The 230,686-nt window shown below is 54.5% G+C and carries 187 protein-coding genes, 5 pseudogenes and 3 riboswitches (2 of these 195 cut by a window edge); of the genes and pseudogenes, 54 read left to right on the top strand and 138 right to left on the bottom strand.

The features are described from left to right. Positions 1-1,074, bottom strand: partial view of a methyl-accepting chemotaxis protein gene (locus tag RGB73_RS28945; RefSeq protein WP_310767064.1) — the 5' portion only. It extends 399 nt beyond the left edge of the window; the window shows 1,074 of its 1,473 coding nt (coding positions 1-1,074); its start codon is at positions 1,072-1,074; its stop codon lies off the left edge, out of view. Between the two features lie 168 nt (positions 1,075-1,242). Here RGB73_RS28945 and RGB73_RS28950 point away from each other — a divergent pair, with 168 nt between their 5' ends. Next, positions 1,243-1,860, top strand: coding sequence for a DUF3298 and DUF4163 domain-containing protein (locus tag RGB73_RS28950; RefSeq protein WP_310767067.1), 618 nt, complete (start codon positions 1,243-1,245; stop codon positions 1,858-1,860). A 200-nt stretch (positions 1,861-2,060) separates the two neighbouring features. Then, positions 2,061-2,498 (top strand): MarR family winged helix-turn-helix transcriptional regulator, encoded by a 438-nt coding sequence (locus RGB73_RS28955; RefSeq protein WP_310767069.1) that lies wholly within the window; start codon positions 2,061-2,063, stop codon positions 2,496-2,498. 79 nt (positions 2,499-2,577) lie between these two features. Here RGB73_RS28955 and RGB73_RS28960 read toward each other — a convergent pair whose 3' ends face one another. The 4 genes from RGB73_RS28960 to RGB73_RS28975 all read right to left on the bottom strand — a co-directional run bounded on the left by RGB73_RS28960 (position 2,578) and on the right by RGB73_RS28975 (position 7,656). Then, positions 2,578-4,011 (bottom strand): NAD(P)/FAD-dependent oxidoreductase, encoded by a 1,434-nt coding sequence (locus tag RGB73_RS28960; protein WP_310767073.1) that lies wholly within the window; start codon positions 4,009-4,011, stop codon positions 2,578-2,580. Between the two features lie 56 nt (positions 4,012-4,067). Beyond that, positions 4,068-4,167: riboswitch (purine riboswitch) on the bottom strand. 305 nt (positions 4,168-4,472) lie between these two features. After that, positions 4,473-5,882, bottom strand: coding sequence for an amino acid permease (locus tag RGB73_RS28965; protein ID WP_310767076.1), 1,410 nt, complete (start codon positions 5,880-5,882; stop codon positions 4,473-4,475). An 84-nt stretch (positions 5,883-5,966) separates the two neighbouring features. Further along, positions 5,967-6,731: a dimethylarginine dimethylaminohydrolase family protein gene (locus RGB73_RS28970; RefSeq protein ID WP_310767079.1), complete on the bottom strand. Its 765-nt coding sequence runs from the start codon at positions 6,729-6,731 to the stop codon at positions 5,967-5,969. A 70-nt stretch (positions 6,732-6,801) separates the two neighbouring features. After that, the gene (locus tag RGB73_RS28975; protein ID WP_310774597.1) at positions 6,802-7,656 is read right to left on the bottom strand and encodes a dimethylarginine dimethylaminohydrolase family protein; all 855 of its coding nucleotides are present in this window, start codon (positions 7,654-7,656) and stop codon (positions 6,802-6,804) included. Positions 7,657-7,911: 255 nt separating this feature from the next. Between RGB73_RS28975 and RGB73_RS28980 the strand changes: the two genes are divergently transcribed. The 3 genes from RGB73_RS28980 to RGB73_RS28990 are packed head-to-tail and all read left to right on the top strand — an operon-like array spanning position 7,912 to position 10,740. Next, positions 7,912-8,652, top strand: a complete 741-nt coding sequence (locus RGB73_RS28980; RefSeq protein WP_310767082.1) for an IclR family transcriptional regulator — start codon at positions 7,912-7,914, stop codon at positions 8,650-8,652. 58 nt (positions 8,653-8,710) lie between these two features. Further along, positions 8,711-10,333 (top strand): M20/M25/M40 family metallo-hydrolase, encoded by a 1,623-nt coding sequence (locus RGB73_RS28985; protein WP_310767086.1) that lies wholly within the window; start codon positions 8,711-8,713, stop codon positions 10,331-10,333. Between the two features lie 23 nt (positions 10,334-10,356). Continuing rightward, positions 10,357-10,740 carry an OsmC family protein gene (locus RGB73_RS28990; RefSeq protein ID WP_310767089.1) on the top strand — a complete coding sequence of 128 codons (384 nt, stop codon included), beginning with the start codon at positions 10,357-10,359 and terminating at the stop codon, positions 10,738-10,740. 96 nt (positions 10,741-10,836) lie between these two features. Here RGB73_RS28990 and RGB73_RS28995 read toward each other — a convergent pair whose 3' ends face one another. Then, positions 10,837-12,189, bottom strand: coding sequence for a uracil-xanthine permease family protein (locus RGB73_RS28995; RefSeq protein ID WP_310767093.1), 1,353 nt, complete (start codon positions 12,187-12,189; stop codon positions 10,837-10,839). Positions 12,190-12,417: 228 nt separating this feature from the next. Between RGB73_RS28995 and RGB73_RS29000 the strand changes: the two genes are divergently transcribed. Next, entirely contained in the window at positions 12,418-13,395 is a 978-nt protein-coding gene (locus RGB73_RS29000) for an aromatic ring-hydroxylating dioxygenase subunit alpha (protein ID WP_310767096.1), read from the top strand. 91 nt (positions 13,396-13,486) lie between these two features. On the opposite strand, the gene cls is transcribed toward RGB73_RS29000, so the two are convergent. Together cls and RGB73_RS29010 are read right to left on the bottom strand one after the other, a co-directional pair. After that, positions 13,487-14,932 (bottom strand): cardiolipin synthase, encoded by a 1,446-nt coding sequence (gene cls, locus RGB73_RS29005; protein ID WP_310767100.1) that lies wholly within the window; start codon positions 14,930-14,932, stop codon positions 13,487-13,489. A 106-nt stretch (positions 14,933-15,038) separates the two neighbouring features. Next, a complete protein-coding gene (locus tag RGB73_RS29010) occupies positions 15,039-15,941 on the bottom strand; it encodes a LysR family transcriptional regulator (RefSeq protein ID WP_310767103.1) in 903 nt (300 codons plus the stop codon). Between the two features lie 115 nt (positions 15,942-16,056). Here RGB73_RS29010 and RGB73_RS29015 point away from each other — a divergent pair, with 115 nt between their 5' ends. Continuing rightward, positions 16,057-16,806: an SDR family NAD(P)-dependent oxidoreductase gene (locus RGB73_RS29015; protein WP_310767105.1), complete on the top strand. Its 750-nt coding sequence runs from the start codon at positions 16,057-16,059 to the stop codon at positions 16,804-16,806. 326 nt (positions 16,807-17,132) lie between these two features. On the opposite strand, the gene RGB73_RS29020 is transcribed toward RGB73_RS29015, so the two are convergent. From RGB73_RS29020 to eutL, 19 genes are all read right to left on the bottom strand, one after another. Further along, on the bottom strand, positions 17,133-18,080 hold the full coding sequence (locus tag RGB73_RS29020) for an aminopeptidase (RefSeq protein ID WP_310767108.1): 948 nt from the start codon (positions 18,078-18,080) through the stop codon (positions 17,133-17,135). A gap of 92 nt (positions 18,081-18,172) precedes the next feature. After that, positions 18,173-18,520 (bottom strand): hypothetical protein, encoded by a 348-nt coding sequence (locus tag RGB73_RS29025; protein ID WP_310767111.1) that lies wholly within the window; start codon positions 18,518-18,520, stop codon positions 18,173-18,175. A 21-nt stretch (positions 18,521-18,541) separates the two neighbouring features. Continuing rightward, positions 18,542-18,733, bottom strand: a complete 192-nt coding sequence (locus RGB73_RS29030; protein ID WP_310767114.1) for a hypothetical protein — start codon at positions 18,731-18,733, stop codon at positions 18,542-18,544. A 103-nt stretch (positions 18,734-18,836) separates the two neighbouring features. Then, a complete protein-coding gene (locus RGB73_RS29035) occupies positions 18,837-18,980 on the bottom strand; it encodes a hypothetical protein (RefSeq protein WP_310767116.1) in 144 nt (47 codons plus the stop codon). A gap of 66 nt (positions 18,981-19,046) precedes the next feature. After that, positions 19,047-19,988 (bottom strand): malate dehydrogenase, encoded by a 942-nt coding sequence (gene mdh / locus RGB73_RS29040; protein ID WP_310767119.1) that lies wholly within the window; start codon positions 19,986-19,988, stop codon positions 19,047-19,049. A 37-nt stretch (positions 19,989-20,025) separates the two neighbouring features. Continuing rightward, positions 20,026-20,952, bottom strand: a complete 927-nt coding sequence (eutC, locus tag RGB73_RS29045) for an ethanolamine ammonia-lyase subunit EutC (RefSeq protein ID WP_310767122.1) — start codon at positions 20,950-20,952, stop codon at positions 20,026-20,028. 19 nt (positions 20,953-20,971) lie between these two features. After that, on the bottom strand, positions 20,972-22,333 hold the full coding sequence (locus RGB73_RS29050; protein ID WP_310767125.1) for an ethanolamine ammonia-lyase subunit EutB: 1,362 nt from the start codon (positions 22,331-22,333) through the stop codon (positions 20,972-20,974). A 6-nt stretch (positions 22,334-22,339) separates the two neighbouring features. Further along, the gene (locus tag RGB73_RS29055; protein WP_310767128.1) at positions 22,340-23,812 is read right to left on the bottom strand and encodes an ethanolamine ammonia-lyase reactivating factor EutA; all 1,473 of its coding nucleotides are present in this window, start codon (positions 23,810-23,812) and stop codon (positions 22,340-22,342) included. A 156-nt stretch (positions 23,813-23,968) separates the two neighbouring features. After that, positions 23,969-24,565, bottom strand: coding sequence for an ANTAR domain-containing response regulator (locus RGB73_RS29060; RefSeq protein ID WP_463675648.1), 597 nt, complete (start codon positions 24,563-24,565; stop codon positions 23,969-23,971). Next, a complete protein-coding gene (locus RGB73_RS29065; RefSeq protein WP_310767135.1) occupies positions 24,528-25,991 on the bottom strand; it encodes a sensor histidine kinase in 1,464 nt (487 codons plus the stop codon). The genes RGB73_RS29060 and RGB73_RS29065 overlap by 38 nt, the downstream gene beginning before the upstream one ends. Positions 25,992-26,066: 75 nt before the next feature. Beyond that, positions 26,067-26,510 carry a EutP/PduV family microcompartment system protein gene (locus RGB73_RS29070; protein WP_310767138.1) on the bottom strand — a complete coding sequence of 148 codons (444 nt, stop codon included), beginning with the start codon at positions 26,508-26,510 and terminating at the stop codon, positions 26,067-26,069. Further along, entirely contained in the window at positions 26,507-26,848 is a 342-nt protein-coding gene (locus RGB73_RS29075; RefSeq protein ID WP_310767141.1) for an ethanolamine utilization microcompartment protein EutS, read from the bottom strand. Before RGB73_RS29075 ends, RGB73_RS29070 begins: the two co-directional genes overlap by 4 nt. A 2-nt stretch (positions 26,849-26,850) precedes the next feature. Next, positions 26,851-27,138 carry a EutN/CcmL family microcompartment protein gene (locus RGB73_RS29080; RefSeq protein WP_310767144.1) on the bottom strand — a complete coding sequence of 96 codons (288 nt, stop codon included), beginning with the start codon at positions 27,136-27,138 and terminating at the stop codon, positions 26,851-26,853. A 4-nt stretch (positions 27,139-27,142) separates the two neighbouring features. After that, positions 27,143-27,961, bottom strand: a complete 819-nt coding sequence (locus RGB73_RS29085) for a hypothetical protein (protein WP_310774601.1) — start codon at positions 27,959-27,961, stop codon at positions 27,143-27,145. A gap of 7 nt (positions 27,962-27,968) precedes the next feature. After that, complete coding sequence (pduL, locus tag RGB73_RS29090) at positions 27,969-28,754, bottom strand: phosphate propanoyltransferase (RefSeq protein ID WP_310767147.1); 786 nt, start codon at positions 28,752-28,754, stop codon at positions 27,969-27,971. Positions 28,755-28,760: 6 nt separating this feature from the next. Continuing rightward, positions 28,761-29,048 carry an ethanolamine utilization microcompartment protein EutM gene (gene eutM / locus RGB73_RS29095; protein ID WP_005827515.1) on the bottom strand — a complete coding sequence of 96 codons (288 nt, stop codon included), beginning with the start codon at positions 29,046-29,048 and terminating at the stop codon, positions 28,761-28,763. A 41-nt stretch (positions 29,049-29,089) separates the two neighbouring features. After that, entirely contained in the window at positions 29,090-30,586 is a 1,497-nt protein-coding gene (locus tag RGB73_RS29100) for an acetaldehyde dehydrogenase (acetylating) (protein ID WP_310767154.1), read from the bottom strand. Further along, positions 30,583-31,074: a BMC domain-containing protein gene (locus tag RGB73_RS29105; protein WP_310767158.1), complete on the bottom strand. Its 492-nt coding sequence runs from the start codon at positions 31,072-31,074 to the stop codon at positions 30,583-30,585. Before RGB73_RS29105 ends, RGB73_RS29100 begins: the two co-directional genes overlap by 4 nt. 32 nt (positions 31,075-31,106) lie before the next feature. Then, positions 31,107-31,760 carry an ethanolamine utilization microcompartment protein EutL gene (gene eutL / locus RGB73_RS29110; protein ID WP_310767160.1) on the bottom strand — a complete coding sequence of 218 codons (654 nt, stop codon included), beginning with the start codon at positions 31,758-31,760 and terminating at the stop codon, positions 31,107-31,109. Positions 31,761-32,171: 411 nt separating this feature from the next. Here eutL and RGB73_RS29115 point away from each other — a divergent pair, with 411 nt between their 5' ends. From RGB73_RS29115 to RGB73_RS29125, 3 genes are all read left to right on the top strand, one after another. Further along, on the top strand, positions 32,172-32,663 hold the full coding sequence (locus RGB73_RS29115; protein WP_310767162.1) for a hypothetical protein: 492 nt from the start codon (positions 32,172-32,174) through the stop codon (positions 32,661-32,663). A gap of 246 nt (positions 32,664-32,909) precedes the next feature. Further along, on the top strand, positions 32,910-33,587 hold the full coding sequence (locus RGB73_RS29120; RefSeq protein ID WP_310767165.1) for a response regulator transcription factor: 678 nt from the start codon (positions 32,910-32,912) through the stop codon (positions 33,585-33,587). After that, positions 33,577-35,121, top strand: a complete 1,545-nt coding sequence (locus RGB73_RS29125) for a HAMP domain-containing sensor histidine kinase (protein ID WP_310767168.1) — start codon at positions 33,577-33,579, stop codon at positions 35,119-35,121. The genes RGB73_RS29120 and RGB73_RS29125 overlap by 11 nt, the downstream gene beginning before the upstream one ends. Before the next feature lie 64 nt (positions 35,122-35,185). Here RGB73_RS29125 and RGB73_RS29130 read toward each other — a convergent pair whose 3' ends face one another. After that, positions 35,186-36,082: a LysR family transcriptional regulator gene (locus tag RGB73_RS29130; protein WP_310767171.1), complete on the bottom strand. Its 897-nt coding sequence runs from the start codon at positions 36,080-36,082 to the stop codon at positions 35,186-35,188. Positions 36,083-36,235: 153 nt separating this feature from the next. On the opposite strand from RGB73_RS29130, the gene RGB73_RS29135 reads away from it, so the two are divergent. Together RGB73_RS29135 and RGB73_RS29140 are read left to right on the top strand one after the other, a co-directional pair. Beyond that, on the top strand, positions 36,236-37,267 hold the full coding sequence (locus RGB73_RS29135) for a YeiH family protein (RefSeq protein WP_310774604.1): 1,032 nt from the start codon (positions 36,236-36,238) through the stop codon (positions 37,265-37,267). Positions 37,268-37,393: 126 nt separating this feature from the next. After that, positions 37,394-39,088 carry a sulfatase family protein gene (locus RGB73_RS29140; protein WP_310767174.1) on the top strand — a complete coding sequence of 565 codons (1,695 nt, stop codon included), beginning with the start codon at positions 37,394-37,396 and terminating at the stop codon, positions 39,086-39,088. A gap of 48 nt (positions 39,089-39,136) precedes the next feature. Here the strand turns inward: RGB73_RS29140 and RGB73_RS29145 are convergent, their stop codons facing one another. The 20 genes and pseudogenes from RGB73_RS29145 to RGB73_RS29240 form a co-directional block, all read right to left on the bottom strand. Then, on the bottom strand, positions 39,137-39,394 hold the full coding sequence (locus RGB73_RS29145) for an HPr family phosphocarrier protein (protein ID WP_310767177.1): 258 nt from the start codon (positions 39,392-39,394) through the stop codon (positions 39,137-39,139). 26 nt (positions 39,395-39,420) lie between these two features. Next, on the bottom strand, positions 39,421-41,136 hold the full coding sequence (ptsP, locus tag RGB73_RS29150; RefSeq protein ID WP_310767179.1) for a phosphoenolpyruvate--protein phosphotransferase: 1,716 nt from the start codon (positions 41,134-41,136) through the stop codon (positions 39,421-39,423). Positions 41,137-41,144: 8 nt separating this feature from the next. Continuing rightward, positions 41,145-42,314, bottom strand: a complete 1,170-nt coding sequence (locus RGB73_RS29155; protein WP_310767181.1) for a mannitol-1-phosphate 5-dehydrogenase — start codon at positions 42,312-42,314, stop codon at positions 41,145-41,147. A gap of 6 nt (positions 42,315-42,320) precedes the next feature. After that, positions 42,321-42,755: a PTS mannitol transporter subunit IIA gene (locus tag RGB73_RS29160; protein WP_310767184.1), complete on the bottom strand. Its 435-nt coding sequence runs from the start codon at positions 42,753-42,755 to the stop codon at positions 42,321-42,323. Continuing rightward, complete coding sequence (locus RGB73_RS29165) at positions 42,752-44,872, bottom strand: BglG family transcription antiterminator (protein ID WP_310767187.1); 2,121 nt, start codon at positions 44,870-44,872, stop codon at positions 42,752-42,754. The genes RGB73_RS29160 and RGB73_RS29165 overlap by 4 nt, the downstream gene beginning before the upstream one ends. 60 nt (positions 44,873-44,932) lie before the next feature. Continuing rightward, positions 44,933-46,368 (bottom strand): annotated as a pseudogene (locus RGB73_RS29170) (PTS mannitol transporter subunit IICB). A gap of 227 nt (positions 46,369-46,595) precedes the next feature. Further along, positions 46,596-48,095, bottom strand: a complete 1,500-nt coding sequence (locus RGB73_RS29175) for a degradosome RNA helicase CshA (RefSeq protein ID WP_310767190.1) — start codon at positions 48,093-48,095, stop codon at positions 46,596-46,598. Between the two features lie 239 nt (positions 48,096-48,334). Further along, a complete protein-coding gene (locus tag RGB73_RS29180) occupies positions 48,335-49,192 on the bottom strand; it encodes a transporter substrate-binding domain-containing protein (protein WP_310767193.1) in 858 nt (285 codons plus the stop codon). A gap of 89 nt (positions 49,193-49,281) precedes the next feature. Next, positions 49,282-51,255 carry a methyl-accepting chemotaxis protein gene (locus RGB73_RS29185; protein WP_310767196.1) on the bottom strand — a complete coding sequence of 658 codons (1,974 nt, stop codon included), beginning with the start codon at positions 51,253-51,255 and terminating at the stop codon, positions 49,282-49,284. Positions 51,256-51,327: 72 nt separating this feature from the next. Then, positions 51,328-51,428, bottom strand: a riboswitch (cyclic di-GMP riboswitch). 164 nt (positions 51,429-51,592) lie between these two features. Then, positions 51,593-52,279, bottom strand: a complete 687-nt coding sequence (locus tag RGB73_RS29190) for a cupin domain-containing protein (RefSeq protein WP_310767199.1) — start codon at positions 52,277-52,279, stop codon at positions 51,593-51,595. A 181-nt stretch (positions 52,280-52,460) separates the two neighbouring features. Beyond that, positions 52,461-54,089, bottom strand: a complete 1,629-nt coding sequence (locus RGB73_RS29195) for a formate--tetrahydrofolate ligase (protein ID WP_310767202.1) — start codon at positions 54,087-54,089, stop codon at positions 52,461-52,463. A gap of 159 nt (positions 54,090-54,248) precedes the next feature. After that, entirely contained in the window at positions 54,249-55,613 is a 1,365-nt protein-coding gene (locus RGB73_RS29200; protein WP_310767205.1) for an FAD-binding oxidoreductase, read from the bottom strand. A 19-nt stretch (positions 55,614-55,632) separates the two neighbouring features. Beyond that, the gene (locus RGB73_RS29205; RefSeq protein ID WP_310767208.1) at positions 55,633-56,907 is read right to left on the bottom strand and encodes a TRAP transporter large permease; all 1,275 of its coding nucleotides are present in this window, start codon (positions 56,905-56,907) and stop codon (positions 55,633-55,635) included. 7 nt (positions 56,908-56,914) lie between these two features. Next, complete coding sequence (locus RGB73_RS29210; protein WP_310767211.1) at positions 56,915-57,382, bottom strand: TRAP transporter small permease; 468 nt, start codon at positions 57,380-57,382, stop codon at positions 56,915-56,917. 65 nt (positions 57,383-57,447) lie between these two features. Next, a complete protein-coding gene (locus RGB73_RS29215; protein WP_310767214.1) occupies positions 57,448-58,515 on the bottom strand; it encodes a TRAP transporter substrate-binding protein in 1,068 nt (355 codons plus the stop codon). Between the two features lie 83 nt (positions 58,516-58,598). Then, the gene (locus RGB73_RS29220; protein ID WP_310767216.1) at positions 58,599-59,369 is read right to left on the bottom strand and encodes an SDR family oxidoreductase; all 771 of its coding nucleotides are present in this window, start codon (positions 59,367-59,369) and stop codon (positions 58,599-58,601) included. Beyond that, positions 59,366-60,790 carry an aldehyde dehydrogenase family protein gene (locus RGB73_RS29225; RefSeq protein WP_310767219.1) on the bottom strand — a complete coding sequence of 475 codons (1,425 nt, stop codon included), beginning with the start codon at positions 60,788-60,790 and terminating at the stop codon, positions 59,366-59,368. The genes RGB73_RS29220 and RGB73_RS29225 overlap by 4 nt, the downstream gene beginning before the upstream one ends. A 24-nt stretch (positions 60,791-60,814) precedes the next feature. After that, positions 60,815-61,891, bottom strand: a complete 1,077-nt coding sequence (locus RGB73_RS29230; protein WP_310767222.1) for a tartrate dehydrogenase — start codon at positions 61,889-61,891, stop codon at positions 60,815-60,817. Positions 61,892-62,086: 195 nt separating this feature from the next. Continuing rightward, complete coding sequence (locus tag RGB73_RS29235; protein WP_310767225.1) at positions 62,087-63,946, bottom strand: sigma-54 interaction domain-containing protein; 1,860 nt, start codon at positions 63,944-63,946, stop codon at positions 62,087-62,089. Beyond that, a complete protein-coding gene (locus tag RGB73_RS29240; protein WP_310767230.1) occupies positions 63,943-65,685 on the bottom strand; it encodes a sigma-54-dependent Fis family transcriptional regulator in 1,743 nt (580 codons plus the stop codon). Before RGB73_RS29240 ends, RGB73_RS29235 begins: the two co-directional genes overlap by 4 nt. 215 nt (positions 65,686-65,900) lie before the next feature. Here RGB73_RS29240 and adh point away from each other — a divergent pair, with 215 nt between their 5' ends. Together adh and RGB73_RS29250 are read left to right on the top strand one after the other, a co-directional pair. After that, positions 65,901-67,421 carry an aldehyde dehydrogenase gene (gene adh / locus RGB73_RS29245; protein WP_310767233.1) on the top strand — a complete coding sequence of 507 codons (1,521 nt, stop codon included), beginning with the start codon at positions 65,901-65,903 and terminating at the stop codon, positions 67,419-67,421. A 3-nt stretch (positions 67,422-67,424) separates the two neighbouring features. Then, entirely contained in the window at positions 67,425-67,769 is a 345-nt protein-coding gene (locus RGB73_RS29250) for a DUF779 domain-containing protein (RefSeq protein ID WP_310767239.1), read from the top strand. A 129-nt stretch (positions 67,770-67,898) separates the two neighbouring features. Here RGB73_RS29250 and RGB73_RS29255 read toward each other — a convergent pair. Further along, positions 67,899-69,269 (bottom strand): annotated as a pseudogene (locus tag RGB73_RS29255) (DEAD/DEAH box helicase); the annotation flags it as partial. A gap of 21 nt (positions 69,270-69,290) precedes the next feature. After that, entirely contained in the window at positions 69,291-69,914 is a 624-nt protein-coding gene (locus RGB73_RS29260; protein WP_310767245.1) for a class I SAM-dependent methyltransferase, read from the bottom strand. 186 nt (positions 69,915-70,100) lie between these two features. Between RGB73_RS29260 and RGB73_RS29265 the strand changes: the two genes are divergently transcribed. Together RGB73_RS29265 and RGB73_RS29270 are read left to right on the top strand one after the other, a co-directional pair. Next, a complete protein-coding gene (locus RGB73_RS29265) occupies positions 70,101-70,793 on the top strand; it encodes a response regulator transcription factor (RefSeq protein ID WP_310767250.1) in 693 nt (230 codons plus the stop codon). After that, positions 70,771-72,951, top strand: coding sequence for a sensor histidine kinase (locus RGB73_RS29270; protein ID WP_310767253.1), 2,181 nt, complete (start codon positions 70,771-70,773; stop codon positions 72,949-72,951). The genes RGB73_RS29265 and RGB73_RS29270 overlap by 23 nt, the downstream gene beginning before the upstream one ends. Before the next feature lie 73 nt (positions 72,952-73,024). Here RGB73_RS29270 and RGB73_RS29275 read toward each other — a convergent pair whose 3' ends face one another. The 7 genes from RGB73_RS29275 to RGB73_RS29305 form a co-directional block, all read right to left on the bottom strand. After that, positions 73,025-73,285: an HPr family phosphocarrier protein gene (locus RGB73_RS29275; protein ID WP_310767256.1), complete on the bottom strand. Its 261-nt coding sequence runs from the start codon at positions 73,283-73,285 to the stop codon at positions 73,025-73,027. Between the two features lie 131 nt (positions 73,286-73,416). Further along, positions 73,417-74,739 carry a 6-phospho-beta-glucosidase gene (locus RGB73_RS29280; protein WP_310767259.1) on the bottom strand — a complete coding sequence of 441 codons (1,323 nt, stop codon included), beginning with the start codon at positions 74,737-74,739 and terminating at the stop codon, positions 73,417-73,419. Beyond that, entirely contained in the window at positions 74,736-75,062 is a 327-nt protein-coding gene (locus RGB73_RS29285; protein ID WP_310767262.1) for a PTS sugar transporter subunit IIA, read from the bottom strand. Before RGB73_RS29285 ends, RGB73_RS29280 begins: the two co-directional genes overlap by 4 nt. 12 nt (positions 75,063-75,074) lie before the next feature. Then, the gene (chbG, locus tag RGB73_RS29290) at positions 75,075-75,818 is read right to left on the bottom strand and encodes a chitin disaccharide deacetylase (protein WP_310767266.1); all 744 of its coding nucleotides are present in this window, start codon (positions 75,816-75,818) and stop codon (positions 75,075-75,077) included. A 24-nt stretch (positions 75,819-75,842) separates the two neighbouring features. Next, positions 75,843-77,186, bottom strand: a complete 1,344-nt coding sequence (gene celB / locus RGB73_RS29295; protein WP_310767269.1) for a PTS cellobiose transporter subunit IIC — start codon at positions 77,184-77,186, stop codon at positions 75,843-75,845. Positions 77,187-77,198: 12 nt separating this feature from the next. Next, entirely contained in the window at positions 77,199-77,501 is a 303-nt protein-coding gene (locus tag RGB73_RS29300) for a PTS sugar transporter subunit IIB (protein WP_310767273.1), read from the bottom strand. A gap of 198 nt (positions 77,502-77,699) precedes the next feature. Next, a complete protein-coding gene (locus RGB73_RS29305; protein WP_310767276.1) occupies positions 77,700-80,378 on the bottom strand; it encodes a sigma-54-dependent transcriptional regulator in 2,679 nt (892 codons plus the stop codon). Positions 80,379-80,597: 219 nt separating this feature from the next. Here RGB73_RS29305 and RGB73_RS29310 point away from each other — a divergent pair, with 219 nt between their 5' ends. The 4 genes from RGB73_RS29310 to lplT all read left to right on the top strand — a co-directional run bounded on the left by RGB73_RS29310 (position 80,598) and on the right by lplT (position 86,082). Further along, positions 80,598-81,971: a sensor histidine kinase gene (locus RGB73_RS29310; RefSeq protein ID WP_310767279.1), complete on the top strand. Its 1,374-nt coding sequence runs from the start codon at positions 80,598-80,600 to the stop codon at positions 81,969-81,971. Between the two features lie 5 nt (positions 81,972-81,976). Further along, complete coding sequence (locus RGB73_RS29315; RefSeq protein WP_310767282.1) at positions 81,977-82,615, top strand: response regulator; 639 nt, start codon at positions 81,977-81,979, stop codon at positions 82,613-82,615. 153 nt (positions 82,616-82,768) lie between these two features. Next, positions 82,769-84,877, top strand: coding sequence for an AMP-binding protein (locus RGB73_RS29320; protein WP_310767285.1), 2,109 nt, complete (start codon positions 82,769-82,771; stop codon positions 84,875-84,877). 14 nt (positions 84,878-84,891) lie between these two features. Then, the gene (gene lplT / locus RGB73_RS29325; RefSeq protein ID WP_396136241.1) at positions 84,892-86,082 is read left to right on the top strand and encodes a lysophospholipid transporter LplT; all 1,191 of its coding nucleotides are present in this window, start codon (positions 84,892-84,894) and stop codon (positions 86,080-86,082) included. 131 nt (positions 86,083-86,213) lie between these two features. Here the strand turns inward: lplT and RGB73_RS29330 are convergent, their stop codons facing one another. From RGB73_RS29330 to RGB73_RS29405, 16 genes and pseudogenes are all read right to left on the bottom strand, one after another. After that, complete coding sequence (locus RGB73_RS29330; protein ID WP_396136242.1) at positions 86,214-88,148, bottom strand: bifunctional metallophosphatase/5'-nucleotidase; 1,935 nt, start codon at positions 88,146-88,148, stop codon at positions 86,214-86,216. Positions 88,149-88,335: 187 nt separating this feature from the next. Next, positions 88,336-90,110 (bottom strand): annotated as a pseudogene (recQ, locus tag RGB73_RS29335) (DNA helicase RecQ). Next, positions 90,104-90,718 (bottom strand): VanZ family protein, encoded by a 615-nt coding sequence (locus RGB73_RS29340; protein ID WP_310767291.1) that lies wholly within the window; start codon positions 90,716-90,718, stop codon positions 90,104-90,106. The pseudogene recQ and the gene RGB73_RS29340 overlap by 7 nt, the downstream one beginning before the upstream one ends. A gap of 4 nt (positions 90,719-90,722) precedes the next feature. Next, positions 90,723-91,604 (bottom strand): D-alanyl-D-alanine carboxypeptidase family protein, encoded by an 882-nt coding sequence (locus RGB73_RS29345; RefSeq protein WP_310767294.1) that lies wholly within the window; start codon positions 91,602-91,604, stop codon positions 90,723-90,725. Positions 91,605-91,716: 112 nt separating this feature from the next. Beyond that, a complete protein-coding gene (locus RGB73_RS29350; protein ID WP_310767297.1) occupies positions 91,717-92,826 on the bottom strand; it encodes a sensor histidine kinase in 1,110 nt (369 codons plus the stop codon). Beyond that, positions 92,816-93,502: a response regulator transcription factor gene (locus RGB73_RS29355; RefSeq protein ID WP_310767299.1), complete on the bottom strand. Its 687-nt coding sequence runs from the start codon at positions 93,500-93,502 to the stop codon at positions 92,816-92,818. The genes RGB73_RS29350 and RGB73_RS29355 overlap by 11 nt, the downstream gene beginning before the upstream one ends. A gap of 358 nt (positions 93,503-93,860) precedes the next feature. Continuing rightward, positions 93,861-95,249, bottom strand: coding sequence for a class II fumarate hydratase (gene fumC, locus RGB73_RS29360; RefSeq protein ID WP_310767301.1), 1,389 nt, complete (start codon positions 95,247-95,249; stop codon positions 93,861-93,863). Between the two features lie 122 nt (positions 95,250-95,371). Then, a complete protein-coding gene (locus RGB73_RS29365) occupies positions 95,372-96,049 on the bottom strand; it encodes an MgtC/SapB family protein (protein ID WP_310767303.1) in 678 nt (225 codons plus the stop codon). 195 nt (positions 96,050-96,244) lie between these two features. Then, positions 96,245-97,606 carry an MATE family efflux transporter gene (locus RGB73_RS29370; RefSeq protein WP_310767306.1) on the bottom strand — a complete coding sequence of 454 codons (1,362 nt, stop codon included), beginning with the start codon at positions 97,604-97,606 and terminating at the stop codon, positions 96,245-96,247. 129 nt (positions 97,607-97,735) lie between these two features. Beyond that, the gene (locus RGB73_RS29375; protein ID WP_310767309.1) at positions 97,736-99,445 is read right to left on the bottom strand and encodes an adenine deaminase; all 1,710 of its coding nucleotides are present in this window, start codon (positions 99,443-99,445) and stop codon (positions 97,736-97,738) included. Positions 99,446-99,463: 18 nt separating this feature from the next. After that, positions 99,464-100,525: an ABC transporter ATP-binding protein gene (locus tag RGB73_RS29380; protein ID WP_310767312.1), complete on the bottom strand. Its 1,062-nt coding sequence runs from the start codon at positions 100,523-100,525 to the stop codon at positions 99,464-99,466. 15 nt (positions 100,526-100,540) lie between these two features. Further along, complete coding sequence (locus RGB73_RS29385) at positions 100,541-101,329, bottom strand: ABC transporter permease (protein ID WP_310767314.1); 789 nt, start codon at positions 101,327-101,329, stop codon at positions 100,541-100,543. Positions 101,330-101,334: 5 nt separating this feature from the next. After that, positions 101,335-102,156, bottom strand: coding sequence for an ABC transporter permease (locus RGB73_RS29390; RefSeq protein WP_310767317.1), 822 nt, complete (start codon positions 102,154-102,156; stop codon positions 101,335-101,337). A gap of 26 nt (positions 102,157-102,182) precedes the next feature. Next, the gene (locus RGB73_RS29395; RefSeq protein ID WP_310767320.1) at positions 102,183-103,112 is read right to left on the bottom strand and encodes a nucleoside hydrolase; all 930 of its coding nucleotides are present in this window, start codon (positions 103,110-103,112) and stop codon (positions 102,183-102,185) included. A gap of 84 nt (positions 103,113-103,196) precedes the next feature. Continuing rightward, entirely contained in the window at positions 103,197-104,270 is a 1,074-nt protein-coding gene (locus RGB73_RS29400) for an ABC transporter substrate-binding protein (protein WP_310767323.1), read from the bottom strand. 280 nt (positions 104,271-104,550) lie between these two features. Beyond that, complete coding sequence (locus RGB73_RS29405) at positions 104,551-104,907, bottom strand: DUF2294 domain-containing protein (protein ID WP_310767325.1); 357 nt, start codon at positions 104,905-104,907, stop codon at positions 104,551-104,553. 216 nt (positions 104,908-105,123) lie between these two features. Continuing rightward, positions 105,124-105,227, top strand: a riboswitch (SAM riboswitch). 159 nt (positions 105,228-105,386) lie between these two features. Here RGB73_RS29405 and RGB73_RS29410 point away from each other — a divergent pair. From RGB73_RS29410 to RGB73_RS29435, 6 genes are all read left to right on the top strand, one after another. Continuing rightward, positions 105,387-106,214 carry a MetQ/NlpA family ABC transporter substrate-binding protein gene (locus RGB73_RS29410; protein WP_310767328.1) on the top strand — a complete coding sequence of 276 codons (828 nt, stop codon included), beginning with the start codon at positions 105,387-105,389 and terminating at the stop codon, positions 106,212-106,214. 35 nt (positions 106,215-106,249) lie between these two features. Then, positions 106,250-107,287 (top strand): methionine ABC transporter ATP-binding protein, encoded by a 1,038-nt coding sequence (locus RGB73_RS29415; RefSeq protein ID WP_310767331.1) that lies wholly within the window; start codon positions 106,250-106,252, stop codon positions 107,285-107,287. After that, entirely contained in the window at positions 107,287-107,949 is a 663-nt protein-coding gene (locus tag RGB73_RS29420) for a methionine ABC transporter permease (RefSeq protein WP_310767334.1), read from the top strand. The genes RGB73_RS29415 and RGB73_RS29420 overlap by 1 nt, the downstream gene beginning before the upstream one ends. 86 nt (positions 107,950-108,035) lie before the next feature. Beyond that, entirely contained in the window at positions 108,036-109,412 is a 1,377-nt protein-coding gene (locus tag RGB73_RS29425) for an FAD-binding oxidoreductase (RefSeq protein ID WP_310767337.1), read from the top strand. Between the two features lie 123 nt (positions 109,413-109,535). Continuing rightward, positions 109,536-109,979 (top strand): hypothetical protein, encoded by a 444-nt coding sequence (locus RGB73_RS29430; protein ID WP_310767340.1) that lies wholly within the window; start codon positions 109,536-109,538, stop codon positions 109,977-109,979. Then, the gene (locus RGB73_RS29435) at positions 109,967-110,266 is read left to right on the top strand and encodes a YxcD family protein (protein WP_310767342.1); all 300 of its coding nucleotides are present in this window, start codon (positions 109,967-109,969) and stop codon (positions 110,264-110,266) included. Before RGB73_RS29430 ends, RGB73_RS29435 begins: the two co-directional genes overlap by 13 nt. Positions 110,267-110,453: 187 nt before the next feature. Here the strand turns inward: RGB73_RS29435 and RGB73_RS29440 are convergent, their stop codons facing one another. The 6 genes from RGB73_RS29440 to istA all read right to left on the bottom strand — a co-directional run bounded on the left by RGB73_RS29440 (position 110,454) and on the right by istA (position 116,716). Then, the gene (locus RGB73_RS29440) at positions 110,454-111,434 is read right to left on the bottom strand and encodes a siderophore ABC transporter substrate-binding protein (RefSeq protein WP_310767345.1); all 981 of its coding nucleotides are present in this window, start codon (positions 111,432-111,434) and stop codon (positions 110,454-110,456) included. A 114-nt stretch (positions 111,435-111,548) separates the two neighbouring features. Continuing rightward, positions 111,549-112,307 carry an iron ABC transporter ATP-binding protein gene (locus tag RGB73_RS29445; protein WP_310767348.1) on the bottom strand — a complete coding sequence of 253 codons (759 nt, stop codon included), beginning with the start codon at positions 112,305-112,307 and terminating at the stop codon, positions 111,549-111,551. Beyond that, on the bottom strand, positions 112,301-113,245 hold the full coding sequence (locus RGB73_RS29450; RefSeq protein ID WP_310767351.1) for an iron chelate uptake ABC transporter family permease subunit: 945 nt from the start codon (positions 113,243-113,245) through the stop codon (positions 112,301-112,303). Before RGB73_RS29450 ends, RGB73_RS29445 begins: the two co-directional genes overlap by 7 nt. After that, positions 113,242-114,195: an ABC transporter permease gene (locus tag RGB73_RS29455; RefSeq protein WP_310767354.1), complete on the bottom strand. Its 954-nt coding sequence runs from the start codon at positions 114,193-114,195 to the stop codon at positions 113,242-113,244. Before RGB73_RS29455 ends, RGB73_RS29450 begins: the two co-directional genes overlap by 4 nt. A gap of 290 nt (positions 114,196-114,485) precedes the next feature. Continuing rightward, positions 114,486-115,214, bottom strand: coding sequence for an IS21-like element helper ATPase IstB (istB, locus tag RGB73_RS29460; protein WP_023555238.1), 729 nt, complete (start codon positions 115,212-115,214; stop codon positions 114,486-114,488). Then, entirely contained in the window at positions 115,211-116,716 is a 1,506-nt protein-coding gene (gene istA, locus RGB73_RS29465; RefSeq protein ID WP_024985199.1) for an IS21 family transposase, read from the bottom strand. Before istA ends, istB begins: the two co-directional genes overlap by 4 nt. 146 nt (positions 116,717-116,862) lie before the next feature. On the opposite strand from istA, the pseudogene RGB73_RS29470 reads away from it, so the two are divergent. Continuing rightward, positions 116,863-117,030, top strand: a pseudogene (locus tag RGB73_RS29470) (ABC transporter ATP-binding protein); the annotation flags it as partial. A gap of 70 nt (positions 117,031-117,100) precedes the next feature. Here RGB73_RS29470 and RGB73_RS29475 read toward each other — a convergent pair. Further along, positions 117,101-118,516 carry an MATE family efflux transporter gene (locus RGB73_RS29475; protein ID WP_310767357.1) on the bottom strand — a complete coding sequence of 472 codons (1,416 nt, stop codon included), beginning with the start codon at positions 118,514-118,516 and terminating at the stop codon, positions 117,101-117,103. Between the two features lie 234 nt (positions 118,517-118,750). Here RGB73_RS29475 and RGB73_RS29480 point away from each other — a divergent pair, with 234 nt between their 5' ends. After that, positions 118,751-119,110, top strand: coding sequence for a response regulator (locus tag RGB73_RS29480; RefSeq protein ID WP_310767359.1), 360 nt, complete (start codon positions 118,751-118,753; stop codon positions 119,108-119,110). A 25-nt stretch (positions 119,111-119,135) separates the two neighbouring features. Here RGB73_RS29480 and RGB73_RS29485 read toward each other — a convergent pair whose 3' ends face one another. Next, positions 119,136-125,129, bottom strand: a complete 5,994-nt coding sequence (locus RGB73_RS29485; RefSeq protein ID WP_310767361.1) for an AAA family ATPase — start codon at positions 125,127-125,129, stop codon at positions 119,136-119,138. A 128-nt stretch (positions 125,130-125,257) separates the two neighbouring features. On the opposite strand from RGB73_RS29485, the gene RGB73_RS29490 reads away from it, so the two are divergent. Next, entirely contained in the window at positions 125,258-125,848 is a 591-nt protein-coding gene (locus tag RGB73_RS29490) for a cupin domain-containing protein (protein WP_310767364.1), read from the top strand. 62 nt (positions 125,849-125,910) lie between these two features. On the opposite strand, the gene RGB73_RS29495 is transcribed toward RGB73_RS29490, so the two are convergent. From RGB73_RS29495 to RGB73_RS29525, 7 genes are read right to left on the bottom strand one after another with little or no spacing between them, the layout of a single operon-like run. Beyond that, positions 125,911-128,397, bottom strand: coding sequence for a GAP1-N2 domain-containing protein (locus RGB73_RS29495; protein ID WP_310767368.1), 2,487 nt, complete (start codon positions 128,395-128,397; stop codon positions 125,911-125,913). Next, positions 128,397-129,662 (bottom strand): TRAFAC clade GTPase domain-containing protein, encoded by a 1,266-nt coding sequence (locus tag RGB73_RS29500; RefSeq protein WP_310767372.1) that lies wholly within the window; start codon positions 129,660-129,662, stop codon positions 128,397-128,399. The genes RGB73_RS29495 and RGB73_RS29500 overlap by 1 nt, the downstream gene beginning before the upstream one ends. A 12-nt stretch (positions 129,663-129,674) precedes the next feature. Beyond that, entirely contained in the window at positions 129,675-130,313 is a 639-nt protein-coding gene (locus RGB73_RS29505; RefSeq protein ID WP_310767375.1) for a beta-mannanase, read from the bottom strand. A 17-nt stretch (positions 130,314-130,330) separates the two neighbouring features. After that, entirely contained in the window at positions 130,331-131,611 is a 1,281-nt protein-coding gene (locus RGB73_RS29510; protein WP_310767378.1) for a vWA domain-containing protein, read from the bottom strand. Then, positions 131,608-133,956 carry a hypothetical protein gene (locus tag RGB73_RS29515; RefSeq protein WP_310767381.1) on the bottom strand — a complete coding sequence of 783 codons (2,349 nt, stop codon included), beginning with the start codon at positions 133,954-133,956 and terminating at the stop codon, positions 131,608-131,610. Before RGB73_RS29515 ends, RGB73_RS29510 begins: the two co-directional genes overlap by 4 nt. 34 nt (positions 133,957-133,990) lie before the next feature. Next, positions 133,991-137,380, bottom strand: coding sequence for a tubulin-like doman-containing protein (locus RGB73_RS29520; protein WP_310767384.1), 3,390 nt, complete (start codon positions 137,378-137,380; stop codon positions 133,991-133,993). 13 nt (positions 137,381-137,393) lie between these two features. Beyond that, entirely contained in the window at positions 137,394-139,181 is a 1,788-nt protein-coding gene (locus tag RGB73_RS29525; RefSeq protein WP_310767386.1) for a vWA domain-containing protein, read from the bottom strand. A 188-nt stretch (positions 139,182-139,369) separates the two neighbouring features. Between RGB73_RS29525 and RGB73_RS29530 the strand changes: the two genes are divergently transcribed. The 3 genes from RGB73_RS29530 to RGB73_RS29540 are packed head-to-tail and all read left to right on the top strand — an operon-like array spanning position 139,370 to position 142,199. Next, positions 139,370-139,519, top strand: a complete 150-nt coding sequence (locus tag RGB73_RS29530) for a hypothetical protein (RefSeq protein ID WP_310767388.1) — start codon at positions 139,370-139,372, stop codon at positions 139,517-139,519. Then, a complete protein-coding gene (locus RGB73_RS29535) occupies positions 139,516-140,451 on the top strand; it encodes a hypothetical protein (RefSeq protein ID WP_310767390.1) in 936 nt (311 codons plus the stop codon). The genes RGB73_RS29530 and RGB73_RS29535 overlap by 4 nt, the downstream gene beginning before the upstream one ends. A gap of 14 nt (positions 140,452-140,465) precedes the next feature. Next, positions 140,466-142,199 (top strand): SH3 domain-containing protein, encoded by a 1,734-nt coding sequence (locus RGB73_RS29540; protein ID WP_310767391.1) that lies wholly within the window; start codon positions 140,466-140,468, stop codon positions 142,197-142,199. 116 nt (positions 142,200-142,315) lie between these two features. On the opposite strand, the gene RGB73_RS29545 is transcribed toward RGB73_RS29540, so the two are convergent. Beyond that, a complete protein-coding gene (locus tag RGB73_RS29545) occupies positions 142,316-143,269 on the bottom strand; it encodes an esterase/lipase family protein (protein ID WP_310767393.1) in 954 nt (317 codons plus the stop codon). Positions 143,270-143,483: 214 nt separating this feature from the next. Between RGB73_RS29545 and RGB73_RS29550 the strand changes: the two genes are divergently transcribed. Continuing rightward, positions 143,484-145,124 (top strand): family 10 glycosylhydrolase, encoded by a 1,641-nt coding sequence (locus RGB73_RS29550; RefSeq protein WP_310767395.1) that lies wholly within the window; start codon positions 143,484-143,486, stop codon positions 145,122-145,124. A gap of 122 nt (positions 145,125-145,246) precedes the next feature. Here the strand turns inward: RGB73_RS29550 and RGB73_RS29555 are convergent, their stop codons facing one another. Next, positions 145,247-146,344 (bottom strand): nitric oxide synthase oxygenase, encoded by a 1,098-nt coding sequence (locus tag RGB73_RS29555; RefSeq protein ID WP_310767397.1) that lies wholly within the window; start codon positions 146,342-146,344, stop codon positions 145,247-145,249. 186 nt (positions 146,345-146,530) lie between these two features. Between RGB73_RS29555 and RGB73_RS29560 the strand changes: the two genes are divergently transcribed. Beyond that, positions 146,531-146,746, top strand: coding sequence for a hypothetical protein (locus RGB73_RS29560; protein ID WP_310767399.1), 216 nt, complete (start codon positions 146,531-146,533; stop codon positions 146,744-146,746). Positions 146,747-146,836: 90 nt separating this feature from the next. Here RGB73_RS29560 and RGB73_RS29565 read toward each other — a convergent pair whose 3' ends face one another. The 5 genes from RGB73_RS29565 to RGB73_RS29585 all read right to left on the bottom strand — a co-directional run bounded on the left by RGB73_RS29565 (position 146,837) and on the right by RGB73_RS29585 (position 150,750). Continuing rightward, positions 146,837-147,631, bottom strand: coding sequence for an ABC transporter permease (locus RGB73_RS29565; protein ID WP_310767401.1), 795 nt, complete (start codon positions 147,629-147,631; stop codon positions 146,837-146,839). A 4-nt stretch (positions 147,632-147,635) separates the two neighbouring features. Then, entirely contained in the window at positions 147,636-148,409 is a 774-nt protein-coding gene (locus RGB73_RS29570) for an ABC transporter ATP-binding protein (protein ID WP_310767403.1), read from the bottom strand. A gap of 5 nt (positions 148,410-148,414) precedes the next feature. After that, entirely contained in the window at positions 148,415-149,488 is a 1,074-nt protein-coding gene (locus RGB73_RS29575; RefSeq protein ID WP_310767405.1) for an ABC transporter substrate-binding protein, read from the bottom strand. A gap of 86 nt (positions 149,489-149,574) precedes the next feature. Further along, the gene (locus RGB73_RS29580) at positions 149,575-150,075 is read right to left on the bottom strand and encodes a DinB family protein (RefSeq protein ID WP_310767406.1); all 501 of its coding nucleotides are present in this window, start codon (positions 150,073-150,075) and stop codon (positions 149,575-149,577) included. 81 nt (positions 150,076-150,156) lie between these two features. After that, a complete protein-coding gene (locus RGB73_RS29585) occupies positions 150,157-150,750 on the bottom strand; it encodes a TetR/AcrR family transcriptional regulator (protein ID WP_310767407.1) in 594 nt (197 codons plus the stop codon). A gap of 372 nt (positions 150,751-151,122) precedes the next feature. Between RGB73_RS29585 and efeO the strand changes: the two genes are divergently transcribed. Genes efeO through RGB73_RS29600 form a run of 3 tightly spaced genes read left to right on the top strand, consistent with a single transcriptional unit; the run spans position 151,123 to position 155,125 of the window. Beyond that, on the top strand, positions 151,123-152,022 hold the full coding sequence (gene efeO, locus RGB73_RS29590; RefSeq protein WP_310767408.1) for an iron uptake system protein EfeO: 900 nt from the start codon (positions 151,123-151,125) through the stop codon (positions 152,020-152,022). 4 nt (positions 152,023-152,026) lie between these two features. Continuing rightward, positions 152,027-153,310 carry an iron uptake transporter deferrochelatase/peroxidase subunit gene (gene efeB, locus RGB73_RS29595; RefSeq protein WP_310767410.1) on the top strand — a complete coding sequence of 428 codons (1,284 nt, stop codon included), beginning with the start codon at positions 152,027-152,029 and terminating at the stop codon, positions 153,308-153,310. 27 nt (positions 153,311-153,337) lie between these two features. Further along, positions 153,338-155,125, top strand: coding sequence for an FTR1 family iron permease (locus tag RGB73_RS29600; RefSeq protein WP_310767412.1), 1,788 nt, complete (start codon positions 153,338-153,340; stop codon positions 155,123-155,125). Between the two features lie 130 nt (positions 155,126-155,255). Here the strand turns inward: RGB73_RS29600 and RGB73_RS29605 are convergent, their stop codons facing one another. The 5 genes from RGB73_RS29605 to RGB73_RS29625 form a co-directional block, all read right to left on the bottom strand. Then, a complete protein-coding gene (locus RGB73_RS29605) occupies positions 155,256-155,801 on the bottom strand; it encodes a phosphoribosyltransferase family protein (RefSeq protein ID WP_310767414.1) in 546 nt (181 codons plus the stop codon). A gap of 12 nt (positions 155,802-155,813) precedes the next feature. Further along, positions 155,814-156,875 carry a solute carrier family 23 protein gene (locus RGB73_RS29610; RefSeq protein WP_310767416.1) on the bottom strand — a complete coding sequence of 354 codons (1,062 nt, stop codon included), beginning with the start codon at positions 156,873-156,875 and terminating at the stop codon, positions 155,814-155,816. Positions 156,876-157,127: 252 nt separating this feature from the next. Further along, complete coding sequence (locus RGB73_RS29615; RefSeq protein ID WP_310767418.1) at positions 157,128-159,014, bottom strand: FtsX-like permease family protein; 1,887 nt, start codon at positions 159,012-159,014, stop codon at positions 157,128-157,130. A 12-nt stretch (positions 159,015-159,026) separates the two neighbouring features. Next, positions 159,027-159,794 (bottom strand): ABC transporter ATP-binding protein, encoded by a 768-nt coding sequence (locus tag RGB73_RS29620; protein ID WP_310767420.1) that lies wholly within the window; start codon positions 159,792-159,794, stop codon positions 159,027-159,029. A gap of 173 nt (positions 159,795-159,967) precedes the next feature. Next, entirely contained in the window at positions 159,968-160,630 is a 663-nt protein-coding gene (locus RGB73_RS29625) for a glycosyltransferase (RefSeq protein ID WP_310767422.1), read from the bottom strand. Positions 160,631-160,904: 274 nt separating this feature from the next. Between RGB73_RS29625 and gdhA the strand changes: the two genes are divergently transcribed. Further along, on the top strand, positions 160,905-162,287 hold the full coding sequence (gdhA, locus tag RGB73_RS29630; protein WP_310767424.1) for an NADP-specific glutamate dehydrogenase: 1,383 nt from the start codon (positions 160,905-160,907) through the stop codon (positions 162,285-162,287). 74 nt (positions 162,288-162,361) lie between these two features. Here gdhA and RGB73_RS29635 read toward each other — a convergent pair whose 3' ends face one another. The 3 genes from RGB73_RS29635 to RGB73_RS29645 form a co-directional block, all read right to left on the bottom strand. Then, on the bottom strand, positions 162,362-162,601 hold the full coding sequence (locus RGB73_RS29635; RefSeq protein WP_310767427.1) for a hypothetical protein: 240 nt from the start codon (positions 162,599-162,601) through the stop codon (positions 162,362-162,364). 22 nt (positions 162,602-162,623) lie between these two features. Beyond that, positions 162,624-165,299, bottom strand: coding sequence for a YhgE/Pip domain-containing protein (locus RGB73_RS29640; protein ID WP_310767430.1), 2,676 nt, complete (start codon positions 165,297-165,299; stop codon positions 162,624-162,626). A gap of 181 nt (positions 165,300-165,480) precedes the next feature. Beyond that, positions 165,481-167,307: an SgrR family transcriptional regulator gene (locus tag RGB73_RS29645; protein WP_310767433.1), complete on the bottom strand. Its 1,827-nt coding sequence runs from the start codon at positions 167,305-167,307 to the stop codon at positions 165,481-165,483. 105 nt (positions 167,308-167,412) lie between these two features. Between RGB73_RS29645 and RGB73_RS29650 the strand changes: the two genes are divergently transcribed. After that, entirely contained in the window at positions 167,413-168,672 is a 1,260-nt protein-coding gene (locus RGB73_RS29650) for an MDR family MFS transporter (RefSeq protein ID WP_310767436.1), read from the top strand. Between the two features lie 27 nt (positions 168,673-168,699). Continuing rightward, positions 168,700-169,479: an isocitrate lyase/PEP mutase family protein gene (locus tag RGB73_RS29655; protein WP_310767439.1), complete on the top strand. Its 780-nt coding sequence runs from the start codon at positions 168,700-168,702 to the stop codon at positions 169,477-169,479. A 69-nt stretch (positions 169,480-169,548) separates the two neighbouring features. Here the strand turns inward: RGB73_RS29655 and RGB73_RS29660 are convergent, their stop codons facing one another. After that, on the bottom strand, positions 169,549-170,136 hold the full coding sequence (locus RGB73_RS29660; RefSeq protein WP_310767441.1) for an NAD(P)H-dependent oxidoreductase: 588 nt from the start codon (positions 170,134-170,136) through the stop codon (positions 169,549-169,551). A gap of 120 nt (positions 170,137-170,256) precedes the next feature. On the opposite strand from RGB73_RS29660, the gene RGB73_RS29665 reads away from it, so the two are divergent. After that, a complete protein-coding gene (locus RGB73_RS29665; protein WP_310767443.1) occupies positions 170,257-170,709 on the top strand; it encodes a MarR family winged helix-turn-helix transcriptional regulator in 453 nt (150 codons plus the stop codon). 54 nt (positions 170,710-170,763) lie between these two features. Here the strand turns inward: RGB73_RS29665 and RGB73_RS29670 are convergent, their stop codons facing one another. Both RGB73_RS29670 and RGB73_RS29675 read right to left on the bottom strand, forming a co-directional pair. Further along, the gene (locus RGB73_RS29670; protein ID WP_310767446.1) at positions 170,764-171,507 is read right to left on the bottom strand and encodes an SDR family oxidoreductase; all 744 of its coding nucleotides are present in this window, start codon (positions 171,505-171,507) and stop codon (positions 170,764-170,766) included. A gap of 181 nt (positions 171,508-171,688) precedes the next feature. Continuing rightward, a complete protein-coding gene (locus tag RGB73_RS29675; protein ID WP_310767449.1) occupies positions 171,689-172,282 on the bottom strand; it encodes a TetR/AcrR family transcriptional regulator in 594 nt (197 codons plus the stop codon). A 167-nt stretch (positions 172,283-172,449) separates the two neighbouring features. Between RGB73_RS29675 and RGB73_RS29680 the strand changes: the two genes are divergently transcribed. Then, positions 172,450-174,147 carry a hypothetical protein gene (locus tag RGB73_RS29680; protein ID WP_310767452.1) on the top strand — a complete coding sequence of 566 codons (1,698 nt, stop codon included), beginning with the start codon at positions 172,450-172,452 and terminating at the stop codon, positions 174,145-174,147. A 67-nt stretch (positions 174,148-174,214) separates the two neighbouring features. Here the strand turns inward: RGB73_RS29680 and RGB73_RS29685 are convergent, their stop codons facing one another. Beyond that, a complete protein-coding gene (locus RGB73_RS29685; protein ID WP_310767455.1) occupies positions 174,215-176,413 on the bottom strand; it encodes a DNA topoisomerase III in 2,199 nt (732 codons plus the stop codon). 234 nt (positions 176,414-176,647) lie between these two features. On the opposite strand from RGB73_RS29685, the gene RGB73_RS29690 reads away from it, so the two are divergent. Next, complete coding sequence (locus tag RGB73_RS29690) at positions 176,648-177,097, top strand: SRPBCC family protein (protein ID WP_310767458.1); 450 nt, start codon at positions 176,648-176,650, stop codon at positions 177,095-177,097. 4 nt (positions 177,098-177,101) lie between these two features. Continuing rightward, positions 177,102-177,674, top strand: a complete 573-nt coding sequence (locus RGB73_RS29695; protein ID WP_310767461.1) for a DUF1697 domain-containing protein — start codon at positions 177,102-177,104, stop codon at positions 177,672-177,674. A gap of 93 nt (positions 177,675-177,767) precedes the next feature. On the opposite strand, the gene RGB73_RS29700 is transcribed toward RGB73_RS29695, so the two are convergent. The 4 genes from RGB73_RS29700 to RGB73_RS29715 form a co-directional block, all read right to left on the bottom strand. Beyond that, positions 177,768-178,157 carry a hypothetical protein gene (locus tag RGB73_RS29700; RefSeq protein ID WP_310774608.1) on the bottom strand — a complete coding sequence of 130 codons (390 nt, stop codon included), beginning with the start codon at positions 178,155-178,157 and terminating at the stop codon, positions 177,768-177,770. Positions 178,158-178,204: 47 nt separating this feature from the next. Beyond that, the gene (locus RGB73_RS29705) at positions 178,205-178,567 is read right to left on the bottom strand and encodes an ASCH domain-containing protein (protein WP_310767464.1); all 363 of its coding nucleotides are present in this window, start codon (positions 178,565-178,567) and stop codon (positions 178,205-178,207) included. A 98-nt stretch (positions 178,568-178,665) separates the two neighbouring features. Continuing rightward, complete coding sequence (locus RGB73_RS29710; RefSeq protein WP_310767467.1) at positions 178,666-179,061, bottom strand: hypothetical protein; 396 nt, start codon at positions 179,059-179,061, stop codon at positions 178,666-178,668. A gap of 45 nt (positions 179,062-179,106) precedes the next feature. After that, positions 179,107-180,159, bottom strand: a complete 1,053-nt coding sequence (locus tag RGB73_RS29715; RefSeq protein WP_310767470.1) for an LLM class flavin-dependent oxidoreductase — start codon at positions 180,157-180,159, stop codon at positions 179,107-179,109. Between the two features lie 216 nt (positions 180,160-180,375). On the opposite strand from RGB73_RS29715, the gene RGB73_RS29720 reads away from it, so the two are divergent. After that, positions 180,376-183,504 carry a hybrid sensor histidine kinase/response regulator gene (locus RGB73_RS29720; protein ID WP_396136155.1) on the top strand — a complete coding sequence of 1,043 codons (3,129 nt, stop codon included), beginning with the start codon at positions 180,376-180,378 and terminating at the stop codon, positions 183,502-183,504. A 325-nt stretch (positions 183,505-183,829) separates the two neighbouring features. On the opposite strand, the gene RGB73_RS29725 is transcribed toward RGB73_RS29720, so the two are convergent. The 3 genes from RGB73_RS29725 to xylA all read right to left on the bottom strand — a co-directional run bounded on the left by RGB73_RS29725 (position 183,830) and on the right by xylA (position 188,680). Further along, positions 183,830-185,212: an amino acid permease gene (locus RGB73_RS29725; protein ID WP_310767473.1), complete on the bottom strand. Its 1,383-nt coding sequence runs from the start codon at positions 185,210-185,212 to the stop codon at positions 183,830-183,832. A 618-nt stretch (positions 185,213-185,830) separates the two neighbouring features. Next, positions 185,831-187,327 carry a xylulokinase gene (gene xylB, locus RGB73_RS29730; protein ID WP_310767475.1) on the bottom strand — a complete coding sequence of 499 codons (1,497 nt, stop codon included), beginning with the start codon at positions 187,325-187,327 and terminating at the stop codon, positions 185,831-185,833. 36 nt (positions 187,328-187,363) lie between these two features. Then, positions 187,364-188,680: a xylose isomerase gene (gene xylA / locus RGB73_RS29735; protein WP_310767478.1), complete on the bottom strand. Its 1,317-nt coding sequence runs from the start codon at positions 188,678-188,680 to the stop codon at positions 187,364-187,366. 291 nt (positions 188,681-188,971) lie between these two features. Here xylA and RGB73_RS29740 point away from each other — a divergent pair, with 291 nt between their 5' ends. Next, a complete protein-coding gene (locus RGB73_RS29740; RefSeq protein WP_310767481.1) occupies positions 188,972-189,967 on the top strand; it encodes an aldose 1-epimerase in 996 nt (331 codons plus the stop codon). 80 nt (positions 189,968-190,047) lie between these two features. Here the strand turns inward: RGB73_RS29740 and RGB73_RS29745 are convergent, their stop codons facing one another. From RGB73_RS29745 to xylF, 4 genes are read right to left on the bottom strand one after another with little or no spacing between them, the layout of a single operon-like run. After that, the gene (locus tag RGB73_RS29745) at positions 190,048-191,040 is read right to left on the bottom strand and encodes a Gfo/Idh/MocA family protein (RefSeq protein WP_310767483.1); all 993 of its coding nucleotides are present in this window, start codon (positions 191,038-191,040) and stop codon (positions 190,048-190,050) included. 42 nt (positions 191,041-191,082) lie between these two features. Further along, positions 191,083-192,240, bottom strand: coding sequence for a sugar ABC transporter permease (locus RGB73_RS29750; protein ID WP_310767486.1), 1,158 nt, complete (start codon positions 192,238-192,240; stop codon positions 191,083-191,085). Further along, a complete protein-coding gene (locus tag RGB73_RS29755) occupies positions 192,194-193,729 on the bottom strand; it encodes a xylose ABC transporter ATP-binding protein (protein WP_310767489.1) in 1,536 nt (511 codons plus the stop codon). Before RGB73_RS29755 ends, RGB73_RS29750 begins: the two co-directional genes overlap by 47 nt. 53 nt (positions 193,730-193,782) lie before the next feature. Beyond that, positions 193,783-194,883 (bottom strand): D-xylose ABC transporter substrate-binding protein, encoded by a 1,101-nt coding sequence (gene xylF / locus RGB73_RS29760; RefSeq protein ID WP_310767492.1) that lies wholly within the window; start codon positions 194,881-194,883, stop codon positions 193,783-193,785. A 204-nt stretch (positions 194,884-195,087) separates the two neighbouring features. Between xylF and RGB73_RS29765 the strand changes: the two genes are divergently transcribed. Continuing rightward, a complete protein-coding gene (locus RGB73_RS29765; RefSeq protein WP_310767495.1) occupies positions 195,088-196,272 on the top strand; it encodes an ROK family transcriptional regulator in 1,185 nt (394 codons plus the stop codon). A gap of 16 nt (positions 196,273-196,288) precedes the next feature. Beyond that, positions 196,289-196,528 (top strand): annotated as a pseudogene (locus RGB73_RS29770) (zinc-binding dehydrogenase); the annotation flags it as partial. Positions 196,529-196,599: 71 nt separating this feature from the next. On the opposite strand, the gene RGB73_RS29775 reads toward RGB73_RS29770, so the two are convergent. Both RGB73_RS29775 and RGB73_RS29780 read right to left on the bottom strand, forming a co-directional pair. Beyond that, on the bottom strand, positions 196,600-200,583 hold the full coding sequence (locus RGB73_RS29775; RefSeq protein ID WP_310767497.1) for an S-layer homology domain-containing protein: 3,984 nt from the start codon (positions 200,581-200,583) through the stop codon (positions 196,600-196,602). A 67-nt stretch (positions 200,584-200,650) separates the two neighbouring features. Beyond that, a complete protein-coding gene (locus RGB73_RS29780; protein ID WP_310767500.1) occupies positions 200,651-201,913 on the bottom strand; it encodes an Ig-like domain-containing protein in 1,263 nt (420 codons plus the stop codon). A gap of 471 nt (positions 201,914-202,384) precedes the next feature. Here RGB73_RS29780 and RGB73_RS29785 point away from each other — a divergent pair, with 471 nt between their 5' ends. Then, entirely contained in the window at positions 202,385-205,459 is a 3,075-nt protein-coding gene (locus RGB73_RS29785) for a hybrid sensor histidine kinase/response regulator (RefSeq protein ID WP_310767502.1), read from the top strand. Positions 205,460-205,476: 17 nt separating this feature from the next. Here the strand turns inward: RGB73_RS29785 and RGB73_RS29790 are convergent, their stop codons facing one another. Both RGB73_RS29790 and RGB73_RS29795 read right to left on the bottom strand, forming a co-directional pair. Continuing rightward, a complete protein-coding gene (locus RGB73_RS29790; RefSeq protein WP_310767504.1) occupies positions 205,477-206,610 on the bottom strand; it encodes a response regulator in 1,134 nt (377 codons plus the stop codon). A 363-nt stretch (positions 206,611-206,973) separates the two neighbouring features. Continuing rightward, on the bottom strand, positions 206,974-207,351 hold the full coding sequence (locus RGB73_RS29795) for a winged helix-turn-helix transcriptional regulator (RefSeq protein ID WP_310767506.1): 378 nt from the start codon (positions 207,349-207,351) through the stop codon (positions 206,974-206,976). Between the two features lie 126 nt (positions 207,352-207,477). Here RGB73_RS29795 and RGB73_RS29800 point away from each other — a divergent pair, with 126 nt between their 5' ends. Continuing rightward, positions 207,478-208,521, top strand: a complete 1,044-nt coding sequence (locus RGB73_RS29800; RefSeq protein ID WP_310767508.1) for a zinc-binding alcohol dehydrogenase family protein — start codon at positions 207,478-207,480, stop codon at positions 208,519-208,521. A 199-nt stretch (positions 208,522-208,720) separates the two neighbouring features. Here the strand turns inward: RGB73_RS29800 and RGB73_RS29805 are convergent, their stop codons facing one another. After that, on the bottom strand, positions 208,721-210,109 hold the full coding sequence (locus RGB73_RS29805) for an ATP-binding protein (protein WP_310767511.1): 1,389 nt from the start codon (positions 210,107-210,109) through the stop codon (positions 208,721-208,723). Positions 210,110-210,682: 573 nt separating this feature from the next. Here RGB73_RS29805 and RGB73_RS29810 point away from each other — a divergent pair. Together RGB73_RS29810 and RGB73_RS29815 are read left to right on the top strand one after the other, a co-directional pair. Further along, positions 210,683-211,240 (top strand): dihydrofolate reductase family protein, encoded by a 558-nt coding sequence (locus RGB73_RS29810; protein ID WP_310767514.1) that lies wholly within the window; start codon positions 210,683-210,685, stop codon positions 211,238-211,240. Between the two features lie 184 nt (positions 211,241-211,424). Beyond that, complete coding sequence (locus RGB73_RS29815) at positions 211,425-213,701, top strand: ATP-binding cassette domain-containing protein (RefSeq protein ID WP_310767518.1); 2,277 nt, start codon at positions 211,425-211,427, stop codon at positions 213,699-213,701. 446 nt (positions 213,702-214,147) lie between these two features. Here RGB73_RS29815 and rlmH read toward each other — a convergent pair whose 3' ends face one another. The 3 genes from rlmH to RGB73_RS29830 all read right to left on the bottom strand — a co-directional run bounded on the left by rlmH (position 214,148) and on the right by RGB73_RS29830 (position 216,397). Continuing rightward, complete coding sequence (gene rlmH / locus RGB73_RS29820) at positions 214,148-214,627, bottom strand: 23S rRNA (pseudouridine(1915)-N(3))-methyltransferase RlmH (RefSeq protein WP_310767521.1); 480 nt, start codon at positions 214,625-214,627, stop codon at positions 214,148-214,150. A gap of 4 nt (positions 214,628-214,631) precedes the next feature. Beyond that, a complete protein-coding gene (locus RGB73_RS29825; RefSeq protein WP_310767524.1) occupies positions 214,632-214,871 on the bottom strand; it encodes a CxxH/CxxC protein in 240 nt (79 codons plus the stop codon). A 296-nt stretch (positions 214,872-215,167) separates the two neighbouring features. Then, a complete protein-coding gene (locus RGB73_RS29830; RefSeq protein ID WP_310767527.1) occupies positions 215,168-216,397 on the bottom strand; it encodes a S1C family serine protease in 1,230 nt (409 codons plus the stop codon). 254 nt (positions 216,398-216,651) lie between these two features. Between RGB73_RS29830 and RGB73_RS29835 the strand changes: the two genes are divergently transcribed. Next, the gene (locus RGB73_RS29835) at positions 216,652-216,888 is read left to right on the top strand and encodes a hypothetical protein (RefSeq protein WP_310767530.1); all 237 of its coding nucleotides are present in this window, start codon (positions 216,652-216,654) and stop codon (positions 216,886-216,888) included. Here RGB73_RS29835 and RGB73_RS29840 read toward each other — a convergent pair. From RGB73_RS29840 to RGB73_RS29865, 6 genes are all read right to left on the bottom strand, one after another. Continuing rightward, on the bottom strand, positions 216,883-217,671 hold the full coding sequence (locus RGB73_RS29840) for an MBL fold metallo-hydrolase (protein WP_310767533.1): 789 nt from the start codon (positions 217,669-217,671) through the stop codon (positions 216,883-216,885). The two genes, RGB73_RS29835 and RGB73_RS29840, sit on opposite strands and share 6 nt — an antisense overlap. 60 nt (positions 217,672-217,731) lie before the next feature. Continuing rightward, positions 217,732-218,505: a two-component system regulatory protein YycI gene (locus tag RGB73_RS29845; RefSeq protein WP_310767536.1), complete on the bottom strand. Its 774-nt coding sequence runs from the start codon at positions 218,503-218,505 to the stop codon at positions 217,732-217,734. Beyond that, positions 218,492-219,871: a YycH family regulatory protein gene (locus tag RGB73_RS29850; RefSeq protein ID WP_310767539.1), complete on the bottom strand. Its 1,380-nt coding sequence runs from the start codon at positions 219,869-219,871 to the stop codon at positions 218,492-218,494. The genes RGB73_RS29845 and RGB73_RS29850 overlap by 14 nt, the downstream gene beginning before the upstream one ends. After that, the gene (gene walK, locus RGB73_RS29855) at positions 219,868-221,691 is read right to left on the bottom strand and encodes a cell wall metabolism sensor histidine kinase WalK (protein WP_310767541.1); all 1,824 of its coding nucleotides are present in this window, start codon (positions 221,689-221,691) and stop codon (positions 219,868-219,870) included. The genes RGB73_RS29850 and walK overlap by 4 nt, the downstream gene beginning before the upstream one ends. After that, complete coding sequence (gene yycF / locus RGB73_RS29860) at positions 221,688-222,398, bottom strand: response regulator YycF (protein ID WP_310767543.1); 711 nt, start codon at positions 222,396-222,398, stop codon at positions 221,688-221,690. The genes walK and yycF overlap by 4 nt, the downstream gene beginning before the upstream one ends. Positions 222,399-222,584: 186 nt before the next feature. After that, entirely contained in the window at positions 222,585-224,084 is a 1,500-nt protein-coding gene (locus RGB73_RS29865) for a LysM peptidoglycan-binding domain-containing M23 family metallopeptidase (protein ID WP_310767545.1), read from the bottom strand. Between the two features lie 262 nt (positions 224,085-224,346). Between RGB73_RS29865 and RGB73_RS29870 the strand changes: the two genes are divergently transcribed. After that, complete coding sequence (locus RGB73_RS29870; RefSeq protein WP_310767547.1) at positions 224,347-224,718, top strand: hypothetical protein; 372 nt, start codon at positions 224,347-224,349, stop codon at positions 224,716-224,718. A gap of 79 nt (positions 224,719-224,797) precedes the next feature. Here RGB73_RS29870 and RGB73_RS29875 read toward each other — a convergent pair whose 3' ends face one another. The 6 genes from RGB73_RS29875 to RGB73_RS29900 all read right to left on the bottom strand — a co-directional run. After that, positions 224,798-225,001 (bottom strand): hypothetical protein, encoded by a 204-nt coding sequence (locus RGB73_RS29875; RefSeq protein ID WP_396136243.1) that lies wholly within the window; start codon positions 224,999-225,001, stop codon positions 224,798-224,800. A gap of 148 nt (positions 225,002-225,149) precedes the next feature. Then, positions 225,150-226,436, bottom strand: coding sequence for an adenylosuccinate synthase (locus RGB73_RS29880; RefSeq protein WP_310767551.1), 1,287 nt, complete (start codon positions 226,434-226,436; stop codon positions 225,150-225,152). A gap of 251 nt (positions 226,437-226,687) precedes the next feature. Next, positions 226,688-228,037 carry a replicative DNA helicase gene (gene dnaB, locus RGB73_RS29885; protein ID WP_310767553.1) on the bottom strand — a complete coding sequence of 450 codons (1,350 nt, stop codon included), beginning with the start codon at positions 228,035-228,037 and terminating at the stop codon, positions 226,688-226,690. A gap of 24 nt (positions 228,038-228,061) precedes the next feature. After that, the gene (rplI, locus tag RGB73_RS29890) at positions 228,062-228,505 is read right to left on the bottom strand and encodes a 50S ribosomal protein L9 (protein WP_310774611.1); all 444 of its coding nucleotides are present in this window, start codon (positions 228,503-228,505) and stop codon (positions 228,062-228,064) included. A gap of 26 nt (positions 228,506-228,531) precedes the next feature. Continuing rightward, the gene (locus tag RGB73_RS29895; protein WP_310767554.1) at positions 228,532-230,469 is read right to left on the bottom strand and encodes a DHH family phosphoesterase; all 1,938 of its coding nucleotides are present in this window, start codon (positions 230,467-230,469) and stop codon (positions 228,532-228,534) included. 4 nt (positions 230,470-230,473) lie between these two features. Further along, on the bottom strand, positions 230,474-230,686 hold the final stretch of the coding sequence (locus RGB73_RS29900) for a DUF2232 domain-containing protein (protein WP_310767556.1). Its footprint extends 696 nt past the window's final position; the window shows 213 of its 909 coding nt (coding positions 697-909); the start codon falls outside the window, past its right edge; it ends in the stop codon at positions 230,474-230,476.

Raw genomic sequence — 230,686 nt, forward strand, 5'->3', positions numbered from 1 at the left:
GCTTTGCTCGGCCAGCTTGCGAACTTCGTCAGCCACGACGGCGAATCCGCGCCCGTGCTCGCCTGCCCGCGCCGATTCGATCGCGGCGTTCAGCGCCAGCAAATTCGTCTGCGTAGCGATTTGATTGATCGCTTCCACGATTTCCTCCACACGGTTGGCCTGGCGATTGAGCTGATGGATCGTCGCTGCTGCGACATGGACAGCCTGGACGATCTGCTCCATCTGCGTGGAGAGTTCATTCATCATGCCGATGCTCTGAGCCAGCCGCTGATTGTTCTGGTCGGATTCCTTCTTCATCGCATTCGTCTGTGTGGTCACGACCTCAATTTCCCGGTCGATCGACTGGACTTCCTCCTCGATTTTGACCGTAGAATTGGCCTGCGATTCCATCCCTGTCGCCACTTCCTTGAAGGCGATCATCATTTCGTCGGTGTTGTGCTTGGTTCCTTCCGCGTGCTCGTGCACATGCTCGGTGGTCCGGTCCAGCTGCTCGGTAATCGACCGGATGTGTCCCAGCATCTCTTTCAGCCGCTGCTCTTTTTCCTCCGCTTCCAGACGGGCTGCATCTGCCTTTCGCAAGGATGCTTGTCCCGCCAGGCACAGATACGTCATGGCCGCCATCATCATCACGATGGCTGCGATCCGGACAATCAGATTGATTTCCGTGTAATCGCCCGTAAAGATCTCGTACGTATGCGTGTAAAACCCTACCAATGTTGCGATGATTTGCGCGAAGCCGGTGAACACGACCAGCTTCCAGTCGAGATAGGCTGCCAAAAAACCGATCACGATAAATGCGAGAAAGGCCACTTCCTGATAGGAACTGAAATGGTCGAATGAAATCGCATAATACATGAGTCCGATGGCTACGAGATAACGAATCAACTGGCTGTCCTTGCGAATGAAATAGTAAGGCGAAACGATCAGAGTGACCAGCAGTCCCACTGAGCAAACCATCCAAAAGTTCGCATTCGTTTGGTAAGCTACCAGTCCGGCCATCCATAAATGATTCCATAAGACAAAAATCATGAAGCCTTCCTTGTTGGTCAAGGTGCTCCTCACCAACTGAATCATCCTTGTCCCTCCTTATCTTTCTATTAATATCGGATTCTTTTTCCATTATAGATCGCAAAATCTTCCTGCACCTGTGAAAAATATGCGAACAGCAGAAACCACTTCGCCCACATCCGAATAGGCTGATCTGACAGATCTTTATTTTATGAAAGGAATGGACTAACTACAGTGGAATTGAACCGATTGCCCGTCACCGTGCTGACGCGTACCATCTCCCGCCCGAACACCACGATCCACTATCCGCAATTGTCCGGGCTCGCCAACCAACAGGCCCAGCTGCAAATCAACCGCGCGCTGCTGCGAACCGTTCAGGGCCTCGTCACCGAGCAGCGAAGAGTCCAGGTCCAGGGGAACACCCAAATGCAAGGCAGCTATGAGATCAAGAACAACCAGCGAGGCATCATCAGCGCGACTCTCAGCAACTACGCCTATACGCCGCAAATGGCTCACGGGATGTCGTTTCTCGGATCAGTCTCGGCGGACGTCGATACAGGACAGCTGTACAGCCTCCGCGACTTGTTCAAAACAGGGAGCGATTACATCCGGGTCCTGTCCGACAGCATCAAGCGGCAAATCAAGCAGCGGCACATCCCGACGTTGCAGGATTTTACGACGATCAAGCCGGACCAGGATTTTTATCTCGCAGACAAAACATTGGTGATCTATTTTCAGCTCTATGAAATCACTCCGTATTACGTCGGCTTTCCCATGTTTCCGATCTCAGTGTACGATCTGGAGCCCATCATCAATGAAAAAGGGCCGCTCTCCATCCTGGCAGCCGATTAAGGCTGGGTCGCCAAACGCAAGCAAGCTGATGAGCTTTCGACCATCAGCTTGCTTGCGTATGTGATCGCCGGGAAATTCCGATTTTGGCGCATACAAATAATCATTTACTTATATGGTTGAAGCTGATAGTATTTTATTTGTACATATTTACTTAAGCAAGTGAGGAAATATCGGACCCCTTTCATGGAGGACGGATGCTCATGCAATATTACGGACACCGCATCAGCCAGACGGCACGAGTCTTTAGCAAGAAACTGAACGGATTGCTCTCTCCCCTTGGACTTTACAGCTCCCAATGGGGCATCCTCATGTGCCTGTATTACCGCGATACACTGACGCAGGTGCAGATCAGCAACTATCTCAACGTGGAAGCGCCGACCATTACCCGTACCCTCACCCGCCTGGAGGAAATGGGCTGGATCGTCCGCGCAGAAGGGGAAGACAAGCGCGAGCGCTACGTGTCGCTATCGCCACTCGCCATCGAAAAATTCCCGGAATGGGCAAAGGCAGCCACCTTCCTGGAAAGCGCGGCCTTGCAGGATATTGCCGAAGAAGACTTGGCTACCTTTAACCGCGTCCTGAAGAAAATGAATGAAAATCTGAATAGTCTGCAGACAGCCGCTTCCCTCTCGGAATAAATACGCACAAAAAGGCTTCCACCCCCAGGCACATGCCTTTGGAATGGAAGCCTTTTTCTATTGTCCTGCCGTTTTGGTCCTATTCGAAACGCTTGATCATGCTGCGTGCCATCCAGACGCCCGCCGCGCCCGCTTGCGCCAGCCCGCGTGTGATTCCCGCTCCGTCTCCGCCGCAGAACAGACCTTTGATCTCCGTCTCGAACTCCTCCGTCAGCTTCGGACGGGCGGAGTAAAACTTGGCTTCTACGCCGTAAAATAGGGTGTGTTCCGAGGCAATCCCCGGCGTCACTTTGTCCAGCGCCTCCACCATTTCGATCAGGCTGCGCATCGTATTGTACGGCAGCACCAACCCGAGGTCGCCCGGTACGGCCTCCTTCAGCGTAGGCTCCAGGAAGCCTTCCCGGATCCGGGATTCCGTGGATCGTCTGCCGCGCATGATGTCGCCGTACTTTTGCACGATGACTCCCCCGTTGGACAGGTCGTTGGCCCGTTTGCATATTTCCCGGGCGTACTCGTTTGGCTTGTCAAACGGCTCTGTGAAGGTATGGGAGACGAGCAGCGCAAAGTTGGTATTGGCAGAACCGAGAGCCGGATCCTTGTACGAGTGCCCGTTTGCCGCCATGACCCCGCTGTGGTTTTCCACGACGACGTGGCCGGACGGGTTGCTGCAGAAGGTACGGACACGCGTCCCGACCGTTGTGTTGTAGATGAACTTCCCTTCGTACAGATGCTCGTTGATTTCGCGCATCACCACATCGGAAGTCTCGACGCGCACGCCGACGTCTACCTGGTTGTTGTACATTTTCAGGCGGCGCTTTTTCAGGATGCTCGTCAGCCAGGCCGATCCATCCCTTCCCGGTCCGATCACGACATACTCGCTCCCGTACTCCTCTCCGTTCTTCAGGACGACACCTTTGACCCGATGGCCGTCGGCTTCCTTGACCGTGATGATGTCCTCCACTTCCGTCTTGAACATCATGTCGATCCGCCCTTTGAGATGCTCGAAGATCGATTGCAGGATCTGCAGGTTTTGCTCCGTCCCCAGGTGACGCACCTGCGCGCGCAGCAGCTTCAGACCCGCCGCATAGCCGCGCTGCTCGATGCTTTTGATCGTCTCCGTCGTCGGGTCGGTGATCACTTCCGTCGCTCCGTGCTCCAGATTGATCGAATCCACGTATTTGATCAAGTTCAGCACGGTGGATGGGCTGAGGTAGTCCGTCATCCAGCCGCCGAACTCTGTCGTAATGTTAAATTTCCCGTCGCTGTAAGCACCCGCGCCGCCAAAACCGCTCGTGATCGAGCAGGCCGGCAAGCACCCGGCGAAATCCTTTTTGCCCGCAGGCGGTGGACAGAGCTTGATTTTTTCTTCCAGGATCGGACAGCGGCGGCCGTAGATGTCGTGCCCTTTGTCGATCAGGAGCACCTTGGCTTCCGGCCTTTTCCGCGTCAGCTCATAACACGTAAAAATCCCTGCTGGACCTGCTCCGACCACGATCACGTCATACTTTTTCATGTTCGTTTCCCCCTTGTGAGCATGCAAAAATTCCCGGCCGACGAATAGGGTATGCCAGAAATAGCACCCCCATTCGTAGCCGGGAATTTACGGTTCCCTCTAGAGACCCTCAAACCATATCTTTGAGGATATACGAATTGCAAGCTTCATCGAACCAGTTATGCGACTTTCAACAATTCGTATTCTAGCGGCTAAAATGAATCATGTCAACAATCTTTCACCTGTTTATTCGTATTTACATTTATTTTACACGCGATCAGGCGAAAACGACGTCACTTTCTGCCTAAAAGACGAACATTAAATCCGAACGTTCGTTTTCTCCGAAAATTCCGCCGCAGCTGCCGGCAGGAGAGTCGCATCGCGCCATTCCCGCCTCGCCGACTTCCGCGCCTTCCGATCCTGTAGAAAACTGAAAAACGGCCTTTCCCGTTTCGCCGGGCAGGGCCGTTTTCTTTTCCGCCTTATCCTTGCCTGGTTATATCCGGGCGCTTGTCCCGATGCCGTCCGTAGCGTACGTAGTAGTACAAGTAAAAGACGAGCAACGCGCCGATTCCGTAAAACAGTCCGAACCGCTGAGTCGGATCAAAGATGGGATAGACCATGATGAAGGTGCAGAGCGCCAGGCACAAAATCGGCATGACCGGATAAAACGGGGCCGCGAACTGCAAGTCTTCCACGTTCCCTCCCTCGCGCAAATACCGGCGGCGGAAGTTGAACTGGGACAAGGCGATGCCCATCCACGAGAAGGTGATCGCGATGCCGGACACCGACATCAGCAGCACGTAGACGGTATCGGCGGCCAGCACGCTCGTCAATAGCGACAACAGCGAAAAAGCCAAGGTCATGAGCAAGCTGTTGAGCGGCACCTTCCGTTTTGTGAGTTTTCCGAAAACGGGATGCGCCATGTTGCTGTGCGACAAAGCCCAAAGCAGACGTGTCGCCGCGTACAGGCACGAGTTTCCGACTGACAGGAGCGCCGTTAGTATGACGAAATTCATGAGATCGGCTGCAAAGGGAATCCCGACGGCATCAAAAACCGTAACAAACGGGCTTTCCAGAAGGCCCAGCTGGCTGGACGGAAACAGTGCGGACAAAATAGCTACGGAAGCGACGTAAAAGATAAGGATGCGGAAAATGACGTTGCGGATGGCCCGTGGAATGTTTTTTTGCGGGTTTTCGGTCTCGCCTGCAGCAATTCCGATCAACTCCGAGCCCTGGTAGGAAAAGATTACGTTCATCATGGTGACAAACACGATGCTGATGCCGAACGGGAACAGTCCCCCGTCCGCCGAAAAGTTGGAGAGGTACGGAGCCGGCTTGCCCTCCATGCTGACCAGTCCGAAAATGGCGCCCAGGCCCACGATGATGAAAAAGATGACCGCCACCACCTTGATCCCCGCAAACCAGTACTCGGTCTCGGCAAACCCTTTCGTGGTCAAGGCGTTGAAGCTGAACAGCAAAACGATAAAGACGGCACACCAGATCCAGACTGGCGTGTCCGGAAACCACCGTTGCATCACCATGCCTGCGGCGGTAAATTCCACGCCTGCTGTCGTCGCAGACCCCAGCCAGTACATCCAGCCCAGCGTAAAACCGCTCGCAGGACCGATATATTCAGTCGCGTACGCCTGAAACGAGCCGGTCACCGGCATTTTGACGGAAAGCTCGCCGAGACAGGTCATGACCAGGTACAGGAGCACGCCCCCGAGAATGTAGGCGAGGATCGCTCCCCCCGGCCCGGCTTGGTTGATGGTATAACCCGCATTCAGAAACAGACCCGTCCCGATGACGCCGCCCAGCGAGAGCATGAACAGGTGGCGGCTTTTCATGGAACGCTGCAATTGCTTGTCCTTCTCATTCTCGAGGTGCATACGGTCGCTCCCTTTTCCATCGAATGTGAATCCAGCCTTCAGAACATGTCGCCCGATTGGTACCGGGAGGGGACGCTGCCTGCCCTAAAAGCGCAGGGACAGGCAGCTCAAACCTCCGTCTTGCTTGCGGAACTCGGACATGTCGCACTCGATCACGCTGTAGCCGGCAGCCGCGATTTTTTGCTTGGTGGCCTCAAAGCCTTTGGGAATGATGACGAAATCGTTGATGCGGATGCAGTTGGCCGAATACTCGTCCTCTTTGCTCACCGTGATCTGTTCAAAGCCCTTGAAGTCTTCCGAGCCGATGAACTCGCCGGCCAGGACTACAGTGTTGTTGCCCAGATAAGCGATTCCCGTTTTCAGATGAAAAAACTCCTGGAGCGGAACAATCGTCGCGCCGTAGCCGTACTTGCCCAAAATATCCTTGAGCTGCTGGGCGCCTTCGCGGTTCGTTCGGGAGGATAGGCCGATGTAAAAATGGTCGTCCACCTGCATCACATCGCCGCCGTCGAGGTATCCGGGGCTCTTAATGGATTCGATGGTGTCGTAAAAACGGGGAATGACCTGCTTCATCGCCTCGATTTCCCCGTTGCGGCTGTCGGCACCCGGATTGGTGATCACGGCGCATTTTTCCGTCAGTACGGCGGTGTCTTCCACGAAGGTGGAATCCGGGAACTCTTCGTCCGCCTCCAGCACAGTCACTGTCAGTCCTGCCTTTTGCAGCGCTTCGATATAGGCCTCATGCTGCTTCAAGGCCAGTTCAAAATCAGGCGCACCGAGGTGGGAGGTCGTCAAGCCGTTCACGTAGCTCTTGCCTGGCTTCTTTACGATCGCGCGAGTAAAGTTCATGTTCAGTGGCTCCTTTCGATTTTCCGGGAATGGATTCGGCTCTACTTGACTGCCGGCTTATTCGGTACTGCTATCTTCTTGCCAACGGCGCTGTCAGGCAGGTCGGCCCGCCTGTCCCTTTGTAGGTAATCTCGGTCCCCTTGTACTCGTACACTTCTGCTCCGGCTTCCTCGAGCAGCCGCTTCGTGACCGGATTCCCGGCAGAAACGACGACTTTTCTCGGTGCGAGCGCCAGGACATTGCAGCCCAGATTGTCGTATTCGTCGTCCGGCACCTCGATCAGCTGGACGCCGCGCTGGATTAGCAGCTCCCGGAAAAAGACCGGCATGAGCTTGGAGTAGACGACCGCCAGATCCTTGTCCACAAAGCTGATGATGGACATCAGGTGCAGACATTCGTCAGGTCCGTTGCCGTGCGGCAGAGGCACGACGATACATTCATCCACGATGCCCGCCGTCAGCTCTTTGAACTGGCGAATCCCTTCGTCATTGGTCCGATACCCTCTGGCCACGGCAACCGTACGCTCGTCCATCCAGACGACGTCGCCCCCCTCGACGAGGCCCTCTCCCTGAATCTCGCCGAGAATGGGAATGCCGATGCTTTGAAAATAGTCACGGACGGCCTTTGGCTCGCCCTGGCGCAGCTTTTTCCCCGGATGGAGCAGAATCGCCCCTTTATGGGTGATCTTGACGGAGTCGTGCGCATAAATGGAGTCGATTCCCGTGCGCTCATCGGCCGGCAAATACCGGACATCGGGCACATGCTGCTTCAAAATCGCTTCGAACTGCTCGTATTCCCGGAGCGCCTCCCCATAGTCGGGACACGTCACGTAGTTGTATTCCCGCCAATGACGGTTCAAATGCTCCTGACTGATAAACGAGTCTTTGGGATGTTTGATCATGATGCTTTCAACTGCCCCGTACATGGATTGACAACCGTACTTTACCAATGCGCTCACCTCATCTGCCGTTACTCATTTTTCCGTATCGTGGAATCATTTCCATAATGCGAAATTACACTCTTAATGTAAAATAGTTTGAAATTTTTTGTCAATGTCTTTTTCGAGCCCGAAACGATATTGATCTGTCCAAACAATTCTGATAGATTGAAACAAGAAACAGCCCGGGAGAACCCCTTGAACATGAGGTTCCTGCGGCATGGCATAGGAGGAAACAACACGTTGGTACAATCGATTGACCGGGCTATGAGCATCGTCCACGTCCTGGTCTCAGACGAAAACAAACCCAATTGGTCCATCTCGGAAATCGCGGACCGGACCGATCTTCCTCTCAGCACGGTTCACCGTTTGATCAGCAGCTTGATGCAGTACGGACTGATCATGCAGATCCCGGAAACGAAGCAGTACAAGCTCGGGTATACCTGGATGGAGATCGGCCTGCGCATCCTGGACAAAATCGATACGCGCGCGGTAGCCCGCTCCGTGATGGAGCAGCTGGCGGCCGAAGTGAAGGAAACCATCTATTTGAGCATTCCGCACGGCACGAGCGCGATCGTTCTCGAACGGGTCGAGGGCCCCATGACAGTACGCATGATCGACAATCTGGGCGAGCGCATCCCGCTGCATATCGGTGCTGCCAACAAGACGATGCTGGCCAACATGGATCCGAGCGAGGCAGAGGCTATCGCCGCTGAGCTCATTGCCGATCCCGAAGAGCGTCGGGACTTCTTGGAACGCCTGCCTGCTATCAAGCAGAGCGGATACGCGATCAGCTACGGAGAAAAAACGGAAGGTACAGCATCAGTCGCTGCTCCCATCATCGGGTACAACCACAAAGTGGTCGGAGCGCTCAGCATCGGCGTTCCCAGCTACCGGATCAACGAGGATCGCCTAACCGTCCTGATCGAGAAAGCCAAACAAGGCGCCAGGGAAATCTCGCAAAAAATCGGCGGACTTTCTTAATTTTTTTATCCACGATACGGAAAGAATTTTCACATTACGGAAATTGGAGGCGTTTTTCATGGGCAAATGGCAGTCGAAAGAGCAGTTGGTGGATCTTCTATGCAGTCTCGTCCGCATTCCGAGCGTGACCGGGTCGCCTGCCGAAAAGGTGCTGCCGGAATACGTCGTAGACCAGCTGCGGACTCTCCCTTATTACCGGGAGCACCCCGATCATGTTCGCGCCCATCCTACCGGCGACGGTCGCCATTTTGTCACCGCTCTGGTCAAAAAGCCGGGCATCCGCGATACGATCATCCTCGTCAGCCATTTCGATGTGGTCGATGTGGAAGACTACGGAGCTTGGCGGACGCAGGCTTTTGATCCACAGGCCCTCACCTCCCTGTTCCACGCCAATGCCCAGACCATGCCGTCCGAGGTTCAGCGGGACATGCAGAGCGGAAACTGGCTGTTCGGACGCGGGACGATGGATATGAAATGCGGCCTCGCGCTCCACATGTCGATGGTCGAGCGGGCATCAGACGGAGAATTCGACGGAAACATCCTGCTTCTGACCGTCCCCGACGAAGAAGTGAACTCGGTCGGAATGCGTGCTGCTGTGCCTGCCCTGCTCGCGCTCGCCGAGGAATTCGACCTCACCTACAAGACTGTGCTGAATTCGGAGCCGATGTTCACCCGGTTTCCCGGCGACCAAAACAAGTACTTGTACACCGGGTCGATCGGGAAAGTGCTCCCCGGCTTCCTCTGCTACGGCAAGGAAACGCACGTCGGGGAGCCGTTCGCCGGGCTAAACGGCAACTTCATGGCGTCCCAGATCACCTGCGAGCTCGAGCTGAACACGGCCTTTTGCGAGATTGTCGAAGGAGAGGCTTCTCCCCCTCCTACCAACCTGATCCAAAAGGACTTGAAAAAAGAGTACTCCGTGCAAATTCCGCACCGCGCCGTCACCCTGTTCAATCTGTTCCTGCTGGAAAAGCGCATGGACGAAGTCGTGGAGCCACTCTTGCAGGCTGCCAAAAATGTGGCGGAGCGGATCCGTCAGACGTATGTCCAGCACGCCGGCCTCTTTGCCAGCAACGCTCCTTTCACGCCGCGCGACCTGTCCATCCGGGTCATGACCTACGAGGAGCTGCTTGCCTACGCCGTCAAAGCATACGGGGAGGAAAAGCTGCGGAGCATACAGTCCGAGATCGTCGCTGATCGCCAGGACAAGGATGATCGCGACGTGACCATCGAGCTGGTCGATCAGGTGGCGATCCTGTGCAAGGAGCTGTCCCCGATGATCGTGCTGTTCTTCGCCCCGCCGTTTTACCCGGCAGTCAGCTCGCGCACGCACCCGCTCATTGCCCGCACTGCAGCAGAGATGGAGACATACGCCCGGGAACGCCACCAAATCACGCTCCGACGGCAGAACTACTTCGGCGGCATTTCCGATTTGAGCTACGTCGGGCTGGAATACCCGGCTGCTTCCATGCAGCCGCTCGTTGCCAACATGCCTCTGTGGGACCGCGGCTACTCCATTCCCCTGCAGGAGCTGGAGGCGTTTGATGTGCCAGTCCTGAACCTCGGACCGGTCGGACGCGACGCCCATCAGTGGACAGAGAGACTGGATATCGATTACGCTTTTGGTACACTGATGGATATGCTGCCGCATTGCATACAAACGCTGTTCAAGCATGCTTGAACGAGAACAGGAGGTACCAGCCCATGCAATTTGAAGCGAAAGAAAACGGTTTTGTGACCCATTTGTCTTATGGCGATTTGCACGTATCCGGCGACGAGGAGTACGGCTTCCGCCCGTACCAGCTCATGGTGTCATCCATTGCCGTGTGCAGCGGCGGGGTCTTGCGCAAGGTGCTGACCAAAATGAGAATGCCCTGCTCGGACATGAAAGTGACCGCCGAAGTGACTCGAAACGAGGAAAAGGCAAACCGGATCGAAAAGATTCACCTGCACTTCATCATTCACGGAGAAAATTTGCAGGAGGAAAAAGTGAAAAAGGCGATCGAAGCATCGCGGAAAAATTGCCCGATGGTACAGTCGGTTCAGGACAGCATTGTCATTACCGAATCGTTCGAGCTTGTTTCCTAGCAATTGGGCATCATCTGCCCCTCCCGATTCCACACGAAAAACCCGCTCCAGCCTTTCCTTGGAGCGGGTTCTCTTTTCCTGGCGACTGTCCGGGGGTTAGGCCTGCTTGACAGGAACCGGGATAGCTGCCGCCTGCCTTTTGGGCTTTCCTTCCGGGATGATCAGATGGAGGATAACGGTTGCCAGCGCCCCTACGGTGATCCCCGAGGACAAAATGTAGTTCACGAAGTCAGGAACCCCTGCCAACGCTTCCTTGGGCAGCACGGTCACGGCAATCGTGCACAGGATCGGGATTCCGATCACCATCATGTTTCGATCATCGATGGAGATGTGCTGGATGACCTTGATTCCGTTGGCGACGATCGCCACGCAGACAATGCCGAAGATTCCGTTGATCACCGGCTCCGGAATACAGGTGATGGCGGTCGACAGCTTGGGTACCAGACCCAGAGCTACGAGGATGACGCCCCCCGCCATGATCGCCATGCGGCTTCCCACGCCCGTAACGGCAATCAGACCGGCATTGGAGGAATATCCGGTGGTAGGTGTCCCGCCGAACAGGGCGCCGATGAAGCAGCCCAGCCCTTCCCCGACTGCGGCGCGGTTCAGGCGATGTTCCGTCAGCTCGCTGTCGGTGACCGTGGAAACGACAAACCAGGTGCCTGTCGTCTCGATCATGATGATCATGTAGACGAACAGCATCGTCAGCACGGCACTCAGGTCAAACACAGGGGCGCCGTACGGGAACAGCTTGGGCAGAGACAGCCAGCTCGCCTCTTTCACCGGACTAAAGTCGACCGTGCCAAAACAAGCCGCAGTGACGGTACCGACTGCGATGGCGATCAGTACCGAAACGAGACGGAAAAACGTCCCGGCCACTTTCACCCGCTTGCCGAGCAGCATGCAAGTCATGAGCACGACCGCGGACACAGCGGCGATCAGAATATTGGTCCAAATGTCGCCGGGAGCGTGATAGATGTTGCCCATTCCAATCGGCATCAGGGCGATCCCCACGATAATGATGACCGTCCCTCCCACCAGCGGCGGAATAAACTTGCGCACCGCTTTGGCGAACCATTTCAACGGATAGCCCATGAGCGCCATCAACAAGGCGCCCGGCATCAGGCTCCCGATCATGGCGTTCAGGCCGAGCTTGCCTCCGATGGCAGCCAGGGCGCCAATCGGCACATACGAAGGTCCCTGCACGACTGGCAACCGAAGCCCGAAGCCTGTCTGGATCAGCGTCCCGATCCCGGTCGCCAAAAAGCACATTTGAATGAAAAAGGACGTACTCGACGCATCCATGGTCAGCAGGCCCGCAATAATGATAGGAGCAATGTACAAATCCATGGCCAGCACATGCTGCATGCCGAGTAAAAAAGCCTTGCCGATACTGATCTTTTCATCGACGCCCACGACGAGTTGAGCGCTCTCGCGATGTTCTTCCACGTTCCGACGGCCTCCCCCAAAAAATCGAATGAGTAATAATGAATAACGAACATTATAAGGCAGATTATAAATTATCATTCTGTATTTTAGCAACAAGAACGGATGTTATTTCGATATATTAATTTTATCGTTCGCGTTTTTGTTGACTCCCCTCATTTCCGCAAGCTACAATGATGAGGAATGCCGAAACGCTACCCAAGTTATTTCCGCGAAGGAGTGTCTCAATAGATGATCGTGCAAGATACCGTACTGCGAAACGAATGGATCGTCGCCTGCCGTTCGGCAGATGTGCAAGACCGTCCGCTTCAAATCACCGTCATGGGAGAACGGGTGGTTCTTTTCCGAAACGAGCAAGGTGTCCACGCATTCAAGGATTTGTGCATCCATCGAGGCGCCGCTTTGTCGCTCGGCTGTGTTCGCGAGGGCAAGCTCGTCTGCCCGTACCACGGCTGGGAGTACGAATCCTCCGGTGCCTGTGTGAAAATTCCGCAGCTGCCTGCGGACCAGGCTATACCGGGAAAAGCCCGGGCTCTTCCGTACGGCTGTCGCGAGCGCTACGGATTCGTCTGGGTCAATTTGAACGGCAACGATCCCGACCTGTTTGCCCTGCCGGAATTCGACGATCCCGGCTTCCGCAATGTCATCTGGGGCCCGCAAACCGTCGCCGCCAAGCCTCCGCGCGTAGTGGAGAACTTTCTGGACGTCGGCCATCTCGCTGTGGTGCATGAAGGCTATCTCGGTGTTGCCACGCATATGGAGATCGGGGACTACCGCGTCCATCGAGACGAAAACGGCATCCGCACGGACGAAATCGCCGTCTTCCAACCGGACCCGGACGGCACAGGACAGGCCAAGCACGTCTATTACACCTATGAGGTACTCCGGCCGCTGACCGTGAAATTCACCAAGCGCGACCGGGAAACCGACCATGAAATGTCCATTTTGCTGACCGTCCTGCCTACGGATGAAAACCAGTCGGTTGCGTTCGGTGTCTTGTCATTCAACTACGAAACGAATTTGACCGATGAGGAGATCATCCAGTTCCAGGATATGATTTTCGCCCAGGACAAGCCGATCGTGGAAAATCAAAAGCCGGAGGACCTGCCCCTCGATTTGCAAGTCGAGCTTTCCCTGAAATGCGATCGCGCCAGCATCGCCTACCGCCAGTACTTGTCCGAGCTGGGGGTCAACCTCGGCACCGCCTGAGCAAGATCTTCCTCTCCCCTCAAAGGAAGCCAAAAGCAAAGACCCGCTGGAGTTTGCCATTTCCGACAAACCAGCGGGTCTTTATTTCCTTTTACAGAATCGGCGACAGCAGCCTCGTCAGAGACTCCTGGATCCGGAAGCGTATCGGCCGGTTCATGTATTCCTCCATCGTCAATTCCCGGCAGTCGGCGAGGTCCGCCATAAACAGCTCTTCCAGCTTTTCCGCCATTCTCGTATCGTACAAAAATGCGTTAGTCTCAAAATTCAGCTTGAAGCTGCGAATATCGATATTGGCCGTTCCCACCGACGCCAGCTGGGTATCGACCACGATCGTCTTGGCATGCAGGAAGCCCTTTTCGTACAGATAACAGCGGACGCCGCTCTTCAAGAGCTCACCCAGATAGGAGTGCGTCGCCCAGAAGACCATCAGATGGTCAGGCTTACCGGGCACCATGAGCCGTACATCCACTCCCGACATCACCGCCATCTTCAGTGCCGTCAGCACGCTATCATCCGGTATGAAGTACGGCGTTTGCAGGTAGATTTTCTTTCTCGCCTTGTAAATCATCTTCAAAAAACCGTGCTTGATCTGCTGCTTTTCGGAATTGGGACCGCTGGATACGATTTGCACGCCAATCCCATTGTCCAGACCCTCGATTTGCGGGAAAAATTCGATCGACTCTGCCAACCGCTTCGGCGAGGACAGGTTCCAGTCCAGGAAGAAGCGTGCCTGGAGCATGTAAACCGCTTTTCCTTCGATCCGCAGATGCGTGTCACGCCAATGCCCCAGCTTTTTCTTGCCAATGTATTCGTCGCCGATATTGAAGCCGCCGATGTATCCGACCCTCCCGTCGATAATGGTCAGCTTCCGGTGATTGCGAAAGTTGACCCGGACATTCATCAGGGAAAACGATGCCGGGAAAAACGATACGGCCTCTCCCCCCGCTTCCAGGAGCCTCCGGAAAAACCGGGATGGGATACCAGCTGATCCAACGGCATCGTAAAGCAGCCTCACCTTCACTCCTTCGCTCGCCTTTTTGACGAGCAGCTCCATCAATTCGCTGCCCAGTCCGTCGTTTCTGATCGTGTAGTAGAGCAGATGGACATGCTCACGCGCGCCTTCGATTTCCTTGAACATTTCCTGAAACAGGCTGTTTCCTTCCGTATAGATCCGAACCGCGTTATCCTGGGTGTAGTACGCCCCATCGCTGACCACGTTCATATGGATCATGTCCCGATGCCGTTCCATGGCGGGGTCGTTTACTTCCAGATTCCCGGTCTCGAGAAGCTGCTTTTGTTTGTCCACGGCTCTGCGAAAGTGGGAAAACTCTCCCTCCTTCAGCCGGTACAGCTTTCTTTTGCTTAATTTTTGTCCGAACACCAAATAGATGACAAAGCCGATCCCCGGCAGAAACAGTAGTACCATCAACCATGCCCAGGTAGCTATAATGTTGCGCCGTTCCATAAAGATAAGGACAGCGGCCAGTATGACATTGCCGATCGTGATGACCGCGACGATTTGTTCGAGCAACAACATTACCCCACATCCATCAACAATTTCTCCCATTTTACACCATTGTTCCCCAACTTTCATCCACACAGCAATATACGCCTGCTTGCTGCAATGGCTGCTGCGCTCTCCCTCACTCGATGCGAAGCCTCTCGATGAACTTTTTGGCGATGGGGGTCGCATGCTTTCCCTTTAGTCTGGCCCAACCGTAATAGATCGGCTGCGCATCGGGCAGCTCCAGTTCGATCGCAACCAGCTCCTGACCACCCGCAGACGGCGGCCGGTTGAAGGAATAATCAAGGCCGACCGTGACGCCTATTCCCGACAAGACGGCATTATGGATCGCCTGCACATTGTTGGAGGTGAACAAAATATCAAATTCTCCGTACAGCGGCTCAAGACGGCGGACGTGCGCCATGATCTGATCGTCCTCGTACAGCACCAGCGTCTGCCTCGCCAGCTGCTCCGGCGAAATCTTTTTTTCCAGCGCCAGCGGCGAATGCCTGCTCACGCCCACCACGATCTTGCCCGCAAACAGCCTTTCGTAAGTAAACTGGGAATACTGCCCGATCACTTCTTCGGAGAGCACCAGCAGCCCGATATCCAGCTGATTGTGGGCCAATCCGGACAGTATCTCGTGCGGTCCCTTTTCGAACAGCTGGATCTTCACCTGGGGAAACTCTTTTTTGAACAGCGATACGCCATCGATGAGCAGATGCATCGGTCCGGGAATCGTCGCGATCCGCAGCTCCCCGCTCACGATGCTGCTGTATGATGCCGCTTCGGCCTTGAGCTCCTCCACCTTCCTCAAAATGTCCTGAGCCATCGCTACGATCACCTGGCCTTCCGGCGTCAAAGCCGCTCCTCTCCCCCGAGATCGGGTAAAGATCAGGAGACCCAATTCGGCTTCCAGGACGGAAACCGCTTGGCTGACCGCCGACAACGACACATAGAAGTGCTGGGCCGCTTTGGAAAGAGAACCGGTTTTGGCGACCTCTACGACGTATTCCAACTGCTCCAAATTCACTTTTCTCATCCTTTATTGTTAAGTAGAACTTTATTATTAGTAATTATAACGAAATTTTATTAAATAAATACAAGTGCTAATCTAGAAGGGAAGAAAAGACGTCACCAATCTGGAGGGATTCACTATGACGGAGAAACGAGTAGCGGTCATTACAGGCGGAGCCAGCGGAATCGGACGTGAAACGGCCCTGAAGTTCGCTCAAAAAGGCGACCGGGTCGTGGTTGCGGACTTCAATGCGGCTGCCGGGGAAGAAACCGTCAGCATGATTCAAGCGGCTGGCGGGGAAGCGATTTTTGTCCAGACAGACGTATCAAAATACGAAGACGTCGAAGCACTGGTAGAAAAGGCAGTCGCCACGTACGGGCGCATTGACGTCATGTTCAACAACGCAGGAATCGGCCGCGTCACCCCCGTGCCGGATCTGGACTGGAGCCATTACCATGCTGTCATCAATGTCAATCAGCACGGTGTCGCCCACGGCATCATGGCGGCCGGCAAGAAGATGAGGGAATTGGGCATCAAAGGCGTCATTATCAATACGGCTTCCGTGTTCGGATTCCTGGCTTCTCCAGGCACATTCGCGTACCACGCTACCAAAGGAGCTGTGATCATGATGACCAAATCCGCCGCGCTGGAGTTGGCCGTTCATGGCATCAGAGTGATCGCGGTTGCGCCGGGCGCTGTGGATACCCCGATCATTCAAGGCTACAAGGATTCCGGCCAGCTCGCGTCCATGAAAGCCAAAGTAATGGGCAACAAATTGACGCAGCCTCAGCAAATCGCGGACTCCGTCTACCTGCTGTCCTTGCCGGAAGCGAGTGCGATCAACGGCAGTGTCGTCATGGCCGACGAAGGGTACGCTTCGTTTAAATAACACCGCTAAAAGAAGGAGCTGTCCCGAAAGTATAGATTCTACTTAAGGGAAAGCTCCTTTTGGTATGTTTACCGATCAAGGCATATGCTGCTCCCCGGAAAAAGGAGAAAAAAGCGAATGCCTTTGGGACACCGCCCAAGCGGAATGGAAAAAGAGGAACACGCCTGAGTGTCCAACCTTGAGAGACATCCTGAAACCGCTGCTTTTGGACGCCGTTCCTCTTTTGGAATGGAGCTGGACAGTCCAGCATCCGCGCAAGTGGCCCAAGAGTTACAGCGTTTTCTCCTTTTTCCGCCCCCGCGGCAACAGTTGGAGAAAAGAGACGTTTACGCCAGATCCAGCAGTTGGCCTTTCTTCATGATCAGACGATCGTCAAGGTAAACATCGGGCTCCTTGACGACGAGGTCGATGTGGACACCTGCCACGATCGTTCCGCCGAACGTATTGTTGCTGCCGAATGCCACGTGAATGGTGCCGTAGACCTTCTCGTCCTCCAGCACGACGCCGGTGATGCGCGCCTTGTCGTTGGTGCCGATCCCGAATTCACCCAGCATGCGGCCATCCTGCTCGCCCAGGATCTGCAAGAGGCGTTCGCCTGTCGTCCCTTCCGCTTTGGTAATCCGGCCATTTTGCACCGTCAACAGAAGCGGGCTGTCCACTTTTCCGATCCCGGAAATGGAGCCATCGACCAAAATCTGCCCCTCTGCCGATCCTTCGACCGGCGCGATGTACGCTTCTCCGGACGGCAGGTTGCCGGACTCACCCGGATTCACGTACATACCGGTGCTCGGAACGCCAGGTCGATTGGCAATGGAAAATTGCAGGCTCTTGCCGTCTTTTTCGATTCGAACCGTGCTCGCTGCGCTGAGCAGCTCGGTTACTTTCTCTGTCAAAACTTTCACTTGCGAATAATCGGCTGCAATGGCGCCTTCCAGGAACATGTCTTCCGTAATGCCCGGCATGGTCGCCAGTCGCGTTCCGTTGGCTGCCGCCTCTTTGCGCGCCTTGGTATGGGTCAGCGAATGCTCCGTCACACAGACGACTACATCCGCGCGTTTCATCGCGTCAGCCACGAGTGCAGGCGGCTCCTGTCCGCTTTTTTCACGCTCCTGCATCACCAGGAACACCGACTCGGCTCCCAGCTGCCGGCCGGCCTCCCACAGAGCTTCGCCCAGCTCGCGTTTGACATCGTCGGCGACGACCAGGAAAGACTCGCCCGCTTTCAAAGCCATGCAGTTCGTCAGGATCCTCTTGCTGATTTCGATTAGTTTCATGTCGGCTTCATCCTTTCGACTTGTCTACGCTTTCATTATCCCTCAAAAGCGGGTGAGGGACAAATAAAAAGGAAACCTCTGGGGGTTTCCTGTCAGGTCCTATTCAAAAACTTCCGAATTGATCGGATAATTCCATACGGTTTGTCTCCGCTTGCTGCGATCTCTCGTTGAGCTTCTATCATTTCATGAAGAACGGCTTCCTGTTCTTTTGTGTACGAAACCCGGTCTGCCGGAACAATCTTATTCGTCGGGCGATAGATGGCTACGCTGAATTCTGTACCGCTTTTCGTCGTGCCTTTGCGCTCATGGCTTACTACTTCCATCGCAGCAGAAATTTCCTCCGTGTAAAGCATGATCTCGGATGTAGTGGGAGCCTTCTTTTCTTGCGGCCTGTCTTTGACGAACAGCAAAGGATAAAAGAAAATGACTGCTATATACATGAGGAAAGTTACGGCCCCAAACTAGAGCTTCGTAAAACTGTCTGCAGCTTGGAATTCTATCAATTTTTGCGCAAAATAGGTATACGGCTGGATGATTACACCGTAAATCCCTTTTGATTCACTGACCAATCCGCCCAGCAATAGAAGTAGGAACGGAACGATCATTCTTTTCAGCATGGCTTTTAGCCAACGGAGCCCCTCTTGGATATCCAAATAAAAATCCCCCTACAGCATACAACTATCCCTTTATTTTACAGGAAAGTGTAAAAAGAGTAGAGGGCCTTGCGCCATTATTTTTTTCCCTTGTCGTTCATCATCAATTGGGGCGGCCGGCTTGTACGCCTTGCTCATCTGGAATACCGAAACTTCCACTGTTTCCCCTATTCTGAACTCTTTCAGCAATTTGACGCCGCGTATTTCCCTTTGCTTTTGTTTCCTTCTCTTTCCAAACATCATCCACTCTCCCTTCCCTCCTAGCGTTGACGGAATTTTCGACGCGTATACCAGAGAGAAGGGAGAGTCCCTATTATTGCACAGCCACTTTCATAACCGCCCGTACGGAATCGGCGGACTTATCCAGCGCAGCCTTTTCCGCGGCTGTCAGATCCAGCTCGATGACCTTCTCGATGCCGTTCGCGCCGAGCAGCGTCGGTACGCCGAGGTACAGGTCGTGGTAGCCGTATTCGCCTTGCAGGTAGGCAATCGACGGCAGGATGCGCTTCTTGTCCTTGAGAATCGCTTCCGTCATTTGCACGATCGAAGCGGCGGGAGCGTAGTAGGCGGAACCGTTGCCCAGCAGGCTGACGATCTCTCCGCCGCCCTTGCGCGTCCGCTCCACGATAGCGTCCAGGCGTTCTTGGGGAATCAATTTATCCAGCGGAATGCCTCCTGCGTAAGAGTAGCGCAGCAGCGGCACCATATCGTCGCCGTGTCCACCCAGGACGAAGCCCGTCACATCTTCGACGGACACGTTCAGCTCCATCGCCACGAAGGTACGGAAGCGCGCGGTATCGAGCACTCCCGATTGGCCGATGACGCGGTTTTTCGGGAAGCCGGATGTCTTGTAGAAGGTGTAGGTCATTGCATCGACCGGGTTGGATAGGACAATCACCGTCGAATTCGGTGCGTGCGTCTTGACCTGCTCCGCTACCGACCGCATGATGGCCGCGTTGGTGGCGACCAGATCGTCGCGGGACATGCCAGGCTTGCGGGCGATGCCTGCCGTGATGATGACGATGTCGGAGCCCTCGATGTCCTTGTAATCTGCGGTTCCTGTAATGGTCGAGTCAAAGCCGAGCACCGGCGAAGCCTCCATCATATCCAGCGCTTTCCCTTTGGTCGGGTTCTCGAGCTGCGGAATGTCCACCAGCACGATGTCCGCCAGCTCCTTTTGCGCCAGGATGAATGCTGTGGTGGCTCCGGTAAAGCCGCTGCCGATCACGGCAACCTTTTTTCTGCGGAATGTCATGGAAGTTCCTCCTCGTGTCGATGTGGGCTTGGAGCTGCTACAAAACCAGCTTCACGCCGCTTGCTTTCTGCTCCAGCATCTTGCTCAGAATGGTGCCGATGTGCGCACCCGCCTCAATGGGCGAAGTCCCTTGCCTGTGAATATTGGAGATGACGGTTCGATCCGATTCGACCGTTCCTTTGCGGGGACGATAGCACATGTAGGCGCTCATCGAGTGCGCGGTCACCAGTCCTGGCCTCTCCCCAATCAGCAGCACCAATACTTCCGGCTGCAGGATTTCGCCGATATGGTCCATGCTCGCCACGCGTCCGCCTTTGACGAAAAACGGCGTGCCACAGGATAGTCCGTAGCTTTTCAACGAGTCGGTCAAGGATGGAAGCACGTCCCGCAGATTGGCATCCACTGCGCTGGCGCTGAGGCCATCGGAGACGACGATCTGCACTTGCGGGTTTTTCTGGCAGCGCTCCTGGATCAGCCGCACGCCTTCCTCATTCAGGATCCGCCCCATGTCAGGGCGCTTCAAGTAATTGTCGGTATTGTCGTACTGCGTCTCCACCGTAAACAGCGAGAATTCGTCCAGGAGCGACTGCTGCACCTCTCCGTACACGGCGTCGACCGCCGCCGCATGGTCCCGTCTCAGCTGCAGCATGGTCTTTGTCAAAGGCCGGACGCCTGTACGCCACACGCCGATCCGTGCCGGAGTGCTGTCCAGCAGCTCCTGCAGACCTTCCTTACACTTCGGGTTGGGGATCATTGCTCTTTGCTCCGGTTCCGCCGGAGCTGCGGACCATCCTTGGCCCCCTGCTGCTTCCGACACCGCTTCAGGCGCTTGGCTGTCCCCTGCGGGTTTGGCTTCCAAGATGCCAGCAGACACTGGCGCCGGAGCCGTCTTCGCCATTTCGCTCAGCTTTTTCTGCAGCTCCGCCACTACCTTGTCTACCAAAAAGTCCAGTTGTTGTTCCATCCGTCATTCACCTCCTCTGTCACATGAAAATCGTCGGATCGCCGGCTATTGCCGTCAGCTTGCCGTTTTCCATGATGCCCATCTTCTCCAGCCACTTCTCGAATGCCGGCGCAGGCCGCAGTCCGAGCACTTCCCGGAAAGCCGCAATGTCGTGAAAGCTCGTCGACTGGTAGTTGAGCATGACGTCGTCGGCCATCGCCACCCCGATCACGAAGTTCACGCCTGCTGCCGACAGAAGAATACCGAGATTGTCCATGTCGTTTTGGTCGACTTTCATGTGGTTGGTGTAGCACACGTCGCAGCCCATCGGAAGTCCGTGCAGCTTGCCCATGAAGTGATCCTCCAGTCCGGCACGGATGACTTGCCTGCTGTCGTACAAGTACTCCGGTCCGATGAAGCCGACTACCGTATTCACGATAAACGGCTGGTACTTGCGGGCCAGTCCGTAGCAGCGGGCTTCCATCGTCAGCTGATCGATGCCGAAGTGGGCCTCCGAGGACAGCTCCGAGCCTTGGCCTGTCTCGAAATACCAGAAGTTCGGACCCGTCGAGGTGCCTTCCTTGCGCATCAGCTCGTCGGCCTCGTTCAGGAGCGCTACGTCGATCCCGAACGCCTTGTTGCCTTTCTCGCTTCCCGCGAGGCTCTGGAAGATCAGATCGGCAGGCGCTCCCTGGCGGATGGCCCGCATCTGGGTGGAGACGTGGGCCAATACGCAGTTTTGCGTCGGAATGTCCCACTTGTCCATCACTTCTTTGGTCATCATCAAGATGTCCTTGACGCTGTCGGCTGTATCGATGACCGGGTTGATCCCGATTACGGCGTCGCCGATTCCGTAGCTGAGACCTTCGTACAACGACGCCTTGATGCCCTGGACATTGTCCGACGGGTGATTCGGCTGCACCCTCGAGGCCAGCACGCCCGCTTGGCCAATGGCGGTGTTGCAGTGGCTGACGTTGCGAATTTTGGCTGCAGCCGTGATCAGATCGAGATTGCTCATCAGCTTGGCCGTCGCCGCGATCATTTCGCTGGACAGCCCGCGGCTGATCCGCTTGATTTCGCTGTCCCCGGCCTGGTGGCTCAGCAAATATTCCCGCAGCTCGGCGACGCTCCAGTTTTTGATTTGGCTGTAAATCTTTTCGTTGATCCCTTCTTCGATCACGCGAGATACTTCATCTTCCTCGGCGGGCAAGAGGGGGTTGTTGCGAATATCCGCGAGCGTCATGTCCGCCAGCACCTGCTTGGCTGCCACCCGTTCGCGGGAATCGGCAGCGGCGATGCCTGCCAGCTGGTCGCCCGATTTGTCTTCGTTCGCCTTCGCGAAGACTTCTTTTACATCACGGAATTGGTACGTCTGTCCGAGGACGGTCGTTTTCAAATTCACCCTCGTTCACCCCTTTTCATGAGACCTTTCATCAAACGCAAGCGTTTTTACGACGACCGGGATAATCGTTCCGGAGATCGGCTCGCCCAAGTCAATGTAATCGCCGTATTCGACGCGCACCTGATCGATGCAAATAATTTCAGGTTTGCCCCCGCAGCGCAAGGACAGCGCCTGCCCGAGCGCTTTTGCCATATCCGTCTCGCAGATGACGACCATGGTTTTGCTTGCGGCAAACGTGCGCCGATACGCGTCCGCCAGCTCCTGTGCAATTGTCTGCAAGAGCTGGTACGAACAGTAGCCGATGCCGGACAGCGCGAGCGCAAACGGGACCCCTGCGGTCTGTTCGAACAGCCTGGCACCCAAATCGTACACCTGGGCGATTTCCCGTCGAAGCAGGGCCGGGTCGCTCACATGCTCCTCCGACAGCTCCAGCTTGAGGATCGGGATATTGCGGATCGGCAGCAGCTCCGGTTTGATGTGCACCGTCGCTCCGCTGATTTCCGTGCTCTGCATCCCCGCGCCGATCACCGTAGCCCGCACCGTCTGCTCGGGGTCCACCCAACGCACCGGATAGGTTTCCTTCTCTCTTTCCTGCTGCAGCACTTCCCCCAGCATCGGACCAAAATCGCCGTACCGGCTGACATCGGCGATCGTCTGGACCGGTCCTTCCTTCATGAGCTGCCCCACTCCACCGGAAATGGACAGCTCCTCTACCGGAATCGGCTCCCGCAGATGATGGCCAAGCACCAACAGCCCGGAAATTTGCGTTTCACGGCCAGTGAGGTAATCGAGCATGCTGCGGCTCATTTCCCCGGCAATTTCCCGGATGTGCTCGACGCTCACCTGCTGGCCGGGTGCCACCCGCAATTGCTTGGCGTCAAGCCATGGCTGTATATTCGGGGACACGTACTGGACAGTTCCTCGCGGGTCCAGCCGGATCAACCTGCCTCCCACGTGGAAGGTCACCGTCGCGATGGCCTTTCCCCTGGAAAAGTAAGCGGCGTTGGCCGTCCCGCCCCCGATGTCTACATTTACGATCGTCCCCTGGATTGCCTGCGACCTCTTTTCGGCCCCGGCTCCCTTGCCCGCCAGCACGCCTTCGAGATCGGCTCCCGCAGTCGCCACCACGAAATCCCCGGAGCGCTCCGCCAGCAGGTGTACGATGTGCTGGGCGTTCTTTTTGCTGGCCGTCTCCCCTGTGATGATGACGGCGCCGGATTTGATCTCGGAGAGGCTGATGCGCGCCTGCTCGTATTCGGCTTTTAGAATCGCCCCGATTCCCTCGGCGTCGATCTCATCAAACCCGAGCAGCGGCGTGGAATGGACTGCGCTCGCATACAGCAGCTGTCGCTCCACGATCTGATAGCGCGGCAGCGAAAAGGTGCTGGACATCCGCCCCAACCGCAGACGGCTGACAATCATTTTGGTGGTGCTGGTCCCCACGTCGATGCCGACGCTTTGGATCCATTGTTCATCCATACGTACCTCCCCCTAGCCTTTCCGTGCCTGGCGGGCGTTCTTATCGGAACGAAAAGACGCCTGAACAGCCGGACCTCTCGCTTCCGGACTCATTCAAGCGCCTTTGCTCTTGCTTTGCTATCTACTTGTCATCGCCCTTTCAGGCGATTGAATTAATCAGGCGTTGGTCTCGATAGGCTGCTCCCCGGAGAGGATTTCCTCCGCCAGCTTTGCCAGGGGCATGCGCCGTTGCATGCTTGCCTGCTGCAGCCATTTGTAGGCAGCCTCTTCCTCGAGAGACAGACTGCTCATGAGCTTTCCTTTTGCCTTTTCCACGGTCTTCCGATCTTCTATCTTCTGCTTGAGCGTGTGGATATCCTTCTTGAGCGCGACCACTTTCTCCTTTTGGCTCAGCGCGATCTCCACAGCGGGAATGAGGTCGTCCTCCGACACCGGCTTCACCAGGTAAGCCGATACGCCTGCCTTGCGCGCATCCTGGACTAGCTCTTTTTGGCTGTAAGCCGTCAAGAGCAGGATCGAGCTGTCGGAAAAGGAACGGATGATGCCGCTCGCCTTGATTCCATTGAGGACGGGCATTTTTACATCCATGATGATCAGGTCAGGCTTATGACGGTGCGCCAGCTCGACGGCTTCTTCCCCGTTTTTCGCCTCGGCGACTACCAGATATCCTTCGTTCTCCAGCATCTCCCGCAAGTCCATGCGGATGATCGGCTCGTCATCGACCACCATAATCTTCGGCTGTGTCATCGTCATCCTCCTTTTGTATCGGATAGAGAATGGTCACCTCCGTACCGCCTCCGGTATTTCGGAAGTGCATCGTGCCCCCCAGGTCTTCCTTGACCAGAGTATCCACGATTTTCAGTCCCAGGTGTCCTTTTTGCAGCACCTGCTCCATGTCCTCGATCCCCACTCCGTCATCCGTGACGGTCAGGCTGATGAAATCGTCCTTGGTGACGAGGGACACGGCGATTTTCCCTTCATGCAAATCGCGGAATCCGTGGATCATGCAGTTTTGGATCAACTCGGTCACAATCAGGGCGAACGACGTTGCCTTGTTGGACGGCAGGTACACGGATTCTCCTGCCACGACTACTTGTATAGCTTGCTCGGAACGTCTCATAGAGGAGACGATAATTTTCGATATTTTGGTCAAAATTTCTTTGAAATCAATCTGTTCCAGGCCATCCTGTGCCAAATATTCGTGAATGATGGCGATGCTGTTGATCCGGTTGATGCTTTCCCGGTACACCTTTTCGATCTCCGTCGATTGCGAACGCCTCATCTGCAGGCGCAGCAAGCTCGCGATCGTCTGCAAATTGTTTTTGACGCGGTGGTGAATCTCCTTGATGACAGCCGATTTGATCATCAGCTGCTTCTCTTTCTCACGTATATCCGATATATCCCTCAGAAGAATGATTCCCCCGATGATGTCGGGCTTGCGCGCGGCAGAAACCGCTTTCATCATGATAAAATGCTTGCCTCGCGACAGCTCCTCCTGGATGAACCCTCCGTGCCGCACGAAGTTTTCCGGAGAAACCCGCCAGGAAAAAATGCGTTCAATGCTGATTCCCTTTTCCGGCTCTTCCAGCCCGATCAGCGAAAGCAGCTTGTGGGCTGTTGCATTGGCGTACGTGATGACGCCGCTTTGGTCAAACAGGATCATGCCCTCGTGCATCAGCGACGAGATCGGCATATCCGGCACAGCAAACTGAATCAAGGTCTCGCTCAGATGCTCCGTCGTTTCCTTGAGCATCTCGACGTTTTTCTCCTGCTCGACCTGCTTGGAAATATCCTGCTCCGTAATGAGCGTTCCGATCGTTTCCCCCGCCGCATTCGTAATGGGGACCACGCTCTGCCGCATGACGACTTGCTCCTGGGAGACTCCCCGGGAACCGATGACGGGCTTCCCCGTCGTCAGGCAGTACATGACGGCTGGTTCGTTCACCGCTGTTGCCAGCTGTCCCACGACCGATCCGCTGTACATGGACCGCGCCGTGCTTGGCGAAGCCTGCGCGATGACTATTGCGCTGCTCTTGTCCGCCGTCGGGCAATCGATGAACATGTCCGCCTGGGACAAATCCGCGAAGATCTGCAGCTTGGAGGCCAAATCCTCTACGATCCGAATGTCTTCGTCGCTCAATGTGGTAGCCTGCTTGCACAATTCCCGTATGGTTAACATGCGAACCTCTTTTCACCCTGCATGGCATTGGTATTGCCCTAATTTTCTCACAGACAGGCAGTCGTGGAAAAGTGCCTATTGCTGGACAATTTTCTCCAGGAATGCACGCAGTTCGTCCACCCCGTCCCCGGTGAGAGAGGAGGTACGGTATACGGCCCCGTCGCCGAGCGATTGCCGCAAGAAGGCCTCGGCCTTGTCAGGATCGGCATCGGGATGATCGATCTTCGTGATCACGCCCACGCACGGCTGCGGAAAGCCTTGCGAAAAGCCGGGCGGGAAGTAATTCCTCTCTCGCGTGGCGTCCTGCACCATGAGGATGATGCTCGCCTCCAGGGAAGTGGCCATCAGCGTACGGTAAAACATCGGGTTTTCGCTGTACTCGCCCGGCGTGTCGATCAGCCAGTCGCGGTATTCCAGCGCCTGCGTCTTTCTGGCAGGCTGCTCGTCGTTGAACAGGGCCCGCACCAGAGAAGACTTGCCCGCCTCGATGGCGCCAATGATCATCACCCGCTTGCTCATGACTTGGTCACCAGCGCCGGCGTGAAGCGCAATTTTTGGCTCAGTACTTCATTGACCGCCTCTACCGCCATCTCGACGGCCGAGACATCCCCTACCACGATCAGCGAACCCGTGAACCGGTCGAGAAAGCCCAGCTCTACGCTGGCCGCCTTCGTCGCAATGTCGGCTGCGATGATCGCAGTCTCGGTCGGCGTCAGTGTCAAAATGCCGATGGCTCCGGCTTCCTTGATCCCGAGCTTGGTGTACAGCATCGCATCAGGGTTGGCGATCACATGAGCCAGCGTGACCTGTTTCCCCGGTACGAACTCCTGGATGACCCGTGAACGTTCCTGCTCCATGTCTATCCCTCTCCTCCTGATGCTCCCGGCACCTCGAATGAGTCGACGATGCCCACGATCACTGCATCGATTGGCACGCTGTTGCCGGAGAACAGGATACGCGCGGGGGTGCCGCGAGAGACGATGACCTGCTCGCCGATGCCCGCGCCGATCCGGTCCGCTGCGATGACGGTCTGTCCGCCTTCCTCGCCGCGCCAGTCAATCGGCTGGACGACCATCAGCTTCAAATTTTCCATGCCTGCTTCCTTCTGTGTCGCCCATACGCTGCCGATCACTTTTCCCAAAAACATGCGCTCACCCTTTTCCCAAATAGCTGACCGTAATGCCGCGCTCTCTCATGCTGTCATGAGCCAAAGGCGAGACGATGGCTCCCTTTTTCACGTGCAGGGTCGTGTTCCGCAGCTCCGGCTGGGAACGAATCCACTCCGCCGTCAGCAGCTTGCCGGAAAAGACCGCTTCGGCCTCGTCCAAGGCAGTCAAGGCTGGCTGGGCCGGTGCCGCTTCTTCCTTTTGCAGCTGTGCCTTGAGTTTGGAAACGACGCGCTCTGCCAGCCGTTTTTGCGGCGCAAACTCGATTCCCAGCTCCTCCAGCTCCTTCACGTGGCGCTGGAACAGCTTTTCATAGGCCGGCGGCAAGCTCAGCGTCTGCAAGGTACGGCGATCCGCGCGCTTGATGCCTGGCACGTCAGAACCCGCGATCACGAATTTGCCTGTGACCAGTGCGGAAAAGACAATCTCCGCCTTGATGGTTCCTTTCAAGCCGGTAGCAATTCGGGCGGCGTTGTCGAGATCCAGCTCCGGAATGACGATGCCGGCGTAATCTTTCGACACTTCCAGCGGAGCGGGCGCATACTCATCCGCTGTGAGGATTTTCCCCGCTCCCCCGCATTCGATTTTGTGCATGCCCAGCCACGAGGACGTCTCTCCGTCCAGGAACAGGATGTCGTGGCAGACGCCGTGGTTTTTCAGATGGATGAAATGATCCGTAAACGCTTCGTGGGCCTGGCTGTCGCAAAAAACGTACAGGACGCGCGGAGCCTGTTTCTTCTTTTCCTGGTTCATCGATTGCAGAATTTCTTTGGTTATGGATGCGACCATCTCTCGAATGTCCATCAAGCTCTCACCTCCGGTAGCCGGAGTAAAGCTGGCCGTTTTTGCCGATGACCTTTACCCGGTCGCCCGTTTTCAAATTGGCGGCATTGCCTTCGTCCAGGTCGACGTGGAAGTCCAGAGCAAAACGAGGGTTCACGCGGACGACTACGTCGGGATACACGATGGGGCGATCCGTCTGTGTCTCCAGAATGAGCGTGTCTCCGTCCTGCACCTGGTACAGCTCTGCTTCTTCGACCGACATATGGACATGCCTCTTGGCGACGATGACGCCCTTGGTCAGGACTACGGTGCCTTTCGCCGTGACCAGCACCATGCCGGGCGTGCCCTCGATGTCGCCCGACATGCGGACGGGTGCATGCACTCCGAGAGCGAAGCCGTCCGTACGGGAAATCTCCACCTGAGTTGCTCCGCGAGCCGGGCCGAGGATGCGTACGCCGTGAATGCTCCCTTTTGGACCGACCAGCGTCACGGTTTCCTGGCAAGCGAACTGTCCTGGCTGGGACAGATCGCGCATCGGCGTCAATTGGTGTCCCTCTCCGAACAGCCGCTCTACATCCTCCGGAGACAAATGCACATGGCGATTGGATACGCCGATGGGGATATCGGGCACGCTTTGGGCAGCTTGATCGGTGGAAGGCTGCTGATGTTCTTCAAACGCTTTCACTTGAATACCTCTTCCCTTCAAGTAGTCTGCCGCTGCGGGAGTAATTTTGTCCCCTTTCTCCAGGAGAAAGGGGTTTGGTATGCCTGTTTTATGCATAGCTCGCAAAGATGTTTCCGTGATGACTGCCATACGGGATTACCCTTCGAGCTTTGGCAAGATCAATTCAATATCGCCGTGCGGGCGTGGAATGACGTGTACGGATACGAGCTCGCCCACTTTCTCGGCAGCAGCGGCACCTGCGTCCGTGGAAGCCTTTACCGCACCTACGTCACCGCGAACCATTACGGTCACCAGACCGCCACCTACGTGCACTTTCCCGATCAGCTTCACGTTTGCCGCCTTTACCATCGCGTCAGCCGCTTCCACTGCTCCTACCAACCCTTTTGTTTCAACCATTCCCAATGCGGACATTTCTCCTGCCATTTCCTTTTCCTCCTTACATGTATAGACAAATTTTTAGTGGTTTAAGACGTCATTTCCGTCAGGACGGATTTGATGATGTTTTTGATCTCGTCGCGGCTCAGGCCGATGTTCATCGAAGAGACGGCCTGCATGACCGCTTCTTCCGCTGCGGCTGGCTGCGGCTTTGACTCTGTCGGTTTGGATTCCGGCATTTCCCGGACGCCAAACGCGACCCGCTTGATATTGAACAGATGCTGCGGTCCGATGTTGTCGGACGTGATGTTGTTGCCAAAAGAGCCGCAGCCCAGCGTAAACGAAGGCTGGATCCCCGTCGTCGCTCCGATCCCGCCGAACGTCGTTCCCGTGTTCACCGGAATGCGGGATGCCGGCATCGCCTGGCCGTACGCCGCGATGACATTGTCATCCTGCGCGTGGATACCGGCTGTGTGGCCGAGACCGCCCAGCTCCAGCAGCTCCCGGCAACGGGCAAAGGCTTCCTGCTGGTCTTGCACGGTGTACATCGCCAGGATCGGCGCCAGCTTCTCGACGGACAGCGGGTACGCTTTCCCTACCCCCGTCTCCTCCGCGATGAGTACGCGGGTGTCGGATGGAATGGAGATGCCCGCCATCTGTGCGATCGTTTGCGGCGACCGTCCGACGATTTTGGCGTTGAGCGAGCCGTTGACCATAATGACAGCTGCGACCCGTTCCTTCTCGTGATCATCGAGGAAATAGGCGCCTTCGCGCTTCAATGCCGCGATCATCTGATGCTTGATCGACTCCTCGATCACCAGCGCCTGCTCGGAGGCGCAGATCGTGCCGTAGTCAAACGTCTTGCTCTGCACGATGCGCTTCGCGGCCGCCGCCGCATCCGCACTGTGGTGGATGTAGACCGGGACGTTGCCGGGCCCTACCCCGTACGCCGGTTTGCCCGAGCTGTAGGCAGCCTTGACCATCGGCGTTCCGCCTGTGGCGAGAATCACATTGGTCAGCTTGTGCTTCATCAGCTCGTTGGTGGCTGGCAGAGTCGGCTTGCTGACGCAGTGGATCAGCCCCTCCGGCGCGCCCGCCTGCACTGCGGCCTCTGCCATGATCTTTGCTGCTTCCAACGTGCATGCCGCTGCGGACGGATGGGGGGAAAAGACGATGGCGTTGCGTGCCTTGATGGCGATCATCGACTTGAAGATGACCGTCGAAGTCGGGTTGGTGGATGGGACGATCCCCGCCACCACACCTACCGGCTGCGCCACTTCCCACACTTTGTTGGCCTCGTCCTTGCGAATGATGCCTACGGTTTTCAAATCTTTGATCCAGGCGTACACGCTTTCGGAAGCGAACAGGTTTTTCATCCGCTTATCCGGGATGTTGCCAAAACCCGTTTCCTCCACGGCCATGGCTGCCAGACGCTCAGCGGCCTTCACGCCTGCCGCGGACATCGCCGCGACGATCGCGTCGATTTTCTCCTGACTGAATTCAGCCAGCTTTTTCTGGGCTTCCTTCGCTTGTGTCAAATACGTGCGCACTTCCTGGATGGAATACAAATCCGCATCGAGTGTCATTGCTTCTCTTCACCTCCCCCTTTTTGCTTCTCTTCCAGGAGGCGGATAAGATCTTCTTTTTTCGCCGTGCTGATCTCCTGGGAAGAAAGCGGGAAGTCCGCGTAGCTGCGGGCGAGCCTCCGCAGATCGCCGATCGACTGCTCTGCGAGTCCGGATGCTGCCTGCTGCTGTTCGGTCGCCTTCTCCTGCTTGGATTCCGTGGAATTCATCAGATTTTTGATCATTTTCGGTACATTCTCGTCAGGGCGCGGGATGACGTGCGAATGAAGCAATCTTCCGACACGTCTTGCCGCATCGGCCCCGGCGTCGACGGCAGACTGTACGGAGGACACATCTCCGATGACGTATACCGTCACGATCCCCGCATCCGCGCCTTCGTACGTGACGACCTTGACGTCGGCAGCTTTTGCTGCGGCGTCTGCGGCGGCGATCAGGGCGGGCAAGCCCAACGTTTCAATCATGCCGAGTGAGTATGAATGAGCGCGCATTTACTTTTCCTCCCCTTCAAGAGGGACATTCCCTACGTTAGTTTTACTGGTTGGACGGCCACACTTCTCACCGCATCCGCGAATGCGTCGGCCGCTGCCTTGCATGCCGACTGGCTGCCGGTCAGCAGCGCTCCCCCGAAGTTGGTTTCGGTCGGCGGTCCAAAAAACTGCTTCATTTGCACATCCGCCGCCTTGAGGGCTGCGTCGATCCCGTACATCGCCTCCAGCGGCGGGGCGATCAAATAAGCGAGCGGCTCTCCCTCAGGAATCCCGGCCACCTGGGACAAATAGCTGCCGGTCCGCGACACGACATGGGCGTAATAGGCGTGGGTCCCTTCTGCATTCAACGAGTAAAAGCAGGCTCCACTCTCCATAAATGCCACCGCAGCATCGAGTCCGCTCTGTACCTCTGATGGCGTGGCTCCTCCGATGATCCCAATGAATTCCCCCGACAACGGACCTGACGCGTGTCCTGATCCAGCATAAAACGACTTGGCGTACACGACTTCCACCGCTGCCTTCTTGGTCGCTTCGTCGACGGCCGTGTACCCCACATCATCGATGGTGGAGGTCAACAGCCCCAGGCTGCGGATATGGGAGGGAAGATTCAGCTTTTCCGCAAACTGAGAATCGACGTTTGGGATCAGCCGGACCGCCAGCGGCGTCGCTCGAATCGGTTTTTCCATGCGTGTCACACTCCTTTCAGTCCATATCCCTGTTTCAAAACGCAAAAAAGGCGCCAAAACAGAGGAAATCACCTCTTGTTCATGGCACCTTTGCCTTTTGTTTGTTCACTTGTTGGAAAAGATGTTCTTACCCAGAATCTTATCCGTGTCTTTACTGTATGACAAGGCCGAAAAAAATGCAAGCGTTTTCGCCCATCCATCATTTCCCTCTTTTTGATTTTCCGCACTTGCTAGAATCCTTCCACATCTCGATCTCGATCGGGCAAATCCCTGACCGCTTTCATCACTTTTTCTAAAGCCGGTCATATTTCGGACACACAGCCGGGGTACCTTTGTCGTGTAGCCGCCGCGGGCAAGCCCGATTCCCCGCCCGCCGGCACAACACCCAAAACATCCCCAGGAGGAATACAAATGAAAAAGAAAATCGCAATGGCAGCAATGGCTCTGGCCGTATCCGCAATGGCAGGTTCCGCGTTTGCAGCGGATGAGACAGCGAAAAGCACGAAAACGATCGCGGCCATAGAGTTGGTGGACGCGAACGCCGTTCCGGCCAAGCTGATCCAAATCGTGCAGCAAGGCGGTACGACTCCGTTCCCGGATCTGAAACAACTCGCAAATGAGAAAGGCATCTCGGTGGAAGAGCTCATCAAGCAGCTGGAAAAGGAGGGGAAAATCAAAATCGCCACAGCCGAAGAGCTCCAGCAGGCTGACGGTACCTTGGCTCCCGCCGACACTACCCCAGTCGCCAAAGTCATCGACCTGGAGCAAATGGCGAAAGAGAAAGGCATCTCCGTAGAGGAGCTCAAAGCACACCTCCAAGCCCGGTTCAAAGCCCTGCTCGATCCAGCAGGCAATCTTTCGCAAGCAATCAAAGTGACGCCAGCTATTCCGGCTCAAAAATAAGGCACGCAAAGGGAGCCTCCGACCACATCCGGTCAGGGGCTCCCCTTTCACGCCCCTCCTCTTCCGCCACTTCTCCACATCCTCGCCATATTTCAGACACACAGACAGGCTACGATAGATTTTCAGAGTCAGGTAACGGATCCGTTCGAGTATCCTTGAAAATGATGCCAAACCGATTTGCCCGCAATCTTGCTAGGATGGTACCTGTATAAAGTACCGCACGGATAGAAAAGAGGTCGTACCAGAGTGAAACGTGTTCTCGTCATAGAAGACGAACTGCCGATTGCCCGATTGGTCCAGGTCTATCTGGAACGGGCTGGCTACGAAGTCAAATGGAACGAAGGAAATGAATCAACCATGGAGGACTTCCTCTCCTGGAAGCCTGAGCTGGTGCTGCTCGACCTGACGCTTCCCGCCCTCGATGGCATGGAGATTCTGGCGAAAATCCGGGAGTACGGCAGCTGTCCCCTCATCATCGTGACCGCCCGGGGCACTGTTCCGGACAAGCTGCAAGGTCTTACTCAGGGGGCGGATGACTACATTGCAAAGCCGTTCGATCCTGATGAACTGATTGCCCGCGTGCAGGCCGTTCTGCGCCGGTCGGCCTATTTGGCGGAGGGAAAGACGGTCCGGCTCGGCAGCTTGACGATCGACTTCAGCGCCCAGCTGGCTTTGCTCGGCAAAGAACCGCTTTCGTTGATCCCGCGAGACTGGCAGCTGCTTGCCTTTTTCGCACGGCATCCGAATCAATGCTTTAGCCGCGATCATTTGCTCGACCAAGTATGGGGGATGGATTTCGTAGGAGGGGACCGGTCCGTAGACACTGCAGTGAAGCGGCTGCGCCGGGCATTGCAAAGCTGGTGCGGCGTAGAAGGGGACATCATTACGATCAGAGGAACGGGGTACAGTCTGCGTGTTTACTAGGTGGCCGCTGTCCAGAAAGCAGCCCGTCAAGGCCGTCCCCCTTCTGCGGTACTGGACGTGGCGATACGCGATGATTTTGCTCATCATGCTGCTCTGCATCGCATTGTTCGGCATTTACTGGCTCCGGAAAAACACGATGGAGCAGCAGTTCGAGATATTGGAGGCGAGAACCTCGCTTCTGGCCGATTCTTTTTCCAAGGTCGTCGAGGCTGTTCCGGCCGCAAGTTTGACGACGATTATCAAACGGGGGTCTGTCTCGCAGTCCACCGTCATTGCCGGTCCCGCGAGCCCCCCCGCTGCCATCAAGGCACCGGGCTCCCCCACGGATGCCACGACAGCGGCCATGCAGGTGAAAATCTTGCCTGCCGTTCCGCTCAACCACGTCGTGCAAATCTACGACGAGGCCAACAAACAGGTCCTGAGCCCGGATAGCAGCAAAGTCATCGGCGTGAAGATCAGCACATTGCCTGCTCCCGCCACACCGGCAAGCGGTCAAAAGGAAACCCGGGAAGTCCTCAAAACCGAGGATGGCACGTGGCTGCGCGTCGGTGTCCCGTATTACCAGCAGCATACGCTGGCCGGAATGTACTACGTCAGCACCCGTCTCAACACCGATACGGTGGACACGTACATCATGATCATGGTGTCCATCGGTGTGATTATGCTCTGCGGATGGGGTGTCGTCTACGTCCTATCCCGCTCGCTCACCCTGCCTCTGCGGCAGCTGGCGGTGGCAGCCGAGCAGGTTTCCGCCGGCAACTACCGTCCCAAGCTACCCGACTCCACCCGGATCAAGGAGTCAGAGATCAGCCAGCTCGTCCACTCCTTTGACGACATGGCAAATCGGCTCGGCCAGCTGGAGCGCATGCGCACCGATCTCTTGGCCGGCGTCTCCCATGAGCTGCGCACGCCTGTCACGTCCATACGCGGGATGATCCAGGCGGTCAAAGACGGAGTCGTGACCGGGAGGGAAGCCGAGGAATTCATGCAAATCAGTATGGACGAGGCCAAGCGACTTCAGGATATGGTCAACGACCTGCTGGACTTTGCCTCCATGGAGGCAGGGGCCATTGCGAAAAACGTCTCGACCGTGCACCTCGCCCCCTTCCTGAACCAGCTTATCTCGCAGTGGCATGCGGTGCCCGACCATTCGGACCTGGACGTAACGCTGACCGGTTTGCCCGAAGAGCTGGTCTGGAGCGGAGACAAGGCGCATCTTACCCAAATTTTGCTCAATCTCATGAACAACAGCGCGGCTGCCGGCGCCTCCCGGATCGAGCTGGCAGTCGCGTCTGGCCGGCAGCTTTTAACCATCGACGTCACGGACGACGGCAAAGGTATTCCCTCTGGGGAAGTCCCTTTTATTTTCGAACGGTATTACAGAGGGGACAGCAAGCGAAAGAAGAAGCACGGACTGGGTCTTGGCCTGACGATCTGCCGCATGCTCGCGACCGCGAACGGCGGCGATGTCAAACTGCTGGAAACCTCCGAGCAGGGCACTTCCTTTCGCATCACCCTTTCCCATCCTGCATAAAGCCTGCGATCGGCTCCGCACAAGAGGGAAGCGGCACGTGTGCAAAACGTGCCGCTTCCCTCTTTTACGCATGCGCTCCTTCCGGCAAATGCGCACGTATGAGATCCATGAAAATATCCAATGCTTTGGTATGAAACTCGTTAGCTTTCGTCAGCAGAGAAAAGTTGCGGGTGACCGGAGTGCCGGGCACCTTGAGTGTACTCAGCGTGCCCAGTTTGCGTTCTTTGCGGATGGCCCAGTACGACAGCAGGCTGATGCCGAGGCCTGCCTCCACCGATTCCTTGATGACCTGGGTGCTTCCGAATTCCATCCGTCTCGCCGGAACGATCTGCAGTTGGCGAAACATTTTTTCGATGGCCTCCCGAGTCCCGGAGCCCGCTTCCCTTACGATCCACGTCTCTCCCTCCAGATCGGAGACGGAGACGTTTTCCTTTCCGGCGAGCCGGTGGTTCGGAGACGCAATCAAGTACATCCGGTCGTCTGCGAAAGGCTCGATGCACATCTTTTCGTCGATATACTCGCCTTCCACGATCCCTACGTCCAATTGGCGGTTGGCGACCTGTTCCGCGATGACCGTGGAGTTGTGAATGGTGATCGTCGGAGTGATGGCGGGGTAGTATTGCCTCATCAACGCGACGACGTGCGGCAAGACGTATTCCCCGTACGTATAGCTGGCTCCGATAGTCAAGGTGCCACTCGGGGTATTCATCAAATCGTCGACCAGACTCTGCATCCGGGTGTACAAGCCGAGAATTTCCCTTGCGTGGTGGTAGACGATCTCACCCGCCTTGTTCAGCCGGACGTACTTGTTGCTGCGCTCCAGCAGCTTGGTCCCGATCATCCGCTCCAATGACGAGATGTACTGGCTGACGGCGGGCTGCGTCATGTGCAGCTCCTCTGCCGCCCGCGAAAAGTTTTGCCGATCCGCGACAGTGACAAACACGAGCAATTGCTGGTCCATCTGGCCCTCATCTCCCTTTTTCTTCATTATACATCTTTACTTATCATCATCATGCAGATGATTTATTTTTCTTATGATATGTCTTGCCGTATGCTGATCATGGAAAGAGATCTAAAGGAGTGAGTCACATTGGCTACTCATATAAAAGGAAATATGTCGGTGGAAGGCAGCGCCGGGGCTGTGAAATCCGGGCCCAAGGCACCACCGCTGACCTTATGGTTAGGCGGTGTCGCATTTACCTTTCTGATTGCCCTGCTCGGCTACGGCCTATCCAAAGTGCCTGGCTTTGACCGCGTGGGACCCCTCGCCTGCGCCATTCTGATCGCCGTCGCCTATCGGCAGTTTTGGGGCTATCCCGAAGCCATACGTCCCGGCATCCAGTTTTCCGCCAAACGATTGCTTCGTCTTGCTATCATCCTGTACGGATTAAAGCTCAACATCGATGTGGTGCTCCATCAAGGCCTCGGCCTGCTCGTCTACGATGTCGGTGTGATTGCCTTCTCGATTGGGCTCACCGTCTTATTGGCCAAATGGCTGAAAGCGGAGCCGTCGCTTTCCCTGATGCTGGGCGTGGGTACAGGCGTATGCGGCGCCGCAGCAATCGCAGCAGTCTCCCCGATCATTCAGGCCAAGGAAGAGGATACGGCGATCGGCGTCGGAATCATTGCGCTGGTCGGGACGGTCTTCTCCATCCTGTACACCGTGCTTCGCCCTTATCTGCCGCTCACTCCCGTCGAGTACGGCATGTGGTCGGGGATCAGCCTGCACGAGATCGCCCACGTGGCTCTGGCAGGGGCTCCCGCTGGACAAGACGGGCTGGCCATCGCCCTGCTGGCAAAGCTGGGACGCGTCCTGCTGCTTGTGCCGCTCTGTTTTCTGCTCATGTACTGGATGAAGCGAAGCGGAAAAGTGCAGGGCGGCGCCAAGATCGAATTCCCGTGGTTTTTGATCGGCTTTTTGGTTATGAGTCTGCTCGGCAGCTACGTGCTTGGATCGGTCATTCCCGTTTCCGAAAGCTTTCAGACCGGGGTCTCCAATGTCACTACCTTCGTGCTGACGATGGCGATGGTCGGACTCGGACTGAACGTCAACCTGCGCGCATTGCGCAGCAAAGCAGCCCGTCCGCTCCTGGCCATGTCGATTACATCCGTGCTGCTCTCCGTCCTTTCCTTCTTGCTCATCTAGTCTGAGCCTTCCCTCCCGCTTCCGTATTCGATTCGCCGGGCACTTCTCGCTCGGCGAATTTTTTTGGATTAGAACGGCCACAGCTCTCGTATGATGGTAGCGTCTGAAAAAAGGAGGGCTGTCGCCATGCCTGCACGTCTGCTGCGGAAGCGTCCCAATATCTTGTTGATTCTCGTCGATGAGGAGCGCTATCCGCCCGTATATGAAGGGGCCGCCATCAAAGCCTGGAGCCAAAGGCAGCTTCAGGCGCATCGTTTCCTGCGCAGCCACGGCCTGGACTTCAAGAGCCACTACGTCTCTTCCACAGCCTGCTGCCCGAGCCGCGCCACTTTGTTTACGGGACAATACCCGTCTTTGCACGGAGTTTCGCAGACGAGCGGCGCAGCCAAAAGGCCGGCTGACAGCGACATGTTTTGGCTGGACCCAAATACCGTGCCCACCATGGGGAACTACTTCCGGGCTGCGGGCTACCGCACCTATTACAAAGGAAAATGGCACTTCTCCAATCCCGACATCCACGTCCCGGGGACTCATCTGTCCATCCCCACTTACCAGATGGGAACCGGCATTCCGGATCCCCGGCTGGAGCAGCTGTACCGGAACGCCGAGAGATTGGAAGGCTACGGCTTTTCCGAGTGGATTGGACCTGAGCCGGTGGGAGCCGCTCCGCACAACTCCGGCTCTTCGGCGGCAAGAGGAATCAACGGCCGCGACGTCATCTACGGGTCCGAAGTCGTTCAGCTGATCCAGAGACTCGAACACGAGCAAAGCCAGCATACCCGGGATCCACAGCCATGGCTGATCGTCGCCTCCTTCGTCAATCCGCACGACATCACCTTGTACGGGGACGTCACCGAGACCTTGCCCATCTTTCGGTTTCACGTAGACGAATCCGTTCCGGACGTGGAGCCGCCTCCCACCCAGCGAGAGACCCTTCGAACCAAGCCTCGCTGCCAGGCAAGCTATCGGGACGTGTATCCCCAGGCCTTTCAGCCGATTTCGGACAACGCCTTCTACCGGCGTCTCTACTACCAGCTGCAAAAAAATGCGGATCAGCAAATCGTGCGGATTCTTCAAGCACTTTTTGCCTCTTCCTTCTATCGCGATACCATCATCGTATTTACCTCCGATCACGGCGACTTGCTCGGAGCGCACGGCAATTTGCATCAGAAGTGGTATTGCGCCTACGAAGAAATGATTCACGTCCCGCTAATCATCCACAACCCGGTGTTGTTTCCGGAAACCCGAACCACGTCTGAGCTCACCTGCCATGTCGACCTTCTCCCGAGCTTGCTGGGGCTGATCGGAGCCGATCCTGCCGAGCTCAGGGCAGAGCTGGAACAAACTCACAGCGAAGCGAGACATCTGGTGGGGCGGGATTTATCACCGCTGATCCTAGGCACCGGAACACCGGAGCGGTCCGGAGAGCCACTCTACTTCATGACGGACGACGATGTGACCAAAGGCCAGCACCAGGTCAGCCTGCTCGGCCAACCTTACCATTCCGTCATTCCGCCGAACCGGGTGGAGACGGTCATCGCTGCTTTGCGCCTGGACCAGCAGAAAACGATCTGGAAGTATTCCCGTTACTACACGTGCGATGGGGACGACGACAGTTCGGCTCCCCCCGATGAATTCGAACTGTACAATTTGACAGACGATCCCCTGGAGGTATTCAATCTCGCTTCGCCGGTCTACTCCTCCCCCAAGACTGAGCCTGTCCGCCAACGGATGGCGGCCTTGCTGGAAGAGCAGCGAAGGCTGAAGCGGCTGACACCGAAGCATGGAAGCCACTACCTTGATCTGCTCGGGGACGAATGAACGAAAAAAAGCCCCTCCGAAGAGGGACTTTCCCATGGGGCAAGCCGGCTAGTCTTGAGCCGTCAGCACCTTTTCCAGAGCGGCGATGGCTTCGTTTTCATCCAATCCGTCCGCGATCAGCGTGATTTCTTCACCTTTGCCGATCGCCGCTGCCATAATGCCCATGATGCTTTTGCCATTTACCGTCTTTTCTTTTTTCAACAGCTTGATCTCGCTCGCAAACGAAGTCGCGACCTTTACGAACGTAGCCGCAGGACGGGCATGCAAGCCTTGCGAAAGCTGTACGACGATATTCTTCTGTACCATCTGGATGCACCTCCTTCGCTGACCCATTATCCAAATGTACGTTGGACAAACTCCTCCACTTGGTGGGAAGAACTCATGGATAAAACGGTATTTGTATGTTTTGCCGCTTCTTCCCTGCTCATGCGGCCAAGCAGCTGACGAGCGGGCAAAATGCTTGCGGCGCTCATGCTGAACTCATCCAGCCCCATCCCCAGGAGAATCGGGATTGCCACCGGATCGCCCGCCATTTCCCCGCACATTCCGACCCATTTGCCTTGGGCGTGAGCGGCTTGGATCACCTGGTGAATGAGCCGCAGGACGGCCGGATGGTACGGCTGGTACAAATACGCTACCCGCTCGTTCATTCGGTCTGCTGCCATTGTATACTGAATCAGGTCATTGGTTCCAATGCTGAAAAAGTCCACTTCCTTGGCGAACTGGTCAGCCATCATGGCCGCAGCCGGAATCTCGATCATGATCCCTACTTCTACTTGATCGGAAACAGCCGTACCGCTAGCCTGCAATCCTTTTTTCTCTTCCTCCAGGATCGCCTTCGCCTGCCGGAATTCCTCCAAGGTGGCAATCATCGGGAACATGATTTTCAGATTGCCGTGCACGCTGGCCCGCAGCAAGGCGCGCAGCTGCGTACGGAACAGCTCCTGATTGTCCAGGCAAAGCCGGATGGCCCGGAAGCCGAGGAAAGGGTTCATCTCGTGCGGCATATCCAGGTAAGACAAATGCTTGTCGCCCCCGATGTCGAGGGTGCGAATGACGACCGGCTTTCCTTCCATTTGCTCCAGCACCTGCCGATACGCTTGAAACTGCTCTTCTTCCGTCGGAAAATCCTCGCGCCCCATGTACAGAAATTCGGTACGGAACAGGCCCACGCCTTCCGCTCCGTTTTCAAGCACACCCGCCAAATCTTGCGTGCTTCCGATATTGGCTGCGAGCTCTACATGATGGCCGTCCGCCGTTACAGTCTGTTGCGTGACCAGCTTCGCCAGCTCTGCCTTATGCGCATCGTATTCCGCTTTCTTTTGCCGGTAACGGGCAATCTCGTCTTCGCTCGGGTCGAGAATGACAATCCCTTCATGCCCGTCCAGAATCATCAGGGACGACTGCCGGGCCGCTTTCGTCACTTCTCTCGTACCGACGACGGCGGGAATCTCCAGAGAACGAGCCATGATGGCCGAGTGTGACGTGCGACCGCCGATATCGGTCACAAATCCTTTTACAAAACGCCGGTCCAGCTGGGCCGTGTCCGAAGGCGTCAAGTCTTCGGCGACCACGATGACTTCCTCCGTCAGCTGTGCGGGGGTCGCGAACTCGATCCCCAGGAGGTACGACATGACGCGCTTGGTCACATCGCGAATGTCGGCGGCCCGCTCTTTCATGTATTCGTTGTCCATTTGTTCAAAAAGCAGGATAAATCCGTTGGCCACTTCATCCAGAGCGCTCTCGGCATTCACCCGGTCCTGCTCGATCTTGGTCTTGATCGTGTCGACCAGCTCAGGGTCTTCCAGCACGAGCAGATGGGCTTTGAAAATTTCCGCCTTGTCCGCTCCCATTTCCGCTTCCACGCGCTGAGCGATTCCTTGCAAATCGGCCTTCGCCTTATCCAGCGCGCCCTCGAACCGTTTGATTTCCTCTATCGTATTTTCGACAGAGGTCTTTTGAATCTCCCATTCCGGGGTTGCGAGCAAAAATGCCTTTCCGATGGCAATGCCCGTAGAAGCCTTCACACCTACGATTTTTTGGGACATCGGTGCTCCTACCTTTCTTTGTTTGAATGGAACCTCTCCTGAAGCGAGCGGACATGGCCAAGCACGCTGGCCTCGAGCGGGCTTCCAGCGGGGATGCCAGCTGTCGTGCGCATGACGTGTTCCAAGCCGTACTGTTTTTGATCGGACTGAAGCTGCATAGCCTCAGGATCTTCTGGAAAATCAAACAACAAAGCTGCCGCAATGGCCAAGCCCAAATACTTCGAGTCCAGGCCTCGCTCCTCGCATTGCAGCGCCGGGCCCACGAGTCGGTCATTCGGTGACAGCTTGCGGATCGGCGACCGCGCTACGCGTGTGACGTGATCGGACAACAGCGGATTGGCATATCGCCCCACTATCTTTTCTACATACGCTTCATGAGTTTCCTTCCCGAAACCGTATTTTTCCACCAGCAAGGCGCCGGTCTCCCGGAGAGCTCCCTTGACGGCCTGGCTGATCTCCTCGTCGTGGAGCGCCTCGTCGATGGTCTCATAGCCAAACTGATAGCCCAGGTAGGCGATGACAGCGTGGCCGGTGTTTACCGTGAACAGCTTTCGCTCGATGTAGGGAGCCAAGTCATTTACATAGGTGACTCCTTCGATCGCAGGAGGCTCTCCCACCATCTGGGACTGATCCACGACCCATTCGAAAAACGGCTCGACCATAACCAGCAATTTGTCCTCATGCTGCTGGACGGGAACGATGCGGTCAACTGCCGCATTGGGGAAAGCGATCCATTCGTCCGCAGCGGACACGGCTTCTTTCGGCAAATGTCCGTAAACGTGCTCCTTCAGTTTGGCGCTTCCGCCGATCATGTTTTCGCAAGCGATGACGTTCAGCGGACGGGGGTTCACCTGCAGCCTGCGGGAAATACCCTGTGCGATAGAACCGGCGATATGGGGAAGAATGTGCGGGCCGACCGCAGTGGTGACCAGATCGGCCTGCGCAATCGTCTCCGCCACCGCTTCCACATCCTGTCCGGCAATCGCGCGTACGCCCTCCACGTAGGAGACCGGCGTCCCTTCCATCGCGAGTTGGACCCGGTAACAGCGTCGTTTGTTCAACTCATCGACGATGGCCTGGTTGACGTCGACAAAGACGACTTCGTAGCCCGCGTGGCTCAGCAATTGACCGATAAAGCCCCTGCCGATGTTTCCCGCTCCAAAATGCACAGCCAGCATGTGCGGTCACACCCCTTCTGCAAACAGGGCAATAATCTCTTCCGGTGTCTTGGCCGAGACGGCACGGGCCACGTTTTCTTCCTCCGAGCAAATCACCGCAATATTGGACAGGACCTCCAGATGCTCATCCCCGACTGCAGCAATGCCGATCAGCAGATAAGCGGTGTTCCCTTCGCCGAAATCGACGCCGTCCGGAATTTGCACGATGGAAATGCCGGTCGACAAAATCTCCTGCTTCGATTCATTCGTACCGTGGGGAATCGCCACTCCGCTACCGATGTAAGTAGTCGCGAGCTGCTCTCTTTCCTGCATCTTTTCTACATAAGCGGGGTGTACGTGGCCGCCCTTGACGAGCAGCTCCCCTGCCAGGCGGATCGCTTCCTCTTTGTTCGCCGCTTTTGCATTCATCAAGATTTTTTCTGTCGTCAGCATGTTGTTCATCTTCCTCTCTCCAATCCTGTCTTGTTCAGGCAAAAATAGTACAGTTTGCCTGCGATGTGATCAGCGATGCGCTGTGTGTCTCCCGATTCAAAAACGCGTTGTGCTTCTTCCTCGATGAGCATGGAGCTGACCTCGCTCAGCACCTCGAGCCCTTCTTTTGGCAGCTCTTTGGGTCCCAGGAGGAGAAGCAGAATGTCGACGGACATCTCCTTCTCGTCCATGGAGCGGATCCGTATAGGTTCTTCCAGCAGGTGTACCGTAAACGACACCGCCCGCACTTCTTCACTCTTGCCGTGGAACAACGCCATGGATGTATCTGGGATACCCAGGCCGCCCAGCCTTTCCCTGGCAAGCAGCTGCTGAACGACAGGGTTTACCGCGCGCAAGCTTCCGCGCTTTTGCAGCTCCCCGCAGATCCGATCCAGCATTTCCTTTTCGGCCAATCCTTTGTTGTCCCACTTCCGCACCAGCATGCCTTCTACCAGCTCGCTCGCATATCCGGCGTAGTCGCGCATTGCCCGCAGTCGGAGGCTTGCCTGCTCTCCTGCCAAAGGCGGATTCGGCTTGGACGCCTTCGCTTCCGGTGTTTGTCCTTGCCTTTCCCCCGCCAGGTGGAGGTGGTACTTGATCTTCTGGATGTCCTCCTGCGGCAGCAGCGGACTGACCATGACGTACTCCATGGGGCTGTTTGGCAGCGGGAGCGTGGAAATGATCAAATCGTATTCGCCCGGCGGGATCCGCCCCACATCAAACAAGGAAAGATTTCGCAAGCTGACGATTTCGGGAATTTCCTTCTGGATCCGCGTCGCCAAAATTTTGGAGGAGCCGATTCCGCTGGAGCAAACGACCAGCGCACGGTACCGCTGCTGCTCTTGCCTGGTTCTTTCCAGAGCTGCCCCTATATGCATGACCACGTATCCGACCTCTTCATCCGGGACGTGAAGCTCGGGAAAGACCTGGGCGAGAGCTTCCTTCGTGACCGCAAACAACTCGCCGTAATTCGCCTTGATCTGATCGAGAATCGGGTTGCGTATCTCCATCTTTCGCTTCAGCCGGTAAAGCGCCGGCTCGAGATGCGTCAACAGTCCGTGAAACAGGGAGCCGTCGTCCCGCAGCGGCAGCCCCAAGCGTTGTTCGCAGTACTGGATCAACCGCTGAGTCCGGGCCATCAGCTCCGCATTTTCCGGCCAAAGGGACTCCTCCTGGGAGTTTCTCAGCTTCGCCCCCCGCAAATGCATGGTGATGTATCCAATTTCCGCCGCGGGAATTTCCATTTGAAACGTTTGTTTGAGACGCTCCATAATCGTCCGGGCGGCTTCGTACTCCGGAGTCCCGGTCAGCTCGCTCAAGGTCACCTCGTCAAAATGGATGTTTTCGCCTTTTTCCACCCGTTCCATGGCCAGCGCCAAATGGGTAACCAGCCCGAGGTAGGCGCTATCCGCCAGCGAATAAGGCAATTCCTCCTCCAGATGGTTCAAGGCGTTTTCCACCTTGATCAGCTTTTCCTTGTCGATCAGGCCCAAAAGGCGCTCCGAAATCGAGTCGATGTCCCGTACGTTTTTGTTCTGGATATTTTCCTTGATGATCTCGATCACTTGATGATCGTCGAGATGGTCGGACAATAGACGGCTGATGGCTCTTCGCTTGGACGCCTCGGAGCCGATCAGTTCGACGCCGTAGCCCCTTTTCCGCAGCAGGCTCAGCTCGTATTGGGCAAGCATCTGCTCCAGATCGTCCAAATCGTGGCTGACCGTAGCCGTCGTCACCTTGAGGTCCAGGGCCAGGGATATGAGCTTTACCGGTTCGGTCGCTTCCAGAAGCGCGCACAGGATGAGGATCTTCCTCTCCTGCGCCGTGAACTCGGTGGTGGTTTGATGCAGCACATCCATGCGAAGCGCTTGCTTCTGCTCCTGGGGCCCTATCACTTCCACCCCAGCTCCCGCTTTTCGCACGAGACGCAGTCCGTAATGCTCGAACATCGATTCCAGGACGTCCATCTCCCGGTGAATCGTCCGTGCGCTCACCCCAATCTCTTCGGCGATGGCGCCGACGGTCATGCTTTTTGTCTCCTGAAGCAGCATCTCGATGACGGCCCGTTGCCGCGATGATACCCGCAAGGCTGCACCCCCATTCGCGCAAAAGAGGGAAAACGCTAGCTTCCACTAGCGTTGATTCCCTTAGACTAGGCGTTTGACCAGATTGTCATACTCCGGACTATTCAAGAAGTTGTCGATCGAAATGTGCTCGGCTTGCGGCGCCTTCGCAATGGCTCGATCTGTCAAAGATTTGTGCGTGATCACGATGTCGGCATCGTTCGGAATGTCGTTGATCGCCGTATTGATCACCGTGATGTCTTCCAGGCCGGCGTTTTGAACTTCTTCCGTAACGCCGCAGCCCCCATCGCGCTGGAGCCCATGCCCGCATCGCAGGAAAACACCACTTTTTTCACATCGGATGCCGCTGTTTGGACCGAAGCAGCAGCCACTTCCTCCACCGGTGCCGATTCCGGCTTCTTGCCTTTCAATTGCTGCATTTTCTCGGTTGCTTTCTCCAGCTCTTCTTCGTCATTCTTATTGCTCATTTTCAGCAAGGCCGAAGCAATGACGAAAGAGACGATTGCCGCTGCAACCACCCCAGCCCACACCGGCAAGAGTCCTCCCCGCGGTGCCATCGCGCTCAGCGAGAAGATGCTCCCTGGGGATGGAGGCGCTACCAATCCAGCGCCCAGAAGGGTGAAGGTGAAGACCCCGGCCATACCGCCGCCGATTACGGCCAAAATCAGACGAGGGTTCATCAAAATGTACGGGAAGTAAATTTCATGGATGCCGCCGAAGAAGTGAATGATGACGGCCCCCGGAGCCGATTGCTTCGCATTGCCCCGCCCAGCGAGCCAGTAGGCCAAGAGGATGCCCAATCCCGGACCCGGGTTGGATTCCAGCAGGAAGAAAATCGACTTGCCCGCCTTCGCGGCTTCCTCCAGTCCGATCGGGCTCAGGATGCCGTGGTTGATCGCATTGTTCAAGAACAGGATCTTGGCCGGCTCGATGAAAATGCTTGCCAGCGGTAGCAGACCCGCATTTACGATAACTTGCACGCCGGCGGCAAGGGCCTTGCTCAGGGCAAGAACGACCGGGCCAATGGCGATGAATCCGAGCAGCGTCAGCAGTGCCCCGATAATTCCTGCGGAAAAGTTGTTGACCAGCATCTCGAAGCCGGCTTTGATGTTGCCCTCCAGCACCCGGTCGACTTTTTTCATCACCCAGCCACCGAATGGCCCCATGATCATGGCGCCCAAAAACATCGGAATGTCGGCCCCGACCACGACCCCCATCGTCGCAATCGCCCCGACTACCCCGCCGCGGACGTCGTGGACCATCTTACCGCCCGTATACCCGATCAGCAGCGGCAAGAGGTAGGTAATCATCGGGCTGACCAGTTTGGCCAAGTTTTCGTTTGGCAGCCAGCCGGTAGGGATGAAGAGTGCCGTAATCAGCCCCCACGCAATAAACGCGCCGATGTTCGGCATGACCATCGCACTCAGGAACCTCCCGAACTTTTGCACCGATACTCGCAAGCCACCTGATCCCTGATTGGTTGCGGCCGCATTTTCCATACAGGCCCCTCCTTTGCATTATTATTTATTTAATCCTGACATAATTGAAAAGAATGTTTGCCTGACTCAAATATAAAGCGTTTACATCCGCGTCACAATAAAATCAAACGGAGAATTTGTCTTCTGTATTGTTGACAAAAGTTAATTGACACACGCAAGCCAAACAAAAAAAGACTTCCGCTTACCTAGCGGAAGTCTTTGTCGTAAAGCTGGTTCACTCAATGGAATTAGCGCTGTCTTTCACCGCGTGGACGGAAATCTCCACCGCGCGGACGGGTATCGCCGGAGCGAGGGCGGAACTCGCCACTGCGCGGGCGTGATTCACCCGTGCGCGGACGTGACGGTCTCTTTGCCCCGTAACCGCCGGAGAAGCCTTTTCCCTTAGGAGGAAACTTTTTCTTGCTGACGCGAAGCGGTGCTTCTTCCGTGAGGCGAACCGGCGTCATGTCCGGCTCCTTGGTCAAGAGCTTCAGCGCAGCGGACACGAGCGTAACGGAATCCACATCCTCCAGGAGCTGCTCAGCCAGCGTTTTGTAAGCCTGCAGATTTTCTCTTCCTGCCGCCTCGAGGATTTTTTCGACGGTCATGCGTTGCTGACCTTCCATCGCCTCTGCCATCGTCGGTACGGAGCGACGCTCCATGCGTCGGTTCGTCGAACGCTCGATCAGACGCAGATGGTCCATTTCGCGAGAGGTCACGAAGGTGATCGCCAGACCCGTTTTTCCTGCCCGCCCCGTACGGCCGATCCGGTGTACGTAGCTTTCGGAGTCTTGCGGGATGTCAAAGTTGAATACGTGCGTGACCCCGCTGATGTCAAGGCCGCGAGCGGCAACGTCGGTAGCGACCAGCACTTCGATCGTGCCCTCTTTGAATTTGCGCAGGACACTGTCCCGCTTCGCCTGGTTCAAGTCGCCGTGAATCCCCTCAGCGCCATAGCCGCGCTTGGTCAACGCTTCGGACAGCTCATCCACTCTGCGCTTGGTTCTGCCGAAGACGATCGCGAGCTCTGGCGAATGGATGTCGAGCAGGCGGCAAAGCACATCGAACTTCTGCTTTTCCGAGACTTCCATGTACTGCTGCTCGATATTCGGTACCGTCACCTCTTTCGGCTTGACCGAAATCAAAACCGGGTCAGTCATGAACTGCTGCGCGATTTCCTGGATCGCGCGCGGCATGGTGGCCGAGAACAGGAGGGTTTGGCGATTTTCCGGCACTTCCTTCAGGATTTCCTTGATGTCGTCGATGAAGCCCATATTCAGCATTTCATCCGCTTCGTCCAGGACGACAATTTCGATGGCATCCATGCGAATCGTTCTGCGTCTCATGTGATCCATGAAACGGCCAGGCGTCGCCACGATGATTTGCGGACGCTTTTTCAGCGCCTTGATCTGACGAGTGATGTCCTGCCCGCCGTAGATCGGCAGTGCAGTAATTTTTTTGAACTGGGCAATCTTGTTGATTTCTTCCGCGACTTGCACAGCAAGCTCGCGGGTTGGCGTCAGGACGACCGCCTGGATGTTGCCGCTCTCTTCATCCAGCCTTTCCACGAGGGGAATCCCAAAAGCAGCCGTCTTTCCTGTCCCCGTTTGCGCCTGACCAATCAAATCCCGTCCCTGAAGTGCGATCGGCATGGTTTGGTCTTGAATGGCTGTGGCTTCTTCAAAGCCCATGTTGCTCAGTGCCCTCACGATAGAGTGATGCAATCCGAAATCATTAAAAGTACTCAATGTAATTCAGTCTCCTTTTCTTAACCTTCTTCTATAATTTCTCACTAAAAAAGGGCACTATTCCTTACGATCCGGAACATGCCCTCTTATCCCCGATTGTACGTAGTACCCTGCAAAGAACATAGCTGTAATCGTACCATGGATTCTGAGAAATTGCAAATGGCTGGCGGCCCTGCCAAAGCATGCAAAAAGACCCTATTTTGGAGATTGTCCAAACAGGGTCTTTTTTATTCACCGCATTATTGAATCCATTTGTGGAACAGCTCGTCGAATTTGCCTTGCAGCTTCATTTCGTCCATCCACACGTCCAGATAGCTCGCGAAAATGAAGTCGCCGCGCGGAATCATATACGCCTTTTCGCTCTTGGTGAACGGATTGTCTGTCAGAGCGGCATACAGGCGAGAATCCGCTTTGGAGTACACCATGGCTTCGATCGTATCGGTAATCATGACGTCATAGGTACCGTTTGCGACAAGCCCCGGAATGTCGAGATTGTTTTGAACGACCGTGACTGTAGCGTTGGTCAGATGCTCACGCACGAATTTTTCGTTGGTGCCGCCCGGATTTACCCCGATTCGCACGGATGGCTTGTTGATGTCCTCGATGCTTTTGTACTTGTCCTTGTCTTCCGCACGGATCAAAGGCGCTTTTCCGAATTGGATGTAAGGATCGCCCATGTGGGCTGTTTTTTCACGGTCAGTGTTGCGGGTGACGCCGCCGACGGCAATGTCAAACTTGTCCGCCAAAAGATCGTTCATCATCGTCGACCATGAAGTTTGCACGAACCGCACTTCGACACCCAGGCTCTTGGCGAATTCTTTCATGGCATCGATATCGTAGCCTTCAAACTCGTTCGTTTTCGGATTCAAATATGTGAACGGTTTGTAGTCCCCCGTCGTTCCCACGAGAATGTACCCCCGTGCAATAATTGCGTCCAAACGGGACTCAAACTTTTTGTTTTCCTGTTTTTTGGCGGCTTCCGCAGCCGCGGTCGGAGCTGCCTTAGCCGGGCTCGATGCGGCGAATGCTCCTGTTCCTGTCATCAGCATAGTAGCAGCGAGCGTGCTCGCCATGATTGCTTTTGTCATTTTTTTCATAGGTTTCTCCTCCTGGTTGTAGGTATGAATTCAATTCCGACAAGCATACTCCCTTGCATCGCATCCCCCCTTTCACAAGGGAATGGGTCTTACAGCGTGAACTTGCCTACTCCGTACCGCAGCTCTTCCGCTACCGCATTCAAGCGCTCGACCGACGCAGCGATGTCCTGGATCGCTTGGAGCTGCTCCTCGGCGGCTTCCACCACGGTCTGCGCATCATCCGAGGCGTGCTTGGCGATATGATGCATTTCATCTACGGATGCACTGACCTGCTCGGAGCCTGCAGACATCTGCTCGGATGCTGCCGACACTTCCAAAATATGACCGGCCACATTGCGGGACGAGTTGAGAATATGGGCGAAAATATCCCGTACTTCTTCGATCAGCTGAATGCCATCCTGCGCGTTTTGATTGCTCTCGTTCATCACGTCGAATGCATGGCGGGTATCCTGTTGAATTTCCCCGATCAGCTGCGCGATTTTGGATGCCGACTCTTCGGACTGGTTCGCCAGATTTTTCACTTCGCCGGCTACGACGGCAAATCCGCGCCCATGCTCGCCTGCCCGTGCCGCCTCGATCGAAGCGTTCAACGCAAGCAGATTGATTTGGGAGGTCAACTGACTGATGGTATCGAGAATTCCCTCAATTTCTTTGGAGCGGCTATTCAATCGTTCGATCGCCTCTGCAGCTTTGCTCGTTCCTTCGCCGATGCTGCCCATTTGATGGACGGCCTGCTCTACGACAGCCGTTCCCTGCTCCGCCTGTTGCGCAGCCTCTTTGGCAGCCTCTGAGACGTGGGAGGAAGTCTCCGCAATTTTGACAATCCCCGCCGCCATTTCGCTCATGGATATAGCCACTTCCTGAGAGCTGTTCGCTTGCGCCTGAGCCCCTTTGGAAATTTGGGCGATAGAAGAGCCGATCCGGTTTACACTTTCGGTCGCGTTCTCAATTCCGGCCGAGACTTCCTGCGTAAACAACAGCACCTGCTCGGAAGACAACGACACACCCTCAATCAGGTTCTTCAAGTGGGAGACGGTCTGGTTGAAGTCGCGGGACAAAACGGCGATCTCGTCTTTGCCGTCTACGGTCACGGTCTCCGTCAAATTGCCTTGTGCCACCACGTTCACTGCATGGTTCAGACGCTGGATCGGCTTGACCAAACGGATGGCCAGGAAGTACACCACCAAAATCCCGATGACCAATACAGCTGCCGAGATAGCGATCAGTTTTACCGACAGCTCATTGACCGGAGCATGCAGCTCTGTGGTTGGAGCGGTAATGAATACGCCCCAGTTCAGCTTGGTGCTGGCAAACGAGGCAAACTGGGCAGCATGGTCCTGCTGGTACTGGATGATCCCGTGATTGCCCTGCTGGATCGCTTCATACGCCTTTTGGAGCTCCGGAATATTCGCGTTCAACACGGATTCCTTCAGGATCAGGTCGGCATTCGGATGCCAGATATACGTTCCTTTTTTGCTGACCAAAAGGGCGTACCCGCTTTGTCCGAACTTTTCTTCAGACACGGTCTTTTGGATTTCATTGATTGGAATGGTTGAACCGACATAGCCGTACTGGCGGTTGTCCTTCATCAACGGAACGATGACCGTCACGATGTTGTTGCCCGTCCGCTGGGAAACCACAGGCTCGGAGACGATGATTTTCCCCTCTCCCTTTCCGGCTTCCTGGAAGTGCGGACGGTCAGACGGGTTGGTCTCCTCTCCCTTGAAGTTGATGACCTTTTTGCCGCTTAAATCATAGGAGAAGAAGAACGTTTCGAATTCCGGATTTTTCTTCTGCGCTTCTTGGATCAGCTTCAAGTCATGGTCAAAGTTGTTATCCGCTGACATCATTTCTCCGATGGTTTCGACGACTCCGATTTTTTCGGTGAAGAAACTGTCAATCCGGATGGAAAGGTTGTTCGCTGCCAATTCCGCTTCCTTGTCCAAACTGGAAGCCAGCAGCCTTGAGGAGCTCCAATAGCTGGCACCGCAAACAGCAGCCAAACTGATAACCAGGAGCAGGCACATCACGACAATCAACTTTCTTCGCAAGCTTGCTTTCATCGGTAATCGGTTCCTCCTATACTTGTTTTTGCAACAAAAAAGACTGCCATCCGACAGCCTCTGCGCTTGCGGTATGGCAACCCGGCTATCGTAGCGGCGGCAGGAAACACCTGCGCTGCCTTAGACCCGTGGCTTTGCGACCCTGCCTTTCAACAGGTTTGCCTTTGTCATTTTTTGTCTTTTTCTATGTACAGTATGGAAATGGTGGACATTATCCTTATCGGTTTGCCCACCATTTTTTTGTACCCCTCCTTCTACACAGGTAAACCTCATCTTGTTTCCGTGAAATAAAAAAACCGGCCAACCCGGCCAAGCTTTTCATGGAGAGATGATCCATTTACCTTTGCGGCTGAAACATCCCCTGCTGCCCATACGGCGAGCCATACGGTTGTCCGTATCCATAGGGAGCCGGTGCAGGCGCCTGCTGGTACGGCAGCTGATAGCCGTACACCTGCGGCTGCTGGGGAGGCTGTCCCTGGATGTAGTAGCCGCCATAGCAGTTGGCAGGAGGCCCGATGAAGCTCGAAGTCTGTATGGGGGACAGGGTCTCCCTCAGCTGCCCCTCGTTGAGGCAGTACGTATGCGCCAGGATGCCGCTTGGCGTCAACCGCAAAATGTCCGATCCGAGAATGACCTCAGGGATCGGCGCGTTGAATATGGCGATCAGGTGCGTGTTGTCGGTCAAGGCGACCTCCCAGTGCCACCACCCTTGTGGGACATTGGTCACTTGTCCCGGGGTGATATGGTACGTCGACACTTCATTGGTGAACGGATTGATAAACGAGACGTTCGCAGCCCCGGTCACGCAGTACACCAGTTCAGCTGCGTTTTGGTGGTAATGCGGCTCCACCACGTTGCCCTGGCTCATGAAAATATCCAGAATGGACGTATTGTCCAGCGAGTTCAACGTCTGCGTGGAGAGGACGTTGATGTAGTTTTGCCGGTCCTTTGTGAACAGCCTGTTTCGGTTTACATCGTCAAAATATTGGATGGAAGGCGACTTGTAGTCGAGATACAACGTCATGCTCCGGTTCAGCCCCACTTTTCCAACAAATTTTCCTGCTCCCTATTTTTATGTCAGGCCAAACAGGTACGTTCGCCTATTTGCCCAGTCGCTTGGCTGCAACAGGGAGCCCAAAGAAAATAGCCGACTCCCTGCCTTGAAAGGTACAGGGGTCGGCCTTGTGTAAGCATTCAGTTGTTTGTCAGCTGAGGCCCATGATGCGGCCGTCCTCATCGATGTAGAGGGACTCGGCGGCCGGCTTTTTCGGCAGTCCCGGCATGGTGACCAAGCTTCCCGTCAAAGCGACGATAAAGCCTGCGCCTGCAGAAATGCGAATCTCGCTCACCGATATAGTGAAATCGGTCGGCGCTCCCAGTACATCGGCCCGGTCGGTAAAGGAATACGGCGTTTTCGCCATGCACACGGGCAGATGCGAAAGCCCCATTTCCTCCACCTTTTGCAGCGTCTTCAGGGCAGATGGCGAAAAAACGACACCGGATCCCCGGTAAACTTCCTTGACCACCGTCTCGATTTTGTCTCGAATCGACAAGCTCTCTTCATAGAGGAAGCGAAAACGGGAAGGCTGTTCGGCTGCGCGCGCCACTTTTTCCGCCAGCTCGATTCCGCCCTGGCTGCCTTTTGCCCAGACGTCGGAAAGCGCGGCTTCTACGCCCAGCTGCTTGCACAGGTCAAGTACCGCATCCACCTCGGCCTGTGTATCCGTGGCGAAATGGTTGATCGCGACCACGGCGGGAATACCGAACTTTTGCAGGTTTTCGATATGCCTTTGGACGTTGGCGAAGCCGCGCTCCAGGGCTTCCCGATTTTCCTGGGCCAGATCGGCTACCTTGACGCCTCCGTTGTACTTCAGCGCCCGCACCGTGATGACGACCACCGCGGCTGACGGCATCAGACCCGCTTTTCTGCATTTGATGTCAAAAAACTTCTCTGCCCCCAGATCAGCTCCGAATCCGGCCTCCGTCACGACGTAGTCTGCCAGCTTGAGCGCCGTTTTCGTCCCGATTACGCTGCTGCATCCGTGCGCGATGTTGGCGAACGGTCCGCCGTGCACAAGTACGGGCGTCCCTTCGATGGTCTGCACCAGGTTTGGCTTGATCGCCTCTCTCAGGAGGACGCACATCGCATCGACCGCATGGATATCCCGGGCTCGCACAGGTGCATCGTCCAGATCGTAGCCGACGATGATGTGACTTACGCGCTCCCGCAGATCCTCCAGATTTTCGCTCAGGCACAGAATCGCCATGATTTCCGAAGCCGTGGTAATCATGAAGCCGTCTTCGCGTGCCATTCCGTTTCCGTCTCCCAGTCCGACCACGATATTGCGCAGGGCGCGGTCATTCATGTCGACGGCCCGTTTCCAGACAATTTTCTTCGGATTCAAACGCAGCGCATTCCCTTGAAAAATGTGGTTGTCAATCATCGCCGCCAACAAGTTGTGCGCCGAAGTGATGGCGTGGATGTCTCCTGTGAAATGGAGGTTGATATCATCAGCAGGGAGAATCTGAGCCTTCCCGCTGCCGGTCGCTCCCCCTTTGATCCCCATGCACGGTCCGAGAGACGGCTCCCGCAGCGCGGCAATCGTCTTCTTCCCCAAAGCGTTCAGCGACTGGGACAGCCCAATCGTCGTCAACGTCTTCCCGGCCCCGGCAGGATTGGGATTCATGGCCGTCACAAGGATCAGCTTGCCGTCCGGACGGTCCTTTACCTTCTCCCAAAGCTCACCCGATAATTTGGCCTTAAACTTTCCGTACAGTTCCAACTCATTCTCATCGATACCTGCTGCCCTGGCGATCTCGACAATCGGCTTCATGCGTGCCTCCCTGCAATCGGTGAATTCGTTGTTTCTTGACCAACAACTACATTCCACATTGTAGTCGCTTCTCCTCTCCCCAGAACCTGTTTGGCGGAAAAAAGGAAAAGCCTGCACGCTGTCCGTTTCCCAGCATGCAGGCAGTATCGGCCGCGGACGTTATGCTCCGAATATCTTCCCCGGATTCAATATTCCGTTCGGATCCAGCACCCTCTTGAGCGAGTGCATGACATCGAGCGCTTCCCCATGCTCGATCCGCTGGTACTTGGCCTTTCCGACGCCGACCCCATGCTCTCCCGTACACGTTCCGCCGCGGCTGAGGGCATATTCGACCAGGTGGGCGTTCAGCACTTCGGCGCGCTTCACTTCGGCTGGATCGCTCAGGTCGATCATCAGGATGACGTGATAATTGCCGTCTCCGACATGGCCCAGGATCGCTCCGTCCAGCCCCGAGCGATCGATGGCTTGCCGTGCGTCGACGACAGCTCCCGCCAGTTCGGAAAACGGCACGCACACGTCGGTGACCATCATCTTTTTTCCCGGCGATTTGTGGATGAAGGCGTAGGCCATGTTGTGCCGCACGTCCCACAGCTGTGCGCGGGCTTTGGAATCGGTCTCGAACAAAAACTCCGAGCACCCATGCTCCCCTGCGATGCTTTGCGCAAACTCGACATCGTGAGAAAGGCTTTGCTCGCTTCCGTGAAACTCGATAAACAGGGTCGGCTGCTCCGGATAGCTCGTTTCCTTGTACAAATTCACCTGGCGAATCGAGCGCTCATCGATGAGCTCGATTCGCGCCACCGGCACCCCTGCCGCGAGAATGTCGACGACTGTGTCCACCGCCTCCTGCACAGTCGGGAAGCAGGCCCGCGCAGCCACCGTCGCTTCCGGAATCCCGTACACGCGCAAGGTCAGCTCCGTGAACGCCCCGAGCGTTCCTTCCGAGCCTACAAACAGCCCGGTCAAGTGATAGCCGGAGGAAGACTTCGCCGTCATGCTGCCGGTGCGGATGATGCGGCCATCCGCCAGCACCACTTCCAGATCGCGGACCTGATCGCGCATCACGCCGTAGCGGACGGAGGTCGTGCCGCTCGCATTCGTCGCCGCCATCCCCCCTACCGTCGCATCGGCACCCGGATCCACGGAGAAAAACAGCCCGTGCTTCTTCAGCTCCTTGTTGAGCTGTGTGCGTGTCACACCCGGCTGCACCCGCACCAGAAAATCTTGCGGACGCACTTCCAGCACCTGGTTCATGAGCGAAAAATCCAGGCTGATTCCGCCGCTGTACGGGATCGCATGCCCCTCCAGGCTGGAGCCCAGCCCGAATGGCGTGACCGGAATGCGCTGTTCGTTCGCCAGCTTCATGATCCGGCTGACCTCCTGTGCCGTTTGCGGAAACACCACGACGTCAGGCAGATGCGGCGCGTGATACGACTCGTCGTGACTGTGGTGCTCGAGGACAGTCGGGTTGGTCGTGACACGCTCATGTCCCAGCCATTCTTTTAATTGTGAAATGTAGTCCACGTGATACCCCTCCCCGTCATTACTTGCTCAAATTCACCAGGAACAAGCTGATCTCCGGCACGTAGGTGATGATCAGCAAATCGACGCACAAGAGAATCAAAAACGGGACGGCTGCCCGCTCGATCGCCGAGTTGGACAGCTTGGCGATATTCCCGGCCACCAGCAGGTTGAGTCCGACCGGCGGCGTCAGCATACCGATCGCCGAGTTGACAACCATGATCACACCGAACAGGACCGGATCGATTCCGAGCGCATTCGTGATCGGCAGCAGGATCGGTGTCATGAGGATGATCGTGACCGCCGTTTCCATGAACGTCCCCAATATCAGCAGCAATACGTTAATGATCAATAGTGTGACAAATGCGCTATCGGTAATCCCCAGCATGAATCGGGCGATCTCCTGGGGAATGCTTTCCCTGGTCATGATAAATCCGAATGCGTTGGCAGTCGCAATAATCAGCATGATGACGGCTGTCATGCTGGCCGAGCCGGCAAAAATTTCACCCAGGTCCTTCCACTTGATCTCCCGGTAGACGAACAGACCGACGATCAAGCCGTAGATGACCGCTACCACTGCCGCTTCCGTCGGCGTGAAGATGCCGCCGTATATGCCGCCCAGGATGATGATCGGCATCAGAATAGCCAAAATCGCATCTTTAAAGGCCTTCCAAATGTCTCCGAGCGAGTGTTTCTCACCACCGCCCCAGCCGTTTTTCTTGCTGAGCCAGTACGAGTACACGATGAGCGAGAGCGCTACAAGAATACCGGGCCCAATCCCGGCGATGAACAGATCGTTGATGGAGGTGCTGGCTGCCACGCCGTACAAGACCATCGGCACACTGGGCGGAATCATGACGCCGATCGTCCCGCCCGCCGCGTGCAGCGCCGCGGAAAAACGGACGTCGTATCCTTTGTTCACCATGTGCGGGATGAGGATGCCTCCCACGGCGGCAGTGGTCGCGGCCGACGAACCGGAGATCGCAGCAAAAAACGTGCAGCCCAAGACCGCGACAATCGCAAGTCCGCCCGGCAACGTCCCGACCAGCGTATTGGCAAAGCGGATCAGCCTCTCCGAAATCCCGCCCGTCTCCATCAGCTTGCCTGCGAGCAGAAAGAAAGGAACCGCCATCAAAGGAAACGAGTCCGTACCGTTGAACATTTTTTGCACGACGACCAACAGCGGTATATTACTTTCGGCCATAAAGGCGATGACGACCGACAGCCCCAGCGCTACGGCGATCGGCACATTGATGATCAGCAGGATGACAAGCGAAACAAAAAGAATCGTACCCATTGTCGGTTCACTCCTTCCCGGTGATATCTTTCCATGTCACATGGAGAACGTTCATGATAAGCAGCACACCGCTGATCGGAATCACCATGTAGACATAGCCCATGGGAACGAGCAGAGTGGGAGATGTCTGAGTCATGCTTCGCGCAGCCAGGAGGTAGCCCTGCTGTACCATCACCCCAAAAAAGAAAATGCTGAGAAGTGCGGCCACTGCCAACACAATTTTATTTGCCAGCGGCGATAAAAACTTTTGAATGTATTCCGTCCCGATATGCGCCTTGATGGCCATCGCATACGCGGAGCCGAGAAACGTGATCCAGATCAGCAAATAGCGTGCCAGCTCCTCTGTCCAGGCCAGCGGCTGATCGAGCAAAAAACGGAAGAGCACCTGCAGGAATACAGCCACGACCATGACGGCCAGTAGCAGGATGACGATGAGACGGATGAGACTGTTGATTTTGGAAATGATGGTGCCCACACAAGGTCTCCTTTCGCAGGAAAAGGGGGGAGAAAAGCATCGGCTGCTCTTCTCCCTTCCGCCAATTATTTCGTATTCATGATTTCGTCCACCAGCGCTTTGTCAAACTGCCCGGAAAACTTGTCGTATACAGGCTTCATCGCGTCGCGGAAAGCCTGCTTGTCCACGTCTTCGGTAATGACCACACCCTTGGATTTGAGGTTGCCGATCGCATCCTGCTCCATCTTGATCATCAGCTCGCGCTCGTACTGACCCGCCTTTTGCGCTTCCTCGGCGAGCAGCTGCTGCACGTCGGCGGGGAGCTTGTCCCACACCGGCTTGCTGAACAGGATCAAGGCTGCGGAGTAGACGTGGCCCGTCAAGGACATGTGCGTTTGCTTGGAGTCGTACAGCTTGTAGGTTTGCGCGACGATTGCCGGGTTTTCCTGCGCATCCACGACGCCTTGCTGCAAAGCGGTCAATGCCTCCGTCCAGGCCATCGGAGTCGGCTTCGCGCCCAATGCCTCGAATGCAGCCAGGTGGATCGGGTTTTCCTGCGTGCGGATCTTCAGCCCTTGCACGTCAGCGGGGGTTTTAATGTCTTTGGTGCCGTTCGTAATATGCCGGAAACCGTTTTCAGCCCAAGCCAGGCCGACCAGGTTTGCGTTGCTGAGATCCTTCAGAATGTCTTGCCCGACCTTGCCATCCAGCACTTTGTAGGCCTGCTCGCGGCTCTCGAACAGGAACGGCAGGTCCAATACGCCCAATTTCGGATAGAAGTTGGTCACCGGGGCAGTAGAGGTGATCTCCATATCCGCCGTCCCGAAGGTAAGCGCTTCCGTCAATTCCCGTTCAGCGCCCAGCTGGCTCAGCGGGTACACTTCGATTTTCACCTTGCCGTTGGAGCGCTTTTCCACGTCCTCCGCCATCTTTTTCAGCGCCACGTTGTACGGATGGTCTTCGGTCAGCGAGTGTCCCGCCTTGAATACAAAGGTTTGGCCGTCACTCTTGGGCGCCTCCGTCTGCGCAGCCTGTCCGCCGCTATTCTGACCGGAAGGCTGGGCGGTTTGCCCGCCGCCCCCTCCGCACGCTGTCAGCAGCAACGACGCCGACATGACTCCCGACAACAATAAACTCCATTTTTTTCGCAACATCTCTCAAGTTCCCCCTGATTTTCTTGTCTATTTTTGCCTAAATATCGAATTCATTTAATAATAGGAAAATTTTATCGATTTGGCTAGATCCCTCTTCCACCGTCCACGTTCATCACTTCGCCCGTGACGATTTTGGCCATGTCGGAAGCCAGATAAAGCGCCGCCCCTGCGATATCTTCCGGCTGAATCAGCGTGCCGAGCGGGACGCTGCTGATGAAAATGTCCTTTTTGCCCGCTTCCACTTCCGCTTCGTCCCCATTCAGAAACTTGCCCAGCATCGGCGTCTCGGCAGGGCCCGGATTGATGACGTTCACCCTGATCTTGTACGGAGCCAGCTCGATGGCCAGCGCTTTGCTCAGCATGATTGCAGCTCCCTTCGACGCGCAGTACGCATTGAGGCCCGGACGAGCGCGGATTCCCGCGATAGAGGCGATGTTGATGATGCTGCCCTTGCCCGCCGCTTTCATATGCGGGACCGCGTGCCTGGTTGTAAGAAAGATCGATTTGGTGTTGACCGCGAGCGTCCGATCCCACTGTTCGAGGCTCAGCTCCTCGATTGGAGTGAATGCTTGCGGCACGCCTGCGCAATTTACCAGCACGTCGATAGAGCCATATGTCGTAATCGTTTCCTTGACCAGTGCAGCCACACTTTCGTCATCCGCCACATCCGATTGCACAGGGATCGCCTTTCCTTGCGGCAGTTCCTGTGCGACTTGCCCCGCCGCATCCTTGTTCAAATCCGCCAGAACCACGTTCGCTCCCTGCTCGGCGAACAGCGTCGCGATCGCCTTCCCCATTCCCGAAGCAGCCCCTGTTACGATCGCCGTTTTTCCTGCCAACAGTTGTCCGTTCATAGATTGATCACCACCATCCGCTCATCTGTCATTTCCTCTACGGCGTATCTCGGCCCTTCCTTGCCGAGTCCGCTGTTTTTGACTCCTCCGTACGGCATGATGTCGTTGCGATAGGTCGACACGTCGTTGATGACGACACCCCCGTATTCGAGCACGCGAGCCGCCTTCATGGCGATGTTCAGGTCGCGGGTGAAAATGCCTGCCTGGAGGCCGTAATCGGAGTCGTTCGCCTGGGCGAAGGCGTCGTCCAGGTCGCTGTACGGAATGATCGTGACGACGGGAGCAAACACTTCCCGGCACACGACTTTCATCTCCGGCCTGGTGTCGACCAGCACAGCCGGATAGAACAGGGCCCCTTCCCGCTTGATCGGCAGCAGTGCTTTAGCGCCCTGGCTGATCGCTTCCTGCACCCATTCTTCGGTACGGCTGGCTTCTTTTTCGCTGATCATCGGCCCCACATCCGTGTCCGGATCTTCCGGGTTGCCCACTTTCAGCTTTTTCACCTCGGAGATGTACAGATCGGAAAACTCTTCGAAAACCGATTCGTGGACGTAGATCCTCTGTACGGCGATGCAGGCCTGGCCGGCGTTGTGGAAGCTGCGCGCGGCTGTCTGGCGTGCTGCCAGCTCCAGGTCGGCGTCAAAGTGCACGATGTTCGGGGAGTTGTTGCCGAGCTCCAGCGCTACAGGCCGCATGCCGCTGCGCTCCTTGATGTGGCGCCCGACTTCACCGGAGCCGGTGAAGGTGTACATGGCGATCCTCTCTTCGTCCAGCAGCCACTCTCCCACCTCGCTGCCCGCCCCTGTCACGATGTTCACGTACCCTTTTGGCAGTCCGGCTTCCTCCAGCACCTCTACCAGCAGGTATGTCGCGATCGGCGTCACCGTAGCCGGCTTGACGACCAGCGTGTTTCCCGCCGCGATGGCCGGTGCGATTTTGTGCGTGCTGAGCAAGAGGGGGTAGTTGAACGGCGTGATAGCGCCGATGACGCCCTTCGGCACGCGGATCGTGAAGCCCAGGCGGTTTTCCGAGCCTTCCGTCGCTTGCAGGGGAACCATCTCCCCGTGGATCTTCTTGGCTTCTTCAGCCGACAGGCGCAGTGTATTGATAGTCCGGTCGAGCTCATTCGCCGCGTCTTTTCGCGTTTTGCCGACTTCCCGGATCAGGGACAGCTCCATCTCCTCCCTGCGGGCCTCCATCAGCTCGGACGCTTTCAGCAAGATCTTGTACCGCTGAAAAGGGGTGAGGCTGTCCTGCTTGAACGTCTTCCATGCCTTCTCGACCGCGTCTGACACGTGGCCCCTTTGCGCTTTGGCAATTTGCGCGATACATTCGCCGGAATATTTGTGGTAGACCGGGATGTAGGTGTCTGTTTTCACCCATTCTCCGCCGATGTACAAATCATACGATTTCGTTTCCATGCCCTCTCGCCTCCGTTTCTTTCTCTATTTCGTATTCTGATAGATGTGGCGGACGATCTCGTCCCCCAGCTCCCTTGTCGTCGCCTTGCCCCCGAGATCAGGGGTCAGCACTTTTCCTTCCAGCAGTACCCCCTCGATGGCATTCATGATGACGGCGCTGATGTCGGGCAGGTCGAGGTGATCCATCATCATGCTGAGGCTCCAGATTTGCGCGATCGGATTGGCGATCCCTTTGCCCGCGATATCCGGAGCGGAGCCGTGAATGGGCTCGAACATGGATGGGTACTTGCGCTCGGGATTGATGTTGCCCGATGGCGCCAGGCCCAGTCCTCCCACGATCGCCGCCCCCAGGTCGGTCAAAATGTCGCCGAACAAATTGCTCGCCACGACCACGTCGAATGTTTCCGGACGTGTAATGAAGTAGGCGGCCAGTGCGTCGATGTGGTACAGGTTCGTTTCAATTCCGGGGTGCTCCTTGCTGATTTCCCCGACAATCTCGTCCCAGAAAGGCATCGAATGGTTGATCCCGTTCGACTTAGTGGCAGCCGTGACTCTTTTTTTCGGCCGCTTTTCCGCCAGGGAATACGCGTACTTCAAAATTCGCTCGGTACCATAGCGGGTAAACACGTTGTTCTGCACAGCCATTTCGTACGGCGTGCCCTGATGGATCCGCCCGCCCATATTGGAGTATTCGCCTTCCGTATTCTCCCGGACGACGACGAAATCGAGATCGGCGTGGCCCTTGTATCGGAGCGGACTTTCCAATCCCCGGAGCAGCTTCACAGGTCGCAAGTTGACGTATTGCTGGAAAGTGCGGCGAATGGGCAGGATCAATTCCCATACGGACACGTGGTCAGGCACCCCGGGAGCACCAACAGCTCCGAGCAGGATGAGATCGTAGTCCTTCAACAGTTCGAGTCCATTTTCCGGCATCATCCGTCCATGTGTGAGGTAGTAGGTGCAGTTCCAATCCATCACGTCGTGGGCAAAACGAATGCCGCCGTGGCTTTCTTCAATGGCCCTGAGTACCTTTAGTCCTTCGTTCATCACTTCGGGACCGATCCCATCTCCCGGAATCACCGCAATCGAATAATGAAGCAATCGACTCCCCCCTCGGAATGGTCAAAATTTTTAGACGATAGTATGGATGGACTAATGCACGTTTGATGCCAAGCCGGATGGATTGGTGGCTTTTACCTAAAACGCTTTCATAACCAAGCGGATGAAAGTTGTCGCAAACTGCCGTTTCTTCGCAAACGCAACAAAGTGATGCAACATTACGTTGCAACACTTTGCTCATTCGATGTTGTATTGCTTCATCTTGCGCCAAAGCGTGGTCCGATCCATCCCCAGCACTTTTGCAGCGAGCGTCTTGTTATGCTTCGCCTGGTGCAGCGCAGCGACGATCTTCTCCGCTTCCGGCCCGATTCTCTTGTCTTTGGCGGTGACGAGGGCAGGTGGAAGGCTGGCTTTCCTTTTGGCGAACAGGAAATCGACGCTCTCCCGGGAGACTTGCCCTCCCCTGGCCAAAAGCACCATCCGTTCGACGACATTGCGCAGCTCTCTGACATTCCCCGGCCAGTGATACTCCTGAAAGAGGCGGTAAATTTCCGGATCAATTCTCATTACCTTTTGCTCATGCTGTTCGTTGACTTCCTGGATCATGCTGTCCACCAGCTCGGGTATGTCCGACAGGCGGTCGCGCAACGGGGGGATTTCGAGTCCCAGCATATTGATCCGGTAGTAGAGGTCGGCGCGAAAATGCCCCTGTTCGATCTCGGCAGCCAGATCCCGGTTGGTCGCCGCTACGATCCTCACGTCCACGGGAATGATCCGCTCGCCGCCCACGCGCCTCACGCGGCGCTCCTGCAACACCCGAAGCAGCAGCACTTGAATGCGCAGCGGCATCTCTCCGATTTCGTCGAGAAACAGCGTTCCGCCGTGGGCCAGTTCAAACAGCCCCGGCTTGCCGCCCTTTTTCGCTCCCGTAAAGGCTCCATCCTCGTACCCGAACAGCTCGCTCTCCAGAAGGCTCTCCGGCAAAGCGGCGCAATTGACCGCCAAAAACGGCCCGACCGACCGCGGGCTTTCCAGGTGGATTCCCTGGGCGAACAGCTCCTTTCCCGTGCCGGACTCTCCCGTGATCAGGACGGTGGCGTTCGTGCCCGCAAACAGCGCAGCCTGCTTCCGGGTGGCGGCGATTTCCGGCGACGAGCCGACGATGCTGTCCAGGCGATACCTCGCTTCCAGCCCGTTCTCGTGAAGCTTTTTGCGCAGCGCCATCTCCATTTTCTGAATGTCGTTGATTTCCTTGAAGTTGGACACGGCTCCAACGATCTGGTCTTTGACGATGACGGGAATCCGGTTGATGACGATGGAACGGTCGAACACGGTAGCCACATCTCCCAGCTCCTGCCGCCCCGTCTTTAGTACCCGCAGCATATCCGAGTGCGGGATGTAATCCGTGATCGGCTTGCCCAGCACGTCGCCGTTAAGTCCGAGGAGCAGTTTGGCGTGCTCGTTCACGAGGGTGATCTGGCTGTGGCGGTCCACAGCGATGACCGCGTCGTGCGCCGAGTTGACGACAGCTTCCATCAGATGCTTTTCCCGCAGCCGCTCCCTGGTGTAGGCCATGAGCGACTCAGCCTGCTGCACAGCGCGGCGCAGCGTAGCGATGGATGGCTCCACCAGATGCCACGGGGCCGCAGCCGGCTGCTGCGGGAGCGAATGCTTGCTCCATACCGGCAGCAAATACGCGGTCTGACCGGAGAGAGGCTGCAATTCCTCCCGCACCCGAAAGGAGCACGGCACCCCCGGGACACCCGGATCCTGCGCATACTCGCGCTCCAGCCACTGCTTCTCCTTCTGCGTCCCGCATACGATGACTGCTCGCCGGACAGGGGCTCCTTCCGTCCGGCTGATGGACTGGCAAGCCCTCTGCACGTCATTCATGTCGAGGGAAAGGCAGACGACCGGCAGCGAAAACGACTCCAGTTCCTCGCCGTACGGTTCGGCCGTGATGACGACGAACGGATTCATCATTTGGTCGAGAATCGACTTGATGGAATAGAAGTACCCGACGGGATGTCCGGTGTCCTCCAGCAAGGCCGCTATTTTTTTCTCCAGCTCTTTGTCCAGTCTGTATAGGGCGATCATAGGTCCTCCTGATTCGTCGGCGTGAGGATATGGTAGTCGGCCATTTTACGGTACAGCGTATTCCGACCGATCTGGAGCATTTTGGCCGCCTGGCTGACATTGCCCCTGCTGGCGTGCAAGGCTCGCTTGATCGCTTCGCACTCCATCTCTCTCAGGGACATGGTTCCGACCACACCGGCGGCAGTAGTCTGAGGGGCGTCGTCCTCCAATCCTTCCAGTTGGATGTGCTCGACGTCAATCTCGTCTCCCTCAGCCAAAAATGCGGCTTGCGTAAGTACTCCTTGCAGCTCGCGTACATTGCCCGGCCACGAATAAGCCGTGAGCAAAGACTGCGCCTCACGAGTAATGGTGACGCGCCGATCAGGTGCCAGCTGCTTCAGCAGATGGGCCGCCAGCTGCAGAATGTCGCTCCGCTGGCGCAAAGAAGGGAGCTTGATCAGGACGCCCTTGAGCCGATAGTACAGGTCGGCGCGAAACCGGCCCGCCTTGACCTCGTCCGGCAAGTTCCTGTGCGTGGCTGCGATGACCCGGGCGTGGATGGGCCTGGACTGGTTGCTGCCGACGGGAGTCACCACCTTTTCCTGCAAGACCCGAAGAAGAGCGGCTTGCGCCCGCAAGGACATGTCCCCGATTTCGTCCAGAAAAATGGTGCCCTTTCTGGCCGCTTCGAATTTTCCGATTCTGCCTTCCCGCTGGGCCCCGGTAAAGGCCCCGCCTTCGTAGCCAAACAATTCGCTCTCGATCAAATTTTCCGATATTGAACTGCAGTTCACTGCAATGAACGGTTCATTCGCTCGCGGGCCTGTTTCGTGAATCATCTGGGCAAACAGCTCTTTGCCCGTTCCGCTCTCCCCGGAGATCATGACCGGAAAGTCGACCTGCGCCGCCTTTTGCGCCAGCATTTTGGCCTGCAAAAAAAGAGGACACGAGCCTGCCAGCCGCGGGAACGGCTTGAGGGAGAAGCCGGGGGAAGCAGGCCATAGCTTTTTGCGGTTATCCTGGACTGTACGGCCTCTCCGCTCCAGCTGCGGATCGAGCCCTTTGCCGAGCACATCCGGACCTAGCAGCCGCTTCGCCTGACTGTTCAGTCCGACGACGCGCTCGTCTCGGTCCAGTCCGATCAACGGCAGCCACTTTGCCCCTCCCTTCGATGATGATGCAGCGGGCAACGTCATGACCCGCTCGGCCTCGGCAAACAAAAAGCGGTTTTGCAATGCTTCCGCAATCATGCAAACAATGGTCAAAGCAAACGGATGTGTATATTCTTTTCTCGTGCTGATGTCTACCACGCCCAGCAGCTCTCCCGACGGAGAAAATATCGGAGCCGAGGAGCACGTAAGAAAGTGATTTTCCCGAAAGTAATGCTGTTCTCCCTGAATCTGGATCGGCTGCTGCGCAATCAAAGCCGTGCCGATCGCATTGGTCCCTTTGTTGCTCTCCTGCCAGTTCGCTCCGACCTGCAGCTGCACCTTTTGGGCGTGATCGGCGAAAACGGGATCGCCTACGGTGTGAATGATGTTGCCGTTCCGATCAGACAAGAGCGCGATATGCTCCGTCGACAGCAGGAATGGAGACAGCTTGTCGAAAAGAGGCAGGCTTTCGCGAATCAGAGGGTGATTTTCCTGAATGATTTCTTTGATCCGCCTGGTGGAAATGATCTGGTCATTCGACTTTTGCGTAGCGATGAGGTTCGACTCCTGACAGCGTTTCCAAGACTCTTGGACAATCGTTGACAACATTCTTCCCTCCCTCAAAATCATTCCGTTTCATTATACCATGACTTGCCCGTACGGCAGTTGTTCCGATATGGAACACTCTTTGTTCCGATCCGGAGCAAAAACAAATTCGGCTTTTGGCGAAAACGCTGTCATTTTGCGGATTTCCCTGTTTGGTACGGGTTTTGCTATTGGGAATGGGTGTAAAGAAACAGAAAGTGACATGAGGAGGCGTTTGCATGATCTATGCTCAGCCCGGCCAAGCCGGTTCAAAGGTGACGTTCAAACATCGCTATGAGAACTACATCGGTGGCAAATGGGTACCGCCGGTAAAGGGAGAGTACTTTGAAAACGTGTCGCCGGTTACCGGCAAGGTCTTTTGCGAAGTAGCCCGCTCCAGCGCGGAAGATATCGAGCTGGCCCTGGACGCCGCCCATGAGGCGAAAGCTGCGTGGGGAAGCACCTCTGTGGCTCAGCGCTCCAACATCCTGCTGAAAATCGCGGACCGCATGGAAGCCAACCTGGAGCTGCTGGCAGTCGCGGAAACGTGGGAAAACGGGAAGCCTGTTCGGGAGACGCTCGCTGCCGACATCCCGCTGGCGATCGACCATTTCCGTTACTTCGCAGGAGCCATCCGCGCCCAGGAAAGCACGCTGGGTGAAATCGACAACGACACGGTCGCGTACCATTTCCATGAGCCCCTGGGTGTCGTTGGACAAATCATCCCGTGGAACTTCCCGCTGCTGATGGCCACCTGGAAGCTCGCACCTGCTCTGGCTGCAGGCAACTGCGTCGTGCTCAAGCCCGCCGAGCAAACACCGGCTTCCATCATGGTGCTGATGGAGCTGATTGGCGACTTGCTGCCGCCAGGCGTCGTCAACGTGGTAAACGGTTTTGGTCTGGAAGCGGGCAAACCGCTGGCGTCGAGCAACCGCATCGCCAAAATCGCCTTTACGGGCGAAACGACGACCGGCCGTCTGATTATGCAGTACGCCTCTCAAAATATCATTCCGGTCACGCTGGAGCTGGGCGGCAAGTCTCCCAATATCTTCTTCCCGGATGTCTATGCGAAGGACGACGCTTTCTTCAACAAAGCCATCGAAGGCTTCGTGCTGTTCGCCCTCAACCAAGGCGAGGTCTGCACATGCCCGTCCCGCGCGTTGATTCACGAAAGCATTTACGAGCCGTTCATGGAGCGCGCGCTCGCCCGCGTCGCCAGCATCAAGCAGGGCAACCCGCTCGACACCGACACGATGATCGGCGCCCAGGCGTCTCTCGAGCAAGTAGAAAAAATCCTCTCCTATCTGGACATCGGCAAGCAGGAAGGCGCTGAATGCCTGATCGGCGGCAGCCGTGCCCAGCTGGAGGGCGATCTGGAAGGCGGCTACTACATCCAACCGACCGTATTCAAAGGCCACAACAAGATGCGCATCTTCCAGGAAGAGATCTTCGGTCCTGTCGTTTCGGTGACGACGTTCAAGGACGCCGACGAAGCTCTTTCCATCGCCAACGACACGCTGTACGGACTGGGAGCCGGCTTGTGGACCCGCGACGTGAACACCGCCTACCGCATGGGCCGCGGCATTCAGGCGGGCCGTGTATGGACCAACTGCTACCACGCCTACCCCGCCCACGCAGCTTTCGGCGGCTACAAAATGTCCGGTATCGGCCGCGAGACGCACAAAATGATGCTCTCTCACTATCAACAAACCAAAAACCTGCTCGTCAGCTACAGCGATCAGGCATTGGGCTTCTTTTGATCGATGAGCCAGCCCCCAAAGGTACTCGCTACGGAAGCAGCCCTGGAATTGATCGAACGGCTTCGCGCCAAGCACGGAAATCTGATGTTCCACCAGTCCGGAGGCTGCTGCGACGGCAGCTCCCCCATGTGCTACCCGCTGGGCGAATTTCTCATCGGCGATCAGGACGTGCTGCTGGGCGAGATCGGCGGCTGCCCATTCTACATGGGAAAAGCCCAGTACGAGTACTGGAAGCATACGCAGCTCATCATTGATGTGGTGAGCGGCCGCGGGGGCATGTTCTCCCTCGAAGGCCCGGAAGGCGTGCGCTTTCTGACGCGTTCTCGCGTGTTTCCCGACTCGGAGTGATTTCCAGCTAGCACCACTCCAGAAAAAACGAACAAGAAGCAGTCAATAAGCCAGACAGGTTACCTGTCTGGCTTATTTGATCTGAAGTGTTATATATTTCATCGGAGCAGATTCATTCGATTACCGCTGTCGTGGCGATTTGCTGGATCTTCGCGGATTGGCTTTGCGGCCAGCTTGCTTGCGAGAACCCGCTTTTGGATGAACGGTCTTGCCTTGCTGTTTGCGATCCGCCGGGCCGGCTTTCCTGCCCGAATCGCCATGGGATCGCTCCGGCTTCCGATCCCCTTGCCTCCGCTTCTCCTTCCGCTGAGGGTGCTCGCCTCTACTTGTCCCCTCCGGCCCGGAATGGCGCGACCCGTTTTTCGCCTCGGGCCTTTCCACATCCTGCCTTTCGAGAGATACGCCGATCCCCTTCTCGATCATCTCCATACCGCCGCGGTCCTTGGGCGCTACCAGCGTATAGGCGACTCCCCGCTCCCCCGCCCGTCCTGTCCGGCCGATGCGATGGATGTAGCTCTCCACATCCAGCGGAATATCGTAGTTGAATACATGGGTGATCCCTTCCACGTCCAGGCCGCGTGCTGCCACATCCGTCGCCACGAGCAGCTGGATTCTCGCCTCCCGGAAGCGCTTCATGACGGCCTCCCGCTTGGCCTGTGACAAATCGCCGTGCAGCTCGTCTGATAAATAGCCGAACCCTTGGAGTGCAGCATTCAGCGTGCTTGCTCTGCGCTTCGTCCGGCAAAAGATGACGGCCAGAAACGGCCGCTGCTCGTCGATTAAACGGCGCAGCGTGGATTGCTTGGCCCGGTCGGTGGTTTCCACGACGATTTGCCGGATGTCCTCAAGCGTGATACGTTTTCCTAGTACGCGAATATCTGCCGGATCCCGCATGAAGCGGTTCGCCAGGGAGCGCACCTGAGATGGCATCGTGGCAGAAAACAGCATCGTCTGCCGTTCCTTCGGGGTTTGTCCGATTATGTCTTCCACTTCCGGCAGAAAGCCCATGTGCAGCATCTGGTCGGCCTCATCCAGGACAAGCGTCTTTATCGTCGACAGATCGATCGTTCCCCGTCTGATGTGGTCAAGCAGTCGCCCCGGCGTAGCGACGACGACTTGTTTTTTGCCTTCCAGCCGCCGCATTTGGCGCTCGACATCCTGTCCCCCGTAGACGGCGAGGACGTGGATTCCGTCGAGCGAGGCTGACAGCTTCTCCACTTCCGCGGTAATTTGCAAAGCCAGCTCCCGCGTCGGAGTGAGAATCAACGACTGCACATCCGCAGCTCCCGGATCGGCCTGCGTGAGGATCGGCAGGACAAAAGCGAGCGTCTTTCCGGTTCCTGTCTGCGCTTGAGAGATGACATCTCTTCCCGCGAGTGCGACAGGGATCGTATTTTCCTGAATCGGAGTCGGATCGGCAATGCCGTGTTCCTGCAATGCTTTAACGAGCTCCCTGCTTATTCCTAACGATAAAAAATCAGCCAGTTTCGCCATCTCCATTCTGATTCGGTCGGCTGTCTGCTATTTGGTGCAAACGGCCATTCCGATAAAATACCGCACGCCATCCCGCGGCTTTTCAAAGGTCACCCCTCGCTGGTAGTAAATCTCTACGTCCGAGAAGGGAAAGCGGACAAACAGGTCCTCGAATTCCGCCGGCGTCAACTGATGCACATGAAACGGCTCGCTGGTCTGCTGTCCTCTTCCTCTGCCGAACGGACTGGACAGGACCAGGGTTCCTCCCGGCTTTAGCATGCGGTACAGATTGTCCATGAATTGCAGGTCGTCTTCCACATGCTCGATCGTCTCAAAGCTCAGGATCGTATCGAAGTGGCCCAGCTGCTCCGGCAGCGTAGGATCGACGGCATTTCCTTTTTGGTAGGTAATTTTCTGGTGGTGGTACTCCCGGTTCGCGTAGGCAAGCGTCTCGTCGTCGATATCCACGCCGACCAGCTCGATCAGCTCGCGCTTCCGGTCCTTGGCGACCATATGGCATCCGTAGCCTGTGCCGCAAGCGATGTCCAGCACCCTGCCCTTGATGTACGGCGTTGCGAAGTAATAGCGGGCGATATGCTCCAGCAGCATGCCGTTCATCGGTTTCATCAGCTTGGGAATGATGCGTTCCCCTGTCCATTCAAGCAAATCCATCACCGTTTCCTCATTTTTTCTTCTTCACATCTTACCCTATTCGCCTGTGCGAGGAAACCTGGTGGGACAGATACGACTGCGCAACCATACCTGGTTGTTAAGAAAAATGTAAGAGTTTTCTATGCTCTTTTGTTAAAACTGATCGGTAAGATAGAACCAGATAGAATTCACAAGGTGGGACTTTTCATGACGAACTACAATGTCCTTGTCGTCGATGATGAACGGGAAATCAGGGACGCGATTGAAATTTATCTCAAGAACGAATCGATTACCGTGTACAAGGCGGGGGACGGACTGGAGGCGCTGGATATCCTGTCGGAGGAAGACATCCACCTCATTATTTTGGACATCATGATGCCAAAGATGGACGGAATCACGGCGACGTTCAAAATCCGGCAGGAGCGGAACATACCGATTATCATGCTGTCGGCCAAATCGGAGGACACCGACAAAATTCTCGGCCTGAACGTCGGAGCCGACGATTACGTCACCAAGCCGTTTCATCCCCTGGAGCTGGTTGCCCGCGTAAAGTCGCAGCTGCGCCGCTACACCAATCTGGGCAACTACAAGTCCGCAGACGACGAAATCCAGGTGCGCGGGCTGACCTTGAACAAGAGCACGAAGACCGTCACCGTCGATGGCAACGACGTGCGCTTGACTGCGACCGAATACAAGATTTTGGAGCTGCTGATGGATAACAAGGGGCGCGTCTTCTCGATCGAGGAAATCTACGAGCGCGTCTGGAGGGAGCCTTATTTAGGAGCCGAGAACACCGTCGCGGTGCACGTGCGGCGCATTCGGGAGAAGATCGAGATCAACCCGAAAGATCCGAAGTATTTAAAGGTGGTATGGGGAATTGGATACAAAATTGAAAAATAGCCGCAATGTACTGCTTGCCGCTCTTTCCTTTCTGTTGACAACGACTCTCGCTTTACTGACCGTCGTGGACCTTTACGACAACGGCCGGTACTTGCGGGAAGATTACTATTTTGACAGCGACTCCTTTTACAGCGAGCTTTCTACCGAAGTGGATTTGATACGGGCCGTCCATGTCGATTACGCCGGATTCCCTAGCAAAAGTCCCAAGGAGAAGCTCGATAAGGACTTATTGAGTCAACTAAATGAACAACGGAATCAATCCTTGGCAGACAAGAAGCAGGAGATCCAGGAGCGCTATGCCGCTCTCATCCAGCAAGCGCAACAAGCAGGCAAAGCAGAAGAAGTTGCCAAGCTGAAAATGGATGAAGAAAATGCGATCAAGGCAGCCAGCAGCGAGGTCGAGGCATCTTGGGAGAAGCAAGTCCAGGAACATGCTGTCGCCGTCGATCAAGAATACGAAGAACGGCAAAACAGCCTGGCCTTCCGGGACAGCTCTTTCAAATACTATATTCTGGATGGCAAACGAAGCTGGGTCTATACCAATATCGACCACCAGCCGACAGCTTCGGAACTGCGCGAGGTCGCCCTGTTTTCCTTCCAGTTCCCGCAAAACGCTCCGGACCGGTCCAGCAAATTTTCCGGGTTGAGTCGCTCTTTTCAGAGCAACCAATGGAAAGGGGTCATCTACGTTCCGATCCAGCCTGACGGATACAGCCAGATCCATGCGGACGCGACCTACTTCGATTCCGTGCGGGAACGGCTGATGATCGAGTGCGGCCTCCTCGCCGCCGCTGTGATCGCCAGCGTGTTTCTGCTGCGGTATTTATCCGCGCAAAACGCCGTCCAGCAGCTCCCGGTAGTGCAAAAGAGCCTGGCCGTTCTACGGCGCATTCCGCTGGACATCCGCATCGTCCTGCTGATCCCCGCCCTCACGATCTACCTGGTCACGGCGTCTGAAGCACCGTTTTTCTCCTTGCCCATCCGGTTTGCACATATCTTTACCCTGATGGTCATGCTCCCCCTGACCGCCTTTTTCCTTCTGTACGTAATCGAAGGGTGGCAGATGTACAACGACGGGACGAAATTGCGCGAACAATGGCAAAGAAGCCTGTTTTACCGTCAACGCTCCATTTTGAAAGAAAGCTATGCCAACCGCAGCGTCTTTTTCAAGGTGGCTCTCATCTTCGCGCTCACAGTCGGTCTGGGCATGAGTATAGCGATTGGAATGGTAGCGATCGCGAAAGGGGCCGGCGCATTGCTGATTCTCGCCTTTTTGTACGGGATGTTTTACCTCGTCTGCGTCCTGCCCTACATCTTCCGGCGAATCGCGCTGATGAACAGGGTCTTGCTCGGAGCGGCCCAGATGGCGGCAGGCGACCTTCATACGACGATCGTAGCGAAGCCCCGCGGCAAGCTGGCGGACCTGGCCCACTCCCTGAACAACATCAAGCAAGGGATGCAGCACTCGGTGGAAAGCCAGATGAAAAGCGAGCGGCTCAAATCGGAGCTGATTACCAATGTCTCGCACGATCTGAAGACGCCGCTGACCTCGATCATCAACTATGTCGACCTGCTCAAGCGCGAAGACCTGACGCAGGAAGAAATCCGCAGCTACGTTGATGTCCTCGAGCGCAAAACGAACCGTCTGAAAGTGCTGATCGACGACCTGTTCGAAGCCGCGAAAACAGCGAGTGGTGCGGTAGAGCTGAACATCGAGCAGGTGAACGTCGCATCCTTGCTCAATCAGGCCATCGCCGAGTTCAGCGACAAGATCGAGGAATCGTCCTTGACCTTCCGCGTCAATATCGAGCAGCAAAAGATCTACGCTCCTCTCGACGGCAAAAAAACGTGGCGGGTATTCGAGAATTTGATCGGAAATGCGCTCAAGTACTCCATGCCGAACACGAGGGTGCACATCCATTTGTACGAGCAAGGGGATGAAATCACCCTGACGATCAAAAACGTCTCCGCCTACGAAATCGACTTTGCCGCCGAGGAATTGTTCGAGCGTTTCAAACGGGCCGACCAATCGCGCAATACGGAAGGCTCCGGCCTCGGCCTGGCCATCGCCAAAAGCATCGTCGAGCTGCAAGGAGGCAAGCTCAGCATCGATATCGACGGAGACTACTTCAAAGTCATCGTCACCTTCCGCCGATAGAGGCGACAACAGAGAAAAGCCAACCACCGTAAGCAGGGTGATTGGCTTTTTTCCTGTTATTTCTCCTGTTTCTTCATACGAAATGACGCTCCACCAACTGCTGAATTCCCGTCGCGACCTCCTGTTCGTCCGGCCCGCTCACCTCGAAGGCAATCTCTTCTCCCTCTTTCACACCGAGCGCCATGACACCGAGGATGCTCTTGCCATTGGCTTCCTTGCCGTTGTAGATCATTTTGACAGTCGATTGATGCTGGTTGAGCAGATGGACCAATACAGATGCGGGGCGTGCATGGAGGCCTCCGCTGACGGTTACTTCCACAGTGATCCGGATCATTTCCTCTCTCCCTTCTCGCATTCGGCTCAGGCAAACAGTCTCACGATGGGCACACGATTTTGGTTTGATCGTTCGTCTCTGCGGCACTGGCCGCTTCGAATATGCCTGCCCGGCACGTTTCCCCCGCTTGTTTACGAAACCGGTTTGAAAAACTGGGGCAAATGCTCTTTATGGGCCTCCAGCATTTCGTCCAGAAGCTTTTTCGCGATCGCATCGGACGCGACCAACGGGTTGATCGTCATCGCCAGCAAGGCCTGATGGTAGTCCCCCGTGACAGCCGCTTCCGCTGCGACCCGTTCGAACGACTTGATTTGCTGGACCAATCCGCGCACTGGCACAGGCAGGTCACCCACAGCCAGCGGGATCGGCCCTTCCCGCGTAATCACGCAGTTGACCTCGACTGCGGAATCATCGGGAATGCTCGCGATCGCGCCATTGTTGCGCACGTTGACCGGCTGAATGTCGCGCCTGTCGTTGTAGAGGGAATCGATCAGATTGCAAGCGGCTTCGCTGTAGTACGCTCCGCCCCGCAGCTCCAGCTGGGGAGGCTTGATGGCTAGCTCCGGATCCTTGTAGAGCTCAAACAGCTCCTCTTCCACCTTTTTCACCACTTCTGCGCGCGTCCCGTTCTTCTGCGCCTCTTCCAGCTCATGCTCCAGCATCGCTTTGGTCTGGTAGTAATAGCGGTGGTACGGGCACGGCAGGATGCCCAGCGCTTTGAGAAAATCCTTGTCCCAGCCCAAATCCAGGATGTTTTTCATCGTGATCCCGGTCTGTTCTCCCGACAGCTTGTCGATCACTTGCGCCGTCACGTTTTCCCCGTCCACGTATACCCCAAGGCCAAACACCATGTGATTTAGTCCGGCAAAGTCGATGTGCACCCGCTCCTGCTCCACTCCCAGGAGAGAGGATACGCCCATTTTCATTCCGATCGGCACGTTGCACAGGCCAATGACCTTTCGTCGGCTGGTGTACCGCAGCACCGCCTCGGTCACCATCCCGGCAGGGTTTGTGAAGTTGATCAGCCAGGCGTCCGGGCAAAGCTCCTCCATGTCGCGGCAAATATCCAGGATCACGGGGATCGTGCGCAATCCTTTGAACAGGCCGCCCGGGCCGTTGGTCTCCTGTCCGATCACCCCGTACTTGAGCGGGATTGTTTCATCTTTGATCCGCGCATCCAGCAAGCCTACGCGTATCTGCGTCGTGACGAAATCGGCCCCCTCCAGTGCCTTTCTTCGGTCCAGCGTCAGGCGGATGTCGATGGGGACCCCGGCCTTCTCCACCATTCGTTTGGCCAGCGCTCCCACGATCTGCAGCTTCTTTTCCCCTGCCGGAATATCCACCAGCCACAATTCCCGGACGGGCAGTTCGTCGTACCGCTTGATAAAACCTTCGACCAGTTCAGGCGTGTAGCTGGATCCGCCGCCTATGGTCACGATCTTGATTCCGCTCACACTCCCGCCCCCTTGCTCTCGTGAATATGGCCGTACAGCTCGACAAATTCGCTGGCCAAATCTTTGATCGTCATCGCATTCATCAAATGATCCTGGGCATGTATCAACAACATGCTGATTTCCGTCTTCTCCCCCCGCACTTCGCTTTGGATAAAGGCAGTCTGGTTCCGGTGGGCAAGGCTCAGCTCTTCCCCTGCCTGCTCCAATGCTTTTTGCGCCCCTGCCATGTCTTTGTTCTTCGCGAGGGCGATCGCTTCCATCGCCAGGCTTCTCGCGTTGCCTCCGTGCAGGATTAGTTGAAAGATCACTTCTGTATGGTCCACGTCTATCTCCACCTATCCGATATCGTTAAAGGTCACGAGCTGCACCTTTCTGTCCCTGATGTATTCCCTTACCTCCGGCGAGGTCAGAATCTGCAGCTCTCTCGCGCGCTGCCTCGCATAGGAGCTGCCCGTCAGCAGTTCCTCGTCCAGGTACGCCGGATGGCACATGATTTCGGCCGACGAACAACCGGAGAGCCCTTCTACGATGCCAAAGAGCGTATCCGCTGTCAGGCCGTCCCCGTAAAAGTGATGGGAAAAGCCTTGCGTGGTTGGAACCGGCAGATGATCTCCCCGCTGTTGTCCGAATACCCATGGATACCGTACCGGCAGTCGGAAGCGTTCGGCCAGGCGCAGGACCACCGGCAAGATCGCCTCATGCGCATGGACGTGATGGTGGCTGTCGATGTGCGACGGCCTTCTCCCCGTGCGGAAAAACCGCTCCAGCTGCGCCGTAAATTCCCGCTCCACTTCCTCCGCGGAGACGTCCGCCAAATGGGCCTGCCCCCGCCGAAACGCACCGTATTCATCGGTGAGCGACGGTACGTTCGGCTCCAGGGGAGCGCCGCACGTCAGCACGAGATGGATGCCGACACCCAGGGACGGGTGGTTCTCAGCCAGCCGAAACGCGTGCTCCACCCCCGGCATGTTCATCATCATGGTGGCGGAGGAGACGATTCCGTCCGTATGTGCCTCCACAATTCCCAGATTGACGCCTTTCGAATAGCCAAAATCGTCCGCATTTACGATCAGTTTCACGGCAAATCACATCTCCCGGAATGGTTACAGCGAAGCAGCCTTGTCGCTTGCACTCGAGGCTTTCTCCTCCGCCAGCTTTTGTTTATCCCACAATCTGAAGAACGGGTAGTAAATCAAGAGGGCGATCACAAAATTGACGAGCTGAAGCACGCTGCCCGAAATCTTCCCGCCTGTCGCCAAATAGCCGCTGATGATCGGTGGCGTCGTCCACGGAACAGCGACACCGCTCGGCTTTGCCACCCATCCGAGAGTCATCGCCGCATAACTGATGACGACCAGTACGATCGGCGCCACGATGAACGGAATAATCAGAAGTGGATTCATGACGATCGGCATTCCGAATATCACGGGCTCGTTGATGTTAAACAGCCCCGGACCCATCGACAGCCTGCCGATGTTCTTCATCTGCTCGCTGCGCGCCCGAAACATCATGAGCAACACCAGGGCGAGAGTCGCACCGGAGCCGCCTGCGTAGACCCACATATCAAAAAACTGTTTGGTGACGATGTTTGGCAGCTCAGCGCCCGCACTGGCCTGGAAGATGGCCCGATTCTGATCCATCAGCGAGAGCCATATGGGACCGAGCACCCCTTCGACGATGGCTGCCCCGTGCAGGCCCAGCGACCAGAGCACGTGCACCAGCAGCACGGCGATGATTGCCCCAAACAAACTTCCGCCGAGTGTGTTCAGCGGCCCGACCAGCAAGTCGGCGACGATATTGTGGATGCTTTGAAAGGAGGTATTCTCAATGAGGATGCGCAGCAGCCAGACGACCAGCAGCACCACAGCAGCGGGTATCAGCGCCACGAACGAGCGGGATACCGCTGGAGGCACTCCTTCCGGCATCGTAATGACGATTTTCTTTTGGATGATTTTGCGGTAAATTTCCGTGGACAAAATCGCGAGGATCATGGCGACGAACAGGCCTTTGCTGCCCATCAGCGCGACGGGAATGACACCGCCTACCTCTACGGCTGCGCCTGCTCCCTCAGGCGTGAACATCGTCGTATAGGGAGTCGCAAGCAGGAAGGAGGCTACAGAGATCGCTCCGGCGGACAAGGGATCCACCTTGTATTTTTCCGCCAGCCGGTAGGCGACGCCGAAGCTGACGATCAACGCCATGATGTCAAAGGTGGCATTGACCGGATACAGCAGCTTGGTGAGCCATTTGTCCCCGAAAATGCCGCTCATGAAATCGCTGTAGCCAGGAATAGGTATGAAGCCGATGATAAGAAACAGGGAGCCGATAATCAGCAGGGGCATCGTCAAAATGATGCCGTCCCGAATGGCTTGCAAATGCTTTTGTTCCGCGATCCTGCCCGCCACCGGCATCACGCGGTTTTCCAGGAAAGAAATATATCCCGCCATACGCACCCTCCTCTATTTTTTTAGACGAAGCGCAAACTCCAGCACATTTTTACCGTTCAACGTACCGTAGTCGATCGTGCTGATGACATCCACCGGAATCCCCCGGGCTTCCCCCTCCTTCTTCAGCCCGGGCAGCTTGTAGCGAACCTGGGGCCCCAAAAGCAGCACCTCGGCCTGGTCGATATGGTTCTTGACCTCGTCGGCGGAAACCGCCCAAATCTTCGCCGTGATGCCCTTTTCCTCGGCCGCTTGTTCCATCTTTTGCACCAGCAGGCTGGTAGACATCCCCGCATTGCAACACAGCAAAATTTTCAAATACGCACCCTCCCTCCGTCTTCGGATATGCCTCTTCTACATTAGCAAGCCGCATGCCAAAACACGATTCATGTATGCGCTTTCAACAGCGATCCGGCTTTCCCCGCATTTCTCGAGCCCCCTCCCTCGTAGTGTTTTCGGGAGAACGCTTTACTGTTTCGACTTTTTCGGCTCGAAACACAAAAAATAAAACACTAATCACACTAGTGTTTTATTGTGTAAAAAGAAATTCATGATATAGCACACATCGTCTTCGCTCATCGTGACCTCGTATTGGTCTTCCAGCGGTTTCAGCTCGTGGCGGATGACGCTGTACAGTTTTTTGTGGTCAGCGAGAAAGCTCTCCTTGCCGGCGTAGTCGACCGTCGGGAGACCCGCCTTGAGGCGATCGACCAGGCATGAGAGGTGCAGGTAGGCGCCAATCCTCGTGTCGAATACGAGCACGTCTTGCAGCCTCTCCTCCATCCGCGACACGCACACCCTCACATCTGCCAGAACTCGCTGTCCCTCGACCATGGTCAGATGCTCCCCGAGCGTTTCCGTCATTTTCAGAAACGCTTCTTCCAGGTCGATCATCTGCTGGATGTCTTGCAGAGCCTCCCCGTTCAGGACATCGTCCATCCCGTAGCAGCGCAGATCCTTGTCCAGCATGTAGTTGCTCACGATGCAGAGCACCTTCCGCTCTTCCTTGATCCGTTTCAATTGGGCTTTCGCCTGCGTTTTGTCGATCAGCTGCAGCGGTATGATCTCCAATAGCTGGACGTCGTAGCGCAGACGGCTCTCCAGCATTTTCTTCAGAAACAACGCGCTGCCTTCGCCGGACAAACACGCCGCTACGATCGCGAGCGCCGGCGTATGCCCCTTGGCCGGCTCCTTCGCTGGCTCATCCTTCTGGAAAAGCGAGAGACTGCTGACATCGCGATGCACGTCCTCCAGTGAATGTCCAAGCATGGCCTTGCGGGTGGCTTCGATGACGTGTGGCGTGCTCACCATGGAAATCACCTTTACCGGAATCCCTGCTTCCTTCTCGATGATTTCCCCGAAGCCCAGCAGCGAGCCCATGTCCACGAGCAGCAGCAGTCCCGCCTTGCTTCCGATGTCCTTGGCCACCTTGATCGCCTGCTCCAGCACTTTCATGTACTCTTCTTCCAGCGGCAAATCGATTGCTCTGGCGTACTGCGTGACGAGCAGCCGGTTGGCCACCTCCACCATGGCAGTCGCCCCGCCGCTTCCGTGCGTGATGACCAGCACCCCGATCGTTTCCCGCTCTTCCTGCTCGCTCTCGTCGTCCAGCACGAAAAACATCGTGAGATAGCCAGCCTCATCGATCGGCAAGTCCATCAGGATGGCTTCCTCGATCATCCGGACACATTCCAGCGCCACGGCGAACTCTTTCTTGTACTTGATGCGCACGCTGTTGATATGGGGATTCGTGATTTGCTTGCCCTGGGCGAGCCGTTCCTTGGAAGTCTGGATGTGCAGGGCGAGCCCGTAGATGACCTTTTGACTCAGGATTTTCCCCAGCCGGGCTTCGGCAAAGCGCACGATCTCCTCCACCAGATTGACGATGATCGGATCGATGATGCGCGACATGTCTTCCTTGTTGATGCGCTGGTGGACGCCCTTGATAAACCGCGTGAAATAGTTTTCCAGATCGAACTCCAGCTCTTCTTCGCTGACGCCCTGATTGCGCAGCTCGTGTATTTTCTGCTCGATTTTTTCGTAGACGCTGTCCGCCGCATCCTCCGGTTCCCTCTCGATGAAGATGCTTTCCTGCGTGGGCTGCACCACAAAGGTCTTGTGATCCTTCCCGACCAGCTCTTCCAATTCGGCCTTCCGTTCCTTGGCCAGCAGCAGCCCTTGCTTGACGTGATGGGGCAAATCCTGGACGGACACCTGCAGCGTTCTCTTTTTCAGCGAAAGAAAATCGGCGTAGGCGCTCGCGCACGTCAGCTGGACATCCGTTTTCAGCTGCCCGATATTGTTGGGGCAATGATACGACAAAAAAGCGTGGATCGCGGTCGCCGAGATCTGGATCTCCCTCCCCAGGCGAAACGCCTCTTCGCGAAACAGATTCATCAAGAGCCCGTATCTTTCTTCCACTCCCCGCTCGACGAGGGACGGCAGCTTGATGATCATCGGAATCCGCCGAATAAACGTCTTGAGCAGGCTGGACTCCGGATTTTCCGTCGTCGCCGATATGATCTGGACCTGTGCCGTACGCTCGACCTCCGTCTCTCCTACGCGGCGAAAGGTTCCCTTGTCCATGAATGTGAAAAAGATCTCCTGCCCTTCTGCCGGCAGGCGATGCACCTCGTCCAGAAAAAGAATGCCTCCGTCCGCTTTCTCCACGAGTCCTCTGCGGTCGTTTTCCGCACCGGTGTAGGCGCCCTTTTTCACCCCGAACAGCTGGCTGTACAAAAGCTGGGGGTTGTTGGCGTAGTCGGCGCAATTGAACACGACGAACGGAGCCTGTTTGTCCAGCCGTCCGATATCGATGGCAAACTCGTGGATCAGCCCGGCAAACCCCGACTTGCCCACTCCGGTTTCCCCCAGGATGAGGCAGTGCATTCCCCGTGGCGGGTACAGCACCGCTGCCTTTGCCTGCTCGATCGGGGTGATCAGGCTTTTGTTCGCCTTCGCGAGCCGGTCCAGGGCCGTCTCTGCCGGATATAGCTCCTCGCCCGCCTGCTTCGCGTAAAACAGGGTCGGCCTGCCACTTTCCTTTTCAATCCTGCCGTCCTTCCACAAGCGGTTCAAATCGCTGCTCACATTGGCTCGGCTAAGTCCGAGAAGGTCCGCCAGCTCGCTCGCGCTTATTCGTCTGTTTGGTCCCAGCTCCATGAACTTCTGGTAAACCAAATCCAATCGCTTCATGTTTTCACCTGCCGCCCAAAGAGATGAACAATCTCCTCCATGCGCATTCATTTCCACAGCAAAATGGAAAAACCTCCCTATCGAAAAGATATGAATACCGTATATATTAAATTCTCCACCAGCCGAAATCCATTTTCTGAAAAATGGAGAGTTTTGCCGCTTCTGACACTGCCGTACGGTATAATAGACGAAAGCGAACCGACAGGAGAACATCCTACCATGATGGTATTCACATTGTTTACGATATGGGCGCTCGGCCTGCTCGTTCTGTTCACGGATCCGAAGCGCACATCCATCCGCTGGGCGAGTGCCACGGCATTTATCGGAGGAGGCGGCTTTTTCTCCGCCGTGATCGACGAAAACGTCCTGCCGCACTGGGCAGACACGTTCGCGCTTCACCCCGGCTGGAGCAGCGCTCTGGCGTTTGTGAGCAGATGTGCTTCCTTTTTGACCCAGACAGGGCTGCCGTACGCGTTTTTGATGTTTGCAGTCCATTCCAGCGAGTCCCTTTCCGGGAGAACCAAGCTTATCACCCAGTACGCGGCTTTGATTCCGCCGCTGATCATGCTGGCGATAACGCCGATCTACCCGGTGCTGTCCTTCAACTACTGGATCATGATCTTCTGGGTCTTCCCGTATTTTCTGGCGGCAAGCGCGATGCTGATCCTGCAGTATCGCAGGGAAAAGGACCCGCTGGTGAAGAAAAACAGCTTCTTCACCAACGCGCTCATCATCGTGCCGCTCTTTTTCGTCTTTATCTTCATCTACGCCATGCGGATCCAAAACGATTACGAAGCTTGGCGCTACAACATGCTGGTCGTCGGCGTCCAATTCGTTCTGATTGTTGCGATCAGTCTGAAATACGGCTTTCTCGGCGTACGCCTCCGCGTGGAAAAGCGACGTCTGGACAGTACGCTGCGGGCTTTGACTTCAGGGGCGCAAATCATCAACCATACAATCAAGAACGAAGTCGGAAAAATCTCGCTTTACGCCGACCGGATCGACTCCTACGCCGAGGATACCGGACAGCCGGAGCTGCGCGAGGATGCAGCCGTCCTGCTGCAGTCCTCCCAGCATATTCTGGATATGATGAACCGCATTCAGGGGCAGCTGCGGGACGTGATTTTACAGGAAGAGACGACAATGCCGGGCCAGTTGATCCGGCAGGTCATCCAGACGCTTCAGCCGTACGCCGCCAAGCACAACGTCGACGTGCTGACCGAGCTGGACGAGACGCTCAGGCTTGCCTGCGATCCTGTGCAGGTCCGGGAAATTCTCACCAATCTTTGCATGAACGCCTTCGAAGCGATGAGAACGGGCGGCACTCTGCAGCTGCAGCTGTTTCTGTCCAAAAAGCACCTGGTCATCGCCGTCGAGGACACCGGGACAGGCATCTCCAAAGAGAATCTGCCGCATGTGCTCGATCCGTTTTTCTCGACCAAAAAAACCGGCCAAAACTTCGGCCTCGGTTTGTCGTACTGCTACAACGTCATGCAGAAGCACCAGGGCACCCTGGAAATTGAAAGCGAGCAGGGAAAGGGGACGACGGTCTTTCTCCTGTTTCCCAAAAAACGTGTAGAAGGGAGGACGTAAGCGAAGTGGAACCAATCAATGTCTTTCTCGTAGAAGACGATCCAGTCTGGCGCAAAGGACTGGTCGATTACCTGAACAAGCAGCCGGACATCTCCGTCATCGGCGAAGCCGGGACCAAGGAAGAAGCGATCGCGCAATTTACCCCCGAGGGCGTCGACGTGGTGCTGATGGACATCAACCTCACCGAAAACAACCTGGACGGCATCGAGACGGCTGTCGCGTTTATCGGGGCCGCCCCAGACTGCAAAATCATCATGCTCACCTCGCTGACGGCTGAGGACGTCATCGTCGAGTCCTTCTCGGCCGGCGCGGTCAATTACATCAGCAAAGCCAGCTTCAAGGAAATCCCCGATGCGATCCGTGCTGCCCATCTGTGGCAATCCGCGATCCATCCCACTGCTGCCGCGGCGCTGCGCAATGAGTTTTTGCGCATGAAAAACGAGGAAAACCAGAAGCTGCTGTCTCCAGCGGAAAAGGAAATCCTCCAGCTCATCCATCAGGGGCACACCCAGACGCAAATCGAGCAGTCCTTGCACATCACCAAGCGCACGATCAAGAACCACATCAACCGCATCCTCAAAAAAATGGGCGTCAAAACGAGCAAGGAAGCGGCAGCCAAGGCCAGCCAGAAAAAGCTGTTCTAGCCAGCGCCGGGGCCGCTTTTGCCCGCGCTGCCGTCATCTCTGATTAGGATCTATGACCAGGTACCAATGAAAGTTGGTACTTTTTTTAACCCCCCCACTCTTTACAATGAAAGCTATCAACGAGCAATTATTATTTGTAAAGGTGTGGTTCCCATGTTTCTCGTTCATGCCTTCCTGAAAGCCATCCTGCTGCTCTGGTTCCGTCCTCGCGTCCAGGGCCTGCGCAAAATCGATCTCTCTCAGCCTTCGATCATCATACCCAACCACGTATCACTCCTCGACGCTGCGCTTCTCTCGTTCTTCCTGCCAAAAGAAGCCGCGTTCGTCGTCAATACGGATATCGCCAAAAAATTCTCGTTCTTTCTGCGTTTCCGCAAGGCTATCGCGGTCGATCCGCTCAATCCGTACTCGATTCGCCATATGCTGCGGGTGATCCGCAGCGGCGAGACGCTGGTCATTTTCCCGGAAGGCCGCATTACCACGACGGGCGGCTTGATGAAAATCTACAGCGGCGTCGGCTATCTTGCCATGCGGACTGGCGCCACCGTCTATCCCGTCGCCATCCAAGGCCTGGAGCGCTCCGTGTTCTCGTATCTGAAAGGAAAGCTGCGCCTCCTGTGGTTCCCGCAAGTATCGATCAGCGTCGGCACGCCCTTTACCATCGAGCGAGACGAAGCGCTGTCCATGCGCGAGCAAAAAGCTGGCGCGAGCGACCTGATCCTGCGCACCCTGCAGGATGAGCTGTTCCAAAGCCGGATGAAGCAAAACGTCAATCTGTTCGACGAAGTCCTGGAGGCCGCCCGCATCAATGGAGCCCGGATGGAAATCGCCAAGGACATGACCAGCGCGATCAACTACCGCACGCTGCTGATCGGCAGCTATCTCCTGGGCGAAAAGCTGAAGGCACGTCTCCTGGGCAAACCGGTCGTCGGCGTGTTCCTCCCGAACTCGGTCGGCCACCTGATCACGCTCACTTCCTTGTTCCGCATCGGGAAAACACCGGCGATCCTGAACTTCTCCCTCGGCGCCCGTTCTCTTCTCGAATGCTGCGAAACGGCTCACATCGACACGATCCTGACCTCGCGCGTCTTTATCGAAAAAGGCAAGCTGGAGCACGTCATCGACGCTATGGAGCCCCAGATGAACATCGTTTATCTGGAGGACCTGAAAGCATCCGCTACGACGCTCGACAAACTGGCCGCCCTGGTTCGCTACATGACCAGACAAAAGGCACAGTCGCTCGAAAACGAACTGATTCTGTTTACATCCGGCAGCGAAAGCAAACCGAAAGGCGTCGTCCTGACGCACACCAACCTGTACGCGAATATCCAGCAGGTGACAAGCGTCATCGACATCACGTCCCGTGACAAGTTCTTCAACGCGCTGCCGATGTTCCATAGCTTTGGGCTCACGGCAGGGACGCTCCTGCCTGTCATTAAAGGCATTCCGGTCTTCCTGTACCCCAGCCCCTTGCACTACAAGGCGATCTCCGAGCTGGTGTACGACCAGAATGCGACGATCCTGTTCGGCACCTCGACCTTCATGGCCGGCTATGGCCGGATGGCTCACCCGTACAACTTCTACTCCTTGCGGTACGTGTTTGCAGGAGCGGAAAAGCTGAAAGACGATGTGCGGAAGCTGTGGATGGAGAAATTCGGCGTGCGAATCTTCGAAGGCTACGGCGCTACCGAGACTGCCCCGATCCTGTCGCTGAACACCCCTTTGGCCAACAAGCCGGGAACTGTCGGCCGCCTGATGCCGGGCATGTCGTACCGCCTGGAGCCGGTCGAGGGCATCGAGAAAGGCGGACAGCTCCTGGTCAAAGGCCCCAACGTGATGAAGGGGTACATGATCCACGGGCAAGGCTTCGTGCCCGCAGAAGAATGGTACCAGACGGGAGATTTGGTCGAGGCGGACCGGGACGGCTTCCTCACCATCCAATCCCGCCTGAAGCGCTTCGCCAAAATCGGCGGCGAGATGGTGTCGCTCAATCTCGTCGAGGAGCTCGCCATGACGTGCTTCGGGCACTCCGGCTTCGCCGCCATCACCGTAAGCGACCCGCGCAAGGGCGAGCGCGTGCTGCTCTACACCACCGACGAAACCGTCCAACTGAGCCAGCTGCGCGCCTACTTGAGCGAGAAGCAATACTCGCCGTTGCTCATCCCCGGGGCGATGAGGCACATCAAGGAACTGCCGCTCCTGGGCAGCGGAAAAACCGATTACGTCAGTCTGAAACAGCTGGCAGAAAGCGAGAGGGAATGACCGTGAAGACGTCGATGCAACCTTTGCAAGCCTTGTATTTTACCCAGTTCCTGTCTGCCTTTGCCGACAACATGATCTTGTTTGTAATCGCAAACCTGCTGCGGGAGAACGGCTTTTCTCCCGCCATGCTCGCACTCGTCTCCATATCGTTTTTTCTTCCGTACATTTTTCTCGCGCCGTTGGTCGGACCGTTCGCCGACAAGCATCCGAAGTCGTTCGTGCTCGTCATCGGCAACCTGGTCAAGGCCATCGGGGTCCTGCTGCTGTTTGTCATCGATCACTCAAGCATTTTGCTGCTCATGCTCTCCTACTTCACCGTAGGGGTGGGAGCTGTCGTATACTCTCCGGCCAAATACGGGATCTTGCCAGAACTGACGAAGGGCGAGGATGAGCTGTTCCGGGCCAACGCCAGGATCGAAGCGTACACGATCATCGCCATCCTGCTCGGAATCGGCGGAGGCGGGGCGATCGCTTCCATCGCCTCTCCCCTCATCTCGTCGGGGATGTGCCTGCTTCTCTACCTGCTGTCGCTCGCTATGACTTTCTTTATCCCGCGTCTGAAGGGAAACGCGAACATCCGCTATGGTACGGAAATCCACCGCTTCTTCGCGGACTTCCGCCTACTTTTTCAGCGACCGAACACACGATTTGCGCTCATAGGGACCGGCTCGTTCTGGATGAGCTCGGCCGTCCTGCGCGTGGCGGTGCTGGCCTGGATTCCCGCCGCCCTCAGCATCGACCCGCAAAGCTTTTCGGTCTCGCTGATTTTGGCTACGACGTCGATCGGCATCATCGTAGGGGCGTTCCTGGCTCCGCGCTTGATCCCGCTCAGGCAGTTCACGCGCTCGCTGGCCTACGGCTTCGGGATGTTCCTGATCATCGTTTTGTTCCCGTGGATTCACGTAACCGCGATCGCCATCTGCTTCCTGCTGCTCGTCGGCTTCATGGGCGGAGTCTTCATCATCCCGATGAATACGGTCCTTCAGGAGGAAGGAGGGCAGCTGGTCGGATCCGGAAAAACCATCGCGATCCAAAATTTCGTGGAAAACGCGCTGATGGCGGCAGGATCGGGCATCTACTACCTGATTGTCTACGCGGGTACCTCGATCTCGGGCGCAATCGTCGGCCAAGGGCTGCTGCTCCTGCTGTTCCTGCTGTATCTCGGAGCTTTACGCAAAAAAGAACGCAGCCTGAGCGCATCGTAGCCTTTTGGGTTCCGTTACCGGAGGGTTTCCATACGATAAAGCCATTCTGGGTTCACGTAAAAACCGCGTCCGTTTGTGGGCGCGGTTTTTTGGTCTTATGTTTTACGTTTTTGTCCTACAGCTTTCGGGCTTTACGGCTTTTGCGGCGCAGCAGCGGCAGCCGCTGCCTTCCTCGCCTGATTCAGCTGATGATAGAACTGGCCTTTCGTTTTCGCGCTGGCCAGCTTGGCCGCGTCTACTTTCGCCTTGGCGGAAAACTCGGCGATCTCTTCCTTGGTGACCGCGTCCTTGATGTTGATCGACGCGATGTTGGTGTACTTGCCGTCTTCCGTTTTCGGCACGCTAAGGATGCCAGCGTTGATCAGCTCCACCACATCTGCGCGCTCAGGCGCTGTCGTATCTACACCGACGATCTTCCAGTTGTGCTGCACAGTCGGCTCGTACACGCCCTTTTTCACTTCTTTCAGATAGGCGATGGCGCGGTTGCGGATCGTTCCTTGCGTTTCACCGAAGGCGCTCTCTTCCTTGGACGACCAGAGCTGCTCGAATTTGCGGCCTTCCAGCGCGCCGCCTTTTGCCTGCAGGGCTTCCATTCGGTACGCGTTCATGCCCAGCTTGAGCACATCGTCCGGTTTGATCGGCGTATCGTCCAAGCGGCGCAGGTTGGTAATGCGGCTGCCGTATGGCTTGGTCAGGTCAATCTCGTATTTGACGTTTCCGAAGAAGTCGTTGGTGCTGTATTTGGAAGCGCGGCGCTTGCTGTCGAAGCTGACGGTCACGTCGCCGGGGCGCGCTTGGTTGAAGTAGCCTGCCGCCCACTCCATGTAATCCTTGAGATCTTTGCCTGTCACCTTATAGACGGTGATTTCGCCGCCGGCGTACTGATAGTTGTAGGCGATGTCCTTTTTCTTGATCGGTCCGATATCCAGCTTGGCCTTGTCGTTGTCGATCTGGTGCGCGACGACGTCCGCCTTGCTGTAATAGAGCATCACTTCGTGGAAGAAATCGGACAAAGGCGTCTCCTGGATTTGGACCGTCGGGATTCCTTCGATTTCGTTTTTGTCCACCATGTTCATGCCTTTGAGCTCGGCCACGACGATGTTTGCATCTGCCCGCGCAAACTCGTGGAACGGCTTCAGCTTGGTTTCCAGCTCGGGATCGGACACAGCTGTAGTCCCGTCCGCATTTTTTACAGGAACGGCAGTCGCTTCCTTGCTTTTTAGCACGACTTTGCCGTCTTTCTTTTCAAAGGTCAGGTCGATGCGGGAAAGATGCGTCCCGTATTTATCCGGCTCGGTGATGAGCACGCCGTTGATCTCTTCCTTTTTCACCAGCTTGTGCATGTGGCCGGCGAAGATGGCGGTCAGCTCCGGTACGGCGTTGGCGATGTCGGCTACGCCCGTCCCCGGTATGCCGTTTTCATTTTCGATCCCCATGTGCATGAGGCCGATCATGACGTCTACCTTGCCTTGCAGCTCTTTCACGGCTTTCTTGGTCTCTTCCACCGGATTTTTGACGACCAGGCCATCCAGATGGTCGGTTCCTTTTTCAAAGTCGGAAATCATCGGCGTATCCATCCCGATCACGCCGATCTTGATTCCGTCGCGCTCGACGATCGTGTAGGCAGGCAGGAAGCGCTCGCCGTTTTCCTTGTAAATGTTGCCCGCCAGCACCGGACCTTTGTACTGGCTGCTGATCTTGTCCAGAATGTCCAGACCGAAGTTGAACTCGTGGTTGCCGAATGCCCAGGCGTCATACCCCATCTCGTTCATCGCCACCATCATCGGAGACTGCGGCTGGTCGTTGAACAGCTCTGCAGAGTTGTCCTGAATGGAGTCGCCTGCATCCAGCAAGACGGTGTTGGGATTCTCCTTGCGAATCTCCTTGATCATCGTAAACAGCTGCGTCAGGCTTCCGTTTGGATTGGGGCCGTCCAGCGCGTAATCCCATGGCATGAATCTGCCGTGGATGTCGGACGTACCCAGCAGCGTGATTTTCGTTTCATTTGCTGCTTTTGCTTCTGCTGCCTGTACAGGCGCAGACGCTCCCGCAAAGACACTCCCCATGACCATGGCGGAAAGTGCCATCCCGAGGAAGGTCTTTCCTACTTTTGTTCCCCTTTTGTTCATGTCGTCCCCTCTGTTCTCTATGTTTTCTATGTCTACTGTTTCATAATAGCAGGCCATCCGTCTCGGGACGAACATTTTTTTCCTGCGATTCGGAAAAATAGAAAAAAACCGCGACCTTTTGGGGTCACGGCTTTGCAGCAGCGTGCGTTTGCAGGCAGTCGAGGAACAAATGCCCGTACTTGTCAAATTTGGACTCGCCCACTCCTTTTACCTGGAGCATGGAAGATTTGTCGGTCGGACACAGGATGCTCATTTCTTTCAGCGTGCTGTCGTGGAAAATGACGTACGGCGGCACGCCTTCGCGCTGCGAGATCTCCTTGCGCAGCTCGCGCAGACGCTCGAACAGCTCGTCGTCCTCCTGCTGCTGGACCGGGCGGATGGCGATCTTCTGCCAGACGCGCTCCTCGCCTTTCAGCACCGGCAGGGCCTTGTCCCCCAGCTTTACAGTCGGGTACTGGCTTTCCGTCACCTGCAGATAACCTTCGGCAATCAGCAGCTGGATCAAGTCCGCGATTTCCTTTTCCTTATATTCTTTCATCAGGCCGTACGTCGGCAGCTGATCGAAGCCGAACTGGGTCACCTTCTTGTTTTTGGAGCCTTTCAGCACCTGCGCCACGAGAGCGGCACCGAAGCGTTCGCGCATGCGTTTTACGCAGGAAAAGATCTTTTGCGCTTCCAGGGTGATGTCCGCCAGCTCGGTGTCGTCGGTGCAGTTCGCGCATTGCCCGCACGGCGCGGCGTCTGTCTCTCCGAAGTATTGCACGATGTACTGGGAAAGGCAGCGAGGCGTCCTGCAGTAGTCGATCATGGCGTACAGCTTTTTGTATTCCAGCTCTTTGCGCTCGTCCGACAACGGGTTTTGCTCGATGAAAACGTCTGGGTCTGGATGTCCTGCGGCTGGAACAGCAGGATGCACTCGCTCGGCTCGCCGTCGCGTCCGGCGCGTCCCGCTTCCTGATAGTACGCCTCCAGATTTTTCGGCATGTTGTAGTGGATCACGTAGCGAACGTTGGACTTGTCGATCCCCATCCCAAAGGCGTTGGTGGCAATCATCGTCCGCACGTCGTCGAACAGGAAGGCCTCCTGGTTCTGGGCGCGCTCTTCTTCCGAAAGACCCGCATGGTATTTCGTAACCGAGAACCCGCGCTTGCCCAGATCGGCATGGAGGGCATCGACGTCTTTGCGCGTCGCCGCGTAAATAATTCCCGCTTGCTGACCGTTCGCTCGCAAATAATCGGCGATGAACGCGCGCCGGTTTTCCCCTTTGCGGACGGACAAAATCAGATTGTCCCTGCCGAAGCCGGTGATAAAGGTCTGTTCATCCGCTAAGGAGAGCTGGCGACGAATATCCTCCGTCACTTCGGGGGTAGCGGTGGCGGTCAAAGCCGCCACTACGGGACGCGAAGGCAGCGAGCGCAGGAACCGGGCGATTTCCAGGTAGCTCGGACGGAAATCGTGCCCCCACTGGGATACGCAATGCGCCTCGTCGACCGCCACCAAGGAGATCGGCACGCCCCGGATCAGCGCCTGGAACGATTCGGATTCCAGCCGCTCCGGTGCGATGTACAGGAGCTTGTACTCCCCGCGCGCGGCGAGCCTCAGCCGCTCCCGGACTTCGCCGGCGTCCAGCGAGCTGTTGATCTGCGTGGCGGGGATGCCCATGCTGACCAGGACGTCTACCTGGTCCTTCATCAAGGAAATGAGCGGGGAGACGACGATCGTCACCCCGTCGAAAATCATGGCCGGGACCTGATAGCAAATCGACTTCCCGCCTCCGGTCGGCATGATGCCGAGCGTGTCATGGCCGGACAACAGGCTTTCGATGATCTTTTTCTGGCCCTCCCGAAAGGACGGGTAGCCAAAGTACTTTTGCAAGACTTCCAATGCTTTATCTAGCAAAGAGAATTCACCTTCTCTTCCGAAATGTGTCGTCTATCCGTATCCCTACTAGTGTACTTGCTAGGTTTGGGACAAAACAAGGAAAACAGAGGAATTCTTCCCCCTGCGGTTATCACCAGACGGCCCAATCGGTAAAAGAAGTACCCCAGAACCCCTCCTACCGTATTCAGCAGAAGGTCGTCGACATCAAAGATGCCGATATCCGCCAGGAGCTGCGCGGTTTCCAGACACAGGCTAAAGAGAAAGGACAGGAGCGTGACAGTCAGGAAAGCACCCCGGTTCGGCCGCCGAAGCAACGGAAGCAAGAAGCCAAAGGGCAAAAAAGCCAAGATGTTGCCAATGAAATTGACATGGCGAATCATGCTCTCTCCTGTCGGCAGGTCGTCGAGATAGTGGCGGATTTCATGAAAGAAAATCAGATTTCCCCGGTTGGCCAGACGCTCGCGGATCAGCTCGGGATGAGCCATGCCTGCGGCCATATCGGCACAAAGGCCGCCGAGATCGATCCGGCCGAATTTAAACAGCAAGATTTTGACGACGAGCACCAGATACAGGGCAAACGCGATGAAAACAGCGATCCTCGCCACGATAGCCACACTTTTTTTCATCTGGCTAAAACCCCATTTCCAGCAGTTTTTTCGTTTCCGTAAAACGCGCCTCGTCTGTTTCCGTGCCCATGACGACGGAGATCAGCCGGCGTTCTCCCCGTTTTGCCGTTCCAGTAAAGCAGTAGCCCGCTTCATCTGTAAAGCCTGTCTTTAGTCCGTCCAGGCCCGTGACCCGCATCGAGTCGTCATCGGCCGTCAGCATCAGGTTGGTGCTTGCCACCTGCTCTCCGGTAGACGTCAATTGCACGTACGGTTCCGACGTCAAATCAACGATCTGCGGAAAGTCCGTGATCAGCCGATGAGCCAGCCGTCCTACATCCCGTGCTGTCATCTCGTTTTGCCCGTAATCGTAGGCGAGTCCCGTGGCATTGACGAACCGGGAAGAATCCAGCCCCAGCTCCGCCGCCTTTTGGCTCATCCGATCGGCGAAATTCGCAGTGCTCCCCGCCAAATACTCTCCGATGGCCACGGCAGCGTTGTTCGCGGAGCCTACCGCCATCGCTGCGTACAAATCCCGCAGCGGATAAACTTCGCCCGCTTCGAGGCTGACTCTTGCCCCTTCTACCGTCGCCGCATTTTCCGATATCCGTACCTTGTCTGTCCACGCTGCCCGGCCGTCGCGGATCGCTTCCAGCAGCAAGTACTCGGTCATCATTTTTGACATGCTCGCCACCGGATACGGGGTATCCGCATTCTGACTGTAAAGCACTTCTCCCGACTGTGCATCCAGCAAGATCGCTGCCCGCGCATCCAGCCGCCCCCATGCCTTTTCCCATCTGGCGAGCACGCTCTCCTTCTCCATTCCAAACGGCATCGATGCCAGCAGCCAGGAAATGCCCGCTGCCATGAAGAGCAGCACCACGAGCCTGCCCTTTCTTTTTCTCATGCAAATAAGCCTCCCTCACAGCGTCGTTTACGAACGACTCATCTACCTGCAAGGATAGGCTTTTCGCTTAAAAAAACTCCCAACGATTCCTAAAGAAAGGGTAAAGAGATTATCAATTCGGCGGAACGGTTCGGGGCAACGTCACGGTAAATGTGGTCCACTCCGCATCGCTCGTCACAGAGATTTCGCCCTGGTGCAGGTCGATGATGCTCTTGGCAATCGCCAGCCCCAGCCCCGAACCGCCCGTCTTGGTCGAGCGCGATCCTTCTACGCGGTAAAAGCGTTCGAACAAATTGGGCAGCGCTTCGTCCGGGATCGGCTGTCCGTTGTTTGCGACCGAAAAGGCGACGCCCTCCGGAACATCGAACAGGCGGACCGCGATCGTCGTGCCGTCTTTTCCGTACTTGATCGCATTGGAGATGAGATTTTCGAGCACCCGAACGAGCTTGTCGGTGTCTCCCCACATCTCGACCTTTTCGTCCGGCGTCTCTACCCGCAGCTGCAGGCCGGCTTCGTGGGCGGCGATGCGAAATCCTACCGACACTTGCTCGACCAGCTCCACGAGGTCGAACTGCGTCCGGTTCAAATGGGTGCCGCGATGACGCACTTTGGTGTATTCGAACAGATCGTTGACCAGCACGTTCATCTGCTTCGCCTTTTCATAGGCGATATGGGAGTACTGCTTGATTTGCTGTTCGTCCTGGTACTTTCCTTGTTCGATCAGGCCCAGATACCCCATGATCGAGGTCAACGGCGTGCGCAAATCATGCGAGACGTTCGTGACCAGCTCGTCCTTGGACTGCTCCAACCGCCGCTCCTCCTCCATCGCATCGACAGCGCTTTTGACCAGGGCGTGGATGCTGTCCACGACATCGCCGAGACTGCCCCGAGGCCGTATCGAGATCTGGTGATCGTAGTTTCCCTTCGCGATGTAATGCAGCTCCGTGATGATATGCTCCATCTGCTTCTGCTCGATGTACTTCCGGACACGGACCACTGTCCAGACGGCGAACAGCCCTGTAGCGATCAGCAAAATCACGATCTTGAAGGACTCGATGCCAAAGGTGCCCCGCAGCAGCCATACATACTCCCGGATTTCGGGGATGCGGTACAAGTAGTTGTTGGCGAAAAAGGAGGCCGTCTGGAAAACGGCAAAGAAAATCAGCAGGCTGAGCAGCAGATCGAGTACGATCCTGAAGATGTCCCGGACATTAAGCTTCAATTTTGTAGCCGACCCCCCAGACCGTTTGAATGACCTTTTCTCCATTCGTCGCTTTCTCGAGCTTCTCGCGCAGGTTGCTGATATGGACCATCACGGTTTTGTAGGACACGTAGTTCTCCATTTTCCAGCAGCGGTCAAAGATCTCTTCGGAGCTGAAGACCCGGTTGGGATTGCTGGCGAGCAAAAAGAGGATAGAGAACTCCAGGGCCGTCAGCTTGATCGGCCTGCCTTCCTTGGTCTGCACCATGTGGCTCTGCTTGTCGATAATGAGCGGCCCCGCCTCGATCACGTGGTCCTGCCTTTGCATGGCGCTGCTGTAGTTGGCCCGGCGCAGCAGCGATTTGACGCGGGCGATCACTTCGAGAGGATTGAACGGCTTGGCTACGTAATCGTCCGCGCCCGTCATCAGCCCCATGATCTTGTCCATGTCGTTCGTCTTGGCGCTGGCCATGAGGATGGGGATTTGAGAATGCTTGCGGATGCGTTTCGTGACTTCGATGCCGTCGAGCTTTGGCATCATGACGTCGAGAATGACGAGGTGAAACTCTTTTTGCTCGAGCTTTTCGAGGGCTTCGTCCCCGTCAAACGCTTTTTCGATTTCATAGCCTTCATTGCCGAGGTAAATGGCAAGCAGATCCACGATTTCTTTGTCGTCGTCCACGATTAAGATTCTCATAGCCTCTTACTCCTATTTTCCGATAATTGTAAGTCTCATTACTATAGCAGAGAAAGGTAAAGAAAACATAAAGAAAGCATTTGGCGCTCCGGCTCCAGTGCCGGGGGCGGAAAAAGGGGAAAACGCTCAAGGCTCTTGGGACACTTGCACGGATGCTTTGGCTGGCCAGCTGCATTCCAAAAGAGGAACGGCGTCCAAAAGCAGCCTTATCAGGAGGAATTGGTGAGGCTCGAGAACAGAGCGGATACCTTCTTTGCCAATTTTTTCTGTGGCACTAAACGACACAAAAACCGCTAGCCTGGCTCCGGCTACCGGTTTTCACGTACGCATTATTCACGGAAACGAAGCTCCCCGTCCCCTACTCTTTCGGGTGGATCATCTGCTCGGGGCGGACGATTTGGTCGAATTGTTCTTCCGTCAGCAGGTTGCTTTTGATGGCGGCTTCTTTGAGGGTGAGGCCTTCCTTGTGGGCGAGCTTGGCGACGGCCGCGGCGTTTTCGTAGCCGATATGCGGATTGAGGGCGGTGACGAGCATCAGGGAGTTGTTCAGGTTTTTCTGGATGACCGGCAGGTTGGGCTCGATGCCGACTGCGCAGTTGTCGTTGAAAGAGTGTATGGCGTCCGACAAGAGTCTGGCCGAGCGCAGGAAGTTGTAGATGATGACCGGCTTGAAGACGTTCAGCTCGAAATTGCCCTGGCTTGCGGCGAAGCCGATCGCCGCGTCGTTGCCCATGACCTGGCAGACGACCATCGTCATGGCTTCGCTCTGGGTCGGGTTCACTTTGCCCGGCATGATCGAGCTGCCCGGCTCGTTGGCAGGGATGACGATCTCTCCGATGCCGCTGCGCGGTCCGCTCGCCAGCCATCTGACGTCGTTGGCGATCTTCATCAGGTCGGCGGCCAGCGCCTTCAAAGCCCCGTGGACAAATATGAGCTCGTCATGGCTGGTCAAGGCATGGAACTTGTTGGCGGCTGTCACGAATTTCTTGTTCGTGAGTCTGCTGATTTCGTCGGCGACCATCTCCCCGAAGCGCGGATGCGCATTGATGCCGGTGCCGACGGCAGTACCTCCGATCGCCAGCTCCCGCAGATGCTCGGCGCTCTGGGCAATCATTTTTTCGCTTTTCGCCAGCATTTGCACCCATCCGCTGATCTCCTGGCCCAGCGTCAGTGGCGTTGCATCCTGCAGGTGCGTTCGGCCGATCTTGATGATGTCCATATACGCCTCGCTTTTTTTCTGAAGCGTCTCCCTCAGGACGGCAATCGCAGGCAACACTTGATCTTCGATGGCAGCAAGGCCCGCCATGTGCATCGCTGTGGGAAACGTGTCGTTGGAGCTCTGCGACTTGTTGACGTCGTCATTGGCGTGCACTCGGGCGGCGCTGCCCTTTTGCTCCAGGAGCTGGTTGGCGCGGTGTGCGATGACTTCGTTGACATTCATGTTGGACTGCGTCCCGCTCCCGGTCTGCCAGACGACCAGCGGAAAATGCTCGTCCCATTTTCCTGCGATGACCTCATCGGCTGCCGCTACGATCGCTTCGGCCTTGTCCGGATCGAGCTTGCCCAGCTTCTGGTTCACCGTCGCCGCACTCTTTTTCAGGATGGCAAACATTCGAATGATCTCCAGCGGCATTCGGTCGCCGCCGATTCTGAAATTCTGATAGCTGCGCTGCGTCTGGGCGCCCCACAGTTTATCGGCGGGCACCTTCATTTCTCCCAAGGTGTCCTTCTCGATTCTGTATTCCATTTCCATCCTCCTTTGTATTGTTTTTTCTATTCTCCACCATTATGATGTCCAGCTTTCCCCTATGCGAAAAGAAAAAGACCCAGGCCATCTCCATTCGGATGCCCGAGTCTCCTCGTTCGCAGCTAGCGGCTCTCCACCTCGACGGAAATCACGTGGTCCACCGATTTGACAGAGGTGTATATATCTGTCGTATACGTGTCCTCGGAAGCGATGATCATCATCTCCAGCTTCTGCTGTCCATTGTCCACGTCCTTGACCTTCACTCGTTTGACCTGCAAATTCAAGTGCTTGATTTGCTTGAACACATCATCCAGATCTCCGGTTCCGTCGACCACGATCTTGACAGACAAGTCCCGCTGGCGCAGCGACCGCGGTCCGATCCACCTGAGGATCAGCGGGAACAGGTTGATCGCCAAAATGATGAGGATGGTAGCGGTGACTGCCTCGAAGTAAAAACCGGCCCCGACGGCAATCCCCAGCCCGGAAGCCGCCCATACCATGGAGGCCGTGGTCAACCCGGAAATGACGTCGTTGCTTCTGCGCAGGATCACGCCTGCTCCGAGAAAACCGACCCCGCTGACGATCTGCGCGGCCAGCCGGAGCGGATCCATATTGGTGTGTCCCGGCAAGGAAAACCGGTGTACGGATTCTATCGATACGATCGTGATCAGGCAGCTCGCCACGGAAATGACCATGCTCGTCTTTACGCCGAGCGGCTTGTGCTTGAGCTGCCTGTCTACCCCGATCAGCAATCCCAAAAAGAGGGCGATGCCCAGCTTCATCAAAAAGTCGTACGTCATCAAACTTCTCCTCCCAACCGTTCACGACATGTCAGCTTTTCTGCCACAGATTAATATATTGAGTATATACGCATCTCCACGAAAATAGGAGACATTTTTTCTCGGGTGGTTCAAGCCTATTGTAAACGCGGCGTCCCCCCTTCATGCAAAAAGCGGAAAACCCCTTCGGTAAGGGATCTCCCGCCTCGCTGTCATTTACTGTGAGTCCTGGATTCTGATCATCTTCTTTTGCAGTCCCAGCAACCGCCCGAACAAAAAGATCGCACCGGCTGCCAGTCCGCTGATGAGGCCAATCCAGTAGCCGAACGCCTCCAGGGAGGTGTACTGCGCCAAGACGTATCCGAGCGGGAGTCCGATCACCCAGTACGAGACGAGCGCTACGACGAAGGGGACAGTCACATCCTTATAGCCTCGCAGGACCCCCTGGATCGGAGCCGCTACTGCATCCGAGATGAGGAACAGGATGGAGTACATCAGGAAATGCTGGGTCAAGCGCAGCACATCCAGATCCGTCGTGTAAAATCCGGCTACCTGTTCGTTGAAAAAGAGCAGCCCTATCCCGAACAGCAGCGCCAAAACGAGTGCAATGCCGATCCCCAGGAAGCTGTATCGCCGGGCGTCGTGGTACCGCTTGGCCCCTACCTCAAAGCCGACCAAAATGGTGAGCGCCATCGAAATGCTCATCGGCACCATGTAAATGAACGACGCGAAGTTCATCGCAGCCTGGTGGGCCGCGATCGTAATCGTGCTGTACTCGCTCATAAACAGCGTCACCGCCGCGAAAATGCTGACCTCGAAAAAGATCGACAAGCCGATGGGCAGCCCCAGCTTGAGCAGCTCCTTCCAGGCCTCCATGGAAATGCGGTAAAACTTCTCAAGCAGTCCGTACTCGACAAAGGGATGCACACGCCGTATGACGAACAGGCTGATAAGCAAAATGCACCAGTACGTGATCGCCGAGGCATACCCCGCCCCTACTCCGCCGAGCCGAGGGAAGCCCAGATTTCCGAAGATGAGCACGTAGTTCAGAAACACGTTGATTGGAAGAGAAAACAGCGTGATGATCATGGTCACGCGGGTCTCCCCGAGCGCATCGATAAAGCAGCGAATGACCGTGTACAAAAACAACGGAATGATCCCGATGGCGATGGCATGCAAAAAATCGCGTGCGATGTCATGCACGCTCGGCTCCAGCTCCATCAAATGGAGAACCGGATTCAGCCCCAGGGCCCCGACAGCCATTACCACAAGGGCAATCGCCAAGGCTACGTACATCGCCTGCATGACCGTAAACGGAACCCGGTCCCTGCGGCCTGCTCCAATCATTTGCGCGACCATCGGTGTAACGGCCATCAGAATTCCCGTCAAGCCTGACTGTACGGGCGTCCAGAGGCTGGAGCCGATCGCCACCCCGGCCAAATCGGTCGGGCTCGCATGCCCAGACATGATCGTATCGAAGAACGTCATAGAGAATAGTGCCAGCTGCGAAATCAATATCGGCAAGAGCACGATGAGGAATTGCCGCCATTTTTCACGTAACGAAAGGGTTTCTTTCATGTTTTTCTTCCTTGCCCCAGCGAATTTTATCCTACATGTAAAAGATTATTATAGCAGGATTTACAGAATCATGAAACAAAAAAGGGCGTCCTTCTGATGGAACCCTCCATCTTTTGGACACCCTTCCCCCTACATCAACAACAGAGGAACGACTTTTCCCGCATTTACATCAATCAGTCCCACATCCGTGATCTTCAACGACGGACTGACCGGAAGCGAATGCGTACTGATCGACATAATCGGGTTGTAGTGGTTGTACCCGAGCGACTCCATCGCGCGACGGAGCTGCTCGACCTCCTTGGCCGTCTTTTCCAGCGGCTCCTCGGTCAAAATGCCCCCGACAGGCAAATGCAGGCTGGCGATGACTTCCCCGTTTTCCACCACGTAAAAGCCGCCCTGGTTCTTGATGACTTCATTCGCAGCGACCATCATATCGTGCGGATTGTGGCCCACGACCAGCAGATTGTGATTGTCGTGCGAGTAGCTCGTCGCTACCGCTCCCCGCTTGATTGTATCGCCGCTGATCAGCCCGTAGCCGCGGTTTCCGTTTTTGCCGTAGCGCTCGAATACCGCGATCAACCCGTAGGGGCTCTCCTGCCAGCAAAGCTGCCCGTCCTTCACCTCGACGATTCCGCGATGGTCCTCGGTAAAGGTGGAGCCGTTCTGGACCAGCATGACCCGGCATGGATAGCGGTTGTCAGGAGCATCGCTGCGGACGTGGAAATCGGCTTCGGTCAGAGGCGCGAGCTGAATGCTCTGATAAAAATGAGCAGGGAATTGACGCGGCATCACCTCTTGGCGGTATTCCTCCCGAGCGTCGTACGCCTTTTTCCCGTTTTTATAGACCTCATCGATCACAAGCTCATGAAGGTCGGACACCAGCAGGAAATCAGCCAGCTTTCCTGGTGCGATCGCTCCCCGGTCGTGCATGTTCATCCTTCTGGCCGGGGTAAACGTACTCGCGTAAATGGCCCGCTCCGGCTCCATCCCCATCCGGATCGCCTTTTTCACCAAATGGTTGAGATGCCCGCGCTTGTATAGCGAGTCCGTCATTACGTCATCCGTGACGAAGCAGAAATGCTCGGAAACGTCGTGCTTGAGCAAATACTCCACGACTTCTTCCGTCATGGACTTTTCCTGAATTTCAAGGAACATGCCCGCCGCGATGCGGGCTTCCATCCCTTCCAACGTCTGGTGCGTATGGTCCGAATCGACTCCGGCGTACAGCATCTGGTGCAATTCCAGATCGAGCAGCTTCGGCACGTGCCCCTCGATGACGAGCTTCGGATACTCTTTGCGGATATGCCGGAGGATCCGGTTCGTTTTGCAGTCCGGGTCGGAGATGACATCGACGTAGTTCATGATTTCTCCCAGGCAGATGATCTCCTCGGAGCCCAGGAGCTCGTCGATGTCCTCGATTTCGACGGCACCGCCCGTCGTTTCCATCGCCGTAGCCGGCACGGAGCTCGGAATCGCGTACTTCATATCGACGACGCACTCGCGGCTTGCCTGAATCATTTCCTTGATCCCTTCGATCCCGAAGACATTGGCCATTTCATGCGGCTCCGGCACAATGGTGGTCACGCCGTTTTGGATCAGGGCGTAGGAAAAGGTCTCAGGAGTCACCATCGAGCTTTCGATATGCAGGTGGATGTCGATGAGGCCGGGAATCATGTAGCGTCCTTGCCCATTCACGACTTCCCCTGCTTCAAAGTCTTCCGTACCGCGTTTTCCGATATAGAGGAAGCGGCCGTCCAATACGGCGACGTTTCCTTCGATGAATTTCTTGAAATAGCTGTTGTAGACGCGCACATCCTGAATCAGCAAATCCACTTTCATGAAAAACCCCTCCTGTTGTTAGTCCACCAACACCATTTTGTCTTTCGGGAACAGCAGATTGACCCTCTGGCCGCTCCGGTAAGGGGTCTCCATCTCTTGATTGACCGTGAAATCTCCCAGATCGGTCTCCACGACATACTGGTAGCTGCGGCCAAGGAATGTGCTGACTTTGATGCTCCCTTGCAAGCGATTATGGTCACGGTCCTGCGGCTCGTCCGTCGTCACGATCAGATCGTCGGGCCGCAGGGCGCATTTTTTGCTGGTCGGATTCACCGTGCCCGGATGGTTGGCCGCGATGAACGAATGATCGCCTACGCGCAGCCCGATCTCCCCTTGCTGCTCGATGCGCTCCCCGAAGGTGATGAAGTTCGTAAAGCCGATAAAGCGGGCGATGAACTCCGTCTTCGGGTATTTGAAGATGGTCGCAGGGTCGTCCAGCTGCTCGATAACCCCCTTGTTCATGATCGCCACCTGATCGGAAATGGAGAAGCATTCCTCCTGATCGTGGGACACGTACACGGTCGTGATGCCCAGCTCCTGCTGGATGCGGCGGATTTCCACCCGCATGTTGATCCGCAGGTTGGCGTCTAGATTGCTGAGCGGCTCGTCGAACAGCAGCAGATCCGGCTCGATGACCAGGGCGCGCGCGATCGCCACCCGTTGTCTCTGCCCCCCGGACAGCTCTTTCGGGAAGCGCTTTTCAAAGCCGTTCAGGCTCACGACATCGAGGATGTCCATGACGCGCTTCTTTACGTCGGCTTCGTTTACTTTGCGCAGGCGCAGACCGAACGCCACGTTGTCATAGACGGACAAATGCGGGAAAAGGGCGTAGCTCTGGAACACGAACCCGAAGTTGCGCTTGTTCACTGGGACTCGCGTATAGTCCTTTCCGTCGAAGAGAAACTTCCCCTCCTTTGCCTCCAGGAAGCCGGCGATCAGGCGCAGGGTCGTCGTCTTTCCGCAGCCGCTCGGTCCCAAAAGGGAGATGAGCTGACCTTTTTCGATTCCCAGGTTGAAGTCTTTCAAAATGTACTGATTGTCGTAGGCAACCGATACGTTTTCCAGCGTGAGCAATGCCATGATTTGATGCCTCCGTTATCGTTTTGTAAAGTAGGAAAGCCCCATGAGACGTTCGATGATGAACATGAATACAGCCGTCAAGATCATGAGCAGCACGGAAATGGCTGCAATCGTCGGATCGAAGTTGTTTTCCACGTACGTCAGCATCTGGATCGGCAGCGTGCTTACCCCAGGTCCCGTCATGAATACAGAGATGTCTACGTTGTTGAACGACTCCAGAAACGCAATCAGGATCGCCGCAATAATCCCGGAACGAATATTCGGCAGAACGACCTTGAAGAACGTCCCCATCCGGCTCGCCCCCAGGCTGAGCGCCGCTTCTTCGACCGCGAAGTCAAAGTTGGACAGGCTGGAAGCGACTACCCGGATAATGAACGGGAGCATGACGACGGTGTGGCCCACGAGCAGTCCCGCGTAAATCGGCAGATCGTACACGACGATTACGTATTTGAGCATCGCAAAGCCCATGACGATACCCGGAATCAACACCGGCGAAATAAAGACCGCGTTCAAGGCAGCCTTTCCCTTGAATTGAAAGCGACTGAGCGCATACGCTGCGGGAATCCCCAGCACCAGCGCCAGAAGATTGCCCAGGAGGGAGACGAAGATGGACGTCTTGAACGTCGTCATAAACATCTCCACGTTGAAAATGTTCTCGTACCAGCGCCAGGAGAAGCCTTGCGGCGGGAACCTCAGCACGGTACTCGGTTCGAACGATGTGAAAGAAATAATGATGAGCGGCCCGAGCAAAAACAGAAACACGAGAAGCGTAAACAGGGCCAGCCCGCGATTTTTCTCCTGCATAGCTTCTACCCCTTCGGATTTAGTTTGGTCGCCAGTTTGTTCATTACAAAAATCACGACAAACGTAATGACGATCATGATCGTGGCAATAACGGAAGCCATGTACCAGTCATTCAAGGTAATGGCGTTTTGGTAAAGGAACGTGGAGATGACCCGCTGTTTGCCGCCCAGCAAAGCCGGCGTCGTGTAAGCGGTCAGGCTGCCTACGAACACGAGGATGCTCCCGATGATCAGTCCCGGCACGCTAAGCGGCACGATGACCTGGCGAAATGCCGTGAACTTGGAGGCGCCCAGACTCTCCGCCGCCTTGATGAGATCAGGGTCGATGTTTTCCATGACGCCGACCAGCGTAATGATGATGAGGGGCAGGAACAGATGGACCAGGCCGATCATCATCGCGGTCGGAGTGTACAGTATGTCCAACGGCTTTTCAAGCAGTCCCAACGAGAGGAGAGAACTGTTCAAAAGCCCCTTTTTTCCGAGAATGATCATCCAGCTGAACGAACGGACGACTGAGCTGGTCAGCAGGGGAAAGATGGCCAGCGCCAGCAGGATGCCTTTTTTGCGCGGCCCCAGCTTGGAGATGTAGTACGCTGCCGGGAACCCGAGCAGAATGCAAACGATCGTGGTCACGATGCTCACTTGCAGGGTAGTCAGTAAAATTTTCAAGAAGTATTGGTCGGTCAAAAACGTAAGGTAGCCCTCCAGGGTAAAGCTACCTTCGTGAAAGAAGGTGGACCCGATCGTCAGCGCGATCGGGATGATCATGAACAGCGTCAAAAACAGCACGCCAGGCAATAGCAGCAAGTAAAGACCCTTTTTTTTCATCCGATTTACTCCTGTTCCCGATATCGTCAGGCTTTCAGGGCGCGGATAAAGCGCTCAAAAAACGCTTCGTCATCCACGGCCAGGCAGACGTTCATATTCGGTTCCATCCCCAGTCGATTCTGGAAATCGCAAACCGTTTGCCCATCACACAGGTCGCTTCTCGTCTCGACATCGACATACAGCTTTTGGGTCGTGACCAGGTCGCGGTCCAAGGCGACTGCCACGGCGAGCGGATCGTGCATCGCGCAAGCCCGCACGCCGTTGCGCTCGAAGTAGCGCTGGAGATAGTCGGCTGTGCTTTGCTTTACGTAACGGCCAATCGGCGTATCGCCCAGCTCGCGGATATGGTCTTCGTTCAACAGGACTTTTCTCGTCACGTCGAGCCCGACGAGCGTCAACTCCGGGAAGCCGGCGTGAAAGACGACCTTGGCCGCTTCCGGATCGACGAACATGTTGTACTCCGCCGTCGGAGTGACGTTCCCATGCTCGCGTACGACACCGCCCATAAAGACCACTTCTTTGACATGGTGCACCAGCTGCGGACATTTTCTTACTGCCAGAGCCAGATTGGTCAAAGGACCGGTCATGATCAAGGTAATTTGGCCAGGCTGCGCCAGCACATTTTCGACGATGAAGTCGGGACCGAAGCCCTTTGCCGGCTGCGTCACGACGGTCGTATCGCGCAAAGCCCCGCCTAAACCGTCCTCGCCATGTACCCGGTGCTCGAAAAACATCGGCCGCAAGAGGGGCTGGCTGGCCCCCGGCACTACGGGAACTTGCCCGCCTATTTGCAGCAAATCGAGAATCTTGCACGTATTTTCCGTCGCTTTGGCGAGAGAAACGTTGCCGTTGACAGTCGTAATCCCGACCAGGTCAAACTCGCCGCTTTTCGCCGCGAGGATAATCCCGAGAGCATCATCGATCCCAGTGTCTACATCCAGAATGACCTTCCGCATGGTGAGTCCGCCTCCTAGCGTCATAAAATGCAACAAGGGTATAACCTCATCGCCTATACCCTTGTTGTTCGATCTGTCCTGTTATTATCCGGTGATTTCGCGGTTCCAACGATCGATCCAAGCTTTGGAGTGCTCATTGACGAATTTCATATCCAGCTTGCGCAGCTTGTTGATGGTCTCTTCGCCGTAGGTCACGCCTTTTGCTTCTTCGTCCGTCAGCTTCACTTCTTTGTTTACCGGAGAATCCACTTTCGCTTTGGCCGTTTTCTCTTGTACTTCCTTGCTCAATTGCCAGTTGATGAATTCTTCCGCCAGCTCTTTGTGCTTGCTGCCTTTGACGATGTTGACGGTGTTCATTACCGCGTAGCCGCCTTCTTCCGGGCTCACGAACTTCGCTTCCGGAACAGCCGCTTGAATGTCTTTGAAGTACATCTCCATGATCGGTCCGGCCGCAATCTCTTCCTGGCTGAACATGTTTACGTATTCCGACGTTTTGTCGTAGTATTTCACAACACCTTTATTGACTTCCTTCATTTTGGAAAAGGCCTGTTCTTCATTGAATTCCTTGCTGCCAGCGGCCTGGGATGCGGCATCCAGCATCATCGGGCCGGTAGTCGAAGTGATGTTCGGGAGAGTCAGCTTGCCCGCCAGCTCCGGGTTCCACAGGTCCTTCCAGCTCTTGATATCCGTCTTGATGACGTTCGGATTGTAGACGATCCCGAACTGCCCGATGGTATAGGCAGGGCCGTAATCCTCGCCCAGCGGAGCTTTGGCGATGTCGTAAATTTTATCGAGGTTCGGGATATGGCTGCGATCGATCTTTTCGAAAGCGCCGCTCTCGATTCCTTGTTGCGCATAGTAGTCCGACAAGTAGATCAAATCCACATCGGAGCTGCCTTGGCGGATTTTATTCAGGCGCTCTGCGTTGTTTCCGATCTCCAGCACGATTTTTACGTTGTGCTCTTTCTCGAATGGCTCGTACACTTCTTTGCGGAAGAAATCTTCAGAAAAGCCCCAAGTAGAAATGACCAGTTTTTCCGGCTCGCCCTTGGCAGCTCCTCCCGCCGCGTTTTCCTTCGGTTGCTCGCTATTGCCGCAACCCGCCAGCGCCAGCGAAATCATAGAAAAAGAAAGTACTCCTGTCAGCCACTTTTTCATTTTGTATTCCTCCATTTTTGGTTTCGGATCGAATGGTTTCCTTTGTTTGACAGTACAACCCTGTTTGCGCCTACTTTTCCACTGGCTTCATCGGCCTATGCGCCATCACACCTTCGAATAGAAATAAATGGAAAAAAAGAAAAGAAAAGCGCCCTTGATTAGAAGTGTGAATTCTAAACAAGAGCACTTTTCTTCGTAAACAAAGAGAAGCGACACCCGTTTTCCATCGCCTTCGGTCTTCCTCTCAGATAGATCCAAGAGGAAAATCCGAACGGCTCTGTCAGGTATTCGTTTGCGGTTCAGCCAAAATGACGTTCGTGATGGCCCATTGCGTAGCCGAGTCGTAATCCCTCAGCACGGCTTCCATGTCGAGGTTGAGTTCTTCCTGCAGACGTTCCCGCAGTTTCTTCTTATAAAGAAGCGACATACGGAAATCGACCTCGAGCTTGAGAGCGGGCGCCTCCCCTTCCAATGCCGCCGACCGCGGAGAACGCCGGTGCTTGGCATAAAAGGTGATGATCTGGTTGTCGATAGTTACTCTCAGGAGGGTTGTCCCAAATCCGAACAACTCCTTGGCTATCTCATTATAGATAGCAGACAGCCTTTTCTTGCTTTCGTTTGTGTCCTGTATAGTCATGACATCACCTGCGAGAGTAAGTATCAGGCTCGTTGATTGTTTTTCATTATACATATGATCCGAGCCTCAATCAAGTAATCATTCGTATTTTGATCAATTTACAAAAATTCAGTCTACATAAATTGATTTTGGAAAAACATTTGACACGCTTAAAAAGGCGCGCTATAATCCAACTAACCAAATCAGAATAAATTGGTTTTAACTGCATACCCACATCTCTTATGAAGAGAGGCGGAGGGACTGGCCCTGTGAAGCCTCGGCAACCTATCTCGTACAGATATGGTGCCAAATCCAGCGGAAGATATTCCGGAAGATAAGAGAGGACAGCGACCGTCTAACCATGACCGTTTCGACCTCTTCTTCTGGAAGAGGTCTTTTTTGTACAGCTGGAACTCGGTATTCCTACGCGGTTTCCTTGCATCCATTCGGTTTTTACTTTTCAAAACATAGATAATCATTTGACAAGGGGAGAAACCATCATGAAAAAATCAGGACTGATTCTTAGCTCACTGCTGCTCGCAGCATCCTTGCTGACTGCTTGCGGCGCCAAACAGGAAGCGGCACCGGCGGCAAACGCTGGCACCGAACAAAAAACCATCAAGGTAGGCGTAACGGGCGGTCCGCACGAAGAAATTTTCAACAAAGTGAAGGAAGTGGCCAAGACCCAAGGCCTCGATGTAGAAGTGGTCGTTTTCAATGACTATGTGCAGCCCAACCAGGCGCTCGATAAAGGGAATCTGGACCTCAACAGCTTTCAGACGATTCCTTTCCTGAACAAATTCAACGAGGACCACAAAACCAAGCTGGTCGAGATCGGCAAAGGCGTTACCTTCCCAATGGGGATTTACTCCACCAAGCACAAGAAGGTGGAAGAGATTCCGGAAGGCGGCGTAGTAGGGATTCAAAACGACCCGACGCAACGCGCTCGAGCTTTGCTGCTCTATCAAGCTGCCGGGCTGATCAAGCTGAAGGATGGCGCGGGTGACAATGCTACCCCGCTCGATATCGTGGAAAACCCGAAAAAGCTGGAGTTCAAAGAATTGGAGGCTCCTTTCCTGGCTCGCTCCCTGAAAAACTTTGAAGCGGCGACGATCAACACCAACTTTGCCATGGAAGCCGGCTATTCTCCGAAAAAAGACGCCATTTTCGCGGAAGGCGCCGACTCGCCGTACGTAAACGTCCTGGTAGCAAAAGAAGAGAACAAGGACAACCCTGCTTTCAAAAAGCTGGTAGACATCTACCGTTCCGAAGAAGTTAAGAAATTCATCGACGAACACTTTGATGGAGCTGTGCTCCCATCCTGGTAAGACACTGACTATCCAACAACAAGGAGACTGGAGAGATGATACAGCTAACCGATATCCATAAGACGTACAAGGTGGGCAACAAGCAGGTCGAGGCGTTGAAGGGCGTGACCCTGAACGTGGAGAGAGGACAAATTTTCGGCGTGATCGGCTTTAGCGGAGCAGGGAAAAGCACCCTGCTTCGCACGATCAACCTCCTCGAAAAACCGTCCGGCGGCACCGTCGTAGTCAACGGTCAGGATATGCTTTCCCTGAAAGAAAAAGAGCTGAGACAAGCGCGCAAAAAGATCGGGATTATCTTTCAGCACTTCAACCTGCTGTCTTCCTATAATGTCTTTGACAACGTAGCCGAGATTTTGCGAATGAACCGCGTACCGAAAGATGTCATCAAGCAAAAGGTGGAGGATCTGCTGCGATTGGTCGGCCTCGAAGACAAGGCCCACTCCTACCCGTCTCAGCTGTCGGGGGGCCAAAAACAGCGTGTCGGCATCGCGCGGGCGCTGGCGACCGATCCGGAGATTCTGCTGTGCGACGAAGCCACTTCGGCTCTCGACCCGCAGACGACCGACTCGATCCTCGAGCTGCTTCTGGACATCAACCGGAAGTTCAATTTGACCATCGTGCTGATCACACATGAGATGCAGGTCATCAAAAAAATCTGCGACCACGTAGCCATCATGGAAAACGGTCTGATCATCGAGCAAGGGACGGTTCTGGACATTTTCAGCAATCCGCAGCAGCCTACGACCCGGAACTTCATCAAAACCATTTTTGATGACAATGTGCCGCATGAAATCCTGTCGAAAATCAAACAGACCGGGCCGTCGGCAAAAATTTTGCGCGTCGCTTTCCGCGGGGATGCTGCCCTCGACCCTGTCCTCGGTACCTTGTCTGCCCGCTTCCCGGTCAGCACCAACCTGCTGTACGGCTCGATCACGTCGATCAAGGGAACGGCCCTGGGCATTTTGCTCCTGCACATTTCCGGTGAGGAAAAGGCGGTGCAGGACGGCATCGCGTTCTTGCGAGAATCGGTGTACAACGTAGAAATCGTGACACGAGAGGAGGGTTCCCGCTAATGGACCGCTTGGCAGAAATGATCCCCGTATTCGGACAGTCTCTGGAAGAAACCGTCATCATGGTCGGCATCTCCCTGTTTGTGGCGACAATCGTCGGCATTCCTTTGGGAATCCTGCTCGTGATCACGCAAGGCAACCACCTGTTCCCGAACAAGTGGATCTACCACACCTTGAACACCGTCATCAACGTCGTTCGCTCTCTTCCTTTCATTATTTTGATGGTAGCCATCATTCCGTTTACGGAGCTGATCGTCGGCACCTCCATCGGGATCGAAGGAGCGATCGTCCCGCTGATCGTGTACACAGCTCCCTACATTTCCCGCCTGATGGAGACGGCCCTGCTGGACGTCGACCGCGGCGTGATCGAGGCGTACCAGGCGATGGGCGCTTCCCGGACGCAGATCATCTTCCGCATCATGCTTCGCGAAGCGCGTCCAGGCATCGTGCTTTGTCTGACCATCGCAACCATAGGCCTGATCGGAGCGACTGCGATGGCGGGTGCGGTCGGGGCAGGCGGATTGGGCGACCTCGCCCTGCGCTACGGCTACCAGCAATGGGACATCGAAGTCATGATCATCACAGTAGTGATCCTGGTCGTGCTCGTCCAGCTGATCCAGTCGCTCGGCAACTGGGCAGCCCGAAAGCTGAAAAAGAGTGCGTAAGCGCGTAAACCTCTAGCCGGCATATGGTTAGAGGTTTTGTGCTATTGTCAAAAGCAAAAGAGTAAAGTGAAATGGAGGCATTCTACATGCGCAGCATCCCCGAAACGCTGTTGGAAGATTTGAAAAAAATCACCGCCGATGACCGTGCTACCGCCAATGAAACCATGCTGCATCAGCACAGCAAGGACGAGTCTCACCATAGCCCCGTGCTGCCGGACGTCGTCGTATTCCCGACTTCCCGGGAAGAGGTAGCGGGCATTTTGAAGTACGCGAACGAACACTCCATCCCTGTCGTCCCCTTTGGCGCGGGCTCCAGCCTGGAGGGCCACTGCATCCCGCTGCAGGGAGGCATTTCCCTCGATTTTCAACAGATGAATCAAATCGTCGAGGTGCGACCGGACGACTTCCTCGTGCGCGTCCAGCCTGGTGTCACCCGCACCCAGCTCAATGCCGCCCTGAAAAAACACGGACTCTTCTTCCCGGTCGATCCCGGTGCAGATGCGACGATCGGGGGCATGACCGCCACCAACGCGAGCGGTACGACCAGCGTCCGCTACGGCATCATGCGCAGCCAGGTGCGGGACCTCGAAGTCGCGCTGGCTGACGGCTCGATCATTCGTACCGGCGGCCTGTCCGCCAAGTCGTCTTCGGGCTACCATCTGACAGGACTGTTTGTCGGATCTGAGGGGACGCTTGGCGCCTTTACGGAAATCACCCTGAAAGTGTACGGCATTCCCGAGACTGTGATCGCCGGACGGGCTGCCTTCCCTACAGTAAAGGCAGCCGTGGATGGGGCCTTGTCGCTGCTTGCGGCCGGTATTGCCATCGCCCGCGTCGAGCTGGTAGACAGCGCCTCGATTCGCCAAGTCAACCTGCACAGCGAAACCGACTATCTGGAGCAGCCCACCTTGTTCCTCGAATTCCACGGCAACGAAGCCGGCCTTTCTCACGACGTATCCTTCGCCCAGGATCTTCTGGCGGAGCATGGCTGCGTGGACTTCCTGGTGGAGACAGACTCCAAAAAGCGCGCCAAGCTGTGGGAAGCCCGTCACAACCTCGCATACGCCTACAAGCACGGCTTCTCCGGAAAAGAAATGATGCTCACAGACGTATGTCTTCCCCTGTCCGAATTGACAGGAGCGGTCGTCTACGCTCGTGAGGTGATTGACCAAAGCGGTCTGGCAGGCGGTGTCCTCGGCCACGTAGGGGACGGCAACTTCCACACGACTCTCATGTTCAACAAGCAGGATCCGGCCGAAGTACAGCTCGCAGAAGAGGTCAATGCCAAAATCGTCGAGTACGCCCTGCAAAAAGGCGGCACCTGCACTGGCGAGCACGGCATCGGCATCGGGAAAAAGAAGTACCTCCAAAAGGAGCATCCGGATACTTTGCCGTGGATGAAGCTCATTAAACAGCAATTTGACCCGAAAAACATCCTGAATCCGGGCAAAATCCTCCCGTAGCCACGTCTCGCTCGTCCCTGCTTCCTATTGTTCACGGTTTGTTTGGTGGTAATTGACCACATATTCGTGTACACTTATTTATGTATATAGGGTCATACCAAAGAGAGGGGCTTCGCGATTCGCATGAAAAAATTACTCATGTTGTTGGTTGCCGTTACACTCGTATTCGCTTCCGGCGGGTATATCGACCACGCCGATGCAAAAGGCTACAAATCCGGTAAAAAAACGTTTAACTCGAACACGGCTCCTACGCATACGCAAACACCAAGCAAGGGCGATTCAAATGTAAACGCTAGTACCAATAAAAGCACGACTACGCCGACCAATACGCCTTCCACAGCTGCTCCAAGCAAGAGCGGCGGCTTCATGAAAGGTCTGCTTGTAGGCGGTCTCGCCGGAATGCTGTTCGGCGGATTGTTTGGCAACATGGGCGCACTGGGAGCGATTTTCGGCTTCTTAATCAACATGCTGGCGATCGTCGCCGTCATCGTCCTGATTCGCAAGATCTTCGTCTACTTTAAAACGCAACGTGAAAAGAAACAGGAATTGAACCCATGGAAAAGATAACGATTTCCGAGCAAGTATTGATCAACGCCATTTGCCTGCACGTGGCGAGCAAGAAGCAGATTCAGCCGCAAGAGGTCGAAGTTGAGCTGATGTGGGATGATGAGTACGGCTTCTCGGCTGAAGTATACGCGCTGGGAAGGAAGCAGGTCTTCATCGAGGTCAATTTGATCGAGGCGATCCGTTACTATCTCGAGACGCAGATGGGACGCAATCCGTATTCCGCAGGCATCGAGCTGGTGCTGGACGAAGAGGAAGGCATCCTTGCCTATGTGACGTACCAAAGCTAAGTCAACCGAAGAGCTAGCTACAAAGAACAGCCAATCCGAATCTATCGGATTGGCTTTCTGCTATTTCTGGCAATCGAAATCCTCGCTGCATGGCGATGGGGGATCCCACCCGACTGAAAGGTCAAATCAAAAAGACCATTCCCAGGAGGCTTACCCAGGAATGGCCCGGCATTTCCAGTCTGACGTTTTATTTCAAGTCAGCCAGCACTTCATCCGCCATGTTGGCTGTCGACACCAGTCCGCCTCCGGAGAGGTACCAGTAGTTTTGGTCGAGGTAGATGATTTGGCCGTTTTTATAGGCTTTCGTATTTTTGATCAAGTCGTTGTCCAGCGTTTTTTGTGCAGGAGCTGCTGCGTCCTTGTTGGTAGCCACCGCAGCCGTGCGGTCTACGACAAACAGATAGTCAGGGTCTTTTTCCACGATGTACTCGAACGAGACGCTTTGTCCGTGAGTGGATACTTCGATATTTTTGTCTACCGGCGCAAATCCGAACACGTCGTGCAGGATGCCGAAGCGGGATCCTGGGCCGTATGCGCTGAGCTTGCCTTCGTTGATCAGAACGATCAAAGCGTTTTTGCCGCTTGCCGTAGCTTTTTCATTCAGCTTTTTGATGGAATCATTGATTTTCGCCAGCTCTTCATCGACTTGCGCTTCTTTGCCAAAGATGGTGCCCAACGTTTTCATATTCTCGGTAAAGGACTCCATGTACTTGGAGGTATCTACGCCCAGGAAGATGGTCGGTGCGATTTTGTTCAGTTCTTCGTAAGCTTCTTGCTGACGGCCGGAAATAAAGATGACATCCGGCTTCATCGCATTGATTTTCTCGAAGTCAGGCTCTTTCAGGCTTCCGACATTCGTGTACTTCGCGTCTTTGAACTTTTCCAGATACGGAGGAATATTGGCTTGCGGTACGCCTGCTACCTCAATGCCCAGTTTGTCCAGGGAATCCAGTACACCGTAGTCAAAGGCGACAACCGTTTTCGGGTTTTTCTTCAGCTTGGCTTCACCCAGTTTGTGCTTGATCGTCAATTCCTCTGATGCTGCAGCGTTGGAAGCGTCTCCGGAAGCTGCCGGTGTCTGAGCCGGCGCTGCGGTGTTCGATCCGCAAGCTGCCGTAAATACCGCCATCAGCACCGCCATGAACAGCATGATCCATTTTTTGTTCATCTTTATCACCTCTATGTAAGAGTAAAGTTATATAAAATTTCCGATGGACCTATCCATCTGGATAATTTTATTGACAGAAAAAGATTCTCATTCTCATGTAAAAAAAGAAGAGCATCAGGCATAGTACACACAGATTTTGTTCTGATCGATGTCCTGAATTTGAATATCCATGTCGTACACGTCTTTCAAGGTTTTGGAGCTGATGATATCCGCGGTCGCCCCTTCTCTTACGACTTTGCCGTCTTTGAGCGCCACGATGTAATCCGAGTAGCACGACGCGAAGTTGATATCGTGGATCACGATCACCACGGTTTTCCCCATCTCGTCCACGAGACGCCGGAGCACTTTCATGATCTGAACCGAGTGCTTCATATCGAGATTGTTCAGAGGCTCATCGAGGAGGATGTACTCCGTATTTTGAGCGACTACCATGGCGATGTAAGCCCGCTGCCTTTGACCGCCGCTGAGCTGGTCCAGGTACTTGTGCTGAATGTCCTCCAGCTCCAGGTAACGGATCGCCTCATCGACGTACTGCCAGTCTTCGCGGGACAAATTCCCTTGAGAATACGGAAAACGTCCAAAGCTCACGAGCTCGCGAATGGTCAATCGGACGGTGATGTGATTGGTCTGCTTCAGGATGGAAATCTTTTTGGCCAGATCCTGGCTTTTGCACTGGCCGATTTCCTTTCCCTCCAGATAAATCTCCCCTTGATCTTTGGTCATCAGACGGCTGATCATGGACAGCAGTGTGCTTTTCCCGGCCCCGTTCGGACCGATAAATGACGTGATTTTTCCCTTGGCGATTTTCAGCGAAACGTTTTCCACGACATTTTTGCCACCATACTGTTTTGAGACATTCCGGATTTCTACCATGATTTATTCTCCTTTAACAGAAGATAGATGAAGTAAACCCCGCCGATGAAGTTCACGATGACACTCAAGGTCGTCGAGAACGTAAACACCCGCTCGACAATCAGCACGCCGCCTACCAGCGAAATAATGCTGATCAGCACGGAGCCGGTTATCAGATACTTGTGCTGGTATGTTTTCATCACTTGGTGAGCCAGATTGGCTACCAGCAATCCCAAGAAAGTGATGGGTCCTACCAACGCGGTGGCGATCGATACCAGGATCGCGATGACGATCAAAAAGCGCTTCACCACAAAATCGTAGGGAATCCCGAGGTTGATCGCCTGATCCCGTCCCAAGGAAAGAACATCGAGGTATTTTATGTACTTCCAGAAGTAAGCGGCCACGCCCAGCACCAGGACTACGCTGATGACAAGAAGATCCGTATTGACATTGTTAAAGCTCGCGAACATCTTGTCTTGGACGACCTGAAATTCATTTGGGTCGATCAACACCTGCATAAAGGTAGAGAGGCTGTTGAACAGCGTCCCAAAAATGATCCCGACCAGCAGCAAAAAGTAGATGTTTTGCCCTTCTCTTTTGAAGAGCCACTTGTACAGCAGCCCGGCAAACAGGACCATCAAAGCAGCTGACAGGAGAAAATTCACATTCTTGTTCATCAGAGTCATATGGGTCGAGCCAAACAAGTACACGACAAAGGTCTGGATGAACAGGTACAGCGAATCCAGCCCGATAATGCTCGGCGTGAGGATCCGGTTATTCGTGATCGTCTGGAATACCATCGTAGAGAAGGCGATAATCCCGCCCGTCAACACAATCGCCAAAATCTTTTTGAATCGTCGCGGCAAAACGTAATCCCAGTTTCCGCCGGCGTCTATCAACATGAATGTCGCTATCAGCGCTATGGCAACGATCGCTAAAATCCATACCTTCGCTTTCATCGGTCATAAGCCTTTCTTCTCATAAGTAGGAAAATGAACATCCCGCTGCCGATTACCCCGACCATCAATCCGATCGATATTTCATACGGGAAGATGATCAGCCGCCCCAATATGTCGCAGCACAAGACGAATACGGCACCGAGCAAAGCCGTGTGAGACAGGCTCTTTTTCAGGTTATCCCCCAGGTACAGCGTCACGATATTGGGAATGATCAACCCTAAAAAGGGAATGGTTCCGACCGTCAGGATCACCACGGAAGTGACCATCGCCACAATGCAAAGCCCGATATTCACGACCTGCTTGTAATTCAGCCCCAGGTTGATGGCGAATTCCTCGCCCATCCCGGCAATGGTGAACTTGTTGGCGAACAGATAAGCGATGATTACCAGCGGGATGCTGACGTACAGAAGTTCATAGCTCCCTTTCATGACGGAAGAAAAATCGCCATGCAGCCACGAAGACATGTTTTGGATGAGATCGTATTTATAAGCGAAAAACGTCGTGATGGAACCGACGATATTCCCGAACATCAAACCCACCAGCGGAATGAAGATGGAATCCTTGAACTTGATCCTGTCGAGAATTTTCATAAACACGAACGTTCCCAACAATGCAAAAACGAACGCCACGAGCATTTTCAACAGCGGGTTCGCATTCGCAAACAGCATCATGGAGACCAGGATGCCGAACCGCACCGAATCCTCCGTACCTGCTGTCGTGGGCGACACGAACTTGTTGCGCGTGAGCTGCTGCATGATCAAGCCCACGATGCTCATGCTGATTCCCGCTATGATGATACTGATCAACCGAGGGATTCTGGCGATCCACATGATCTGCGTCTTTTCTTCCGTGAGATTGAACAGTTCCAGTGGAGAAATGTCCTTCACACCGATAAACAAGGAAGCTATCGACAGCAGGATGAGTGCCACAACCAAATATCTCTTCTTCATCGTCTTCCCTACTTTTCCCCATCCAGAGCGTTTTCTCTTTTATAATAAGGAGATTCATTCTCAGTAATAAAGAGATTCATTCTCAATTACGTCTTCCTTTGTTATATTAGCATTTCTTTATTGCATGGGAAAGCATTTTTTTATTAGTCGGCTAAATTCTTTTCCTCACTCCATTCGAGAAATCGATTCTTGCTTCTTACGGGTCGCACCTGTCTGTATTTTGCAACTCAAAAATGCAGAGTTTGGCGGCCAATTTATGCAGAACACTGCCAACATCAATACAAAAGAATTTAGGAAGACTTCATGCTGGATAGAGCATGGCGCAGTCGGTAGCTTTCTCCGGTAAACGCCAGAATATGGGCGTGGTGGACGAGGCGATCCACAAGGGCTGCCGTCAATCGCGTATCTCCAAACACCGTATTCCACTGCCCAAACTCCAAATTCGACGTCACAATCACACTGTTTCTCTCATAGCAGGCCGAGATAACATGAAACAACAGCTCAGCCCCCGTTTGGTGAAAGGGAACAAACCCAACCTCGTCCAAAATCAACAACTCACAGTCTGCCAGTTCTTTTTGAAACCGCATCAGTGCCCCATTCGCGTGTTTTTCCTGCAAGAGCGCAACCAGATCGGGAACACGGAAGAATCGAACGGCATATCCCCTTCGGCACGCCTCTACGCCAAGCGCTGTTGCCAGATGGGTCTTCCCCGTGCCCACTTTTCCCAGCATCAGCACATTTTCCTTGCGCTCCAAAAAACGTAGGTCGATCAATCCCTCCTTTGTACATGTTTCCGGTAAGGTGACTGCCTCAAAAGCGTAATCTTCCAGTGTCTTCAGTTGGGGAAACGCGGCTTTCTTTATCAGTCGCTTCAGCTTTGTCTCCTCCCGCCGTTGAATCTCCATCCGCAAGACTCCCAGCAAGAAGCTCTCCCGATCTTCAAACGGCACCTGTTCATAGGTTTCCATCACATGCGCCAAATGCAAAGTTTTGCACACCTTTGCCAGCTCTTCTCTCATTCCACCCTCACCCCCAGGATCCGGTCGTACTCATCCAGCATGGGTATCTGCCCGTGAAGGGCAGGGGGTGTATGCGACTCTGAAAACGGTTCCGGGCGGAAAACAGGGTGTTTTATCGCGTAAAGGGCATGCTCCAAGGCAACAGCCAGATGCTCTTGCTGATGCGACAATTCTCCCAGTACTTGCCCGATTTCCTCCAACGTATAGGTGTCGAGCAATCGATGGAGCAGGCGAATTCGTGCTTTTCGTGCATTCATGTCTTCCACCGTCAAAAACGTTTGGAGCGCCTGAGGCATCATGTTGGTAAAGGAAGAATACATCACCGCCCGCGGGCGTTTTTCATATCTCTTCAATACCGCCTTCCAATCTACTGAAATGACTTTCTCCGTATAGGGACGAGGCAATGTCACAATCGGGGTATATGTCCCGTCTGCCGTTAACACCTCCAGCACATCCCACTTGACTTTCACCAAAACCGGCTGCATGGCCCGACACTGCGGCAACGGGAAGAGAGCCGCGTCAAACGACAGCTCAGCGTATTTGTTCAGGTGGCACGTCTCCAGCCGGAAAATCTCCAGCGGTGTCGTCGGCAGCGTCAGCAGCTTGCATTTTTCTTGCTCCCACAACTCGGCAATGGTTTGCTTTTTCACATAGTGAGGGCGCTGCATATCCGCACGGGCAGCTTCCGCCAAATACGTCTCCAGTTGTTCCGGCGTATCGATAACCGGTGGCGGAACACACCAGTTCCGGCGTCCATACCCCACTTTGTTTTCCACATGGCCTTTCTCATGGCCGCTGTATGGATTGCAAAACAGGGGCTCAAAGCGGTAATGGGCGCAGAAACGCCGAAACGCTTCCGTACACTCTCGTTTTCCGCCTTGCTGGATGGACACAACAGCAGCGGACAAGTTGTCAAACCAAATCTTGCGAGGAACCCCTCCCATTTGCTGAAATAGCCGCCCTAAGGCCTCCAGAAAGCATTCCGTGTTTTCTTTCGGAACCGGGAACACAAAGGCGGCATTGCTGTACGGAAACGACAGGGTCAATACTTTCCGCTCCACCAGTTCTCCCGACTTGACCACGTACACCGTCCCGAAGTCAGCCTGAGCTTCTCCACCTGGATGCTCCAAACGCTCAAAATGTTCGGCTCGTTCGGCTGCCATGGCTTTCTTCCGTTTGGAGACATATTCGGATACCGTTCGCTGCCCGCCAGGGAAGCCGTACTCATCCCGTAACCGCTGAAACATGCGGACGGCTGTATGGCGTTGCTTGCGTGGAAGACGCTCATCATCCTCCAGCCATGTGTCAATAATCTCTAAGTACGGTCCCAACACCGGATGGCGGCCTTTTCGCTTGCATACCGGTTCATTCCAATCGTCGCGATCCGCATATTTCTTGGCGGTTCGCCAATTCACCTGGACACGTTCCGCAATTTCCTGAATCGAACACCCTTCGACTTCTCGCAAAAATCGGATATACTGTTGTTGTGGCACTTTCAACATTCCTCTCACTCCCTCAGATTTTCGCCAAATCCAAGGGTAGATTTTGTAGGGGGATGTTGGCAAGTGCCTTTTTCATGGCCTCAGAATTGCGGTGGAACTCTGCAGTTTTCCGCCGCAATTCTCTGCACTTTTATCCTGCCATAAACACCTGTCTGGTGATCGCCCACCGGTCCACGATCCAGAAGGCTGACCAGATCGTGGTGCTCGAGAAGGGGGCCATCGTCGAAAGGGGAACGCATGAGGAATCGGTTCGCAAAAACGGCCGCTACCGACATCTCTATGAACTGCAATTTCCGCAGCTCACTCCCCTGTAAACGAAAATGCCGCTCCCCTCGCGAAGAAAACGGCATTTCGCACTTCGTGTTCGATTGTTTACTCCATCCCTCAGCCAGCCGGCACATCCGTTCCGAGCTGTCGGCTCGCCTCCTTGGGGGGATCGACCAGGCTTTTGCGTTCCCACGCCCTGCTGCGCCAGCGGAAAAACATAACGCCCCCGCGAATCCATTCATCCGCGGCGACTGCCAGCCAGATGCCTGCCAGGCCGAGATGGGCATGGAACGCCAGGACGTACCCCAGCGGCAGGCTGATTCCTACCATCGAGATCAGTCCCATATAGACGGGCAGCTTGGCGTCACCGGCCGCACGCAAGGAATTGATCAGGATGATGTTGAACACCCGGCCTGTTTCCAGCAAAATGCTGAGAAGAATCACTTGGGTACTGATGCGCAATATGTCTGGATCGGCGGTGAAGAGCCCCATGATCGGCTCCCGAAAGACGATCACAGCAATGTTGACGATCACTGTACATACAAACCCCCACCGCAAGCTCTTCCATACTTGCCGGTACGCCTCCTCCGGTCTGCCAGCTCCAACCAGCCTTCCTGTGATGATGGCCGTTCCCATACCGATTGCCAGGCTGAACAAATAAATCATCATCGAAATATTGAGCACATACTGCCTGGACGCGAGAGCCGCAGCTCCCAAAAAGGTAGCGTAGTAGAGGAAGACAGACTGACAGGCGTTGTACGTGATTTGCTCAAATGCAGAGGGGATCCCCACTCTGCAGATTTTACCCACGTACGACTTGGTGATCGCCGTGTAATCCTTCCATGTCGCCTTGTACTCGACCAGCCGGTAGTAAACCAGGAAGAAGACGACCAGGCCCAGCCCCCTGCTAAGCACGGTCGAGATAGCCGCTCCTTCCACTCCCAATTGCGGGAAGCCAAACTTCCCGAAAATCAGCAAGTAGTTGCCTGCCACGTGCACGATATTGATGCCCAAGGAAATGAGCATGCTTTCCCGAGTATATCCATAGGTCCGAATCATGCTGGCCAGCGTGTTGATGATCGCCTGCAAAAACAGGCCTCCTCCGACAATCGCCGTGTACGACTGTGCCAGAACGAGGACATTGCCCTGGAGATTGGCCGTTTGGAGCAGCGCGTCTCCGCACAGCAGGAAGCCGACGCTCATCAGCAGCCCGATCAGCAGGTTTAGAGTCACAGCATTGGCTCCAATTTTCCCTGCCTCTTGGAGCTTTCGCGAGCCGATGTACTGGGCGACCACAATCGAGGCCCCGTTCCCGATGACCTCCAGAACCAGAATCGCGATAAACATGAACTGGTTCACGGCTCCCACCGCCGATACCGCTTCATCGGACAGCCCGCTGAGCATGAAGGTATCCGTAATCCCGATCAGCGTAAACAAAAACAGCTCCAAAAAAATGGGCCATGTCAAAGCGAACAAGCCAAGCTTCCCGTCTTCGCTCGCCTCATCCTTTTCCCGCAGGGGTTGTGCTTCCATGATGTCACCTTCGCTCACCAGTGTGTATTCCATAGGCCATTTTACATCATCGCCCGCCTTTTGGGAGTCGATCGGCACACATCTTTACACGAAGTTTATATGGGGAAATCACGGACGCTCCCCTTCTCTTCCCATGCTGGAATTTTTACAATTCTCTTGCAGCCATTTTCACGTGAATGTTATGGTTAGAGTGAATTTTTCCACTTTCCGGCATGAGGCGCTTCAGGAGGGAATATGGCTCGTATACTTGTTGCTGATGACTCCTTGGTTGTTCGAGAATACTTGAAGGTAATATTGGAACGAGCTGGTCATCAGGTGATTGCAGAAGCTACAAGAGGAACGGAAGCTTATCAGAAATACGCCGTCTTTCAGCCCGATCTGGTGACGATGGATATCAACATGCCTGACATGAACGGGATCGAGGCAGTCAAAATGATTATCAGCAGGTTTCCCCATGCGAAGATTATCATGGTAAGTACGCACGGACTGAAGCCGCTCGTTTTTGAAGCTGTGACAGCCGGTGCCACGCACTATATCATCAAGCCGATCAACGAAGAAACGCTGCTGGTCGCCATTGAAAACGCCCTGATCTAAAGCAGGGCGTTTCCGAACGGCATCGTTATATTCGTTGCAAGCAGCTTTCCTCTGCTTTCAAGGGAATCCGGAATTGAACGAGCGTGCCTTCTCCCTTTCTCGTGGAGATCTCCACTGTTCCTCCCAGCCGCTCCACTTCCCGCTTTACGATGGCCAGACCGACTCCTCTGCCTGACACCTCGCTGACCTCCCCTTGCTTCGTACTGACCTCCTCAGCGAATACGAAATCCAGCCATTCTTGCTCCGTACTCACTTCTCCCCATCCTTTTTCCTTGCCGATCGTTCTGAGAGAGTCCACGTCCACGCCTCTGCCGTCATCGGAGATCGTCAGAAGCATTTCGGATCCTTCCTGTTTGACCCGGCACCGGATGGTTCCCCAGCTCTCCTTGTTTTGCGCCATTCGCTCCTCTTCGGTTTCGATCCCATGGTCGACCGCGTTGCTGAATACGTGGACCAGGCTGTTCGTAAACTTCTCGAACCGATCGGGATCCACCCAGATGTCATCCGCTTCGATTTGCAAAGGATACACGCGTTTTTCCAGGCTTGCCGAGACTCTGGCGACGTACCCGTCATACCGCGACAGCAGCTCCGCAAACGGGCGGTTGCGGAGAGAAGCAAACTCACTGAGCAATCCAGGCTGTCCCTCTTTTTGCAAGTAGGCAGTCAATTGCTGCGAGAAAGCACCCCAGCGCTCCTTGGAAAACGAAACGGTGTTTTCCTTCGGATCCAGAAAATCGTCTCCGAGCTGCTGCTTCATCAGGTCCAAATCCTGCTGTACGGCGGTGCACATCGAGTCCACCGCGCTTTGGATCTCGCTCTCTACATCGGCAGCCAAGACCTGCTGCTTCGCCAGCTCTATCAGCTTCGTTTCCATTTCATGAAGCCGGGGCGGCGTGTGGACCAAGTAAAATTGTCCGAAATCGCCTTTGAACTGGTGAAGGCGGCTGATCATCCGGTACAGCTTCTCGGACATTTCGCCTTCCTCCGCCCATATGGCTTTCCACTCTTCGTTGGCGAAGGACGAAAAGCTTCGCAGCACTGTTTGAAATAGCTCCACGCTGATGGCTACCGTCACGGCCATCTTCAGGCATTGCCATTCTTGCTCCATCTTGGTCTCCAGCGCGCGCTGCTCGCTCATGTCGGTCAGAATCAGCATCAGTCCGCCGGAATATTCCCCGCACCCTTCATCGATCGGCTTGCATTCGATCTTGAGCGGCAATTGATTGACCGTGACTTCCGTCGGGAAAAGGCCAAGGTACAGCTCTCTTTGCAGGTCGTTTTCCTGCTGGAAATACTTTTCCAGGAGGGACTCGATAAAGGCCTGGTCTTCCGGACTGTCCGGGTAGAGAAGCTCCGCGATCGGAAGGCCCGCCACTTCTTTCCCGAACATCCGAACGCATTCGCGGCTGTATTCGGAATGGACGTACATGTTCTTGCAGAACGACAAAAAGCCTTGTCCCGCGTTATTCAACAAATTTTTGTTGGCCCGAAGCAGCTTTTCGATCTCGATCGTCCGTTCTGCCACTACTTTCTCCAGCGACTGGTTCCACTGTTCCAGCTGATGGTACAGCCTGGCGTTTTCGATGAACGTCGCGATCTGGGAGAACAAAAGACGTAGCAGCTCGGTCTGCCTCTCGTTGAATACGTGCGTTGATTCGTTATTTTCCAGATAGACCACGCCGACCATTTTGCCCTGCTGCCACAAAGGCGCGCACAAAATGGACTTCGGCTTGTTTTTCGTAATGTAGGGATCTTTGAAAAAGATGGCTTCCACCGCTGCGTCATTCAGCACCAGCATCTCCTCGGTGCGCATGACGTAGTTGACCGTCGCGACGGAAAGGAGATTCGCCTGTTCGTACGGCAGGGATTGCAGGATCTCGATGTCCTCGTCGATGCTGCCTGCCGCTTCAATGAACCATTCGTTATCCTTTTTCAAAAGAAAGAAACCTCGCTGCGCCCCTGCGTTGCTCATTACGGTCTGAAGCATGGTCGACAGCAACTTATCCAGCTTGATCTCGCTCGCGATGGTCTGGGACGCCTTGATGACAGCCATGAGGTCGACCATGTCGGGCGTGTCCCCTGCCGTATCCATGCCTGCCGCGGAATGGTGGCTGTCTGCGCGATCCAGCCCGAGGCCGTATTGCTCTTCCATCGCGCGAGCTTTGGCAAATGCTCCCCACTGGGTATAGGCGAAATGGGCTTCCGCCAGGTAAACGCGGGACACCGTATCCATGCCCATAGCCGCGTAGTGCCTGGCAGCCAGTTCGTACGCCATGGCTCTGTTTTGCAAAAAACCGTGCCGTTTTGCCGATTGGATCGCCTGCTCGTACAAGCCGGCCGCCTTTTCGGGATGCCCCGTGACCCGCTCCCACTCCGCACTCATCAGGCAATATTTGTGAAGGAAGTTCTCTTCGCAGCTCGTTGCCCATTTCTTCATTTTGGTCAGATTGATCTTGATTTTTTTGCTGTACGATCTTTGTTCCCGCCAGGATGCCTGCGGGTAAAGCCCGATCAGGGCCAGCGTCTGCATATACACATGCTCGCTCACGAGCAGCTGTCCGCTGACCGACTCCATCCATTGCTCGGCTTCGGTCGTCATCTGCGCCGCTTCCCGATAGTTCCCGAACATCAGGTGCACCATCGATTTGTAGTAATGGTACATGTAGCGCTTGTAGTTCGTCCCGTCTTTTCGCAAGCCTGCGATGTAGGCAGACTCGTCAAAGCCGTCCTCGCAGAATGCGGTGGGGTCCCCTCCCTCCCGGCTGGAGAAGCAGTGCAGCGCCTGGTTCAGCAACAGCAGCCGGTCATCGTGGTCGACCACCTTGAGTTGGCAGATGAGATCGTCATATACCCGGATTTGCTGGCGCAGCTCCTCGATGGGGGAGCCGCAGTACAGCATCGCTTCCAACAACCCGTGGGCGCTGTAGGCGACGTAAATGTTCCCCCCGCCCTCCAGGCCGTGCTGAATCGCCTTTTTCAGCAGCGGAATGTTGGTTTTGGCATGCTCTCGCCAATGGTTGATCAACAAGGCAAACGCACCGTACGCTTTCGTCATGGCGAGAGGATCGTGAAAGCTCTCGGCCACGCTGCATGCAAGCAGCCCGTATTCGTACCCTTCCCGGTAATTTCCGAACTGGGAGACCTGTACGATGCCGTATCCGGTGTAGCCGTTGGCCGAGCCCGGAGCGTTGCCGTGCACGAGCGAAAGGTGAAGCACTCGCAAAATCGTCAGGGCGAACCATTTCATATCGACGTAGTACGAGGAAGGACCTGCGAAACTGATGATGTTCATCGCCATTCGGTAGTTTTCTTCGGGCACATTCGGCATGTAGAGCAGCTCGTCCGGTTTGCGGCCTCGCAAGATCCATTTGATCTGCCACATTTCCTTGATGATATCGATGGTTCCCGGCTTGTTCGGGATCGGCACACCCAGGAGCTGCAATGCGTGATTGGCCAGCTCGACGACTTGCGGAAACTTCGCGAGCCTCGTATACATGTGCAGCTGGATTTCGAGAATACGTACCCGCTCCATGTTCGTCTCCGCATGCTCCATGACGAGCGCAAACAGCTTTTCGGCCGTCTCGAAGTCATTGCACAAATACTCCGCTTCCGCCCTTGAGGTGTACAGCTCCACCGCCAACTGGCGGTTGGTTTCCCAGCCGTCCTCGCCGAGGACCTCTATCCCCTGCCGAAAAAATCTCAGAGCGACGTCGAAGGCTGTGGACAGCATGGCTCTTTGACCGGCCAGCAAATGACAGTGCGTCACCTGCATTCTTTCCGCCTGGTCGTCGATCAGCTCGATGCCTTCATACATGTGGTTGCATATTTCAAAAAGGAGCTCCGACTCATGGGAATGGGCCAGCTCCATCAGCTTTCTCCCCAGCTTGAGGTGAGCCATCTTGCGTTCGCCCTCCGACAGAAGCGAATAAGCCGCTTGCTGAATACGGTCGTGCAAAAACGTGAAATGCACTTTCGCATGGACAGCAGGATCGTCATCCTCCAGAGCGGCATACGCCAAATAGCTGTCTCCTTCCAGCGGATACAAGAGTCCCTCCTCTACCGCCGGCCATATGTGCCGTACCGCTTCCGATTCCTTTTGATTGCGGGCTTTGGCCACCATGTGCAAATAGAAGTGGTTCCCCAGACAGGCAGCATACGCCAAAAGCTTCTGGGTCAGCAGCGGAAGCAGCCGCATCCGTTCCACCAAAAAATCAGCGACATTTTCAGCCGCCTCCAGCCTTTCGATTTCTTCCATATCCCAAGTCCACTTGCCCTCATCCGTTTTCACCTTCATCAAGCCTTTGTCATACAGCGATTTCAAAAATTGACGGGTGTAAAACGGATTGCCTGCCGTCTTTCGGTGTACGATCAACGCCAACGGCTCCACGTCCATTGGCTCGGCCTGGAAGGAATCGGCCAGCCACCGGGTGATTTCATCGGCTGGCAGTGGAGGAAGCATCACTTGCCGTAAGATGCTGCTCCGGCTGCCTTGCTCGATCAATTCACGGATCAATGGATTGGCAGAGCTGGCCTCGTGATCCCGGTACGCGCACAGGAGCAGAAAGTGGCTGACCTGCAAATCGCTGATCATCTCCTGGACGAGAAACAGCGAGGATGGATCGGCCCACTGCAGGTCGTCCAAAAACAGAACCAGCGGATGCTCAGGCTTCGCCCAAATACGGACGAACCGTTGCATGACGATTTGAAAGCGGTTTTTGGCTTCCATGGCGGGGACTTCGGGCAGCGGCGGCTGCTTGCCGATGACCGCCTCCAATTGCGGAATGACATCCACGATCACCTGGCCCATCCCCTGCATGGCTTCCAGGATCGTCTCCCGCCACATGTACAGCTCCCGTTCATTCCCCGCAAGGATTTGCCGGATCAGCTCCTGAAAGGCCATCAGGATGGCGGAGTACGGTACGCTTTTCTTAAACGGGTCGAACTTCCCGGAGATCAACCTCCCTTTTCCTTGCAAAAACGTTTTTTGCGCCTCCCGCACCAAGGCCGACTTGCCTACTCCCGCACTGCCGCTGAGCATTACCAGCCGCGTGGCGCCATGACTGATCTGCTCGAACGATTCCGTCAGCAGTTCCATCTCCGCATCGCGTCCGTACAGCTTTTCGGATAGGTACAGCTGGTCCGTACGATCTTGCTTCCCCAGCGGAAACGGCTTGATATCTCCGCTTGCCTGCAATTGTGCCAGGCATTGCTGAAGGTCAGCGATGAGCCCCGCACTGCTCAGATAGCGATCTTCTACGTTTTTGGATAAGCACTTAAGCACGAGATCGGACAAAACGGGAGGAATGGAAGGGTGAATCTGGCTCGGGGGAGTGGGCTTTCGCGCCATATGGGCATGGACGAGCTCCAAGGCGTCAGTCGAGAGGAACGGAGGTCTTCCTGTCAGCAACTCGTAGACCGTGACCCCAAACGAATAGAAATCCGAACGGTAATCGACGGTCCTGTTCATTCTCCCTGTTTGCTCAGGCGATATGTAACGCAAATTTCCTTGCCACTCTTTCGGATTCAAAACGCTCTGGTACTCCTGGTGAAGTCTGGTCGACAAGCCGAAGTTGATCAGCTTGACTTCCAGCGTGTCCGGATGAACCATAATATGTGCTGGGTTGATGTCTTTATGGACGACGCGATTTTGATGGATCGCACTCATGCCCTGGGCCGCATTCAGGGCGATGGTGAGCTTCTCCCTCAGCGTCATTTCCCGACTTTTCATCAAAATGGAGAGCGGCAAGCCGCCGTAATCTTTCGTAATCAGCAGTGTCTCCCTATCGTCCTGGTAGAGCTCCACTACTGATTCGACCGCACCCGAGTGGATCGACTCCAATATGCGATACTCGTGCTTGAGCATCCATATCGAATCGTTGCGCGGGAGTCCTTTCTGCGGTGTTTTGATGATTACAGGCAATTGGTCTGCCAATCTGATTGCACGATAGATGCCCCTATTTGCAAAATGCGAGATTTTTTCCGTTATCCTGTAACCGGGAACCGCTAGCTTGCCGCTCATATCTTTCACTCCATTTGGATAGGCCTTTGGTCTTGTCTTTGTATTGTTCGCCGCTTTGGAATCATCTATATTTATATTATATTCTGACATAAAGAGTCTATATCGAAATGGCAAATGGGAGGAAAATAATGTCAAGTTTAAGCCGTTCTGTCAGCAATCCCCACACAGGGGAGACCGTTACCTTTCTGAAAACGACCGAAGAGACAAATGGGGAATATTTGCTCTTCCGTACAGATCTTCCACCCAAGGAGGGGATTTTCCTTCACTATCATACCGAATTGGTAGAAACGTTTGAAGGGATTACCGGAAATTTGGAATTAACTGTCGATGGAAAGAAGACCACGCTGAAGCCGGGAGATAAAGCCGTCGTTCCATTGGACAAGGTTCACCGTTTTTACAATCCATCCGACCAATTTGTCAGCTTCAACATCGAGATCAGGCCAGCCGCTAGATTCGAGGCGTTTGTGCGGTGCGGATACGGCCTGGATACAGACGGCCGCAGCTTTTACATGCCTTTCCTGAAACAGTACGTCCCGAAAAACCCCCTGCTGCTGGGTACCATCTTCGAGATGGGGGCCTTTTACCTTCCTTTCTTGCCGCTTTCCCTGCAAAAATGGATATTTGGCGCATTGGCCAAGCTCTCCGCACGGACAGGTGCAGCGAAGTCCCTGGAAAAATACTATATCCCATCCGATCAAGAGAAGAAAATATCCGTCTAGCAAAAATGACACCCTGACCGCCTCGCAGCCAGGATGCCTGTTTCCGTATTCGCGTATGCGCCCTACCGTTCCTGCACAGCGTTCACCGGCAAGATCTTCGGTTCGAGCATGAGCTGGTAAGCGGGGATGAACTTGGCCGAAGCCGCTTCCTCCGTGCTGCCCTCCGCCCCCGATGTACCGGGCTCATCAGTGGCTACCCCTTCTGCTGGCAAGGGGGTCAAATCGGCCGAGGAGTCAGGCTGAAACAGCAAATAGCCGCCTGCAGCTCCAGCCACGATCAGGATGGCCAAGCTCAGCCAGGCCGTCGATTTCCGTTGAAACAGCTTTACGATCGGGCTCGCCGTCTCGCTGCGCACTTCCTCCAGCAGCTTGCGGAAGTCGGCATGACGGACAGAAAACCAGCGCTTTCTCCACTCTTTGTCGCGCAGTCTTCTGCCCTTTCCTTCGAGCAGAAGCCCCTTGAGAGCCTGCCGATATCCGGGGGCCACGTACTTGCCTGTAAAAAACATTCGCTGCTTCATGCTCCACTGCACAAAGGAAAAGAGGACCTCCTCCCCGCCGTGCTCGCATACGTACTTCAGCATGTCCGCATAAGCAAACGAATCTTGCCCTTGCAGTTCGGCCCGGTAAAACACAAGTGCCACCAGCGGAAAGCTGTCAGGCTCCAAAGACGTATCCAACAATGATCCGATCAGCTTCTGCTGGATGGCCATTTCCCGCTCGTCCCATCCCCGAAAGAAGTCTTCCGGCAAAGGCACGTCCCGATTGCCAGCCAGGATCGCCAGCTTCTGAATGTGCTCCAGCTTTTGGCGGCTCTCGAGGTCCAGCTCGCCAAAAAAGGTTTGCGGTTTTTCCTCCAAAAGCACCACGACTTGGGCGAAGTCACCCCACGCCAGACTGTCCAGCCGAAGCTGTTTGAGCAAGGCCTTGTCGAGCTCGTCCAACAACGGGTCCGCATAGCCTCCCGCACCCTCCAGACGCTCGAAAAAGTCGTGAATGTGCAGCGCCGCTTGCAGCTTTTGCCCTTCTGCGGCAAACAGTCCAAGCAGCTTGTCCTTCGCGGCGGTCATGAAAGAAGCGTTTCGCAGAGCCTGCGGGGCCGTATTCGCCCAAAACTCGATCTCCTGCAGGGTCGGTCCGATTTGCGAAAACGACGCCAAACGCTCCACCGCATAATCTTCGAACAGGGGCTTTACGACCTGCTTGTGCCCAAAAACGGTTCGCATCACATATCCGAACAGCTCTGGGCTGCCGGAAAGATACCGGTACACTTCCGCTACGTACGCGTTTCTCCTCGCCCCTTTTCCTTTTAGCAGCACATCCATCAGAAACAGGACCAGCTCCGTGGAAATCGGCTCTTTGGGGATCGCGCTGTACGCTGCGAGCATTTGCTTGATGGACTCGCTCTCCGGCAGCTTTTTGGCCGCCAGCGCCGCCGCTTCCTCGCGAAACAGGACGGTTCGCAGCTGCAGCAGCCTTTCCTTGTTCACAAGGCCGCTCTCGCTCAGATAGCGATGGAGCACCTGCCAAATGCCGGCCCGATTTTGCTCGTGCTTGGCCATCTGCCCTTTCTCGATTTCATACAGAGCGCACAGCTCATAGTAGGTGACCAGCCGCAGGCGCATATCCGGATCGGCCCCCGCCAGCACCTCCTCGCAGAAAGCATGGAACGAGTCGAGCACTCGCTGCTGGCCTAGGTACTCCCAGGCAAAGTCGAGATACGAGTGGACCCCCTCCTGCCAATCGACCTGCGCGATGCGCCCATAGGCCAGATCGAACAGGAAGTCCTTCTCACTGATGCCGCTGCCGGGGCGGATGCTGCCCTTTTCCACGAACATGACGTGAATGTGCTTTTTGCTCTGCGGCTCGCTCGAGTAACTGACAAAGCCGAGATGCCTGCGCATCTCATACGGAAGACAGCCGGACAGCACTTCCAGCAAACGGCGCGCTGCGGCGGAGGCTTCCCTCACATCTCCATTCAGACTGACGTAGACCTTTCGCTTCGAACCGAGCGACACCATCAGTGCGTACAGCAGCTGCTTGAATGTCCGCTCGTCCACTCCGATTCCGCTCAGCCACTGTTTCGGATCCTTCGGCATGCCGGATTGATAGGGAAGTTCCAGCACCGGCGGCAAATCTTTGCCTGCCGCCGTTTCATGATGGCTCGCAAAAGCCTGGATGCCGAAGAGCTTCGCAGGGTCCTTGATGAATTCCTCGCGCCTCTCTGCCGGGATGACGTAGTTGTGACTGAAAAACGTATTGCGCTGACCGGTAAAATCAGCTCCCACGAATACGCTGCGCCCGATCACCAGCTCGCCCGACTCTGCCCGAAACGACACGAAAGCTTCCGGGTAGAGCGCCGGGTCGCTCGCGGCCCTCTCCTGCAGCTCTCGGGGCGCATCGTAAACGCAAAACGGGTGGAGTACTTTTTTGATGAACGTGTTGTCCAGACCCGGCGATTTGGCGACCGTGTCATAGCCTTCATTGGAACGGAATACGCCTTGCCGCCCTCGGGTGTAGTACTGCTGCAAAATGGGCTGACGGCTCACTACCGCTCCCTCCCCTCGATGTAGTCCAGCTGATGCATCAGCCAGATGAACGGCTCATCGACCCGGATCGGGGTCACGACTCCGCTCACACGCTGGTTGACCGGGTTGCTGCCCAGCGCGGATACAGCGAAATAGGCCGTATTGGTGAAATAGACTTCCAAGGCATCCTTGAACGGCCGATCCACCTTCTCGATGAAGCGGCTGATCTCCCCGTTGATATTCTCGAATTCCGCCGTATTCAGGTATTCCTGGTGGACGAAATTGCGGAACACGTTGCTGTTGGGCTTGATGTACTCGCCATCGTCTTCCTTGATGTGGTGCAGCATGTCGCTCTTGGTCAGGACGACGGCAGTCGGAATGCTCGTCTTGCTCTGCTCCTGGTAGCCGATGAAGTTCTCAAACAGCGTGATGACGACCTCGCGCGGCTCGTCGTACCGTGCAGCGAATTCTCCCGGCTCGTCCCCGGCGCGCAGCATGACCCTGTCGCGGATCGTCCTGATTTGCAAGGGGTCGACGAGGAACAGGATGCCGGACGAGTTTTTCACGTGGGCCGCATACAGCTCCAAATACTCGCGGTCGACCATTCCCTCGCCGGCCACATCGAAAAAGACGAGGATGAGCGGCGCTTTTTCACTGTCTTTGAAGATGAACTGAAAGATGAACGGCTCCTGGCGCTTTTCCTTTTGGGTCGAGTCCAGCAGCTGGCCGCGCTCAAACAGCGGAGCCTCGTAGTTTTCGCGGAATTTCCGGCTGATTTGGGCGTTGAGCGGCATGCACGCCGCATGGAAATGGTTGGCCGTCGTGTTTTGCAGCGTATGGATGAGCGATGTCATGTAGACCGATTTGCCGACCTGCGAGGCTCCGACGATCGAGATGATGTTGCTCGGCGCTTTTCCCGCCGTGATCGGCAGCTCGTTGTGACACTTCGGACAAAGCCTGCGCTTGGTCACGATGCCGTATCGATCGGTCACGCCGACCAGGACGTTGTCCACATACAGATGATGCTCCTCTGGGATCGCTTCCGGGTCGATGACGGCTTCCAGCTCGTCGATGGCATCCAGCCCGAACTTGTCCCGATAATGGTTGAGGATCTCGTCTTCCTGAAGCGCGTAGTCCTCATCGTCCTGACGGTGATGGGCAGCGCGAAAGACGACCTGGTCAGGCGAATATTTGGCAAAGCAGTACGGACACACGATATCGTAAAAAGGAAGCCGTTCCTTGGCTGGCTGTTTCTTTTCAAACATGCTTTTCAAAAAGGTCAGCATGTCGCTCCCCTCCTATTCGGGAATCAGTTCGTACAATTCCCCGTATTTTTTTCCATCGGTAAAAAAGAGGCGGATGACATCCGTCTTCCTGATCTCGATTTCCGGCAGCAGGTTGACGCCCGGTTCCAGATCCCGGATGAAAGGATACTGTGTGCCGTCATCCTTGTGAGCGGGAGGAGCGCCTTCCTTTTTGACGTAGCAAAGTGCTTCCTTGGGGATCGGCAGCTCGGAAAAGATGCGAATCTGAACGGGCTGATAGGAACGGAACCAGCTGCGCCCCCGCTTGAACGAATAATAGATCTTGGCCTTCCCCGTACGGACGTGGACAATATGCGATTCGCCCGCTGGCACAAGCAAGACGGGCCGCCCGTTTTCCAGGCGGCACGGGAATATGCGATAGGTGTACCGCCCGATCCCCTCGTGCTTCTCCCGCAGTCCCTTGTGCGCCTTGTACTCTTCCCGGGTGTACAGCTTGAGCTCGTACTCGTCGATTCGGCTGATGTCAAACGGCTCCTCGTACCGGGAGCGATGGACGTAGACACAAGGGACTTCTTCTCCCCAGTGCCAGTTGATTACGTATTCGTTTCCTTGCAGCTGACAGACGACATCCTTGATGGAGAGCTGGGTTGTCTCTTCCCACTTGATCATCATTCATCATGCTCCTACTCTTACAGATCGAATCGCTTTCCTGCCCGATGCCCGGACTCCGTCAGCCGGGCGGGATCACGTTTGCCCCGCAGCCTACTATGGAAAGACTGTCCGCCGCCGGCCGCAGCAGGAACAAACGCGGTGAACAGCGTCATCACGACCGCCATCAGAGCGCAGGCGAGCAGGCGGATGACTGTATCGAACCAGCCGGAGGACAGCGCTGTTTCCAGCAGCAGTCCAGCAAGGACCCCTGCGACGGCGCCTCCGATGGTAAAGCTTTTGGCGAGGTGGCGGTTGTCAAAGATCAGGCCCAGCGCAAGTCCGAGCAGCCCCCCGATCACCGTCATGCCGATGACCCTCAGGCTGGCGTACAAAGCGCTGTCCGCTGCCGCACCTGTCCGCTCCGAGACCAGATTGCGGTCCTGACGGCTCAGGTCGTAAATTTGACCGAAAATGCCGGACAGTTCCTCGGCATGGTCGACATTAAAGTACTTGCCGCCCGTCTCCTCGGAGATCCGCTGCAGCAGGTACGTCCCGTTGGCGTCCACCTCGCTCATTCCTACCGTATGGATATGCAGCTGCGACTGCTTGTACGGCTCCAGCGCCGTCTGCAGATCGACATGGCTGTATCCGTCCGACATCAGGACTACGGTGCTGCCCTGCCCGAGCTGCCCGGCGGCCCGCAGCTGCTCCAGTCCCGCTTGCAGCGCCTCTTCAATCTGCGTGCCGCCGCTTGGACCGGCGTGATTCTCCAGCTTGGCGATTACCGTGTCCTTGACACTCTGGTCGCTGAGCTGGACGAGCGGCTGCAGTACATCGGTACGATCATTAAAGGTAATAACTGCAATCTGCATGTCGCTGTCCATCTTGCGCACCACATCGGCTGCCGCCTTGAACAACTGATTGTTCGGGTCGGTCTGTCTCATGCTGTCGGACGTGTCCAGAAGCAGGACGATGTTGTCCGTACTGCTTCCCTTTTGAAACGAAGATCCGTAAAGCAGCTGCAGCAGCATGGCTGCCACCCCGACCATCACGAAGGTGCTGGGCACCAGCATCTTCCATGAAGCTCCCAGATAGCGCTGCTTCCAGCCCTGCCCGTTCAGCCGCGGGGAAATCATCTCCGCCAAGAGACACATCCCCCCGACGAACAACGCGTACTGTCCGAAGTACAGACCCATCAGCAGCCATTGCGGCAGTGCGTCGGAGAGACGGGACAGGATCACTTCTCCCGCCACGAATCCGATCGCCCCGCCGATCAAGCTGCACATCACCATGAGCAGGCTGAGCTTTCGCTGCGTCATGACAATTCCTCCTTTCCTTGGCGGTGAAAGACGTATCCGCTTTCCACGTAGGAAGAATGGTACTTCTTGTTGTTCCGGTAATACATCAAGTCTTCCAGGCCAAATCCACCCATCAGGTTCAATTTTTCAATACCGCTCTTTCGCGCTTCGTGTATGCAGCCCTGCTTGTACGTCCGCGCCCCTTTCTCCTCGCGCAAAACGTACTGAACGAAGTCGTTGTCCACGTCCGCAAACCAGTGCTTTTCTTCGTACCGGTGCTTTTGCAAAAAGTGAAAGACCTCGATGTGAACGGCTGCCCGCTCTTCCATGACAGCGGAAAGGTCGGAAAACAGCTCTTCTCTCGTAAGGACGGTCCGATTTTCGTAGGCAGCCGCGACATTGGCCCGCGCGAGCAGCTCCGCCTCGAAGGACATCGCGAAAGGCGACCGGCTCAAAATCTCCGTCCGGCAAAAAGCACAGAGCCTCTCGACCAAGCCGCGGGTTCCGTGCAGATACAAAAGCGAGCTGTTGCCGAGATGCCGGGGGTCGAGATAAAACCCGTCGCCGCGCTGTGTCTCCTGCGCCCGGAACGTCTCCGCCACCACAGTCTCGTAATACTCGTCCATGTTTTTGCCCAGGTAGTCGGCAGCATCCTGCACGCTTTTCCGGGCGATGCTTCGCAGCTGGGTCTGCAGCTCCTGGAGCTGGGCGATTTGCTCGCCGATCCGCTTGTGCAGCTCGATGGTCTGCCGCTCATAGTCTTGCAAAAGCCGCAGCGTCAGCTCCCATTCCAGCACTTCCAGCTTCTTTCCATACACATTGGAAAGCAGGTGACGGACCAAGGTTCGAACCCTCTCCTTGTCCCGGGTAAAAAAACCGCCCACACGCAGTTCCTGCTGATCGACGCGCTGCTGGCAGAGCTCCTCCAGTTCGGCTTTCGCCTGCTCCAGCTGCCGCTGCGTTTCCTTGATTCCCGTTCGCAGCTCGCCGAGGAGACTGGCCCCGGTGGACTGTTCCGAGGTCAGCTCATACGCCGCATAGATGCCGTGACGGTCCTGCTCCATGACTTCCTGCAGGAGAAGCGTCTCCAGCGATCCTCTCGCAAGTACGCTGTTCAGCTTCTCATGGGCTTGCTTCTCTATGCGGCTCTCGAAAAAGCTTTGGCTGGTGCCGTCAAACAGGGCCAGCTCCGCTTCCCGCAAATTCATGCTGCACAGCTCGCGGTAGCTGACGCCCGAAGTCATCAGGCCTTGCATTTCGGCTAGCGCGTCCTCCCCCTCCAGCACGTTCCCGATCGCTTTCTGCACATCGAAAGCCGTCAGTCCGAGCATTTCCCGCGCCTTTGTCTTCGGAAGGCTGTCGCCCTCCTTCAGCCGCTCCAGATAACGGTCGAAGACGGCGGCTAGCACGGTGAGTGCGATGGCACGAGTCGGGCGCTTCACCTTGGACAATCCGGCCGACGCAAAGGCGGCTCGCCCGCTTTCCAAGCTAATGCTGCGCATAAACTGCAGCTTGTTGTAGCTTTCGCTGTGCTCGCGAAAGGCCAGCTCTGCCTCTTTGTTGTTCAGCAAGACGAGGTTGCTGATCAGCTCGTCGTTCTCCGACAAGCCACCCTCCAAAAACAGCCCCTGCTCGGTTTTGTCGCTCAAAAGGTATGCCAGCGAGAACAGCGGACCGTACGAATGCTGGACAGGAAGCCTGATGCCGTCCTCCGTCACGATCAAGTCGGCCTGGTAGCGGTAATCTCCCCGCTGATACCGGTCGAGCTCTTCCAGAAACTGCACGCCGAGGGCTGAGGAGAAGCCAAATCCCTCCCCGCCGCCTTTTTCCGGAAGGAGCACGTACAAATCGGCCGACACGGTTTTGAACATTTCCTGCAAATAGCTTTTCAGAAGCAAAGTCAGCTCAGGCAGCAGCACGTTGGCCGGGTCATCCGCACGCGTCACGACCGCGATGTTGACTTGCTGGAAGGAAGGAAACTGCTTGCCCGTTTCGGCCACGCGGATGCTCACCTGCCTCATGAGCCTGTTGATCTCCATGACCTGCGATTCATCCTGCCAAAACTCTTCGTACATCTCCGCGCGCAGTGTCTGTTTGCGGAACTCTCTCTTCGGCAGCCGGCACGGGAATACCTGGGGGTGCTCCCACGTCTCTTCGTGGTACGCGTGCACGTAGAGAACCCCCTGGCTGTTTTGCCATTTCGCCGCATGGATGCCGCAGACAGTTCGCAGCGATTCCACGCTTTTGTCCCCGATAAAGAGGAAGAGCACCGGGTTTTGAATGCTTCGCTGTCCGTTTCCGCCATCCAGTTGTCCTTCCAATTCCGCGGTGTATGCTCCTGCGAATTGTTCAATCAAATCCTTCATGCTTCTCCCCGCCTATCGGTGATTCTCCCAGTGATTACTGAAGCGTTTTTCGCATATCGTTCACTTTTGCCCACACTTTTTTGTAAAAACGGTACATCTCTTCCCCGTTTACAAACTCGTCGCGGTCGTACTCCAGATCGTTTTTGGCTCCCTGGAATGCGGCGGCGATCTCGTCGAGGCTCTGGACCAGAGCCGACGTATCCTCTGCGGAGGTCATGGCATCGCTTCTTCTGGCCGCCTTGCGGTTCAGCACGGCCATCCGCTTGTTGTCGAGAGCCCGGAATTGCTCGAAGAGGGCGAATTCCACATGCTTCGTCACCTTCATCAGGTTGATGAACGGCTCCCACGCCTCTTCTTCTTCATCCTTGTCGTAGACGTACAGGGCGCCTTTTTTGCAAATGGTTCCGGTGTACAGCGCCTCGATGAAACGGGTAACCAGCTCCTCTTCCCCCTGCATCGCGCTGACCAGCTGCTCGAGCTCGGCAATCTTACGCTCGATTTCCTCGTATTTGCGTACCTCTTCCTCCATCAGACGGATCAGCTCCGGATAGCGAATCAGGTTTTCCTTGGCCATTTCCTCGTTGATGCTGCCGAAAATATCGCGGGTGTACTCACGCTCCAGGCCGTTTTCCATGAAGCCTTTCAGCTCAGCCAAAAGGCGCTTGATTTCGCCCGGATTGAGCTTGGAGCTGTCTTTTGCAAGCCCGCGCTCGTCCAGATAAGACGCCAGATCAAACGGCTTCGTGATGATGCACTCATACCGGCTGCTGGTCTTGCTGTCGCTGCCCTTTTCGCGAATGCTGCCGTAGCCCATTGCCCGGTCGAACAGGCGGCGAACGCCAGCGTTGTACGCTTTGATCCGCGAGTTTTGGTACGTGTCGCCCCACGACTTTTCCGGGATCGGCGAAGGCAGGTACGCCCAGTTGTTCTTCTCGGTCTGCACCAAGTGGCGTCCGATGCCCTCCCGATCCAAAATGGTGCGCTCGTAGCTTTCCTCGTACACTTTCAGCGGCGTGTAAACGAACAGCGGAATGCCGTTTTTGGTATTCAGCCAGAAGATCCGGTTTTTGACCTCGCTCTCCTTGACCGTGAAGCGCGATCCGCTGATGGCGGTATCCTGATAGTTTTTGATCCCTTTCAAAATCGCCGGCGCTTTCAGCGGCACCGAGACGAAGCCCCAGGACGGGAAGTGCATGTTGCCGAGGTTGTTGCTCAGGTGGAAAACCGGGATCGCCTCATCATCCAGCTTGCTGGCGATTTTGCGCTCCACGATGCGGTCCAGCGTCTCGTCCTGGCCGTACTTGATGACCAAAAACTCTTCCATCGACTTGGTGATCAGCTCGCCGAATTTCTCCGACAAAAAGTCCGAGATCGAGCTGACGATGTCCAGCTCCTGCTCCTTGACCCATTGATCCGAGCGCTCCAGCAGCTCGCTCGTAAAGTCGCGGATCAGGTCGTCGGCATCCTTTTGCTCCAGAATGTTCCCGATGACTTTGGCGATGTCCGGCACGCCCACGATATTCCAATAGTACGTCTTGTTGCCGGTGCGGTCCGTTTCCTCGCCGCCATTGATCAGAATGTCGCCGTTCTTTTCAAAGATCTGGTTGAGCGTGTTCAGCACTTCCGTAAAGACGCTGTAGATCCGGTTGTTTTCCGCGTTCAGGAGACGGTGCAGCTCCTCGTAGAACTCGATCATATGCTCCAGCTTCTCCTGATCGGCCAGCAGCTGGTATTCGTTGATTTTGGCATCGATGTAGATGTTTTTCTTTTTCTCCTTGGAAATGAAGGCGCTGCGGGCATCCCCCAGCTTTTCGTTGGCCGTCTCTCTCGCGCCCTCGATTTCCCTCGGGAAGCTCTCCAGATTGGCCTTCAGGCTCTCCACGTACGACAGGATCATTTTCAGCAGGCAGAAGCCCTTGTCCGAATGAATCAGACGGGAAGCATAAAACGGACCCTGCTGCGGATGCAGGAACACCCGCTTGATCATGTCGCCGAATACGGCGATCAGCTCGCCGGGAAGCTGCTTTTTCGCCTTGATGTACTGCTCCCTGGCCTTGGCCAGGTAGCCTTGCTCCAGTTCGTGGTCGATGCTCACGACCTGCTGGCTGATGACGTTGCTGTAGCTCATCCGCTCGCTGTTTTCATAGCCGGGAAGAGGCTCCGGCACGCGCTCCTCGAACTTGCGGGAAATCGAGTCGATGTCGATGCCGAGCTTGCGGGCGAACTTTTCCGCATCCTCTTGGGTTGGAGCCACCGTGAACATCTTTTCCATCTTCTTGAACAGGCGGTAGGCCAGGTACGTCGTCATTTCTTCGATCGGCAGCACCGCGGAAGAAGCGCCGATGACGTTGTACTGATAGTTGGCTGCGTACGCTTTCGGCATCTGGTTGATGTTCGTGCGGATGTTGCTGATGTAGTCATGGATGGCGAACTCCTCGCCCGAGCGCTTTTCCTCGCTCGCCATGAAGTTGGTGATGTTCTCCGCCGTCACGTTCATGCAGTAGTCGTAGGCGTTTTCCAGCGCTTTCCCTTCCAGGTTGGTGGCGGAGATCAGATGGCACAGGTTGAACGGCGGCATCGGCGACTGCACGGTCAGGACGTTGCCGTACTGCTGGCGGAATCGCTCGCCCCGCTCGTCCGCGTTCATCCAGTAATCGAGCTCCTTCAGCGCCGCGTAGCCGTTTTTCATGATGTAGTCGCGGGTATGGGAGCTGAGGCTCTTGTTGGACAGATTCACGTCAGGGGTAAACAAATAGCCGAGCGTGTTGACCTTGTCCACTCCGGCGCTGCCGAAATCGCGCTCCAAAATTCCCCGCACGATGTAGGCGATGTCCAGGAAGCAGCCGCTCCCCGTCCCGCCGGAGATCCCGCTCAGCAGAAAGACGGTCAGCTTTTTGTTGGTGCCTTCGCACAGCATCTTGATCTTTTTTTCGATCGTCTGTACGACCTGCGTAATTTTCGTAAACAGGAGCAAGCGGCCTGCCTGTCTCACGCCAGATGCCCCGCTGATGCCATCCGTGATCGTCAGCTCCGGAGAAAGCCAATCCGTGATGTATGGCTCGAGGATGCTGCGGTTTTGCAGGACGCCTCCGATCTCGGGATTGGACAGCAGGACGAATTCCGTCACGGGGTCAAGGCCGATGCCTTTGTACTTTTTGTTGCGGTCGTGCTCGTTGGTCTCGAATGCGATGAACTCGATGTTGTCCGGTTTTTCCTTGCGCTTTTTGGACAGGTGGTCTACCGGCAGCTTGAAGCGGCGGTTGACTTGATATTTCAATCGCAGCAAGGCATCGATGCCCGTGCCGCCGATCCCGATTACGAGCATCGGGTTGTCGATCGTGTCTACCCGGATCTTGTCGCTGACGATTCCTCCGCCGAGCGATACGTCCAATTGCTGAATGTGTTCTCTCACAACTGCTTTCATATTCGATCCACTCCTAGACGATGTAGTCTACAAAAACGGACTTGTTGACGCTGGTCAGCGTAATCTTGATGCGGTCGTTCTTCTTCAATTCCTTGCCATGGCTCATGTCGAGCACGCGGCCTGCCTTCTCGATCCGGCACGTGGAGCGGTTCTCCAGAATCAATGTATCGTTTTTCCCCGGAAGGAAGATCACCTTGTCCGTCTCCTGGAACTCCGGCGCCAGCTGCAGCAATTGATGCAGCTTCACCCTGCCTTTAAAGGCGCTCAGTTTCTTGTACTGCGGATTGGATTTGTCGCCGGTGTCCTCGTCCACGATCTCGATCGCCAATTGGCCCGCAAAGCCTTTGTTGGCCTTGCGCCAAACCGAGAGTACGTACAGGACTATAGCGACCACCGCGAGGAGAGCTGCGCCGGAGCCCGCGACCAACAGCCACGGGAAAGGCTTCTGGTCGGAATTCGCCCCTGCAGGCGGCTGCTGCCCTGCCTGGGTGCCTGCTCCCGATGCAGAGGCATCGACGAGGAGAGGCTGCGTCTCCCGATAAAAGCTGGTATCCTCCGCTTTGACTTTCAGCTCGTAGGCATGGCTCGCCGGAACCGTAAAGCTTCCTTCAAATCCGCTGCCGGTATTGGTCAGCGGCATTTCGCTCGTCTTCTGGTCGGTCTTGTCCGTGACGATGAGGGTCCCTTTCATTTGCTTGTACAGATCCAGGCTGGATACTTTTTGCCCGCCCGTCACCAGCGCCGCTTTCACCGGTACGACATCGCCTGCCTGGAACGACTGTTTGCCCACCGGCTCCATCTGCAGCTGCAGATCGTAGTTGTAGATCATGTTGATGTCGATCTTTTCCTTCGGGACTCCTTTTACTTGCAGCGACCAGCCGCCCTGCTGCGGCTTGATCAGCTTGATCATCGTATACGCATTGGACCGGGAGAGGCGGACCTGGTCGGACGGGATCGGCACTTCCTTCCCGGCCGGATCGAACAGCTTCACCTCCACCGATTTGGGCGACATGATCGAGATGTTCGCCTCCATGACGTTGGCATTCGGGATCGCGATCGGCACTTCCTGGATCTGCCCGCTCGCCGTGAAGCTTTTGATCGGCACGACTTTCAGCTTGAGATGATTGGCAAAAATCTCGCTCAAGATCTGCGGCAGCTTGTCCGCCGTGCTCGTCTCGAAGAACTTTCCGTTCGTCTCCGCCGCGATTTGCTGAAGAGTCGTCCGGTTTAGCTGCCCGTCGGCATTGAGGCCGATCGTATAGATCGGATAGCCTTTGCTCTTCGCGGCCTTGACCGCTTCCTGCAGCCGCTTGTCCGACTGGGCTTGGGAGCCTCCCGCGGATTCGTTCAGATAGTTGTTGCCGTCTGCCAGAAGCACGATGATCGGCGCATTGGCGGGATCATGTCCGGCATCGAGAATTTTTACGGCTTCGGTGACCCCGACGGAAATGTCCGTGTAGGCGCCCTTTTGCAGACTGTCGATAAACGCTTTGATATCGTTCTTGTCCTGCTCCGAGTTCACCTCGAGCAAGGCTTTTTCCCGCTCGATCTTGTCCGTGTAGGAAATCACGCCGATCTTGTTCTTCTGAATCGACGTCATGTCCACGAACATTTTCATCGCTTCGTTGCTTACCTTGTTTTTATCGCTTTGGGTCATGGAGTTGCTGACGTCCACGACCAGCACCGCATCCATGTTGCTTGCACTGGTTTGCGCAAATCCGGGATGTGTGCCAGCGACGACCGAGATCAACAGCAGCGCTGCACACACTGCGTATCGACACCACACACCAAATCGTATCATTCTTTAGAACCTCCGCTTCGCACAGTATTTGCGAACTATTGCAAAGAAAGTAAGACTGTGACACTATTACCACTATATTCAGGGGCAACAGTAGCCAAAAAGACATGGATAATAGCCTCTACACGTAATACGATACAACTTGAATCTTTGTTACAGATTTCGACACTATCCCATCACAGGAGAAAAATATGGTAACCTACTTCATTCTCGCTGCAGCTTTCACCTTGCTTGCCACCCGGTTCGTAAGGCTGCTTCGATTGAAGCGGCAAAACCTCTCCGAAGCCGAGATCGATCGGCATCTGCGGGCCTTGCTGAACGAAAAGAGGGAGAGGCCATGAGGAAGAAAATCGGGGTGCTGTTCCGAAAAACGAGGAAAACCTCCTATACCTTCGAGCGCCTGCAAGGGTGCAAGCGGTGCCGCACGTATCACGTCCTGTGGGAGACGCACTGCGACCAATGCGGGCGGGAATATCAACCAATCCGCAAGCTCTCGGCCACCGTCACGCGACGCTACGTCCAGACGCGCTTTCTGCTGCTCGGGCTGTTTGTTTGCCTGGCGGTCCTCTGTGCACAGACGCTTGTCCAGCTGCTGACAGCCTGCGGGGTCGGTCTCGTGCTCTTCGCTTTGTTTTTTCTCATCCAAAGAAAGTACGGAGACTTTGAGAAAAACGCGCAGTTCGTGTCCTTTCTGACGCAGGAGCAAGCGGCGATCAAGCAAGCTCTCGTGCACCATCTCGAGGACGTCGGGGCGGACGTGAAGGCCGGACGCATCAAGGAAGCGTATGAAAAGACGCGCGAGATCGGCCATTTCATCCAGTCGGACACCATCAAGATCCGCAAGATCATGTTCCTGAATCACTTCATACTGCGCAAGGACATGGAGCTGGAACTGGATACGCTCATCCCTTCCACCTTTGACAAAGATTTCATTGAATATTTGCGCGAAGTGGTCAAGGTCCAGCCTTCGCTCGTCAAGAAGTCGGTGCTGGATTACGTCAAGCGCTACAAGTCGTACATTCTGCTACAGGAAAACGGCGAACAGCTCATCGGCCAGGTCGCCGGGGCAGCGCTGCGCATGAAGCCTTACGCCGAGCAATATCAGGACCTGATCATCGAATTCATCGATTACTTGCCGAGGGACCGCCTGCTTCGCCTGGCCAAGCTGGCCCGCACTCACCGCCACGACGGCTGGGAGCGGCTGTACGAGGCGGCAAAACAGCGGATAGACACGCATTATTCGTTCGATCCCGAGTTTGCGGGAATCTTGTAGGGGGTGACTCGTTTATGGGGATCACTTCCTACCACAAATCGCTCTGGGTCCGCAACATCGTGCTGGTGCTCACGTTGACCGCTCTGGCCGGAGCCGTCTGGAAGATCGGCGCGAGCATCGGGAAAATTGCGGCTTACGATCAGGCGCGCGCTTACTACGATGCCGGCAACCTGATTTTGGCCGAACAAACCTTTTCCGAGGCGAGCGCCTATTCCGGGATTCGCTATGGAGATGAAGCGTGGGAGGCGTTCATGGCGGAGCTGACCGCCATCCGCCAGCAGCTGGAGTCGCTTTCGCAGCAGATGCAGACTGCCGCTGGTGACGGGCAGGAAGAACAAATGCTGCAGCTGTATGAGCGCTACCAATCGTGGAAGCAGGAAAGTGTCCGACAGGGCGGGCAAAGCGCTTCCTTTTTCCAGACCATCTCGGAGCGCCTGGGTATGGAAAAAGCGTTGCACAGCTATTTCCAGTCGGCCATCCAGCTGTCCAAGGCCCATATTGATGCAAACACATCCGGGAAATCCTACGAAAACGAGTCCTTTATTCATACGCTGGCCATCATTCCCGCGGAGTTTTTCGGGGGGAAAGAGGCCAAGCAGAAGGAGCTGCACTCGCTTTTCCAGCGCTATGAAACCGCGAAGCTGGGGGCGCTTGCCTCCTCCTCTCCCTTTGCCGACGTCGTCGCCCGCACGGCAGCGAGCATCCGGCTGTACAAGCAGGAGGGCATTGCGTCCGATTGGCTGCGGGATCTGCTGGAACGCTACGCCCTCGGTGAGGTCAGGCAGGCGATCCGGCAAAAAGACCTGCCAGCCTTCGTCACCATGGCAAAAGCGTATCGGGAAATCAAGGACGTGCTGCCGGGTGATTCCGGCGTGCTCGCCGCGATCGACGACCATGTCGAGAGCCGCATCGAGCAGGCGGAGAACTACGCCAAAGCACGCCAGTTCTCCAAGGCGATCGAGCTGTATCAAGGCTTGGGAGAGCTGCTGGACACATCCCAGTTGATCGCGGGAGTGGAGGAGCTCTGGACCGAGTACGATCCTGCGCGGATGCTTACGGCAAAGTACCCGGACAAGACGTTCCAGTCGGTCCTCACCGGCACGGATCGCTGGGGAACCAAGGTTTACGCGCTGGGGGTAGAGAAAAACGGGAATCGCCTCTTTGCCGCTGCGAAACTCGAAGGCGAATCGGCCCCGGTGTACATGGAAAAAGCGCTCGACACAGGCGGGGGCGTCCGCATCAGCCTTACCGATTTGCAGGATGACGACAAGAATCCCGTCCTTCTGGTGCAAGGCCAGGGAAGCAAGCGGGCTTTCACCTATATCGGCCTCGTCCCTGATTGGTCCGGCGCTTCGCTGAACGAGCGGTTTACGATCGAAGCCGACGACCTCGCGGTGGAAGATGCTGCGCGAGTCATCATAAAAAACGCGGTAGGAGACGGAGAAAACGAGATTGCCCTTTTCCAATTCGAAGACAGAGGCCTGAAGTACGAGGAACGGCTAGCCGAGCTGCAGACGGAAACGGATAAACCGGAATCCCCCGGCGTCGACCAGGATGAAGGCAGTAGCGATGAAACCGATCAACCATCTGCTATGGCAGACGTATACGCCGGGCCCGGGGAAACCTATGAGATTATCGGCCAAATCTCTCTCGACGGCACCTTCGATGTCGTGACCGAGCTGAACGGCTGGTATCAGATCCGATTCAACGGCAAGGAAGAGGGCTGGATTCAAGCTCCGCGGCCGTGAGCACAACCCGATGGAGGCCTTTCCCGAGTGGGCCGCAGCCAGAGATATTGCGGCGATGACAGAGGGGCGGCGCGGCATACACCAAAAGCTTCAGCAGGGCGAAAGGCAGTGTCCTTTCACTCCCACTGAAGCTTGAATTTTAAAAGCGATTCGCTCTTCGTCAAAATACTCAAATGGTCGGCTTCTACCACATATTTTTGGCCGTCCAAGGCAAAAACGCTCTCCATCATCACATTGCCGTCTCCCATTTTGCTGTTGATCGCTCCCACCACCCGTCCATCGACCCACTTCACCGGGGAGCGGGACGGGACGGTCTTCAAGTAGTGCACGGTGCTCTGCCCGATCCCCGCTACCAGCGTGACGCGAATCCCTCTGGCGGGAATCACATCCATTTGGCTGTTCAGTTCGTCCATCACATGGTTTTTGGTGACCATCGAGTCGTACGGGACGAAGCTCTCCACCCCGTCCCTTTTCTCCAGCAAGTAGTCTCCGTACGCTTCGCTTGGGATCAGGTCGAGCAGGCTGGGAAAGTTTCTGTGGATCGCCTCTATTTTGTTGCGGGGAAGCCCGCGTTCCAAATAGGCCAAGTACACCGTCATGTACAGCTCTACCACGTTTTTCGTCGGAGCTGCCGCAGAAGGCAGCTTTCCCCCTGCCCAGTAGCAATAGCTGACGGGCGACCCCGCGTTTGGAGTAGCCAGAACGATCATCTGGTTTACGTCCCCCTGGTACGAATCGCTCTGTACATAAGCCCTCGCCACGAGCCCCCCCATGCTGTGGCAGATCAGATTCACCTCGCTCGACCCGGTTTTCTGCTTCGCCCACCGGATGGTTTTGATGAGGTAGTCAGCGGAATAAGCGATCGGCTGCCTCCAGTCGTAAAAGGCGACAAACAGCTGCTGACCCATGTGGTAGCCCATGTTCTCCAGCATCGAAATCGTCGGCTCGTATGCAGTCCGGGCCAGGCCAAAGTGCCAGTCCCCTGTCCCTTGGATGATCTGGTCGCTCATCGAGCCAAACAACCCGGGAACAAACACAATCGGTCTCTTCTGCAAGCGAGGGTACGCCATCTTCGCTTCCTCCTCTTCGCAAAAAACTCTCTGTCTTTGCCTATTCCTGCACGGCTTGGCTGGTTCCGCTGCACTTTTTTCTCTCTTCCGAATCTATGAAATTGATACATTTGTCCTCCCTATTGATCGAAACAACACGCTATAATAAACGTCTAACGCTTAGGAGGAGTACCCCTATTGCAGCCAAATCTATACTTGTCGGAGGATTCACAAAATGAAGTTGCGCAAGTGGTTTACGCTTTTGCTTATGTTCGTGATGTGCATGCCCGCGATGGGATTGTCTGTGCATGCACAGTCTGCACCTGAGATCCGCATCCTTTTGGACGGACAAGAGGTCAAAAGTGACGTCGCGCCTTACATACTCCCGGGTGTAAACGTCACCATGGTTCCCCTGCGGGTGATCAGTGAAAGCCTGGGCGCGGAAGTGTACTGGGATCAAGACAAACAGACAGCGACGATTTTGAAAGAGAACACCGTGTTGTCCATGACAGCAGGCCAATCCGTGGCTTTTGTAAACGACAGCTCGGTTCCGTTGGATGCCTCTGCTCAAAACAAGCAAGGCAGGGTGATGGTCCCGCTCCGTTTCGTTTCCGAGCAGCTCGGCCTCACGGTCAATTGGGAGCAGGCCACGCGGACGATCACGCTGTCGACCGGCTCGAGCAGCGCCGGAAGCACGAGTGACGTGAGCACGACTCCTCCCAAGGATGTGACAGACGGTTCCACGCCGGCACCCGTTCCTGGCACCCCTGTTTCAACCGGCGGCTCCATGAGAGGCGTATGGATCTCTACGGTTTTCAATCTCGATTGGCCTTCTACCGGCTCCTACGGCAACCAAGCCAAGCAGCAGCAGGAGTACGTGCAGATGCTGGACGAGCTGCAAGCCATGGGGATGAACAGCGTCTTCGTGCAGGTCCGTCCTGCCGCCGACGCCCTGTATCCGTCTTCGCTCGTTCCGTGGTCGAAGGTATTGACCGGTACCCAAGGGAAAAATCCCGGTTACGACCCGCTCGCTTTCATGATTGCGGAAACCCACCGTCGAGGCATGCAGTTCCACGCGTGGTTCAATCCGTTCCGCGCCAATACCGATGCCAAAACGGATCAGCTGGCTGCCAATCACGTGGTGAAGCAGCATCCTGACTGGATCGTCAATTCCGGCAACAAGCTGTACATCAACCCGGGGATTCCTCAGGCGCGCCAGCAGATCATCAAGGAGATCATGGAAGTCGTGCAGCGTTACGATATCGACGGGGTCCATCTGGACGATTACTTCTATCCGTCCAACGGCACCTTTAACGACGATGCTACCTTCAAAACGTACAACAGCAAAAAGATCGCCAGCAAAGCCGACTGGCGCCGCGACAACATCAACCAGTTCGTGCAGCAGCTGAACGCTTCCATCAAAAGCGTGAAGCCGGCCGTGCAGTTCGGCATCAGCCCGTTTGGCGTATGGCGCAATATCGGCGTCGATCCAAGCGGCTCCGATACCAAGGCGGGCGTGACCGCCTACGACAACATGTACGCGGATGTCCGCACCTGGATCAAGCAAGGCTGGATGGATTACGTGACTCCGCAAATTTACTGGAGCCTCTCATTTGCTCCTGCCCAGTACGACAAGCTGGTCACCTGGTGGTCCAACGAAGTCCAAGGCACGAGGGTCAAGCTCTACATCGGACATTCCCCATACAAGCTGGGGACTTCGGAAGCCGGCTGGCAAAACGTTCAGGAGATCATCAACCAGCTGGACTACAATACGCTGCATCCCGAGGTGCAGGGAAGCATCTTCTTTAGCGCGAAAGACCTGCGGAAAAACCCGCTCGGCATCATTCAGGCGCTCAAAAGCTACTACAGCCGCTGATCGACCTAACCGAAAAATCTGGGTGTGCCTAAGGCTGGCTTACCATCCGAACAGCAAAAAAGCCCCCGCTTGGCCGGGCAGCGACCGAAAGATGTCAGCTGCCCCGACCAACGGGGGTTCTTTTATTCCTTCCTCCCATACATTTTTTCCTGGTAAAAGAAGTTGGGCGTCTCCACCCGGTTCTCGTATGCGCTGTGGAAAATATGCGTAGCCGCAGGAGAGATGGGAGGGATAAGCCAAGTCCAATCGCCGGTGACGTCCCGCCCCTTTTTTTGCTCCCGTTCTTCAAAACGCATAAACTGCTGGCTCGCCGTATGGTGATCGACGATGGATACGCCCTTCTCCTTGAACGAATGCAGAACGGCCACATTCAGCTCGACCAGCGCCTTGTCCTTCCAGAGCGAAGCCTCTCTGCTTGTGTCCAGTCCCATGATCTGTGCCACTTTCGGCAGCATGTCGTAACGCTTCTGGTCGGCGAAATTCCTCGCACCGATCTCCGTCCCCATGTACCACCCGTTGAAAGGCGCTGCCAAATAGTCGATTCCTCCGATTTCCAAGCGCATGTCGGAGACGATCGGCACCCCGTACCACTTCAGGTGAAGATCGGCAAAGGCCTCGATTTCCGGATGGACGATCGGGACTTCCAGCACGATCTCGCGAGGAATTTCAAACCATCGCGGCGCCTTGTCCCCTGCCTGCAGGACCAGCGGCAACACATCGAAGGCAGTCCCCTCGCCCCGCCAGCCCAAACGCTCGCATGCCTTGGTCAACTCCAGGGAAATCGGGTCGCCCAGAAAGCCGTATTCCGTTTCGTACCCGGCGTAGCGAATCAGCTGGTGATTCCAGATGCGCAGCTGCTCGCCTCCCTCGCGCCTGGGCGCGAACACCGTAATGGCAGGACGGATCTTCCCGCCGTTGGTCGCGTATTCGATATGGCGAAACAGCGCCTCGGCCATTTCTTCCTCTGTCCTTGCTTCACGCTCATCGAAGACGTGCAGCGTTTCCCAAAAAAACCGGCCGATGCAGCGATTGCTGTTGCGCCACGCCATTTTCGCCCCGTGCGCAAGCTCCTCCGCCGTGTGCTCGTACGCTCCGTGTCTCGCAATCGACTCGCGCACCTCCTGCAGACGCAGCTCGGTCTCTTGCGTGGATTTTTCCAGCTCGCCGTAGCATGTACGGATAAAGCGCTCAGCGGCTTCCCACATTTGATGATGTTCCATAGTGCCCTCTTTTCACGCTCGAATTGCCCTTATTATAATTTCTTGCCACAGCGATTACCAATCAATCAGACACCTGTCACAGCTCTGTCAGATTCCTTGTCCGATCATCCCGTTTCTCTCGCGGATACCTCCTTCCTGAGCGCCTTGCTGTCCGTGAACGAGTACTAGGAGAAATTCAACGGATATTTGCAGGAAATCGCTCAAAAATACTTCACGGAAGCGTACATGGGGACGAAAACCGCGGAAATTTCCGACATGATCCTGCCCTACGTGGAAAAGGACCCGACCAAGTTTCACACGACCGAGCAGTTCAAGGAGAGCGTGTCAGGGGGAAAAAGCCTGGTCCTTCTTTTGATCGGAACTACGGTCTTCGCGCTTCTCTATCGAAGAAGACGGGTTTGACGAGAATGAACAAAAGGTGATCAATCAAACACGGAATCAACAAAAAAGCGGCCCTTCTGCAGGACCGCTTTTTTTGTTTCCCTTTGCTTCTTATTTCCACGGGATCAGCCTGCGCTCCAGCCATTGAAGCACCCGGTTGAACAACAGCCCAAGCAGGGACAGGATCAGTACCCCGACCATCAGCTTGGTCGTAATCATGAGGTTCCCGTAGTGCAGCACCATCGCGCCGATCCCTTCCTGCGCCGCGACCATCTCGGCGGACACCAAAAGCAGCAGGGACGTTCCCGCAGACAGCTTCAAGCCTGCGAAAATCATCGGCAGCGAGCCCGGCAAAATGACCTTGCGAATGACGTTCAGGTGGTTGGAGCCGAAGGTCACGGCCGCCTTGATCAGCATCGGATCGACGTTTTTGACGCCGGAAAACGTGTTGATGACGACCGGGAAAAAGACCCCGAGGGCGATGATCGCCACCTTGGGCAGCTCGCCGATCCCCAGCCACAAAATAATCAGCGGCAGTAAGGCGATCTTCGGAATCGGGTAGATCGAATACACGATAGGAGACACGATGGCATCCGTCCAGCGGGAGAACCCGAGGATCAGGCCCACGAGAATGCCGAGGGCAGCTCCGATCGCGTATCCGACCCCAATGCGGTACAGACTCGCGAGCAAATCCTTGTAAAGCTCGCCGCTGGAGATCATGTCCCAGGCCGCTGCCAAAATTGCAGTAGGTGCAGGCAAAAACAGCGGAGGAACGATTTCCAGACGGCAGATCACTTCCCAGATCACGAGCAGACAGGCAATCCCCATGACTGCAGCATACCTGGGAATTTTGGTTTCCAAAAAGGCTACACGGTTCGTTATGACTTGTCGTTGTGGATCAGACATCCTGTTACCCCTCCCTCGACGCTTCGCGGGCATCGTGGCGAATGAGCTGCCAGATCTCGTCGGCATACTGTTCGAATTGGGCCCGGTACTGTTCTTGATCCCGGCCGATTTTCGGCAGATCAATCTGAATGATGCTCTTGATCTGGCCAGGATGTCTGGACAAGACGATCACTCGATCCGCCAAATAGACGGCTTCCTGGATGTTGTGCGTCACATAGAGCGTGCTCAGCTTGGTGCGGTTCCAGATCGTCAGCAGCTCTTCCTGCATGATGGTGCGGGTCTGCGCGTCCAAAGCGGAAAACGGCTCGTCCATCAGCAGCAAATCCGGCTCGATCGCAAGCGCCCTGGCGATCCCGGCCCGCTGTCTCATCCCGCCGGACAGCTGCTTCGGATACGCGTTTTCAAAGCCGCTGAGTCCGACCATCTCGATGTAATGCTTGCCCTTTTCCTGCTGCTCCTGCTTGCTGGCCCCGCGCTCTTCCAACCCGAATATTACGTTTTCATAGACGCTTCGCCACGGGAACAGCGCGATTTCCTGAAAGACGATGCCCAGACTCGGTTTCTTTCCGTTCGTCCCTTCGAAATACACTGTTCCGTTTGTCGGCGACATCAGTCCGCCCACGATGTTCAGCAGAGTCGACTTCCCGCAGCCGCTCGGCCCGACGAGGACGACGAACTCCTCTTTTTCAATGGCGAAGCTGATGTTTTTCAGGGCGGTAACTTCCCGTTTTTTCGAGTCAACAAACGTTTTGTCGACGTTTTCAACTACGATTCTCATTGCGGTCACTTCCCTAATTTCTGCACAGCTTCATCGAGCAACTGGGTATTAACGATTTCTGTCGTATCGATCGCCTTGTCGATCAGTTTTTCCTTCGCGTACCAGTCTACCTGTGTCTTGATGTCGGACTCCAGCAGCTTTCCGTCGCGGTCGATGTACGGCAGACCTTTTTTGATCATGTCCGGCTCCTGGTCGGTGTACTTCGCGATGATGCTCACGACTTCATCGTAGTTCGCACCCGGTACGATTTTGCCGTCTTTCTGGGTCAGGACTGCATCGTAGTAGTAGCGGGTCGCTTTTGCGTACGCCTTGAGGAAGCGCTCGGCTGCGTCCTTGTTGTCCGCCAGTTTCGGCGAGAAGAAGATGCCCGAGGTCTGATAGTCCATTTCGTCGCCTACTTGCGCGATCACTTTGCCATAGCCCTCTTTCACGACAGTGGAAATGTTCGGTTCATTCAGCAGAATCGCATCGACCTGCTTGCTCTTCAGCGCTTCCATCAAGCCTTTGATGCTGTTGAGCGGCACCAGCTGGACATCGTTCAGCGTCAAGCCGTGTTTCTCCAGCAATCGACCCGCCATGTAATGGTACGTCGAGCCGGTTTGGGTGATCCCGATTTTCTTGCCCTTTAGCTCTTCAATGCTTTTAAGGGCTGAATCGCTTGGGAACAACAAAGCCGAGGAAGAGTAGCCCTTCTGCTCTCTGCCCTTGTCCGCCACGATAACCAGCTTTTGTCCGCCTGCGACCATGTTGTACAAGCTGGCGGTGATCCCTGTCGCCCCTACGTCTACGCTGCCTGCTGCAGTTGCGACTGCGATCGGTTGAGCTGCCTCAAACCATTTTGCCTGTGCATCGATGTTCTCTTCCTTAAAAAAGCCTTTTTCGATCCCGATAAACAGCGGCGCCGAGCTGGTCAGCTTCAACATACCGACATCAATTTTAATAGGCTCCGATGCGGCGGCTTGTCCGCTTTGTCCTGTCTGCTGCTCCGCCGTCTGGCCTCCTTCAGACTTGCCACAGCCCACGAGCGCCAGGGACAGTGCCAACGCTGCGCTGAGCAGTATACTTGCTTGCTTTTTCACGATTCTTTCCCCTCCAATTTTAGTCGTAGCATCCCACGTTTAATTTTAATTATATTTCGACAAAATAACATAAAAACTTGCATAGATCAATGTTTCCATTTCAATAAACGCTCGTTCCCCGACTGGAAAAGCCTGGTCATGTACACAATCTGGCCGGTGTGATACGAGTAATGTGCCGTGGTATGGGAAAGAATCTCGAGGATCGTCTTTTGATAGGAAGCAATCTCCGCGCCGGGTGGATAGACAACCGTGACGACCCGCTCCAAATCTTCCCCTGTCAATCGCTCGATTTCCTTTCGCGATTCATCGCGCACATAAGTCAGATGCTCCAGCAGCTCAGCACCCGTATGCGTCCTCTCCGCCAAAAACTCCTCGGACCGCTCACGGACAAACGGCTTGTTTCCAATCGCGCTCACCACATTGTGGTATTCGTTGCCCGCCAGATGCAGGCACAGGTTGCCCACGCTGTTGGTCCCCTCTCTCCCCCTCCTCCAGATCATCTCTTCCGGCAGCCTCTCGAGAGCCTTGCGTATGCGGTCTAATTCCGTGTCCAGCAAATGCAGGGTTTGCTTGTAGAACAGCTCCATGCAGCTACTCTCCTCCTTTTCAATGAAGCAAGAATTTTCATTTCAATTACAGTTTACAAAACACGAAAAGCCGGGACTGTTTCACTCCCTCGGCCTCGTGTCCGCTTGTGGACTCCCGTACCCCTCCAGCATGACTTGGAAAATGAGCTCGTTCCACTTAGCGTCCAGCATGGTCTTGTCTTTCGGAATCTGAATGGATTGGAACAAGAGGCTGGCGATCAGGCTGCTGGGGATGTCGGCGCGAATCGATCCGGACTGTTTGCATTCGTCAATCACATCGGTCAAGAGTCGGGTCAAGACATGGTGCTGCTGACGGAGCTTCGCCAGGTTTTGTTTGACGCTCGGCGATGCTTCACCGTTCACGAAGGGAGCAAACAGCAGGATTTGATGAAGATGCGCGTATTTCATGAATGAGTCGAAGATCCTGCGCAGCCGCTCCAGCGGTACTGCGATGTTATTCAGTCCTTCGTATTCCGCCATGATCGTATCCATGAGATGGACCATGAGCGCTGCGATCAGCTCGTCCTTGTTGGAAAAGTACTCGTAAATGGTGCTGCGGCTCACATTGAGCTGGTCCGACACGAGCTTGAAATGAAAGCCCGCATACCCCTTTTCCATCAGGATGTTACCGGACACCGCGTAAAGCTCGTGGATGTTCATTTTTTGTTTGGCCATATCAACGCCCTCTTTACTTGCTTTTCAATGCACCGAACTGACAAATCTCGATTATGAACAGTTTACACAAGCCCACCTGGAACCTCAACCCTGCTGCCCGTTCACGGGCGGCGGCTCCTTCCGCCGACAACACCCGAGTAATAGACTGTGAAAAGCCTCCGCAGGCGGTCCTGCGCCCCTCGATTTGCCAGCCAGTTTTGTGTCAAAATCGTTACGTTGTCCACGTTCCAGCAACAACCAATCCACTTTTTCTGCAAAAACTATTGCAAACGGGGAAAGAAACGGTTAGATTTTGGTTAATTGATAATGATTTTTATTCTCGCTATATAAGCAAGCACTTATATGATTTCGATAAGGGGTTGTCTTTTCACGATGAGCAAGAAATGGGTTTATCCTTTGAGCGCAGTTGTACTCGGTTCTTCCTTGATGCTGTCCGCATGCGGAAACGCGGACACCGCGAAAAAGCCTGAAACTGCCCAGCCTGCACAAACCACCGCTGGCAGCCAGACTCCAGCTGCTGACTCCAGCCAGGCATCTGCTGCATCGCCGGAGCTCCAGGCTTTGATCGACAAGTACCAAAAATGGGTGATCGAGCAAACCGACCAGCTGGTAAAATCCACGGAGGCTTTCACCAACGCTGTAAAAGCCGGCGATATGGAAACAGCCAAAAAGCTGTATGCTCCTTCCCGCGCTTACTATGAGAAAATCGAGCCGATCGCCGAATCGCTGGGAGACTTCGATCCATGGATCGACGCACGCGAAGGCGACGTCCCTGACAACGAGTGGCGCGGTTACCACAAGCTCGAAAAAGCGCTGTGGGAAACCAAATCCCTCGAAGGACAGGACAAAGTCGCCGATCAGCTGCTGCAAGACGTGAAGCAGCTCCGTGTGAAAGTAGAAAGCGTGGAAATCGATGTGCCGATGCTCGTCACCGGCGCGGTCGAACTGCTGAACGAGGTATCTACCAGCAAAGTGACCGGGGAAGAAGAGCGCTACTCTCACACCGACTTTTACGACTTTGCCGCAAACGTAGAGGGCGCGAACGAGATTTTCAAAGTGCTGAAATCCTCGGTAGAGGCCAAAGACGCCGCGCTGGCAAAAGAAATCGAGACCCGATTCCAGGAGCTGGATCAGGCTCTTGCTCCCTATCGCAAGGGTGACGGCTTTGTCCTCTACACCGATATCAAGGAAGACCAGGTGAAAAAGCTCAGCCAGGCATTGGACGCCCTGGCGGAACCTCTGTCTAAAATGGGAACCATAGTAGGAGGCTAACCCGATGGATACGAAACGTCTCGAGACGATTGGCAACAAGAAACTGACTCGACGGGACGCGCTGAAGCTGGCTGGTGTTGGAGGACTCGGTCTGTTGGTAGGAGCAGGCGGCATGGGTGCGCTCATGCAGCCCAAGCCTTCCGCCGCGAATTTGGCCGGATCGGCGGAATCCAACTCCGCCGACGGGATTGTTCCTTTTTACGGAAAGCACCAGGCCGGAATCATTACGCCTATGCAGGACTTTATCTGCATGGGTGCTTTTGATTTGACGGCCACCTCGCTTGATGACGTACGGAAGCTGTTCCAGAGCTGGACAGAGGCTTCCGCGCGCTTGACCGCGGGGAAAAGCGTCGGAGACGAGAGCGGCCACTCCCTTCTGCCCCCGGTCGATACCGGCGAAAGCATGGGACTCGGTGCGATGCGCATGACGATTACGTTTGGCCTCGGACCTTCTTTCTTCGACGAGCGCTTTGGATTGGCGAGCAAGCGTCCCGCTCCCCTGGTCGATCTGCCGCATTTCAACAGCGACGATATTCGAAAGGAATGGACGGGTGGCGATGTCGTCGTGCAGGTCTGCGCCAACGACCCGCAAGTCGCGTTCCACGCTTTGCGCAATTTGGCCCGCATCGGGCGCGGAAAAGCGGTGCTCCGCTGGGTGCAGGACGGTTTCCAGCGTACCAGCGCGGCCGATCCGAAGGGCTCTACGCCGCGCAACCTGCTTGGCTTCAAGGACGGCACGGCCAATCCAAACGTAAGCGATGAGAAGACGGCAGACGAGATCGTCTGGGCGCAGTCGTCCGACGATCCGGCCTGGATGGCGGGCGGCTCATACATGGTCATGCGCCGAATCCGCATGCGAATCGAGGTGTGGGACCGTTCCACCCTCGCCGATCAGGAGAGCACATTTGGCAGACACCGCGAATCCGGCGCGCCGCTGGGCAAAACGGATGAATTCGACGACCTCGAGCTGGATCGCAAGGACAGCAAAGGAAAACCGGTCATCCCGGCCACCTCGCACGTCGCCCTGGCGCATATGGACGGGAAAGTAAAAATTTTGCGCCGCGGTTATTCGTATTCCAGCGGCATGGATCTGAAAACGGGACAGTTGGATGCAGGGCTGCTGTTCGTGTGCTTCAACCGCGACCCGCGCAAGCAATTCATCCCCATGCAGCAAAAGCTGGCTGCAGCCGATCAGCTGAACGAGTACATCTCCCACGTCGGCAGCGGCATTTTCGCCTGTCTTCCCGGGGCAAGTGAAGGCGGATATATCGGGGACACCCTCTTTTAATTTCCTACAGGGATGGAGTGAAACAACTTGAAACGCTACATGCTCATCATCTGTATGTCCTTCCTGCTTCTCGCCTCGGGACTTTCGCCTGCCCATGCAGAACCACTGCAGGCAGACGAGCTGAAGCAAATGATCGCGCTCTCCAGCGATGCGTTGATCAGCAGCGGGGACAAAAACTGGGACGAAGTGAAAAAAGCCGTTGCCAGCATGCAGACACTCTGGGAAAAAAACGACGAGACTTCTGCAGAAGCCCAGTCGCTTACAGCGGCCTTGGCTGATGCCAGGAAGGCGCTGGACGGCGTAGGCAGCGATCCCGAAGCCGCATCGGCCGCCATTTCCAAGCTCGCAAAGGCAGCCGACCGATTCGTCTCTGCCAAAGAAGATTCCGGCAAGCCAAAAGAAAAAGCGCACAAGCAAATTTCTGCACTCCTGCCGCTGCTCCAGGACAGTCTGAAAGCTGCGACGGCGGGAGATGGCGAAACCTCCATGAAGGCGTACAACAGCTTCGTCACCGGCTGGTACAAAGCCGAAAACCTCGTCCGGGCGGAAAATCCCCAGGTGTACGGCAATATGGAAGTCAAGATCAGCGGCGCACGGATTGCCCTGAACACACAGCCGCCTGACCCTGAGAAAAGCAAAGCAAAGCTGCAGGACCTGATTACCGCCGTGGAAGATTACCTTTCCGGCAAAGCAGCCGCCAATGCGGCGAACGCGACTGCTGCTGCCGGCGATCAGCCGTCTATCGCTTCCCTGCTGGAGCTGCTGGATTCCGTGGCCGTCGACATCCAAAACAAGCAGGCCGACAGCGCAGCGGGAAAAATGGATACGTTTATTTCCACGTGGCCGTCCGTAGAAGGCGTCGTCATGACGAAATCACCGGCTACGTACAGCAGCGTCGAGGCAAAAATGGTATCCATCCCGACCCTGATCTTGTCCAGCCCTCCGAACTGGGAGAAGGCCTCCGCTTACATCCAGGAACTGAAAAGCGAGCTTCAGCCTTTCGCCGCTTCTTCTTCCTACACTGCATGGGATGCCGGAGTGATCCTGTTCCGTGAAGGTCTGGAGGCCATTTTGATCATCGTCTCCCTGCTGACGTTCCTGAACCGCTCGGGCAATGAAGACAAGCGCAAATGGATCTGGTCCGGAGCCGGCGTCGGCATCATATGTTCGGCCGCTCTCGCCATTTTGCTCAGCATCGTGTTCTCCAATCTGTCTACCGGCAGTTCCCGGGAGACCATTGAAGGAATTACAGGCATTATCGCCGTCCTGTTTATGCTGACGATTGGCGCCTGGCTGCACAGGAAGTCCAACCTGCAAGCGTGGAACCGCTACGTGGAAAAGTCGATCGGGACATCGCTGGCCAAAGGAACCCTGTGGTCGCTCAGCTTCACCGCGTTTCTCGCAGTCATCCGCGAAGGGGCGGAAACGATCATCTTTTACATGGGGATGGCCGCATCCATTCGCATGGCCGACCTGTTTATCGGCATCGGCTGCGCACTCGTGGTGCTCGCGCTCATCGCCTTCGCGATCATCAAGCTCAGCGCCCGAATCCCGATCCGGCCCTTCTTCCTGGTAGCGAGCCTGCTGCTCTACTACATGGCGTTCAAATTCATCGGCGCCAGCATCCATTCGCTGCAAGTGACGGGCAGCCTGGCCTCCCACAGCTCCGATTACTTGCTTTACGCGCCGCAGCTCGGCATCTACGCCAACTGGGAGACCACCATTCCGCAGCTGGTCGTACTGGCGGTCGTCCTCGTCAACTTCCTTCGCAATGCGGGAAAACGGACGATCAAGCCGCTGCCGCAAACCAACTGAACCATGCAAAAAAACCCGCAGCTTTGGCATGAGTCATTCATGCGCCAGGCTGCGGGTTTACTTTTTTCGTTCAACATGCTCGCTTTATACGAGGAAGCTGCCGCCCGTTGAAGGCCGCTTCATGCCAAATTCACTTGTGCGGAAACAACGGAAGCTCCTGCAGGAACAAGATGTCGGTACGCGCAGAAGCGTCTCCCTCTGCCAGGATGGCTGCACGGGCCACGACGTTGCCGCCCGCTTTTACGACCAGATCCTCGATCGCTTGCAGCGATTGGCCGGTACTGATCACATCATCGACAATCGCTACCCGCTTCCCGGCGATTTCCTTGGCATCCGCTCCGTCCAGGCACAGAATCTGCTTTTTCTGCGTGGTAATAGAGACGACTTCGTTCACCAAAGGCCCATCCATGTACGGCTTGATGCTTTTGCGAGCCACATAGTACTTCTTCAATCCAAGCAGCCGCGCCATTTCGAAGACGAGCGGAATTCCTTTGGCCTCCGCCGTAATCAGCACGTCCACCTCAGGGAGCTTTTCCACCAATAGCGGAGCCGCAGCAGCGACCAGCTCTGCATCGCCGAGAATGACGAAGCTCGCGATGCTCAAATCGTCCGCTACTTGCATGATCGGCAATTCACGAGTGACTCCCGCTACCTCGAGCGTATAGGTCTTGTTCATTTCGTTCCCCTCCTACATTCCGAATAAACCAATCAAAACTCTCATGAGCAAGCCAGCCAGCATCCCGAAGAACGGGTCGGAGATCGCGGTTACGACCATCGTCATGCCGCCTACCAGGCTGGAAGAAGCGTCGCCGCCGGTCAAAGCAGCCGTAGCATTGCCAGGTACCGTAACGATGGCACCCAGTACAAACAAAAAGCCGGAAATCGATTCACTCGGGATAAAACGGCCAATCTTCGGCAGCAAGCCCGCAAACAGGATCGCTGCCATCAGCACCATCATCAGAACTCCCGATGCGACCGGATGCGGAGCCCCCGACGTGGCGGAAATGATCGCTTCGACCGGCGCACCGCCGAACAGCGCGGAAATCATGTCAGCTACACTGCTGATGACGCTGAGCGTGTCGATGTTGACATCCGTTTTGGCAATCTCCCCGTTGATCTGTCCAAACGCGATGTTCGCCCCGATGTTGAGGCAAACCATCGCCATAGCCCCGCGCAGAATGGCAGGCGAGAACGTCAGCTTCTGCAGCACGAGCCGATCGTTGGCCACTGGCTGGATCGGACTGCCTTGCTTGAGAAAATAGGACACGGCGCTGGACAAAATGACCGAGATCGTGACGGTGTAGACCAGGTCTTTCGTCAAGAAATAGGTGAGCAGACCGGAGGCCATTGAGCTGACCCCGACTGCCATGTTGCTGCGGGCCATCTCCCACGATACCCGCGCCAGCATGATCCCGACCCCTGCCATCATTCCGTTCGTGATGACCGGACCGATGAAGTCCACGATTTTTTCAAGAAAACCGAACAGACCGATGATGGTCATGATGATTCCCCCGACAAAGATCATGGAGAGCCTCTCTTTCATGCTCTTGCCAATCGTCCCTGCCAGCGTGATCGTTTCCGCCTGATAGGAAACGACCGCTACCGAGCCTGTCAACGCATTGCCGGCGGCGCCTACGAGAAAAGCCAGTGCCGTCGGAACGGAAGCGAAGCCGAGAGACAGAGCCAGAAGCCCTTGCGGCAGCCCATTGAGAACCACGCTGAGGGCCGCGATGATATCTTTCCATTCCATTGTTTCAAAGCCCCTTTTCCTCAAAGATGATAGATCCGATAGATTTTACATGGGTAACGGTATCACAGAATCCGATCTTTTTCAATTTTTTATTGTTTATCATTCGTATTTAACATATCAATCTCCTGAATTAACCCGTTACCCATTGAAACAGTTTCCTATTTACGAACGTTTCCTAGTAAATGGAATTTACCCGAACACGAAAAAAGCATGAGCGCAGATCCATGGATCTCACTCATGCTTTTTCGCCTCTTATGCTTCTTTCGGAAGGACAATACCCCGGTAAAGCTGTACGGTGATGTAGTAATACAGAGCGTAGATTCCTACGAAGATCACTGTCGGCACCCAGATGTCTGCATATGGCGCAAGCAGGATGACCGAGAACATCTGCATGCCCACCAGCACGTGCAAGAGTCCCATCAGGGCAGGGAAGACGAACACCAGAAACAGCTCTTTGTAGATCGATCCGACAAGCAGCGACTTGCGTACGCCGATCTTGCGCAGCATGCTGTACCGTTCGCGGTCTCTGCTCGCACCCGACAAGATTTTAAACATCAGGCAGCTTGCCATCATCGCCAGAAACGCAATTCCCAGGAAGAAGCCCATGAACATCGTGCCGCTTGTAAAGGCGTACAGGCTCTGGTACATGCTGAATTTGGAGGACAGGGACGTTTCGTCTATTTTCTCATCCGACACAGCGGCCAGCCGCTCCAGCTGGCGTTGTTCCATGGCTTTCAGTTGCTGCTTGTACTGGAGGAAATCGTCCACCTTGGCCAGCAAAAGCGTATGTTCCTTGCCTTGGATCCCTTCGTAGACGGTCTTGTCGACAATTTGCGTCCGTTTGTTTCCCTGCAGGCTGTAGCTCACCATAAACTCGTTGCGGATCGCAGTCTCCCAGTCCTCCGGGATCGGCTCGTTGGCGGGAGCTGCCGATTGTTTCTCACTTGAATCTCCCCCGTAGACCAGAGCCGGCAGTGGCGTGACGACGCGCTCCGGTTTGCTGTCCGGATCGTACGCTTCCACACTGTTCGTGGAGATCAGCGGCGGATTTGCGAGCAAGTCGTCCTTCAGGTAGTAGGTGGTCTGCTCATCCATCTTGTATCGGTACATCAACTGCTCTTCTGCCTTCATCGATTTGATCGCATCCAAATCTTCCGTTGTCGGGTCCTGCAGGGTGATATCGTAAACGTGGGCCAAATTGGCGATCAGACTGACGTTGTTTTGGAAAGCCAGCCCTCCGGCCATCGCTCCCACGCCAAGTGCGATCAGCATCGCCACGGTCGCGAGCACTCTCGTCAGGTTGTTGACCCGGAAGCGGAGCTGGGCAAACGTAAAGGCATTCAATTTCCGGTCGTTCAATCGCTGATTTTTCTTCAGCATCTGCACAAACAAAGGCAGCAGCGCGATGAACACGAGGTACGTCCCGATCGTCGTCGCCACGGCAGCTACGATGAAGCCCAGGGCCAGCAGCTCCCTCATGTGGACGATCGCGTAATACCCGACTGCCACGAGCAGGATCCCCAGCAACGCAACCAGGAAGGCGGCAAACCCTTTCGTTTTCACCCGGTCATTCTGCTGTTCCGCGCGAATGAGATCCAGTTCGGTCGCCTTGGACAGCCGAATGGCGTTGATTGTAGACGTCAGCAGGAATAGCACCAGAAAGAACACGCCGGTCATGATCAAGGCCGGTACGTAAAACGGCTGGTACCCGTTCGCCGGAATTTCCAGCTGCTTCAGCAAAAGCTGGCCGATTCCATTGGCCAACACGATGCCGACGATGCTTCCGACGACCAAGGACAAAACGCCCATCCCCAGCGTCTCCATAAATAGAATCCGGCTGATTTTGCCTTTCTTTGCTCCCAATACCCGGTACATCCCCAGCTCCTTGCGGCGGAGCGAAAGCAGAAACGAATTGGCGTAAAAGATGTAGAAGATCGTGATAAACGCCAGCAGGAACGAGCCCACATGGAATACCAGCTGAATGGAGCTGATGATGGAGTTATCCTTCGTAAACTGGCCGTTCAGCGCCATCGTCTGAAACATGTAGAAAATCGAAATGGAAATGACCAGCCCTACGAGCAAGATCAGGTAGTCCTTCATCATCTTGCGCATGCTCGATAGCGAAAGCTTGAATAGCATCCTCGTCCCCTCCTAGTGCAGGTCATGCGCTGCGCCTAGCTCGGCGAGTACATCCAGAATCTGTTTGAAAAAGCTTTGACGGTCATCCGTGCGATGAATCTCTTTGTACAGCGACCCGTCCTGAATAAACAAAATCCGCTTGCAGAAGCTCGCGCTAAAAGCGTCATGCGTCACCATCAGAATCGTGACTTGATGGTTTTCGTTCAAGTCGCTCATCGTTTCCAGCAAGCTTCTGGCGTTTTTCGAATCCAGTGCGCCGGTAGGCTCGTCTGCCAGCAATATGGCCGGCTCGTGGACGAGAGCACGCGCAGCGGCAGCCCGTTGCTTTTGTCCACCTGACACTTGGACGGGATATTTCGCTAAAAGGTCCTCGATCCCCAATGTCTGGGCCACCTTTTTCACTTTTTTCTGGATCTCCGAGGACGGCACGCCTTGGAGCGTGAGCGGCAGCGCAATATTTTCATGCACGGTCAGGTTTTCCAGCAGGTTGAAATCCTGAAAAATGAATCCGAGCTTTTGTGAACGAAAGTCGGCCAGCTGGTTTTGATTCATTTTGGTGATCTCCGTGCCTGCGATTTGAATCGTCCCGTTCGTCGGGCGATCGAGCGTCGAGATGACGTGCAGCAGCGTCGTTTTCCCCGCGCCGGACGGGCCCATGATGCCTACGAACTCTCCCTCTTGAATATTCAGCGATACTCCTTTCAATGCGTGGAACTGGCTTTCACCCTTCGAACCGTATATTTTCTGTACGTTGCTGACCTCCAGGACAGATGTTTTCACGTTTTGTTCCCCTCTCTCTCATGCAATCCGTGTACCTTTATTCATTCAACGCTATTAACTTTACCCGGATTCCTTATGGGGAGCTATTGATCTACCTTACAGTTAGCTTGCGGTTTTGTAAGGTAAGGAAAGGAAAAAGGCATGGAAGCTCCATGCCTGTGCTACGCCTTCTCCTATTCGGAAAACTGTTGGGGGAACTGCTTGACGATCCCTTCGGTGAGCGTATCCGCCACCAGCAAGATGTTGTCTTCTCCCTGGTCAAACGCGGCGATTTCCGCACTGCCGTCCTTTTTCAGCCGCGCATCCACCACGTCGGTCATTTGCTGCAAGTGCGCATGGAGCAGATCTCTCAGTTCATTCAATGTCCAGTTCATATTGAGGCTGCTCAGCAGGTCGGCGATGTCGTCCGCATTTTGATACCAGTCCGTATAAAGGTTCTTCAGCTCCACCTGCTGCTGGTTTTTGGCCGCCTCCACGACTTTTTCCGCGATGCGCAAATGCTCGTTCAACAGCTTGGTCAACTGACTGCCCGCTGCATCCCCGTAGTACGGCTTGAAGGCATTGCCGATGTCCTCCTGGTTTTTCAAAAGCCGGGCCACTACATCGCGCTGATCCTCCAGCCCCGCGGCGGCACTGACGATGTAGCTGCGGGTCCAGACGGTCAGGTCGGTCCACAGCTTTCGCATATCTTCCTTCAGCTTTGCGGCGGCAGAATTCCCGCTCTCCGCTTGCGAAGCGATTCCCTGCACTTCTTCCTGCGCCCCTGCTACCCCGGGCAAACCGTACAGAAGCAGACAGAGGAAGCACTGTAAGATCTTGTGGGGCGTACCGTTCATGACAGATCCTCCTTCGTCTCGGTCTCGCTGAAAAGATCCCACCTTATTTTGGGCAGACCAGGCGTTTCCATACCCTTCTTTTTCCTACAGCTAAAAAATTTAGGAGAATTTTCTGTCAGCATTTATCTCAAAATAAGATCAATTCAAGGCGATTTCCATATTGTTCCGTTCCAATCTGGATTATACAATACTCCAAAGCAAACCAAACGCATGCGGCATCCAGAGACAAATAGAGAGAGAACAAAGAAAAAACATGAGGAAGAAGATGAGAGAAATGGCTATGCTACAAGAAGTGCAGCCGGATCGCCTGCAGATTGCGAAGGCCTACGTGCAGGAAGTGTACGAATCCATCCAGGCGCGCAATCCCGGTGAGCTCGAGTTTCACCAGGCTGCGAAAGAAATTTTCGATTCCTTGGTGCCCGTCTTCGCCAAGCATCCAAAGTACATGGAGAGCGGCATCCTGGAGCGAATCTCCGAGCCCGAGAGGCTGATCACGTTTCGGGTGCCTTGGGTAGACGATCAAGGGAAGGTACGCGTGAACCGAGGATTTCGGGTACAGTACAGCAGCGCGATCGGCCCTTACAAGGGAGGCATCCGGTTCCATCCCTCCGTCAACGCCAGCATCATCAAATTTTTGGGCTTCGAACAGATCTTTAAAAACGCACTGACCGGCCAACCGATCGGCGGCGGAAAGGGCGGCTCCGATTTCGATCCGAAAGGCAAGTCGGACGGCGAAATCATGCGCTTCACCCAAAGCTTTATGACAGAACTTTGCAAATATATCGGGCCTGATGTAGATGTCCCTGCGGGCGACATCGGTGTCGGCGCCCGCGAAATCGGCTACATGTTCGGCCAATACAAGCGGATTCGCGGCGGCTACGAAGCAGGTGTCCTCACCGGAAAAGGCGTCGGGTACGGCGGCAGCCTGGGACGCACCGAAGCCACCGGCTACGGAGTCGTTTACTTCGTCGAAGAAATGCTGAAGGACAAAGGTCTGAGCCTGAAAGGGCAGACTGTCGTCGTCTCCGGTTCCGGCAATGTCTCGATTTACGCCATGGAAAAGGCGATGCAGCTGGGAGCCAGCGTCCTCGCATGCAGCGATTCCAACGGCTACATCTACGATCGGCGCGGAATCGATCTGGCAACCGTGAAAAGGCTCAAAGAAGTGGAGCGCAAACGAATCCGCGACTATGTGCTGGAGCATCCGCACGCCGAATACCACGAAGGATGTGCAGGCATCTGGTCGATTCCGTGCGACATCGCACTGCCATGCGCGACCCAAAACGAGCTCGATGACCGCTCCGCGAAAACATTGGTGGCCAATGGCGTAAAGGCCGTGGCGGAAGGGGCAAACATGCCGTCTACCCTCGAGGCCATCGAGGTCTTCCTCGAGCATGGCATCCTGTTCGGCCCGGGAAAAGCTGCGAACGCAGGCGGGGTCTCTGTCTCCGCACTGGAGATGGCACAGAACAGCATGCGGCTGTCCTGGACTTTTGAAGAGGTGGATGCCAAGCTGCACCAAATCATGGCCTCGATCTACCAATCGAGCATGAAGGCAGCCCGCGAATACGGCCATCCCGGAAACCTGGTCGTCGGGTCCAATATCGCCGGCTTTTTGAAAGTGGCCGATGCCATGATGGTCCAAGGCATTATTTAAAACCGCGGGGACATGAAGCCTCCCGATGGCAGAAAACAAGGGCAGCCCATCCACGCGGCTGCCCTTTCTGTTGGTTATACGACTTTCCCGTTTTCTTGTTCTTTGCCTTCCACAGACTTTCGGACGAGCAGAAAATGCTTGCGCAGCCTGTCTTCGATGACTCTGGGCTGCTCCCTTTTCAAGATGTCCACGATGAACAGCAGCGTACCGGCGACGATCCCAAACCCGACCAGGATAGCCACGACAGGATGAATCAGGAGGGTGAGGTAGCCTACCACCATTGCGAGCACGATATACCCAATCCATTTCCCCATTTCGATCCCTTCCTCTCCGTTTTTACGCAATAATCCCCGTCTTCTTGGCATTCTCCGTCGACTTCCGGATGATCCCGCTAAGCGGGCGTTTCAGCACCAGAGCGACGAACAGGCTCAGCCCGATGAATCCGATCAGCCAGACGATGTCCCGCACAGCCGTCTCCCACAGCACCCCGCCCACTCCTTCTCGCAGGAGGCTGATCGCATACGTGAACGGCATGAACGGATTGAGCGCCTGGAAAAAAGGAGCCGTCATGCTGATCGGAAACGTGCCGCCCGAGCTGGAAAACTGAAACACCATGAAGACGATCGCTATTCCCTTCCCGACGTTGCCGAATACGGATAGCAGCGTGTACGTAATCGTGACAAACACCATGCTGACCAGCATCGCAAAGAGGACGAACGGAACTTTGTCAGCCACGTAGGCGCCGAGAAGGTACATGTCCCCGAGCGTAATGAACAGTGCCTGGAACAGTCCGATCGTCACAAACGTGGCCAATCGCCCCAAATACAATTGGTACGGCCGGTAACGCCCTTCCGGATTATCCGCTTCCGCCTTGAGCAGGGAAATCAGCAGCGTCGATCCTACCCACAGCGACAGGACGCCATAGAACGGCGACATCGCCGAGCCGTAATTGGGTATCGGGTATTTCCGGTTTTCCTTGATCTGGACGGGGCTCGCCAGAAAGTCGCTTTCCTTTTGAATATCTCCGCGAAGCAGCTTGGCCAGAGCGGCGAACTGATTGTTTGCCTCCACGGCCCTCAGCTTGTCGGCCGCCTCGCGAACCGCCCGCTCCAGCTGGGGAAGGTCGGTCCGCACCAGCCCTGCGACGGTATGGACGCCCGACTCCACCTGCGGGAGCTGATTGCGCACGAAATCGGCCAGTCGGGACAGCTCTTTTTCCGCCCCCGGCAAGTCGTTCCGGATAAAGGCCGCAGCCGCGTCCAGCTTTTTGCCGATCTCCGGGAGGCTGCGGCGCAGGAGTGGGCCCGTCGTCGAGAGCGCTTTGTCAAAGGCGTCCGCCTTGGCTTGAAGCCCTTGCGCCAGCTCGTGGACTCTCGCCCTGATTTGCGGCATTTGCTCCTGGATTCGGAGCAGCTCGCTTTGACCAAATTCCAGACCCGTTTTCGCATCCCGCAAAATGGCGGCCAGATCCGGCACTCTTTCCTTGGCGGCCTGCAAGCGGTCAGCTGCCGTGCCGGTCAACGACTGAAGCGCCACCATCCCAGCCGCGATTTGTGGGACGATCTCGCTGTCGTACCGGGAAAGAACCGAGCCCAAGGCGGCGCTCGTGTCCTCGGCCAGCTGCCGGACGGTCCCGAGCGTTTCCTTGAGCGGCGCCTTCCCGTTCTCCAAAGCCTGCGAAATCGTTCCAAGCAGCTCGCTCTGCCTGCTTAGCCTGTCTTGCGCCGTCTGCAGCCGGTCCAGCACCGCGTCCAACGGATGGTCCGGAATGTAGCCGTTGATCCGGTCGAGCAGCGATCCCATATGCGCCAGTGCGTCTGCCGCTTTGTCCAAACGGCCCTGCGCCGTCCTCACTTCGTCCGCTGAGGGCCAGCTGCTGGGATCGGTTTGCAGCAATCGCTCCGTGAGCAGCCCGACGCCATCGGCAGCCTGCTGGGCCAACGCCAGGCTTTGCTTGACCAGCGGAGCGACGGTGTCCAGCGCGCCTTGGTTCGCCGTCAGGAAACCGCTCAGCCGATCGGCGAGGTCTGCGCCTTGCTCCGCAATATCCGCCAGCCGCGGCAAAGCGTCCTGCGCCGCGGTCACGACCTCAAGCGCCTTGTTCGTTTTGCTCAGAGCGAGATCCACCGTCTTCGCGACCTGGTCGAAATGCTGGTCCAGCTCCTGAACGCGACCGACAGCCTCGTGGATCTGCGGCAATTTGTCCTCGAGGGCGAGAATATGCGTGATCGCTTCGCTGATTTTCGGCCAGTTTTGCTGGAGGGCGAGCACGTGCCGAGCTGCCTGGTTGATCTCGGGAATCCGCTGCTCCAGCTCGGGTATGATTTGCGCCTTTTGATGGATTTCCGGCAGCTTCTTCTCCAGCTCCAGCACTTTCTGCCCCGCAGCGTGGATTTGCGGCAGCTTGCTTTCCAGATCAAAAATGCCGTGCTCGATTTTCCGGATCGTCGGCAGCTGCTCTTCGATCTGTACGCCGATCTCCTCCAGCTTCCGCAAGAGAGCCTCGCTGACAGCTTTCGTGAAGCTCTCGTTGATTTCCTTGGCGATGGCTGTCACGCCGGATGATGTGATCTTGGGTGCGACCGCATTTACTTTTTCATTGACGCTGTATATGACTTCGGGCCTGTCGAGCCTGCCTTCGACGATGCCGGTCATCTTGGAGGAAAAGTCGGGAGGGATGAGGATGCTGGCATAATACACGCCCCTGTCCAGTCCTCGCTCCGCCTCGGCTTCATCCACAAACGTCCAGCCCAGCTTCTGATTACGCTGCAAGCTGCGGAGCAATTCATCCCCGATGTTGATGTACTTCCCCGCTACCGTCGCTCCCTGGTCCTGGCTCGTGACCGCCACCTTGACGCCTTCCGTATTGGCGTACGGATCCCAGACGGATTTGATGTTGACCCAATCGTACAGACAAGGGAGCAGGATGATCGCAAGGATGAGAAAAACGCCTGTCGGCACCTTGAAAATACGGACCCAGTCCGTTTTGTAAATTTCCCATATGGAACGCATATCGCTACCACCTAGTAGAAGGATGTACTTCCTCGTTGTTTCAAAAAGCTTACCACAAAAGGAAGGCAACTGGAAGAAAACGGAAGATACCCCATTATTCTCGACCCAGCTTTTTTCCCAAACAAAAAAGCGGCCTCTATGGCGAAGGCCGCTCTTTGCCCGATCAACACAGGCAGTCCCGTTACGGTGTCGTTTGGGGGTGAAACCAGATTTTATCGAAGTCCAGCCAGCCTGACGGATTGAGCGTGACCCCCCGCACCGACTGGTGAAAAGACGCATTGCTCTTTTTATGGACGAGGTACAGGATCGAGCGGGTCTGCCGCATCAGATCTTCCAGCTCCTCGAGCAGCTGCTGGCGCCTGCCTGCTTCCGGCTCGCGGAAGATCGCCTCTGCCGCATTGTTCACTGCCTGTGCTGTCTGCGGATCGAACGCGGCGAGGAAGTAGTTTTTCTGCAAATACATCTCCAGCTCGCACACTTCGTCGCCGGTAAAGACGTTTCCAAACAGCCGGCAGTCGTACTGCTGCCAATCCGCGTAGTCCGTCAACTCATCTATCGGCTTCACATCCATGGTGATGTTGATGCCGTACGACTCGCATCGGGCACGAATCCACTCGGCGTCTTCCTTGTGATACGGGTTGGAGGCGACCCGGAATACTTCCCCTTGGTAGCCGCTCTCCTTCAGCATCGCCATGATTTCAGAACGGGTCAGGCGACTTTTTTCATGGGCGATCTCGTCTGGATGCGGACGGAAGCCTCTCGCCGGAACAGTGCGGTCTCCGCCCAAATCCGCAATCAACTGCTCCCGATCCAAAATATGGTACAGCGCTTCCCGAAACTTCGGATGATTTTGCGGACCGTCTTTCCACTGGTGAAAGACGAGCAGATTGCAGCAGGCGTACAGCATCTCCGTATCGTTCCACTCGCCGTTTGCACGGAGAATAGTCTCCAGCTGCGCCCGGGAAGGATCTCCGTAAGAGGTCAAGACCGATGTCCAGTCCGGTTCCTTAAGCCGTCCGGGCTCGACATCCGGCAGGATCAGCACCTCGACCCGATCGAGCTGCGGCCTTCCCCGAAAGTGACCGATAAAAGCTTCCAGGACGCAAATTCCATCCTCAAACCGGCTGATTCGAAACGGACCGGTGCCTACCGGCTTCCGCGCAAATTCCGCTTCGCCGGATTGGACGATGTCGGCGGGCACGATACTCGCAGGAACGGTAGACAGAAAGCGCAAAAACAGCGAATTCGGTTCAGCGAGCCGCACCCGCACTGTTTTATGGTCAAGCGCCTCGGTATGGACGATGTCCCGATACATCCAGCTCGACTCGAACCTCTCCGGGTGCAAGCGGATGCGATCGAGGGAAAATACGACGTCATGAGCAGTCAGCTCTCGTCCGTGATGGAACAGGATGCTCTTTTTCAAATGAAAGGTCCATTCCCGCCCGTCCCCGCTGATCTCCCAGGAATGCGCAATGCCGGGTGTGATCACGCCTCGCTCATGATCGTACTCGACCAATGTATCAAACAACTGCCCTGCGATCTGGGCGTCAAACGTGTAATAAGTCATGGCCGGGTCCAGCGTCACGATGCCGCGGTATACGGGAAGCCGCAGCGTGTCCTCGAGCCGATCCGAAACGGTCTGCGTCGTAAAGCCCATGCCTTCCGACAGCCAGTCCATGATGCGGTTTTTGACTGTAGTGTCGCCAAACCGGTTCAACCACTCCATGGCTTCGCTGACATCTCCCTGCTCCAGCTTGGTCCTCACCTCTTGAAGCAGCATTTCCTCCGAATCGGCGAGCAACGTTAAAACCGAAGAATGCCCGCGTCCGCGCCCTGACTGCCAGTCGATCCAGCCCAGCTCGGATAGCCTTCGGATGATGACTTTGGCATACCTCGTCGTGCAATGCCAGATGCCGGTGAGACGCTCTACGGTAACGGGAAAAGGCGCATGGGCCTTCTGGTCGCGGAAAAAGGAACGGAGCTCCAAAAAATGCAAAACCGTCATCATACATGCCCCTCCTCACTCTGAAAAAAGGTGAACAGTCTTATTCAAATCATACCCTTTTTAACCCTTTTCAGATAGCTATACTCAAAGGAAAGAGGAGGGAAACGAATGAACGTCTTGTTGCAAAAGCTCCGCACCTGGGCACATTTCCATCCAGTCGCCTGGGGCGTCATTATCGGTACATTTCTTTCGCGCACCGGATTTTTTATGGTGATTCCGTTTTTGGGCATCTACTTGGGCAAAGTCAAGGGAGTTGACCCCGCTACGGTCGGGGCCATCCTGGCAGCCAGCTTTTTGGTAGGGACACTGTGCAGCTTTCTCGGTGGTGCGCTGTCCGATCGCTTGGGCCGATACCCGGTCATGATCACGGCGATGGCCGCCTGGAGCCTGACCCTGCTTGGCTTTGCTTTTGCCGAGGAAGTCTGGCAGTTCTTTCTCATGAGCTCCCTCAACGGCCTGTTCCGCAGCATCTTCGAACCGACAGCCCGTGCCCTGCTGGCGGACGTGACGCCTCCAGAGCGGCGCTCCGACGCTTTTCACGCGCGGTACTTCGCAATCAATATCGGCGGCGCCATCGGACCGTTGATGGGGCTGAAGCTGGGAGCCGGCAGCACGGCCTCGCTCCTGCCGTTTTTCGTCAGCGCCGCCATTTTCGCTGCCTACGCCGCGGTCCTGGTCATTCTCATGCTTGCTTTCAAGCACACGGTTCCGGAGAAGTCCGAAATCACACCGATGGGGCAAATGGTGCGAATCGTGTTTACCGATAAAGTGTTCCTTTATTTTCTGGTAGGCAACGTCTTTTTGGCTGGCGCCTACTCCCACCTCGATACGACCTTGTCGCAGTACATCGGACACGACCGTATCGAAGCATACTCGCTGCTCTTTATTGTCAACACGCTCTCCGTCGTGGTCCTGCAATACCCGCTAGCCAAGCTGATGAAGCGTTTTTCTTCCCTGACCGCTCTAAAGGCCGGCTGCCTGCTGTTCGGATTGGGACTGTTCGGATTCGGGTTATTCGACAATCTGGCGTTGCTTGCGCTGTCGATGGTCGTGTTTACCGCCGGCGAAGTGCTCAGCTTTGTGATCGGTGACGTGCTGATCGGAGAAATTGCGCCCAGCCATTTGCGCGGCGCCTACTATGGAGCCAGCGGGTTTGCTTTTATTGGCCAGAGCGTCTGCGCCTGGTTTGGCGGAATTCTGCTGAACACCCTGGGCTTTAGCCAAGGCCCCACCATCTTCGCCATCCTGATGCTGCTCACTTTTCTCGCCTATCCGTTTTTCCACCGCGGGCAGCTGCTGTGGGAGCGGCGCCTTGGACGCAGTGATGCCGGCCAGATTTGCCAAGGCATGGAGCTGACGAAGAGCTAAATGATACGAAAACGAGGAGTGTTGTTCATGACAGCCATTCAACAATTTCACACACTTCATCATGCAGACGACCTATTGTTCCTGGGCAACGCCTGGGACATCCCCTCCGCACGTGCGCTGGAAAAAGGCGGTTTTCGCGCCATCGGAACGACCAGTTGGGGAATTGCGCACGCGCAAGGCTTTACCGATGGAGAAAAGATCGATTTTGACCTGCATCTGGCCATCATCCGAAGCATCGTCAGACATGTGCAGATTCCGGTGTCTGCTGATATCGAGGCGGGCTACGGAGAAAGTGCCCGAGCGATCGTCGAAAACGTATTGCGGACAGCGGATGTGGGAGTCGCAGGCATCAATCTCGAGGATTCGCTCAAGCATCAAGAAGGCTTGCGGGATGCGGCGGAGCACGGCCTCCTTCTCCGGCAGATCAGAACAGCGCTCGATAACCGTGGCTTTCACGATTTTTACATCAACGCCCGAATCGATACGTACTTCCAAAAAGAGAATCCGCTAACGGAAACGATCGAGCGGGGAAATATCTATGTGGAGAGCGGAGCAAGCGGCATCTTCGTCCCCGGTGTCACGAGCGAATCAGACATTCGGGCCATTGCAACCCAGGTGGCTGCGCCGCTGAACGTCCTCTCTCTTCCGGGGCTGACGAATGGCAAGCTGCTTCGCGAATGGGGAGTCAGACGGCTCAGCTTTGGCAATGCGCTGTATGACAAGATGGCCGCTGATCTGGAAAACACTGCGACCCATTTGTTTGAAACGACAGACACTCGGTCTTTATACGAGACGACCGGTTCATGAGCTACGCGATAAGCCGCCTTCCTTGCTGGGAAGGCGGCTCTTTTCTTTTCCACACAATCCTTAGCCCTGCTACTGCGCAATTGTCTGGAAATACCGATAGACCCGATCCAGCTTCTGCGCATGCCTCCCCTTTGGACTCTCCATGCTGCCAAACTCGAAGAACTTCACTTTCTTCATCCCCACAAATTGAAACAGCGCTCTCTTCATCAGCACCTTGTGCGCGTTGTTCAACCAGAACAGGGGATAATGCGTCGGTCCCTTCATCGTGGAAATGCAGACGACCGACTTGCCCGCGAGCAGCCCTTCCGGAAAAAGCCCGTCCTTGTCCCGGTAGGCGAATCCGGCCGCAAACATCTGGTCGATATACCCGAGCAGCATCGCAGGCGGGCGTCCCCACCAGATCGGGTACACAAAAACGAGTTTGTCCGCCCAGCGAATTTGCTGGCGGTACTTCTCCAGCCGGGGATCGATGTGCATGTCTCTCCTTCGCTTGTGCTCGTTGAATTCAAGAACCGGATGGAACGACTCCGCGTACAAATCGAGTACCTGCACTTCCTGGATATTCGGGTTTTCCCCGCTTCCTTCCAGCACCTTCTGCAAAAACGCGTAGCTGAGGCTCTGGTGATTCGGATGCGTATACACAATCAGCAGTTTCATTTTCTCACTCCGTTAATTATCATTTGATAACAAAAATCTAGCACGCTCCAAAAATGTTGTCAAATGATAATTGTTAAGTGATAACCAGTTTGTTATCGTTACGGATAAGAGGTGATCTTCGTGGACAAAGAAGCCTTGTTCCAGAAATTCGTGATGTTCACCAGCGCGGTCCATCAAATCAAGCATGAATTAACCAAAGAAGTGAAGCCAGCCACGGTTACGCCGGTTCAGTACAGCATTTTGGAGTACATCGCGGTTCATCAGCCTGTCACCCTCAGCCAAATCAGCGATTGCCAGCACATGTCCCTGCCCAATACGAGCCGTGAAATCAGGAAGCTGACGGAGAAAAACCTGTGCGAAAAATCAACCGGTGCCGAAGACCAGCGCAAGCAGTACATTCGCCTGTCGAAAGCAGGCCAGGACATAATGGACGAAGTCTTTTTACGGATACAAGAGCGCTTTACCGAGCGAATCCATGAAGCGACCCCACAAGAGCTGGGGTTGATTGAGGAAGCGCTGGATTTGCTTCACGCGAAAGTGTTTTATACGGATTCACGCAGCTCCGGCAAATAGCGCAAAAAAAAGGAACTGCACATGTGCAATTCCTTTTTTTCGTTTCCAGGCGATTTAAATGAACCCGCCGTTGACGCGAAGAGTCTGCCCTGTGACCCACTGGGACTCAGCGCCTGCTAGGAACAGAACGACCTGCGAAATGTCCTCGGGCTCAGCCAGCCTGCCGAACGAGTTCATCGAACCGACTGCCCTGATCTGCTCCTCCGTTTTGTCTGCGGTGAAGAGCTCGGTATTCACCGGTCCGGGAGCAACGGCGTTGATGGTGATCCCTTTTGGTACGAGCTCTTTCGCCAGCTGGCGAGTAATCTGCTCGACCGCTCCCTTTGTCGCCGCGTACACGCTGTAACCCGGGAACATTTGCCCTGCGACAGACGTGGAGAAGTTGATGATTCTTCCCTTCTCACTCATATGGAGAGCTGCCTGTTGGCAGGCGAAGTACGTCCCTTTGACGTTGATGGCGAACAGCTGGTCAAAATCCTCCTCCGTCATTTCGGCAATCGGCTTGGTAATCATTACCCCGGCATTATTGACCAAGATGTCGATGCGGCCAAATGCCTCCAGCGTTTTCTCAAACAAATGCTCTACCTCTCCCACTTTGCTGACGTCCGCTTGAATCGCAAGCGCCTCTCCGCCATTTTTCCTGATTTCGGAAACGACTTCCTCCGCTCTTCTGGAGCTGCTCGCGTAGTTTACAACCACCCTGGCTCCTTGCAAAGCCAGCTCCTGCGCTATTTTTTGCCCGATCCCCCGAGATGCCCCTGTCACCAACGCCACTTTACCTGCCAGCTTCTTTTCCATAAATGTCCCACCCCGTTTTTTTTATTTGCTTATGGCTATTATACTGCCTCAAATTACAATCATCAAATGACAATTTTTATTTTTTGTCATTTGTTTTCGCGAAGACAGAAAAAACCTTTCTGAATCGGTTCGTCAGAAAGGTTTTTATCTCCAAAAGGCAGGCTGCCCAACAATTATACGATTATACCAGCCCTCTCAAAAGCAGCTCCCATACCGCCTGGAAGGTTTCCTCTTCGTCCTCGGCGAGCCACTGATTGGCATGTGCAGGATGGTGGAAGCGCGAGGTCGCCATGAAAATGGCCTTTGCTATGACCTCCGGTTGACCGGGCTTAAACTCATTCGACTGGATTCCTTGCTCCACGATCGTCGCTATCTGTTGAATCAAGTGATTGACATGGGCCTTTACCGTCTCCACCGATTCCTGCGTTTCGGCCGCATACATGGCAAACATCTCCGTGTCCCGAGTGAAATAATCCCGCTTCGACTTTCGGAGCGTGTCCAGCCACAAGCGCAAACGTTCCGTCGCGCTGCCTTTTCCTTCGCTTACGATCTTCTCTAACGGGGCGGAGATACAACCGACCAGCCACCTTTCCGTGACAGCCTCCCGCAAGGCAGCCTTGCTCGGGAAGTGTCGGTACACCGTTCCGTGGCTGACCTGCAGCGCCTTGGCTATGTCGACCACGGAGGTTTTTTCCGGGCCAAAACGTCTGAGCACCTGTTCCGCCGCATCCAGTATCATTTCTTTTGTCAATGGCGCATCGTGACCCATAGGCATGCCTTTCCCCCTTTTTTCTCCCTCTCATCATACCTCATTTTCTCACCGGATAAAAAACATAGTTGGAAAACTGTCAGCGCTCAAATCAAATGCTTGTCTAATCCAGATCTTCTTCGTTATATTTTGAATAGACATATTTCCCCAAATTTTTCCGATAGGAGATTCAAATGATGGTCCCATCGAATATTCTATCCCTCGCAACCCCTCTGCTGACCGAACGACGCATTTCCAAAGCGACGCCGTCCGAGAATCCACATGATGAATGGTACAAGATCACACTCACTGCCGCCGATGCCATTGAAATCCACATCAACAATTTGACACACCCATCCTCCTGTGTGGAAGTTTACGACCAATATGGCACTCGGCTTGAACGCTCTGCCTTTACAGCCGGCTCGCCCCTGATTATGCGCTTCTTTCCTTCTCGGGAAGGATGCTACTTTATCAAGCTGATGATCGGCCCTGATCCGGATCCCACTCACCTCTGCCAGCTGTTTGTGGACAAGTACACCCGCTTGTCGGGTACCGTCTCCGGATCTCTCAGGCTATCTGCCGATACCGGTCCCTATCTGCTCGGACCGGACGATGTGATCATTTCTGCGGGCTGCAGTGTGACCGTGGAAGCAGGTACGACCCTCAATGTCCGCGGAAACCGCAAAATCGTCGTTCGCGATTCCGGAACGCTATCCCTTTGCGGCGAAGCGACCCGCCCCATCACGATAATCGGAGCAACAGGCGACCCCGCCAATCACCGATGGGATCAGCTCGAAGCATCGACACAGGCAGTTACCTTCTCTGCGCATTTGATCATTCAATACGACAACGACGCGAATGGGGCGGACTTTCCGGCATCCCCTGCCCCTTTTGTGGCGGCAGCTTCCTCGCTCCAGGAATTCACCTCCACGATTGAAGAGGCCATGCTCATCAAGAGGGCGGGCATCATCCCTCCCCCCGTCCGCTTGGACTACATCAAGACGTGGTTTCAGCAGGTAAGTCCCTATCACTTCAGCTTTCTGGAGGAAATCTTGCCCTTCGAGCTCTATTTCGGAAACGATGTCACCACGTTTGCCGATTGGGAAATCGACAGCCTCCGCGTCAGCCACGAACGCTACGAGTCAGGTCACATCAACTACTGGGATTTCGTCAACGGCAATTTCACCAGCGATCTCGCGGAAGCCGCTCAACTGTTTGCCAGCCAGCTAACCAGCCCGGAGCCCCGCATCCAGCGCCTGATCGATTTTCTCGCCCTCGGGCAAAACTTTCGTCAGACGCACGGCACCTTCAGGCTTTACGATCTGATCAATCCGTTCAACGATGAGGAGGACGAGGAATTCCAGCGGACCTTCGAGCGTATGGCTTCCGCTTTCTGGTACGCCCACAACACGTCCATTGTGTATTGGGACAAGATGGCGCGAGAACTCGGGCTCTGGGACAAAGAAGACGAGCTGGAGCAGCAGTTTATCAACTCCGTCATCATCCGCGTCCATTTTGCCGCGGACTTGCCCTTCACCATTCCCGGATACGGAAACAACATCCCGCCGGTCGGATTCCTCGGCATCGTCATCAACCACGGTCCTTTCCGCTATCCAAAAGAGTATCCGATCCCCGAGCCGGAGCATGAAGTGAACTACGGCACCTTGTCTACGGCTGCTTATTTGAAATTTTTCTTCGAAACCCTCGTCAAGCGGAAAACCAATCCGCTCTATACATGGTGGATTCCCAGCCAGGCCGACGACCAGCTGTTCCGCTTGCTGAACGAGAAAGGCATCTCCATCGATTCTCCTCCGGAAGACTGGGACCGGGAGTTTATCCAGCCCTCCCAAAAAACGCTGGAGGAAATTCAGCAGTACTACTTGTCTACCTGAACGGCGAAAGACCCGGAACGCCATCGTTCATCGCGGCATTCCGGGTCTTCCTATCAGGGCGGCTGCGTTACTCGTCAAGCTTGAGCTTGGCAAGCGCATCCTTCAGGGCCGAGTTGATTCCATCCGACTCTTTATCCTGTCCTTTCAAATACTGCGCGACTTCTCTCTTGGACACCTTGCTGCCCTTTTCCTTGTTCCGGCGTTCCTGGAAGGTGCTCAGCTTCTCCCTGTGGCCGCAGACGCAGACGAACATTTGCTTTTCGCCTTCCCCACGCAGCTCCAGCCTTTTGTGGCATTGCGGGCATCTGGCATTGGTCTGCCGGGAAATGCCTTTGCGATAGCCGCACTCCCGGTCCTGGCACACCAGCATTTTGCCCCGCTTCCCGTTGACCTCCAAAAGGAACTTGTTGCACTCTGGACATCTGCTGCGGGTCAGGTTGTCGTGACGGAACGTCTTTTCGCTGTTTTTGATCTGTTGGACGACCGTTTTGGCGTAGTTCTTCATTTCGCCGATAAACGCCTGCTTGTTCAGACTTCCTTTGGCAATAGCCCCCAGCTTTTGCTCCCACTGGGCGGTCAAGGTAGGAGACTGCATTTCATCGGGAACGAGCTCGAGGAGCTGCTTGCCTTTTGCTGTCACGAAGATGTGCTTTCCGCGCTTTTCGAACAAAAAGCTGTTAAACAGCTTCTCGATAATATCGGCGCGGGTCGCCACCGTCCCGAGACCTCCCGTTTCTCCGATGGTTTTGATCAGCTCCTTGCTCTCGCTCGCCATGTATTTCGCGGGATTTTCCATGGCCGACAGCAAGCTGGCTTCGGTAAACGGCTCCGGCGGCTTCGTCTCTCCCTTGGTCTGGGATACGGCAGTGACGCGCAGGCGGTTTCCCTTTTCCACGGCTGGCAGGAGCTGGTCCGCTACGCCATCCGTCGCGTCCTCGTCTTCCTCCACATGTCCGTACACCTCTCTCCAGCCTTGTGAAAGCACGGTTTTTCCTCTGGCGATGAACAGCTCCTTGCCCAGTTTCGCCTGGATGGTGACTTGCTCGTACTCGAAGGGAGGGAACAGAACAGCCAAAAACCGCTTCACGACCAGGTCGAATATTTTCCGTTCCTTGTCGCTCAGATCGCTGAGCAGCACGGACTGCTCTGTCGGGATGATCGCGTGGTGATCGGACACCTTGCTGTCGTCGACGAACGCTTTGCTTGCTTTGATCGGACTGCGCAAGATTTTCGCGGCATGGGGCGCATACGGCTTCATCTGCACGGCCTTTACCCGATCCGCCAACGTCTCCACAATATCCGAAGACAGATAGCGCGAATCGGTCCGCGGGTACGTGACGACTTTGTGGTGCTCGTAGAGGCTCTGCATGATGGAGAGCGTCTCCTTCGCGGAAAAGCCGTACCGCTTGTTCGCCTCCCGCTGCAGCTCGGTGAGGTCGTACAGCTGCGGGGCAAACGCCTTTTTGTGAGCCCACTTCACCTCGACCACTTCCGCCGCTGCTTCTTTTTTCAACGATGCCAGGAGCTGGTCCGCCTTTTCCTTGGAAAAGGTTTTGACGTCCTTCGTCTGCTGATCCTGCCACTGCAGCTGGATCGGGCCCTCCGCTACGGCGGTCAGTCCGTAATACGGCTTCGGCGTGAACTGGCGGATTTCTTCTTCCCGTTTGGCCACGATCGCCAGCGTCGGAGTCTGGACCCGTCCGCAAGACAATTGGGCGTTGTATTTGCACGTCAGGGCCCGGGTAGCATTGATCCCCACCAGCCAGTCTGCTTCCGCACGGGCGGCGGCGGAGGCGTACAAAGACTCATAAGCCTTGCCGTCCTTCAGATTGCGAAACCCGTCCCGAATCGCTTTGTCCGTCACCGACGAGATCCAGAGCCGCTTGATCGGCTTGCTGACATGGACCATCTCGATGATCCAGCGGGCCACCAGCTCTCCTTCGCGCCCCGCATCTGTCGCAATCACGATTTCTTTGACGTCGCTGCGCCTCATCTGCTGCTTCACGGCCTGGAACTGCCGGTTGCTTTCCTTGATGACCACCAGCTTCAGCGGCGAAGGCATGATCGGCAAATCCTCGATTCGCCAGGAGCTGTATTGCTGTCCGTACGCCTCGGGGTCGGCCAGCGTCACCAGATGCCCCAAGGCCCATGTCACGATATATGTATCGCCTTCAAAATAACCGTTTCCTTTTTTGTGGCATTGCAAGACCTTCGCGATGTCGCGTCCGACGGAAGGCTTCTCAGCCAGCACCAGTGTTTTGCTCATTTTTTTCTTACACCCTTTCCAACCAGCTGCGGTCCATCCAATAGTACCATTCTAAACAAAAAACGTCTGAAGGGGACAGTCCAAATGAGGGCTTTGCCTTTCCTCGCTGTCCCTTCCGGCCGGATTTCCCGCGGATTGTCGCGTTTTTACAATACTCGTCCCCGCTTTCCGTCTATAATGGAAAAAGGTTACATTCCCTCTCACCAATTTTCCCAATGAAACGGAGGATTTTCCATGGAACTCAAGTATGTGACTTATATCGATGGCACGCCGGAGCAGGTGTGGAACGCCCTTGTTTCGCCGGAGGGAACGAAGGCTATTTTTTACGGTTCCGTCCTGCAATCGACATTCAAGGTCGGAGCCCCTTATGCGTACGTGGGTCCAGGCAATGACGGTGACGAGACGGTCCACGTATATGGCAACATCCTGGCTTTCGAGCCGTACCGCCTGATGAGCTATACGGAGCACCCGGGACCTTCTTACGCGGAAAATCACGCCGAATTGGAAACGAGAGTGACGGCTACACTGGAAACCGTAGGGAAATGCACGAAGCTCACCCTGGTAAACGACCAGTGGCCGGAAAACCACCCTTCCTACGAGCGTACCAAGGAAAGCTGGCATTTTATCATGAGCAGCATCAAAACGTACGTGGAGACAGGCAAGACATTAGACTTCGGTTGGTGATCACGTGGCGAATAGCAAAACCGTTTACATTGCGCTGCTTCGCGGAATCAACGTGGGCGGCAAAAACAAGATCAAGATGGCCGAGCTCAGGTCGGCGCTTGAAAACATCGGGCTTTTCCGGGTAAAAACGTACATCCAGAGCGGCAACGTCCTCTTTGTATCGGAAGACGACGAAGATACGCTGCGCAAGCGGATGGAGGAAGAGATTGCATCCTCGTTTGGCATCACTCTCACCGTCGTGTTGCGGACGGCCGAGGAGCTGCAGCGGATCGTCGAGAATTGCCCTTTCTCGGACGAGCTCATCGAAGAAGCGGCTGCCTCCGCTGTGGGCGAAAGCCTCTACGTTGCGCTGCTGCCAGAAGCCCCGCCGCCATCCGGTGTAGACAAGCTGGCAGCCGCCGAAAACGGAAACGACCTGTACGAGATCGCGGGACGCGATGTGTATCTGCTGTTCCGCCAGAGCGTGCGGGATGCCAAGCTGTCCGCCAACCTGGCAAAGCTCGGCGTGCCCGCTACCGTGCGGAACTGGAATACGATGAGCAAGCTCGCGGCCATGACCCGCGAGATGGAGGCGTAACAAAAAAGAAGGCAGGCCGTCGCAGTGACGGTGACTGCCTTCTTCTTATTTTGCTCGGTGGTGAAATTGCTCGCGTGCGATAGGCCGATTGGACTACCACACTTCGGGCTTTACCACCATAAACCACAGCATCGCAAGCAGCAGAATCAAATAAATCCAGATCGAACGGGTGAGCTCCCGCACCAGCTTCTCCTGGTCTGCACCCGGTTCATGAAACCTCCGGATTTTCGGCGAAAAGGCGCGAGCCAGAAAGTACAGCGAGCTGAACATGATCAGCACCGTCGCCACGATCCACGACGACTTCCATGACCAGGACCCCCACATGACCAGCACGATCCCGGAAATGACAAGCACATGCCCCATGTGCTTCGCCAGACGCGTGGCGGTCCTGAATGTCTCCAGATAAGCCTGCTGTTTGGCGAGTTCAGCTCCCCGCAGCCTCTTCATCATGGGAAGCAGAACAAAAAACGGGCCGATGGACATCATGGCGCTGAGGATGTGGATGTAGAGCAGGCATTTATAGAGAACGCTCACAACTCACGATTCGCAGCCGGGGCAAATTCATGGACCCAGACCTGCATGTGGGGCAGCCATGGCATCCCTGGATGCATGGAGAGAATAGCCTTTTTGTATTCCTCCACATTGGCGTATCCCTCTCGCTGGGCATCCGCGTCCGTCAGTTCTCCTAGCGACTGCCGGTACACCTTTTCCACCACGAATTCGTACCCGCCCAGGTTCATGATTTCCCCGACGTCCGCATAGCGTCCGTTTCTTCTGGTGGCGGTTTTTTGTCCGGCCAGGACTTTTTCGATGTCGGCCGGCAGGGTGATCAGCCGATCGATGGTACAGGTTTTGGGCGGCAAATCATTGGTGTTGTTTCTTTCCGTTTGCATACGGAAGTCCCTCCTTCATGGCTTCTCTCATGTTCCGTCTGATGCCTTGCGTTCCGGGTATGGCTCGTTCCGGCGGTCATTCACGTTCCCGCTGTTACTCACGTAAGTAGAAGCCCGGAAAAAGCCTGCACCAGGGCCAGCGAGGAGATCTCTTCTCCCTTTCTCTCGAGGAAGACATGCGGCACCCGCGTCCCTGGCTCTCCAGTCCACTGCTGCGGATTCTGAACAGGCGGCAGATTCTCCTCGGCTGCCAACTCGGAACGATTGCACCTATTAGGATAACGGCAACCCATGTGGATCGACAAGATATCCACGGTGATCCCTTTGGAACCGAGCTTGTCGCGCTTCTGTGACAACAGAACGACCTGTTGCAATGTGTAAGCGGCAAGCCCCTCATTTTCTCTATCATAAAGGAAATCCAGACGGAAAACATCAGAGCCGCTCCCTGACCCGGCATAGGGAGTAAGCGCTCCTCTCACGGTGTCATTTGCCAAGGAAGCACTGGACCGCCTGCTGCTCGCGTTTGATGGGCAAGGACCTTACTTCTGGGAAGCTTCCCAGCTGGCGATTTCCTCACGCACACGCGGCGCCACTTCTGTGCCCAGCAGTTCAATCGCCTTCATCACTTGCTCATGAGGCATAGACCCGACTGGTACGTGGAGCATAAATCGCGTGACGCCTACCTGTTTGCGCAGGTGGATGATTTTCTGGGCGACCGTCTCCGGATCGCCGACGTACAGCGCTCCTTCAAAGCTGCGTGCGGCATCGAAGCTCGCCCGATCGTAATGGCCCCAGCCGCGCTCACGGCCCAGCACGTTCATCGCTTGCTGGGTGGAAGGGAAAAATTGATCCGCCGCAGTCTGCGTATCCGCCGCGACGAAGCCGTGCGAATGCGAAGCGACCCGCAGCTTTGCCGGGTCGTGCCCTGCCTGCGCCGCCGCTCTCTTGTAGAGCTCGACGATTGCTGCGAACTGGACCGGCCTTCCGCCGATGATCGCGAGTACGAGCGGAAGCCCCAAAAGCCCTGCCCGGATAGCCGATTGCGGTGTTCCCCCGCTGCCGATCCATACGGGCAAAGGATCTTGCACCGGACGCGGATATACCCCCAGATTGTGAATGGCCGGCCGATGCTTGCCGCTCCAGGTCACTTTCTCCGACTTGCAGATTTTCAGCAGCAGCTCCAGCTTCTCGTCGAACAGCTCGTCGTAGTCGTTCAAATCATAGCCGAACAGCGGAAACGACTCGATAAACGAGCCACGGCCCGCCATGATTTCCGCCCGTCCGTTTGATACCGCATCCAGCGTCGCGAAATCCTGGAAGACGCGCACCGGGTCGGCGGAAGAAAGCACCGTGACCGCGCTCGTCAGCCGGATCCGTTTCGTCTGGGTGGCAGCGGCGGCAAGTACGACCGCCGGTGATGAAGCCGCATAATCCTTTCGATGGTGCTCGCCTACTCCAAAGACATCCAACCCGACCTGATCGGCCAGGACAATCTCCTCGACCACCTCGCGCAAACGCTGGGCATGGCTGATCACTTCCCCTGTCTTTACGTCGGGCGTTGTTTCTACGAATGTGCTAAGACCTATTTCCACGGTTGATTCCCCTTTTCTGTCCTTATTCTAGTGTATATGGTGCTCATTTTAATTTCTTCAAAACCTAATATCTCTATTTTGAGACTTTTCGTGGACAATTGCAAGTCTGGACTACTTTCATTCTTCCTGGCCTTACAATCAGAAGATCCAGTCTCCCGAAGGTGCATTCTCCCATCTGATAAAGGTAGATACGCTGCGATTGTCGAACTCCTAGGCATGATGCGAATACGAAATACAACCACTACCAAATACATCGCTACCATTGTCTTGTTTCTTACCGTTCTTCTCAGCCTGCGATGGGCGTGGGCGGAAATGTTTTCCGTGTCGGATCACCCGCCTGCTGTCCAAGGGGTGCTCGACATGCGCGGCTTTGACCTGGACAATACGTCCACGGTGCTTCTGGACGGCGAGTGGCAATTCTACCCGGGAAGATTCGTCTCCCATCCAGACGTACCGCAGCTGAGAAACCAAGTCCGAATGGTCCAGGTCCCGGGCGATTGGAGTGCCGCCTTCCCAAAAGGCACGGATTCTTCCTATGGGTACGGAACATACCGGCTCCGTATCCTTGTCGATCCGCTCAAGCAGCCGGTCGGCTTTTGGCTGCGGGGAATCCAGGCCGCTTCCCGAGTGGAATTAAACGGGGTGGAAGAGGGCACGATTGGGACTCCTGCAGAAAACGCTGAAGCGTACACGCCCAGAAATGTCTCGTACACCGCTACCTACGATGACCAGGGAGCGACGGAAATCGAATTGCTGATTCGGGTCTCCAATTTCGATGACCGATACAACGGGGGGATATTGCATTCCATTGTCTTCGGCTCCCAGGCCGCAATCGATCACGTACGCTGGTACTCGATCGGGTTTCAGCTTGTGATCTTTATGACGTTGGTGCTTCACGGCCTGTATGCGTTTATTCTCTATCTGTTCAATCGGGGAGAAAAGACGCTGCTCCATGTCGGCCTGCTCACACTGGCGGTAGGTGTCTCGATCATTGCCGGTCACGACAACATCCTCGTGCTTTGGCTGCCGCTCGACAACACCTGGGCCTTGAAAGTCAGGCTGCTGGCCTTGCTCTGGCAATCCTATCTCCTCCTTCTCGTCTTTCGGAGGTTTTCTGCGGCCTCGCAAAAGAGCCTGGGCTTGCGCGTGTACTCTGCCGCACTCGTCGCATACTCCATCTTCCTTTTGGCTGGGACCGCTTCACTCGTGAATGCGACGGTAGCATGGGGGATCTTTCCTGTCTTCTACCTTTTTTCCTTCGCCTGGTTCGTCTACGTGGTCGGAACCATGATCTTCGGAAAGCAAGCCGACGCCGACGCCGTCTTCCTGATCCTGTCAGCCGCAGGCATCGTGTCCAACGTTCTCTGGAGTCTGTGGAACGCGCATCACGAGACGACAGTCGTCTACAATCCTGTGGACATCATCGCAGCGATCCTCGGGTTTTCCACGTACTGGTTTAAAAAGTTTATGCGAAAAACCAAGGAAAACATCGAGCTGAACGAGCAGCTCAAGCGGGCGGACAAGCTGAAGGACCAGTTTCTCGCCAATACGTCGCACGAGCTGAGGACGCCGCTGCACGGGATCATGAATATCGCCCACACCGTGTTGGCCAAGGAACAGGGAAACATGGATGAGCGCAGCGTCAAAGACATGGAGCTGCTCCTGACCATCAGCCGGCGCATGTCGCATATGCTCGTCGATCTGCTCGATGTGGCGCGGCTCCAGGAACATCGTATCGTCCTCCAACAGAAGCCGATCAAGATTCAGACGCTTGTCCCCGGTGTCATCGGGATGCTGGGCTTTATGACGGAGGGCAGGCCGATCCAGCTGCAATCGGACATCGCCGAGTCGCTGCCGCCCGTTATGGCGGATGAGAAACGGCTTTTGCAAATTTTGTACAATCTCTTGCACAATGCACTCAAGTATACGGAAGCAGGGACCGTTTGCGTGTCCGCCGTGCTCCACGACAAAAGGGTATTCATCCATGTCTCGGATACGGGCGTAGGTATGGATGAGGACACGCAAGCGCGGATTTTTCTCCCATACGAGCAAGGATCTCACGGGATTACCGATGGAAGAGGCATCGGACTCGGCCTCAGCATCTGCAAGCAGCTGGTCGAGCTCCACGGCGGTGCGTTGACCGTCCGTTCCGAAGAAGGCAAAGGCTCGGTCTTCAGCTTTGATCTGCCATTGGCTGATACGTCCGATCTCCCTGCATCACCCAATCCGCTTTATCTGCAAGAGATGTCGGACCGGCTCGATTCGGCGTACGCCAGACTGCTCACGTCGAACAGCCCCACGGGTGAAGCAGCCGCGGCTTCTTCTCTGACCCCCCCGCTCTTGCACGGCGGACAGGTGAATATCCTGGCGGTCGATGACGATCCCGTCAATCTGAGCGTGCTTGTCGGCATCCTCTCGACGGAGCCGTATTCCGTCACGACGGCCCATTCCGCAGGCGAAGCTTTGGAATTGCTCGGCACCAAACAGTGGGATTTGCTGGTTGCCGATGTCATGATGCCGCAAATGTCCGGGTATGAGCTTACAGAAAAAGTAAGGGAGCACTATTCCGTGTCAGAGCTTCCCGTGTTGCTGCTGACCGCACGCAGCCAGCCCGCCGATATCTACACCGGCTTTCTTGCGGGTGCGAACGATTACGTGACCAAGCCCGTGGACGCCCTGGAGCTCAAGTACCGGATCCGAGCGCTCATCACGCTCAAGCAGTCCATCAACGAGCGCTTGCGCATGGAGGCCGCTTACCTTCAGGCACAGATCCACCCTCACTTTCTGTTCAATACGCTGAACTCCATTCTGGCTCTAAGCGAGATTGACACAGAGAGAATGCGCGGTCTTGGCGACGCCTTTGCCTCGTATTTGCGGATCAGCTTTGATTTTCTCAATACCGGCGAAATGGTCGACCTTTCCCACGAGCTCAAGCTCGTCGAAGCCTATCTGTTCATCGAAAAAGAACGCTTCGGCGACAGGCTGTCCTTCATCTGGGAGGTCGACCCCGACATCGACATGCTCCTCCCGCCTCTGACCATTCAGCCGCTGGCGGAAAATGCGGTGAGGCATGGCCTGCTTAGCCGTTTAAAAGGCGGCACCCTCACCATCCGGATTTCCCGGCAGGAAGGCTCCGTGCTGGTGGAAGTAATGGACAATGGCAAGGGCATGGACCAGGAAACGATTGCCCAATTGCTCAGCCCGACGATGAATGACAAAAACGGCATCGGAATCCCCAATACGAATCGCCGGTTGATTCAATTGTACGGGCAAGGATTGTCCATCAGCAGCAAGCCTGGGGAAGGAACGACAGTATCGTTTGTTGTTCCGGATAGCCAAGAATAGGCTGGTATCGGCGATTATTATCTTGAACCAAAGCGAAAGCAGTCCCTAGGATCGAATCAAGTCCGGGACTGCTTTCGTGTTATGTGCGAGGTCGCCCTCAAAAAAGAGAGCGATGGGCAGAATACCTGCTAAAGGCAGATTGAAAACGTTTGAGCATATCAGCACTTCTCCGCTCCCCTCCCACTGGCAACACATTCTCATACAGAGATGAGGTACCGTTGTGCTCTCTTCTCCCTCATTTCTATGAAGGCGATTTGCCATAAAAAAGAGGGACATGGTCGTCCCATGTCCCTTCGAATGAAATTCCCGTTAAGCTTGTTTGCGGTTAGGCTTCGTGCGTATCCTCATCTGCGAGACGAGTGCGCTTGCCGATTCCAAAAGCGTAGAAGCTAATGACAACGAGGATCAAGAACACAATCCCCGCGATCAGGGAGACGCGCGTCTCGTCATTGAACCACATTCCGATCAGCACGACCAGCAAAAACGCGATGGTCAAGTAGTTGGTCAATGGCGCAAGCGGCATTTTAAACGGATGCTTGCCCATCTCGGCAGCCTTCGCTTGGCGGAACTTGATTTGGCTGATCAGAATGACGAACCACGGCACCATGCCCGGCAGTACGCTCGCACTGTATACGTACACAAACAGATTTTCCGGCGCGATGTAGCTCAGGATCACACCGACGCCCAAGCCCACCAGCACGCCGATCGTACCCAGAAGCGGCACGCCGTTGTGGGACAGCTTCGTAAATGCTTTCGGCGCTTGTCCGTTGACGCCCAAGGTGTACAGCATGCGTCCCGCGCTGTAGATACCGCTGTTGCAGCCGGACATGGCGGCGGTAATGATGACAAAGTTGATGATCCCCGCTGCCGCCGTGATCCCCACTTTCGCAAAGGTGGCCACAAACGGACTGCCGATCGCATGCAGCTGATCCCACGGGTAAACGGTTACAATTACAAAAATGGCTCCAATGTAGAAGATGAGGATACGCCAAATGATGCTCTGAATCGCGTTCGTCAGCGTTTTCCGAGGTTCTTTGGCTTCCCCTGCCGTAATCCCGATCAGCTCGACGCCTTGGTAGGCCCCGATGACCAACGACAACGCAAAGAAAAATCCTGACCAGCCTCCGGTAAAGAAGCCTCCATTTTTCCACAGGTTGGAGATCCCGATCGGGCTTCCGCCGTTGCCAAACCCGAAGAAAATCAACCCAAGCCCTGCGACAATCATCAATACGATCGTGACGATCTTGATCATGGCAAACCAAAATTCGAATTCCCCGAACGATTTTACGGAAATCAGGTTCGCGACGCCGAGGATGATCATCGCGATAATGCCCGGTATCCACGCCGGCAAATCCGGAAACCAGTACTTCATGTACGTCCCGACAGCGATGATTTCGGACATCCCGACGACCACCCACTGGAACCAGTTGCTCCAGGCCGTAATGTATCCCGCCAAAGGATGGATGTATTTGTGTCCAAAAGTCGCGAATGAACCCGTGCTTGGTTCGAGGTACAGCATTTCTCCCATGGCCCGCATGATGAAGAATATAAAAATTCCTGCAATTGCATACGCAAGCATGACCGAAGGACCTGTCCATTTAATCGTGCTTGCCGACCCCATGAACAACCCGACACCGATCGTCCCGCCCAAAGCAATCATCTGAATGTGACGCGCTTCCAGGCCTCTCTTCAATTCTTTGCTTTCCACTGCGGTTCTCTTCCTCTCTGCTGTTGCTAGCTGGTTTTTCGGAAGGCTGCTAGAACACTTTTTCTTTTACACTTTCTCGCGGAATGATGAGCACACGTTCATTTCGTTGATAGATAAAATTCCGCTGCATCATTTTTCCACCACTTCAATCAGTTTTTGTAACGGTCAGGAAGATTATTCATCCTCTCTTCTGACTGCCCTTCTACTGAATTACTTGATTATTGTAATATGTTTTTCTGTTTATCACAATTGTATTTGTGAGGAAAACAGGCGGGAAAATCATATAATTGGGGTTAATAGAGGGAAGAAAAAATAATTGATTGATAAACGTCTTTCTTGTGGTATAGCTCTCGACTCTGTCTATGGGCATGTTAAAGGCCATCCTTTTTAGAATGGCCTTTTTCTTTGCACAAAACATGACCTCCCGAACAATCACGCTCTGATTCACATTCTTCCCGCAGTCCGACGGAATTCCGTGAATTTGCAGGAAAGCCATACCGCTATCATGGCAGACACGTTTAAACGGAATATAAACGACATGTTTCGGTTGTTAATCCATCCCTAAACTCGCACAGCAGCTGCAATCCCCTTTTTTGCCTTTTGATTTTGCAAGGCCGTTTACCTTCTGAATTTTGCCAATGCGCTGTTCAGTTCACGGGTATGGGGATAGACGCAACGGTATAGGCTATACAGCTCGTCATATATTCCAGCCCGATCAGAACGCGGAAAAAACGACTTGGTTTTCCGGATATATTTCTGGGCACATGCTTCCAAGGATGAATACCACCCACAGCCTACCGCAGCAAGCATGGCCGCTCCCATCGCCGGCCCCTGCTCGCTCTCCAGCCTGATGACCTCCGCTTGAAACACATCTGCCTGAATCTGCAGCCATGTCTCGTTTTTAGCACCGCCGCCGATCGATACGATGGAAGTAATTTGCTTTCCAGCCGTACGCAGGATCTCAATTGACTCTCGCAAGGAAAACGTGATTCCTTCCACGACAGCTCTGGTGAAATGTTCACGCCGATGTGCCCCGTCCATGCCGACGAAGCTTCCGCGGATTGCAGCGTCGACATGAGGAGTCCGCTCTCCGGATAGATAAGGAGTAAACAGCAGACCGCCGGAGCCAACCGGCACATTCTCCATGTCCTGCAGCAGCTCTTCAAAGGAAACCTGCGGCGCGAAGGTTTCTTTGAACCACGTTAGGCTTTGTCCGGCAGATAATGTCACGCCCATCGCGTAAAAAGCGTCCTTTTTGCTGTGGTTAAAAAAGTGCAATTGTCCGCCAAAGTCTTCCCGATTGTCTTCCTCGCAGGACAAAATCACTCCCGAGGTCCCGATGCTGCACAAGGTCTCGCCTTGGGAGAGAATTCCTGCCCCGATGGCTCCGCATGCGTTGTCCGCACCGCCCGCAAACACCTTTACGGAAGGGGATAGCCCGCAGCGCGCAGCGATTTCCGGAAGAAGGACTCCCACCATTTGACCGGACTCTGCAAGGGGCGGGCATAGACTCTTCGGGATATCGAATGCCTGGAGGATCTCTTCGCTCCACTCCTTGCCCAGGATGTCCAGCAGAAGGGTACCTGCAGCGTCCGAGTAATCGATCGCGATATGTCCTGTCAAACGGTAGCGCAAATAATCTTTCGGCAGCAGAAAGACAGTTGCCCGCTTGAACAGCTCGGGCTCATTCTCCTTCACCCACAGCAGCTTGGGCAGCGTGAAACCTTCCAGCGCAGGATTCCTTGCGACTTGCAGCAGTCTGCCACCCATGACTTGCTCGATCTCCCGGCACTGCTTTGAGGTGCGGGTATCATTCCATAGGATCGCATTCCGGATCACCTGATTGCGTTCGTCCAACAGAACGAGTCCATGCATTTGCCCTGAAAAACTGATTCCTTCCACGTCATTGCCAGCGATGCCAGCCTGCTGCAGCAAATCCTGAAGCGCTTCAATGGACTGCTCGACCCATTCCTCCGGGTTTTGTTCGCTGTACCCTGATTTCACCTGCATCAGTGGATACCGCCTGGAACTTTCCCCGCAGACGTTCCCTTCCTGATCCACCAGCAGCGCTTTTACGCTGCTCGTGCCCAAATCCAAGCCGATCACGTATTTCATCGTCGCCCTCCTCCACAATACGAGGATACCTGATTTTTACAAGTCCCCGAGGATGTATTGGTTCAATACGGATCGCAGCAGTTCGAGTCTGCCCGACTCGTTTTTTGGGGGGGTGTTTTCCAGCGCATATTGTTCAAGCGTATGGAGCGTGGCTCTGCCCTCCACAATCTCTTTGCCTATTCCTTCTTTGAAGCTGCGATAACGATGCTCAATCACTTGGTCAAACGCGCGGTCCTCGATCAGTTTCGCGGCCACCTTCAGACCTTTTGCATAGCTGTCCATCCCGGCGATGTGTGCGTAGAACAAGTCATCCGGTTCAAAAGAGCCGCGGCGTACTTTGGCGTCGAAATTCACCCCGCCTTTCCCCAGACCGCCATTCTTTAACACTTCGTACATCGTCAAAGTTGTCGCGTACAAATCCTGAGGGAACTCGTCTGTGTCCCACCCAAGCAGCAGATCGCCCTGGTTGGCGTCCAGCGACCCCAGCACTCCGTTGATCCTCGCAACGCGAAGCTCATGCTCAAAGGTATGGCCCGCGAGCGTCGCATGGTTGGCTTCCAGATTGAGCTTGAAGTGGTCCTTCAGTCCGTATTTTTGCAGGAATGCCAAAACAGTAGCTACATCGAAATCATACTGATGCTTCGTTGGCTCTTTCGGCTTCGGCTCGATCAGGAACTGGGCGTCGAAGCCGATTTCCTTCGCATAGGCAATCGCCATATGATACAGCTTTGCGAGATTGTCCAGTTCAAGCTCCATGTCTGTGTTGAGCAAGGTCTCGTAGCCTTCGCGGCCGCCCCAGAACACGTAATTTTGCGCGCCAAGCTCTTTACCGATTTCCAGACTTTTTTTCAGCTGTGCTCCCGCATACGCATAAACAGCGGCATTGCAGGCTGTTCCCGCGCCATGGGTAAAGCGTGCGTTGTTAAACATGTTCGCCGTATTCCAGAGCAGCTTGGTTTTGCTCGTTTTCATGTAATCCTTGATCATCGCCACGATGACGTCCAGGTTTTTGTTGGTCTCCCGCAGGGTTTCTCCCTCTGGTGCAATGTCGCGGTCATGGAAGCAGAAAAAGGGAGCGTTTACTTTTTCGTAAAACTCAAACGATGCCTCCACACGTGCCTTAGCCAAATCAAGACCGGAGAAGTGATCCCATGAACGGATCGCCGTCTTGCCCCCGAAAGGATCCGTACCTTCTCCCGTAAATGTATGCCAGTATGAAATCGCGAATCGCAGATGTTCTTCCATTGTCTTTCCGGCTACTACCTCTTCCGGGTTATAGTATTTGAATGCCAACGGATTGGTCGAGTGCTTGCCTTCGTAAGCGATAGTGCTGATCTCTTTAAAATAAGCCATGTGTACCTCCCGAGCATGTTTGTATATTCAATAAACTAACTATCCATATCTGTTTCCTGTTTCACCCTAGTCCTTACCAGGTAGTTATTATTACCTCCCTTAATATCTCTGGATTCTTTTTGTGTTTATCATATCACCACATGATTTGTTTGTCGATTCGATAAACAAACTAATTGCAAATTTTCAAAATCCGTTCTACACTTACAGTGACCATCCTGAATCAGGCGAACCAGGTAGCCTTGCTCTTGATTTGCCGATTGTTCCATACGTAAAACAACGAGGTGGATTTGCATGGGATCTGTTATGGATGACCACTTTTTCGGGGAAAGGGCTATTGCTTTTTCCTTCGGGAAGTATCGAGCCACTTTGCTTCCGGATCTGGGCGGGAATGTCATTTCCTTTGTCGATACGGAACATGGTTATCATTTTCTCCGGGAACCGAAACAAGAAGAAATGGAAATATTCAAGGCCGCTCCCTTCACACACGGGATTCCCGTCCTTTTCCCCCCAAATCGCTACGCAAACGGAGAGTTCACCCTCTTGGGCCGGACCTACCGCCTGCCCGTCAACGAACCGGCAGCAGGCAACCATCTTCATGGATTCTTTTACGATTGCAAGTGGGAAGTCACGGAAACGGGTCAAGACGAGTCAGAAAGCTTCGTCGTGATTGAGCAGCAAGTCTCCAAAGCTCACCCCGCCTATCTCAGTTTCCCCCACGAGTTCATCCTGTCGGTCCGCTATTCCCTCTCTGCGAAAGGCTTGCAGCAGGCAGTGAAGGTGACAAACAAGGGCAATTCGCCCATGCCTTGTCTGCTCGGGTTTCATACAGCCCTAAACGCTCCCTTCTCGCCAGGGAGTACCAGGGACGACATGAAGATGGAAATCACGATCGGCGAACGGTGGGAACTGGATAATCGGATGCTCCCCACTGGAAAAATGCTGCCGCTGACAGCAAACGAACAGCGGATGAAAGAAGGCGGGATATCCCCCTACTTCACTGTCATGGATCACCATTACACGGCTGCCCCAAAAGACGGCAAAAATTTTGTTGTTTTGACGGATGTTCGTGAACAAGTCCGGCTCATCTACGACGTCGGAGTAAAGTACCGGCATTGGATGATTTGGAACAAGGATGCTGCCAGTGGATTTTTCTGTCCGGAGCCGCAAACAAACGCAGTGAATGCTCCTAATCTGCCGCATTCATTCGAAGAAACGGGCATCGTCCTGCTGGAGCCAGGCGAAACCTGGGAAGAAACCAGCCGCCTCTACACAGAACAAGTAGAATAACCGCAAGAGAAGTTCTCCAAGCCGCTTGGGGAACTTCTCCATTTTGGTGGGCATGTTTTGCGGCCATACCCTGCGCAAAATTACAAGGCGACGGTCGCTCCCGAGCGCAAGGACTGGTAGCAGGCGTCGATTACCCGCATGTTGCCGATCATTTGCTCTGCTGTGTAGCCTGCCGTTTTGCCGTGCACGATCATTTCGTTCATCTCCGCCACTTCGAGCGCATACTGGTCGGCTGCAATTTTCTCTTCCCGTGTTGGGCCGTCTTCCAGCGTGACGATGACAAGCCCTTCCCCGCCTTGCAAGTCGGGACGATACGCACGCGGCACGCGAATCGTTCCCTTTGTGCCCACGACTTCGTATTCATTGCGGAAAACCGTTTCAAAGCTGCAGTCAAACATGACTCGAACGCCTTTTTTCATCTCCAACAGCGCAGTCACCATCGTATCAACCTGATGGCGTTTGTCGACTTTCCCGGTGGCATAGACCGATATCGGTTCGTCGCCAAGAATCATGCGGGCAGAATGAATGCAATAGCAACCGACATCATACAGACTTCCTCCGCCCAGCTCCCGGTTCATCCGAATATCTCCCTCGGTATCCTCCAAAAAGAAGTTCAATGCGGCGCGAAACAGCTTGACTTCCCCGATTTCGCCGGATTCGATGATTTGTTTCACCCGCTCATGCTGCGGATGGTGGCGGTACATGAAGCCTTCCATAAAAACCACATTGTACTTTTGAAACACTTGGAGAATTTCCCGCGTTTCCTCGCTGGTCAGCCCTGACGGTTTTTCGCACAAAACATGCTTGGAATGCTGTGCTGCCTTTATGGACCACTCTTTATGCAGTCCGTTCGGAAGCGGGATGTACACCGCCTCCACCTCCGGATCGCGCAGCAGTTCTTCATAATCGTCGTAGACAGCAGGAATGCCGAATTGCTCGGCTACTTTCCGTCCCTTTTCGCTTTTGCTGGCAATCGCCTTGATTTCACTGTGCCCTTCCCTCTGCATCGCTGGGATCAGCTGGTCTACCGCAATTCTAGCCGCGCTCATGATCCCCCAGTTCACTTTTCGCATGACCCATCCGTCCTTTCCGTGCAAATTTCCTTTTTGCGTCGCCTATCTTTTGTTCTTGGTGGCAATGTCCAGCCAAACGGCAAAGACCAGGATGGAGCCTTTAACGATATACTGCCAGAACGGCTCTACGTTCATCATGCTCATGCCGTTGTCAAGACTGACCATGACCAGCGCGCCGATCACCGAGCCAAGGATGGTACCGGTTCCTCCGGATAGACTCGTTCCGCCGATTACGCATGCCGCGATCGCGTCCAGTTCGAAGCTCTGGCCTGCCCCAACTGTGGCTGCATTTAGCCGCCCCGTCAGCACAACACCTGCGACACCAGCCAGCGCCCCCATCATGACGAAAACCGCAAGCATGTGATTCTTGATGTGGATGCCGGAAAACTTCGCTGCTTCGACGTTGCCGCCAATCGCGTATATATAACGGCCAAATCCCGTTTTGGTAGTAATGAATACAAACACCAGCGCAAGCACGAGCACGATCAACATCGGGATGGGAATGCCGTAATAACGGTTCATCATATACGCAAATCCCATTCCAATCACCATGCAGGCGAGAGCAACACCGTAATCCGCAGCAGCACTGTTTAAAGGAAGCTGCAGCTTCTCGCGTTTACGCCGTCTGCGTACGGTAGAGAAAAAAATGGCCACACACACTAAAGCCGCGAGTATATACCCCCACACGTAAGGAAGATAGCTTTGACCAATGCTGACAAAGCTGTCCTGCAAAGGCGCTACGGTTTCTCCATGACTCATCCCCAACAGCACGCCGCGCCACACCATCATGCCGCCAAGAGTGACGATAAATGCCGGTACCGCCTTATACGCCACCAGCCACCCTTGCATCAGCCCGATCACGGCTCCGGCCAGTATGGCGACCAGTACGGCTGGCAGCGTACCCCATCCGAACCATACCTGAAGAATCGCCGCGATTCCTCCGGTCAGACCAACAATGGAGCCAACAGACAAATCAATTTGCGCGGCGACAATCACCAACGTCATTCCGATCGCCAGAATGGAGATAACAGACATTTGCCGAAAAAGATTGGACAAATTTCGCGAGGTTAAAAAATCTCCGTCTGTTAAAAAGGTAAACAAGATTGCGATGAAAATCAGGGCGATGATCAGCGTATACGCGCGTATGTCAAACTTAAAGGAAAGCTTCTGATCCTTCACTTGCGCCACCCCCGGTTGCATATGTCATGACCTTCTCTTGAGTTGCTTCGTCATGCGATAGTTCTCCGACCATTTTCCCTTCCGACATGATCAGAATGCGATCCGACATGCCGAGCACTTCAGGAAGTTCAGAAGAAATCATGACTACAGCCATCCCTTGCCGGACCAATTCATTGATCAGTTTATAGATTTCGTATTTTGCCCCTACATCAATGCCGCGGGTCGGCTCGTCTAGGATCAGCACCTTGGGATCGTTCAGAAGCCATTTGCTGAGGACCACTTTTTGCTGGTTTCCCCCGCTCAGATTGTTCACTCTGGCTTCGGCTCCGGGAGTTTTCACCTTCAACTTCTCGATGTATTGATTCGTTATGCTGATTTCTGCCGCTTCATCAATCACAAAGTTTCGGATCAGCTTGTTCAGCGCGACAAGCGTCGTGTTTTTCTGGACGCTCATATCCAGAACAAGCCCGTATTTTTTCCGGTCTTCCGAGACGTATGCAAGGCCGCGTTCAATCGCATCGCGCGGATTTTTGATCGATACCGGATATCCTTCTATCCGGATTTCCCCTGTTCTTTTCCCTTCATACCCGCCAAAAATGCTGGTAAACAGCTCTGTCCTGCCCGCCCCCATCAGGCCCGCGACACCCAGTATTTCTCCCTTTTTCAGAGAAAAAGAGACATCGCGTACGACCTCTTTGTTCTGCGAATTGTAGACGGAGAAGTTTTTGACCTCCAGGATTGTTTCGCCTATTTTCTTATCGGGGTCGTACGGAAAAAGCTCCGTCAGCGTCCTTCCTACCATCAGCGAAATGATTTTCTCCTCGGAGAACTCCGCGATCGGTTTCGTGTCGACTGTTTTGCCGTCTCGCAGTACGGTTACGGAATCGGCGAGGGCAAGCACCTCATTCAATTTGTGCGAGATGTAGATGCAGGTTACCCCTTTTTTTCGCAGTTCCTGTAATATATTCATCAGCAATCCAACTTCGGCTTCGGTCAATGCCGCTGTCGGTTCATCCAAAATAATGATATCGCTGTTCTTTGACAATGCCTTCACAATTTCCACAAGCTGTTGCTGTCCAATACCCAAGCTTCCTACTTTGGTTTCTGCATGGATGTCTAACCCTACCGACTTCAGCCACTTGTCGGCTTCGATATAAAGCCTATCCCAGTCAATGGTGCCGAACTTTTTGGGTTCATTGCCAAGAAATATGTTTTCGCCTACCGTCATCTCTTTGACCAGCGCCAACTCCTGATAAATGATGGAGATGCCGGCCTTCTCCGAATCCTTGATCGACTTGAAGCTTTGCTTTTGCCCGTTTACAATAATTTCTCCCTGAAAACTGCCATCCGGGTAAACCCCGCTCAGCACCTTCATCAAAGTAGACTTTCCTGCTCCATTTTCACCGCACAATGCATGGATTTCTCCCTTTTTCACCGAGAACGTTACATCATCGAGCGCACGTACACCAGGAAACTCCTTGACAATATGTTTCATCTCTAACGCATACATGCCATCACCCCATGTGTGGGAAGAAGGGGAGCCCCGCTCCCCTTCCCGCCGCTTTACTGTCGCTTCGGACGCTGGTCTTCCGGAACGTTTTTGTACACGTCCTCATACTTGTGGAAGCTGTCCTTGATGATCGTGTCCATGATGTTGTCCTTGTCGACCTGAATCGGATCGAGCAATACTGTCGGAACATCCACTTTGCCGTTATTCATCTTGGTCGTCGCCTCAAGCTTTTCCCCTTTGGCCAATTGAACAGCCATTTCGGCCGCTTTGGTCGCGATCGCTTTAATCGGCTTGTACACGGTCATCGACTGTTTTCCTTCCACAATCCGTTGAACGGCTGCCAAATCTGCATCCTGACCTGAAACAGCTACCTTGCCTGCCAAACCTTGAGCTGCCAGCGCCTGAATAGCGCCTCCCGCAGTACTGTCGTTGGAAGCGACGACAGCGTCGATCTTGTTTTGGGTGGAAGTAAGAGCGTTTTCAACAATTTGCATGGCAGCGTCCGCCTGCCAGTCTTTTGCCCATTGGTCGCCGACAATGGCAATATCACCCTTGTCAACCAACGGTTTGATAATGTTCATTTGCCCCTGGCGGAATAGCTTGGCATTATTGTCTGTCGGCGATCCGCCCAACAGGAAGTAATTCCCTTTCGGCACCTGCTTGGTCAAATATTCTGCCTGCATTTCGCCTACCCGTACATTGTCGAAGGTGACATAGGCAGATACATCGGAGTTGGTGATGAGACGGTCATACGCCAGCACAGGAACGTTCTCTTTACTTGCGGCATCCACAGCTGCCGCCATCGCTTCCGAGTTGTGAGGAATGATAACGATTACATCAACGCCTTTGGAAAGCATGTTTTCCACGTGAGCGAGCTGCGTAGCATCGTCACCGTTTGCAGACTGCACATCCACTTCTGCTCCCAATTCCTTCGCCTTTTCGATAAAAATGTCCCGATCATGCTGCCAGCGCTCCAGACGCAAGTCATCAATGGACAGACCAATTTTGAGCGTACCGGATCCCGCTTGCTGAGAACTTCCTTGCGTGGGAGCGCTTTCAGATTGCGGTTTCACATCTTGACCGCAGCCCGCTGCAACAGTGGCCAATAGAAAAAGACTCATTACACTTGAAACCAGATGGCGCCTTTTCTTCATAACCATACCCCTTTTTTGATTTTTCCGATTTGTATCCCTATCATACCACCGGCCATTACTTTGTTCAATCGACAAACTAACAAAATTTTACCCCTTTGTTTTCCCTGTTGAACTTTTCCTACCTTCCTATATTGAAAAATAGCGTGTTTTTTGTATGTGCTTCCAGTATAATTTGTATATCCAATAAACAAAGTGGTGAGAGTGATGATTCAGACGGGCGATCAATTTCTGGTGAAAAAGATCAACAAATCTATCGTATTGGAAACCATCAAGAAGAAATCCCCTATTTCAAGGATTCAGATATCCGAGACGACCGGCCTTAACAAATCAACGGTTTCCTCCCTTGTAAATGAACTTATTCAGGAAAACTTCGTATACGAGATCGGGTTGGGACAATCACAGGGCGGACGCAGACCGCTCATGCTGCTGTTTAACAATACGGCTGGCTATGCTATCGGCATAGATATTGGCGTCAACTATTTGCTTGCGGTCCTTTCCGATTTGAAGGGAAATATCATACATGAAACCATGCTCACGATTACCGATCTGCCTTTCGAGGAGATTGTCGATTTTCTCAAAAAAACGATCCAATCGTTGATTGACCAAGCTCCCTCCAGTAATTATGGCATTATCGGCATTGGCATTGCCGTACCTGGAATCGTGGACGATACGGGGAAAATTTTGTTTGCTCCCAATCTGGGCTGGGAAAATGTCGATCTGAAGGGAATCATTGAAAACCATTTCCGTTTGCCCGTCACCATCAACAACGAAGCGAAAGCAGGGGCGTTCGGCGAGAAAATATTTGGGGCCGGCAAAGATGTCTCCCACTTCGTCTACGTAAGTGTGGGCATCGGGATTGGAACGGGCATCATCATTAATAACGAGCTGTATAAAGGCTACAACGGCTTCTCCGGTGAAATGGGACACATTACGATCGAAGCAAACGGAAAAAAATGCCTTTGCGGAAATCGGGGATGTTGGGAGCTGTACGCCTCTGAAAATGCCTTGCTGGAACAGGCGAAAACCTTGTCCATTCCTCCGGCGCCCGATGAAAAGGAAGTAACCCTTTCCCATCTTGTGATGCTGGCTGACACCGGAAACACGGATGTGATTCAATTGTTCAATCAAGTGGGCGAATACATCGGACTCGGATTGACGACGATCATCAACACATTCAACCCCGAGTTGATCGTGATTGGCAACAAGCTGACTTCTGCGGAAAAATGGCTCATGAATCCGATCAAGCGAGTGGTCGAAAGCCGCTCGATGCGATTTCATCGCAAACAGCTGCGCATTCAGTTTTCTAACTTGAATATGTACTCCACTGTGCTCGGAACAATCTCATTTGCCATCGACGATTTTTTTGCCAGTACGCGGATCACTCTCTGAATATGGCCCCTTGTAGTTTTCCAAAAGTGTCACGTTTGCATGGGAGTTCATGTTTACGCGGTCCTTGTTTCATACCAAAGACATGATCAAACAACACGAATTGCTGAATGAACTGGCGGACTTAATCGATGATGGGAAAATAAAAACGACACTGACTGAGCGGCTGGAGCCCATCAATGCAGCAAACCTTCGTTTCGCGCATGAGAAGTTGGAAACGGGACGGGCTATTGGAAAAATTGTTTTGGAAAACTTCTGATCCATTGAAAAAGACCGGAGAAGCATATAAATATGCACTCCGGTCTTTTTGATTAGGAAAGAATGTTCCCTTTACTTTTTGGTTGCTGCTTCAATGTCTTTGTACGCCCAATGAGTAGGAGGCACATCCGGCCAGCTTTGTCCTTTTACCGGACTTAACTGAATCTTGTTCGTCAATCGATTAATGATGGTGACCGTTTCTGCTCGGGTCAATGTTTTTTGTGGATGGAATGTACCATCTGGGTAGCCTGCCATGTAGCCTTCTTTGCTTACTGCCGCGATGATTTGAGAGGCCCAGTGATCTGCTGGTACATCGTAGAAGTTGTTCGGCATGTCGTCACCGCTTAACCCCAGATATTTGTACACAATGGTTGCCATTTCCGCGCGCGTGATTCCGCCTTCCGGATTAAACGTGCCATTCGCGTATCCGTTCATCAGACCGGCTTCGTTTGCGCGTTTAATGGCATTCGCCGCCCAATGAAGATCTGCTACGTCAAAGAACGTTCCGCTTGCGGATGTTTCCGGGTTTACCATTCCTGTGTTTACCAGGATCGTGGCCATTTCTGCACGGGTCACTTGGCGGTTCGGATCGAAGTTTCCGGTTGGATAGCCGTTCATGTAGCCTGTTTGGCCGCTTTCTTCTTTTGCCGGCTCGCTTGGTTTTGGTTCTACATGACTTGAGCCGCCTCCAGTAAAGATCGGGTTTTGTACATGATCAGCACTTTCCCGGTCTTTTTCCCGATCTCTGTCTCGTTTATCGACAGATTCCAGACCTCTTCTGGCTTTTTTAAGCTCAGCCAGCGCTTCGTCTACCTCGTCTTGTGTCGCATCAGGATCTTCCAGTACTTCTTTTGCTCGCTTCAATGCTTTTTCGAGTTTTCTCCAACTTGAAGCTGTATAGTCGTCTTCATCCAAATCTTCATCATCGATTTCATCTGCTTTTGCTTGAAGATCCGATTTGTCGACTGCAGGCTCGCCTGGTTTTTTCAAACCTGCTCTGGCCTTTGTCAATGCCGAGAGTGCTTCGTCTACTTCTTGTTGAGTTGCATGCCGATCAGCCAGAACCTCAGCCGCTTTTCGCAAGGCATTTTGCAGCTCTTCCCAGCTTTCGCTTGTGTAATCTTCACCCGAAAGATTCTCGGATTGGATTTGCTCCGTTTTCGCTCGCAGCTTGGATTTATCTACTTCCGTCGATACCTTGTCCAAGCCTTCGTAAGCTGTCACCAATGCAGTCAGGGCCTTGTCTACTTCTTGTTGCGTTGCGTACGGATCGGCCAATACTGTTTTGGCTTTTTGCAAGGCGTTTTGCAGTTCTGCCCAGCTTTCGCTTGTATAATCTTCCGCTTTCAGATCCTCGGACTTGATTTGCTCCGTTTTCGCTTGCAGCTTGGATTTGTCGACTGCAGGCGTAGGCTGTCCTGGTTTTTTCAAACCGTCTCTTGCCTTTGTCAATGACGAGAGCGCTTCGTTTACTTCTTGCTGCGTTGCATTTGGATCAGCCAATACTGTCTCCGCTTTTTGCAATGCCTGTTGCAGCTCTGTCCAGCTTGTACTTGTGTAATCTTCCGCCTTCAGGTTCTCGGACTTGATTTGCTCCGTTTTGGCCTGCAGCTTGGATTTGTCTACCGACGATGGAACTGGCTGCAAACCATCGTACGCATTATTCAGTGCAGTCAGTGCTGCGTTTACCTGTTCTTGCGTTGCGGCTGGATCCTTCAACACCGTATCTGCATGTTGCAATGCCTGTTGCAGTGCTTCCCAGCTGTCAGTTGTGTAATCATCAGCCACGAGATGCTCGGCTTCAATTTCATTCACTTTGGCTTGCAGCTTGGTTTTGTCTACCGCCGATGGAACTGGCTGCAAACCATCGTACGCATTATTCAGTGCAGTCAGCGCTGCGTTTACCTGTTCTTGCGTTGCGGCTGGATCTTTCAACACCGTATCTGCATGTTGCAATGCTTGTTGCAGTGCTTCCCAGCTGTCAGTTGTGTAGTTATCAGCCGCGAGATGCTCGGCTTCAATTTCATTCACTTTGGCTTGCAGCTTGGTTTTGTCTACCGCCGATGGAACTGGCTGCAAACCATCGTACGCATTATTCAGTGCAGTCAGCGCTGCGTTTACCTGTTCTTGCGTTGCGGCTGGATCTTTCAACACCGTATCTGCATATTGCAATGCCTGTTGCAGTGCTTCCCAGCTGTCAGTTGTGTAATCATCAGCCGCGAGATGCTCGGCTTCGATTTCATTCACTTTGGCTTGCAGCTTGGTTTTGTCTACCGCCGATGGAACTGGCTGCAAACCATCGTACGCATTATTCAGTGCAGTCAGCGCTGCGTTTACTTGTTCTTGCGTTGCGGCTGGATCCTTCAACACCGTATCTGCATGTTGCAATGCCTGTTGCAGTGCTTCCCAGCTGTCAGTTGTGTAATCATCAGCCGCGAGATGCTCGGCTTCGATTTCATTCACTTTGGCCTGCAGCTTGGTTTTGTCTACCGCCGATGGAACTGGCTGCAAACCATCGTACGCATTATTCAGTGCAGTCAGCGCTGCGTTTACCTGCTCTTGCGTTGCGGCTGGATCCTTCAACACCGTATCTGCATGTTGCAATGCCTGTTGCAGTGCTTCCCAGCTGTCAGTTGTGTAATCATCAGCCGCGAGATGCTCGGCTTCGATTTCATTCACTTTTGCTTGCAGCTTGGTTTTGTCTACCGCTGATGAATTTGGCTGCAAACCATCGTACGCATTATTCAGTGCAGTCAGCGCTGCGTTTACCTGTTCCTGCGTCGCAGCTGGATCTTTCAACACGGTATCTGCTTGTTGCAATGCCTGTTGCAGTGCTTCCCAGCTGTCAGGCGTGTAGTCCTCAGCTACGAGGTTTTCGGATTTAATTTGGTCCGTTCTGGTTTGCAGTGCGGATTTGTCTACTACAGTAAATTGTCTAGTCACAGTATCCGACTGTGTTTTATTTTTATTGGCTGTAACATCGATCGTATATGCACCTGTATTCAGGGCATCAACAATTGGAAGCTCCCATTTTCCGTTCTCGTCGGCGACTCTCTCCTCATTGATGAGGAGAGACGAATCTGCTGCACTTACGATCTTAATCGTTACTTTCGCCAAAGGTTCTGTTTCACCAATCAGCGTCGGACGTGTCCCCGTAATCTCACCATCGGTACTCGGTTGGCTCAATTCATTCTTGACTAATCGCCATACCAAAACATTATTTTGATCATAACTTGCAAGAAGAGCGCCGGAGTCTGCAATCAGATTCTCGATACTACCCAAACTTTCTTCTGTTGCTTGTCCAAACTGCGTCCCCGGTGCCATATTCTGCGTGGTAATACCTGCTTCTCCAGTAAACACACCGTTTAGAGTTAGCGTTTTATTGTTTGCCAAGTTAACGTTTACCACTTTTCCGGCAAATGTATTTCCTGTGATATATGCTTCACCCGAAAGAAAGATCTGACCACCACGGGACTGAACTCCTCCGCCAATATTGTCCGTGATGAGTCCACCGGTCATAATAAATTGTGTTCCAGTATCAACCAAGACCGCCGCACCTTGCGAGTTACTATTGCCTCTAATTTCGCCACCTTTCATTTCTACAACCGAGCCGTTGTCCCTAATTTGGATCGCACTTCCATGATATTGGGAATTACTGTTTCGTAAAACAGTTCCTTCTTCAATGATCAGTTTTGATCCTTCATAGACATTAATTAATCTTCCATTGATCGATTGATTGTTGAAGCCGCCGTCAATGATAATATTTTTTAATGTTAACTGTCCTTTTTGAGTTAGACCAATTAGCGTTTCTATTGCACCGCTTGGCTGGCCGCGCTTTATCACCGCGGTTTCTTCGACACCAGGGGCAGTAGTAATCGTAATATACTTATTAATTCCAACACCTGTCAACGTAATATCGTCCAGGAGATATATCGTTCCCCCCTCATTAACTTTTGCATGGGCCTCTGTCAATGTAGCATAAGGGTTACCTCGTGTCCCATCACCTGTGGCGTCATTGCCACTACTGGATACATAAACTGCCGATGAATCTTTCACCAAACCATCGTACGCATGATTCAATGCAGTCAGCGCTGCGTTTACCTGTTCTTGCGTTGCGGCTGGATCATTCGTCTACTATAGTAATTACCTTTTCTGCTTTAGTAGATTTGCCGTCTATTGTCGCTGTTACCGCAACCGTGTATTCACCATCTGTTAGGTCATTCGTTGGTGTAAATGTCCACTTGCCATCTGCATCAACTGTCACCGTCGGAGTATCAACTACATTACCAGCCTTGTCTTTAATCTCAACTGTAATCGTAGACCCAGCTGTTGAGGTTCCTTCGAACATTGGCTTCGAATTGAACACTTTATCGCCTGCTGGTTGTTCAATCATTACCGTCGGTGGCGCTTTCCACAACAACTCATTGCTTGCACCGTAAATGGCATAAAGCGAACTGTCGTCGGCAATCAGATTCTCCAGCGACGCCAAATCGCCTGTGGCTGCTTGTCCAAATATGCCTCCGGCAGCCATGCGACTCTGCGCGGTAATACCTGCCTTCCCGCTAAACTCACCGCTTAGGGTAAGATTCGTCTTGCCCTGCAGGAACACATTCAGTGCCTTTTGTTGGCCCCAATCTGTATTACCCATGACAGTCGCATTGCCGGAAAGATCGAATGTCCCCGAAACGAGATCTACTCCTCCGCCGATGTTGTTGGTGATTCGGCCACCGGTCAGCAGGAATTTACTACCGGAACCTATATAGACCGCACCCATAGCATTACTCTGATTTTTTTCTCCCTTATTGCCTGTAATTTCTCCGCCAGTCATTTTCAGGACTGCTGAACCCTGACCGAGATAGATTGCGCTTCCTACAAATGGGGAATAACTGTTGCGTAAAACAGTCCCTTCTTCAATGTTCAGTTGTGCATCATAGACGTTAATGATTCTACCTTGGGCCAATGCTCCCCCTTGGTAGGTGCCGTCAATGATAATGTTTTTTAAGGTAAGCTGGCCCGTATTTAGATCAAAAAGCGTGCCGTTTCCAGCCTGGTTTCGCTCAATCACGGCAGTTTCCGTAACGCCGGGAGCCGTAGTAATCGTAAAAATCTTGTTCAGATTGTATTTTTTGTTGGTATCGGACAATGTTTTGATGTTGTCCAGGACGTATATCGTTCCCCCGCTATTATCGTTTTGATAGGCCGTGTACAAGGTAGCATAAGGGTTCTCTTTGGTTCCATCACCTGAAGTGTCACTGCCATTACTCGCTACATAAACTTCCGAAGAAGCAGCATAGCTAACAGGAGTTCCAAAGCTTACTCCCGTGAAGACAATAGAAAGAATCAGGAACATCATCCCAATTTTTCGCCAATTAATGTCATTCAGCAAGTAGATCCATTCCTTTCTGAGATTTGATACTGGCAGAAATCATCAATATTGAACTTAACGAAGATAAGTACACAAGCAGACGATTCCACCAATTCTTTTCGCTTCAAACGTTTTTATTGCCCCTTCTTCCTCCCCTTCCGGCATATGGATATTTTGTTAAACTATCTATTTTTATTAGACTTCTCCCAATATGTCATCTTAACAGGGGAACCTCTACAAAAACTCCACAACTTTGCTCATAAATATAAACAGCAAAAACCTTCTCGATTCTTTTTAAGAGGTGTCCTGAACATCTTGTAGAAATGTATACTTTATGGAAAAAATGGAACTGTCCCAAACATAGACAAGTATTGCTTATTGCCAGCCTAATCTTCATCTGTGGAACGGCTAAGAATGGAAGGGGCATGACTTACATACACTTGGGGGGCTTAAGAGGTTCCTTACTATTACTAATTGAGGTTATTAGATGAAATGAAAACAGTCACCTGGAAATGGACGAAAATGATCGTTGTTGCCCTGCTAATCGTAACAGCTGTTCGCTTACTCTGGATGAATTTCCTGACCACCTTTGATTACGCTGAAAAACCGGTGGCTGTAAAAGGCGTGCTAGATTTACGCGGGTGGAAATTCTCGGAGTACCAAACATTACGGTTGGATGGGGAGTGGGAGTTCTTCCCTTCTCAGTTCATAGAGGGAAACGGCCTGAAGAAACCCGGGGAACATGCATACATCCAAGTGCCCAATCGGTGGGATGAGGCGTTTGTTCATGAGCAAGGCACACCGGACTCCTTCCGCTTCGGCACGTATCGACTACGTATCCTGCTTGATCCAAACCACAAACAGACACTTGGTTTCAGGATCAATGAGCTTCGAACTGCATCGGCCGTCTATGCCAATGGGCAGCTCGTCGCCCAGGCGGGACAACCGGCAACCAGTGTCATCGAGCATCAAGCACGCAATATTCCCTATACAGTCAAACTGACGCCAGAACAAGGCCAAGTGGAGCTGCTTATCCATGTTTCCAATGATGCCGGAGCAGGAGGAATCACAAAACCTATTCGCTTCGGCACGATAGAAGCTGTGCAGCTGCGGATGATCCTCTCCATCAGTTTGCAGATGTTGCTGCTTGTCGTGTTTCTGATCCATGGTGTATATGCCTTGCTCCTGTACTTTTTGGGTTCCAGAAATAAAGGCTTGGCCTATTTCTCTTTGGTCATGATTTGTGGAATCTTTGTTGTATTGACCGCGGATGACAAGTTATTGTTTGTCTGGCTGAAGCTGGATTATGACTGGACAGTAAAAATGACGTATCTCGTCTATGTTGGTGCGGTCGCCTTCATCCCTCCCTTGTTACATCACCTGTTTCCTGCTTATCTGAACAAAAGAATTTTACGAGGTTACGGTGGCTTGTGCAGTCTGTACGCCATGTTCATTCTCCTCGTACCTGCTGGAACGATCTTGGCTATGAGCAGAATGCTCTCTGTCGTGATGCTCTTATCAGTCATCCTCTCCGTCTACATCCTGTGGAAAGCCATTCGGGACAAGGAAGACATTATTTTTCTCCTGTTAGCTTGCTTGTTTGTTGGGGTCAATGTGGTCTGGACGATTGTTTATGCCATACTCTCGCTGGAATTTATTCATTATCCTTTCAACCTGATCTTTGCCGTCCTTTCCTTTGCGGCCTATTGGTTCCGACGGTTTTTCCGGGCAACGACCGAGACGAAACAACTAGCCGAGAAATTACAGCAAGAGGATAAACGCAAGGATGAATTTTTGGTGAATACTTCTCACGAATTGAGAAATCCTTTGCACGGCATCATCAATATCACACAAGCGATTATCGAGGATACAAACTCCCCCCTTCATGAAGAACACAAAAAGCGTCTGGATATTCTCCTGCATGTCAGCAAACGTTTGACGCTCATGCTGGATGATTTGCTGGATGTGACCCGATTGAAGGAGAACACGATTCGCCTGCATCAGAAAAAAATATCCCTCGCGTCCATCTTCGCTGGTGTGTTCGATATGGCGAGACTGATGCTGGACGGAAAGCCGATCGCATTGACCGTCGAAATCGACGATTCGTTTCCTTCTGTTTGGGGAGATGAAAACCGGCTGATTCAAATTCTTTTCAACCTGGTGCATAATGCCATTAAATTTACAGACGAAGGAACCATCACGATTCGTGCGGCAACTGCTAACGGATTTGCTTATATCCAGGTGGAGGATACCGGGGTCGGGATCGAGGAGAAGGCTCTGCAAACCATTTTTCAGCCTTACGAACAAGCGGAGCGGAATTCAATACGAGCGAGTGGCGGATTCGGGCTTGGCTTACACATTTCCAAGCAGTTGGTTGAGCTTCACGGCGGGACTCTAACGGTTCAGTCTACTCCGGGCAAAGGCTCTGTCTTTACTTTTACACTCCCGCTCGCTACAGATTCCGCGCCAATAGAAGAGAGCAGCGCTCAAACAATGATGCAGACTTCACTAGAATTGGCTGCAGCAACTGCTGATCGAATTCAATCATCGACAGACACGGTTTCTGCCGTAAATAGAAAAGCAAAAATTATCGTTGTGGACGACGACAGTATTAACCTGAACATCCTTGGCAAGATGCTTGAATCAGACCAATATGAAGTAAGCACGGCAACCAGCGCTCAGCAAGCCCTGTCCATACTGGAACACAAACCGGTAGATTTGGTCATCTCGGACGTCATGATGCCTCACGTATCCGGCTATGAATTAACAAGTATCATCCGGGAACGATTCTCTGTTTTGGAACTGCCTGTCCTGCTTTTGACCGCGCGAAGCCGTTCCCAGGATATTGTGGCCGGCTTTCAGGCAGGAGCGAACGACTATGTCAAGAAACCCGTCGATGCTTGGGAATTAAAGGCCAGGGTAAAAGCATTAACCGAGTTAAAAATATCCTTCGACGAACGCTTGCGTATGGAAGGAGCATGGCTGCAATCGCAAATCCAGCCTCATTTTCTATTTAACACCTTAAATTCAATTGCCGCCTTGGGACTCGAGGACTTCACGAAAATGCAGGAACTGCTTGAGGAGTTTAGCAACTATTTGCGTTTGAGCTTTGACTTTCATAATGCTGAGCCCGTTGTTCCTCTTGACGATGAGCTTGCCCTTGTCCGCTCTTACTTATATATTGAGAAGCAGCGATTTGGCGATCGTTTGCAGGTGGAATGGAATCTGGACCCTGATCTCGATTTTTGCCTACCGCCCTTATCCATACAACCGCTTGTCGAAAATGCGGTCAAACACGGTTTAATGAAACGTACAAGTGGGGGAACCATCTGGATTCACATAACTGACAAAGGGGAGTACAGCGAAGTTTCCATTCAGGACAATGGAGAAGGGATGACAGAGGACGATCTGAATCAGCTTTTCTACCGAACTGGTCATGCGAAGAAAAGAGCAAGCGTAGGTCTGCGAAATATCGATCGGCGACTGAAGCAGCTTTATAGCCGGGGATTAACGATTGCCAGCACACCCGAACAAGGTACAACGGTCACATTCCGAATCCCGAAATAAGGAATAAACTACATGGTTTATTCCTTATTTTTCTGCTTCCAAAGATCAAACCACTCCGTGATAGAAGGATTAGGCTGCACCTGCAGTTCTTTCTGTAACACTTTTTTTAATTGATCATACTGCTTGTGAACCAATGAGTGCCTGCCCATGACATCATAGACTTTCATCAGGTAAAAATAGGCTTCTTCCTCTAACGGGTAACGATGACAAATGTCCAAACATAACGTCATGGCTTTGTCCCATTTATCATTTGTGTAGTACCAATCCACCATCTTCAAAGCGGTTTGCACCCATTGCAGCTGCAATCTTTGCCGCTCACTTTCTGCCCATACGTAATTATGCTCCTGCAAATAATCTCCTTTACACAGCCCTATGGCTGCTTCATATTCGCCAATCGTCTCTGCAGACAATAATAAGCCCGATCGATAAAACTGCTCAAACTTGTCCACATCCAGGCTGATTTGTTCCAGTTTTAACAAATAGCCTTCCGAAGTATTGCTAATTTGAAAACACTCGCCAAAAGGCGCCAAGGTTTTGCGTATATAATAGACCGCTGTATACAATTGATGAAGAGCATTGTCCGGTTCAAGCTCCGGCCAAAGTAACTCAATGATTGCCGTTTTATTGACAGCCGTCCCCCTGTGCTGAACCAAATATAGGAACAATTGCTGCACCTTCGCCGTTCGCCAACGAAGCGGTATGATTTGCTGCTCTTCGGCTAAAATCGTTACCTGTTGAAACAAATTCATTTGCAATTTCTCCGTTTTTGGAAAAGGGAAAGCAGCATGTTCGTCCGTCCTGGATTGAATTCGTTGAACGGTATTTCGCAGACGTTGCTTGCCAACCGGCTTTAAGACATAGTCAAGGGCGTTTAGCTCAAATGCTTTAATCGCATATCTCTCATATGCGGTTACGAATACAATATGTAAGTGAGGTTTCATTTGCAGAAGCTGTTCGGCCAACTCGATTCCGTTCAGCTTGGGTATTTGAATATCCAAAAAAACAATATCGACATCATTTTTTTCAACCGCTTGTTTCCCCATCGCCGGGTCCGTAAATTTACCAATAACGTGGATATTCCCGATTGTTAATAACTGATGCTCCAAATAGTTTAATGCCAACTCTTCATCGTCGATTAAGATCGCTCTCATGATGTCCCCTTACGTATCATGCTATTTTATACATATATATCAAAAAATATATCCGTTTTAAAATACATTATGGTAAATTGATCAAACAGACTAGAGTATATCCTACTATAATTCTGGATTTTCAATAAAGATTACCCTATTTATTCCCTCTCTGAACCTATATTCAAACATTCCCACTCCACTTCTTAAGTTACTATTCAACAGAACGGTCCCGGTTTTGGATTGTTAACCGTCCGTTATGAGTAGGCTCCTGTCTATAACGGCAAGTGATGAAGGCCATCCTTTGTCGGATGGCCTCTGAATGATAAAACATGCATTGATGTTGCCTTGTACCCACCGCCTGGCTTGTTATCCAATCTACCTTTACCCCTTCTCCCCCTGTATCGTTCGATTTTCATCAAGCCGCACTTTGTAAGACTCCCCCCATGCTTTCATGGCCATTATGACCGGTTCCAACGTCCTGCCGAAATCAGTAAGGGAGTACTCCACTCTTGGCGGAACCTCTTTATAAACTTCGCGATGAATGATGCCATCCCGCTCAAGCTCTCGGAGCTGCAAGGTGAGCATAAACTGCGTGATTCCCGGATTAAGGCGCCTGAATTCATTGAATCTCTTCGTACCGTCCAAGAGCTGATAAAGAATGATCCCCTTCCACTTTCCGCCAATCACATCCAGCGTTGTTTCCACTGGACATGCCTGCATATCCGGACTCACTCCGTATTTGTTTCTTCGGTCCCCCATCAGCCTATCCTCCCAATGGTTTGGTTTTTCATACTATACCATAAAAATATGCGTACTTACTTAAAGTAATCGAATCGATTTACAATGCAGCTATACAACATTTCCAATTTGAGAGGATGGATCCCCATGAATACTCACCAAAAGATGAAAGCAGTCGGTGCTTACCGATACCTCCCCATAACCAATCCGGAAAGCCTCATCGATCTTCATTTGGATATACCGGAACCAACCGGCCGCGATTTGCTGGTACGTGTAAAAGCCATCTCGGTCAACCCTGCCGACGTAGGCGTTCGCGAAAAGCATAACTACGAAGCCGAATCACCGAAAATTCTCGGGTGGGATGCCGCCGGGATCGTCGAACAGGTTGGTCCTGACTGCCAATTGTTTAAACCCGGGGACAAGATCTATTATGCGGGATCGGTGTCTCGACCAGGCAGCAACAGTGAATTTCACCTGGTCGATGAACGAATTGCGGGACATATGCCAAGAAGTCTCGATTTCGCTGCCGCCGCCGCATTGCCGCTCACCTCGATAACGGCATGGGAGGGCCTTTTTGATCGTTTGGGGATCGGCTTACACGAAAATGAAAACAAAATCATACTGATTATCGGCGCAGCTGGAGGAGTAGGATCGATCGCCATTCAGCTGGCCAAATTGGCAGGTTTGACTGTCATCGGTACTGCTTCGCGTCCGGAGTCAATTCAATGGGTCGAGAGTCTAGGTGCGGATTTTACCATAAACCACAACAATCCTTTTCTCCCCCAGCTCAAGGAAGCTGGTATCGACACCGTCGATTATATCTTTTGCTTGAACGATACCGTTCAGCATCTTGAAAATATGGCAGAAGTCATTGCCCCCCAAGGTAAAATTTGCTCGATCGTGCCTACCAATAAGGCCACCTGGGCAGGGAGCTTGAAAATGGACTTGCTGTTTTCCAAAAGTGTCACGTTTGCATGGGAGTTCATGTTTACGCGGTCCCTGTTTCATACCAAAGACATGATCAAACAACACGAATTGCTGAATGAACTGGCGGACTTAATCGATGATGGAAAAATAAAAACGACACTGACTAAGCGGCTGGAGCCCATCAATGCAGCAAACCTGCGTATCGCGCATGAGAAGTTGGAAACGGGACGGGCTATTGGAAAGATTGTTTTGGAAAAGTTCTGATGCTATGAGGATGAAGTAGAAGCGGTTGGATTCAAAAATGCGGTGATGTGGATCGACGAGTCAAAGGCCCCTTGCCAGTTTGGGGCCTTTTTCTGTACAAACGGTATTACTTTGTAAAAGACTTGCTCTATTTTATGATACGGCTCACCGCGCTGTCTGTAACGGCAATTTAATGGGCACCCCGATGGGTGCCCTAAGATCATTGTCTTTGTAAGAATCCAGCAAATTGTGCGTGTCTCCGCAATGTAACCTTAATTGCATCCTTAATTGATGAGGGCATGGTTGTTTCAGCCGAAAATGCTTTTAGTTCGATTATTACTTTAGGCTTTGCCGTTCCAGGGCGGTTGATAAATATATCAGCCCTCACCGAACTATGCCCTGAGGTAAGCGTTACTTCATGAGTGGCATCAAGGCCACTAGTGTTAAGGACTCGTGCAATTCTCCTCCCGAGCTGCGTGGGTTTCGTTGTTACACCCTCATACCATACTCTGGCCTCTTCAGCTCGTTTAGACTCCCTCTCCTTAAGCGGAGTATATTCATATTCATCCCAGTTATCAGCCACAACCTGATAAAAATGAGTTTTCATAAATCTTCTAACATAGGAGGCACCATAAGTGCCTTCCGGATTATCAAGATTGTTACATAATCGGTGGAGGTCAGCAACTCGTATTGGAATTATTCGAACATCAAAATAAAGCCGAGTACGATTTAACTCTTTTAACGGAAGTTGAGCGCGGTCCTCAGCGTTTAACTCTCTATACCATGCCTCCCAGTTTAATTTATAACCTTCCCTAGGTTTAGAGAATTGTAACACACGTTGAGTGCGAAGAGCATCTGAGACTGGCCACATTAATATTACTTGGTACTCCGACAAGTTTTGAATATCTGTTAATCGTTCACCAAGAAGTACACCAACTTCCTCCATAGCACTTCCAATTGTATGGCAGTCCAAACTAATTTTCTTGATATCTTCTTCAATGATCTCATAATCGGCCAATGAAATATCACTATTATGAAAAGTAAAAGTCTCATCTATTATTTTTGGCCATTCATTCTTTTCTGGTCCGGTTATCATAAAACTCTCATTCAACAGTATCCTTTTGTTGCGGCTTGTAGCAAGTACAAGCATTTTCTGAAATTCCTGACTTGTTGTAAGCCAAACAAAGATTATTGGAGTATCACTTAATTCACCACGGTCAAGAAGGCTTAAGTACTCAACAAATTGAGTGGGGATCTTTTCCTTTCCTACAACGTTTTCTTCATATTGATCAATAATCGCAATTAGTAGTTTTCCAGTGTTATGTACTCGTTCCCGATTTACCCGAGATAGAAGCGACTCCCTCACTTCTATCTCATCTCTATTAAGTACAAATGTGTGTGCACTCGGTATATGCGTACTAATTTCTCGGGCTGCAGATGTTTTTCCAGCACCACTTTCACCGTAAATCGGTAAAAATCTTATCCCACCACTAATCATCATTGATTTTGTAGCTTTATTAATTAAAGCTAGTAGACTTTTATTAGGTATTAATCTACCGCGATAAGCTTCATCTAAACTCTCGTATCGGGAAGGTAGGCTTAATTTCACTGATATCTCACACCTTTTGGGAATAAAGTCTCACTCCATAATTCTACATAGAAATACAAAATAATACAATAACTTTGTCCTCCTTAACCTGATCAAATAACAACAACATTTAAAAACTTTCCCTCACTTGTGATACGGTTCGCCGTATCACTCTAGCGGCGAATTTTTTAGGGCACCCGGTCGGGTGCCCTTGATGAATGCAAACGTCACCTGTTGCATTAGTCTTTGAAATAATCTTTAGTCACTTCCATAACATCATCTATTTGTTCTTAAACGATAATATGGATACCGCTTTTCCTCGTAGTATCGGAGGGTCCCTCAAATGTAGCATCTTCCGTTTTCACCAAAACAACCTTTCCATTTTGCCACATGTAATACTCGTCATAATAACCGTATCCTCTAGATCATTATTTTCGACATACCTGTTTTTTTGATTATCCTACTATTGCGTTTAGGGAATCGCTCCGACGGACAGAATTGTTTAAAAGATATCCTCTCTTTTATTAATATGACATAAGGTGACGTGTTTGAGGTCTATTATGGGTGGTAGATTAACGAAAGGAGTAACAAATCATGAAACGAAGGATAATTTTGGATTTAGCGGTTTCTTTAGATGGTTTTATTGAAGGGAAAAATGGTGACATTGATTGGTGCATTATGGACTCTGAGATGGGGTTTATTCATTTTTTAAATCAAATTGATACCATTTTATATGGAAGAAAAAGCTATGATTTATGGGGGCAATTTACTCCGGAAATTGAACATACTGATTCTGAAAAAGAATTTTGGGAATTGGTCCATAGCAAAGAGAAATATGTGTTTTCCAGGACGCAAAAGGGGACTGATCATAAAGCGATATTCATAAATGATCATATTCTTGAAGAAGTAAATAAATTAAAGAATAAGCCTGGCAAAGACATCTGGCTATATGGTGGAGCAAGTCTTATTACAACTTTTATCAATTTAGGACTTGTGGATGAATTTAGATTATCTGTTCACCCTGTTGTTTTGGGAGAAGGGAAACCGCTGTTTGTGGACATAAAAAAGAGGTTGCATTTAAAAATGGCTCATGCAAGAACGTTCTCCTCAGGCGTTGTACAACTAATTTATCATTTTGACGGGAACGAATAATATTGCACATTCCAATGATAAAATCGTTGGTTTCATATTAACAGCGGCAATTCTACGACTTTATTTTTTGGTCTTCGATCGCCGCTTTTTTATTTATTGGGTTTCGTCTAAAAACTTTATGTTCGCCCCGGTTGCTCTGGTTACACTGTGAAAGCGAAGAAAATGAAAATCCGAGGTGGGGTCTATGAACGTCGAAGATATCATAATCAAAGGAGCACGCGAGAATAACCTGAAAAACGTGAATGTCCGTATACCGAAGCGAAAAATCACAATCTTCACCGGCGTCTCGGGCTCGGGAAAATCCTCCTTGGTCTTCGACACCGTAAGCGCAGAAGCGCAGAGGCAGCTTAATGAGACATTTACCGCATTCATCCGCAATCGGCTGCCCCGGTTTAGCCAGCCGGATACCGATCTCATCGAGAACTTGTCCACGGCGGTCGTGATCGACCAGAAACGACTCGGCGGAAACTCCCGTTCGACAGTCGGCACAGTCACGGATATTTATGCCATGCTTCGGTTGCTTTTCTCCAGAATTGGCAAGCCGTTTGTCGGCTCTTCACATGTTTTCTCGTTTAACGACCCGGCCGGCATGTGCCCGGAATGCTCCGGAGTCGGACAGGTGGTGCAGTTTGATATAGACAAGCTGCTCGACAGGTCCAAGTCGCTGAATGAAGGCGCAATCCTGTTCCCCGTATTTAAAGTGGGAAGCTGGTACTTGAATACGTATACCCATTCCGGTTTGTTCGACAACGACAAGCGGCTTGCCGACTATACGCCGGCAGAATGGGATACCCTCCTCCACGGCAAAGAAAGCAAGATCGTATACCGTACCAAGGGCGGCGATATCGAGTCGGATTATGAAGGTCTGCTGCCCAAGCTCACCCGCCTGTATTTGAAGCGGGACAGCAGCGAGATGTCAGATGCCAAACGCGAAACCCTGGACCGCTTTCTCTCCTATAGCGAGTGTACCCTTTGCGGGGGAAGCCGGCTTAATCAAGCGGCCTTGAACTGCCGGATTAACGGATACAACATTGCCCAATGCGCAGCGATGGAGATTAGCGAGCTAATCCGTATGATTGAAGCCATTCGGGATCCGGTTGCCGGTCCGATGATTGACGGGATTCTGACCCGTTTAAATCATCTGGTCTCTATTGGGCTGGAGTATCTGAGTCTGGACCGTAAAACTTCAACTTTGTCGGGCGGGGAGTCGCAGCGCATAAAGATGGTCCGTCATTTGAGCAGCAGTCTGACCGACATGATCTACATTTTCGATGAACCGAGTGTCGGGCTGCATCCACGGGATGTCCATCGTCTGAACGACATGCTCCGCAAGCTCCGGGACAAAGGGAATACCGTGCTCGTCGTCGAACACGACCGCGAAGTCATGGAGATCGCCGATTACATCATCGATGTCGGACCTCATGCGGGAACCCGCGGCGGAGAAATCGTCTACGAAGGCGACTTTGCGGGCTTGCTGCGCGCGGATACATTGACAGGACGATATTTGAAGCAAAGTCTGCCCTTGAAAACTTCAACGAGGGTACCCAAGGGTTGGATGACCGTAGCTGGCGCCAAGCTGCACAATCTGAAGGATGTGACCGTCGATATACCCGTCGGTGTGCTGACCGTGGTAACGGGAGTAGCCGGCTCAGGCAAAAGTACGTTGATTAACGGAGCATTCCTGCCATCGCATCCGGAAGCGATTGTCATTGATCAGTCGGCCGTGGGCACGTCCATCCGTTCCAATCCGGCTACCTATACGGGGATGATGGATGAGATCCGCCGGCTGTTCGCAGCCGCCAACAAAGTGAGCGCTTCCCTGTTTAGCTTCAACTCCAAGGGAGCCTGCTCCAACTGTCAGGGTCTTGGAATCATCTACACGGATTTGGCCTTTCTCGAGCCGGTAAGGACGACATGTGAAACATGCGGGGGCAAGCGGTTCAGCGATGAAGTGCTGCAGTATAAACTGAACGGAAAATCTATCAGCGACGTACTCGCGATGACAGTACGGGAAGCTTCGGCGTTCTTCAGTGGGAAGGAACTGCTCCGTAAAATGCGGACGCTTGAGGATGTGGGACTCGGATACATAACGCTGGGCCAGCCTCTGAGCACCTTGTCGGGCGGAGAATGCCAACGCATCGAACTGGCTGGGGAACTTCACAAGGAAGGCAGTCTCTATGTAATGGACGAGCCGACAACCGGACTGCATATGTCCGATATCTCGCGTCTGATGGACATTATGAACCGCTTGGTCGACGGGGGCAACACGGTGGTGGTCATCGAACACAACCTGGATGTAATCAAGAGCGCAGACTGGATCATTGACATGGGTCCTGAGGGCGGTCACCGTGGAGGACGAATTGTATTCGAAGGCACTCCTGTCCAGCTTGCTGCTGCCGAGCATTCGATAACGGGGGCGTATTTGCGCAAGGCAGAAACCTGCCAGGGAGAGTCTTCCTGACGGGGTACGCTGCAACGGACCCTTCATTTATGAAGTTCTCGGGTTCCGACTCGGTAAAGTGATTCCACACAACCGTCCAATCCTCTGGAATTTTCAGTGGTACAAGTGGAAGCGGCATAGGCTCATCCACTCCATCCCGTTAAATTTTTTCGCCGTAACTTATGGTTACGGTTCTCCGCGCTGTCTGTAACGGCAAGTTTTAGGGCCATCCTTTGCGGGATGGCCCTTAAAATTACTAATTTCCTCGAGAAATAGAATCTCCGGGGTTCTTTCTAGTGATTATTCTTAAGGAAAGGTATGTCCAACAGAAGTCGTCAAGAAAAGAAATTCGTTACCTCTGTTATAAAACGTTCAGGTTCTTCAATGCTTGGAGCATGGCCGGAATGCATGAATTCCATGAAGGTCGCATCGGGCATCCCTCGAGACGTTATGCCTCAATTTTCGCCCTACTTGTGATACGGTTCCCCCCGACTAATCCGAAACGCCCGATAAACCTGCTCCAGCAGCACCAGTCTCACCAGCTGATGGGGAAACGTCATCTTGGAAAACGACAACAGCGCATCCGCCCGCTTCAACACCGTGTCGGCGAGCCCAAGTGACCCCCCGATCACAAACGCCACCTGGCTGCGCCCGTGCAGTGCCAGCCTGTCCATCTCCGCCGACAGCTTTTCCGACGACCACATCTGGCCCTCGATGGCCAGCGCGATGACGTACTGATCCTGCTTGATCTGCGCCAGGATGCGCTCGCCTTCCTTGCGCTTCACCTGCTCCATCTCCGCCGCGCTCATCTCTTCCGGCGCCTTTTCGTCGCTGACCTCCACGATCTGCAGCTTGCAGTACGCCGAGAGCCGTTTGCTGTACTCCTCGATGCCCTCGCGCAAATATTTTTCCTTGAGCTTCCCTACTGAAATGATCGAAATTTGCACGTCTCTACAATCCTTTCTCTTTCAACAGCGCGACCTTCGCCGGGGCACCGCACTCCCGGCAGCGCTTGTCCATCTCATCCGCAATCAGGTCCGCCCGGTATGTATCCGGCGCCGCCTCGAAATCGTTGACGTAATCGTCCAGCTCCTGGTCGAAGTGCTCCATGCACGCGAAGCGCACGGGAAATCCCGGCTGCAGCGCCACTTCCTTGCCTTCGATTGTTACGCTCTCCAGCTTCTTGTCCATCTTTCTGTACCCCTTTTCCGTCCATACGTGATTTCGCTCTATATTCTACCCCAGATTGGAAAGAAAACAAATGGCTGCCCGGCTGGCCGGAAGCCTCCTGCAACCAAAAAAAGAGCGCCGAGAAAAGCCTCGGCGCTTGCAAGAAGGGATCTATTCGAAAATAGATAGAGGGGAACTAGGTACTACATTTATGCAAACGGGACAAACTGCATCCCGGAATTGCCTGTCAAAGGTTACGAATTCATTCGTTTTCGGCCGTTACGGGTGATGACAAGCGGCCCTTATTCATTCCGACCTTATTGGTCAGGGGACTTCGTCAGTTTCACGCTGGTGGTCTTCTTGAAACCATCGCGGTAGTAGGTAATCTCGACAGAATCACCCGGTTTTTTGTCCAGGGTCAGGTATTTGCGGAGCTGAGCGCCGTTGTTGATGTCCTTGCCGTCCATCTTGACGATGACGTCGTACTGTCTCAGTCCTGCCTGGCCTGCCGGCGAGAATTTGCCTACCTCGTTCTGGATCACGACACCGGCCTGTACGTCGTCAGGCAGATTCAGAGTCTCTTTCCAGTTGTAGCGCGGCACGTTGGTCAGGTCGTATGGAGTGACGCCCAGATACGCGCGCTCCAGTTTGCCTTTTTCCATCAGCTCGCTGACGATGGCTTTCACGTCGTTGATCGGGAGGGCGAAGCCCAAGCCTTCGACGCCTTCCTTGGAGATCTTCAATGTATTGATACCGATAACCTGGCCTTTGATGTTGACCAGTGCGCCACCGCTGTTGCCAGGGTTGATCGCGGCATCCGTCTGCAGAACATCCAGTTCCCAGTCGTCTTGGCCGTCTTCGTTGAGGTCCATCGGCATGGAGCGCTCAAGCGAGGAGATGATGCCTTGGGTCACCGTACGGGAGAACTTCATGCCCAGCGGGTTCCCGATGGCGATGGCCGGCTCGCCGACTTGCAGCGTCGAAGAGTCGCCCAGTTCCGCGACGGTCGATACTTTGGAGGCGTCGATCTCCAGTACGGCGAGATCGGCAAACATATCGGCACCCAGGATCTTCGCTTCCACCTTGTCGCCGGTTGGGAGCGCGACCTCCAGTTTTTGCGCCTGGTCAATGACGTGGTAGTTGGTGATGATGTGGGCTTTTCCGCCCTTCTTCTCGAAGATGACGCCGGAGCCTTCGCCCTGCTCGACATCTTGGGAATTGCCGTTCACCCAGTTGGTCCGGGTACGGCCGATGTTGATGACGCCGACTACGGCGTTTTCCACTTTTTTCACGGCGTCCACCGTGCCTGTCTCCACCTTCACGGAGACCGGTGTCGCAAACAGACTGGCTGTCGGATTGCTCATGACGTTGGAAGCGCTCGGCTTCACCATATTAATGTAACCGGCGTTGGAGAGAGTCGGCAGCGCGAGTAGGACGACCATTCCCCCAATCACCGCCGAAGTGACAGACGTCATGATCATGCGTCCAACACCTCGCCCACGCCGATCGTTCCGCTCGACGCGAGTCAAATCATCATAAAACCCCATGATTCACACTCTCCTTCCTCTATTACTACTAGGGTTGCAGGTTTGCTGAACTCCTATACTTGCGTTTGTTTTGTCAGTGTGCTGCTCATTCGTTTTTGGGTTGCTTCCTTTTGACATCCTCAGTATACGTCCCGTTTTCGGCAAAAACGCGTGAGAAATATGGAAAGGTTGTGGAATGTAAAAAGGCCCTCGGAATATTTCGCCGAGGGCCCGGATATGATAGATTAAAAGCTTTTTCGAAAGGATTGATAGACGTGAAAGAAGTACAACTGATCGCCAAGCTGGCTGACCTGCAAGAAGTGGGTTACCACAATACGCTCGTCCTGCATTCCGTCATCGAGCTGCTGGTCGCCAAAGGGCTCTTCACCCACGAGGAGCTGCGAACCAAGATGACCGAGCTGGACTCGCAATTGACCTTTCACGTCGAGACATACGCCCGGCTGACCGATGCCGTCAGCAAGCGCCAGGCGCAAATCAAGCCGCTCCTATAGCTCTTCCAGCTTCGTCGGGCGATCCGGGTACGTGTCGCGCAAGTGGACATCGTCCCCGACGACCAGGCCCTTTTCCTCCAGAATGCCTTTCACCGTGAGTCGCGCCAGGTCGATCATGTTGTTTTCCTTGCTCAGGTGGGCCAGGTACACCCGCTCGGCCCCGCCGCTCAAGACGTCGATCAGGGCATCGCCTGCCGCTTCATTGGACAAGTGCCCGACATCGCTCAAAATGCGCCGCTTGATGCTCCACGGGTACTGCGACATGCGCAGCAGCTCCACGTCGTGGTTGGACTCAAATACGTATGCGTCCGCACCGCGGATCGTCTCCTTGATCTTGTCGCTGACATATCCGAGGTCGGTGGCGACGCTGAGCTTTTTCGCGCCATGGTAAAAGCAAAAGCCCATCGGCTCCGCCGCATCGTGGGAAATCCCGAACGATTCAATCCCCAAATCTTCCAGTTCTTGTTTTTCTCCGACGGCAAACAACCGCCGCTGGTCCTCTTTCACGGTCCCGATCTGGCCGTCCAGCTCGGCCCAAGTCTTTTCATTGGCGAAGATCGGCAAGCCATAGCGCCGCGCCATGACCCCGACCCCTTTGATATGGTCGACATGCTCGTGAGTGACGAGGATGGCGCTCAGGTCAGACGGATTGACTCCGATCGACTGCAACGCCGCTTCTGCCTGTTTCCCCGTGATGCCGACATCGATCAGCACGGAGACACGGTCAGTCGCCACATAGATGGCGTTGCCCGTGCTTCCGCTTGCCAGTACACTAAATCTCACCAAACATCCCTCTTCCCGTAACGCACCCATGCGCTGTCTGTCTGTTCGTGCTTTTCGTCCTCACCGCTGCGTCACCATCGGCCGCTCCAGAGCGCCCGTAAACGCATTGACGAAATGCTGCTTGCCGTCGTGAATGACCCGCCAGACCGGAGCCAATGCCTGAATATCCGCATCGTACGAGCCATAATACCCCAGGCTCACGCTCTCGATTCTTTCCCCCGGCTCGATGATCTGCTTGTCCACCAGCGAACGCAGCGCCGTATATCCGGAGATCACTTGCCGGCCGCGCTCCTGCTTGCGGATGTGGAAATACGTCTGCCGGTATCCCAAAATCGAGCCATTTTGCAAATACACCTCGAGGGGCGCGACGAACACCGGCATCTTGTCGTAGACTTGCCAGTACAGCAGGCGCCCCTGATTCGACTGGTACATGTCCGCCGTGTACTGATCCGCGTACAGCAGGCGAGGGCCGATCTGGCGCAAGAGCTCCGCAGGCGTGATCTGCCCGCGAATCTGCAGCGGCGGATCGAGCTTGACCGCCAGCGACATCTTTTCCATGGTCGCCGTCATCCCCGGCATCGCCTGGAGCGACATCGGATTGATCCCCACGTATTCCGCATTCAGGTATGACATTTCTGGCGTCTCCTGCGGCACATCGGTCACCAACGCGATGTTCTGCTGCTTCAAGTACATTTCCATATCCCATCTGTCGCCCTGTGCGACGTCTCGGTCGTTCCAGAAGTTGATCCTCGTGACGTACACCTGATAGCCGAGAAACAGATCGAGGAGCAGAAAGGCCCAGATCAGGATCGTCTTGGTCTTACTCCAATCCATGCACCTTTCCCCCTCCCTGCTTGGCCTCGGCGGAAATGTACAGATCGGCCTGATTTGCCATTTCCACTACCCAGATCGGCATCAGGTCTACATACCCTTCCCCTACTTTGGTTTGGTAGGCCAAGTACACGTCCGTGATGCTATCCGTATTCGCCAGCTTCTTGTCGCGGATCAGCTGATACAGCTCAGGCCCCGACATGACCGTCCACTCTTTGTTGGACAGGTACTTGTCCAGACTCAGGAGCGAACGGCTCAAGGTCACGACTTGCCCGGCCTCTGATGTGATCTGGATCGTATCGAGCGGCTTGTCCCCCTGGCTGATCAGCGGATACGCCCCGATGTACTGGCGAAACGTAATCAGGTCCTTTTCATTGTAGCTCTTTTTCATCCGCTCAAAATGGTAGTCATCCAGCCAGCCCAAATGCTTGTTGATAAAGGTCACGGCTCCCTGGACCTTCTCTTCGTCGGACAGCTCCTGAGCCCGCTGCTGATAGGCCGGATCGGTAAACGTCATCGCCTGCTCCTCCGATCGCAGCTGAATCGAGCGGCTTCCATCCGTAAAGATGACCGCCTTGTCCCGCTCCATGATTTGCCGCACCAGCGACGGATCAAGGAAATACGCTTCGATCAGCCTCTCGTTGCTGACCGTCTCATAGCTGTACCGGTACTGCTGCATCCGCCCCTGATTTTTCGGAAGGTAAAACATGCTCCATACCGGCGTCGCTCCGTCCATGGCGGAATACGCCCGCTCCGGTTTTACGATCTTCATGATTTGCTCGGGCATCTGATTGCCTGTCGCCAGGTACGAATCGCGCAAATCCTTCAAGCTGATCGACGTCCGAGACCGCATCATTTCCCCTTCATCCGCCGACAGGAACAGAGCGTAGACGAGATCCTCATCCTTCTCGTAGTAGAGCCAAAGCCGGTCGATCCCCTTCATCTTCGTATCGTAATCGTCGCGAAACGTCACCAGACGACCTACGACCGATAAAGGAACGCTGCTTCGGAATCGCACCTCGACCCCCATCTTTTCCCGGGCAATTTCCCCCCACTTTTCATTGGAGAGCGTATACGGCGTGAAATCGAGAAAAATCCATTTGGACATTTCCTTTACGATCATGCTGTACGGACCGTCCGTCGATACCGCTTTGGTATGGCGGTCTCCTCCATAATGGAAAACAACCGATTCCGGCGTCACGAGCTGTTCCAGCTGTTTCTCCTGGACAGGCTTGGACTCCGTGTATTGGGCAGGCTCGATAAACTGAAACTTCGGCTGGTTGCTCCACAACATGGCGGTCAAGCAAAAGCTCGCCAGCACCAGCAGGTTGAGCAATACGGTCTTGGCAGGTTCCAGCCACCGCTTCATCCCGCTTTCCCCCCTTGGGCAAATGGAACCCAGAACGTAACGGTCGTCCCCACATTCCACTCGCTGGTGATCTCAATGTCCGCTCCGTGCGCCTGCACCAGTTCGCGGGCGATGGCCAGTCCCAAGCCGGTACCGCCCTGTCCCCGCGAGCGTGCTTTGTCCACCCGGTAAAAGCGCTCGAAGATCCGCTTCAAGTCGCGGCTCGGGATTCCGATGCCCGTATCGGCGATAGAGATCACGACCCGCTTCTGCTGGTGGTTCGCTGTCGCCTGCAAAACGACCTGGCCGCCCTGACGCGAGTACTTGATCGCATTGGACAACAGATTGTCGAGCACCTGATTGATCGCGTCCTGATCGATGAAGACTGGCGGAAGCTGATCGGGCACGTCCAAACTGAGCTGCACGTCCTGCTGCTCCCCGAACATGGAAAAGCGGTCGGCGGCATAGCGCAGCAGCCGATGCAAATCGGCCTCCTTGCAATGCAGCCGCACTCCCTGGGAATCAAAACGGGACAGCTGCAGCAAATCGTTGACCAGCCGGATCATCCGCTCCGTCTCCGACATCGTCACCCGCAAAAAGCGGTTGGACAGCTCCGGCTCTTCCACTGCACCGTCCAGCAGCGCTTCGACGTAGCTCTTGATCGTCGTCAGCGGCGTGCGCAGCTCGTGGGATACGTTGGCCACGAATTCCCGCCGCTGCTGCTCCAGGCGTTGCTGCTCGGTGACGTCTGCCACCACGGCGATGATTCCGCCTTTTTTGCCGCTGTCGTGCTGAAGCGGCGTGAAGGTCACGCGCAATATCACTTCGTCCCGGTTCGGGAGCACCATTTCGATGAACAGCGGGTCCACCTGCTCATGCAACGGCATCTCATCCTCGGGAGGAAGCCGAAGCAAATCGTACAGCGTCCGCCCTTTGGCGAGCACCTCGGCCATCGTCACCTGCAGCATCTCTTCCGCTGCGCGGTTGAACAAGATAATGTTGCCCTTTCGATCGGCTGCAATCACGCCGTCCGTCATGTTGCTCAAGATGCCCGCGAGCTTTTCCCGCTCTTCCTCTTGCTGCAGGATCGCTTCCTGCAAACGCAAGGTCATATGGTTAAAAGCCATCCCCAGCTGGCCGATCTCGTCTCCGCTGTACACGCGCACATGGCGGTTGAAGTCTCCGTCAGCCACCGCTCTGGCCTGGCGAGTCATCTCCTTGACCGGCTTGGTAATCGTCCGGGCGAGCACCACGCCCAGCACTACAGTGATGACCAGGGCGAACATCGTGCCTGTCGCCAGGATCCCGTTCATTTTGCGGATCGTCGTATAGGTGCCCTCCATGGACGCGACCATGTAGACGGCGCCGTACACGATCTGATCTCCTTTGACCGGCAGCACCAGTACTTTCACGCGCGCTCCTGTGCGCGGATCGATCCGCATCGACTCGCTGCGTGTCCCCAGGAGGGCGATGGTCACTTCCGGCTGGGACGTGCGCTGGCCGATCGTGCTTTTATCCTCCGTCGTGCTCACGACCGTCCCCGTCTGGTCGATGACCTGCACGTTGGCTCCGTTGATCTTGACCAGGTTGTTGATCAGATTGTCGATATCCTGCCGATACTGCTCGGGATTCTGCTCCTTCCCGTCTCGGGGCCGCAAATCGCTCTCCAGCAGGCTCGCCAGCAAGCTCGCCTGGCCATTGAGCGCTTCGGAAAAGTTGTTGATGAAATAGCTCTCCACTTCCCGGGCAAAGTACGCTCCAATGAACTGCATCGCCAGCAGGATGAGCAGCATGTAAATGACAACCATTTTCCATTGAATGGTTTTGAACAGCCGCCTCATCCAGGCGTTCCTCCCAGACCCGGGTTACGCAAGGTGTATCCCAGGCCGCGGCGTGTAATGATGTATTTCGGCTGGCTCGGGTCATCCTCGATCTTTTCCCGCAAGCGGCGGATCGTCACATCGACCGTCCGCACATCGCCGAAGTAGTCGAAGCCCCAGACAGACTGGAGCAAATGCTCGCGCGTAAGCACCTGTCCCTGATGGCGGGCCAAATACACGAGCAGCTCAAACTCGCGATGGGTCAAATCGAGCAATTCGCCCATCTTTTCGACCGTATATGAATGAAGGTCGATCTCCAGCTCATGCACACGCAGCAGGTGCTGCTGTTCCTTTTCCTCGTTCTTGGGCTGATGTCTGCGCAGCTGCGCCTTTACCCGCGCTACCAGCTCCCGCGTGCTGAACGGCTTGGTCACGTAATCGTCCGCTCCGAGCTCCAGGCCCAAGACCTTGTCCAGCTCAGAGTCCTTTGCCGTCAGCATGATGATCGGGACATCGTGCGACTGGCGAACCGCTCTGCACACATCCATCCCGTCCCGCCCCGGAAGCATGACATCCAGCAGGATCAAGTCGGGCTTCTCGTTTTGCACCACGACCAGCGCTTCTTCGCCGTCATAGGCGCAAACGACCTGATACCCTTCCTTTTCAAACGTGAACTTCAAAATATCCGCAATCGGTTTTTCATCGTCTACCACCAGGAGTTTTGCCATCCCGCTCCCTCCTTTACTCTATAAGGATTCCACTTACGGAGCTGCTATTCCTCTACAATACACCATGTCCCCCGTGTAAAGAAGCCCTCTGGAAACGACTCCCTTGCCGAAGCTGTTTTTGGCAGGCCAAAACAAAAAGGGAGATCCCGAAACGAGATCCCCCTTTTCTATCTGAGTTCGTTGTGTCTATCGCAAGTAACGCATCGGGTTCTGGAGCTTTCCGTTTACGTGAACCTCGAAGTGCAGGTGGACGCCCGTCGAATCTCCGGTCGAACCTTTGACGCCGATTTTCTTTCCTTGCGATACTACTTCGCCCACTTTTACATTGATGACGCTCATGTGGCCATACAGTGTTTCCATGCCGTTGCCGTGGTCGATGATGACCGCTTTCCCGTAGTCGCCATCCCATCCGGCAAACGTGACGCGCCCATTGTCGGCAGCCATTACGGAGCCGCCGCCGGCGATGTCGATCCCTTTATGCAGACGGCCCCAGCGCTGTCCAAAGCCGCTGCTGATGTATCCGCCAGCTGGCCAGCTCAAACGGCCTGTCCCACGGGAAGGAATCACTTTGGTTCCTCGCTCCACGATCTTGGCGACGGGCTGTGCAATGACATCCTGTTTGACGATCTTTCGGTCCACGACTTGTCCATTTTCCTTGGTCACTTCATACTGGACCAACTTGCTGCCATCCCGGCCTTCCTGGATGACTTTGGTCTCTCCCTTGGGCAGCTTGTCGTTGTTGTTGATCTGCGTAGTATACGCGATCGTTTCCTTTTGGGAGACGTTCTCTTTCACTTGCACGGTGACATACGGACGAATCGCCGTGACGTTGATTTGCTGCCCGAGCTGCAGCAGCGTATTTTCCGTAATGCCAGGGTTGTTGGCATAAATGTCTTTCGTGGTGATGCCGTATTGCTTGGCGATGCACCCGATGCAATCACCTTCGACGACCGTGTGGGTCATTTGCTTGAAAGTGCCTTTTTCCAGCAGCTCCTCGAGCTTGTCCGCCGGCAGCACTTGCGCAGCAGTCACCGAGTCGAGCTCGGTTTGCACGTCTTCCTTGAATGCGACTTCCTTGATCGGGCTGCTCGCTGCAGGGGCCGACAAAGACGCAGCGGCGACAGCCGCTTTTTTCTGTGCCTGAACCGGAACGCCTGAATATTTTTCCTTCACGTGAGCAAGCACTTGGTCAGCCGTCGCTTGATCTGCCGCGTACCCGACCACTTTTCCGTCTACGATCAGCTTGACGGCGTCGACCTTGATGTCGGCGATGTCGGAGAGCGCGCTAAGCGCCGCCTGGTTGTCGAAAGGCGCTTTGAACTTCTGCTCTTCCTTGAACGTGATGTAGTCGGAGAGCGTCAAAGACAATCCGTTCTTCGCCTGTTCTTCTTCCAGCTTGGCCTTCGTCCAGCTGTTGACGACATCGGGGTTGTCCACTACACCGATCTCCTGGCCGTTTACGAACACGTGGTACACGGAGTTGATGTTGCTCGTGTAGTAGTATTGCGCGGATGCTCCTGCCGCTACGGTGAACGCCAGTCCTGCCGCGACTGAAATCGTTTGTTTCTTGTGCGTTTGTATGTATGTACTTGTCCGATCTATGGTACTCTTCGCCATCTGCCTGCAATTCTGAACGATTAGTTTCGACCGTTCCTGCAGCTTGGCCTTCCATTCCGACCATTGCATAACTTGTCCCTCCTGAAAACATAAACAGCTTGCCTTGCTTTCGGTATTTCCGCAATTATTTAAATATACCGACTAGGACATTCAGCCCAATATTTAGTTTCCAGTAATCTGCCAAATTGCCTAAAGAAACCAACTATGTCGACTTTACCACATATATAACGACAACATCAAGTGTAAATTGCTGTCGAATAAAAAAGCTGGCGAAGTGTCATCATATGTACATGCAACTGGAAGTTTTTAGATGGTCAGGAGGGTGATTTATGTGAAAGAACGAAACATTCTGGCAGGTTTTCACACGGAAGAAGACGCATCCAAGGCAGCCGAAGCCCTTCGTTCTGCCGGTTTTTCCATCGTGCAGATCGACAGGATCGGGCAATTCCCCGGAGACGGGAACGAATCGATCATGAATCCGATCTCCGGAGAAATCCCCAGTCTGGGAAGCATGACACTGGCGGCCGACTTCCCCAGCGGACGCGATGCCAGCATTTTGGCTGCAGCCAATCCGGACGCGAGCGGCATGGCCGACCGGGGAGACGACAACCTGAACCGCAATGTGCTGCTGACCGCCGTCGTCCCGGAAGAGAGAGGCGACCAGGCCACCAGCATCATTACTTCTTGCGGCGGGATGGTCTGACTATGAGATAAGCCCCACAAATAATAGCCACCTGTCCCGAAGCGGTAGGGTGGCTCATTGCTTTTGGCTCATTCGATTATCACACCTCGAGCATGGAAGTCACATCTTTGAGCGCCAGCCGGCGAATGGTCGTTTTCTCCGCGTCCCGCTGCTTGTATGTCGTGATGAAGCACAGGTACCCGTTATCGAAATGAGTCATGGTTCCCTTGATGACGACGCCATTGAACATCTTCACCTGTACGTTTTTCCCCAGCAGCTTCATGGCTTTTTGATCAAAACCCATCATCGCGATCACCTCTCCATTTCCTTGCTATGCTCTACCATATGCCCAGATGGTGTCGTTTCGTGTCTGTCCCCGGGAAATAAATTTGTGAAAAACAAAAAAGGCCGTCGAAATTCGACAGCCTTTTCTAGTTCCACGGTACTGCTGCTTATCCGTAAATGCCGCGAACGACAACCGTTTGCTCACGATCCGGACCGACCGAGAAGATCGACATCGGAATACCGGTCAATTGCGTGATGCGCTCGATGTAGTGACGAGCATTTTCCGGCAGATCGTTGAGGTTGCGAACGCCTGTGATGTCTTCGGTCCAGCCTGGCAGCTCTTCGTATACCGGTTCGCACTTAGCCAGCATGTTCAGGTTCGCCGGGAAGGACTCGATAACCTCGCCGTTGTACTTGTAAGCCGTGCAAATGCGCAGCGTTTCGATACCGGTCAGGGTATCCAGCTTGGTGATCGCCAAACCGGTGATGCCGCTGACGCGACGGGCATGGCGGACAACCACGCTGTCAAACCAGCCGACACGGCGCGGACGGCCTGTGGTCGTACCGTATTCAGCACCGACTTCGCGGATTTGATCGCCGACTGCATCGGTCAGCTCCGTCAGGAACGGTCCGTCCCCTACGCGAGTGGTGTATGCTTTTGCCACACCGATGACTTGATTGATTTTGGTCGGACCTACGCCCGAACCGATCGTCACTCCGCCCGCAATCGGATTGGAGGAAGTGACGTATGGATACGTACCTTGGTCGATGTCGAGCAATACGCCCTGTGCGCCTTCGAACAACACGCGGTTGCCGCGGTCGATCGCGTCATTCAGGACCACCGAAGTGTCGGTGACGTACGGACGGATGATCTCAGCCACTGCCAAGTATTCATCCAGCACTTCCTGAAGCTCGAAGCCAGTCGTGTTGTACACTTTTTCCAGCAGCATGTTCTTCTCAGCCAGATTGCGCTCCAGCTTGCGCTTGAACTCTTCCGGATCGAGCAGGTCCGCGATGCGGATCCCGATGCGTGCGGCTTTGTCCATGTAAGCAGGACCGATGCCTTTGCGGGTCGTGCCAATTTTGTTGGCGCCGCGGCTGTCTTCCTCTACGCCGTCCAGTTTGATGTGGTACGGCAGGATCACGTGTGCGCGATCGCTGATTCTCAGGTTGGAAGTGGAGAAACCGAAGCTGTGGATGTACTCCAGTTCTTTCACAAGCGCTCTCGGATCGACAACCATGCCGTTTCCGATGACGCAGATCTTATCTGTATAAAAAATTCCGGATGGAATCAAATGCAGCTTGTATTTGTTACCATCAAAAATAATGGTGTGGCCAGCGTTGTTACCGCCTTGGTAACGAGCCACAACTTCTGCGCTTTCCGCCAGATAGTCTGTAATTTTACCTTTACCTTCATCGCCCCACTGGGTTCCGACGACAACGACTGTTGACATCGAAAAACACCTCCTGATATCATCATGTCCTTTTGGGCCTGAAACAATCTAAGTGTACTAAACCATTTCCTGTATGTCAACGAAAATACGAACATTTGAATTGTGGAAAGATTATACGTTCGGTAATTAATCATACGCTCCAAAAGTCCCTTTTGTCCGGGCACTTTGCACGTACCTTCCTCCTATTTTCCCCTTTTTGTGCAAAAAGAAAAAGCCGAAAGCAAGAAGCTCCGGCTTTGTTTTCGCTGCATTTACCCAGCCTGGTTGCGGAAACGGTTGTCCAGGCTGACGAATTTGTTGAATTCCTTCAAGAACGCCAATTCCACGGTGCCCGTGGGGCCGTTACGCTGTTTGGCGATAATGACTTCGATGACGTTCTTGTTCTCGGTTTCCTTGTCGTAGTAGTCATCCCGGTAAAGGAAAGCGACGATATCCGCGTCCTGCTCGATCGAACCGGACTCACGGATGTCGGACATCATCGGGCGCTTGTCCTGGCGTTGCTCCACACCCCGGCTCAGCTGCGACAGAGCGATGACCGGCACGTTCAACTCACGGGCGATACCTTTGAGCGTACGGGAAATTTCCGATACTTCCTGCTGGCGGTTGTCACCTTTTCCCCGTCCGTGAATCAGCTGCAAGTAATCGATCAAAATCAACCCGAGGCCTTTTTCTGCTTGCAGCCTGCGGCATTTGGCGCGAATGTCCATGACCGTGACCCCTGGCGTATCATCGATGTAGATCGGCGCCTTCGCCAGCGTCCCGATTGCCATCGTGAGCTTTTGCCAGTCGTCTTCCTCCAATGCCCCGGAACGCATCCGGGAAGCATCGAGATTTCCTTCTGCGCAAATCATACGCTGTACGAGCTGAGTGGCCCCCATCTCGAGCGAGAAGATCGCGACTGTCTCGCCCGCCCGTGCCGCGACATTTTGCGCCAGATTCAGGGCAAACGCCGTCTTCCCTACGGAAGGACGGGCAGCGAGAATGATCAAGTCGCTTCTCTGCAGGCCCGCCGTCATCTTGTCCAGATCGATGTACCCGGTCGGTATCCCGGTAATGTCTCCTTGACGCTGGCTCAGGAACTCAATGCGCTCATACGTCTCCATCAGCGCATCACGGATCGGGATAAACCCACCGCTGTTGCGGTTCCGTGCGATCTCCATGATATACTTCTCGGCATCCGCGATGATTTCGGCGACCTCGTCTTCGCGGGAATAGCCGTCATTGGCGATCTTGGTCGCTGTATGGATCAAACGCCTGAGCAGCGATTTTTCTTCTACGATCTTCGCGTAATACTCGATGTTGGCTGCGGTCGGAACGGAACTGGCGATTTCCGTCAGATACGTGACCCCGCCAACCTCGTCCAGCAGCTTGTGGTCCTGGAGCTCCGCCGTCACGGTGACGAGATCGACCGGCTCTCCTTTTTCGTACAGATCCACCATCGTCTGAAAGATACGCTGATGTGCTGACTTGTAAAAATCCTCGGGACGGAGAATCTCAATGGCTGTTGTGAGAGCTTCCTTGGACAGGAACACGGCACCAAGCACCGATTGTTCTGCTTCCTTGTTCTGCGGCGGCACTCGATCCAAAAACAGGTCGCTCACGTCACACCCTCCGTTTGTCCGTCATTATTCTTCCACCACGTGAACTTTGAGCGTTGTCGTGACTTCATTGTGCAGCTTTACTTTGATTTGGGTGACACCCAAAGCGCGAATCGCATCCATTTCGAGCTTGCGCTTGTCTACTTTGATTTTGAATTGCTCTTCCAGCGCTTGAGCGACTTGCTTGCTGGAAATAGCGCCAAACAGTCGGCCGCCTTCACCGGCTTTTCCTTTAATCTTCACCGTCAGCTCTTTCAGCTTTTCGGCCAGCTCCTGGGCTTCCTGCTTTTCTTGCTCTTTGCGTTTTTCTTCGCTGCGCTTCTGCGCGTCCAGCGTCTTCACATTGCTATCTGTCGCTTCCTTCGCCAAACCGCGCGGCAGCAGGAAGTTGCGTACATAACCTTCCGATAGGTCCTTGATTTCGCCTTTTTTGCCTTGGCCTTTTACGTCTTGAAGAAAAATGACTTTCATCATCGTTTCCCCCTTTTTCTATTGGCCTAAATGACCGAATCGATCGCTTCTTTCAAGCGCCGGATTGCTTCTTTCATGGTGATGCCTTCGATCTGGGTCGCTGCCCCGGTCAAGTGACCCCCGCCGCCCAGCAGCTCCATGACGGACTGGACGTTGATGTCACCAAGGGAGCGCGCGCTGATCAGGATAGCGCCGTCTGCGCGCTGCGCAGCCACGAACGATGCCTGAATGCCGGACAGCGTCAACAGCTGTTCCGCAGCCTGCGCTACCTGGACTTGCGTATATTCCTCGGAAGGATCCCCTGTGGCGATCGCCATATTGTCACGGTATGTCTCTGTGTTCATGATGATGCGCGCCCGCTTGACGTACTGGCTCACATCTTCCTTCAGCAGGCGTTGGACTGCCGCCGTATCGGCGCCGTTGCGGCGCAGGAACGACGCGGCTTCAAACGTCCGCGAGCCTGTGCGGAAGGCAAAGCTTTTGGTATCGACGACGATCCCCGCGAGCAGCGCAGTCGCGATCAGGCTGTCGATGTTCAGCCGTTCGCTCTGATACTGCAGCAGCTCCGTCACCAGCTCGGAAGTGGACGAAGCATACGGCTCCAAATACAGCAGGACGGGCTCGATGAATTCCTCGGAGCGGCGATGGTGGTCGATGACGACGACTCGGCTGGTTTCGCCCAGCAGCTTCGGCTCGATGACCAGCGACGGCCGATGCGTATCGACGACGACGAGCAGCGTGCGCCCGGTTACCAGACGAATCGCCTGCTCCGGTGTCACGAACGACTCCGCCAACTCTTCGTTGGCGTATATTTCCCGCATCAGCCGCTCCACGGAATTGTTTCCTTCGTCCATGACGATGTAGGCTGACTTTTTATGCACCTGGACCGCTTTCAGTACCCCGAGTGATGCGCCGATGGAGTCCATATCGGGCTGCTTGTGGCCCATGACGATGACGTGTTCGGCTTCGTGGATCAGGTCGCGCAATGCATGGGCGATGACCCGTGCCCGTACGCGCGTCCGCTTTTCCACGGCATTGGACTTACCGCCGAAAAAGGTGAGCTTGTTTCCGATTTTGACCGCAGCCTGGTCGCCACCGCGCCCAAGAGCGATGTCCAAGCTCGACTGCGCCATCTGTCCCAATTCGATATACGTGCTGGCAGCCGCACCAACCCCGATGCTCAGGGTGATCGGGATCTTGTTGTCCGCCGTCATTTCCCGCACGACATCCAGGATGTCAAAGCGCGTTTCTTCTAATTTATCAAGTGCTTCCCGTTCCATCAGCGCCAAAAATTTGTCAGCCGTGATGCGGCGAAGGTATATGCCATGTTTGGTTGCCCACTCGGTAATGACACCGGCGACGCTCGTGGAAAGCAGCGTCCGGCTTTGGTCATCCATCACTTGACCGATCTCGTCCAGGTTGTCGAGATGGATGATGGCGAGTGCAGCCTTTTCACGATGGTATTTGGCCGTCAGCTCTTTGAAATCCGAGATGTCTGTAAAGTACAGCAGACGCTCTTCAGCCCGTACCAGCACTTCGTATACCCGTTCGTTGTAGGTAAATTCAAGCCGTTTTTGTTCCAGCTTCCCATTCAGCCCTGGAAAAACTTCCTGCAGGTTTTTCCCGATCAACAGCTCGTCCCCGGACATATGTGTCATGAACGGATTGACCCACTCAATGACCTTTTCTTCATTGTATAGAAGAATCCCGATCGGCAGCTCCGAAATGACGCCTTCCCCGGCCTTCTTCACGCGATGCGTGACCGTAGCCAAATACAGGCGCAAATCCCGTTGGAATCCTTTTTCAGCCTGGAGCGCATAAATGACCAGGCCAATCAGGCAGACGATGCCGATCGCCCCGTACATCCAATGGTGCAGGGTCAAAATCCCCAGCAACAGTAAGCTAAAGCTGAGAGCCAGGACCATATGCATCCCGTACCAACGCTTTAACAGGAATTTGGGCATTTCCTCAGCCCCTCTTCACTCTTGTTTCCAGTTTATCACGCAAGCGGATTCCCAAATCAAAGATACCTACTAGACTCAGTATAGTGGTTAGAAAGGGAAAAATAAATAGACAGACAATAAGCACTGGAGTCAATCTCTTCCACCCGTACAAATGCGCGGCGAACAGGCAAAAGCTGAGGCCTTGCAGGGTGAATACCGCATCCAGCATGACTTTTAC

This window comes from Brevibacillus brevis (assembly GCF_031583145.1).
Lineage (GTDB): Bacteria > Bacillota > Bacilli > Brevibacillales > Brevibacillaceae > Brevibacillus > Brevibacillus brevis_E.

Coding starts and splice junctions, on each gene's coding strand:
- ptsP (WP_310767179.1), bottom strand. CDS start 41,136: ATGTCCCAAAAAATCGTAGGTGTGAAGGCTTCTACGGGCATTGCCATC.
- RGB73_RS29235 (WP_310767225.1), bottom strand. CDS start 63,946: ATGATCGCCCTATACAGACTGGACAAAGAGCTGGAGAAAAAAATAGCG.
- RGB73_RS29275 (WP_310767256.1), bottom strand. CDS start 73,285: ATGATCCGGATCACTGTGGAAGTAACCGTCAGCGGAGGCCTCCATGCA.
- RGB73_RS29155 (WP_310767181.1), bottom strand. CDS start 42,314: ATGCTGGCTGTGCATTTTGGAGCGGGAAACATCGGCAGGGGCTTTATC.
- RGB73_RS29130 (WP_310767171.1), bottom strand. CDS start 36,082: ATGGACCAGCAATTGCTCGTGTTTGTCACTGTCGCGGATCGGCAAAAC.
- RGB73_RS29000 (WP_310767096.1), top strand. CDS start 12,418: ATGATCGTGCAAGATACCGTACTGCGAAACGAATGGATCGTCGCCTGC.
- RGB73_RS29020 (WP_310767108.1), bottom strand. CDS start 18,080: ATGAAACTAATCGAAATCAGCAAGAGGATCCTGACGAACTGCATGGCT.
- RGB73_RS28960 (WP_310767073.1), bottom strand. CDS start 4,011: ATGAAAAAGTATGACGTGATCGTGGTCGGAGCAGGTCCAGCAGGGATT.
- RGB73_RS28990 (WP_310767089.1), top strand. CDS start 10,357: ATGCAATTTGAAGCGAAAGAAAACGGTTTTGTGACCCATTTGTCTTAT.
- RGB73_RS29585 (WP_310767407.1), bottom strand. CDS start 150,750: ATGGCCAAACAAAAAATGAACATCCACGAGCTTTACGCGGTGTCCGGT.
- RGB73_RS29055 (WP_310767128.1), bottom strand. CDS start 23,812: ATGGATGAACAATGGATCCAAAGCGTCGGCATCGACGTGGGGACCAGC.
- adh (WP_310767233.1), top strand. CDS start 65,901: ATGATCTATGCTCAGCCCGGCCAAGCCGGTTCAAAGGTGACGTTCAAA.
- RGB73_RS29485 (WP_310767361.1), bottom strand. CDS start 125,129: ATGAGCGGCAAGCTAGCGGTTCCCGGTTACAGGATAACGGAAAAAATC.
- RGB73_RS29195 (WP_310767202.1), bottom strand. CDS start 54,089: ATGAAGCCGATTGTCGAGATCGCCAGGGCAGCAGGTATCGATGAGAAT.
- RGB73_RS29365 (WP_310767303.1), bottom strand. CDS start 96,049: ATGACGTACGACTTTTTGATGAAGCTGGGCATCGCCCTCTTTTTGGGA.
- RGB73_RS29810 (WP_310767514.1), top strand. CDS start 210,683: ATGAAACGAAGGATAATTTTGGATTTAGCGGTTTCTTTAGATGGTTTT.
- istB (WP_023555238.1), bottom strand. CDS start 115,214: ATGAGAGAAGAGCTGGCAAAGGTGTGCAAAACTTTGCATTTGGCGCAT.
- RGB73_RS29680 (WP_310767452.1), top strand. CDS start 172,450: ATGATGGTCCCATCGAATATTCTATCCCTCGCAACCCCTCTGCTGACC.
- RGB73_RS29525 (WP_310767386.1), bottom strand. CDS start 139,181: ATGATACGATTTGGTGTGTGGTGTCGATACGCAGTGTGTGCAGCGCTG.
- RGB73_RS29705 (WP_310767464.1), bottom strand. CDS start 178,567: ATGCAAACGGAAAGAAACAACACCAATGATTTGCCGCCCAAAACCTGT.
- RGB73_RS29895 (WP_310767554.1), bottom strand. CDS start 230,469: ATGCCCAAATTCCTGTTAAAGCGTTGGTACGGGATGCATATGGTCCTG.
- RGB73_RS29015 (WP_310767105.1), top strand. CDS start 16,057: ATGACGGAGAAACGAGTAGCGGTCATTACAGGCGGAGCCAGCGGAATC.
- RGB73_RS29635 (WP_310767427.1), bottom strand. CDS start 162,601: ATGGGGAAATGGATTGGGTATATCGTGCTCGCAATGGTGGTAGGCTAC.
- RGB73_RS29410 (WP_310767328.1), top strand. CDS start 105,387: ATGAAAAAATCAGGACTGATTCTTAGCTCACTGCTGCTCGCAGCATCC.
- pduL (WP_310767147.1), bottom strand. CDS start 28,754: ATGGCAGTCATCACGGAAACATCTTTGCGAGCTATGCATAAAACAGGC.
- RGB73_RS29180 (WP_310767193.1), bottom strand. CDS start 49,192: ATGAAAAAAATGACAAAAGCAATCATGGCGAGCACGCTCGCTGCTACT.
- mdh (WP_310767119.1), bottom strand. CDS start 19,988: ATGACATTCCGCAGAAAAAAGGTTGCCGTGATCGGCAGCGGCTTTACC.
- RGB73_RS29815 (WP_310767518.1), top strand. CDS start 211,425: ATGAACGTCGAAGATATCATAATCAAAGGAGCACGCGAGAATAACCTG.
- RGB73_RS29650 (WP_310767436.1), top strand. CDS start 167,413: ATGAACGTCTTGTTGCAAAAGCTCCGCACCTGGGCACATTTCCATCCA.
- RGB73_RS29475 (WP_310767357.1), bottom strand. CDS start 118,516: ATGGAAGCACAACCCCTGCGGGAAAAGGATGAGGCGAGCGAAGACGGG.
- RGB73_RS29060 (WP_463675648.1), bottom strand. CDS start 24,565: ATGACGATGACACAGCCGAAGATTATGGTGGTCGATGACGAGCCGATC.
- RGB73_RS29430 (WP_310767340.1), top strand. CDS start 109,536: ATGAAAAAATTACTCATGTTGTTGGTTGCCGTTACACTCGTATTCGCT.
- RGB73_RS29075 (WP_310767141.1), bottom strand. CDS start 26,848: ATGGAGCAGGAACGTTCACGGGTCATCCAGGAGTTCGTACCGGGGAAA.
- RGB73_RS29385 (WP_310767314.1), bottom strand. CDS start 101,329: ATGCAGGAGAAAAATCGCGGGCTGGCCCTGTTTACGCTTCTCGTGTTT.
- RGB73_RS29795 (WP_310767506.1), bottom strand. CDS start 207,351: ATGGGGGACCGAAGAAACAAATACGGAGTGAGTCCGGATATGCAGGCA.
- RGB73_RS29355 (WP_310767299.1), bottom strand. CDS start 93,502: ATGAGAATCTTAATCGTGGACGACGACAAAGAAATCGTGGATCTGCTT.
- RGB73_RS29720 (WP_396136155.1), top strand. CDS start 180,376: ATGATGCGAATACGAAATACAACCACTACCAAATACATCGCTACCATT.
- RGB73_RS29875 (WP_396136243.1), bottom strand. CDS start 225,001: ATGGGTTTTGATCAAAAAGCCATGAAGCTGCTGGGGAAAAACGTACAG.
- RGB73_RS29865 (WP_310767545.1), bottom strand. CDS start 224,084: ATGCAATGGTCGGAATGGAAGGCCAAGCTGCAGGAACGGTCGAAACTA.
- RGB73_RS29215 (WP_310767214.1), bottom strand. CDS start 58,515: ATGTTGCGAAAAAAATGGAGTTTATTGTTGTCGGGAGTCATGTCGGCG.
- RGB73_RS29800 (WP_310767508.1), top strand. CDS start 207,478: ATGAATACTCACCAAAAGATGAAAGCAGTCGGTGCTTACCGATACCTC.
- RGB73_RS29205 (WP_310767208.1), bottom strand. CDS start 56,907: ATGGGTACGATTCTTTTTGTTTCGCTTGTCATCCTGCTGATCATCAAT.
- RGB73_RS29220 (WP_310767216.1), bottom strand. CDS start 59,369: ATGAACGGACAACTGTTGGCAGGAAAAACGGCGATCGTAACAGGGGCT.
- RGB73_RS29375 (WP_310767309.1), bottom strand. CDS start 99,445: ATGAAAGTGGATTTGCTGATTCAGGATGTGCGCGTCTACAACAGCTAT.
- RGB73_RS29740 (WP_310767481.1), top strand. CDS start 188,972: ATGGGATCTGTTATGGATGACCACTTTTTCGGGGAAAGGGCTATTGCT.
- RGB73_RS29550 (WP_310767395.1), top strand. CDS start 143,484: ATGAAGTTGCGCAAGTGGTTTACGCTTTTGCTTATGTTCGTGATGTGC.
- RGB73_RS28955 (WP_310767069.1), top strand. CDS start 2,061: ATGCAATATTACGGACACCGCATCAGCCAGACGGCACGAGTCTTTAGC.
- RGB73_RS29490 (WP_310767364.1), top strand. CDS start 125,258: ATGTCAAGTTTAAGCCGTTCTGTCAGCAATCCCCACACAGGGGAGACC.
- yycF (WP_310767543.1), bottom strand. CDS start 222,398: ATGGCAAAACTCCTGGTGGTAGACGATGAAAAACCGATTGCGGATATT.
- RGB73_RS29825 (WP_310767524.1), bottom strand. CDS start 214,871: ATGGACAAGAAGCTGGAGAGCGTAACAATCGAAGGCAAGGAAGTGGCG.
- RGB73_RS29080 (WP_310767144.1), bottom strand. CDS start 27,138: ATGTTTTTGGGAAAAGTGATCGGCAGCGTATGGGCGACACAGAAGGAA.
- RGB73_RS29545 (WP_310767393.1), bottom strand. CDS start 143,269: ATGGCGTACCCTCGCTTGCAGAAGAGACCGATTGTGTTTGTTCCCGGG.
- RGB73_RS29445 (WP_310767348.1), bottom strand. CDS start 112,307: ATGGTAGAAATCCGGAATGTCTCAAAACAGTATGGTGGCAAAAATGTC.
- xylF (WP_310767492.1), bottom strand. CDS start 194,883: ATGAAGAAAAGGCGCCATCTGGTTTCAAGTGTAATGAGTCTTTTTCTA.
- RGB73_RS29790 (WP_310767504.1), bottom strand. CDS start 206,610: ATGAGAGCGATCTTAATCGACGATGAAGAGTTGGCATTAAACTATTTG.
- RGB73_RS29610 (WP_310767416.1), bottom strand. CDS start 156,875: ATGGAATGGAAAGATATCATCGCGGCCCTCAGCGTGGTTCTCAATGGG.
- RGB73_RS29605 (WP_310767414.1), bottom strand. CDS start 155,801: ATGAACAAGACCTATACGCTCGAGGTAGCGGGAGTCACTCGTGAATTG.
- RGB73_RS28985 (WP_310767086.1), top strand. CDS start 8,711: ATGGGCAAATGGCAGTCGAAAGAGCAGTTGGTGGATCTTCTATGCAGT.
- istA (WP_024985199.1), bottom strand. CDS start 116,716: ATGTTGAAAGTGCCACAACAACAGTATATCCGATTTTTGCGAGAAGTC.
- RGB73_RS29305 (WP_310767276.1), bottom strand. CDS start 80,378: ATGAAGCGATTGGATTTGGTTTACCAGAAGTTCATGGAGCTGGGACCA.
- RGB73_RS29830 (WP_310767527.1), bottom strand. CDS start 216,397: ATGGGGTTTTATGATGATTTGACTCGCGTCGAGCGGAACGATCGGCGT.
- RGB73_RS29750 (WP_310767486.1), bottom strand. CDS start 192,240: ATGCAACCGGGGGTGGCGCAAGTGAAGGATCAGAAGCTTTCCTTTAAG.
- RGB73_RS29250 (WP_310767239.1), top strand. CDS start 67,425: ATGAGCCAGCCCCCAAAGGTACTCGCTACGGAAGCAGCCCTGGAATTG.
- RGB73_RS29700 (WP_310774608.1), bottom strand. CDS start 178,157: ATGTCCATCGGCCCGTTTTTTGTTCTGCTTCCCATGATGAAGAGGCTG.
- RGB73_RS29340 (WP_310767291.1), bottom strand. CDS start 90,718: ATGAAAAAAAGTGTGGCTATCGTGGCGAGGATCGCTGTTTTCATCGCG.
- xylA (WP_310767478.1), bottom strand. CDS start 188,680: ATGGCTTATTTTAAAGAGATCAGCACTATCGCTTACGAAGGCAAGCAC.
- RGB73_RS29065 (WP_310767135.1), bottom strand. CDS start 25,991: ATGTTAACCATACGGGAATTGTGCAAGCAGGCTACCACATTGAGCGAC.
- walK (WP_310767541.1), bottom strand. CDS start 221,691: ATGAGGCGGCTGTTCAAAACCATTCAATGGAAAATGGTTGTCATTTAC.
- eutL (WP_310767160.1), bottom strand. CDS start 31,760: ATGGAAAAACCGATTCGAGCGACGCCGCTGGCGGTCCGGCTGATCCCA.
- rplI (WP_310774611.1), bottom strand. CDS start 228,505: ATGAAAGTCATTTTTCTTCAAGACGTAAAAGGCCAAGGCAAAAAAGGC.
- RGB73_RS29010 (WP_310767103.1), bottom strand. CDS start 15,941: ATGAGAAAAGTGAATTTGGAGCAGTTGGAATACGTCGTAGAGGTCGCC.
- RGB73_RS29185 (WP_310767196.1), bottom strand. CDS start 51,255: ATGAAAGCAAGCTTGCGAAGAAAGTTGATTGTCGTGATGTGCCTGCTC.
- RGB73_RS29135 (WP_310774604.1), top strand. CDS start 36,236: ATGTCGGTGGAAGGCAGCGCCGGGGCTGTGAAATCCGGGCCCAAGGCA.
- RGB73_RS29455 (WP_310767354.1), bottom strand. CDS start 114,195: ATGAAGAAGAGATATTTGGTTGTGGCACTCATCCTGCTGTCGATAGCT.
- eutM (WP_005827515.1), bottom strand. CDS start 29,048: ATGGCAGGAGAAATGTCCGCATTGGGAATGGTTGAAACAAAAGGGTTG.
- RGB73_RS29785 (WP_310767502.1), top strand. CDS start 202,385: ATGAAAACAGTCACCTGGAAATGGACGAAAATGATCGTTGTTGCCCTG.
- RGB73_RS28970 (WP_310767079.1), bottom strand. CDS start 6,731: ATGAACTTTACTCGCGCGATCGTAAAGAAGCCAGGCAAGAGCTACGTG.
- RGB73_RS29025 (WP_310767111.1), bottom strand. CDS start 18,520: ATGTATATAGCAGTCATTTTCTTTTATCCTTTGCTGTTCGTCAAAGAC.
- RGB73_RS29070 (WP_310767138.1), bottom strand. CDS start 26,510: ATGAGCAAGCGGGTGATGATCATTGGCGCCATCGAGGCGGGCAAGTCT.
- RGB73_RS29845 (WP_310767536.1), bottom strand. CDS start 218,505: ATGGATTGGAGTAAGACCAAGACGATCCTGATCTGGGCCTTTCTGCTC.
- eutC (WP_310767122.1), bottom strand. CDS start 20,952: ATGGAACAACAACTGGACTTTTTGGTAGACAAGGTAGTGGCGGAGCTG.
- RGB73_RS28975 (WP_310774597.1), bottom strand. CDS start 7,656: ATGTACGGGGCAGTTGAAAGCATCATGATCAAACATCCCAAAGACTCG.
- RGB73_RS29500 (WP_310767372.1), bottom strand. CDS start 129,662: ATGCTGACCTTTTTGAAAAGCATGTTTGAAAAGAAACAGCCAGCCAAG.
- RGB73_RS29100 (WP_310767154.1), bottom strand. CDS start 30,586: ATGACACTCGATGCGGATTTGTATTCCATCCAGGAAGTGCGCACGTAT.
- RGB73_RS29535 (WP_310767390.1), top strand. CDS start 139,516: ATGAGGAAGAAAATCGGGGTGCTGTTCCGAAAAACGAGGAAAACCTCC.
- efeO (WP_310767408.1), top strand. CDS start 151,123: ATGAGCAAGAAATGGGTTTATCCTTTGAGCGCAGTTGTACTCGGTTCT.
- RGB73_RS29505 (WP_310767375.1), bottom strand. CDS start 130,313: ATGATGATCAAGTGGGAAGAGACAACCCAGCTCTCCATCAAGGATGTC.
- RGB73_RS29415 (WP_310767331.1), top strand. CDS start 106,250: ATGATACAGCTAACCGATATCCATAAGACGTACAAGGTGGGCAACAAG.
- RGB73_RS29520 (WP_310767384.1), bottom strand. CDS start 137,380: ATGAAAGCAGTTGTGAGAGAACACATTCAGCAATTGGACGTATCGCTC.
- RGB73_RS29310 (WP_310767279.1), top strand. CDS start 80,598: ATGATGGTATTCACATTGTTTACGATATGGGCGCTCGGCCTGCTCGTT.
- RGB73_RS29380 (WP_310767312.1), bottom strand. CDS start 100,525: ATGGCATTGCTCACGCTGGAAAACGTATCGGTTGCCTACGACAATCAG.
- fumC (WP_310767301.1), bottom strand. CDS start 95,249: ATGGAATACAGAATCGAGAAGGACACCTTGGGAGAAATGAAGGTGCCC.
- RGB73_RS28965 (WP_310767076.1), bottom strand. CDS start 5,882: ATGCACCTCGAGAATGAGAAGGACAAGCAATTGCAGCGTTCCATGAAA.
- RGB73_RS29405 (WP_310767325.1), bottom strand. CDS start 104,907: ATGACTATACAGGACACAAACGAAAGCAAGAAAAGGCTGTCTGCTATC.
- RGB73_RS29395 (WP_310767320.1), bottom strand. CDS start 103,112: ATGCGGAAGGTCATTCTGGATGTAGACACTGGGATCGATGATGCTCTC.
- RGB73_RS29540 (WP_310767391.1), top strand. CDS start 140,466: ATGGGGATCACTTCCTACCACAAATCGCTCTGGGTCCGCAACATCGTG.
- RGB73_RS29675 (WP_310767449.1), bottom strand. CDS start 172,282: ATGCCTATGGGTCACGATGCGCCATTGACAAAAGAAATGATACTGGAT.
- RGB73_RS29640 (WP_310767430.1), bottom strand. CDS start 165,299: ATGCGTTCCATATGGGAAATTTACAAAACGGACTGGGTCCGTATTTTC.
- RGB73_RS29085 (WP_310774601.1), bottom strand. CDS start 27,961: ATGGACATTCGAGAGATGGTCGCATCCATAACCAAAGAAATTCTGCAA.
- RGB73_RS29645 (WP_310767433.1), bottom strand. CDS start 167,307: ATGATGACGGTTTTGCATTTTTTGGAGCTCCGTTCCTTTTTCCGCGAC.
- RGB73_RS29265 (WP_310767250.1), top strand. CDS start 70,101: ATGACGAACTACAATGTCCTTGTCGTCGATGATGAACGGGAAATCAGG.
- RGB73_RS29345 (WP_310767294.1), bottom strand. CDS start 91,604: ATGAGAAAAAGAAAGGGCAGGCTCGTGGTGCTGCTCTTCATGGCAGCG.
- RGB73_RS29755 (WP_310767489.1), bottom strand. CDS start 193,729: ATGTATGCGTTAGAGATGAAACATATTGTCAAGGAGTTTCCTGGTGTA.
- RGB73_RS29480 (WP_310767359.1), top strand. CDS start 118,751: ATGGCTCGTATACTTGTTGCTGATGACTCCTTGGTTGTTCGAGAATAC.
- RGB73_RS29880 (WP_310767551.1), bottom strand. CDS start 226,436: ATGTCAACAGTCGTTGTCGTCGGAACCCAGTGGGGCGATGAAGGTAAA.
- RGB73_RS29400 (WP_310767323.1), bottom strand. CDS start 104,270: ATGAAAAAGTGGCTGACAGGAGTACTTTCTTTTTCTATGATTTCGCTG.
- RGB73_RS29765 (WP_310767495.1), top strand. CDS start 195,088: ATGATTCAGACGGGCGATCAATTTCTGGTGAAAAAGATCAACAAATCT.
- RGB73_RS29370 (WP_310767306.1), bottom strand. CDS start 97,606: ATGAAAGAAACCCTTTCGTTACGTGAAAAATGGCGGCAATTCCTCATC.
- RGB73_RS29660 (WP_310767441.1), bottom strand. CDS start 170,136: ATGAAACTGCTGATTGTGTATACGCATCCGAATCACCAGAGCCTCAGC.
- RGB73_RS29145 (WP_310767177.1), bottom strand. CDS start 39,394: ATGGTACAGAAGAATATCGTCGTACAGCTTTCGCAAGGCTTGCATGCC.
- RGB73_RS29330 (WP_396136242.1), bottom strand. CDS start 88,148: ATGGGGAGTGTCTTTGCGGGAGCGTCTGCGCCTGTACAGGCAGCAGAA.
- efeB (WP_310767410.1), top strand. CDS start 152,027: ATGGATACGAAACGTCTCGAGACGATTGGCAACAAGAAACTGACTCGA.
- RGB73_RS29625 (WP_310767422.1), bottom strand. CDS start 160,630: ATGAACGGTACGCCCCACAAGATCTTACAGTGCTTCCTCTGTCTGCTT.
- celB (WP_310767269.1), bottom strand. CDS start 77,186: ATGGCGGGATATATTTCTTTCCTGGAAAACCGCGTGATGCCGGTGGCG.
- RGB73_RS29745 (WP_310767483.1), bottom strand. CDS start 191,040: ATGCGAAAAGTGAACTGGGGGATCATGAGCGCGGCTAGAATTGCGGTA.
- RGB73_RS29670 (WP_310767446.1), bottom strand. CDS start 171,507: ATGGAAAAGAAGCTGGCAGGTAAAGTGGCGTTGGTGACAGGGGCATCT.
- lplT (WP_396136241.1), top strand. CDS start 84,892: ATGCAACCTTTGCAAGCCTTGTATTTTACCCAGTTCCTGTCTGCCTTT.
- RGB73_RS29580 (WP_310767406.1), bottom strand. CDS start 150,075: ATGGAGCTGTTCTACAAGCAAACCCTGCATTTGCTGGACACGGAATTA.
- cls (WP_310767100.1), bottom strand. CDS start 14,932: ATGTTGTTGCTCGAACAAATCGTCGCGGTCATCACGATCGGCAATGTC.
- RGB73_RS29685 (WP_310767455.1), bottom strand. CDS start 176,413: ATGAGCAAAACACTGGTGCTGGCTGAGAAGCCTTCCGTCGGACGCGAC.
- RGB73_RS29390 (WP_310767317.1), bottom strand. CDS start 102,156: ATGAAAAAAAAGGGTCTTTACTTGCTGCTATTGCCTGGCGTGCTGTTT.
- RGB73_RS29420 (WP_310767334.1), top strand. CDS start 107,287: ATGGACCGCTTGGCAGAAATGATCCCCGTATTCGGACAGTCTCTGGAA.
- RGB73_RS29190 (WP_310767199.1), bottom strand. CDS start 52,279: ATGACGTTGTATCTCGACTACAAGTCGCCTTCCATCCAATATTTTGAC.
- RGB73_RS29140 (WP_310767174.1), top strand. CDS start 37,394: ATGCCTGCACGTCTGCTGCGGAAGCGTCCCAATATCTTGTTGATTCTC.
- RGB73_RS29115 (WP_310767162.1), top strand. CDS start 32,172: ATGAAAAAGAAAATCGCAATGGCAGCAATGGCTCTGGCCGTATCCGCA.
- gdhA (WP_310767424.1), top strand. CDS start 160,905: ATGGCTATGCTACAAGAAGTGCAGCCGGATCGCCTGCAGATTGCGAAG.
- RGB73_RS29450 (WP_310767351.1), bottom strand. CDS start 113,245: ATGAAAGCGAAGGTATGGATTTTAGCGATCGTTGCCATAGCGCTGATA.
- RGB73_RS29510 (WP_310767378.1), bottom strand. CDS start 131,611: ATGACGCAGCGAAAGCTCAGCCTGCTCATGGTGATGTGCAGCTTGATC.
- xylB (WP_310767475.1), bottom strand. CDS start 187,327: ATGAAATACGTGATCGGCTTGGATTTGGGCACGAGCAGCGTAAAAGCG.
- RGB73_RS29850 (WP_310767539.1), bottom strand. CDS start 219,871: ATGAAGCGGTGGCTGGAACCTGCCAAGACCGTATTGCTCAACCTGCTG.
- RGB73_RS29440 (WP_310767345.1), bottom strand. CDS start 111,434: ATGAACAAAAAATGGATCATGCTGTTCATGGCGGTGCTGATGGCGGTA.
- RGB73_RS29320 (WP_310767285.1), top strand. CDS start 82,769: ATGTTTCTCGTTCATGCCTTCCTGAAAGCCATCCTGCTGCTCTGGTTC.
- RGB73_RS29690 (WP_310767458.1), top strand. CDS start 176,648: ATGGAACTCAAGTATGTGACTTATATCGATGGCACGCCGGAGCAGGTG.
- RGB73_RS29425 (WP_310767337.1), top strand. CDS start 108,036: ATGCGCAGCATCCCCGAAACGCTGTTGGAAGATTTGAAAAAAATCACC.
- RGB73_RS29565 (WP_310767401.1), bottom strand. CDS start 147,631: ATGTCTGATCCACAACGACAAGTCATAACGAACCGTGTAGCCTTTTTG.
- RGB73_RS29105 (WP_310767158.1), bottom strand. CDS start 31,074: ATGCGCGCTCATTCATACTCACTCGGCATGATTGAAACGTTGGGCTTG.
- RGB73_RS29615 (WP_310767418.1), bottom strand. CDS start 159,014: ATGCTATTCAAGCTTTCGCTATCGAGCATGCGCAAGATGATGAAGGAC.
- RGB73_RS29530 (WP_310767388.1), top strand. CDS start 139,370: ATGGTAACCTACTTCATTCTCGCTGCAGCTTTCACCTTGCTTGCCACC.
- RGB73_RS29160 (WP_310767184.1), bottom strand. CDS start 42,755: ATGAACAACATGCTGACGACAGAAAAAATCTTGATGAATGCAAAAGCG.
- RGB73_RS29225 (WP_310767219.1), bottom strand. CDS start 60,790: ATGGAAACGAAATCGTATGATTTGTACATCGGCGGAGAATGGGTGAAA.
- RGB73_RS29570 (WP_310767403.1), bottom strand. CDS start 148,409: ATGAGAATCGTAGTTGAAAACGTCGACAAAACGTTTGTTGACTCGAAA.
- RGB73_RS29555 (WP_310767397.1), bottom strand. CDS start 146,344: ATGGAACATCATCAAATGTGGGAAGCCGCTGAGCGCTTTATCCGTACA.
- RGB73_RS29240 (WP_310767230.1), bottom strand. CDS start 65,685: ATGTTGTCAACGATTGTCCAAGAGTCTTGGAAACGCTGTCAGGAGTCG.
- RGB73_RS29435 (WP_310767342.1), top strand. CDS start 109,967: ATGGAAAAGATAACGATTTCCGAGCAAGTATTGATCAACGCCATTTGC.
- RGB73_RS29655 (WP_310767439.1), top strand. CDS start 168,700: ATGACAGCCATTCAACAATTTCACACACTTCATCATGCAGACGACCTA.
- RGB73_RS29260 (WP_310767245.1), bottom strand. CDS start 69,914: ATGGATTTGCTTGAATGGACAGGGGAACGCATCATTCCCAAGCTGATG.
- RGB73_RS29515 (WP_310767381.1), bottom strand. CDS start 133,956: ATGAAGGATTTGATTGAACAATTCGCAGGAGCATACACCGCGGAATTG.